Genomic DNA, 226,670 nt, shown 5'->3' on the forward strand with positions numbered 1-226,670 from the left:
TTGGCCGATGACCAGGCCAGAGGTTGACCGCATCCTGATCAGGACCGGGGAGCCGTCGCGGAAGCTGCCCAGCTTCTTCGGCTCGTGGAAGGAGGTCATTTCGAGCTTGTGGTCCCACTCCACGTCCTCGGTCAGCTTGTTGACCGTGGAGACGTGAAGGATGACCTCGTTGCGGCGGCCCTCCCGTTCGCGCTTGTCGACCTCGACACCGCATCCGTCGGGCAGTCCGGCGTCGGAGGCCAGGCTGTCCTGGAACTGGGAGAGCTGGCTCCGGGTGGCGCCGCCGTACATGAAGCCGGTGATGCTGTAGCCCGCCTTGCTGTCCCACCAGCGGATCGACAGCACCTGCATCTGGATGCGTGCGATCGCCCAGACGCGCTGCTCCCACTCGGCGGCCAGCGCCGCCGTCTTGCGGTGCAGCACGGCGCCCTTGGGTCCGCGGCCCGCCCTGGCGGTGGTGCCCTTGTGCCGGAACAACGGCGAGGTGACGGCGGCCGTCAGGACGCCCAGGCCCAGCCAGGTGACGCTGGTCTTGGGCAGCCCCTCCGCCATGGAGATCGTGTAGGTGAGCCAGCTGCCGGCACCCAGCACGCACAGCAGCCGGTACAGCAGGGTGGGGGTGTGCGCGCCGATGTCAGCCGAGTGCAGGATGCTGCCGACACAGCACACGCCGGTTGCCACCGCGGGGATGAGCGGCTCGAAGGGCACCTTCTGGCCGATGACTGACAGCGCGGCGATCCCGAGGAAACCCATGGCCGATCCGGCGATCGGCCCCTTGGGCGTTGGGGACCAGTTGGTCCTGCGCTTGGTTGAGCTGGCGGCCACTGGCCCCCCTTCGGTCTCGCTGTGCGGCAGGTCAGCGGCGAACGTTCCAGGCGGCCTCGTTGACGCGAGGGTTCTCGTCGCGCTCGATGTCCTTCTCGTGGAGCGTGCGGAAGGCCACGGCGATCTGGGTGGCCATGGCCGACGTCTTGGCGAGGGACTGGAAGAGCTCGAACAACATGGCCGTGATCTGCGGGTTGATCGGGTAATGCCCCTGCAGGTTCTTCGTGTACAGCTGGAAGGCGGCGGCGATGTTGAGCGGGACCTGGTCGAGCTGCTTGAGGTCCTCGTGGACGTCCCACATGTCGACGGGCCAGTAGGAGGCCATCGCAGCGATCATTTCCTGGGAGATCGCGGCGAGCGGGGACTGGCCGCCGCGGACGCGGGTGTTCATGCTGTACCTCCGGGTCAGGCGAAGCGGTGCCGGCGGGTTCGCCGGAACCGGAAGCGGGGTGGGGCGCGGGGCGGGCTGCTCCTCGCCCGGCTTGGGGTCGTGCTCGTCGGCGGCCGTCTCGGACTGGTGCCGGGAGGCATGCCAGCGGCGGGCGGGGCCCGAAGCCCAGGCGATGGCGCCGATCAGCGCGGCCAGCAGGTCGGCTTCCCAGCCGCGGTAGCGGCCGCGCAGCCCGTCTCGGGCGTTGCGCCAGCCGCCGGCCAGGACCGCCTGCCAGGTGCTGCTGACGCGCTGGCCTGTACGCCGGTCGACCCAGAGGGCCAGGCGGCGGCCTCGGCTTGCACCCCAGCGGACGAGGCGGCGGCCTCGGCTGGCGCCCCAGCGGGCGAGACGACGGCCGCGCCTGCCAGCCATGACAGCCGCGCGGCGGCCGACGTGTCCGGCGGCCTGGGTCCACTCGGCGTTCAGGGCGCGGCCGTAGGCGCGGGCTCGCTGTCCGGTGGAGCGCAGGCGGCGACCGGCGCGGCGAGTTCTGCGCCAGCGCCTGGACGAGGAGCGGCGATCCCCCGCCTGCCCGCCGCCCCGACCGCCGCCCCGACCGTCGCCGCCGTGTCTGCTGCGACGGTCGCGGGTGCCGCCGCCGCCTCGAGGAAAGCCGAACCGTGTGCCGCGCCCTCCGGCTCCTGCTCGGGGCCGGAAAGCTCCCCGACCACCGCCACCGCCCCCGCCGCCGCCACGGTTGCGTCCGGTGCGGGAGCGCGTGCCTGCGGTGCCGCCGGGGCGGCGGCCGCCGAACAGCCCCGAACGCGTTCCCCGCCGGCCGGAGGAGCCGAGCGCCGACAGCAGCGGCGAAGGGCCGGTGCGGCTGCGGCTGCGGCCGCCGCCTGAGCTGCCGGTGTTGCGGCGTCCGCCGCCGCTGCCGCCCAGCTGCATGCGGCGCCGGGTGCCTCGACCGGTGCCGCCGGTGCCGAAGGTGAGCCCGGACATGCCCGCGCCGCGGCGTCGACCGCTGTAGCTGCCGCCGTTGCGGCTGCGGCTGCGGTAGGGCTGCGGGTGGTCACGCCGGTAGCGGTAGTAGCCGTAGGCGCCCGCCGCGCCCGCCGTGCCGGCGCCGCCCCACAGGAGGGCGGCGGCGCCGAGGTACTCCACCACGGCCCAGCCGCCGAGGACGACCGTGGATGCGCCGACGATGGCGAGCTGGCCCATGGGCAGGCCGGGCTCGTCGTCGTCGTCGTCGACTTCGATGACCTCGCCGTCGGGCAGGTCGTCTGCGGGCTCGTAGTCGTCGGGGTAGTCGAAGTGCGGCACCTCGACGATGTCGCCGCCGGGCGAGTCGGCGGGCGGGTTCGGCGGAGGCGGGGGCTGGGGCTGGGGCGCTGTCGCCCGCTCGGATGAGGGTCGGGACTTGCGGGGCAGGCGGACCGTAGCCCCTTCTGGAGGCTCCCCTATCGCATAACCATCATGGGATTCAGTCATCACTGTCTCCTCCTAGGCCTGCAGCATACTACACACCTACTTGATGGAGATCGACTGTTCGCGGTCGTAAGCTCTGCACGCAGAAGGCCCCGTCGTTCCGGCGCGGGAACGCGGGGCCTTCGAGACGTGAGCCTCAGCCGGTCAGGCGGAGGCGACCAGCCTGCCTTCCAGCTGGCCGCTTCTGGCGGCGGCGGCCATGGCCTGCTGCTCGATGCTGGGGCGGGAGTCGCCGCCGGCGTGAGGCGGCCCGGAGGGCGCCGACGGCACGGACGAGACGGGCCCGCGCAGGTCAGAGGCTTGCGGGAGGGTGGGCAGCCAGCAGATCGCGGCTTCCAGCGGGCATGCGAACACTTCGCCGCCCCGCTCGTCGAAGAACGACAGGATGCGTCCTTCGTGGGTGAGCTTGTAGCTGACCGCCCGGACTTCTTCGGGGCGGACGTCCAGGTCGCGGAACTTCACCGTCCACGGGATCATGAGCATTTCTCCTCGACTTCCCCTGTCTATATGTCATCCGCGTGGCCACGGTCCGTGGGGGCGGAGCTGGCGCAGGCGCGCATTGAGGTACAGGGAGCCGGTTGGGCATTGTCTCCCTGCGCGTAGCTGGCTACACACGGTACATGCGTGGTGACTTTTCGCAATGTGATTCGGGGAAGGAGAGGGGCGCAGGCCGCCCCCGACTGGTCGGACTGCGCCCCTCTCTCCGCCTGAGACCGGGTTAGGACGCCAGCGAGATCACCGCGGTCGAGGCCTCGGCGACGGCCGCCGCCGACGGGGCGGCGAGCGGCGCGAGCGGCTGGACGACGGCGTCCCACAGCTGCACCGTCAAGTCGAGGCGGCCGGCGGCCGAGACGGGGTCGGCGTAAGCCGACGGCGACAAGCCCATGTCCTTGGCCAGGTCGACGGGCCGCCACGGCATGCCGTAGCCGCTGGTGTCGATGCGGCGGGTGAAGGCGGAGACGGCGCCGTCGTCGCCGAACAGGTCCGGCTGGACGACTTCGACGTGGCGGTTCCAGCCGGCGGCGTACCCGTAGGCGGCTCCGGCCGCCAGCGCGGTGACCGGCACCGCCGGCTTCCACGCGGCCGGCTGGCCCTGGCGGCGCAGGAACGCCGCCAGGAACGGCTGGTCGTGCTCGGGGTGCAGCATGACGGGGTGGGCGTCCAGGAGGAAGGCGGCGAGCTGCCGGGCGATGTCGGCCATGACCATGGGGCGGTGGCTGCCGAGCTCGACGTCCAGGGCGACAGGTTGGGGCTGGCCACGGTACCGCTCGTAGAAGCGCAGTTCGTGCAGGGCGCGGCCGTCGGCCCGTTGCAGTTCGGCGACGGGCAGCTGCCAGTGGCAGACGACGTCGCGGCTGCCGGGCACGTCGAGGCGCAGCTGCACCGAAAGCTCCCAGATTTCGTGCGAGTCGGCTGAGCTGCCGGTGGTGCTCATCGCGATGAACGCGAGGTTGGGGTTGGTCATCAGCGTGTCTTTCTCGTCAGGGTCGTCGACGTCGATCAGCCGTGTGACGTCCAGCTGGCGGCCGAGCGGGTGCGTGACCCGCATCGGCACGCGTGAGGGGGTGACGCCGCACAGCTGCAGGGAGTGCCAGCCGGTGACGCGCATCGGGGCGAGAGTGTCGTGGATGACGTCGCCCTGCCGGATCGTCCAGGCGGGACGTCGGCGGCGGTCGGCGCGGCTGGTCACCGGGCCAGGAAGGGGTGGGTGACGGGCGGGCGGTGCGGGGGGCGGTCCGGCACGTCGGCCTCCTGTTCGATGGGCGGGGGGAGCGCCAGCGGCCGGGGCAGACGGCCCACGAACCCGTGGAGTGGGCGGGGCCTGGCTGCGGCGCGGCCGGCCGTGGCGTCGGGTCATTTCAGCGCGTCACGCTGCGTGCTGTCCGGTGTTCCAGCACAGTCTCCGCAATTTTTACCGTACGCCTCGATGTCGAACAGTGACAAGAGTTGCCGTACAGGACAGCGACGTCGGCGACCGTCTGGGGCTGGACATGCGGAAGGCCGCAGAATCCCTGCGCGGATTCTGCGGCCTTCAGCGTGTCGTGCTCCGGCACCCGTGAGGGAACCGATCGGCGGCGTCCCCTTACGGGTTACGCCACGGCGGGGTAGGCGGGCTCTGGCCCGTCTTCGGATGCGAAGACGCGAGCCGCCTCCTCCACCTGCTGGTCGCTCATCTCCTCGACCGGCTCGCTGGCCACCAGCTCGGCGATACGGTCGGCGAGGCGCTCGACGTCTTGCAAAGGAACCCCCGTAAAGCATGGTGCGGTGAGGGCAACCCTATGGGCGATCTCCCAGGATCGACGTCGCCCAGAGTAAACGAACGATTACGGGCGTGCAGCGGAAACGGCGGATTCGCGGCAGCCGGGACGGATTCGTGCCGTCATTTCCACACCCAGTTGAGCCGGTCCTGGTCCAGTTCGCGGAAGCCTGGCCGGGTGACCGGGCCGACCGCGACGTGGTCCAGGACCGCGCCGATCAGGTCGCGCCGCCGGTCCAGCGGAGCGTGCATCCACCATTCGGCCAGCTCTTTCGGGAGGAGCCCTTCCGGCAGGTTCGACATGCGGTTGGTGTGCGAGATCTGCCCGCGCAGCTTCTTGATCTCTTCGTCGGCGGTCCGCTCGGCCGACTTCAGCGCCATCTTCGACAGCTCGCCGCGCGCGTAGTCGGCGGCGGCCTCTTCGATCCGCTGTTCGTACTCGCGGATCTGGTCGAGGATCGCCGTCTCCGACTGGGCGGTCATGGCCTCCTTCAGCCGTCGCGCCACCGCCGGCGAGGCGAACCGGGACAGGACGCGGGCGGCGACCTCCTGCTCCAGCGCCTCGGCGGCCACCCGGATACGGCCGCACCCGCCGACCGGCGGAGCCTTGCGGCAGACGTAGCCGCGCGAGCCCGCGTTGGACGGCTGCGACTGCAGCGGCTTGCCGCAGCCGGGGTTGCCGCACACCACGAACCCGCCCGACAGCAGGTACTTGCGGGCGGCGGTCCCGCCGCCGCCGCCCTTCTTCCGCTCCGGGTCACCCAGGATCGCCACCAGCTTGGCCTGGGTTTCGTCGCTGATGATCGGGTCCCAGTCGCCTCGGGCGACCTTCTCGCCGTCGGAGGTGCGCCAGCCGGCGATCCGCGGGTTCTGCAGCGCCCTGCGCAGGGTGACCGCCTGCCACGGTTTCCCGGTCGACGTCAGGATGCCGCGCCGGTCAAGGTCGACCACGATCGAGCGGAGGCTGTCGCCGTTGATGACTCGCTGGGCGGCATCACGCAGGACCTGCGCCTCTTCTTCCACAACGGATTTGCGGTCTTTGTCATAGCCGTAGGGACGCATCCCGCCGTACCAACTCTCGCCTCGTAGTGCCCTTTGCCTGTTCGCCGCTTTTTGCCTTTCGGCTTTTCCCTCGACCTCCCGCCGCGCGGCTGCCGCGTGCATCCGCGCGGACATCCGGCCGGTGGAGGTGCGCAGGTCGATGTCGCCGTGGACGGCCGCGAAGAGGGTGCCTTTCAGCTCCGCGTATTCGCAGAGGTATTCCAACTCCATGTTTCGCCGGGTGACCCGGTCCAAATGCCAGCAGCCGACCGCGTTGATGACGCCTGATTCGATATCGGCCGTCATCCGCTCGTAGTCCTTGCGCTTCTTGCGCCGGTTGCTGGCGGACATGTCGTTGTCGTTGTAGACGCAGAGGATCCGGGCGGCCGGATCAAGCCGCGCGATCATCTCGCGGACCTCGGTCTCCTGCCGCAGCACACCCATCCCCGCCCCGAACCGGTCCAGGGAGATGCGCACATAGATGCCCCACACCCGCCCGGTGTAGCCGAGCTCCAGCGACGCATACGGCAGCAGACTCATGGAGCCTCGCCGCGACGACGGCGAGCTGCCCGCGCGCGGGCCGCGTCGAGGCCTGCGGCCTCAAGACTGACCGAGGCGGCGACGAACGCGCCGGTGACCTCCTCGCCGGTCCCGGCCAGGGTGACGCGCACCCCGTGGTCGTGCAGCCCCGTCAACGCCGCGACCAGGTCGGCGTTCTGCCGCCCGAGCGGCTCCAGTCCCCACACCATGACGCGGTCCATCCGGCCGCGCGCGGCGGCCTGCGTCAGCGCCAGGAGGCCGTCGCCGGGCCGGCCCAGATCGGAGAAGCAGGCGACGACTTCGCCGCCGAAGCGGGCGACGCTCGCCGACATGAACGCGAACTGGTCCGCCACCGCCTCACCGTCGCCGCCCCCAGATCGCGCGTACAGCGCCCATCGGACGCCGTCATGAGGCAGCGGGCCCGGAGACCGGGCTTCGCCGCTCTCCGGCGCACTCAGAGCCGTGTGGAGGCCATCAGCATTGCGGGTCATCTGTCCCCCTGATGGTTGGAGGCAGCCTGTCGTCCGCGCGACGGCAGAGGACCGACGTCAGCCACACACCACATCCGCGACGTCCCTTCCTGACCGGCGGCCCCACCCGGGGCCGCGCACCCGGGCACCCGAGCGCCCCCCACTTATACGACGGCGGGATATTCGGTGACTCGATTATCAGCACCTCATATAGGGGAGACATTCCCGCCGACCTGGCGCCGAGAATACGACCACAGCCAACAGGAGGCCAGTCGGGCAATGTCCCCACACCGGACGAACACGGCCCGCCGCCGGTCCCACGCCAGCGTACGGGCACGTCGCAGCTATATGGTGGTTTGACGATCGAGCCGCCGACGGACCACCGCTACCCGCACATGGGCTGACAGCAGAACGGTCGGGGGCAGCTCGACCTGAGCTGCGCGAATAGCGGCCGCACAAAACGAAAGCCCCGGGATTCGAATACGAATCCCGGGGCTTCGGCCTTTCCCGCACACAACCAGGGTGTCGCCCCGACCCACGCCGCTCCGCCGTTCGACGTCCAGCCGGTACCAGCCCAGCCCGTACGCCGCCCGCAACAGCACCGGCTCCGTGCACGGATCCTCACCCGGCCCGAGCAGCAACCCCAGCTTGCCGCCAGCAGCCGGTTCCCATCGATCCACGCGTGGCGGGCGTCGTCCAGGTCCAGCCCGTTGCACGGGCTAGGCGAGCAGCTCCTCCGCCAGGCCGTAGGCGGTCCGGTCGATGTTCACGGCCACGACGTCCTCCGCAGGCGCGGCCGGTCCGGCGACAGGACGCGGGAACGCTGCCGCAGCCGGTACGGGTTGACGGCGGCGAGCCACTGGCCGACTTCGGTGATCCCGGTCCGGCCCTCCTCCAGGAACGTCATCGGGTCGACGAAGCCCACGCTCACGCCCTACCGGGTGACGGTGGTCACCCGCTCGGGCAGGCGGCAGCAGTCGTCGCCGTTGCAGGCGTTCGGCAACTCGCACGCGTAGGTGGAGTAGGCGTGCATCGCCGCCTCGTCCAGCGGCAGGCCGCGCGTGTAGGTGACGGCGAAGGCATGCCCGTCGACGTCGTCGAGCGGCGCCGTCAGATCCGCGCACTCCGGCCAGCATCCGCCGTCGACGCGGACGGATGTAGAAGCTGGTGTCGGCGACCACGTAGACCGCCAGGTTGCTCCACCGCTGAACGCGGTCCTCGAAATTGTCGATGGCCCGCTTCAGGTCCGCCGCGCGCTCCTCGAGTTCCATCCGAACCAGTTGCGCAATATGGACTGCCTGCTTCCCATGGAGGTGCGGTGCCGTGGAGATCACGCGCTGCAGCGCCCAGTACCGGCGGGTGAGGACGAGCCGGTCGATGTCGCGACTGCTGACCTGGCTGCGCAGGTGCGTGGCGGCTTCGACCGCCCACGACAGATACTTCAGGCACAGCTCGTCCGGCTCACTGGTGGTGGTGGTCCGGGCGTTGACTGCCTCGGTCCACACGTAGTTGAGCGCCTGACGGACGTTTCTGCGGTCCGCGCCGGGCATCGGGGAGGTCAGCGCTGCACCGGGATGGCGGCCGGAACGCGGCCAGAAGGGTGGTTTCCCGCCCGAGCCGGTGGCGCCGGCGGGCTCTCCGGTCGCAGGACCGATCAGCCCTTCGGCCAGACGGGAGAGTGGGCGGGGCGCGCGGCCGACCAGTCGATGACGACCTTCTCCGGCTGGGCCACGTCCACCTTGACGGGGACCACGGCGCCGATGGAGACCATGCCCATCATCAGGCGCGGCAGGATCTGCCGGTGGGTGACGACGTACTCGCGGCCGTCCGCGTGCCGGACGCGGAGGCCGAACTCGACCATGGGCTGGTCGTTGACCGTGATGCCGGTCTCGCCAAGGTGCTCGATCATGGCCTGGGCGGGCACTCCGGTATGCAGGATGCGCTTGCCCGCCTGCATGTTCTTGATGACAGGCAGGAAGACGACGCCCATCACGACTAAGACGATGGCGGTGACGGCGACGCTGATGATGAGGCCGAACATTGGTGCTCCTGGGGTGTAATTCCGTTTCTTGTCAGGAGCGTTTCTATATGTGGCTGTTTGCACGGTGCTTGACGTCGGCTTGCGTGGGCGTGCGGAAGCGACTGCCTGAGCGCCTTCTGCGCTGAGCAAGCGACGACTAAAGGAACATCAACTCGCGAACCGCCCTCTCCAGGTTGGTGCCGACTGCCGAGATCCCCGTAGTGCAGCCGGACGGCGGGACGAAGTGAGCCTGGGACGCATCCCGTACGTCAGGTCCCAGGCCCGCCCTCTCGTCACCGGCTTCCGCTGCTCGGTCTTGTTCTGGCGGATCGTCCGGCTCGCCGAACCGGTCGACGTCCCAGCCGGCCAGCCGACACGCGGTGGCCTCGGGCACGCCGAGCTGCCGCACCGCGACCAGGTCCGCCATGGCGCCCTCGCGGTCGGCGGCCCGCAACTGCTCGACGTAGGCCGCGTGCTGCTCCTTCAGCGCGGCGAGCTGGGCATCGTAGTCGGCCTTCTCGAGCGGGTGGTGCCCTCCGGTAGGAGGAAGCCGGATTCCTCGGGCCCCTGCCAGTAGCCGAGGACTCCGGCGCGGCGGAAATAGATTTCGACCATGACGCTCCTCCTAGAGAATGGCCAGCCAGACACCGTCTGCGACGGCGCGCACCAGCCGCCGGACGCGACGATGTTCCGCTGCCCGGTGGAGGGGTTGGCGGGCAGACGGGACTGGTCCGCGGCGAGGACCACGCCCGGGTGCCCTCCGTACCCGACGACGAGTCGTTGATGAGCAGCTCGTGCGGGAACGGCAGCCGGTAAGACGCGGTCAGGCCGACGCCGCCACCAGCCGTCTTGAGGGCGTTGGCCCTCCTGATGATGCCTTCGGTGACGCCGTCCATGTCGAGCGGCTGGCCGGGCTGGTAGCCAGGCACATCCACCCGCAGTCGGGACCTGTGACCTACCAGCTGCCGACTTCCGTCACCAAGGGTCGGTGAACTGCTGCACGTGGCGAAGGCGCGGAATCTCGTGTCGGTGGTTGCCGCCGAACCGGCGTGCATGGCAGGAGGCCGGCTACCGTCCTAGGCTGACTCCTACGCGATGGACAGGAGGCTGGGGTGGCCGAGACGACGCTGACCGAGACGACGGTGGCCGAGGTGATGGCCGAGCTGGCCGAGCTCGAGGACCCGAAGATACGCGAGGTGAACGAGAGACACGGTGACGATCACGGTGTGAACCTCAGCAAGCTGCGCGCGCTCGCCAAACGGCTGAAGACCCAGCAGGAACTCGCATGCCGGCTCTGGGGGACGGATGACACCGCGGCGAGGCTGCTGGCGATCCTGATCTGCCGCCCGAAGGCGTTCGAGCGTGACGAGTTGGACGTCATGTTGCGCGAGGCGCGCACACCCAAGGTGCACGACTGGCTCGTGAACTACGTGGTCAAGAAGAACCCGCACGCCGAAGGCCTGCGCCTGGCCTGGTCCGCCGATCCGGATCCAGTGGTCGCGAGCGCCGGCTGGGCGCTGACCACCGAACGCGTGGCGAAGAAGCCCGAGGGCCTCGACCTCGCGGGACTGCTCGACCTCGTCGAGGCGGAGATGAAAGACGCCCCGGCTCGCCTGCAGTGGGCGATGAACCACTGCCTGGCCCAGATCGGGATCGAGCGCGCCGAGCACCGCGCCCGCGCGATCGACATCGGTGAGCGCCTGCAGGTCCTCAAGGACTATCCGACTCCCCCCGGCTGCACATCTCCGTTCGCGCCCATCTGGATCACCGAGATGGTACGCAGACAGCACGGTAAGTAGAAAGCTTCGCGCTCACGCTCGTGCCGCCGCTGCCGTACGAAGGAGTTCAACTGGGTGATCTGGTCGGGAGAGTGCGGCACGGTCGGCGACCACTGGGAGTAGGACGGCGGAACGCTGCCGACGGAAGCTCATAATCGGCGACGCCCCGGCCCGCGCGGCGGTGGCCTGGCCGCCCGCCATCGTGTGCCGGGCTCACGCGGGGTCACGGTCACCCGCTGCGCCACCGGGCCCTGTCGCCGCCGCGCGAGCCGCACACCATGCGGGTGCCGCTTCTCGTGCGGCCGACGGCCCCGGGCGGTGAGCAGAACGAGCCTGGGTGCACGATCCGTGCCGGAGCCGGCGGCCGGCGTGTGCGTGCGGGAGCGGGAGGCGGACGGCGCTTGGTCGCGGTGGGCTTCGGCTCGGGGCGCTGTGGGGGTTTCACTCGGGGCAGCCGAGGCTTGCGCACCGCCGGGGTGGAGACGGTCGGGGTCGGGGTCGGGCTGACCGTCGAGGTCAGCGCGGTCGGGGTCAGCGCGGTCGGGGTGGGGGACGGCGAGGCCGTCCCGAACGGGGCAGAGGTGGGTCCCCCCATGGGATCACCCGCAGTACGGCCGTCGCCCACCTTGCGAGGAGAACGCACGTCCCGCCAGAGACTCTGGAGGAGATGCCAGGCGGGGTGCCTGACGATCGGGGCAGCGACCCGCTCAGCGCCCGCCTGCCCGGGTGTGGAGTTGGACGCCGGTGCGGTGGGGTGTTCGCTGCGCGGCCACATAGGCCGGTTCGCGCAGCCGGCGGTGCCAGGCGGCGGGGTTCAGGCCGGGGATCGGACGCCTGATCGGATTGAACCGCATGGGCTCGGCGAGGTCCTGCTGAGCCGGGCCTTCGAGTCGGAGTACGCCGAAGCGCTCCCATGGGCCGGACGGCGATGCCACCACGAGATCGAACAGCAGCGGTCGCTGCTCGACGGAGCGGGCGAGTGCGTCGAAGTTCGCGGGCAACGACCAGGATCGTCGGGCGACCGCGCCGAGCAGGACCGTGCCGCTGCCGGTCGCGAACGCGAACAGGGAGCCGTACATGCCCGGCGCCCACCTCGTCGCGGGCCGCAGCAGGCGGCGGCCAGCCACGGTGTGACCGGTGGTGGCCAGCAGCAGATCCGAGGTGAGCCGGGCTGCGGTGGCGCCGGCCACGGGCTGCGGCCATCGCAGGGCCAGCCCCAGGACGTCAGGGAGCGGAGCGGGCAGGCCGAGGGAGCGGGACAGCCGTGCGACTCCTCGAAGTTCGGCCGGCTCGTCCAGGAAGGCGACCCCTCTGGGCTGGGGCGTCCCGTGCAGGCTGAGGGCGGCGTTGAGGACCAGCCCGTCGGGGTGCAGCGGTCGCCCGTGACGTACCCACGCCGCCGCGCCGAAGGCCGCCGCGAGCCCGGCGTTCAGTACGGTCGCCGGGTGTCCAAGCACGCCTCCCCCTCGCCACACGCGGCAGGCGCCGCGAAAAACGGCGTCGCCTCAGCCTTGAGTCTCCTCCTGCCCTGCTACCCCGCGATGCGCGCACGAACCCGAAGGGTTGTTCTTCCCCCGTGGACGCGAAGCGAGAGCACCGCTCGCCGCGGCGGGCCGCCGCCCCCCAAGTCCACAACGTCAAGTTTGTGCCCGTTTTTCCGATACACGCTTCTTTATCCGTTTTAAGGGGAAGGGGTGAGCGGGTTCAAGGACTCGCGGGACGGGATCGCGACTCCCGGCGAAGGCCGGAGTGGTGGTCGAGGTCGGCACAGGAACGGCGAGGGCGCATCATGAACGATCGAGCTCGAATAGCAATGGCAGTCGCAGCCGGGTACTACCTAGGACGGCGTCACAAGCTGCGGGTGGCGACAGCGCTGGCGGCCGCCGGACTGGCGAGCCGTATCAAACGGGGCGAAGGTGGCCTCCTGCAGCAGGGAACCAAGTTGATCGGTTCCTCGCCGGAGCTGCAGGAGCTGACCAAGAGCCTGCGCGGCGAGTTGATGGAGGCGGGGAAGGCGGCCGCTGTGGCCGCGACCAGTAGGCAGATCCAGGCTCTGAGCTCGCGACTTCTCGATCGCACCGAGTCCCTCCGCCAGCCAGGCGCCGCCTCCTCCCCGGAGGAAGAGGAGACCTACGAAGACGACGTGTTCGCGGACGAGGCCCACGAGGAGGAGCCTCCCAAGGCACCACCGAAGAAGGCGCCACCGAAGAAGGAACCGCCGAAGAAGGAACCGCCCAAGGCGGCGGCGAGAACCCGGCGTGAGCGTCCTGCGCGACCCGTCGCAAAAACGACGAGGGGATCGCGATGAACATGCCCAAGGCCCCGGCCACTGACGAGGTCACCAAGGAACTGCCGACGGACAAGCTCACCCAGGAACTGCAGGGTCTTCTCCAGGCCGTCGCCGAACGCGCGCTGCTCTCGGCGACGAACAAGGTCGAGGCGATGACAGGGCGGCTGACCGACGTCGCTGAAGGCGGCGGCACAGGTCTGCTGAGCGCCATCACGGGGGCGGATCAGTCGGACGAGGAGTCCGGCGGCTCAGGGCTCGGGAAGGTGGCGGACACCGTCAAGGGCGTGGCCGGCCTTGCCGGCAGCGTGGTCGGCGGCCTTTTCGGCAAGAAGGACGGAGGACAGGGTGGCAAGAAGGGCGCCAAGCTGCGCGTGACCAACATCGTCGAAGTGATCGATGTCGGCGCTCCCGTGCGGGCCGTCTACAACCAGTGGACCCAGTTCAGGGACTTCCCCTCCTTCATGAAGAAGGTGGAGAACGTCGACCAGCAATCCGACGAGAAGCTCTCGTGGAAGGCGCAGATCGTCTGGTCTCATCGCACCTGGGAGTCCACGATCCTGGAACAGGTGCCAGACCAACGGATCGTCTGGAGCTCCAAGGGAGCCAAGGGGCACGTCGACGGCGCGGTGACCTTCCATGCCCTCACTCCCGACCTCACCCGCGTGGTGCTGGTGCTGGAGTACCACCCGCAGGGCCTGTTCGAACGGGTCGGCAACCTCGGGCGTCTGCAGGGAAGGCGAGCCCGTCTGGAGCTCAAGCACTTCGCGCGTCATGTCATGACGCAGACGTTGCTGAACCTCGACGAGGCGACCGCCGACGGCTGGCGCGGAGAGATACACGAGGGCAAGGTCACCAAGGATCACGAGACGGCCCTCACGGAGGAGCAGGAGGAGGAAGAAGAGACCGAACAGCCTTCCGAGGAGGAGGACCAGCTGACCGAGGAAGAGGAGCCCCAGGACGTGGAGGAGGGCGAAGAGGAGGAGGAGGAAGAGGAGAAAGGGCCCCAGGACGTAGAGGAAGAGGAAGAGGAAGAAGAGGAGGAAGAGGAGGAAGAGGAGGAAGGGCCCCAGGACGTAGAGGAAGCGGAAGAGGAGGAGGAGGAAGAGGAGGAGCCGGAGGAGGAAGAAGAAGAAGAGGAGGAGGAAGAGCCCCAAGCCGTAGAGGAAGAGGAAGAAGAGGAGGAAGAAGAAGAGGAGCCACAGCCCGTGGTCGCCAGGGAGCGGCCGAAGAGGCCGGGCGCGGCACGCCCAGTACGGCGGCGGCGCACGCAGGAGGCGGAAGAAACCGAGGAGCCGCCTGCCCGCCCCACCCGGAGGAGGGCGAGCGCTACGCGCAAGTGACGAGCCGAGAGTCAACAGCAAGGAGAGGCAAGGCATGACGGTACAGCCCGCGGGAGGCGGGGCGGCTGAACGTCGCAGCGGGTCCGGTCTGGCGGATGTCATCGACTCGATCCTCGACAAGGGGCTCGTCATCGACGCCTACGTCGGGATCTCACTGGTCGGCATCGAGCTCCTGAGCATCGACGCGCGGATCACCGTGGCCAGCGTGGACACCTATCTGCGCTTCGCCGAGGCGGTGAACCGGTTGGATCTCACGGACAAGAGCAAGCCGGGGCTGCCGGAGCTCGTGCAGAGCGTGAAGGGCGACGACCAGGCGCCCCCGGAGCCCCCGGAGCCCCAGAAGCTGCAGAAGCCCAAGACCGTCATCCAGGGTTCGCTGGAGAGCGCCGGCGAGAGGCTCGGCGACCTCACCGACGAACGGGACGACGGGCGCCGAAAGAAACTCCGCCGAACGGAGCGACCGGAGGAGGGCTGACATGGTCCGATCGACTGAGACCTCCGCCACCTCGGAGAGTGTGCCGGAGGAACAGACCACCGGGTGCTATGTCTACGGCGTCGTGCCGGCGGAGATCGAGGTCGACGCGGAGGCTCGTGGTGTGGGTGATCCGCCCACCCAGGTGCGGTCCCTGCAGCACGGCAGGATCGCCGCTCTGGTGAGCGACATCAGTCTCGATCGCCCGCTCGGCACGCCCCACGATCTGCTCGCGCACGAAGAGCTGCTTGACGCGGCCGCGGCGGAGGTGCCCGTGCTGCCCCTCCGCTTCGGGGCGGTGATCACCGACGACGACGCGGTGGTCGAGGAGTTTCTCCGCCCGAACCACGACGAATTCGTCGCCGCTCTCGAGGAGCTGGAAGGGCGCGCCCAGTACGTGGTCAAGGGGCGATACATCGAGGACGCGGTGTTCATGGAGATTCTCGAGGAGAACCCCGAGGCCGCCCGGCTGCGTGACGAGATCCGCGATCTGCCCGAGGACGCCACCAGGAACGAGCGCATCCAGCTCGGCGAGATGATCAATGAGGCGATCACGGCCAAGAGAGAAGCAGACACCGCTGAGCTGATCGAACAGGTCGATCAGCTCAGCCTGCTGTCGGTCGTGCGCCAGCCTTCGCACGAGCAGGACGCCGTCCATGTGGCCCTGCTCATCGACACGAGCAGGCAGGCCGAGCTGGAGCAGGTGATGGAGGAACTCGGCCGGCGATGGGCCGACCGGATCGCACTGCGCCTGCTCGGACCGCTGGCGGCGTACGACTTCGTCATGACGAGACAGGGTGATGAGGGATGGGACTGATCACTTCCCTCCTGGGCCTGCCGCTCGCTCCCCTCAAGGGCCTGATCAGGCTGGCGGAGTTGATACAGGACGAGGCCGAGCGTCAGTTGCGGGACCCGGCCGTGGTGAGGCGGGAGCTGGAAGAGATCGAGACGGCGAGAGCGACAGGCGTGATGTCCGAGGAGGAGGCGGAGGAGGCCATGAATCTGATTCTTCAGCGGATGACCGGCCAACCCGCCGGCCCTGTGGGTGACACGGAAAGGAGGTGACCTCGTGCCTGCCAAGCGCAGGGTCGTACGTCCGGAGGAGCAGGGCGACAGACCTCGCGAGCGTCGCCCCCGCGCTCTCACCGCCGCCACCGCCGGCGAGGTGGGACTGCGCCACGTCATCGACCTGACCGCCAGGGAGGCGGAGGGCGTCACGCTCGTGGAACCCACGGAAGACGGATGGGTGGTGGTGGTCGAGGTGGTCGAGGATCGTCGCATCCCCTCCTCTGGGGACGTCCTGGCGCTGTACGAGGCCGATCTTGACGCGGAGGGCAACCTGATGTCCTACCGCAGGAAGGGCCGTTACAGGCGCAGCAGCAGCGACAATCCCTACGAGAGGTCGTGAGATGACCGACGCCTCACGCCCCATGCCTGCCGTACGCCAGTCCTCGTCGCCCGCGACGGCAGGCCGTGAGCCCGCCAACCTCGGCGACATCCTGGAGAGGGTTCTCGACAGAGGAGTGGTGATCGCGGGAGACATCCGGGTGAACCTCCTCGACATCGAACTGCTGACGATCAAGCTGCGGCTGGTGATCGCCTCGGTCGACACCGCCAGAGAGATGGGCATCGACTGGTGGGAGCACGATCCGTGGCTCACGGGCGACAACCGTGGCCTGCTGGAGGAGAACCGCAGGCTTCGCGCCCGGCTGTCGGCGATGGAGGAGCGCCAATCTCTGGAGGCGGAACGATCGGACGAGGAATGAATGACACGGGGACCTACCTGTACGCGGTCACGCGTGGCGTCGGCCGCAATCGAGCCGAGGGCCTGGCGGGTGTCGGCGGCACGCCCGTGCGGGCGATCACCCATGCCGGTCTCGTCGCCTATGTGAGCACCGTCCCCCTGGATCAGTTCGGCTCCCAGCCGCTGCAGAGGTCGATGGAGGATCTCGACTGGCTCGGTGACACAGCCAGGGCTCACCACGCCGTCGTGGAAGCGGTCGCCGAGGGGAGCCCTACCGCGCCGGTCCGGCTCGTCACCGTCTACACCGATGACGATCACGTCAGGAACCTGCTGAGCCGGAGACATGACGACTTCGTCGAGGTGCTCTCCCGCATCACCGACCGCCAGGAATGGGGGGTCAAGGTCTACATGGACCTCGCCGGCGCGCCTCCGGTCGAGGAGCGCGCCGAAGGGGGAGGCCCAGGAGCGGCATACCTCAAGCGACGCCAGGCGAGCCTGCGCGGACGCGAGGAGGCATGGCGTCAGGCCGCCTCACGTGCGGAGCAGATCCATGACGTCCTCTCGTCCTTCGCGAGCGCGAGCCACCGTCACAGAGCGCAGGACCCCGAGCTGTCGGGCAGGAAGGAGCTCATGATCCTCAACGGCGCCTACCTCGTCGACCTCTCCCGCGCCGAAGAGTTCGCCCGCCTGGCAGAGGGGCTGCGTGGAGAGGGCGTCGACATCGAGCTCACCGGCCCTTGGGCGCCCTATTCCTTCGCGGAGCTGGCAGAGCCCGACGAACCGGGGGTGACCGATGACGATTGAGGAACCACGCGGCGCCGCACTGGCCAGGGAGGGCCGCCTTCCCTCGGAACGGGTGGCCCTCGTCGACCTCCTGGATCGGCTGCTGGCCGGCGGGGTCGTCGTGAGCGGCGATCTCGTGCTGTCGATCGCGGACATCGACCTCGTACGGATCTCCGTACGGGCGTTGATCACGTCCGTGCGGGACGGCGACACGATCGGCGACGGCATCAGGAGGTGAGACGCCATGGACGCCCTCGAACCACCGAGAAGCACGCGGCCGAGCAGGCTGCGCATCGAGACCGACACCGAGGCCATGGAGCGTGACCTCTCCCGGCTGGTGCTCACCCTCGTCGAGCTCGTCCGCCAGCTGGTGGAGCGCCAGTGCGTGCGGCGGATGGAGCAGGGAGACCTGACCGACGAGCAGATCGAGACGCTCGGCCTGACGCTGATGCGGCTGGAAGAGGCCATGACCGAGCTGTGTGAGCGGTTCGACCTGTCTCCAGCCGACCTGAACCTCGACCTCGGACCGCTCGGGACCCTGCTGCCGAGGGACTGAAGCACCTGCCCCTCGCCCCCAGGCATGAGTAACCCCTCTCATCTGGAAGGCAGGCGCTCAGGCAAAGTGAGGGGTCCACACCTTGACGGGGACGCGTTTTGCCTGGTCAGGTGGAGAGAGGGGATAGCTGGACAAAGGGGGCTGGCGATGGCGAACAAGGTAGTCGTGCGCAAGCCGGGCGAAGGTGACGCCTTCTGGGTACTCGGCGGCCTCTACGAGGTCAAAGCGGCAAGCAGCGAAACGAACGGCAGCGTCACGGTCATGCACATGACCCTCCCTCCGGGGTCGGGCCCGCCCCTGCACACGCACGCGGGCGGCGAGATCGCCTATGTCCTGGAGGGGACGGTGCGCCTGCAGATCGGCGAAGAGTCGGTGGAGGCAGGCCCTGACACCTTCGTCTACATTCCCGAAGGCACGCTGGAGACCTTCGAGCCCACCAGCACGGCCCGCGTGCTGTTCGTGTACCTGCCCGGCGGGCTCGACGAATTCTTCGCCGAGGTGGGCGAGCGGGCGCCGTCGCGGGAACTGCCGCCTCCGTCCGACTCGCCGCCCGATGTGGACAGGCTCATCGCGGCAGCCGGCAAGTACGGCGTGCAGATGAGGCCACCTGCCTGAACGAGGGGCAGGCCGTGCCGTAGGCCCTGTCGACGGTGATCCACCTGCGGCCCCGCACCACGGTCGATCATCCGCGCCAGGTTGACGAAGATCGCTCACGCTCATACCCTTTTACTATTCTAATAGTGAAAGGGTATGGTGGTGATCAACCTTCGCCTCGATCCGGGCTCTGGTGTGGCGACCTACCTCCAGCTCGTGCATCAGGTCAAACAGGCGCTGCGGCTGGGCGTGCTCATGCCGGGCGATCAGCTTCCGACGATCAAAGAGGTCGTCGCCGACCTCGCGATCAATCCGAACACGGTGGCCAAGGCCTACCGCGAGCTGGAGCGTGAGGGCCTGGTCGCCGGCCGGCCCGGGCTCGGCACGTTCGTGCAGCGGTCCCTGGGCGGCGGGGTCACGGCCGACCACACCGCGCACCGCCGCGATCTCGCCCGATGGGTGCGCGGCTGCCGCGAGGCGGGCCTCGACCACGAGGACATGCAGGCGCTGTTCACCTCCGTGCTCACCGATTCCCTCCGGGAGGACATCGCATGACAGGTGAGTTCACCGCGCCCCCGCAGGGCGGGACCGCCCTGGAGGCCACAGGGCTGGCCAAGCGGTACCGGGGCACCTGGGCGTTACGCGACTGCTCGCTGTCCATCCCCGCGGGCCGGGTGGTCGCGCTGGTCGGACCGAACGGCGCGGGCAAGTCCACGTTCCTGCGTCTGGCCGTCGGCCTGATCGAGGCCACTCACGGGAGCGTGCGCGTCTTCGGCGAACCGGTCGGGCAACGGGCGGCGGCCCTCGCGCGGGTGGCGTTCCTCGCTCAGGACAAACCCCTCTACGACGGCTTCACCGTCGCCGAGATGCTCCGCTTCGGACGGCGGCTCAACCCCGGGTGGGACGACGCCCTGGCCCGGCAGCGGCTGGCGGAGCTCGACATTCCGTTGCGCCGCAAGGTCGGCAGGCTCTCGGGAGGCCAGCAGGCGCAGGTCGCCCTGACCGTCGCCGTGGCCAAGCGACCTGACCTGCTGGTCATGGACGAGCCCCTGGCCAACCTCGATCCGGTGGCCAGGCACGACATCATGCGCTCCTTGATGACGGCGGTCGCCGAGACCCGGATGACCGTCGTGCTCTCCTCCCACGTGGTGTCCGACCTGAACGACACCTGCGACTGGCTGGTGGTGCTCAATCGCGGTCAGGTGCAGGTCAGCGGCGAGATCGACGAGCTGCTCTCCACCCACCACCTGCTGTCCGGTCCCGTCGGGCTCGCCGACGGGATGGCGGCCAGGATGCCGGTGATCAGCGACAGCCGTACCGAACGGCACGCGGCCCTGCTGGCCCGCACCGGTACGGGAGCGCCGCTGCTCGACCCGCGATGGGAGGCCCGCGGGGTGGGTCTGGAGGAACTGGTGCTGGCCTACCTGCGCCGCCCCGACGCCGCCGTGCTGCCCCGCCCGACCCTGACCCGTTCCTGATCACTGAGGAGACATCGACATGTTGTGGCTCACGTGGCGGCAGCATCGCATGCAATTGCTGGTCACCGTGGCACTGCTGGCCGTACTCGGCGCGCTCCTGCTGGTGAACGGTCTGGGCGCGGCCGGATTCGACGCCAGGAACCCTCCGCCGGCCGACTGCGTGTCGGACTATGGCGCCGCCTGCGCTGGTTACACCGCGGGGATGATGGAGTGGATGTGGGCGGTGGGTAATCTCGTCGGGTGGCTTCCGCTGCTGGCTCCGGCGATGATCGGCGCCTTCTGGGGCGCTCCCCTGCTGGCCAGGGAGTTCGAGCACGGTACGGATCAGCTGACCTGGACGCAGTCGGTGACGCGGCGGCGCTGGCTGATCGCCAAGGTGGGCGGGCTCGGCGCCGCGGTCACGCTGGGCGGGCTGGCGCTGGGCGGCATCGTCGACGCGTGGCTGGCCGTTTTCGACAGCTCCGCCTTTCCCGTCAACTTCTTCGACAAGAACTGGTTCCGCCTGGTCGGCATCGGCCCCGCGGCGTGGTGGCTGTCGGCGTTCGTGCTCGGCGTGGCCGCGGGCGCGCTGATCAGGCGGACGCTGCCGGCGATGGCGGTGACCCTGGCGGTGTGCGCGCTGGCGTTCTTCGGGCTCCTCTCGGCCCCGCGCCTCTACGCGACGCCTGAGCGGTTCACGCAGACCACCGTCGCCGGAAGTGATCTCGTACCGGACACCGCCATGGTGGTGGAGAGCTACTGGACCGACGGGGACGGCAGGGAGCGCACCTCCGCCGATCGGCAGCTCGCGCTCGCCGTCCCCTGTGGCATAGACGAGACGACCAAGGCGTACGCCGCGTGCTCCTTCGACCACGGCTATCGGCAGGTTCAGCTGTTCCATCCCGAGAGCAGGTTCTGGCGCTTCCAATGGACCGAAGCGGGAATCCTGCTGCTTCCCGCCTTCGCGCTCGGCGGCGTCGCCGTCCGGCGCACCCTTCGGCCCCGCATCTGAGGGCGCCCGGCACCAGCCGCCCCTTCACACCCTGCGGGCGAGGAGAAAGGCCCCGGGAAAGCCCCGCTTGGGGTCCTCCCCCGGCGCGACGACCAGCCGCGCCACCTCGGTGAGCCCGGCCGCGAGAAGCAGCTCGGCCACGCGGTCGGGTGAGTACCGGTAGGCGGGGAATGTGGCGTGATCGTAGGCCTCGGCCGGCTCGACCGGGCCGTCGTAGGCAGGGAAGCCGAGCAGCAGATAGGCACCGGGCGACAGCACGCGGCCGAACTCGGCGAGCATGACCGGGAGCCGCTCGGGCGGGGTGTGGATGATCGAGTAGTTGGCGAGCACCCCGGCCAGGGAGGCGTCCTCCACCTGGAGCGCCTCCATCAGCCCGACCTCGAAACGCAGCTCGGGGTGGGCGTCGCGGGCGATCGCGATCATCTCGGGCGACAGGTCGACGCCGAACGCGGTGACGCCGAGGGAGCGCAGGTGCGCGGTGACGTGGCCGGGGCCGCACCCCACGTCCGCCACCAGACCGTCGCCGTCGCCGAAGGCCGTGACCAGCTCGGCGAAGACGCCGATCATCGCGTGGTTCAGCGGGCTGGAACGGTAACGCTCAGGGATGGACTCGGCGTATCGCGCGGCGACGGCGTCGTAGGCGGCGCGGGTCGCGTCGAGGAGGTCCTGTTCGGTCATGGACACGATCATGCAGCAGCGAGGGCCGCGTCGGCGACGGAAGGGGTGACGTCGGGCGTCGGCGCGGGGCGCAGGACGATGAACGCGGCGCACGCCAGCCCCGTCGCGACGATGACCCCGTACATCACGCGGTAGTCGACGACGCCGGCCAGGGCCGCGCCGGTGGTGATGGAGACGGATTGGGTCAGGTTGGAGAGCATGCCGCAGGCCGCGCCGACGCGCCCCTGGAGCCTGGCGGGGACGTACAGGTGCTGGGCGGTGCCGAGGGCGACGCTGAAGAGGGGGATGGCCAGGCCGTAGATCATGGCTCCGGCCAGGAAGAGGGGAAGAGACGGCACCAGGAAGGCCATGGCGCCCACGGCGAAGATGGCGTAGCCGACACTCGAGCCACGAGCCTCGCCGAGCCGGTTGACCAGCAGGCCCGCCAGCGCGCCGCCGACGACCGAGCCCGCGCCCTGGACGGTGGTGAGGATCCCGAAGAAGGCGGCGGGCTGTCCGAGGCCGCGGTCGATGGCCGCGAACACCGCGGTGTCCATCAGGCCCGCCGTCGCCATGAAGATCGTCTCGGCGAGCGTCAGCCTGAGCAGGAGCGGCACGCTCCACAGGTACCTGAATCCTGCGGTGACGGCGGCGAGGAAGGGCCGGCCCGCGGGCTCGGGCTCGGACTCGACGACCTTGATCGGCAGGAGGAACGCGATCCCCGCCACGATGGTCGCCGCTGTCACGACGGCGAGCGTTCCTCCGCCGTAGCCCTGGTAGACGGCGGCGCCGACGATGGGCGAAGCGATGCGGACGCCCTGCCGTACCGCGATCAGAGCGGCGCGGGCGCTCGCGGCCTCGGCCGAGAGAAGGATGTCCTTCAGCAGGGCGCCGTAGGCGGGGACCGAGAACGCGACCCCGTAGGCGAGGGCCACGGCGTAGAGGATCCAGAGCTCGGCGGCGGAGTCGATCAGGGTCAGGGGCAGCACCAGGAGGGCCGTCACCGCGTTCATCGCGATGAGCAGCGGCTTGCGGCGGACGCGGTCCACGGCGTGGCCGTACAGCGGGGAGAACAGCCCGGGTAAGGCGAGGCAGAGGAAGACCAGCCCCGCGGCGGAGTCGGAGCCGGTCAGGTCCTTGGCCCAGATGCCGAGGGAGAGGTAGAGCGCGCTGCTGCCGAAGCTGGAGACGGCGTCGCCGGCCAGGAGCCTTCGGAAGAGCGGGTTGCGGAGCGCTGTCACGTCCGGCCTCTCACGAGTCTTCGGGCAGGGGGGTGCCGGTCAACAGGATCCGGACGAATCTGGCGTCCTCTGGGACGGGCGCCTGACCGGTGGTGCGCACGATGTACGGCGCCAGCACCTCGAGAAGCCGCTCACCGACCTCGTCGAGCTCCCTGGCGGTCAGAGGCGCGGTGACGCCGCTCAGGAACGCCGCCGAGCGCCACTCCTCGGGGGCCCCGGGACGGGCTTGGGACCAGTCGAGGAGCCTGACTGCCTCGCGCTCGATGAAGACCCGCTCCAGCTCAGCCGCCGCGACGCCGCCCTCGCTCGCCGACCAGGACTGCCGCAGGTCCGCGACCCGCCATGGCCGTTCGCGCTGGTCCTCGCTCTCGGCCTGGACGACGTAGCCGTACTTGGCGAGCTGGCGCAGGTGGAAGGAGCACGAGGCCTGGGTCGAGCCGAGGTGCCTGGCGCAGACCGCCGCCGTGGCCGGCCCGATGCGGCCGAGCAGGTCGATGAGGTCCAGCCGCAGGGGGTGGGCCAGCGCGCGCATGGCCCGTGGATCGGTGATCTCCATATGCCAAAGATAGCTTTGACATATGGAGGTGTCAAAGAACTCTTTGGCTTTTTGACGAGGGGCGCGCGGTGTCAGCCGCGACCGTGGCGCCCTCGTCGTGGAGGTGACCGCCGCCGACCGTGCAGCGGATCAGCGGCGGGTCCCGGTCATCCGGCCACGCAGCGCAGGGCGGCGCGGATGGCTGCGGCGGGGTCGCCGAGGTGGTAGATCCGCTCGGAGGGTTCGATGCCGTCGAGGAACTCCTGGTAGCGCACCGCGTAGGCCAGGTGGGCCAGCGGCTCGGCGATGCTCAGCGCCGACTCGGGCTCGCAGCCAGGCACGTGGGACCTCCAGGCCTCGGCCCACGCCTTCGCGGCGTGGGGCCCTTCGGCCGCGGGCAGGAAGTCGCGGACTCTCAGCCCGTCCAGCACCGGGTTGCCGAGGTGCGCGTCGGCGAAGTCGAGCACGACCGGCGGGCCGCCGTCGCTGCGCCAGTTGCCCGGGTGGAAGTCGCCGTGCACGACCGTGTCGGGCAGGCCGCATCCCTCGAGGAGGGGCCACCGTCCCGCCAGCCTCCGCGCGGCCGCCACCTCCTCGCCGGTCAGCTCGCGACCGGCCGCGCCGTCGAGGAGGTCGAGGACCCGGTCGGCGATGAAGGGCCCGCGCAGGTCCCGCAGCCGGGGCGCCAGGCCGTCCGCCTGACGGGCGAGCGCGGCCTGCGCGGCGACCAGGCGGGTCACCGCGCTGGTGATGATCGGCTCAGGCGCGTCCCAGCAGTCCTGGCCCGGCAGGTGTTCGAGCAGGAGCCTGTTCGGCCCTGACGCCACGACTCCGGGCGCCAGGCCGGGGTCGAGCCGCGAGAAGGCGCCGATGACCGTGGCCTCGTCGGCGGCGAAGTGGGGGGTGGTCTTCAGCCAGACCTGGCCCTGATCGGTGGGCAGGCGGAACAGCCCCGCCAGGTTCCAGGTCTTGCGCTGCCTGATCGGCCCCGTCACCGGACGGCCCGCGGCGGCCAGCGTGTCCGAGGCCCAGCCGAGCGCCTCCCGCAGCCCCTCCGCCCTGGCCCACGGCGAACGCAGCTCCTCCTGCCCCGTCAACGCGGACCCGTCGACGGGAACCGGCTCCAGCAGCCCTGGCGCGGGCCGCTGGAGCGCCTCGACGTGGTAGGTCACATGACCGTCGCGGCCGCCTCCCCCGCCGTCGACGTGAAGCAGGCGCAGCACCGCCACCTCGACCCCGAGCACCCCTCGCACGTGCGTGACGACCGGCTCGACCTCCGACCACCACGCCACGTCCACCGCGAAGGGCCCGACGACGCCGAGGTAGTCGTCACCCGAGGTCACCCATGCCGTCACCGTCCGATCCATCCGGCCAGTCTGACGAGCCCGCGCGGCGACGGCGACCGAATATCCGGGGGCCTCAGCCCAGGACGGCCGGCGCGAGCGCGCGCCACTGCCGGACGGGCGGGATCGCCGGGGTGTCCGTGAGGACGAAGAGCGCCACGTGGTCGGCCCCCGCGTCGAGCGCCGCGCGCCCGAGAGCGGGCCCTTCGCCTCTCACGCGCGCTGCCTCGTCGCGCGCTCGGCGGCGAAGAACGCCTCGATCTCGGCCGCGCCGCCCCTGGCGAGCCAGGCGCGCAGGTCCGTCAGGCCAGGGTGGAGCCGCCGCGCGGCCGCGATGTCGGCTCTCCATCCTCGCTCGTTGAGCCACTCGTAGGCGAAGGCGAAGTCCTCGCCGTACTGCCTGATCGCCTCGATCGGCACCCGCACGTACGGCACCGGCCGCCCGATCGCCTCCCCGATCATCTCGGCGATCCGCCGTGGGGTCAGCTCGTCCCCCGCCAGGTCGACGGCCCTGCCGATCCACTCCGCCGGGCGGGCGAAGGCCAGAGCGGCGAACACGCCGACGTCGTCGACCGCCATGATCTGCTGAGGGACGTCGGGCGCGAACGCGGTCGCCACGGCGCCGTCGCGCAGGTGGTACCCGCCGGCGTAGTTCTCCATGAAGGAGACGGGGCGCAGGATCGTCGCAGGCAGGCCGAGCTCGGCGACGCGCCGCTCGATGCGCGCCTTGCTCAGCACGTTGCGCGGCAGCACCTCGTCGGCGTGGCGGCCCGCACCCGCCACCGAGGCGTAGACGAGGTGCCTGACGCCGGCGGTGTGCGCCGCCTCGGCCACGTTGACACCCCATCGGACCTCGTCCTCGGCGGTGAAGCCTGGCGGGGTGCCCGGCGAGCCGACGGTGGGCTGGACGCTGAACAGGCCGTAGGCGCCTTCGGCCGCGGCGACCAGGGAGGCGAGGTCGCCCATCTCGGCGCGTACGACCTCCGCTCCCGCCTCGGCCAGGGCCCGCGCCGGGGCGCCCGCGGGGTCGCGGGTCACCGCCCGGACCCGCCGGCCGTCCGCCAGCAGCCGCCTCGCCACGACGCCGCCCTGCAGCCCGGTCGCGCCGACGACGATGGTCTTCTCCATGATCACGCCCTTCTCGTAAACGGGGTGGGCCCCCATTTGCATCTTCGCTAAGATATGGAGGGCCACCCCGTTTAGCAAGCCCAGTGGAGAGCCGATGTCCCCAGACGCCACAGCCGCGCAGGCCGGACGGCCGATGCGCGCGGACGCGCGCCGCAACCGCGACCGGATCCTCGCCGCGGCCGAGACGGCGATCGCCGAGCACGGAGCGGAGGCGTCCCTCGAGGAGATCGCCCGGCACGCGGGGGTCGGCTCGGCCACCCTGCACAGGCACTTCCCCTCCCGCCAGTCGCTGCTGGAGGCCGTCTTCAGCGGCAGGGTGGAGGCCCTCTGCGCGAAGGCGGGCGAGCTGGGCGCGCAGCTCGACCCGGCTCCCGCGCTGGTCGCGTGGCTGCGGGCCGTGGGCACGCATGCGGCGGCCAACCGCGGGCTGGCCGCGTCACTGCTGGGAAGCGACCCGGCAACGGGCGCCAACTGCCACACGATGATCGTGAACGCCGGCGGCGAGCTGCTGGAGCGCGCGCGCCGGGCGCACGCCGTACGCGAAGGCGTCGCGATCGTCGATCTGCTCAAGCTCGTCAGCGCCATCTCGCTGGCCACCGAGCAGGAGCCTGGCGGCGCGGCCGAGGCCGACCGCCTGCTCGCCCTCGCGATCAACGGCGTGCTCGCCTGACGTCTCCTCACCCATGGAGGACCGCGACCCGTGTCGCCGGCGCACGGCGGGGGCCTCTTGCGGCGAGGGCGCGGGAGCTGTCATCCTCTTAGGCATGATCACTGAAAGGGGCGATGTCGCCCGCGCTCTGTGAGCGTCCCCCGGCGGCTGGAGGCCGCCGACATCCGTGACGAATGGCTGGGCTGGGCGTTGTCGACGCTGCCCGCCGACCAGACGGCCGCCGAGGCCGCGATCTCCGAACTGTACGAACGAGCCGGACGGCCCGCGCCGCGCTTCCTCTGGGTCGACTCCCCGAACGCCGCGATGGAGTTCGTTCCTGCCGGCATCCCGATGCGCGAGTTCGTCAAGACTCTCTCGATCGCGTCACGCCTGGCCACGCTCGGCTCCGAGCTGCGCGAGGCGCTCGACCGGCGGGTGGGCCATCCGTGGGCGCTGTCGTGGGGGCAGGGCGAGCCCGACCCCCTCGACGCCGAGGTGCGCGACCCGCTGCGCGACTTCGTCAGGGACGGCGTCTGCACGCCCCTGCGGCTGGCGCTCCCGCTGGCCGAAAGGCTGACCTGGTACGGCCAGCACGACGCGTACTGGATCGCCCACTACGACGCCTGGCGGCGGATCGGCGGCCGCGCCTTCAGGGGCCTGAACGGGCAGCTCGACCTGTGGGCGACGCTGGCGCGCTCCTGCGGCTGGTGGTGGCCCATGGAGGAGCTGTGCGTGGTCTCCCTGCGGCCGGTCTCGGTGAGAACCGAGGAGCAGCGCCTGCACAGCGAGCAGGGCCCTGCCGTGGCGTACGCCGACGGCTGGAGCGTGCACGCCTGGCGCGGCACCAGGGTGCCGTGGTGGGTGATCGCCGACCCGACCCCCGACAGGATCGCCCAGGAGCCGAACATCGAGGTACGGCGCTGCGCGATCGAGCGCCTCGGCTGGGAGGCCTACATCGAGCAGGCGGGGCTGCGCCTGGTCGCGACCGCGCGCGACCCCGGCAATCCCGGCTTCGACCTGCTGCTGTACGACCTGCCCGACACGGTGTGGGGCCGCCGCGCCCGTGTCCTGCTCGCCACCAACGGCTCGGTGGAGCGGGACGGCCGGCGGCGGCGCTACGGCCTCGGGGTCCCCGGCCACCTGGACGACCCCGTCGCGGCCGCCGCATGGACCTACGGCCTGTCCACCGACCACTACGCCCAGCTGGCCCGGCGCACATGAACCCCACGCACCCGGAACCCGCGCACCCGAACCGAGCGCACCCGAACCCCACGCACCCGGAAGGAGAACCCATGACCGTCAACCTCGCCACCCTGTCCGACCGCACCGGCCTGGCCGTACTGGAGCATCTGGAGCGGCAGGTCGCCATCCCCGTCATCGAAGGGATCCAGGCTCAGGGTGACCTCCTCGTCGTCCCGCTGCGGCTGGTCGGCGCCGCCGTCACCGTCAGGGACCTGGCGCGCTGGCAGGACGTGCCCGCCACCGGTCTCGAACTGTTGCGCGGCGCGGCGGGAGGCAACCCGCACAGCCTGGTCGCCGACCCCGGGACCTGCGCGTGGACGACCGACGTGCGCGACACCTTCCGGCTCGCGCTCGGTGTCTTCCACAACAGCACGCCCGTCTACCTCCTGCACCCCGAGCACGGCGCGACGGGGTTCACGCCCGGCGCGTACGTGGTGCGCCGCCAGCGCGAGTTCGACGACCGCCTCACGCTCAGGGGCGGCGGTCACCGTCTGATCGCCGACTGATCTCGCCCCTCCACGTCTGGGCGCGCGGCCGCCGACCCGGCCGCGCGCCCGCCTTCCCCCTCGGCGCTCAGCCGTGGTTGAGGCGCCAGAAGTCGGAGACGGTCTGGCGGTTCTGCAGGTCTCCGAGCAGGCCCTTGGGATCGGTGTGGAAGAGCTGGCCCTTCCAGTCGGACAGGCCTGGCGGGGTGACCAGCGGCTTGACGGTGGCGTTGCCCGAGATGCCGCCCTCGCCGATCTCGTGCTTGACGCCCTCCTCGGTCATGATGAAGTGCACGTACAGCTTGGCGGCGTTGGGATGCCTGCTCTTGGCCGCGATCGCGACGTACTTCGGGTAGCTGAAGCCGACGAACGGCTGCATCCCCTCGCACGCCGACTGGGCGTACCCCTTGTCCTCGTTGTTGCGGAACTTCGAGATCGACATGAAGCCGATCTTCTTCTCGGTGGCGCTCGGCGCGCCGACGGCACCCGAGATGTCCTCGTCGGACCCGGTCAGCACCGGCTTGTTGCCCGAGAGCCGCTTGATCCACTCGTAGGCGGCGCTCTTCTCCTTGGTCTCCAGGGCCTTTCCGTACTTGGTCTGATAGGCCTGCTCCAGCGCCTGGTTGCCGTGGGCGTCCAGCTGGGTGAGGAACGACAGCACGGTGGGCTTGCCCAGCGGGTCCTGCATCACCAGCTTGCCGGCCCACTCCGGCTCGGTCAGGTCCCACACGTTCTTCACCGGGCAGCCGTCGGGTGAGAGCTTGGTGTTGTAGGCGAAGATCGTCGCCTTCGACAGGGCGAGCAGCGGATTGTGGTTCTCGGCAGGGATCTGCTCCTTCAGGTCGGCGGGCACCCACGTCTTCGCCACGCCCTGCGGGATCAGCTGGCCCACCAGGACGCCGCCGTCCTCGTACATCGCCGCGTCGATGGTGACGTTGTCGGCGGCGTGCTCCCTGAGCATCTTCTCGGCGGTCTGCGGGGTGTCGGACTTCACCCCCTCCATCGCGATGCCGTACTTCTCGGTGAAGGCCTTGGCGACCTCCTCGATGTCTCCGCTGGAGTCGTAGACGGTGAGGCTGCCCTCCTTCTTCGCGGCGGCCACCAGCGCGTCCAGGCTGAAGTTCGCGTCGATCGAGGCGCCGGGCAGCGGCGCGGCCGCCTTCGTTCCCGCCGTCACGTCGGCGCCGGTGGAGGGTGCGCACGCTGCGGCGGCCAGCGCCAGCAGCGCCGCAGGGATGAGTTTCCGGGTACGCCTCACGATGGCGTCACTCCTCTTGCCTCTCGGGGTCGTCTGCGCCGCCCAGAGCCCCGGATCCGGCACCGCAGTGCGCTCAACGATGAACGCCAGATGAACGATTTGTCAAGACATACTTACCTATTGAAATAGCAGGCCGCATATCGTCCTTATGTCAGGACAAACCATTGACTGTTCATCATTCGTTCATCTAGAACTGAAGGCCTCAGGACGAGGAGACATCATGCCTGTGGGCTTACTCGGCCTCGGTCACATCGACGCCCTTCATCCCCGCCGCTCACCCCCTGCCCCCGAGCGCACCACGCCCGACCGGCGGCTCTCCCGCTGATGGAGTGGACGCTGGCGTTCGCCGCCGTGGCGGTCCTCTTCGTGCTGATCAGTGGAGCCAACGACGGAGCCACCCTCATCGGTATCGGGCTGAGGTTCCCTCACTCACCAGGGTGGGCCGTCACCGCCATCCTCATGGCGACGCTCCTGGCCGGCCCGTACGTGCTGGGGGTCTCGGTGGCGCGGACCTTCACCGAGCGGCTCGCGGGGCTGGGCACCAGCGGCGGAGCGATGGCGTTCCTGGCCGGTGTGCTGGTCGCGGTGGCCGTGGTCGCGGCCCTGACCGGCAGAGGGCTGCCCACCAGCCTGACCCTCGCCGTGATCGGCGGGATCACCGGCGCGGGGCTCGGCGCGGGGCTGCCGGTGTCGTGGTCGAGCCTGGGCGCGGTCCTGGCCGTCGGAGCCGGGGCGCCCCTGGCCGGGCTGGTCCTGGGCTACCTGCTGGGGGTCATGTCGCGGCGGGTGCCGTCCTGCCGCCGGATGCCTGGGCTCGTGCTCGCCGCCCATCTGCTGGCCTACACCGCGCAGTGCGTGGCCTACGCGCTGAACGACGGCCAGAAGATGGTCGCGGTGGTGAGCGTCGCGGTCGGCGTGGGCCGCGACGGGCTGGGCGCGGTCGGGCCTGTCGACGTCCCGCCGGCGTGGATGGCCGCTCTCACCCTGCTGTTCCTGTCCGGCTCCATGACCAGCCTGAACCGCGTCGGGGAGCGGCTGGGCCGTGGCCTCGTCCTCACCAGGCCGCTGCACGTCGTCTCGGCGGAGACGGCGGCCGCCGCCGCCGTCCTGAGCAGTTCGGCGCTGGGCAGCCCGGTGAGCATGACCCAGTCCATCACCGCCGGAGTCGTCGGCGTGGCGACCAGTGAAGGAGCGAGGAAGGTGCGTTGGCAGGGCGTGCTGAACATGGGCGCGGCATGGCTGCTCACACTGCCGTCGTCGATGGCGCTGGGCTGTCTGGCCGGCCTCGGGCTGAGGCTGCTGTGAGCCGCAGGGGCCGTCGCGGCCGGCGGTTGGTGCGAGCCTGGGACGATCTGCGGGGCCGGTCGGGACGGCGGGTGGTCGACCTGGTCCGCGGCCAGGTCGCCGTCGCGAGGGCGGGAGCCGTCCTGGCCCACTCGACGGCGTTCGGCGCCACCGGGCGCTCGGCCGCGCGCACCCGGATGACGGTGGTCGAGCACGAGGGCGACGCCGCGCGGGCCGAACTCGTGCGAGCTCTGCGGCGGGTACTGGCCACCCCCATCGACAGGGAGGACCTGTTCAGGCTCTCCCGCTCGATCGACGACGTCCTGGACCACCTGCGCGACTACGTGCGCGAGAGCGACCTGTTCGGACCGCGGGACCTCACCTTCGCGGTCGAGCCGCTGCTGGCCGTGATCGACGGCCTCGACGAGCTGGAGAGCGCGGTGGCGAAGATGCTCGACGATCCGGGCTCGGTCACCGTGGCAGTCCTGGCCACGCGCAAGTCCTGCAGCCGGGTCCGGCAGCTCTACCAGGCGCGGCTCACCGAGCTGTTCGCCGGATCGCTGGAGATGGACACCCTGCGCGAAAGGGAGCTGCTGTCGCGCCTCGACGCCGTGGGGCGCCGGCTGGGGGAGGCCGCCGACGTGCTCGCCGACGCGATGCTCAAACGAAGCCACTGAGCGCCGGGAGAGCCACCGAATGTTCGCACGAAGCCATCCGATGCAGACGGGCCTCGCACTGCGGCGGTCCTCGTCAACCCCCCGAAGGAAGTCCTCATGGCTGTCAACACCAGGCGACCGGCGGAGAGGCCGCCTGCCCCGCCCAGACGGCGCCGGCTGGTCTACCGGCTGCGCGTGCTGCGCCACGATCCGACCGCGGCGCTCGGACTGATCCTCCTCATCCTGCTCGCCTACCTCGTCGTGGCGCCGCTGGTCGCGGTCCTGTCCGACGCCTTCCGCCTGCAGTACGGCGACGGCGTGCACGCCGGGCAGCAGCCCGGCGAATGGACCGGCTACTACCTGTGGCGCGTCTTCCGCTCCCAGATCAGCGGCCTGCTGTTCTGGGAGCCGCTGCTCAACACGTTGGTGATCGCGGTCGGCACCACGCTGTTCGCGCTGGTGCTCGGCGGCGGTACGGCGTGGCTGGTGACCAGGACCAACATGCCCGGGCGGCGGTGGCTGGCCGGCGCGCTGGTGGTCCCCTACATGCTGCCGTCGTGGACCTTCTCCCTGGCCTGGCTCTCGCTGTTCAAGAACGAGCGCGCGGGCGGACAGGTCGGGTTCCTCCAGGCCCAGGGCATCCGGACGCCCGACTGGCTCGCCTACGGGGCGCTGCCGATCATCATCACCCTGGGACTGCACTACTACCCGTTCGTGCTGCTCCTCGTGGGCAACGCGCTGCGCCGCATCGACGCGCAGCTGGAGGACTCCGCGCGCATTCTCGGCGCCCCGCAGCGCACCGTCATCCGGCGGATCGTGATACCGCTGATGCTGCCCGCGCTGTCCTCCGCCGTGCTGCTGGTGGTCGGCCGGGTACTCGGGACGTTCGGCACGCCGTACGTCCTCGGCCTTCCTGCGGACTACCGGGTGCTGTCCACCGGGCTCTTCCAAGCGATCCGCGACCGCAGCACGGGCGTGGCCTCCGTGCTCACCACCGTCATCGTGGTCATCGGGGTACTGATCGTCCTGGCCGACACCCGGATGATGCGCGAGCATCGCCGGTTCGTCACGGTGGGCGGCAGGGGCGCGATGGACCGGCTGGGCGACCTGCGCCGCTGGCGCTGGCCCGCCTTCGCGTTCGGTCTGCTCGCCTTCGCGGTGAGCGTCGTGGTGCCGGTGCTCACGCTGCTGCTGTCCACCGTCACCCGTACTCCTCTCGACCTTTCCACCTTCACCCTCGACTACTGGATCGCCGAGCGGCTGCCCGGCGCGGTCGGCTTCCCCCACGGTGTCCTGCGCGGTTCTGAGCTGTGGGAGGCGGCGTGGAACTCGCTGCGCATCGTCGGCCTGGCCTCGCTGATCTGCGCGATCTTGGGCCTGCTGATCGGCTACGTCGTGGTGCGGGGAACGGCGCCACGGGTGGCCGCCTTTCTGCGCCAGGTCTCCTTCCTGCCCTACCTCATCCCCGGCATCGCCTTCGCGGCCGCCTCGCTGTCACTGTTCGCCGTCGCCAGGGGGCCCATGCCCGCCCTGTACGGAACGACGTTCCTGCTGATCCTGGTGATGGCCGTGACGCACCTGCCCTACAGCTCACGCTCGGGCATCGCGGCGATGATGCAGCTCGGCCGCGAACCTGAGGAGGCCGCGCAGATCGCCGGCGCCTCCTGGTGGCAGCGGATGCGGCGGATCATCTTCCCGATCCAGAAGGGCGCTCTCGTCACCGGGATCGTGCTGCCGTTCGTCTCCGGGCTCAAGGAGCTCAGCATCGTGATCATGCTGACCACGACCGGGACGCAGCTGCTCACCACCCTGTCGATCGGCCTCGTGGACTACGGCTACACCCAGCTCGCCAACGCGGTCGTGCTCATGATCGCGTTGATTTCCTTCACCATGACCTACCTGACCCAGCGTCTGACCAAGAGCAGCCTGGCGTCCGGCCTAGGAGGATAGATGCCGACCATCACCCTCAGCGCAGTCGCCAAGAGCTACGGCGGAGGCGACTACGCGGTGAAAGACCTCGATCTCACCGTCCCCGACGGCGCGTTCATGTGCCTGCTCGGCCCCTCCGGCTGCGGCAAGACCACCACGTTACGGATGATCGCCGGCCTCGAGCAGCCGACCGCCGGCACCATCGCCGTCGCGGACAGGGTCCTCGACTCCGTCGAGCAGGGCCTCTACGTCCCGCCGGAGAAGCGCGGGATGGGGCTGGTCTTCCAGAACTACGCGCTCTGGCCGCACCTGTCGGTTCGCGACAACGTCGAGTTCGGCCTGCGCATGCGCAAGGTCCCCGCGCCTGACAGGCGGTCGAGGGCCGAGGCCGCGCTGAAGATGGTCCACGTCGACGACGCCATAGACCGCTACCCCTCCCAGCTGTCCGGCGGCCAGCAGCAGCGGGTGGCACTGGCCAGGATGCTGGCGATCAACCCCGGCGTGCTCCTGCTCGACGAGCCGCTGTCCAACCTCGACGCCCAGCTGCGGCTGGAGATGCGGGCCGAGCTCAAGCGCATCCACGAGGAGTCGGGAGCGACGATCGTCTTCGTCACGCACGACCAGTTGGAGGCCCTCACCATGGCCACCGACGTCGCGGTCATGAAGGACGGCGAGCTGCAGCAGGTGGCCGCCCCGATGGACCTGTACGCCAGACCCGCCAACAGGTTCGTCGCCGCGTTCGTCGGCAGCCCTCCGATGGCGATCGTCGACGTCGGTCCCGCGCCCACCGGCCTGGCCGTCTCCCTGCTGCACTTCGTGAAATCCCGCGCCGAGGGGTGCGCCCCCGCCGCCGTCGGCATCAGGCCCGAGGCGCTCCACCTCGGCGCCCCGCCTGCGTCCGCGTGGCGCGAGGAGGCCACGGTCGAGGCCGTGCTGCCGGCCGGCTCCTCCTGGACCGTACGGCTGCGCGTCCTCGAGACGGAGCTGTACGCGCTCTCCTACACGCCGGTCCTCGCCGCCCCCGGCGACATGCTGACCTGCTGGACCGAGCACATGCACCTGTTCGGCGAGGACGGCGGCAGGATCTCGGCCTGGGACACGCGGGGGGTGGGCGCGTGATCGGGCCCAAGGCGCTGCTCCTGGACTTCGGCGGCGTGATCGTGGATGCGGTCAAGCGCCAGACGTGGGCGGCCGAGCTCGCCGCGGAGGTGGGCGACCTCCTCGGCAGGGCCGGATTCGACGGCCTCGCGCTCGAGGAGATCGAGAGCGACATCCGGGCCGGCGCCCGCGCCGACGGCTACTGGAAGGACTCCACGTCCCGTCAGCTCGCCCCGGAGGAGATGACGCACCGCAGGTTCTGGGCCGACTTCGTGGCAGCCGACTGGCCGGACCAGGCCCGCTGGCTGGTGAGCGCCGAGGCGACAGCGCTCTGCAGGCGGATGGGCGAACTGCGCAGCGAACGCAAGCTCAGGGCGGGGACGGAGGATCTCCTTGCCGCCTGCTGGGCGCACGGCGTCACGCCCGCGGTCGTCAGCAACGCGCTGTGCGGCACGGTGCACAGGGACTACCTGGCCGGCAACGGGCTCGACCGCCGGCTGGCGGTGCAGGTCTACAGCGACGAGGTCGGCGTTCGCAAGCCCAACCCGGAGATGATCTGGATCGCCTGCCGAGCGCTCGGCGTCGATCCCGCCCAGGTCTGGTACGTCGGCGACACCTACGACCGCGACGTGGTGTGCGGCGCCCGCGCCGGGGTGGGAGCCACCGTCCTGATGTTCTCCCGGAGCACCGAGAAGATCCCTTACAAGGTGCGCCAGAGCCCTCAGGCGACCGTCGAGGATCCCCATGGCCTGCTGAGCCTCCTGGAGGAGAGATGGACCTGACCACCTCACGCGAGCTGACCGCCATCGCGGTCGAGGCGGCACGAGCGGTCGGCGAGGAGTTGCGAGCCGCCTTCCGCTCCAGGCCGGACATACGCACCAAGCGCGACTTCCACGACCCGGTGACCAAGCACGACCTGGCCGCCGAGGAGCGCATCAGGGAGGTCCTGACCGCCCGCTGCCCGGGCAGCGTCGTCGTGGGAGAGGAGGAGGGCAGCAAGGGCGAGGGTGACATCAGCTGGTACGTCGACCCCATCGACGGCACGGCCAACTTCGCCGCCGGTCTGCCGTTCTTCTGCACCTCCATCGCGGCGGCGGTGGACGGCGCGGTCGTGGCCGGCGTCGTCTACGACCCGGTTCGCGACGACGAGTTCACCGCCTCGCTCGGCGGCGCGTTCTGCAACGGCGAGCCGCTGCGCAGCACCGGTGCGCGCACGGACCGGGAGGCGGTGCTGCTGTCGAGCTATCCCACCCCTCGCGACCTGGCGGCGGAGGGCGAGGCGGCGCTGCACCGCTTCGCCCGGATGGTCAACGCCTTCGCCACGACCCGCCGCCCGGGAAGCGCGGCACTGAAGCTGGCGCACGTCGCCGCAGGCTGGTCGGATGTCGCCTACGGGACATACGTCAACGCCTGGGACGTGGCAGCCGGCTCACTCCTGGTGGAGCAGGCGGGCGGCGTCTACATCCCGCTGTCCGGCAGCCTCTTCACGGCGGGCGGCTACCTTGCCTGCGTCGGCGGGTTCGACCTCGCCGGCTCCGTGATGGCCGAGGTCCGCGCGGAGAGGGGGACCGCGTGATCCGCTGGATCGTCACCGACCTGGACGGCACGCTCGTGGGGCGTGACCTGGCCATGGTGCCCGCCAGCAGGCAGGCGTTGCGCCGCTTCCGAGCCGCGGGCGGAGAGGTGGTCATCGCCACCGGGCGGATGGAGCGGTCGGCCCGCCGCTACTACGACGAGCTGGGTCTGGACGGGGCGACGATCCTCTACAACGGCGCCAGGACGGTGAACCTCGCCACGGGAGAGGTGCTGCGCGCCCGCCACCTGCCGGTGGACGCGTGGAAGGCGCTGCTCGACCTGTTCGGCGCGCTCCCCGAGGGCGTCCACCCGGTGGTGTTCTGCGGCGGCGAGGCCCTGGCCGTGCACGACGTGGCCGGACTGCGAGACTACGCCCGGCGCGACGGGATCGCGCTGCGCGATCCCGGCGGCTGGGCGGCGCTGCCGCCCGGAGAGATCACCAAGTGCATGCTGATCGGCGATCCGTTTCCCGCTCCCGACATCCCGGGAACCGTCACGGTCCGGTCCGAGGCGACCTATCTGGAGGTGCTGCCCGAGGGCGCGTCCAAGGGAAGCGCGCTTCGCGAGCTGGCCGCGGCCCGCGGCGTCCCGCTGGAGGAGATCGCGGCGGTCGGTGACAACCCCAACGACATCGACATGATCACGACAGCCGGGCTCGGGGTCGCGGTCGGTGACGGTCACCCGGAGGTCAGGAAGGCGGCCGACGTCGTGGTCGGAGCCTGCTCGGAAGGAGCCGTCGCCGAGGTGGTGGCGCTGGCTCTCGCACACTTTGAGAAGATGTCCTGACATAAGGATGTCCTATTGCATCGCGGAAAATCCGCGGTTACGTTCGTTGAGAAGGTCCACCCCCCCATACGAGGAGGCGCCATGCGTCCCCTGTCCAGACTCGTCCTGACGGTCGTGACGTTCTCGCTGATCGGAGGGATGGCGACCCCCGCCATGAGTCACGACCTCCCCTCCGTGGGCCCGGAGGTGGAGACCCCCGCCCTGTTCGACGACGAGGCGGGGCACAACGCCAACGGCGACGACCCGGCGATCTGGCTGCACCCGTCCCAGTCCGGCAAGAGCGTGGTGATCACCACGGCGAAGGAGGGCGGCCTGTTCGTCTACGACCTCGACGGTCGGCAGCTCCAGCACTTCCCCGCCCCTGCGGCCCCCGGCCCCGACGACGAGCCGGGACGGTTCAACAACGTCGACGTCACCTACGGCTTCGGCGGGCGAGACCTCGCGGTCGTCTCCGATCGCGGGCGGGACATCCTCCGGATCTACGCCATCTCGGGCGGCCGTCTCACCGACGTGACCGACCCCGCGGCGCCGTTCGTGTTCAACGCCACCCAGCAGGAGGTCAACGAGGCGCAGACGGCCTACGGCCTGACCACGTGGAAGGACTCCACCGGCACCTACGCGCTGGTCAGCCGTCGCCACAAGACCTCGGTCGGCCTGGTCAAGCTCCTGCAGGGGCCAGGCGGCACGGTCGGCTACCAGCTGGTCAGGACGCTGGACCTGCCCGCGTCGTTCACCCTCCCGAACGGGCAGACCTGGACCCCCTGCATGGAGCCCGGCGAGCTGGCGCAGGTCGAGGGCATGGTCGTGGACCAGGAGAGGGACGTCCTCTACGCGGCGCAGGAGGACGTCGGCATCTGGCGCATGCGGGCGGACCTGACAGGAACCCCGGTGCTGATGGACAAGGTGCGGGAGTACGGCGTTCCCGGCAGCTACGACCCGGAGACCGAGGAGTGCACCCCCGGCGCCGACCCCGGCTACGGCGGCCGGCACCTGAGCGCGGACGCCGAGGGCCTCACGATCTACTACCGGGAGGACGGCAAGGGCTACCTGATGGCCTCCAGCCAGGGTGACGGCACCTTCGCCGTCTACCGCAGGGAGGGCTCCAACGCGTATCTCAAGCAGTTCAGGATCGGACAGGACGACGGCATCGACGGCGTCGAGAACAGCGACGGATCGGCCGTGCTGAACGTCCCCATGGGCGACTTCGACGAGGGTCTGTTCGTCGCGCACGACGGCGCCAACACGCCGGCCGTGCCCGACAGGGAGAACACGAACTTCAAGTTCACCGGCTGGGGTGACATCGCCGAAGAGCTCGACCTCGACGTGGACACCGACGGCTGGAACCCGCGCGACTGAGAACCGAGGCACAGCCCGGCGGCCAGGGCGCCCGTCAGCGGCGGCGCAGCGCACCCGCGCGCGCCCCCGCCAGGGTGAGCAGGGCCGCCCGCTCGGCGGTGATCTCGTCGACGGGGTCGCCGGTGACCAGCAGCCGGAAGTAGACGGGCGCGGCGAGGGCCTTGAGCAGTTCGGAGGGGTCGGTCCCCTCGGGCAGCTCGCCCCGCTCGACCGCGCGGGCGACCACCGGCTCGGCCCTGCTGAACCTGTCGTCGAAGACCTGCCGCCTCGCCTCGGCGACGCCGGGGACGTCCGCGGCTCCCGAGAACATCGCGGCCAGCAGGGCCCGGCCCTTCGGCGCCGTCATCATGCGCACCAGCGAGCGCGCGAGCTCTCGCAGATCGCTTTCGATCGACCCGGTGTCGGGGATGGGCACGTCCATCGCCGACAGATCGGCCAGGGCGTCGGCGACCAGGCTCTCCCTGTCCGCCCACCGCCGGTAGAGCGTCGTCTTGTGCACCCCGGCCCGCAGCGCGACGCCCTCGACGGTGAGCGCGGCGTAGCCCTTCTCCACCAGCTCGGCCAGCGTCGCCGCGTGCACGGCGTCACGCACTTTCGCGCCGCGCCCGACCTGCCGGGGACGGTGGGACTCAGAATCCATTGCAACTCCAAGTTGCGTTACAGCCGGACGGAATGCCACCATCAGGCTATCGCAACTTGGAGTTGCAAAAGGAGGGCTTTCTTATGCACGCACACATTCCCGACCAGTCAGGGCGGATCGCCGTGGTGACCGGCGCCAACAGCGGCATCGGCTACGTCACGGCCCGCGAGCTGGCCCGCCGCGGCGCCCACGTCGTGCTGGCCTGCCGCAGCCCCGAACGCGGGCGCGACGCGCTCGACCGCCTGCTCACCGAAGCGCCAGGCTCGCGGGCCGAGCTGCGCCGGCTCGACCTGTCCAGCCTGGAATCGGTCCGCTCCTTCGCCGCCGGGTGGGATCTGGGACGGCTCGACCTGCTGATCAACAACGCGGGCGTGGCGATGGTCCCCTTCTCCAGGACGGCCGACGGCTTCGAGACGCACTTCGGCGTCAACCATCTGGGCACGTTCGCGCTGACGGGGCTGCTGATGCCGTACCTTCTGGCCTCCGGGGAGGCCAGGGTGGTGACGGTCAGCAGCGAGGGACAGCGCTTCGCCAGGTTCGACCTGAGCAATCTCAACGCCGAGCGCGGCTACAGCGCGCCCTTCGCCTACGTGCAGTCCAAGAGGGCCAACCTCTACTTCGCCGTCGAGCTGCAGCGCAGGATGACGGCGGCGGGCCTGCCGCTGCGCAGCATGGCGGTCGCGCCGGGTCTCACCCGCACCAACGTCCTGACAGGAGGCGCCAACACCGGTCGCGGCGCGGTGTACCAGCGCCTCATCCGGCTGCTGGTCCGCCTGACCTTCCAGCCCACCGAGGGCGGCGCGCGCACCTCGCTGCACGCGGCGACCACCCGGGACCTGCCGGGCGGCAGCTACGTCGCCCCCGACGGCCTCCTCGAACTGAGGGGAGCGCCCACGATCCGTCAGGGGCACAGGGCGATCCACGACACCGTCACCGCGCGCCGCCTGTGGGAGCTGTCGGAGCGGCTCACCGGCGTCCGCTACGAGACGCCGACCGACACGGCGGCGTAGTCGCTCCGAAGAGCGCTCACCCTTGAGCGGAGCAGTTCACTCCGCGATCGATAGGATGACGGCATGAGCGCACCCGGGAACCGCGGCAGGCGTCAGGCCGAGGCCGAACGCAACGACCGCGCCCTTCTGCAGGCCGCGCGCGAGGTGCTCGCCGCCGACGGCGCCCATGCCTCGGTCGCCTCGATCGCCGCCAGGGCAGGCGTCGGGATCGGCAGCCTCTACCGCCGCTACCGCACCAAGGAGGAGCTCTTCCAGCGGCTGTCCGCGCTCTCGCTCGAGCACTGGAACGAGGCCGCCGAGCGCGGCCTGGCCGACGACGACCCCTGGCGCGGACTGAAGGGCTTCATCACGGCGTGCGTGGAGTTCGGCCAGGGATCGCTGTCGCCGGTCGCCGGCACCATCGAGGTCACCGAGCAGATGGCGGCGAGCAGCGCCAGAGGCGACGAGCTGCTGGCCGCGCTGGTCGCCAGGGCGCACGACGCGGGGGTCCTGCGGGCGGACGTCACCGCCGTCGACATCTCCCTGCTGATCGAGCAGCTCGGCACCTCTCCCCTGCTCGACCAGCTGCGCAAGCAGGGCCGCGACGACCTCGTCGGGGCGGCCATGGAGGCTCGCGCGCGGCTCGTGACCATCGCCTTGGACGGCCTGCGCGCCGTCCACACCGAGCCCCTGCCCGGCGGCGCGCCCAGCGGCGGGCTCTTCACCGAACGCTGGGCGCGCGCCCCCGAAAGCCCGGCCTGATCCTGGGCTTCGGCGCCATCCCCACCGACCGGCTCGACGAGGCCCTCGCCCGGCTGCGCGGCTGCCTGGCGGAGGTTCTGGGCCGGTCGCCGCGCTAACCGTCGTGATCGCGCCGAAGCGGGAAGGCGTCGAAGTGGATGACGACGTGCTCTCCCTCCTCGTCGTCGTCCAGCGCGTCGATCAGCTCCTTCACTCGCCTGCCCAGCTCGGCCAGGTGCTCGCGGTTGAGCCGCATCGACCGCCTGGTGTGCGTGGTGGCCTCGATCCAGTCCCGTGAGGCCTCGCGTGACTGCTCGACCCATCGCAGCAGCTCGGTGCTGCGCTGGCGGACGATGCCCGCCATCAGCACCTCCGCGGCCTCCGCCGTGGCGGGATCCTTCCTGAACTTGTCCGTGTCGGTGCTGAAGCCCGCGGCGCGCCACCACCGCTCCTTGCCCCTCGACTTCTCCGGCACCTCGACGATGAGACCGTGCTTGGCCAGCTGCCGCAGGTGGTAGCTGGTCACGCCGGTGTTCTCGTCGATCCGCGCGGCCAGCATCGTCGCGGTGGCCGCGCCGTGCTCCTCGAGCAGCTCGTACATCCGCATCCGCACCGGATGGGTGAACGCCTTCAGCGCCTGGGCGTCGAGTTCCCTCGTGGTCTTGCGTTCCACTGTGTGCAGCCTTATCTTTGCAAAGAAATCTATGCACAACTTCCTATGCAAAAGGATAGTCCGTGGGCCGCTCCTTCCGATACCTGCTCGCCGCCGCCACCTCCGCCAATCTCGCCGACGGCATGCTGCTGGCAGGGGCTCCGCTGCTGGCCATCACGCTGACCCGCGACCCCGCGCTCGTCTCGCTGGTGGGCGTCGCCACCACGCTGCCGTGGCTGCTGCTGGCGCTGCACGCGGGAGCGATCGCCGACCGGTCGGACCGCCGGCGGATCATGGTGCTCACCTCCTTCGTCAGGGCAGCGGCCCTGGCCGCCACGGCCGCCGCCGTGGCCATGGACGCGCTGAGCATGCCGCTGCTGGTGGCGATCCTGCTGGCGGCGGGGGCGTGCGAGGTGTTCAACGACACCTCGGCGCAGAGCATCGTGCCGATGACCGTCGGCAAGGAGTCCCTCGGAAGGGCCAACGGCCGCATCGTCGCCGCGCAGACGATCGGCAACAACTTCGTCGGGGGCCCTGCCGCCGCGCTCCTGGTGGGCGTGGCGCCGATGGCCGTCTTCGGCGCGCCCGCCCTGCTCTACACCGCCGCCGGGCTGCTCCTGCTGGGCATGCGCGGCGCCTTCACCCCTGCGAAGGTCTCCACCGCGCCCCTGCGCGCCGACATCGCCACCGGCCTGCGGTACCTGCTGCGCCACCGGACGGTCCGCGACCTGGCCATCGGAGCCGGCGTGCTGAACCTGTGCAACGCGGCCTACTTCGCGGTGTTCGTGCTGTGGGCGGTCGGCGAGGAGTCCGCGATCGGCATGACCTCGGGACAGTACGGCGTCGTCATGGCGGTCCTGGCGGCAGGCGCCGTCACCGGCTCCCTGCTCGCCAACCCGCTCGCGGACCTGTTCGGCGAGAACAGGACGCTTCTCACGGTCTGCACGCTCAACAGCCTGACGCTGCTGGTGCCCGTCCTGGTCCCCGTGGTCCCCGCCGTCTACGTGACGGCGGCCCTGCTCGGCGTCTCCGGCGCGGCGACCAACGTGCTGATCGTCTCGCTGCGCCAGCGCATCATCCCCGGGGAACTGCTCGGCCGCGTCAACGCCGCCTATCGCCTGATCGGGATGGGCGGCCAGCCGGTCGGCGCGGCGCTCGGCGGCGTCGTCGGCGGCCTGGCGGGGCTGCAGGTCGTCTTCGTCGGCGCCGTGGTGATGTGCCTGGCGGTCATGCCCCTTGTCTCCAGGGCCCTTGCCCGCAAGGCCGTACCTGTGGCTGTCTGAGTGACATGGCCGAGCGAACCCGCTTACTGAAGTCAGGCGAGTCGATGAACCCGGGCGACAGGCTCCTGTCGCGCAAGAGCGCGCAGGGCTGGCGCGAGTTCAAGCTGGAATACCAGAAGGACGGCAACCTCGTCCTGTACGACCAGGGCACGCTGCCCAGCGACAAGAACGGCACTCCGCTGTGGGCCACCGACCACTGGGTGCCGGGCGGCAAGCTCACCATGGACCGCAAGCGCTCACTCATGGTCGCCAACGCCCAGGGCGTGGTCTGGCCCGAGCCCGCCTTCCGCCACCCCGAGGGCTCCAGCCTGGTCCTGCACGACGACGGCAACCTGGTCGTCTACGGCCCCGACGGCAGGCCCGTCTGGTCGCCGTGCACCGGCACGGAGATCAGGCAGGCCTCCTACAACAGGATCAGAAGCTTCGAGTCCATCGAGCACGGCTTCCCGATCCGCTCCCCCAACGGCGTGCACACCATGGAGATCACCGACAAGGGCGTGCTGACCATCTCCGAGCAGGGCGTCCCCAGGCGCAGGGCCAGGATGACCACCCCTCGGCCCGGCAGCGTCTGCCTGCTCCAGCCCGAGGGCGCGCTGGTGGTCTACCGCAGCGCCCGTGACCGCAGACGCCACCTGATCTCCTTCAGATCCGGTACGGCAGGCGGCCAGGGAAGCGAGCTCATCCTGCGCGACGACGGCAACGCCGTCCTGCTCGACCCGTCCGGAAAAGTGATCTGGGACTCCGACTCGGTCTTTCTACCGCTCTGACCTGCATCCCCATAAACACGCCCATATCTAGATCAGCCGAGGCGGCATATCCTTCGCGATCATTTGACATGATTACCCCTAGCGACGAGGGGATGACATGCGGGAGATCGGCGGACGGTACCGGCTGGGCGAGCAGGCCGGCCGGGGCGGGATGGGCGTGGTCTGGCGCGCGTTCGACCAGCTTCTCCACCGCGAGGTGGCGTTGAAGGAGCTGACGCTGGTCGGCGAGGCCGAGGCGGTGCGCAGGCGCGTGCTGCGCGAGGCCAGGCTGGCGGCACGGCTGACCCATCCCAGCATCGTCACCGTCCACGACCTCGTCGAGGAGCAGGGGCGGCTCTGGATCGTCATGGAGTTCCTGGAGGGCCTGTCCCTGCACGACCTGCTCTCCCAGGTCGGCACCCTGCCCGACACCTCGGTCGCCGGCCTCGGCCGCCACCTCCTCGGCGCCCTGCGCCACGCCCACAAGTCGGGCGTGCTGCACCGCGACGTCAAGCCCGCCAACGTGATGCTGACCGGCGACAGGGTGGTGCTGACCGACTTCGGCATCGCCACCGCCGAGGCCGACCTGACCTCCACCCGCTCGGGCGGACTGCGCGGCACCCCCGCCTTCATGGCGCCCGAACGCCTGTCGGGCGGTATCGCGACCAAGGAGGGCGACATGTGGTCCTTCGGCGCGACGCTCTACAGCGCGGTCGAGGGGCGCCCGCCCTACCCCGGCAAGGACGCGGCGAGCGTGCTCGACCTGTACCGCCAGGGCGGCTTCCCCAGGCCGCGCAGGGCGGGGATGCTGCGGCCGATCATCGAGGGGCTGCTGCACCACGACCCCGCGCGCCGTCCCTCGCCGCAGCAGGCTGCGGGGATGCTGGCCAGCGTCCGCTCGGCCGGCACCTACCAGGAGGCCATCTGAGGCGCGGCTAGCAGTCGCACCCGCAGCCCTCGCAGCAGCAGCCGTCACCGCAGCACGAGCAGCACTCACCGCAGTTGCTGCAGTTGCCGCAGGCGTCGCAGCCGCTGCAGTCGAAGCGCGAGCAGCAGCTCTTGTCGTGCTCCTCGTCCCATTCCGGGCGGTAGATGCCGCAGGTGCAGCAGCTCAGCGACGTGCACGCCAGCGACAGAAGCCCTCCGGGATCGGCGGGCCGCTTCGTGGTGCGCTCGGGGCTTTCCTGCTCGCTCTGCGCGAAGGCCCGGCTGACGGCGTGGCCGAGCTCTCGCACCAGCAGCGCCCTGGTCAGGGCGCGCCGCTCCAGGTCCAGTTCGTCCACGGCCATGCGCAGCCCGAGCAGCGCGTCGTCGCAGCGGCGCCTGGCGGTCGCCAGGTCTGTCCCGGTGGCCGTGAGAGGGTTGTAGGCGCCCGCCGCCCGGTCGCGGGGCAGATCCTCCACCGCGTCGAGCAGGTGGGCCAGGCGGCCGAAGAAGCGGCCCGCCTCCTCCAGCGCCGGCCGGTTGTGAGGCTTGCCCGCCAGCGTCGCGGTGTACCCGAACGCGGCGGCGACCGCCTCCTCGGTGGGCGCGGTCAGCTCCAGCAGGCCTAAGCCGGGCAGGCGTTCCAGCCTGGCCTGCTCCTCCACCGCGCGGGTGAGCGGGGCGGGGTCGAAGCCGAGCTCCTGCGCCGTACGGCCTCCGGCGCTCGACCATCGCGTGGCCACGCGCTCGGCCGCCGCCGCGACCAGGCGCCGGCGGTAGAGGCCGTCGCCGTCCGCGACGTGGTCTCGCGCCTTGCCCGCTGCCAGGACCAGCGAGACCGACGCGGCCAGCCGTACGCCCTGGTCCTGGACGACGTCGGCGCCCCTGAAACCGCGCAGCGCGCACGCGGCCGCGCGCCTGCGGGGCGCGGCGGAGGGGGTCTGCGCCTCGGTCAGGACCGAGACCAGCAGACCGTCGTAGTTGGTGACGAGCCTGGACAGGTGGCCGTGCTCGTCGCGCAGCGCCAGGCACAGGCCGCACAGATGGGCCATCCACTCGCTGAACAGCCCGCCGCACAGCGCGTGACGGCACGGCCTGACGATTCCGAACACCGCGCTCTAGTCCTTACGGCGCTCGGCCTCGGCGGCGTCCATGGCGGCGGCCTCCTCGGGCGTGGGCGCGGTGCCGCCGAGATGGGCCGGCTGCCACCACACGCCCTGCGGGATCTCGGGATAGGTGCGCTGCGCCCTGTCGAGCAGGCCGGACACCCTGGTGTGCAGCTCGCTGGTCAGCTCGCCCATGTCGTCGCCGCGCTTGGGGTGGAGCGGCTCGCCCACCAGGATCGTGATCGGCACGTGCCGCTGGGTGAGCTGCTTGGGCCTGCCCTTGGTCCACAGCCGCTGGCTGCCCCACAGCGCCATGGGGATCAGCGGCACCTTGGTGGCCTGCGCCATGCGGATGGCGCCGTTCTTGATGTCCTTGACCGTGAACGACCTGCTGATCGTCGCCTCGGCGAACACGCCGATGACCTCACCCGCCTTCAGCATGCGCAGGGCGGTGGCGTAGGAGCCCGCGCCGGCGCCGCGGTCGACGGGGATGTGGTGCATGCCGCGCATGAGCGGACCGGAGATCCGGTGCTTGAAGACCTCCTCCTTCGCCATGAAGCGCACCAGCCGCTTGGACGGCAGCGCGCCCAGACCGGCGAAGATGAAGTCGAGATAGCTGATGTGATTGCTGACCAGCACGGCTCCGCCTGAGCGCGGAATGTGCTCGGTCCCTTCCATATGGAAGCGGTAGTCCATGATCCGGAAGAGGGTCCGTGCGGTGGCGATCACCGGCGGGTACACGATCTCAGCCATGTGCAGAAGGTAACGCACTCGTCGAGCGCTCAGAACAGGAGGAACTCCTCGCCCTCGGGCTCGGCCCTGACCACGGACGGCCGTCGGAGATCTCCACCGGGCCCGCGCCGGCGTCGGCGAGCCTGCCGGCCGTCCACCGGAGCGGGCGGACATCCGCATGTCTGGACAATGCCGAGATGTCCAGGTCAGGATTGCGGTATTCGGGGCGCTTGCGCGCGCATGAGGGCGTAGACAGGGAAGGGGTCGGCGTTGATCGCGGGCCTGGAAGCCCAGATCGCTTGTTCCGATGGGAAAACGGGCAGGAGCATGCGCATGAAGAAGCTCATCAACGACGCCGGGTCCGTGGTCGCCGATGCGCTGACAGGTCTGGCCGCGGCCCATCCCGCCCTGCGGGTGGACGTGGAGGCGCGGGTGGTCTGGCGCGCCGACGCGCCCCGCGTGGGCAAGGTGGCACTGGTGTCGGGGGGCGGCTCGGGTCACGAGCCGCTGCACGCGGGTTTCGTGGGGTACGGCATGCTCGACGCCGCCTGCCCAGGAGAGATCTTCACCTCCCCCGTGCCCGACCAGGTCGTGGCGGCGACCGAACGGGTCGACGGAGGAGCGGGCGTGCTCCACGTCATCAAGAACTACACCGGCGACGTCATGAACTTCGAGCTGGCCGCCGAGCTGTGCGCCGAACAGGGCATGGCGGTGGCGAGCGTGCTGGTCGACGACGACGTGGCCGTCCAGGACTCCCTCTACACGGCGGGGCGCAGGGGCACCGGCGCGACGCTGTTCGTGGAGAAGATCGCCGGAGCGGTGGCGGAGGCGGGCGCGCCGCTGGCGGAGGCGACCAGGGTGGCGGGGGCGGTGGTGGCGCGCAGCCGTTCGTTCGGCATCGCGCTGACCTCCTGCGCCGTGCCCGCAGCGGGCAAGCCCACGTTCGACCTTCCCGAGACGGAGGTCGAGCTGGGCATCGGCATCCATGGCGAGCCAGGCCGCACCCGCGCGCCCCTCGCCTCCGCCCGTGACCTGGTGGCCGTCGCCATGGACGCCGTCCACGGGGACCTGCCGCTGGCCGGTGATCTGCTGGTCATGGTGAACGGCATGGGCGGCACCCCGCTCATCGAGCTGTACGTCGCCTTCGCCGAGGTCGAGGCCTACATCAGGGGGAAGGGAGCGCGCGTGGCCAGGTCGCTGGTCGGCAACTATGTGACGAGCCTGGACATGCAGGGCTTCTCCGTCACCGTGTGCCGGCTCGACGACGAGCTCACCGAGCTCTGGGACGCGCCCGTGCAGACCCCCTCGCTGCGCTGGGGGCGGTGAATGGACGTCACGTTCTTCACCGCGTGGATCCAGGAGATCATCCGCGTGCTGTCGATCAACCGCGACCTGCTGACCAGGCTCGACGCCGCGATCGGCGACGCCGACCACGGCACCAACCTCGACCGCGGTTTCACCTCGGTGCGGCAGGCGCTCTCCGACACCCCGCCCGACACCCCCGGACAGCTGCTCACGCTCGTGGGCAACACGCTGATCCGCAGGGTCGGCGGCGCTTCGGGCCCGCTGTACGGCTCGCTGTTCCGCCAGCTCGGCAAGTCCCTCGGCGACGCTCCAGAGGTGTCGCTCGACGACCTGGCCGCCGCTTTCGCCACGGCGCTGGAGTCGGTGACGCGCCTGGGCAAGGCCGCCGAGGGGGACAAGACGATGGTCGACGCGCTCGCCCCCGCGGCGCGCACGCTGTCGTCGGCCGCCCGCGAGGGACTCAAACCAGGCGAGGCGCTCGGTAGGGCGGCGGCCGCCGCGGCCGAGGGCGCCAAGGCGACGATCCCGCTGCAGGCCCGCAAGGGCAGGGCGAGCTATCTCGGCCCGCGCAGCATCGGGCACGAGGACCCGGGCGCCGCCTCCGCCTCCCTCATCCTGTCGGCCCTGCACCCATGACCACGACGCCCGGCGGGGCAGGCGGAAGCGGGGTGGTGGGGGTCGTGCTGGTGTCGCACAGCGCCGCCCTCGCTGGTGAGGCGGCCCGCCTCGCCCTCGAGATCGCCGGGGCCGGCGCCAGGGTGGCGGCGGCGGGCGGCACCGAGGACGGCGCCCTCGGCACCAGCGTCGACCTCGTCGAGCGGGCGATCGCGGAGGTGGACCAGGGCGCGGGCGTGATCCTCATCCCCGACCTGGGCAGCTCTGTGCTGACCGCCCGCCTGCTGGAGGAGCCAGGGCAGGTGGTGCTCGCCGACGTGCCGTTCGTCGAGGGCGCGGTCGCGGCCGCCGTCACCGCCGCCACGGGCGCGCCGCTGGAGCGGGTGCTGGCCTCCGCGGAGGAGGCGCGCGGCTATCGCAAGGTGTAGGCGGCCCGCGCCACGTCAGTGACCCCTGAAGGCCTCCTCCAGCCACCAGGAGCCGCGCCCGCCTCCCACCTTGGCGTGCACCAGCAGCGGCCTGTCCCTCGGCCCCGCCAGCCACGAGGCCACCGCGTCCAGGTCGGCCCGCTGCGTCACCGTCACCGCGGCGCAGCCGTACCCGCGGGCGATCCGCGCCAGATCCGCTGGAGGGAAGGTGACGGTGTCCAGCGGGTGCCCCGAGGGCCCGAAGTGGTGCACCTCCGCCCCGTAGGCCTCGTCGTCGTAGACGACGATCACCATCGGCAGGCCGAGCCGCACCACGGTCTCCAGCTCGGCGATCCCCATCAGCGCGCCGCCGTCGCCGAGCGCCGCGACGGGCAGCCTGTCGGGCAGCGCCACGGCCGCGCCGATCGCGCTGGCCAGGCCGAGCCCGACCGACTGGAAGGCCTGCGTGAAGCAGAAGCCACGCTCGTCGGGCACGTCCAGGAACATCGCCGGATAGCCCATGAAGTTGCCCGAGTCGGTGGCGACGACGCGGGCGGGCGGCAGCAGGTCGTCCAGGGCGATGGTGAGCGTCCTGGGGTCGATCCTGCCCTCCCCCGTCTCCTCCTCGTACGGCACGTCGCGCCACCGCACCTGCGCCGCGATGCGCCCGGCCAGCTCAGGCGTGCGGTACCCCTGGGCGGGCGGGCCTTCGAGGGCGGCCTCGACCGCTCGCGCCACCCACGCGGTGTCTCCGACGACGCCCAGCTCGACCGGCCGGTGCGCGCCGATGGCAGCGGGGTCGAGATCCACCTGGACGAGCCTGGTGTGCCGACCGATCAGCCTGCCGTGCCTGGTCGTCCACATGTTGAGTGCGCAGCCCCAGCCGACCAGCACGTCCGCGCCGGCGATCAGCTCGGCGGCCAGCGGGGAGGAGAAGCCTCCGCTGACGTCGAGGTTCCATGGGCTGCCCCTGAACAGGCCCTTGGCGACCGCCGAGGTGGCCAGCAGCGCTCCCGCCCTGTCGGCGAGGGCGCGGAGCTCGTCGCCCGCGTGCCTGGCGCCGCGTCCGGCCACGAACACCGGCCGCCGCGCGCCTTCGAGCAGCCGCGCCAGCCGTACGGCGTCGGCGCCGGGCGCGGGCCCCACCACGGGGACGGACGAGGCGAGGCGGGCGCTCTCGACGACGAGTCGCCACACCTCGCTCCACACCTCGCCCTCGCCCGCGACCTCGTTCTGCACGTCGAGAGGCAGGTTGAGCAGCACGGTCGCGCCGGCGCGGGCGGCGCGGAAGGCCCCGACGGCGTCCTCGACGGCGGTCGCGGCCGAGCCGACCCTGAGCGCGACCGCGCCCACGGCCCGCGCCATCGCGTCCTGGTCGATGTGGAAGTTGGAGCGCGCCTGCGTCGCCTCCCCCGCCAGCACGATCAGCGGCGTGCGGCTCTTGGCGGCCTCGGCCAGGCCGGTCATCGCGTTGGTCAGCCCGGGGCCCTGGTGCACGGACACGACACCGACCTTGCCGCTCATGCGAGCGTAGGCGTCGGCCATGGTGGCGGCGCCGCCCTCGTGGCGGGCGGCGACGTACCGCGCGCCGTTCGCCACGAGGGCGTTGGTGACGTGGAAGTTGCCGCTGCCCACCACGCCGAAGACCGTCTCGACGCCGAGCTCGGCCAGCACCCGCCCGACCAGCGTGGCGACGTTCACCGTTCGACCAGGGCCAGCACCCTCACCGGACTGCCCGAGCCGCCCACGATGGGCAGCGGAGGGGCGAGCACGACCGCGCCCGTGGGCGGCAGCTGGGCGAGGTTGCGCAGCTGGGTCAGGCCGTACTTGCCGGCTCCCAGCAGGAAGGAGTGGCAGGGGAAGGCCGGGTCGAAGGAGTGCGCCGCGCCCGCGTCCGTGCCGACGGTCTCCACGCCGACGCCCATGATGGGCCTCTCCTCGGCCAGCCAGCGCGCGCACTCGACGGAGATTCCCGGCGAGTGGCCCTGGTTGAGGAAGTCGGCGGCGTCGTCCGACCTGGCGTCCCAGCCGGTGCGGTAGAGCAGCCAGCCGCCCTCGGGCAGCGCCCCGTTGACCCGCTCCCACTCGCGTACGTGCTCGATCTGGAGCAGGAAGTCGGGGTCCTCGGCCGCCTCGGCGGAGTAGTCGAGCACGACGGCGGGGGCGATCAGGCTCCGCACGGGGACCTGGGAGACGTCCTGGCCCTCGCGGGCGGTCACCCAGTGGACCGGCGCGTCGAAGTGGGTGCCCGTGTGCTCGGAGGTGTGGATGTCGTTCCAGTACCACGCGGGGCCGCGGTCGTCGTAGCGGCTGATCTCCTCCAGGCGGAAGGGGGAGGCGTTCCCGAACGGCTCGGGCAGCTGGAGGATCGGCGTCCGGTCGGACAGCGGCGCGGTCAGGTCGATGATCTCGACGCCGCCGGCGCGGACGCTTGCCAGGAGACTTCTCAGGATCGACATGGACGCATCATCGCATTGACATCGCGAGACTCCTTGATGAAACATCTGGTGTTTCGCGACAGATGTGACGTATGGGGGTCGAACGTGACGGGTGCGACATGCGGCGTGAGGACGTAGCGCGTGCCGGCCGAACTGCACAAGCATCACCGTGACGTCACCGGGGGCTGGCTGCGCCCCGCCGTCTTCGGCGTGATGGACGGGCTGGTCTCCAACGCCGCGCTGCTGGCAGGCGTGGTGGGCGGCGGCGCCTCCCCCACGGCCGTCGCGGTCACGGGCCTCGCGGGCCTGGCTGCGGGGGCCTTCTCGATGGCGACGGGCGAGTACACCTCCGTCGCCTCCCAGCGCGAGCTGACCATGGCCGAGATCGCCGTGGAGCGCAGGGAGATCGCCCGCAACCCGGAGGCGGAGGAGCGCGAGCTCGCCCTGGTCTACGAGTCGCGAGGGCTGACCCCCGAGCTGGCCAGGCAGGTGGCGGGCCAGCTGCACAGGGACGGCGAGGTGGCCTGGCGGGTGCACGCCCGCGAGGAGCTCGGCGTCGACCCCGACGACCTGCCCTCCCCTTGGGTGGCGGCGGGCTCGTCGTTCCTGGCCTTCGCCGTCGGGGCGCTGATCCCCGTCCTGCCGTTCCTGCTCGGCTTCTCCTCGGTGGTGGTGGCGATCGTGCTCACCGGGCTGGCGCTGTTCGGCACGGGAGCGCTGGTCGCCAGGCTGACCACCAGGTCGCCGCTGTTCGGCGGCGCCCGCCAGCTGGCGCTCGGCGCCGCGGCGGCGGCCGTCACCTACGGCATCGGCACCCTGGTGGGCGCGGCGATCTCCTGACCCGTGGCTCCCCTTCGGGGCTTCAGCCCATCACGTCTCGGGAAAGGGGATGGTCCCGGTGTGACCGAGTCTCATGCCCACTCGGTGACTCGGAAGACTGAGAGCATGTCATGTGAGCGAGGATCGGCCTGGTCGGTGTACGGATAGAAGGAAGCTTCGACGCCTACCCAGCCACGCCATCCACCGTTGTCGTCAATGATCTGCAGCAATGGGTAGACGTGGGAGTTGCCCTTGTGGCATTCGCTGCCCTTCGCGAGGCAACTGCACCAGTGCCAGTGGGTGTCGCGACGGTCCTCGCTGCTCAGTGCCTGAATGTAGCTCTGCAGACTGTGATCTTTGTCGTAGGGGGCCGGGCAGTTGCAGTTGTTCGTCGCCGGGGTCTTGTAGGCCAGGCACCACGTGCTGGTGGTGCACCGGATGAACTCGCTCATGTTCCAGTTCTTCTTGACGTCCTTGACGTCTCCCTTGGCCGCGCGATGGTAGGTCATGGTGAGCGCCGCGTCAGACTTCGACACCGTCTCCATCGCCCGTCTTGTCGTGAGACCGGCGTTGCTGCCGTACCCGTAACCGTGTGTGAGCTTGTTGGAGTACTTGAAGGTCAGACGTGCGTACGTTCCGCCGGGGGCACTGTCGACCCACCATTCCTCGGTGCGCCAGGCGGTCTGATCCCAGTCGATGTTGACGTATTGGCGTCCGGCGGTGTCAGCGTGCAAGGCGAAAGACCCGGTCCTGGCCTCGGGCGCGGGGGACAAGAACCCTGCGACGGTCTTTATCTCACACGGTCTGACAGTGTCCTTGGTGCCCGAGCAACTTCCCTTCGGAATGGTGCCCGTGCCGACGCGACTGGCTGGCGCGTTCTGACTCCATGCCCAGGTGTCGCTGCGCACTCTCCCGTTGGCAGTGAACTTGTAGGTGCCCAGTCGCACCCAGTTACTCCCGGATTTCGAGCTCAGCGATCCGAACGAGACGACGTAGTTCGCCTTCTTTCCCGGCAGCGTCGCGGCGCTTGCCGGGCTTGCTGAGCCGATCAACGCCGCTACCAACAGCAGTACGAACCCAACGAACCGCATCCGAAGCTCCCTCACATGATCATTGGAGGGGGATCCTAGGGCGCGGCGGTATATCGCCGGTATATCGCGTTCGTCGACACCGCGAGGGAACACTGCGGTGACGCAGAGGTGAGTATGGGGAAAAGCGCGGAGCTCACTTGCTTCCCTCGATGATCGCTGGCATCGGTGTCCCGTCGGGCTGCCAGGTTTCCAGAAAGGATGGCTGGCGGCTCAGATCCACCAGTTCGATGTGGGCACCGATGGAGTCGAGGTGGTGGTAGGCGAACGAGCGGCCGTAGGGGCATCCGGAGAAGGTTTCGGGGAAGCCGCTGCCGGTCAGCCTGGTGGTGCCGGCGGCGAGGTCGGAGGTCCAGTATCCGAGGTGGTGGAATCGTGGCCGGGTGGTGTCGCCCCAGGGCCCGCCGGCAGGAGCTTGGATGAGCTCGATGAATGCGGGGCCGTCGGCGGAGAAGACGATGTGGTAGTCCCATTCCCCGATCTGTCCTTGGGCGGGTTCCCGCCAGGTGATGGCAGCGGCGCTGGCGAGGTCGCGCATCGCCGCCTGCAGATCGGGCACGGTGAAGCAGATGTGGTAGTAGTTGATCGTCGCGCTCCTTACAGCGGCGCAGGTCGAGGGTAGGAACTGCTACTTGTGCTTGAAGTAGACGAACAGGCGGCCGTGGTTCTTGGCGTCCTTGTCGATGCGGTGGTAGAGCGCCTTGATCTCCTTCTGGTCGAGGAAGCGCAGCACCTTCTTCTTCAGCTGCCCGCTGCCCTTCCCCGGGATGATCTCCACCTCTGTGGCCTTCGTCCTGATCGCCTCGTCGATGATGCCGCGAAGCGCGCGGTCGATCTGGTCGCCCTTGTTGTAGATGTCGTGCAGGTCGAGCTTGAGTTTCACTGTCTCACCCATGGTTTGCAGCCCCCGCTCTGGAAGGCCTTGTCGGTTGCCTCGATCGTGACCGTGGCGGGTCCTGAGGGCAGGCCACTGGTGATCACCTCGCTCGGGTCTCCCCCCGTGCCCTTCAGTCTGGCCCAGTAGCACAGCGGCATGCCCGGAGAGGGGCCGTCGGTCCTGTAAGTGCCGGGCTGGATGTCGGTGCCCACCACCTGGATGCCGATGCCGGGAGGCAGCCCGCCCTCGGGCGGCTGCCCGCCGGAAGGCTGCCCGGCCGAAGGCTCACCCGCGGGAGGACTCGTCGCAGGAGTCGCGCTGCCGAGCGGCGGCTGGCTCGCGTCGGACGGCTGGCTCGCCTGCCCCGTGGGGGCGCCCTCCTCCGGCGCGCTCTCCGTGGGGCTCTCCATGGTCACCGTCATCTCGGGCGGCGAGTACGGCGAAGCCGTCGTCGGCTCCGCCGAGCCCAGGCCGGTGAGGAAGCCGATGAGGAAGCCCACGATCGCCGCAAGCCCCGAGGCCAGCAGGATCAGCGTGGGGCTGCTCGACGCGCGCGGTGGCGGGGGGTGGCCGTACGTCACGGGGACAAGCGTGCCATGTCCCCCGCCTCCGGTCAGCGGTGCAGATAGTCGACGAGTGACGCCTTCTCGGTCTCGAGCTCCTCGATGGCGCTCTTCACCACGTCCCCGATGCTGACGATGCCCACCAGGCGGCCGGAGTCGATCACGGGCACGTGCCTGATGCGGTGCGTCGTCATCGTCCTGCGCAGGTCGTCGACGTTGGCGTCGGGCGCGCAGGTGCGCACCTCGGACGTCATGATCTCCGCGACTGTGGCGTCGAGGACGCCCGCGCCCCTGTCGTTGAGCTTGCGCACCACGTCGCGCTCCGACACGATGCCGGCGATCGTCGAGCCGTCGTCGGAGACGACGACCGCGCCGATGTTGTGCTCGGCGAGACTGGCCAGCAGCTCCCGCACGGTGGCGTCAGGGCGAACCGTCGCCACTTCCGATCCCTTGTTCCGCAGGATCGTCCCGATCAGCATGGACCACCACCTTGGCTATAGGTACATGTGACCTGCCCTTCTCATGCGGGGCCCAATCACGAGCGGCACGGATTTTCCGGTTAGTGTGCTGGAGGACGCGAGAGCCGTACCATGTGAAATACCACCACCTAGTCCAGGGATCCGCATGTCCGAGAAGCTCAACACCGGCAGCCACGACCTGCCCATCACCGACGCGCTGGCCGCCTTCATGGAGACAGGCTGGGCCGATACCAGGGACACCGGCCTGGAAGCGCTGTCCGTCGCACCCTGGACGGCCAAGCGGCGCGCGGCGCTGGCCGCCCGCTTCCCCGGCGAGCGGCTGGTGATCCCCTCGGGCTCGCTGAAGGCGCGCAGCAACGACAGCGACTACCGCTTCAGGACGCACAGCGCCTTCGCCTACCTGACGGGCGACACCGAGCCCGACGACGTGCTGGTGATCGAGCCGAGCGGGGAGGCGGTGCTCTACCTGCGCCCGCGCTCGCCGCGCGCGGGCAGCCAGGAGTTCTACCGCGACAGGCGCTACGGCGAGTTCTGGGTGGGCCGCCGTCCGGACCTGGACGAGGCGCAGCAGCTCTACCGGATCGAGTGCGCGCACATCGGCAGGCTCTCGCTCGACGGGCCCGCGAGGGTGCTGCGCGGGGTGGACGCCTCCGTCGACGCCGCGGTCGAGCGCGGCCGGGGAGACGCGGAGCTCGAGACGTTCCTGTCGGAGATGCGGCTGCTCAAGGACGAATGGGAGGTCGCCGAGCTGCAGTTCGCCGTCGACGCGACCAGCAGAGGATTCGAGGACGTGGTGCGCGCCGTGCCGGAGGCGCTGGGCCAGGTGCGCGGCGAGCGCTACCTGGAGGGCGTCTTCGGGCTGCGGGCGCGGCTCGAGGGCAACGCGGTCGGCTACGACAGCATCGTCGCCTCCGGCGCGCACGCCAACGTGCTGCACTGGATCCGCAACGACGGCCGCCTGTCCTCGCGCGACCTGCTGCTCCTGGACGCCGGCATCGAGACCGACTCGCTCTACACCGCCGACATCACCAGGACGCTGCCGCTGTCGGGCCGGTTCAGCCCCGTGCAGCGGCAGGTGTACGAGCTGGTCTACGAGGCGCAGAGCGCGGCCATCGAGACGCTGAGGCCCGGCGCCCGCTTCCGCGACTTCCACCTCGCGGCGATGCGGGTGATCTGCGAGGGGCTGCACGCGTGGGGCGTGCTCAAGGACTCCCCCTCGTCACTGATGGAGAGCGGCCTCTACCGCCGCTACACCGTCTGCAGCAGCGGCCACATGCTCGGCCTCGACGTGCACGACTGCGCCAAGGCCAGGGCGGAGAGCTACCTGGACGGCGTGCTGGAGGAGGGCCAGGTGCTGACCGTCGAGCCCGGCCTCTACCTGCAGTCCGACGACCTCACGCTGCCCGAGGAGTTCCGCGGCATCGGCGTGCGGATCGAGGACGACCTGGTCATCACCTCCGACGGCGCCAGGCTCATGTCGGCGGGCCTGCCCCGCCACCCCGACGAGGTCGAGGGGTGGATGGCCGCGCTGCTGTCGAGCTGACACGAGCACTCCCCGCGTACGGTAGAGTTTGTTTCACGACGCGGGGTAGAGCAGCTCGGTAGCTCGTTGGGCTCATAACCCAAAGGTCGCAGGTTCAAATCCTGTCCCCGCTACTCGCGAGACCCGGCCGTCCATCTGGACGGCCGGGTCTTTTGTTTTTCCGGGGATCAGGCTGTCCGCGCAGGGCAGGACGGCCGGCTCGCACGCGCAGGAGTCCGGCGGCACCCAGGAGACACGAACGGCGACCGCCGGTGCACCGCCCGCATCCCTGGCACACCCATGCCGGCGAGCTTTCACCTCCAGGTCACAGGGCCGTCACATTCTGTGGCTGGCTGACAACCTGTGAGCTGCGTCTCATACCTTTTCCTCAAATTCGCTGGGAAGCATCGACTTACTGGACTACCCGTCAGTAAGGTGACTGATCCATAGTCGAGCCTTACGAGGTGGTCATGGCGCTGACCGGGTACGTGGGCCGTAAGGCCGGAAGCGTGCTGGGCCAGGTGGGCGAGCTGTTCGTGATCGTCCTCGAGGGCCTGCGCCGTACCTGGGACATCAGGACCTGGTGGTGGGAGTTCGTCGCCCAGTGCTGGTTCCTGGCCCGCGTGACCAGCGTCCCCGTGCTCCTGGTCTCCCTGCCCCTCGGCGCCACCGTGGCCCTGCAGGTGGGCGAGCTGGCCTGGCAGCTCGGCGCCTCCTCGGCGACGGGCAGCGCGGTCTTCGTGGGCCTGGTGCGCGAGGTCGCGCCGATGGCCAGCGCGCTGCTCATCGCGGGCGCGGGCGGCAGCGCGATGACCTCCGACATCGGCGCCCGCCACATCCGCGACGAACTGGCCGCGATGGAGGTCATGGCGGTCAACCCGATCCACCGCCTGGTCACCCCGCGCATGTGGGCGGCCAGCACGGTGGCGGTGTGCCTGGCCCCGCTGGTGATCGTGGCGGGCGCGGCGGGCGGCTACTTCTTCAACGTGATCATCCAGGGCGTCACCCCCGGGGCCTACTTCGACGGCGCGCTGTCGCTGGTGGTGACCACGGACCTCATCGTGACGCTGTTCAAGGCGTGGATCTTCGGCTTCATCGCCGCGGCCGTCTCCTGCTACATGGGCATGACCTGCGCCACCAGCCCCGTGGGCGTGGGCCGCGCGGTGAACAAGGCCACCGTCGTGACGTTCATGCTGGTCTTCGCGATGAACTACGTGATCACCGCGATCTACTTCCTCGCCTTCCCGCCGAAGGTGCTGTGATGGCCACCCGTACGGCGGGCCTCAGGCTGGCGGGGGCGGGCAGGGAGTGGGGCGAGCGCTTCGCGGGCCTCGCCGACTGGCCGCTGTTCATCTGGAAGGTGCTGTTCTACTCCGTCCGCGACGTCATCCTGCGGCTGAAGTACTTCAAGGTCGTCATGCGGCAGGTCAGCGACGTCGTCGTCGGCGTGGGCGCGACCGTCGTGGGCGGCGGCATGATCTTCGTGGTGTTCACGATGGCCTTCGTCGTGGGCGCGACCGTGGGCCTGCAGGGCTACCAGGGCCTGCAGGCGATCGGCGCCGAGTCGTTCATGGGCCTGGTCGGCAGCTTCGCCAACGTCCGCGAGATCACGCCGATCATCGCCGCCGTCGCGCTGGCGGCGCAGGTCGGCTCGTCCTTCACCGCCGAGCTCGGCGCGATGCGCATCTCGGAGGAGATCGACGCGCTGGAGGTGATGGGCATCAACGCCTTCACCTACCTCATCTGCACCCGGGTGGTGGCCGCGCTCATCGCGCTGCTGCCGATCTACCTGATCGCGCTGTTCGCCAGCTTCTTCGCCACCAGGCTGATGTGCACGATGCTGTTCGGGATGGCGCCGGGCGTCTACGACTACTACTTCTACATCGGCCTGCCGGTCAGCGACATCGTCTACAGCGTGATCAAGGTCGCGGTCTTCGCCTTCGTGGTCATCGTCATCCACTGTTACTACGGCTTCTACGCCACCGGCGGTCCCGTCGGCGTGGGTGTGGCCGCGGGGCGCGCGATCCGCCAGTCGATCGTCACGATCGTCCTGCTCAACCTGCTGCTGTCGTTCCTGTTCTGGGGGGACGGCAGCGGCGTGAAGCTGACGGGGTGAGGCGTGGGCCGTAACGAGCTGTCCCTTCCTGTCCGCATGGCCGTCGCGCTGGCCGTCGTGCTGCTGCTGGTCGCCACCGGCTTCTTCCTCGTGCGCAGCGTCACCGAGGTGAGCGGCACCAGGATCCAGGCGGTGTTCGACAGGGCGGGCCAGGGCCTGGACGCCAACTCCCCCGTCAAGATCCGCGGCATCACCGTGGGCGACGTGTCGGAGGTGGGCCTCGACCCCCGGGGCAGAGCGGTCATCACCATGCACATCCAGCCGGGTGTGCGGCTGCCGCAGACGACGGTCGCCTCCATCGAGCCGACCTCGGTGTTCGGGCCCAAGTTCATCGACCTGCGGCCGGGCTCGGGCGAGGCGCGCGGCCCCTACCTCGGGGCGGGCGCGATCATCACCGACACCGAGGAGGCGCTGGACCTGTCCGACTCGCTCGGCGCCGCCTACAGGGGCCTGGACGCGGTGGACCCGCGCGAGGTCACCGTCATCGTGCACACGATCGCCAAGGGGCTGGAGGGCAGGGGCGCCACGATGCGGGAGCTGATCGACGACGCCGGCACCGTGGTCGGGGTCGCGCACAGGCACCGCGAGCGCGCCAGGCGCTTCCTCGGCGACGCCGCCGCCCTGTCGGCCAGCCTCGCCGACAAGGGCGACGAGATCGTCTCGATCGCCTCCGACGTCAACACCATCACCCCCGACCTGCTCGAACGGGCCGAGAAGGTGCGCGTCCTGCTCGACCAGATCACTGACATCTCCGAGCTGAGCGCCCACGGTCTGCGCAAGCACCGCCACAACCTGCGGGAGGGCGTGCACTCGGCCGAGCGGGTGGCCGCGCTCATCTACGCGCAGCTGGGCCTGGCGGGCGACGGCGTGCGCGGGGTGACCAAGCTGGTCGACCTGCTCAACAAGCTCATCGAGACCCCAGGACCCGACGGCAGCCGCCAGCTGCAGGTCGAGGCGTTCGTCGCGACCGACATCTGCGAGCTCATCGTCGGCGCCTGCGGCCCCACCGACGGGAGGAGATGAGATGGCCGTCTCCAGGGAGCGCGTGGCGCAACGCTGGACGCTGCTGCGCTTCGGCCTGTTCTTCGCCGTCACCGTCTCGCTGATCGTCTTCCTCGGCCTGCAGATCGCCAGGGTCAGCACCGGCGCCGGATACGCCCTCGTGGCCACCTTCGACGACGTCTCGGGGCTGATGGAGGGCGACCAGGTCAAGATCGCCGGTGCTCCCGTCGGCCAGGTGCGCTCCATCGAGGTCGTGAACGGCAGGGCGGAGGTGACGCTGGAGGTCCAGGAGGCGGTGCGGATCCCCTCCGACAGCGAGGCCGCGATCAGGTGGCGCAACGCCGTCGGCCAGCGCGTGGTCTACCTGCTGCCGGGAAGCGCCCCCGACAAGCTCGCGCCGGGCGCCCGCATCGCCAGGACGGCCTCCGTCGTCGACATCGGCGAGCTCGTGAGCGATCTGGGGCCGCTGACCAGGAGCCTCGACCCCGAGCAGATCAACCAGCTGCTCACGGCGGCGGGCAGGGCGCTGGAGGGCAACGACAAGAACATCCCGCGCCTGCTCGACAACGTCAACGACATCACCGGCACGGTCAACCAGCGCAAGGAGCTCATCAGGCAGCTGCTCAAGGACTACGGCACGGTGACGGACGTGGTCGCCAGGCGCGACAAGCAGATCGCCCAGCTGGTGGACAACCTCGTCACGCTGTCGGAGTCGTTCGCCGACAACCGCAAGCTCGTCGACGACTCGCTCGTGGAGCTGTCGGCCACCTTCGACGTCGCCGACCAGGTGCTCGGCAGGAACGCCGACGAGCTCGGCAGGGTCACCGACGGCCTGGCCAGGCTCACCGGCGGCGTCAGGCGCAACGTCGACAGGATCGACAAGACGGTGAACACGATCCGGCCGCTGTTCAGCAGGGCCTACTCCAGCGTCAACCGCGGCCACTACTTCATCTCGGCCGTCCCGTGCCTGGCGCTGGGACCCTCGCCGTGCCCCTACCCCATGGAGTCGCCGCCGCCGTTGCGCGAGAGCCTGAAGGTCCAGAGCTCCAAGGACCTGCGCAGGCTCATGGTGGGTGAATGATGGCGCTGAAGTCCTTTCGCGACCGCAACAGGATCGTCGTGGGCCTCGTCTCCCTCGGCGTCCTCGGCTCGCTGTTCGTGGGCACGTTCCTGATCGGCACCCTCGGCCTGTTCGAGGGCGGCTACCACATGTCGGGGATCTTCGTCGACTCCGGCGGGCTGAGGACGGGCAACGACGTGCGGGTGGCGGGCGTGCGCGTGGGCGAGGTGACCCAGGTGCGGCCCGACTACACGCAGGGGCACGTGGTCGTCACGTGGAAGGTCGAGAGCGAGGTACGGCTGGGCCGTCAGACCAGGGCCGACATCACCCTCTCCAACCTGCTGGGCGGCCGCTACGTCAAGCTGACGGGGCCGGTGGCGGCGCCGTACATCGACCAGCTCCCCGAGGGGCAGCGGACGATCCCCGTCGAGCGCACGGGGACCCCCGTCCTGATCAACGACGCGCTCAAGGACGCGACCCGGCTGGTGAACAAGCTCGACACTAAGGCGGTCGACAAGCTGCTCACCGAGCTGGGGAAGGTGGACCTCGGCAAGCGGGGGCGCGTGACGCGGCTGCTGAAGAACATCGGCGAACTGTCCGACACGATCAGCAAGAGCGAGCCCGACCTGCAGAAGCTGCTCGACAACGGCTCCAGGATCATGGACGTCCTGGAGAAGAAGGACAAGCAGATCGGGCGGCTCATCGACGCCATCGAGATCATGCTGGACGAGCTGCGCTCGCGCCGCAACGAGCTGCGCACCCTCCTCGGATCGGGCAGCGACCTGGTCTCCAGCACCACCGAACTCATCGTGGAGCACGAGAAGAGCCTGGTGGACACGCTCGACAACACCAGCGCGATCACCACGAAGCTGACGGGGAGCAGGGAGGAGTTCAACGCGGTCCTGGGGTGGGCGGGGCCGACGTTCGCGGGGCTGGCCACGATGGGCGGCCAGGGGCCGTGGATCGAGGCCATCGCCACGGGGCTCGGGCCGATCAACCCTGAGGTGCTGGCCGCGATCGCCAAGGACAGGAAGAACGACCGATGACCCCTCCGCGACCCGACGCCACCGACCCTCCCTGCGCCCCGTCCCGGCGGACACCCGCGTGGCTCCGAGGGGCCACGCCCGCGCGGGGTGGGGCGGTGCGGCGGGCGGTGGCGGTGCTGGTCGTGATCGCCGTGCTCGCCGCCACCGGCGGGTGCTCGCTGCTCGGCCCCGCCCCCTACCGCCTCACCGCGATCTTCACCAAGGCGCCCAGCCTCTACGAGCAGGCCAAGATCAAGGTCATGGGCCTCGACGCGGGCACCGTCGAGAAGATCACCATCGAAGGCGACAGGGTCCGCGTCGACCTGGCCGTCTACCCGGAGATCCCTCTGCCCGCCGACGTCAAGGCCGTCGTCGCCCCGCAGAACACCCTCGGTGAGCGCAACGTCGTCCTCTACCCACCGTGGAAGCCTGGCCAGGCGAAGATCGCCCCCGGCGCCGTCATCCCCCTGGGACGCACCGACCTGCCCGTCGAGATCGACGACGCCCTCGACGCCTTCACCAGGCTGACCGACGCCCTCGACTCCGACCAGCTCGGCGACGTGGCGGGCGACCTCGCCGACGGGGTGAGAGGCAGGGGCAAGACGATCAACAACGCGCTCGCCGACACCGCCAGGCTCACCGACACCCTCGCCGCCCAGGACCAGCAGCTCATCGACCTGGCCAAGGGCCTCAACAGGCTCGCCACCAGCCTCAACAGGCGCGAGGGCCAGGTCACCAAGACGATCGACGCCTTCGCCGAGGCCAGCGCCACGCTGGCGGAGGAGCGCCGGCGGCTGCGCGGGTTCATCTCCGGCATGGCCCAGTTCGTACGGCGCGGCGACGTGCTCATCGAGGCCTACCAGGAGCGCCTCCCCCAAGGCGTGGCCACGCTGTCGGAGATGGTCCTCACCGTGCGCGCCAACAGCGAGCAGATGGCCCAGACGATCAAGGGCGCCGCCGACTTCGCCGATGTGATCATCGACGCCTGGGACAAGGAGCAGCACGTGCTCAAGATCAGGGTGGTGCTCAACGCGATGACCCGCGCGTGGCTGGCCCCGCTGTTCGACTCGCTCAACCTGCCCAGGCTGAAGTGCCTGGGCGGCGGCCTGAGCAACTGCCCCTACGAGCGGGAGCGGCGATGAGAGGCGCACACGCCGCCCTCGCCCTGGTCATGGCCACCTCGGGCTGCACGCTGCAGACGGTGGGCGCGACCCAGGGCGAGCTGACGCTGTCGGCGACCTTCTCCGACGTGCAGAGCCTGGTGGTCGGCCACAGCGTGCAGATCTCCGACGTGCGGGTGGGCAGCGTGACCGACGTGCGGCTCGAGGGCTACAGGGCCAGGGTGACGATGACCATCCAGCAGGACAAGCGCGTCCCCGCCGGCACCAGCGCGACGGTGGCCAAGACCTCGATCCTGGGCGAGAACTACGTCCTGCTCACCCTGCCCAAGGGCAAGGACCTGGCCACGGGGCCGTTCCTGCCCGACGGCGCGACGATCACCGACACCAGCGTCGAACCCGACATCGAGCAGGTCACCGCGAAGGCGGGCCCGCTGATCGAGGCGCTCGGCGCGCAGGACGTCAACGCCATCCTGGAGGCCGCCTCCACCGCCTTCGCGGGCAAGGGCGGCGACGTCAACAAGCTGATCAGGCAGACCGCGCAGGTCACCGACAGCTACGCGGCCGCGAGGGCGGAGATCGCGGGCACCATCGACGGCCTGGCCAAGCTCGGCGACCGGCTCGCCAAGGGCAGCAAGGACCTCGACAGGCTGCCCGGCACGCTCGTCGCCGCGACGGAGAGGGTGAAGCACGGCCGCAAGCACATCAAGAAGGCGATCGTCGCGCTCACCAAGCTGGCCAAGGAGGCGAATGTCACGGTCTACCCCCGTCACGCGGCCAGGCTGCGTACGCTGCTGCGTGAGCTGGACGCCATCAGCGTGTCGATGCTGCGCGGCAAGGAGGACCTCAAGACGCTGGTCACCAGGATGCAGGCCTACATCGACCTCCCCCCGATCACGGTCAACGGCCAGGTGCTCATCTACATCTGGCTGAAGGGCCTGCTGCTGCCGGAGAACAAGGGCCTCATCCCGAACAGGCCCGACGTCGATCCCGGTCCGCAGCCCAACCGCAGGGACGACTTCCGCCTGCTCTGGGAGCCGCCGCGATGAGGCCCCGCATCTATCTCAACCTCGTCTTCTTCGCCCTGCTCGGCGTCGTGATGACGATCTGGGCGTTCACCACGATCATCAAGCTCGACGTGATCACCCAGCCCTACCGGGTCTCGGCCGAGTTCGCCTCCTCCCCCGGTCTGGTGCGCGGCTTCGACGTCGCCTACCTGGGCGTCCGCGTCGGCAGGATCGGCGACGTACGGCTGGCGCCTGGCAAGGTCGTCGTCGGGCTCGACCTCGACAGGGAGGTCAGGCTGCCCAAGGCCAGCACGGCCGAGGTGCGCCGCAAGTCGGCCATCGGCGAGCCGTACGTGGAGCTCTCCCCGCCCGAGAAGGGCGTGAACGGGCCCTTCCTCGCCCCCGGCGACGTGATCCCGCTGACCAGCACCACGGTGCCGCTCGACTACAAGAAGCTGTTCGAGGGCGTGGGCAGGCTGCTCAACGCGGTGCCGCCCAAGGACGCCAAGACGATCACCCACGAGCTGGCGGTCGCGCTCGACGGCCGCGCGCCCTCGATCAGGGGCATCATCGACGACGCGCACGACCTCACCGACACCCTCGCCGACAACTCCAGGACCCTCGACGAACTGGCGGTGCAGCTGACCCGGCTCACCGGCACGCTGGCGGGGCGCAGGGACAAGCTGGCGGCGGGCATCACCGACCTGTCGTCGGTGACGGGCTCGCTGCGTGAGTCGCGCAAGGAGCTCAACGCCTTCCTCGACCACGGGCCCGGGGTCTTCGGACAGATCGACACGCTGATCAGGACGGCGAGACCGGGGCTGTCCTGCGCGCTGACGGCCGCGGGGCTGCCGCACAGGCCCGCCTTCTCCTCCGAGACCGAGCGGAACACCCACCACCTGCTCAGCGTGGTGCCGACCGCGCTCAGCCTGGCCGACGACATCAGCGACAAGCGGCCCGACGGCACGGTGTACGGCAGGACCACCTTCGTCTTCAGCGTGCCAGGCGGTCCTCAGCCGGCTGAGGAGTACGAGGGCCCGATCGGGCCGCCGAAAATGGCGCCGCTGCTGGAGTGCCCGAAGCACGCCCCTGTGCGCACGGTCGACTTCGAGGCCGACAGGGGCCCGCACCCCGCGGACGCGCCCGACCCCGATGACCCCGCGGCCACCGCCGACCGCGAGGATCCCGAGGCGGCCGCTGAGCCCGACGACGCCTCCTCCGACAAGGAGGCGCAGGCGGCCACGCCGGGCGCCGACGCCGCGACGTCCGCCTCGGCCTCGGGCACGCCCCAAGACCTCACGCCGCTCGTCATCGCCATCCTCCTGGCCGTCGTCGTCAGCGGCGGCGTGCTGGGCTGGATCGCGGTGGGGCGCTCCTCCCGCCGCCGTGGAACGGAGTAACACATGACCACCGAACAGGGCATCGTCGAGGACACCTCCCTCGCAGCCGAGCCGAAGCCCGACGCCAAACCCGAGACCGAGTCCGAGACCCGGGCCGAGACCGAGTCCGTGCCTGAGACCCGGGCCGAGACCGAGTCCGTGCCTGAGACCCGGGCCGAGGAGCAGGCCGAAGCTCGGACGACGAAGCGGGCGGACGAGCGCGCCGAGGAACCGGCGAAGGAGCAGGCGCAGGCTCGAGCGGAGGAGCGGGCCGAGGTTCAGGCTCGAGCGGAGGAGCAGGCCGAGGTTCAGGCCGAGGCGTCCGAGACCGAGGGGGGCGCCGGCCGTACCGTCGGGGCGAAGGGGGCGCGCTGGCGGGGGGTGGCGGTGGGGGCGGTGCTGGCGCTGGTCCTGGCCGCCACCGGCGGCGCGGCCGTCGTGCAGTGGCTCACCGCCGACCGCCTGCAGGGGCAGCTCGCCCCGCTGGAGCACGACCGTCAGCTGCGTCTGGAGGTGTCAGGCGCGGCAGGCTCCTTCGCCACCACCCTGCTCAGCTACGACTACAAGGACCTGCAGACCACCCGCGGCCAGGTCATCGCGATGACGGCGGGCAACTTCCTCGCCACCTACGACGAGGCGTTCGGCGGCCCGATGGAGCAGGTGATCATCAAGCTGGAGGCGGTCTCCAAGGCGACGGTCCGCGAGGTCTACCTGTCGGAGGTCGACGAGGTGAGCGCCAAGGCGCTGATCTCGGTCGACCAGCAGGTCACCAGCAAGGAGGCGGTGCGCAACGTCCTCGGCACCCACCTCAAGCTCGTCATGATCAAGCAGAAGGGCGTCTGGAAGGTCAGCGACGTGACCGTGCTCGGCGCCGCCAAGGAGACCGAGACCAAGCTCGGCAAGGACGACTAGAACACCATGACCGTGCCGCCGACCGGCATCCGCCTGTCGCGCCACAGGTGGTCCATGGCCGCGTTGCTCACCCTGACGCAGCCGTGCGAGGCGGGATAGGGCGGGATCGAGGCCGATCCGTGGACGGCGATGCCGCCGACGAAGTACTTGGGCCTGTAGAGCGAGCCGAGCTCGGCCCTGCGGATCCCGTCGATCTGCCTGGTGACCCTGAACGCGCCCGCCGGGGTGGGGGTGGCGGAGGAGCCGGTGGAGGCGTTGACCACCAGCTGCACCTGACCGTCGCGGGTGACCATGAGCAGCTGGCGCCTGAGGTCGACCTGCACCTGACGTCCTGGCAGGGTTCGCGGCCTGGGGAGGACGCCCTTGCGCGCCGCCTGCCTGGTGCGCCGGTCGAAGACGCCCGTGCGCTCGATGCCCGCCGCCTTCTGCAGCGCGTAGACGGCCTGGACGGTGAGCGGGCCGTAGGTCCCTCCCCTCGCGCCCACGAAGTAGCCGAGCTCGTGCAGCCTGTCCTGCATCTGCCGTACCCCGGCGCCCGAGTCGCCCGCCTTCAGCTCGGCCAGTGCGGGCCCCGCGCAGAGCACGGCGAGAGCCGCGCCCAGCGGCACCGCTTTCCCCAAGACACTCATGATCCGCCCATGCCCTGACAAGTTCGATGATGACCTCTAATCTGGGCAAATGCATGATCCAGTCGCTATGGGGGGCAAGGTTGACGAGGTCGGCGGCTCGCAGGAGTGGCTGACCGGCGTCGAGCGGGAGCGGGCCACCAGGTTCCTGCGCGAGGCCGACCGCGCGGCGTTCGTCGCCGCCCACCTGCTCGTACGGCACTGCGCCGCCGCCTACCTCGGCCTGCCACCCGAGAAGGTCACACTGCTGCAGCACTGCGAGGTGCACGGCCCGGGGCACGGCAGGCCGTACCTGGAGCAGGCGCCCGAGCTGGGCGTCAGCCTCAGCCACACGCGCGGCTACGTGTGCGCGGCCGTCGGCCACGGCAGGGTCGGCGTGGACGCCGAGCTGGTGCCCCCCGGGCCGCTGGACGAGGGCCTGGCGGGTCAGGCGCTGACCGCGGGCGAGCGGGCCACGGTCACGGACAACGCCGGGCTGATCAGGCTGTGGGCGCGCAAGGAGGCGCTGATCAAACGCGGCGAGCTGACCCTCGACCGGCTGCGCGAGGTGGACCTCGCGCAGGTGGGAGAGGGGCCCAGGTTCGAGTGGCAGGGCCGTCACTTCCTGGAGCTGACGACCGCCGAGGGGGTGCTTGTGACCATTGTCACCGACCGTTTTGCCAGGTGGGCGGCGGTAGAATAAGGGCGTGTTCTACAAGAAGCCGCTCGAGGAGCGCATCGCCGACCGTGTGGCCCAGCGCAAGCCTCTCGAAGAGGGCAAGCACTTCGAACACGGTCCCGCCAAGTTCGTCTTCGTCTTCCTGATCGCCGCCGTGGTGCTGATGCACTTCGTGGGGCTGGCGGTCGTCATGCACTTCTACGCCTAGAAGGCCCCTTCCGCCGTCACTCGCCTCTCCTGTCGGCGCGCGTGGGCGTCGGGTCCAGGAAGACCTGGACGATGCCGGGGTAGCGTTCGCGCAGGCGCCTGTCCACCTCGTCGCAGGCGATCTCCAGACCGGCCGCGCTCGCCTCGTCCCTGAAGTCGATCTTCGCGGCCACCATGAGCCGCCCCGGCCCGAGCATCATGGTCAGCAGCTCCACCACGTCCTCGACCTCGGGCTGAGCCAGCAGCGTCGCCCTGATCCGCGTCTCCATCCCGCGTGGGGCGGCCTGCCCGATCAGCAGCGACACGTTGGCCGCGATCAGGTTGAGCGCGATCGCCAGCAGCAGCACGCCGATCACCACCGAGGCCACGCCGTCCCACGCAGGGTCGCCCGTCAGCTGCGCGCCGAGCAGCCCGAGGGCCGCGATCACCAGCCCCGCCAGCGCCGCGGAGTCCTCGAACAGCATCGCCTTCAGCGCGGTGTCCGACGTGCGCGCGACGTAGGCGCGCCGGCTGACCCCCAGCCGCCCCGCCTCGGCGCGCACCTGCGACATCGCCTTGCGCCACGAGACGGCCTCGATGACGAACGAGACGGCCAGCACGAGGTAGGACAGCGTGAGGTCGGACAGGTTCTCCCCGTGGGAGATCGTGTGGAAGCCGTGGGTGATGGGGCGACCATGCGGCCGTCGCCGTGGCGGACGTCGGCAGGCGCGCCGAGCAGCACGCGCCCCTCCCCCACCGGCGCCGTCCGGACTTCGACGAGGTCGTCCAGGTCGCTTGAGAGGTAAGTTGAGATCATGAGCACGCCCCGCTGGCTTACCACGACAGAGCAGCGCGCCTGGCGTGCCCACCTCGCCGTGCACAAGCTCCTGTCGCACCGCCTCGACAGGGAGCTGCACGAGTTCGGTCTGTCCCTGAACGACTACGAGATTCTCGTGAACCTGTCGGAGAGCCCAGGCAAACGCATGAGGATGAGCGACCTGGCCGACGCCACGATCCAGTCGCGCAGCCGCCTGTCTCACCAGATCTCCCGCATGGAGGCCGCGGGGCTGGTGTCAAGGGAGGACTGCGCCGACGACCGGCGCGGCACCTTCGCCGTGCTGACCGACGAGGGGTGGGCGACGATGCAGCGCGTCGCCCCGCATCACGTGGCCAGCGTCCGCGACCATTTCGTGGATCTGCTGACCGACGACCAGCTCGAAGCGCTGGAGCGGGCCTACACTCCCATACTCGAACACCTCAAGAGCGTCCGCTGAGCGCTACGATCCGGGCATGCCGCGAAAGCTCCTCCCCGTCGTCCTCGCGCTGGCGCTGACGGCCTGCTCCAGCCAGGAGGCCCTGCCACAGGGCCCTGAGCTGGTCACCAAGTCCGCCGAGGCGATGAAGGCGGTCACGAGCGCGTCGTTCGCGATCACGACCGACGGCGCGCCGAAGCTCCAGCTCAAGAAGGCCGACGGCAGGCTCACCGCCAAGGGCGACGCCGACGGGACGCTCCAGATCTCGATCTTCGGCAGCCTCCAGGAGTTCAGCTTCGCCATGATCGGCGAAACCGTCCACTTCAAGGGCTTGACGGGCGGCTTCCAGACGCTGCCCAAGCAGGCGCTCATGGCGGGGGTCGGCTACGACCCCTCCACACTCCTGCATCCGGACAAGGGCGTCTCGACCCTGCTGCGCGGGCTGGTCAAGCCGGTCACCGAAGCCGAGGAGGACGGCTCCTACCGGGTCGCGGCCACCTTCCCCGGCAAGACGATGGGCACGCTCATCCCCGGTGTCACCACCGACATCAACGGCAAGCTCTGGGTCGACGCGGCCTCCCACCGACTCAACAGGATCACCCTCCCGCTCGAGGGCGGCTCGGTCACCGTGACGCTGACCGACTACGACGCGCCCGTCACCGTCACCCCTCCCGCCGGATGAGCCTGCGCCGCAGCGTCGCGCTCGGGGTGGGCGGCACCGCCGTCCTGCTGGCAGCGCTCGACGCGTACGTGGTCGTCACCGTCCTGATCGGCATCGCCCAGGACGTCGGCGTCCCCGTCAACCGCCTGGAGCGCGTCACGCCCGTGGTCACCGGGTTCCTCCTGGGCTACGTGGCCGCGATGCCCCTGCTCGGCCAGCTGTCCGACCGGTACGGCAGGCGTCCCCTCATCCACGTCTGCCTCGCCCTGTTCGCTCTCGGCTCGGTCCTGACCGCGCTGGCCGTCTCCCTGCCCATGGTCGTGGCCGGCCGTACCGTGCAGGGCGTCGCGGGCGGCGCGCTGCTGCCGATCACGATGGCGCTGGTCGGCGACCTGTGGCAGGACCGCGAGCGGCCCGTCGCGCTGGGCGCGGTGGGAGCCGCCCAGGAGCTCGGCAGCGCCCTCGGCCCGCTGTACGGCGCCGTCGTGGCGCTGCTGCCTGCCTTCCAGCTGGCCGGTGTGGAGCTGGGCGGCTGGCACGCCATCTTCTGGCTCAACGTGCCGCTGGCGGCCCTCGCGGCGTACGCCGTGCAGCGGACCGTCCCCTCCTCCCCCGTCAGGGAGGGCAGGGTGGGCGTGACGGGCGGCGCGCTGCTGGCCCTCTCGCTCGGCCTGCTGGTCGTCGGCCTGTACAACCCCGATCCCGCCAAGGCCGTGCTGCCCCCGTGGGGCTTGCCGCTGGTCGGCGCGGGGCTGGTCGTGGCGGCGGCGTTCGTGTGGTGGGAGATCCGCTCGCCCGTCCGCCTGCTCGACCTCACGGGCCTGCCCAAGAGGCCGCTGCTGGCCACGCTCGGCGTCAGCTTCCTGTCGGGGGCCGCGCTGCTGGTCACGATGGTCTTCGTGCAGCTGTCCGCGCAGACGCTGTTCGGCGCCGACGCGCTGGGCGGCGCGCTCACCCTGGCCTGGTTCCTCGGCGCGCTCGTCGCGGGCGCGCTGCTGGGCGGCCCGCTCACCAGCCGGTACGGCGAGCCGCCCGTCATGGTGACGGGCTTCGCTGTGGCCACGGCGGGCTTCTGGCTGCTGTCGGGCTCGCTGACGGGCCCGCTCGACCTGGTGGTCGCGGGGGCCGGGCTCGGCCTGGTGATCGCGCCCGTCTCCTCGGCCGCGCTGCGCGTCATGCCCGCCGCCCAGCACGGCGTCGCCTCGGCGGCGGTCGTGGTGGCCAGGATGATGGGCATGCTGATCGGCATCGCGGCGGTGTCGTCGTGGGGCTTCTACCGCTTCCAGTCGCTCACCGCCGACCTCGACACCCCGCTGCCCGTCGGCGTCGACGCGGCCACCTACGCCAGGCAGCTGGCCGCCTACACCGAGCAGGTGCGGGCGGCGCTGCGGGTGGAGTACACCGAGATGTTCGTGGCGACCGCCGCGCTGTGCGCGCTCGGCGCGGCGGTCGCTTTCCTGGTCAGGGCGCCAGGCGGTGCAGGTCGCGAGGGAACAGCGTCGCCGACCTGACGTTGGCGGCCCCGGTCAGCCTGGAGGTCCATCGCTCCAGGCCGATCGCGAAGCCGCCGTGCGGCGGCATGCCGTGCGCGAAGGCCGACAGGTACCCCTCGTAGGGCTCCGTCCGCTCGCCCAGCACCGCCAGGTAGTCCTCGTACCGATGCAGCCGCTGGCCGCCGGTGACCAGCTCCAGCCCTCTGAACAGCAGGTCGAAGCCGTTGGAGTGACCTGGCCTTCCGGGGTCGGGGCAGGTGTAGAAGGGGCGCTTGGCCATCGGGTATCCCGTGACGAACAGGAACTCCGAGCCGTGCTCCCTGCGCGCCCACTCCGACAGCCACCGCTCCTGCGCCGGCGACAGGTCCGGCTCGTCCTCGCCGGTCATCGCCTGGGCCTCGGTGAAGTGGATCGAGGGGATCTCCTCCGGCACCTCGGGCGGCGTGAGGCCGAGGGTGGTGAGGGCGGGGGCCGCGCGGCGCCGTACCTCCTCGGTCATCCCCGCGAGCGCCTCCCTCAGCACCGCCATGACGTCGCGGTGGTCGCGCACGAACCCCAGTTCGGCGTCGAGCGAGGTGTACTGCGCCAGGTGGCGGGCGGTGTCGTGCGGCTCGGCGCGGAAGACGGGGCCGACCTCGTAGACCCGCTCGAACACCCCGACCATCGCCTGCTTGTAGAACTGGGGCGACTGCGCGAGATAGGCGGGCCTGCCGAAGTAGTCGATGCCGAAGACGTCGGCGCCCGACTCCGTGGCCGAGGCGACGATCTTCGGCGTGTGGATCTCGGTGAAGCCGAGGCCGTCGAGCGCCGACCTGAACCCCGCGACGCTCGCCGCGGCGATCTCGAACGGCGCGCGCAGCGCGGGATGGCGCAGCGCCACGGGCGCGTGGTCGAGGATCGTGGGCAGCGCGGCGGGGACCGTGGGCCTGTAGAGGTCGAAGGGCGGCGCCTTCGCGGGCTCGGCCAGCACGGCGAGTTCGGGCGAGGTCAGCTCGACGCCGCCCGGCGCCTGCGGGTTGAGCGTGACGGTGCCCGTCACCTCGACGACGCTCTCCTCGACGGGAAGCTCCCCCGAGCAGACGGCCTGGGTCAGGCCCGTGCGGTCGCGCACGATGAGGAAGGAAACCGATTTCAGCAGCCGACGGCGGTGAACCCACCCCGCGACCTTCACTCGTTGTCCGGCGTGCTCCGCGAGCTCCGCCGAGAGGACACGAGAGATCATCACAACTCCTTGAGCCGTATGATCCCTTGGGGACGCGGGGGAGAAGGGGACTCCCGGTGCCACCGCGCCTTCGCCGCCCTCGCGGACGGCCTCACACGACCCTGTGACGGAGGTCAGACCGGCGGGGCATTTCCTCCCCGCACTCAGGAGTGTCTTCGCCCGGGTCGTCGGGTCCGCCTTCACAGCTTCCGGCGGCTCTCTCGGCCCTCCGAGGCCCGGGTTACTCGTCTCCCTCGACGTGTTGGCGCAGATCATACACGCGTTACAGAGCGGGTGAGTATGGGGCTACTCATGCGCGAGGACCGGTCCGCGCCCAGCATGGGGAGCACCGATCCCTGAGGAGCACGACATGCGCAAGGTCCTGGTCGTCTTCACCGTGATCCAGCTCGCCCTCGTGGTGCTGCAGTTCTACCTGGCCACCTACGGCGCGTTCGAGACGCCCGAGCCGGCCGACCCGGAGACCGCGGCGATCGGCTGGCACGTCATGAACGGCTTCATGGTCATCCCCGCCGTCTCGCTCGTCGCCACGATCGTCGCGGCCGTCGCCCGCGCGCCCGGCAGGCTGATCGGCCTGTGCGTGGCGCCGATCGTGCTGGTCGCGATCCAGATGTTCGTGCTGTTCCCGCTGGCGGAGCTGGCTGGGGCGACGATGGAGAGGACCACCCCCGGCAGCCTGTACGTGCTGGGCTTCCACGCCATCGTCGGCGTGCTGATGCTGGGCGCGGCGATCTCCGCGTGGCGGGGCGCGCAGGCGCACGCCAGGAACGCGGCGGGCTACCAGGCGACCGAAACGGTGTGAGCGCGGCCGCGCTGATCGCGCTCGACCGGATCCTGGTCATTCTGGTCGCCGTTTCGTGGGGCTTCGCGGGAGGCCACCTGCTGCTCTCCCGCGCAGCCGTCAGGGAAGGCCGCGGCGCGGCCCGCCGCGCGGCCTGGTGGTCGGCGGCGCTGGTGGCCCTCGCCCTGCTCGCGACGGCGGGCAGGCTCGCCACGACCGTGGCGCTCGCCGGGCACGGCTGGTGGTTCGCCGCGGAGAAGGCGCTGCTGGCACTGCCGCTGCTGCTGCCGCCCGCGCTGGCCGCCGCCGTGCTCTCGCTGCCGCGACTGCTGCGCGGCCACTTCGGCCCGCTCACTCTGATCTTCCCGCTCACCTCGGCCTACGCGGCGGCGGCAGGGGTGGTCGTCGCGCTGGGGATGGGCTATCCGCTCTCGCCTTACCTGTCGGTGGTCCTGGCGCTGGCCGTGCTCGGCGGGGCGCCGGCCACCTGGTCGATGCTCACCCGCACAGGACCTCCAGGGCGCGCCTGGCGCGTGGCGGGAGCCGTGGTGGCGCTGTCCGCGCTGGCCTGGAGCGGGCTGTCGATGTGGAACGCCCGCCTTCCCTCGTCGCTGCGGCTGGCCTCGGCCGGCTCCGTGGACGTCACCGCGCTGCGCGGGCCCGCCGACGCCACCCGCGTGCGCCGCTTCACCCTGACCGCCAGGCCCGCCGTGATCAGGCTCGCCTCCGGGCGTGGCGTCGAGGCGCTGACCTTCGACGGCCGCTCCCCCGGCCCGCCCCTGCGTGTACGGCAGGGCGAGACGGTCGAGGTGCGCCTGCGCAGCCTGCTTCCCGACAGGGGTGTCACGCTGCACTGGCACGGCTACCACGTGCCCAACGGCGAGGACGGTGTGCCAGGCCTCACCCAGAACGCGGTGCGCGAGGGAGGCGAGTTCGTCTACCGCTTCCGCGCCGACCAGCCCGGCAGCTACTGGTACCACACGCACGAGACGCCCAACAGGGCCCTGCAGGCGGGGCTTTTCGGCATGTTCACCGTGGACCCCGTGACCCCCGAGGGGTTCGACGAGCCCGTCGCGCTGCACACCTTCGGCGGCGCCCTCACGGTGGCGCTCGCGGACGCGCCTCCCGCCGACGGCCTGGCCACCAGGACCCTCTCCCCCGGCACGCCGGTGCGTCTGCGGGTGGCCAACACCGACAACGCCCCGCACACGCTGGGCGTCAGCGGCGTGCCGTACCGGATCGCGGCGGTGGACGGCCTGCCCGTGACCGGCCGTACGCTGCGGGACGAGCGCGCCCAGCTGGCCGCGGGCGGCCGCTACGACCTGGTCTTCACCATGCCGTCGCGCCCCGTGCTGATGTCGGCGGGCGCGGCGGGACTGCTCCTGACCCCGGGTGTGGGCGCCGCCCCCGCGCCCTCCGCGGGTCCGCTGATCGACATCACCCGGTACGGCTCGGGAGGCACCGAGGCGCCCCGGCGCTTCGACCGCTCCTACACCTGGGTGCTGGACCGGCTGATCGCGCTGCGCGGCGGCGTCCCCAGGCTGTCGCACACCGTCAACGGGCAGGTCTGGCCCAGGGTGGCGCCCGCCCTGGTGAAGCAGGGTGAGTGGATCCGCTTCACCGTGGTGAACCGCGGCGGCGAGCCGCACCCGATGCACCCGCACGGCCACCACGTGCTGGTGCTCTCACGCGACGGGGTGAAGGCCGCGCCGATCTGGATGGACAGCTTCGACGTCGGCCCCGGCGAGGTGTGGGAGGTGGCGCTCAGAGCCGGCAACCCCGGCGTGTGGCTGGCGCACTGCCACGAGCTCACCCACGCCGCCGAGGGGATGACGCTGCACCTCGCCTATGACGGCGTGCGCAGCCCCTTCGCCCTCGACGGCCACAACCACCCGGAGTGAGGGCTACTTCTTCGGCGCCTGTCCGCCCTTCCGCTTCTCGCGGATCTTCATCGTGACCTCGATCGGCGAGCCCGCGAACCCGAACTCCTCGCGGATCCTGCGCTCGATGAAGCGCCGGTAGGTGTCCTCCAGCCAGCCCGAGGTGAACAGCACGAACTTCGGCGGCTCGGTCGAGGCCTGGGTGGCGAAGAGGATCTTCGGCTGCTTGCCGCCGCGCACGGGGGGCGGCGTCTGCTGCACCAGCTCGGTGAGGAAGGCGTTGAGCCTGGCCGTCGGCACCCGGGTGGACCAGGAGTCGAGGGCCTTCTCGATCGCCGGCACCAGACGGTCCATGTGGCGGCCCGTCTTGGCGGAGATGTTGACGCGCAGCGCCCACGGGGTGCGGACGAGCTGCCTGTCGATCTCCCTCTCCAGGTAGTAGCGCCGGTCCTCGTCGACCAGGTCCCACTTGTTGAAGGCAACGACCATCGCCCTGCCCGACTCGATGACCAGGCCGATGATGCGCAGGTCCTGTTCGGTGAGCGGCTCGCTGGCGTCGATCAGCACGATCGCCACCTCCGCCTTCTCCAGCGCGGCGCGGGTGCGCATCGCGGCGTAGAAGTCGGCGCCCTGCAGCTCGCGGTCGCGCCTGCGGATGCCCGCGGTGTCGACGAAGCGCCAGGTGGTGCCGCCCAGGTCGATCAGCTCGTCGACCGGGTCGCGGGTGGTGCCCGCCATGGGGTCGACCAGCACCCGCTCCTCGCCCGCCAGCTTGTTCAGCAGGGAGGACTTGCCGACGTTGGGCTTGCCGAGCAGCGCCACCCTGTGCGGGCCCTTCGCCTCGCCGAAGGTCTGCTTGGGCGTCTCGGGCAGCGCCTCGAGGACCACGTCGAGCAGGTCGCCGGAGGAGCGGCCGTGCAGCGCGGAGACCGGGTAGGGCTCGCCGAGGCCGAGCGACCACAGCGACGTCGCCTCGAGCTCCATCTGCTGGTTGTCGACCTTGTTGGCGGCCAGGATGACCGGCTTGCCCGAGGAGCGCAGCACGCCGCCGACGATCTCGTCGGCGTCGGTGGCGCCCACGACGGCGTCGACCACGAACAGGATCACGTCGGCCAGCTCGACCGCGATCTGGGCCTGCTCGGCGATGCGCAGGTTCATGCCCGTCGCGTCGGGGTCCCAGCCGCCGGTGTCGACGACGGTGAAGCGCCGCCCGCGCCAGGTCGCGTCGTAGGTGACGCGGTCGCGGGTCACGCCCGGCACGTCCTCGACGACCGCCTCGCGACGGCCGATGATGCGGTTGACCAGCGTCGACTTGCCGACGTTCGGCCGCCCCACGACGGCGAGCACGGGCAGGGCTACCGCCTCGTGCTCCTCCTCGTCAGTGGAGATCTCCATGTCGGCGAGCTCGGCCTCGATCCAGCCGGCGTCGTCGTACTCCCCCGTAGTCACTGTTCTCTTCGTTCCTTTGAGTACCGCACCTGATCGTCAGGCGCGCTCGTGTATATGGTCGCGACCGCTTCGGCGCTCGTTGGCATCGGTTCGAGCCTCGCTCTCTCCCGCCGAGCTCCTTCGCTCCGTGATCAACCTCAATACCTCCGCGATGACCTCTTCCAGGTTCAGCGCGGTGGTGTCGAGCTCGACGGCGCCATCCGCCATCGAGAGAGGGTCGGTCTTGCGTGTGGAGTCAAGGGTGTCACGCCTGGCCATCGCGGCCTGCTGCGCCTCGACCGTGGTGCCGTTCGGCTCCGCGGTGCCGTTCAGCTCCGCCGTACGGCGAGTGGCCCTGGCCTCGGCGCTCGCGGTCAGGTAGACCTTGAGCGTCGCGCCGGGGGCGACCACGGTGCCGATGTCGCGGCCTTCGACCACGATGTCGCCCGAGCCGATGATCTCACGCTGCAGCGCCACGAGCCTGGCCCGCACCTCGGGCACGGCGGCCACCAGCGAGACCGCGGCGGTCACCTCCTGGCTCCTGATCGGGGCCGCCACGTCGACGCCGTCGACGTGGATGGTGGGCGCGTCGGGGTCGGTGCCCGAGTCGAGCGCGGGCTCGCCCGCGCGTGAGGCGATCGCCGCCTGGTCGGACAGGTCGACGCCCCGCTGGAGCATCCACCAGGTGATCGCGCGGTACATCGCCCCTGTGTCCAGGTAGCGCAGACCGAGCGCACGGGCCACTCCGCGCGACGCGCTCGACTTACCCGACCCCGAAGGACCGTCCATGGCGACGACCAGACCGCTCACGGCCTTCTCCCTTTTCACGTTTTCCCAACCTCAAGAGGCTACCGCCTTGTGACCACGGGATTGGACGCCCGGCCCGGCCTGCCCTCGGCCGGACGTCCGGTCTCCTGCATGAGCCGGTCGGGAAGCTCCGAGGGCGTCTCTCACTGTCCCTCGGTGTCGGGGATCCAGCTGCCGTGGAAGCCGAGCGGCACCCGCGCGGGCAGGTGGACGGTGGCGACGGGATCGCCCCTGAAGTCCTGGGCGGACAGGATCACCAGGTCGGTCGCTCCCCTGCGCGGGTCGTTGACGAAGGCCATCACGTAGCCGTCGTCCTCGGCCGCGCTGCCCTCCGAGGGGACGAACACCGGCTCGCCCACCGCCGAACCCCTGCCGAACGTCCGGGTCTCCTGGGCTCCGCGCGGCAGGTCGTGCTTGATGAGCGCGTTGCCGAACGCCTCGTCGGGCAGGTCCTCGATGCCGGTGTCGCCGGGGTAGGCGACGTCGACGTAGTCGTGGGAGGCGGCGGCGTAGCCGTAGCGATGGGGCAGCGAGGTGAGCCGCTCGTCGGCCCTCGGGAACTCCTGCGCCCTGTCGTCGAGCCTGGTCTCGCTGACATTGCCCGAGACGGTGTCGAGGGTGAACCTGTCGAGCGTCGGCTGGCCGCCCAGGTCGAGCCGGGCGTCGACGAACCGCTTGGGATAGCGCACGGCGTCGATCACCACCTGGTCGCCGTCGTCGTAGGCGTTGAGCGTGTGGAAGATCCAGCACGGCTCCACCTCCAGCCAGCGCACCTGCCCGCCGTCCCTGGGCAGCAGCCCGATGCGCGCGGGGTGCTCGTCGTTCCAGCTGTACGGCAGCGCCGCCCCCTTGGCCGCGTGGTCCATGCTGAAGGTGACGGGCAGATCGTAGATCACCACGTAGCGCTGGGTCAGCGCGAAGTCGTGCACCATGGGGGCGTCGGCGATCGGGATGTCGGTGGTCCTGCTGACCCTGCCCTGCGGGTCGAGCACGACGTGCTGGTGGTGGTCCCAGCCGAAGTAGTAGGCGACGGCGTGCAGCTCGCCGGTGCGCGGGTCGAGCTTGGTGTGGGCGGCGTACCCCCCGGGCAGCGTGCCGCCGAAGTCGCACGGGCCCACCGTGTCGAGCTCGTAGGTCAGCTCGTACGGCCTGGCCCCCGCCTCCACGGTGGCGAACGTCCGGCCCGCGTGGCCGATGACGTGCGTGTTGGGGGCGAAGTCGAAGTCGGCGTGGACGGCACCCTTCCTCGGCTCCTCGCCCAGCCTGCGGGCCGTCGCGGCGTTGCGGACCCACCTGTTGCGGTACCACTCGGCTCTGCCGTCGCGCAGCCGTACGCCGTGGACCATGCCCTCGCCGAGGAACAGGTGGGCGGCGTTCGGGTCGTCGAGGTCGAAGGGGTTGGGGCCGTTGCGCAGGTAGCGGCCGTTGAGCTCGGCGGGGATCCGCCCTGTGACGGGCAGGTCGAAGGCGGTGATCTCCTCGGTGACCGGGGCGAAGCCGTCGCGGTAGGGCGTGGTCATGGGGGTGTCCTCTCCTCGGAGGTCTGGAAGGCTCGGATGAGGGAGCGGCAGAGCAGCTTGTGGCGCTGCTCGGCCTGCTCCCCTGTGAGATGGCCCGACAGTTCGAGGCTGGTGGCGCCGTGCGAGGCCATCCACAGCAGGTCGGCGATCTCCTCGGCGGTGCCTCCGCGCAGCCGTCCCGCTTCGAGACAGGCGGCGACGTGGGCGGTGAGGATGTCGAAGGTCCTGCGCGAGCACTCCAAGGCCTCGCTGCTCGGTGCGAAGCCCTGCAGGGCGCCCTCGAACATCACGCGGTAGTAGTCGGGTTCGGCCAGCGCGTAGGCGCGGTAGGCGGTGCCGCACTCCATCAGCCTGACCAGAGGGTCGGGGTCGTCGCTCGCGGCCAGGAGCATGCGTTCGAACCTGGCGAAACCCTCGAGCCAGAGCGCCTGCACCAGGCCGTCCTTGCCGCCGAACAGGGTGTAGATCACCTTGGTCGAGCAGCCGACGGCGGCCGAGATACCCCGAACCGTCAGCGCGCTCGCCCCCTCGGTGACGAGCAGGTGGGTGGCCGCGTCGAGGATGGCGGCCCGCACGGCCCCCTGTCCCGCCTCTTGCGCCCGCTGGTAAGCCGTCATCGAGGTAACACCGTTTCTATGTGGTAACGCCGTTACCGCCTGTCTACGCCGTTCTCGCGCCCAGGTCAAGGGGTAAGGACCGCGAATGGAAGAAGCGAGGACGACGATCGTGGTCGCCACCAGGAACAGGCGCGAGACGCTGGAGCGGACGCTGCCTCTGCACGCCGGGCCCGTCATCCTCGTCGACAACGGCTCCACCGACGGCACCCCCGATCTCGTGCGCGGCCGCTTCCCGCACGTGCGGGTCGTCGAGGCGGGCCGCAATCTGGGCGCCCCCGCACGCAACGTCGGGGTGAAGCTGGCGCGCACGCCGTACGTGGCCTTCGCCGACGACGACTCCTGGTGGGCGAAGGGCGCGCTCGACAGGGCCGCCGACGTGATGGACGCCCATCCCCGCCTCGCCGTACTGGCGGGAAAGGTACTGGTCGGTCCGGAGGAGCGCACCGACCCCGTCAGCACCCTGATGGCCCGCTCGCCGCTGCCAGGCTCGGCGGGACCCGGCGTCCTGGGCTTCCTGGCCTGCGGCGCGGTGGTGCGCAGGACGGCGTTCCTCGAAGCGGGCGGCTTCGACGACGTGATCTTCTTCTTCGGCGAGGAGGAACGCCTGGCCGTGGACCTGGCCGCGCGCGGCTGGGAGCTGGCCTACGTCGAGGAGGTCGTCGCTCACCACCACCCCTCCCCCGCCCGCGACCCCCGCGCCAGGCTGGCCCTGGCCGCGCGCAACGCGGTGCTCACCGCGGTGCTGCGCCGTCCGTGGCCGGTGGTCACGCGCACGGTCCTGCGGACCGCCAGAAGCGGAAGTCCAGGACGGCAGGGGCTGCGCGACGCCGTCCCGCGGCTGCCGCGGGCCCTCGCGCGCCGCCGCACGCTGCCCCGAGCCGTCGAGAACGCCCGTGAGCTGCTGGAACGCACGTCATAGGTGTTTGGCCGCCGCGCGATTCTGGGTAGGCGAGAGGCCATGAGCAACTCACCGAATCCGATCGAACTGCAGAAGCACCTGTCCGGCGTGGACTACCCCGCCAGCAGGGACGACCTGGTCAAGACGGCCAAGGAACAGGGGGCCGACCAGGAGATGATCAAAGCGTTGCAGTCCATTCCCGACCGCGAGTACGACGGACCCAACGCGGTCACCCAGGCGGTCAGCCAGAGCTGAGCTTGAGCGCGGCGGCGGGGATGAGCCCCCGCTTGAGCAGCTTGAAGGAGTGGATCGGGCTGCCGCTGACCATCTCCTTGTACATGATGGCCCAGCGGCCCCTGAGCCAGCCCTTCCTGGGGGTGTCGTCGGCCCTGACGAACTGGATGACCGCGTCCTTGCGGCCCAGGCTCACGGGCTGGTGGAAGTAGCCGAACCTGAACGGCTTGGGCGTCCTGCCGCGCACCTCGTCGGCGAGCGCGCCGCCCGCGTGCAGCCCGGTCGGGATGCCGCCCTGGCAGGTGCCGTGCATCACCCCGAAGGGCTGGCTCACCGCGGCGGCGTCGCCGACCGAGTAGACGTCGGGGTGGGAGACCGAGCGCAGCGCGGCGTCCACGACGATCCTGTCGCGGGCGTCGACGGTGAAGCCGGCCTCGCGGGCCAGCGCGAGGCCGCGGGTCCCCGCCGTCCAGAGAGTCGCGACCGAGTCGATCCGCTCGCCGCCTTCCAGCTCGACGGCGTCGGGCAGCACCTTCACCACCTGGGTGTCCTGGCGGACCTCGACGCCGAGGCGGCGCATGGCGCGCTCGGCGTGGGCGCGGGCCTTCGGCCCCATCATCGAGCAGGGACGCCCCCTGCTGAGCAGCACCACGCGCAGCCGCGGGTACGCCTCGGCCAGCTCGGTCGCCGACTCGACGCCGGTCAGCCCGCCTCCTGCGACCACGACCGTGCCCTGCCGCGTGGAGCGCAGGCGCTCGGCCAGCGCCACGGTGCCCGCGTGGTCGTCGTAGCGGAAGGCGTGCTCGCCGACGCCCGGTACCGACACGCCGGTGACGGTGCCCAGCGCGTAGACGAGCTTGTCGTAGGCGAGCACGCGCCCGCCGCCGAGCCGTACCTCATGGGCCTGAGGATCGATGCCCTCGACCCAGCCCTGGACGAAGGCGACGCCTGACCCGGCGAGCACGTCCTCGATGGAGTGGTCGGCGAGCCGCTGGCCCGCCGCCGTCTGGTGCAGCCGCAGCCGCTCGGTGAACCTCGGCGAGGCGCTGACCAGCGTCACCCTGCCGCCGTGGCGGCGCGACTTCCGCGCCGCCCTGATCGCCGCCGCCATGCCGGTGTAGCCGGCCCCTAGAACCACGATTCTCGTCATGCCATCCAGACGTATCGAGCGACGCCCGTTGTGACATCGCCCTTAAGGCAGTTGCCATCCGCGGTCGCGCAGGGCCTGCTCGAGCACGGCCACGGCGTCGGGCTGCACCGACAGCTCCGCCAGGCCGAGCGGCAGGCCGGGGGCGTGTTCGAGGCGCACGTCCTCGACGTTGACCCCCACCTCGTCGCAGATCTGGAAGAGCCGTGCCAGCTGGCCCGGACGGTCGCCGATGACGACCTGCACGACGGCGTAGGCCGCGGCAGGCCCCCCGTGCTTGCCCGGAATCCTGCCGTGCCCCGCGACACCGCGCTTGAGCAGCTCGGTGACCTCGGGGCCCGCGCTCTCGTCGCCCTGCGCCAGCGCGCGCAGCGCGGCGGCGGCCTCGGACAGGTCGCGCGAGACGGCTTCCAGCACCTCGGCCACGGGAGCGGCGTTGCCCGACAGGATGCCGAGCCAGAGGCCGGGGTCGCCGCCCGCGATCCTCGTCACGTCGCGCACGCCCTGCCCGGCCAGGCCCAGCGCCACGTCGGAGGCGTCGGCCAGGCGCGCGGCCACCGCGGAGGCGGCCACGTGCGGGGCGTGGGAGACGACGGCGACGGCCCTGTCGTGGTCTTCGGCGGCCACCTCGACCGCGTTGGCGCCACACAGCTCGATCAGCCGCAGCACCGCCTCCCTGGCATCGGCGGAGGCCTCGTCCGTCGGGCACAGCGCCCACGGCCTGCCGAGGAACAGATCGCCCCTGGCGGCGCCCGGGCCCGCCTTCTCCCTGCCCGCCATGGGGTGGGAGGCGACGTAGGTGCTCAGGTCGCAGCCGAGCGCGGCGGCCGCGGCGATCGGCCTGGCCTTGACGCTGGCCACGTCGGTGTAGAAGCGGGCAGCGCCGAGCTGCTGCAGACCGCGCAGCTCGCTGGCCACGTGGTCGGGGGGAACCGCGACGACCGCGAGGTCGACGGGGTCGCCAAGGCTCCACTCCTGGCCCGCGCCCATCTCCCTGGCCAGCCGTACGGCGCCCAGATCGCGGTCGGCCAGCAGCACGGTCACGCCGCGCTGGCGCAGCGCCAGCCCGATCGACGTGCCGACCAGGCCGGTGCCGAGAACGAGAACGGTGTCGAGCTTCACCGGATCGGTGGTCACTGCGCGATGTCCTGGCGTAGCACGGTCGCGCCGCGCAGGTAGACGTGCTGGATCTCCACGCGCGGACGGTCGGTCTCCACGTGCGCCATCAGCCGCACCACACGGGGCAGCGCGCCCGGCACGCCGATCTCGGTGCAGCAGATCAACGGCACCTCGTGGAAGCCGAGCTTGCGCGCGGCGAGGGCGGGGAACTCCGCCGTCAGGTCGGGCGTCGCGGTGAACAGCACGCTGATCACATCGTCGGTGGTCAGCTGGTTGCGCTCCATGACCGCCGCCACCAGCTCGGTGGTCCCACTGATGATGGCGTCGCGGTCGTTGGCCTCGACCTGGATCGCCCCGCGGATCGCCCGCACCATGTCACATCCCCTTCATATGGTTCGGAGCCCGCGCACGGTGTGCGCGGGCTCCTCCGTCCGGCCAGATTACAGCTTGACCGCCGCGTAGAGGTCGCCGACCTCCTTGAGGCTCAACGCCCTGATCGTTCCCGGCTTAGTACGGCCGAGCTTGACCGGACCGAACTCGATCCTGGCCAGGTCGATCACGCGGTGACCCGCCTCTTCCAGCATGCGCCTGACGATGTGGTTGCGGCCCTCGTGCAGCACGATCTCCACCAGCGCCTGCTGCCCGTGCTCCTGCACGATCTCGAAGTGGTCGGCCTTGGCCAGGCCGTCCTCGAGCTCGATGCCCTTCCTGAGCCTGCGGGCCAGGTCACGCGGGATCGGGCCGGGCACCTTCGCCCAGTACTTCTTCTGCACGCCGTAACTCGGGTGCGTCAGCCTGTTGGCCAGCTCGCCGTCGTTGGTGAGCAGCAGCAGACCCTCGGTCTCGGTGTCGAGCCTGCCCACGTGGAACAGGCGGGGCGCCAGCTCCTGCGTGAAGTCGGCCAGGCACGGACGACCCTGCGGGTCCTCCATCGTCGAGACGACGCCGATGGGCTTGTTCAGCGCGTAGTAGACCAGGTCGGGAGCGGTCGGGATGCGCTTGCCGTCCACGTGGATGACCTGCGCCGCAGGGTCGACCTTGGCGCCGAACCTCCTGACGACCTGGCCGTTCACGGTGACGCGACCGTCGCCGATCATCTCCTCGCACGCGCGCCTGCTGGCCACGCCCGCCTGGGCGAGCACCTTCTGCAGCCGCACGCCGCCGGGCACCTCGGTGGTGTCGCGCTCGTCGGTGTAGCCGTCGGGGAAGAAGTCACGGTCGCGCATGGGCTGGCGGGAGGTCTTGAAGACGTCCTTCTTGCCCTTCGCGCCGCTGCCGATCGTCTGCACCCTGCCGGTACGGCCGGCGGGCTCGCTCCGCTTGGGCGCGGGACGGCCGATCGTCTGCGGCTCCTCGCGCCTGCCGTAGCGGGCCCTGGAACCGTCGTCGCGCCTGCCGCCCCTGTCGGCCTTCAGCCCGCTCCTGTCGTCACGCCGCGCCTGACCGCCGCGGTCGTCACGGGAACCCTGACCACCACGGTCGTCACGGTAGGCGGGAGCGCCGCGGTCGTCGCGCTGCGGCTGACCGCCGCGGTAGCCGCCACGGTCGTCGCGTCCGCTCTGGGCGCCTCGGAAGCCTCCACGGTCGTCGCGGAAGCCTCCACGGTCGTCGCCGGAGGTCGCGCGGTCGTCGCGGAAGCCGCGGCTGTCGCCGTAACCGCCGCGGTCCTGGCGCGCGCCACCGAAGTCGCGCCGCTCCCTGAACCCGCCACGGTCGCCGCCGCGCTCGCCGGCTCCACGGCCGCCGCCCGGGCGGTCACTCGCGCCACGGTAGCCGCCGCGCTCGTCACCACTCCTGCCGTAGCCGCCGCGCTCACCCTGGCCGCCACGGAAACCGCCCTGGCCGCCACGCTCACCCTGGCCACCACGGTAGCCGCCCTGGCTCCCGCGCTCACCCTGGCCGCCACGGTAGCCGCCCTGGCTCCCGCGCTCACCCTGGCCGCCGCGGTAGCCGCCCTGCCCTGATCCACGGTCGTCGCGGAAGCCGCCGCCCTGGCCGGCTCCGCGCTGGAAACCACCCTGGCCGCCGCGGTCCTCGCGGAAGCCGCCGCCCGCGCCACCGCGCTCGGCTCCACCGCGGAAGCCGCCGCTCTGGCCATCGCGGTCACCGCGGAAGCCGCCGCCCTGGCCGCCACGGTCGTCACGACCGGGGCCCGCGGGCTTGCCGTACCTGGCGCGCGAGCCGCTGCGGTCGGCGCGCAGGGAGTCACGGCCGGGGCCGAAGTCGCCCCTGCTGTCGTCGCGGCGGGCGCCACCACGGAAGTCGTCCCGGCGAGCACCGCCGCCGGACCCCTCCCTGCGCGCGCCGCCGCTGAAGCCGTCACGGCGGGAAGACCCGCCGAAGTCGTCACGGCGGGGGGCCCCGCCGGTGTCGTCACGGCGGGGTGCGCCGCCGAAGTCGTCGCGACGGGGTCCGCCGCGGTCGTCGTCGCGACGGGAGTCGCGCCTGTCATCGGAGCGGAAGGCGGGACGCCCGCTCGCGCCGCCCCTGGGGTTTCCACCCCGTGAGCCGCCGGTGCGTCCACGACCGCGTCCATCACCGGACGGGGTGCTGCGCCTGTTGATCACTTCGTTGTCTCCTCAAGGTTTTCCACGTCGTCGGGCAGGAAGGGCGCGAGCTCAGGTAGCTCGTCGATGCTCTTCAGGCCCAACCGCTCCAAGAAGTAGGAGCTTGTCCGGTAGAGCACTGCCTGGCTCTCCGGGTCGGAGCCGGCCTCTTCGACCAGCCCCCTGGCGACCAGCGTCCGCATGACGCCGTCGCTGTTGACGCCGCGCACGGCGGCGACTCTGGCGCGGCTCACCGGTTGCCGGTAGGCCACGACCGCGAGGGTCTCCAGCGCGGCCTGGGTCAGCCGTGCCTGCTGGCCGTCGCGGACGAACCGCTCGACCAGCGGGGCGCAGTCGGCGCGCGTGTAGAACCGCCAGCCGCCTGCCACCTCTCTCAGATCGAAACCCCGTCCGGCGTCGGAGTATTCCGCCGCGAGCGCGCGGAGCGCCGTCTCGATCTCGTGTGTGGGATGTTCGAGCACCTGGGCCAGCGTGATGGCGGCCACGGGTTCGTCCACGACGATCAGGATCGCCTCCAGCGCCGCCCGCAGCTCAGGCCCTCGCTCGGGCCGCACCCCGTCATCGGAGGGCTCCTGGGTGTCGTCGCCGAACCCTATGCTCTCCTCTGGACGGCCGGCGGAAGCGCCTCTCCCGTCCCAGGAGAAATCCCCCAGGACGGCAGCCCCCTCCCCCTGGCCGTCGCCGGAGCGAGGGCGACCCGCCGAGGGAGCCTCGAAGGCGGCAGACCCCCGCCCGTCGGAAGCCGCCACCGCACGACCCGCCCCACCCGCGAAGTCCACCTTCTCCCGAGCCGAGGCCCCGGAAGACGAGGCCCCAGAAGACGAGGCCCCAGAAGACGACGTCTCGGGAACCGACGCCTCGGGAACCGACGTCCCAGAAGCCTGGGTCTCGAAAGCCTGGGTCTCGAAAGCCTGGGTCTCGAAAGCCGGAACTTCCGAGGCGCGGTCAGTGTCGGTGGGCGCCGGCTGGGGGGTCGTGGGGCCGTCGAAGGGCGCGGTCTCGAAGGTCTCGGATTCCAGTTCCTGGGCAGCCTCGGAGGCCGCGGTCCCGGGGGTGAGGTCCTCCTGCGGCCGGTCGTCCGCCGAAGGTGAGCGGTCGGCGCCCTCTGAAGGGGTATGGTCGCCGTCCGTCGAGGGTGAGCGGTCGCCGTTCTTCGAGGGTGGGGGCTGCGCGCCGAAGATGGCCGAGCCTGGCAGGCGGGCCCAGGCGGGCACGTCGTCTCCCGCGCCACCCCCGTCCCCCGCCAGATGCTCCGACGGCGACGGGTCCCTGGGAGCCGGGAACTCACTCATCTGCAGCCTTCTCCGCGCTCTCTTCGTAGTCGTCGCCCACCGACACGTCTCCGTCGTCGGCACCGGTCCAGGTCACGTGCAGATCGCCCAGCGGTTCGACCTGCTCGAAGGTGACGGCCGACTCCCTGAACAGCTCGAGTACGGCCAGAAAGCGGGCGATCACCTCGAAGGTGCCCTCGCAGTCGGCGACCAGAGTCCTGAAGGTGGCTGTTCGCATGCGCCGCAACCGCTGGACAAGGATAGCGGCTTGCTCCCTGACGCTGGCCAGAGGTTGGTAGATGTGCCCGACGCTGACGGTCGGCGGCAGCTTGGGGGTGAACGCCTTGGCCGCGATGCGCGCCAGCTGGTCGGGGCCGATGCCGAGGACCAGCTCGGGCAGCAGGTTGGCGAACTGCGCCTCCATGGGCACCGACCTGGGGAACCTCAGAGCCTCCTCCGCCATCAGCCCGGAGAAGACCTTGGCGACCTCCTTGTAGGCCCGGTACTGCAGCAGCCTGGCGAACAGCAGGTCACGCGCCTCCAGCAGCGCGAGGTCCTCTTCGTCCTCGACCTCGCCCGTGGGCAGCAGCCTGGCCGCCTTCAGGTCGAGCAGCGTGGCTGCGACGAGCAGGAAGTGGCTGGTCTGGTCGAGGTCCCATTCGGGCCCACGCGACTTGATGTAGGCGATGAACTCGTCGGTGACCTGGGAGAGGGAGACCTCGGTGATGTCGAGCTTGTGCTTGGAGATCAGGCCGAGCAGCAGGTCGAAAGGTCCCTCGAAGACGTCCAGATGAACCTGGAAGCCCTGCTGCTCGGTGGAAGTCACCTGGCCATTGTGGCAGGCTGCGGCCAGCGCGAGAGCACCTCGCGGGCCAGCTCCCTGTAGGCGTTCGCGCCGAGGGAGGAGGGGTCGAAGGTGGTGATGGGCTCGCCCGCGACGGTCGCGTCGGGGAAGCGCACCGTCCTGTTGATGACCGTGTGGAACACCTTGTCGCCGAAGGCCTCCACGACGCGGGCCAGCACCTCGCGGCCGTGCAGGGTGCGGGCGTCGTACATGGTGGCCAGCAGGCCCTCGATCTCGAGCTCGTCGTTGAGCCGCTCCTGCACCTTGGTGATGGTGTCCATGAGGAGCGCGACGCCGCGCAGCGCGAAGAACTCGCACTCCAGCGGCACCATGACGCCGTGGGCGCAGGTGAGCGCGTTGATCGTGAGCAGGCCCAGTGAGGGCTGGCAGTCGATCAGGCACACGTCGTAGTAGGGCAGCAGCGGCTTGAGCACCCGCCCGAGCACCTGCTCGCGGGCCACCTCGGTGACGAGCTGGACCTCGGCCGCGGACAGGTCGATGTTGCTCGGCAGCAGGTCGAGGCCCTCGACGCCGGTCTCCAGCAGGACGTCCTCGGCGGTGACGCTGCGGTCCATCAGCAGGTTGTAGACCGTCAGGTCGAGCTGGAGCGGGTTGATGCCCAGGCCCACCGACAGCGCGCCCTGCGGGTCGAAGTCGACGAGCAGGACCTTCAGCCCGCACTCGACGAGCGCGGCGCCCAGGTTGATGGTGGTGGTCGTCTTGCCGACGCCGCCCTTCTGGTTGACCATGGCGACCACCCTGGCCGGGCCGTGCGTCTCGCGCGGCAGCGGCTCAGGGAACACCGGGCGCGGTCGCCTGGTGGGGCCCAGATTCACGCCCGTGGCGGGCGTGTTGGTCTTCGTGTCACCCCAGGGATTCTCGGGGGTCCCCGGAGTCGAACCGTTGGCGGTCACAGTCACCAGCTCGAACCTCCCTGACGGTCCCGAACCGGACCGTCCGGACGGACACTATGGCGTCAGCACTTAGGCGGCAAGACGGCACGCCGCGTGACGCAAAGACTATAGATCACTGTCGAGCGCGAGGGTGCGCCGCGGCGTAGACCTCGCGGAGCTTGTCAACCGTCACCAAGGTGTAGACCTGGGTGGTCGTCACCGAGGCGTGGCCGAGGAGTTCCTGGACCACCCTAACGTCCGCACCGCCGTCAAGGAGGTGAGTTGCGAACGAATGCCGCAAGACGTGCGGAGAGATCCCTTCGAGCCCCGCCCTCTCGGCGGCGGCCTGGAGCACCTCCCACGCCCCCTGCCGGGTGAGGCGGCCGCCTCGGGCGTTGAGGAAGACGGCGGGGGTGCCGCGGCCGTGTGCCAGCAGGGACGGCCTGGCCCGCACGAGGTAGGCGTCGAGCGCCTGCCTGGCGAAGCGGCCGACGGGCACGACCCGGGTGCGCCCTCCCTTGCCGCGCAGCCGTACCTGCTCCTGTTCGAGGTCGTCGAGGGCCAGGCCGACGGCTTCTGAGATGCGCGCGCCCGTGCCGTACAGCAGCTCGAGCAGGGCCCTGTTGCGGAGGGTCAGCGGCGCGCCGTCGGGACCGGAGGCGGCGATGAGCCGCTCGACCTCGGCGACGCCGATGGCCTTCGGGAGGCGGCGCAGTTGGCGCGGAGGGCGGACCTCGTGGGCGGGGTCGTGGGCGGCGACGCCCTCGCGCAGGGCGAACCTGTGCAACCCCCTGACCGCCGAGACCGCACGGGCCGCCGAGCTGGCGACCAGGGCGGGGTGGTCGCCGTCGCCCTCGCGCAGCACGGTGAGGAAGGCGAGGACGTCGGCCTCGCCCACCTCACCGAAGGTGACCCTGCCGCGCGTCCTCAGATGCTCGACGTAGCGGCGCAGGTCTCTGCGGTAGGAGGCCAGCGTGTTGGCAGCCAGGCCTCGCTCCACCGCCAGATGGGCGAGGTAGCTGGAGAGCACTGCCTCCACGAAGAGTCCTCCTGTCACGCCTCCGGGGCGTCGGCGGGCCGCAACAGGGCGAATCCCTCGACCGAAGCCGCATACGCGGCGAGGATACCGGCCACGGTCGGGGAATTGTGGATCATTCCCATGAGCGCCCTCTCCACGGCGTCGGCCAGGGGCACCCACTCCACCGGCATGTCGAACTCCTCGTGGCGCCGGTCGAAGTCGATCTCGACCTTCGACAGGTCACGGGCCAGGAAGACGCGGATGCGCTCGTCCGACATGCCAGGGGAGGTGTAGAGGTCGACGAGGGTGTGCCAGGTGCCGGCCTGGTAGCCCGCCTCCTCGGCCAGCTCGCGGGCGGCGGTGGCGGCCAGCGGCTCGCCCTCGACGTCGCGGATCCCGGCGGGAAGCTCCCACAGCAGGTGCCGCGTCGGGTGGCGGTACTGCCTGATCAGCAGCACGCGGGCGTCCTCGTCGAGCGCGAGGACCGCTACGGAGCCGGGGTGGACGACGTAGTCGCGGTCGGCGACCTCGTCGCGCGGCATGCGCACGGTGTCGGTGCGCACGCCGATCACGTACCCCTTGAAGTGCTCCCTGGACTCGACGACCGGCCACTCTTCCGGCAGGTCCTCGATCCTCACTTCTTGGCCGCCTTGGGCGAGCGACCGTCGGCGTAGACCAGCGAGGCGCCGATGAGGCCCTTGAACAGCGGGTGCGAGCGGGTCGGGCGGGAGCGGAACTCGGGGTGGGCCTGGGTGCCGATGAAGAACGGATGCGTCTCGGCGGGCAGCTCGGTGTACTCCACCAGGCGGCCGTCGGGCGACAGGCCCGAGAAGACCAGACCGACCTTCTCCAGCTGCTCGCGGTAGGCGTTGTTGACCTCGTACCTGTGGCGGTGGCGCTCGTCGGCCTTGGCCTTGCCGCCGTAGAGCTGGCGGGCCAGCGTGCCCTCGCCGAGCTTGGCGGTGTAGAGGCCGAGGCGCATGGTGCCGCCCATGTCGCGCTCGCCGGAGACGACGTCCTCCTGGTCGGCCATGGTCGAGATCACCGGGTGCTTGCTGTCGGGGTCGAACTCCGCGCTGTTGGCGTCGGCGATGCCCGCCAGGTTGCGGGCGGCCTCGATGACCATGCCCTGCATGCCGAGGCAGATGCCGAGCAGCGGGATCTTGTTCTCGCGGGCGTGGCGGATCGCGCCGATCTTGCCCTCGATGCCGCGCACGCCGAACCCGCCGGGGATCAGCACGCCGTCGACGCCGTCGAGCTCGCGGGCCGCGCCATCCTCGCTCTCGCAGTCGTCGGACTTGACCCAGCGGATGTTGACGCGGGCGTCGTTGGCGAAGCCGCCCGCGCGCAGCGCCTCGGTGACGCTGAGGTAGGCGTCGGGCAGGTCGATGTACTTGCCGACCAGCGCGACCGTGACCTCCTTGGCCGGACGGTGGACCCTGCGCAGGAGCTGCTCCCACTCCTTCCAGTCGACGTCGCGGAAGGGCAGGCCGAGGCGGCGGACGACGTAGGCGTCGAGGCCCTCGGTGTGGAGCACCTTGGGGATGTCGTAGATGGAGGCCGCGTCGACGGCGCTGACCACGGCGTCCTCGTCGACGTCGCACATCAGGCTGATCTTGCGCTTGATCGAGGTGTGGACAGGACGGTCGGAGCGCAGCACGATCGCGTCGGGCTGGATGCCGATGCTGCGCAGGGCGGCCACGCTGTGCTGGGTCGGCTTGGTCTTCAGCTCACCGCTCGGCCCGATGTACGGCAGCAGCGACACGTGCAGGAAGAAGACGTTGTCGCGGCCGACCTCGTGCCTGATCTGGCGCACCGACTCGAGGAAGGGCAGCGACTCGATGTCGCCGACCGTGCCGCCCACCTCGGTGATGACCACGTCCACGTCGGGACCGGCCATGCCGCGGATGCGCTCCTTGATCTCGTTGGTGATGTGCGGGATCACCTGGACGGTGTCGCCGAGGTACTCCCCGCGCCGCTCCTTGGCGATGACGTTGGAGTAGACCTGGCCCGTCGTGACGTTGGCCGAGCCGTGCAGGTCGGTGTCGAGGAAGCGCTCGTAGTGGCCGACGTCTAGGTCGGTCTCGGAGCCGTCGTCTGTGACGAAGACCTCACCGTGCTGGAACGGGTTCATCGTTCCGGGGTCGACGTTGAGGTAGGGGTCGAGCTTCTGCATGGTGACCCGCAGACCGCGGGCCTTCAGCAGGCGACCCAGGCTGGACGCCGTGAGCCCCTTGCCGAGACTGGAGGCGACACCGCCGGTGACGAACAGATGCTTGGTTTGCGATGCGCTGCGCAAGAAGTCTCCCGTGGCTCGAGGTGTGGCGTTGACGTCCACGGGCTCTCAGGATATCAAACAACGCCCTCGACATGCCCGAACGGCAGGACCACAGAGTAACTTTGGGCCTTATGTCACTAGTACGGCGGGCGGTCGGCGCCCTGGTTCACCGCCTTTACGACGCGGTCAGGAGAGCGGGCGCGCTCACCCCTGCCAGTCAGGCCGGCTACCGCTTCCGCCACATGGGCGAGGGCGTCAGCATCGCCTTCCCCGTCGGCGCGATCTTCGGAGAGCGCTGGATCGAGATCGGCGGGCACACCCTGATCGGCGAGCGCGTCTCGCTGTCGTGCGGCATGGGACCAGGCGTCGACCTGGGCCCGAACTCCATTCTGCGCATCGGGGGAAGCTGTTCGATCGGCAGGGGCAGCCACATCGTCGCCCACCAGTCGATCGACATCGGCGACGACGTCTTCACCGGCCCCTACGTGTACATCACCGACCAGAACCACGTCTACGACGACCCTGACATGCCGATAGGCAGGCAGTGGCCGCGCAACAATCCGGTCTCGATCGGCGACGGGTCCTGGCTGGGCGCCGGGGCGATCATCCTGCCCGGCACCAGGATCGGCAGGCAGTGCGTGGTGGCGGGCGGCGCGGTGGTGCGCGGCGAGTTCCCCGACCACAGCGTGATCGCGGGGGTGCCGGCCAAGGTGGTCCGCAGCTACTCCGCCGACCTGGGCTGGCACGCGCCGGGCGTCACCCCCTTCGACCGTCAGGCCACCGGCTGAGGGCACTGGGGGCCTGAGGTACGCGTATCACCAGCAGTCTGGACAAATGCTGTAAATCACCCGGCCATGGATCGGCATCGGAACGCCTCACACCCCCGGCTGAGGGAACCCCTCCGGTATGGCCGACGTCGATCTCCTGCTGCGGCTGGTCACCGCGGCCGTGCTGGGCGCGGTGATCGGCATGGAGCGGCAGTGGCGGGCTCGGATGGCGGGCCTGCGCACCAACCTGCTCGTCGCCGTGGGATCCGCGCTGTTCGTGCTGCTGAGCGCCTACGGCTTCGTCGGCGACCCCGGCACCGCCGATCCGACCAGGGTGGCCGCGCAGATCGTCTCGGGCATCGGCTTCCTCGGCGCGGGCGTGATCCTGCGCGAGGGCTTCAACATCAGGGGGCTCAACACCGCCGCCACCCTGTGGTGCGCCGCCGCCGTGGGATCCCTGGCCGGAGCGGGCATGTACTTCCTGTCCGTCGCCGGCACCCTCCTGATCGTCGGCGCGAACACCGCGATGCGGCCCCTCGGCCGCTTCCTCGACCGGCGAAGGGCCCGGCGGCGCACCCGCTACCGCTTCGAGGTCAGGTGCTGGGACGACGACCAGGCCCATGTCAGGAAGCTGATCGTCAATGCCCTCACCCGTCCCGAACTGCGTCTGCGCAGCCTCCACAGCCATGACTCCGACCTGCGCGGACAGGTCGAGGTGCACGCACTCGTCGACAGCCTGCGCCGTGACGAGAACCTGTTCGAGGGCGCCACCAGCCGGCTGAGCCTCGAACCCGCGATCACCTCGGTGTCATGGACCGTCGAGCAGGACGATGACGAGGACGACTCCTAGGGGTTAGCGTCAGCCCATGCGGAGCGCGATCTGTGAGCGTCTGGGCGTCGAGTTCCCTCTGTTCGCCTTCAGCCACTGCCGCGACGTGGTCGCCGCGGTCACCAACGCGGGCGGCTTCGGCGTGCTCGGCGCCGTCGCCTACTCGGCCGAGCAGCTCGACACCGAGCTGAGCTGGATCGACGCGCAGGTGGGCGGCAGGCCGTACGGGGTGGACGTGCTGGTGCCCGGCAGGACAGAGGGCCCGAGGGCGACCGTGCCCGAGTCGCACCTGTCCTTCACCGCCGGCCTCCTCCAGCGCTACGGCGTGCCGTTCGCCGCCTCGCCCGCCGGGTTCGGCGACAGGGTCAGCGCCAGGGGCGCGACCGAGCTCATCGAGGTGGCGCTCAGGCACCCTGTCCGCCTGATCGCCAGCGCGCTCGGCCCGCCGCCTCCGCAGATGGTCTCCATGGCCCGCGAGGCGGGCGTGCCCGTCGCGGCGCTGGTGGGCACGGTGGAGCACGCGCGCAGGCAGGTGGCGGCCGGCGCCGACATCATCGTGGCGCAGGGCACGGAGGCCGGCGGCCACACCGGTGAGATCGCCACGATGGTGCTGGTGCCGCAGGTCGTCGACGCCGTCGCGCCCGTGCCCGTGCTGGCCGCGGGCGGCATCGCGTCGGGACGGCAGATGGCCGCGGCCATGGCTCTGGGCGCCGAGGGCGTGTGGTGCGGGTCGGTGTGGCTGACGACCGAGGAGGCCGAGACGCCGCGGTCGGTCAAGAGGAAGATGCTGGCCGCCTCCTCGCTCGACACGGTCCGCTCACGCTCGCGCACGGGCAAGCCGGCCAGACAGCTCGCCTCGGCCTGGACCGCCGCGTGGGACTCCGGCGAGGACAGCCCCGGCCCGCTCGGGATGCCGCTGCAGATGGTGCTCGCGGAGTCGGCGATGGCCCGCGTGGTGCAGGCGGCGGAGCGGGGCGAGCCGGGCGCGGTGGAGCTGGCGAACTACTTCGTCGGGCAGGTGGTGGGCCAGCTCGACCAGGTGAAGCCGGCCCGCCAGGTGGTCTACGAGATGATCGAGGAGTTCGGCGACGCGATCGAGCGGCTCTCCCGGCTCACCGAGTGAGTTCGCCTCGGCGGTGACGGGCCCCCGGGCGCCGCCTCCCCCGAGCACCCCGGCCCCGCCGGCAGGGGATCCGGGGGACGACGAAATCCCGGCCAGGTGATCGACGGGACGACCGCGCGGACGGGTCAGGAGCTACGGTCGAAGGAGGCGGGGGCGACGTCACGGCGGGCGCCGAAGTCGCGCCCGCGTAGCGTGATGGACGGAGGGTCACCCGGTGACCGCGGTGGGCTGTGGGGGGCCTGCCGTACAGGATGGGACAAGGGATGCTCGCTGCACTGACCGGCCTCGGACTGAGCACCGCCGCCGGGTTGAACGCCTACATTCCGCTCCTGGTGGTCGGGGTGCTGGCCAACCTGACCGACGCGGTGAAGCTGCCCGACGGCTACGGGTGGCTGTCCAACTGGGGCGTGCTCGCGATCATCGCGGTGCTTCTGCTGGCCGAGTTCGTGCTGGACAAGGTGCCCGTGGTCGACAGCGTCAACGACGCCATCCAGACCGCCGTACGGCCGGCGTCAGGCGGCGTGGTCTTCAGCGCCACCGCGGCCGCCGCCGAGATCGACAGCTCCACCTGGATGACGGAGAACCCGTGGGCGGGGTGGCTCATCGGGATCGTGACCGCGCTGGCCGTCCACGTGCTGAAGTCAACGGCCAGGCCGGTCGTCAACGCCACCACCGGCGGCCTCGGCGCCCCCGTGGTCAGCACCGTGGAGGACGCCGGCTCGCTCGGCGTCAGCCTGGTCGCGATCTTCCTGCCGGTCCTGGTGCTGGTCCTGCTGGCCGCACTGGCCGTCTTCGCCTGGTGGGCGATCAGAAGAGTCCGCAGTCCGTCGAGGGAGTGAGGGCGGATCCTTCCGGCGGATGACTCCCGGGAGAGCGCGAAGGCGCTAGCGTTCGGCCAGACGCGTGCGGGCGCCCTGTGGCCCCCGCCCCTGCGCCCGCACGTCGTCTCCTGACCGGCCGCCTCCAGGCACGTTGGATCAACTATCCTCTGAGATAAAGGCCGGACTGGAGGTCCCTCCGATCAGCACTTTCCTTCTGATCCTGCTCGCGGTCGTCGTGATCTTCCTCGCCCTGGCGGGGGTGGCCGTCTACGCCCTGGTCAAGGTGGGCAAGAGGGCCAGTCAGTCGGCGCGACAGGCCACAGCGCGCCTGGCCACCCACGTCAACGCCATGGGCAACGGCGACGCGGCCGAGGTGGAGCGGCTACGTCTCGACCTGCGCCGCGAGGTCTCCATGACCAGGCAGCACGTCGACGCCGCCCTGCAGCAGGGCTGGGGCCTCGGAGATCTGCCGCAGCTGATGAGAGAGCTGTCCCAGCAGGCGGACGTGCACGACACCCAGCTCGGCATGTACGCCCAGCAGCGCCGCGTCTCCCCCTATGTCGACCACGTCACGCTCGACCGGCTGCGCGAGCACCAGGCCAAGCTGACCGCCATGTGCGCAAGGATCAGGGCCGATCTGCTCGACAGCCAGGTGCACCACGCCTCCACCGGCATCGAGGAGCTGCACGCCCGCACCGAGCTGGAGATCGAGTCCAGGCGCAGGACCGTCGACCCGCTCGACGAGATCGACGAGCTGTACCGCAAGACCATGCAGGAGCGCCGCGACCCGTCCTGAGCCGCCCGTCAGGCAGTGGTGGGCCAGCCGGTCAGGTCGGGCACGTGGACGGCGGCCAGGTCCTCGTAGGTGGCGCCCTTGTTGATGCGGGCCCGTACGGCCTGCGCCTCCGTCGTGGAGGGCAGGTAGCCGCTCAGGACCAGCGGGAAGCCGATCTGCCAGCTCAGCAGCGCCCTCGGCGAGTGCCTGTGCCCGTTGCGCAGCACGGCCGCGCCGACCCTGATCGCGTGCTCGTTACGGGGCGTCACACCCGGCCTGTCGACCTCGCGGGCGGAGTAGCGAAAGCCCTCGTCGAGCTCGCACGGCGGGCAGTCCTTCGGACCCCTGCCCCGCCTGCTGCCGCATGCCCCGCAGGTCAGACGCTCGAAGGCGCCGTCGACCACCCGCCAGTCGTAGCCCTTGATCTCCTCGACGATCATCTCGGCGACGGCGACGTCGTCCTCCAGGTCCAGCTCCTTCAGGAACGCCTGGTAGCCGTCCTCGATGATGCGGTCCACCAGCGCCAGACAGCGGCGGCAGCCTGGCGCCCCTGCGTAGGGCCAGCGTCCGCATTCCACGCACCGTTCCATGCCCGTGATCGTAGGCGGCCGATATTGCGTTGCGCCGCCGGTTTTCGGCCCTGCATACTCGTCGAGGTGTCGCCGCGCCTCGGCAGCGGCTTCGACACGTGGGAGTCCTCGACCGGAGCGTCGAGGCACCGGACGAAGGGAGGGGTGACCGTGACGACGAGTGTTCGCGTGCCCTTTTCCGCGTCCGTTTGCTCTCCCACCGGTCAGCCGCTGACCTGATCGCCGCGCCGGTGGGCATTCTCATCAGGAGATCACCACCGTGCCGAAGAAGCACCGCCTCGACGCCGACGACCTCGACTGGCTCGACAGCAACCCCGTCGACCTCGACGGCCCTCCCTCAGGTGACCGCTGGTCCACCTGGGACCTCAGCACCCCGACCGAGCGTGGCCCCGAGCCCCGTCCCGGCTGGCTGGTCACCGAGCTGGCCGCCGTCGACACCGAGTTCGGCATCCTCAAGACCGGCAAGGAAGCCGACGTCCACCTCATCTCGCGCGGCGTGCCCGACACCGACAGGGTCTGCCTGCTGGCCGCCAAGCGCTACCGCTCCAGCGACCACCGGCTCTTCCACCGCGACTCCGGCTACCTGGAGGGCCGCCGCATGCGCGACTCGCGCGCCGCCAGGGCGATGTCCTCGCGCACCGCGTTCGGCAAGCAGGTCATCGCGGGACAGTGGGCGCAGGCGGAGTTCTCCGCGCTCGTGCGCCTGTGGGAGCTGGGGCTGCCGGTGCCCTACCCGGTGCAGATCCTCGGCACGGAGATCCTCCAGGAGTTCGTCGGCACCCCCGACGGCTACGCGGCCCCGCGCCTGGCGACCGTGGACGAGGGGCTGGACAACCTCTGGGAGCAGCTGGTCGAGGCCATGGTCGTCCTCTCCAGGGAGGGTCTCGCGCACGGCGACCTGTCGCCGTACAACCTGCTGGTCGACGAAGGGCGCCTGGTGATCATCGACCTGCCCCAGATCGTCGACGTCATCGCCCATCCGACGGGCCCCGACTTCCTCGACCGCGACGCCCGCAACGTCGCCACGTGGTTCGCGCACAAAGGGCTGCCCGTCTCGGGCGAGCGCCTTTCCGCCCTCCTCCGTGCCGAAGCCGGCCTCGCCTGACCTCCCCGGGGCGCGTCCCACTAGGGATCGCGCCCCGGACGGCGATCACTACGCCTGCCCGGCAGGGTCCTCCCGGGCCAGGTCCAGGAAGAGCGCGGCCGACCAGCCGAACCCGCTGGTTGCCCTGCCCGCCCTGCGGCCCGTCAGCGGGTTCCAGTACTCGTAGAGTCCGCCGCCGTCACGGACCATCGCCAGCGTGCGTTCCCGCAGCTCACGAGCCGTCTCCGGGTGGCCGGACCGGCGCAGGCCGTCGATCAGCAGATAGTTGACGTTCAGCCAGACCGGGCCGCGCCACATGGCATCGGGGTCGAATCTGGGGTCGTCGAACGCCACGGTGGGCACCGGACGCTCCCCCCAGAAGCTCGGCGAGCGCAGATCCTCGACAAGCCGGGTGGCGATCGCGGCGGGCAGCCGCCCGGTCACGAGCGGCATGAGGTCCAGCGGGGTGCGGACGGTCGTCTCCCGCCCCGCGACCCTGGTGACGAAGCGGGTGCCGCTCCATCGGCGCGCCACCATGAGGTCGACGAGCGCCTGGGCCTTGGCCCGCCACCCGGAGGGGTCGCGGCCGAGCGCGGCGGCGATGTCGCCGAGCCGGTCGTACTGCAACGCCAGGTAGGCGTTGAGGTCGGGAGGCTCGGCGCGCGGCCCGTGATCCCAGATGGGGCTGTCGTCCAGGCCGGACGAGTACGGGTGGAGGTATTCGGCCAGGCCGTCGCCGTCGGGGTCCGATCGGGCGAACCACCATTCCTGCGAGCGAACCAGCGGCTCGTAGACCTCGGCCAGGAAGTCCAGGTCGGGATCCACCTCGTGGATCTTCCACACGGCCCAGGCGGTGAGCGGCGGCTTGGTGACCGGCACCACCTCCCGAAGCGGCTCGCCTCCCACGTGCTGGGCCAGGCGGGCCAGGTCCGAGCGGGGCAGATCGGTGGTCTCGGTGAGCACCCCGTGGTCGTGCACCACGTCGGGGATCAGGCCGTCCGGCCTCTGGTTGTCGAGCAGGATGCGGATCTGCTCCCTGGCCAGCGCCGGGTCGGCGTGCCTGAGGGCGACGGCGTGAAAGTAGGAGTCCCAGTTCCACAGGCCGACGTAGCCGTACTTGGAGGGGATCAGCGACTCCCTTCCCCTGATCGGCACCAGGTTCACCGCGAGCGTCCACCACGCCTGCTCCGCGCGCTCGCGCAGCGCCTCGGGCACGGACGGCATGGCGGCGAACCAGTCACGCCATCGCGTGGCGGCCGCCGCGAGCACCGCCGCGCCGTCGTCGGCGGGGGGGCCGACCAGCGTGAGACAGCCGTCGATGTCGACCTCTCCGCCGTCCCACACCGCCCGCGCGTCCCTGCCGGTCAGCACGATCGTGTCGGGACCTGCGAAGGCCATCGCCACGCCGCCCTCGAAGTCCACCCGGTCCGGCAGTGCCTGCCGTACCGGCAGCTCCCGGTCTCCCGCGAGGACCCGCAGTCCCGTCAGGACGGTCGTGTCGCGCAGCGGGGTCTCGTACAGGGCCCTGGCGATCCAGAGCGAGCCGTCGTCGGCCGCCATCACCAGCAGCCGGGAGCCCCGGTCGGTGAACGGTCGTTCTCTCAGATCCAGCATCAGCGCCCACCCAGTCCCGAAGCCGCCATCGAGTTGATGATCTTTCTCTGGCCGATCAGGAAGGCGATCAGCATGGGCACCACCGCGATCGCGGAGCCCGCCAGGATGAGCCCGTAGTCGACCGCCGTGCGCCCGCCGGAGAACTGGCTCAGCAGCAGCGGCACGGTGGCCAGCTCAGGCGAGTTCAGGAAGATCAGCGGGAAGAGGAACGAGTTCCACGAGGCGAGGAAGGCGATGATGCCGAGCGCCCCCAGGCCGGGGCGGATGTTCGGCAGCACGACGTTCCAGAAGCACCGCCAGCGGCCCGCGCCGTCGATCCTGGCGGCCTCCTCCAGCTCCACCGGCACCGCCCTGATGAACTGGCGGAGCAGGAACACCGCGAACGGGTTCGCGATGGACGGCACGATCAGCGACAGGTGCGAGTCGATCCACCCGAACTGCGCCAGCATCAGGTAGAGCGGCACGATCGTCACCTGCGCGGGCACCATCTGGGTGGCCAGGAACACCACGAACAGCACTTCCGAGCCCCTGAACCTGATCCTGGCGAAGGCGTAGGCGGCCATGGCCGAGGTCAGCAGGGTGAGAGTGACGTTGATGGCGGCGATGTAGAAGCTGTTCCAGTACGCGGTGCCGAACGGCATCGCCGCGAGCGCGTCGGGATAGTTCTCCCAGCGCCACGGGTCGGGCAGCCAGTCGAGCGGGTTGTTCAGCATCTGCCGCACGCTCTTGAACGAGGTCAGCAGCATCCAGACGAACGGGAACAGCATCGCCAGCCCGCCGATGGTGAGCACGGCGTGCAGGGCTACCTGCCTGGGTCGCATCCGCGCCCCCTCACGTGTCGTAGTGGACGAGGCGCTTCTGCGCGGCGAACTGGACGAGGGTCACCAGCAGCGTCAGGACCAGCAGGATCAGCGCGGCGGCGCTGCTCATGCCGAACTGGAAGTCCTGGAAGCCGAGCTCGTAGACCTGGTAGACGATCGTGCGCGCGCCATCGTTGTACTTCGGGTTGACCAGCACGTAGATCTGGTCGAACGCCTGGAACGAGCTGATCACCGCGACCACGGTCGAGAAGAAGATCGTGGGCGACAGAAGCGGCAGCGTGACCGAGCGGAAGATGCGCAGGCTGCCCGCGCCGTCCATCCTGGCCGCCTCGACGATCTGCGGCGGGATGGTCTGCAGCCCGGCCAGGAAGATCACCACGTTGAGCCCGAGCGACGACCAGATCGTCACCACCGCGATGGCCACGATCACCCAGCCGGGATCGCCCAGCCAGTCAGGGCCGGTGATGCCGAACCAGCGCTCCAGCGAGGCGTTGAGCACGCCGTGCTCGTCGCCGGCCAGGATGATCTGCCACATCAGCGCGACGGCGACCGAGCTGGTGACCACCGGCATGAAGTACAGCACGCGGTAGAAGCCGCCGCCCTTGACGCTGTTCAGCGCGACCGCGATGAGCAGCGCCAGTGCGAGCCCGAACGGCGCGGTCAGCAGCGCGAGCTTGGCCGTGTTCCACACGGCCAGCCCGAACTCGGGATCGGAGAGCTGGGCGGCGAAGTTGTCCAGGCCCACCCACTCCTTCTGGCCCAGCCCGTCCCACCGCATGAAGGCCAGCACGACGGCGAACCCGAGCGGGAAGAGCAGGAACACGGCCAGCAGGGTGAGCTGCGGCCCGAGGAAGAACGCGGCCCACCAGCCGTCCCTGTTCCTGACGCCCTTCGCCCGGCGGGCCACCTGCGGGCGGGCCTCGGTGAGGATGGCCACGGCTAGCCCAGCTTGCTCTCGACGAGCTTCTGAAGCTCGGTCATGCCCTCGTCGAAGCCGACCTTGCCGGTCCACACCTTCATCAGGTGCTCGTTGATGGCGGCGGTCAGGCCTGGCACGGAGACCTCCTCGGCGTAGTTGGCGAAGCCGGTGTCGCGCACGTCGAGGAAGGTCTGGGCGTGGGCGGGGTACTTGTCCTCCAGCACGACCTGCTCGGCGCCCTTGACGGACGGCACCGCGCCGCCGCCCTTGAGCCGCAGGAGCTGGCCGTCCTTGCCGACGAACTCGGTCAGGAACGTGAACGCCTCCTTGGGCAGCTTGGTGTCCTTGTTGATGGACAGGTAGGAGGCGGCGACGGCGCCGGCCATGGGTTCGCCGGTCTGCGAGGGGAACGGCACGATGTCGTAGTTGTCCAGCTCGCCGCCCTTCTTCAACGAGTCGATCACCCAGCGACCGCCCGCGTAGAAGCCGACCTTGTGCTTGAGGAACTGGGTGCTGGGCCCGTTGCTGTCGGGCAGGGTGTCGGCGCTGAGGAAGGTCTTGTCCTGGTAGCCCTTGGCCAGCGTCTGCAGCGCCTGGCGGGACTTGGCGTCCGTGGTGGCGACGAACTTGCCGCCGTCCCACACCTTGCCGCCGAAGCCGTTGATCATGGAGTACGTGGAGCCGTACCAGTTCCAGAAGATCGAGCCGGCCTTGCCCGCCGCCTTGAGCTTGGCGTTCATCTCCAGGTACTTCGCCATGGTCCACTGCTTGGCCTCGTGGAGGGCGGCGGGGTCCTCGGTGATCCCCGCGTCCTTCAGGGCCTGCTTGTCGAACCAGAGGACCTCGGGGTTGGTGTCGTTGGGGACGCCGTAGATCTTGCCTTCGAGCTTGGCACCGCCGTAGATGCCCTCGAAGAAGTCCTCCGGCTTGCTCTTGGACTCCGGCCCGGACAGCTGGTCGTTGAGCGGGGTGACCACCCCTGCGGAGACGAACTTGCCGATGTTGTCGTCGCCCACGAAGAACACGTCGGGCGCCGTCTTGCTGGTGAGCTGGGCGAGCAGCTTGGGGTGGTAGTCCTCGTAGTCGGCGACCGACTCCAGCTTGAGCCGGATGCCGGGGTGCCGCTTGTGGAAGTCGTCGGTGAACTTCTCGTAGAGCTTGAGGTCCTCGGCCGATCCCCAGGTGGACCAGCGGACGGTGACCTGTCCTTGGCCGCCGCTCGTGCCGGGAACGTTCCCGCCGCCGCTGCCGCTGCACGCGGTGGTGGCGAGGGCGAGGACGCCCAGGATGGCTAGCGCACGCTTCATGGTGGCTCCTTCAGGCTTGTGTTCAGGGGGGTGTCGAGGCGAGTGGGGGTCAGGCACGGCGGGGGCAGGCCGAGGCCGGGCCCCGGGTGTCAGGCGAGGCCGCCGCCGTCGACGACGAGGGCGGATCCGGTGATGTAGCTCGCGGCGTCGCTCGCCAGGAAGAGCACGGCCTGGGCGATCTCGTCCGGAGTGCCGGACCTGCCCATCGGCCGGTCGGCCGCGTCGGTCTGGAAGGCGGCCCAGTCCTCTCCGAGCTGACGGGCCTCGTCGCGCAGCATCGGTGTGTCGGTGTCGCCGGGGTTCACGGAGTTGACCCGGATGCCGGCCCTGGCGTGGTCGATGGCGAGGGCCCGGGTCATGTTGACCACCGCGGCCTTGGACGCGCAGTAGGAGATGGCGTTCCCACCGCCCTTCAGGCCCCATCCGGAGCCGGTGTTGACGATGGAACCGCCTTCGGTCATGGCGGGGATGGCGTGCTTGCACATGAGGAAGACGGACCTGACGTTGACCGCCATGACGCGGTCCCACTCCTCGACGTCGAGGTCCAGGGCCGTGGTACGACGGATGATGCCCGCGTTGTTGAACAGCACGTGCAGAGCGCCGAACGTGTCGAGGGCGGTCTGGACGATCCTGCGGCAGTCGTCGGAGTCCGACACGTCGGCCCGCACCGCCACGGCGGCCTTGTCGCCGGCCACGGCGGCGATCTGCTCGACCGTCGCCTCCGCGCCGGGGCCGTCGATGTCGGCGACCACCACCCTGGCGCCTGCGCGGGCGAAGGTCAGCGCCGTGGCCCGCCCGATGCCCGAGGCACCGCCCGTGACGATCGCGATCTTGCCCTCGAGCGTGTTCATCCCTGAAACTCCTCACTTGCCGTACAGATCTGATAAATCGTGCTCTCGCGGTACCCGGTGATCACCTGGACGTGCCCGCTGAGCTTCCTGTCGAGGTCCTCGTCGCCGCTGTCGGCCAGCAGCGGCCGTCCCCGCAACGCGGCCAGCTTCTGCGGGGTGGCCAGCACGAGCAGCCGCCGGCCTGTGGCCTCCCCGCACCCGATGACCGCGTCGATCACCCTGGGGGACACCTGCTGGTTCCCGCGGCCGAGGACGAACCCCTGCCCGCCGATCACCGACAGCACGACGACCGCCTCCCTGCCGGTGACGAGAGCGAACAGCTCCGCCTCGGAGACGTCGCCCGCGACCAGCACGCCCCCGTCGTCGGCCTCGACCACGTCCACCCCGAGCAGCGTGGTCGTGAGCCCGAGCTCGCGGCCGACCGCCTGCGTGGTGGCGCCGGGGCCCAGGACGTAGCGGACACCTGGCCGCATGCGGGCCACGACCTCCCGCGCGATGCCCTCGACGGAGGCGGGGACGACTCCTGAGGAGCCGGACTTCCGCCCCGACAGGGCCGCCCTGGCGGCGGGCACACGCAGGCTCCCGTAGAGGCGTGGGCTGACCAGCCCCTGCCGGTAGCGCTCCTCGTCGAGATCCACCACCTCGGCCTCCACCGTGCCGGCGCCCGCCGTCCCCGGCCCGTGCCGCAGGCCGGAGGCGTACCCAGCGGCGAGGAACCCCGCCGCGGCAGGGCTGACGGCGAAGCACCCCGAGTAGACCTTCACCCCTGCCGGGATCCCCAGCACGGGCGGCGCCTGGTCGCCGAGCTCGCGGACCGCGTCGAGGACGTCCCGCGCGGTCCCGTCACCCCCCGCGAACAGCAGCAGATCGACGTCGGCGAGCGCGACGACCGCCTGGCGCGTGTCCCGTGCCGTGGTGGCCCCGGCCGATCCGGGATCGGCCGAGGACGAGTGTGACGGTCGCACCAGGGCGCAGGGCGCTCCGGCGTCGCGGGCGCTGTGCTCGCCCATCGAGCCCGGCACCGTGACCACGCGGGTGCCGGGGCGGCGGGCCAGGAGCGCGCGGACGGCGCGCGCCGCCCGCTCCCCCGCCCGGGGCGTCGCGCCCCTGGCCAGGGCCTCGCGCTGCACCTGCTCGCCGTCGCTGCCTTTGAGGCCCGCCGCCCCGCCCAGCCCGGCCACCGGGTTGACGACCAGCCCGACCACCACTTCGCGGTCGGGAAAGGGGACGGGAGTCCGCGGGGCGGCGACGTCGGAGGTCATGACAGGTGCTTACGGACGTAGGCGCGCCAGGTGGGCGCCCACGCCTTGGGGTCGTCGAGCGATGTCGTGTCGATCTTGTGCACGCTCTGGTTGTACGGCGCGCCCTTGACGAACTCGGGATCCGTGCGCGCCTCGGAGGCCACGTGGGCCAGGATGGCGGCGTACTCGTCGAGGTCCTCCTTCGAGTACGACTCCGTCGGCTCCAGCGTGAAAGGCTCGGGCACCAGGTACGGGTGGTGGCTGGTCCAGTAGTGCACGCCGAAGTCGGCCGCCCTGACGCCGATCTCCTCGGAGTGGACCCCTGTCTCCTCCGAGAGCTCCTGCCAGGAGTAGCGCACCTGTTCGACGCGCCGCTTGTCCCACGGCGCCGACGCGCCGGGAATCTGCAGGATCTTGTGCATCAGGTAGTTGTTGTTGAGCACGGCCGTCTCGGCCACCTGCCGCAGTCCCTCGGCGCCCATGGCCATGATCCACGCGTAGGCGCGGACGATGTTGGGGGTGACGCCGAGGAACGGGCGCACCTTGCCGATCGAGCTGGGCGGGGTCTCCATCCCGTACGTGGCGCCGTCGAAGGTGACGACCGGGCCAGGCAGGAACGGCTCCAGCGCCGCCGAGACGCCGCACGCGCCCGCCGCGGGGCCGCCGCAGGCGTGCGGGGTGGAGAACGTCTTGTGCAGGTTGAAGTGGCACAGGTCGAACCCGGCGTCGCGGGCCCTGGTGATGCCGAGGATGCCGTTGGCGTTGGCCTGGTCGTAGCAGGCCAGGCCGCCCACCGAGTGCACCAGCTCGACGAACTCCCTGATCCGGGGGTTGAAGATGCCGGTGTCCTCCGGATTGGTGATCATCAGCGCGGCGGTACGGGGGCCGACGGCCGCGCGCAGCGCCTCGATGTCCGGGTAGCCGTCGGCGTCCGGCATCAGCGTGATCACTTCGTAGCCGGCGGTCTTGGCGCAGGCGGCGTTCGACGGGTGGGAGAACATCGTGGTGATGACCTGGTCGCGGTGGCCCTCGCCGTTGGCGGCGTGGTAGGCGCGGATCATGGCGATGTTCGCGTAAATGGCGGCCGACCCGGATCCGGGCTGGAGGGAGACCCTGGACATGCCGGAGATCTCCGCCAGCATCCGTTCGAGCCGCCAGTAGATCTCCAGCACGCCCTGCACGGTCTCCTCGTGCTGGAGCGGGTGCAGCTCGGCGATCGCGGCGGCGAACCGGTCGTTGACCTTGGGGCTGTACTTCATCGTGCAGGTGCCCTGACCAACGTCGATGTTGAGGTCGACACCGAGGTTCTCCTGCGACAGGCGCAGGTAGTGCCGCAGCACGTGCAGCTGCGACATCTCGGGCAGCTTCGGGGGCTCGGCGCGGCGGACGGACTCGGGGAGTTCCACCGGCGGGGCGCCAGGCTCCGGCACCGCGAGGCCGCGGCGGCCTGGGGCGGACAGCTCGAAGATGATCGGCTCGTCCCAGCGGGCCTGGTGGAAGCGGCGTAGCGGTGGCTTCGGCGCGACTGGGAGCTCGGCGAAGGATTCCGCGGTGTTCACAGCACCTCCTGGACGGCAGCGGCGAGACGGTCGATGTCGGTGATGGAATGGCGTTCGGTCACGCAGACCAGCACCGTGCGGTCGTCGAGGGCGACGCCGCCGTAGATGCCGCGGGCGCGCAACCCGTCGAGCAGGGCAGCGCTCGAGGGCACCTCGATGGCGAATTCGCGGAAGTGGATCGCCTCCCGGTGCAGCACCGTGACGGACCCGGCGAGGGCGTCCATGGCGTAGCGGGTGCGGGCCAGGATGGTCTCACCCAGGTCCCGCATGCCCTGCGGCCCCATGAGAGCCAGGTAGACGCCGGCCGTGATGCCCCAGAGGGCCGCGGCGGTTCCCACCCATTCCTTGCCCTCCTCGCGCAGGGCGAAGGAGGTGCGGTCGTAGAAGACGTCGCCGAAGCCGTACTCGCCGGGCACCTTGGTGGGGGCGATGCCGAACAGCCGCGAGGGGAACTCGGCCACCAGGGGCTCATGGTCGGCCGTGGCGATGTACCCGGCGTGGCCGCCGCCGTAGCTCTGGTGCATGCCGAGCGACTGGATGTCTCCGCAGGCGATGTCGGCGCCGTAGGAGGAGGGCGGGGCGAGGACTCCCAGCGAGATGGGATCGGCGCTGACCACGAGCAGCGCGCCGTGCGCGTGGGCGAGGTCGGCCAGCTCCCGTCCGCGCGTCTCGACGACACCGTAGACGTTGGGGGTCTCCAGGTAGATCGCCGCGTAGGAGTCGTCGAACTCCGCCACGGAGATCTCGCCGCTCTCGCCCGCAGGGGCGAGGGCGATCTCGATGTCCGGGCTGAGGAAGTCGCGCAGCTTGCTCAGCTTGTCGGCGCTGACGGCCCCGCTGACGAGCACCTTCGAGCGACTGGTGTAGCGGCAGGCCATGCGCAGGGCCGTGCCCGCCGCCTGGAAGCCGTCATAGGTGGGGACGTTGACCACGTCCATCTCGAGCAGTTCGCCCATCATGCTGACGTACTCGAACAGGGCCTGGAACCGTCCGTGATCCTCGTACGGCTCACCGGCGTAGGCGGTCAGGAACTCGCTCCGGGAGTTCACCTCGTCGCAGACGGCCGGCACGTAATGGGGGTAGCAGCCGTGCCCGAGGAAGCTCAGCGCCTCCTCGGTGTCGGTGACGCGGTCGAACAGGCCCTTCATGTGGCGCACGAGGTCGTGCTCGGCCGTGAGGGGCTCCGGGAGGTCGAGTGGCCGGGCCAGGCGCAGGTCCGCCGGGATGTCGGCGTAGAACTCCTCGACGCTCGACGCGCCGATGGCGGCGAGCATCTCGGCCCGCACGCCTGGCTCGGCGTTCGGAATGTACGGGTGCGTCACGTGTCTCCTTCGATCCTGAGCACGACGGCGTCGCGCGCGGCGAGGGTGATGACCCCTCGCAGGTCGGTTTCGCTGAGCAGGTCCCTGCCTGGCTGCGGAAGGGCGACCTGCTGTGGGGTGCTGGTGTGGTTGAGCAGGAAGAGGTGGTTTTCCCGCCGGGTGGCCTCGACGCCGAGGGGGACGTCCAGAGCCGGCACGTCGTGCAGCACGCGGTCGAGGACGGGCGTGAGGTCGTCGAGGAGGCAGCTGAGGTAGGTGGCGTTGCCGTTGCGGGTGGTGGCGGGCAGGCCGTCCAGGTCTCCGCCCTCGTAGCGGGCGAGGACCTCCACGGCGTCGCCGACCACGCGCGGCCACTCCGCCCACGTCCTGGCGAGGCCGACGTCGCCACCGGCGTGCCGTACCCGCTGGGTGACTCCGTCGGCGAGCGGCCAGAACTCGTCGATCGCGACCCCCAGCAGCTCGCGGAGCGGGCCGGGGGCGCCGCCGTCGTGGACCTGGTCCGACTCGTCGACCACGCCGCTGAACGGGCCGACGACCAGCTCGCCCGTGACCGACGCCAGCGCCTTGGCCTGCTGGGCCGTGCACAGGTAGAGGTTGGGCACGATCACCACGCGGTAGGCCGACAGGTCGCGGTCAGGTGGCGCCAGGTCGACGGCGATCCCGCGGGCGTGCAGCGGCGCGTACCAGGCCAGCAGCAGCTCCTTGAGCCTGAGGCGGTTCGACGGCATCGACTCCGGCGCCTCCAGGCCCCACCAGCTGTCCCAGCCCAGGACGAGCGCCACCTCGGCGCGCGTGGCGGTGCCCGCGACCTCGGCCAGCCGCCGGAGGTCCGCGCCGAGCCGCAGCGTGTCCTGCCAGCCGCGCGTCGCGGTACCACCGTGCGGGAGCAGGGCCGAGTGGAACTTCTCCGGACCGTACTTCGCCTGTCGCCACTGGAAGAACATCACTCCGTCGGCGCCGTGAGCCACCGCCTGGAGGCTGTGCAGGCGCATCATGCCGGGCGGCTTGGGCACGTTGACCTCGCGCCACGACACCGCCGACGGCGCCGACTCCAGCAGCAGCCAGGGGCGTTGCTTGAGCGAGCGCATGAGGTCGTAGCTGAGGGCGACCGCCACATGCGATTCGGGGTCGGCAGGGTCGGGGTAGGCGTCGTCGCTCACCAGATCCTCGGCCGCCGCCCACGACCAGTAGTCGAGACCGTGCAGGATGCTCATGAAGTTCGTGGTGACCGGTACGGCCGGCGTGACCTCGCGCAGCGCGTCCCGCTCGGCGGTGAACAGCTCCAGCAGGGCGTCGCTGCAGAAGCGGCGCCAGTCGAGGAGTTGGGCCGGGTTGACGGGGCCCGGCGCCTTGCGTGGCGGCTCGATCTGCTCGAAGCCCGTGTAGTGCTGCCCCCAGCAGGAGGTGCCCCAGGCGGCGTTCAGCGCGCCGACCGTGCCGTAGCGGGCCTGGAGCCAGGCGCGGAAGTGGCGGGCGGACTCGGGGCAGAAGCATTCGAGCGTGTGGTCGGCGTACTCGTTGCCGATGTGCCACATCGCCAGCGCCGGATGCTCGGCGTAGCGGGTGGCGATCGCCGTCGCGAGGCGCACGGTGTGCTCGCGGAAGATCGGCGAGCTGGGGCAGTATCCCTGCCGGGAGCCGAACTCCAGCCGCACTCCATGGGCGTCGACCGGCATGACCTCCGGGTGCGCCCGAACCAGCCAGGGCGGCGGAGTGGCGGTCGCGGTGGCCAGGTCGGCGGACACCCCGTGCTCGTGGAGCAGGTCGAGGACGCGGTCCAGCCACCCGAAGTCGTACACGCCCTGCGCGGGCTCGAGCCGCGACCAGGAGAAGACCGCGACGGTGGCCATGGTGACCCCGGCCTCGGCCATGAGCCGGACGTCCTCGGCCCAGACCTCCTCCGGCCATTGCTCGGGGTTGTAGTCACCGCCGAACAGCAGCCCCGGCACTCGGGTCAGGCGCACTCCAATGATCCTTTCTGGCTGTCCATAAATCTGTATTCAGAATTCATAGTGTAGTATTTTGTACTACGTCAAGCGCTAAGCAGATCAGGGCCAAGACCTAAGGAGCCTCATGCCGATCGAGCGGCGACCGCTACGCGAGCAGATCAGGGAAGAGCTGCTGAGCAGGATCGATAGGGGTGACTTCGCCGCGGGGACGGACATCAACGAGGTCGCGCTGGCGACCGAGCTCGGCGTCAGCCGCACTCCCCTGCGCGAGGCCCTGATCACCTTGGCGGGCGAGGGCGTGCTGGAAAGCAATCAGGGCAAGGGATTCCGGTTCGCACCGGTGAGCCGGAAGGAGTTCAGGGAGCTCTGCGAGATCGTCGCCGCGCTGGAGTCGCTGGCGCTCGAGCGCTCCGACCCCGCCTACCTCCGTGAGATCGCGCCCAAGCTACTCACGCTGGCCCGCGACTTTCCCGACAGCGTCGCCGAGCAGCAGGTGATAGAACGCCACGACGACGAGTGGCACGACCTGCTGCTGAGCGGCTGCCGCAACGAGCGCCTGCTGGATCTCATCACCAGCGTCAAGGCCGGGATGCGCCGCTACGCCCACCTGCTGGCGGGCGACGAGACGCCCCTGGAGCGCGAGCAGGCCGAGCACTGCCGCGTGGCCGAGCTCCTCATGGCCGGCGACCTGCCTCAGGCCGCCGAGGCCCTGCGCGTCAACTGGGTCAACGGCATGGAGCGGATGATGTCGCGCATCCCCGCCTCCTGACGGAGTACGCGTGATGGACGGGCGGCCACCGGTCCCCCGATGGCCGTGACCCGGCCTGCCGTGCCGACGGGCTACTTCACCCCTGCCTCACGCATGTCCCTCAGCTCCCGCTTGAGCTCCTTGATCTCGTCGCGGAGCCGGGCCGCCACCTCGAACTGCAGGTCCGCCGCCGACTGGTGCATCTGCTCGGTCAGCGACTCGATCAACGACTCCATCTGCGCCCGCGGCATCTCGCCCGCGATCGCCTTGGCGTGCTGTCCCGCCTGGCGAGCGGCGAATCCCGGCACGGGGGCCTTGCCGCGCGACTGCTGCCTGCCGCTGCCCATCAGCTGCTCGGTGTCGGCGTCCTCGCGCTGCAGCGAGTCGAGGATGTCGGCGATCTTCTTGCGCAGCGGCTGCGGGTCGACGCCGTTGGCCTCGTTGTAGGCGATCTGCTTGGCCCGCCGCCGTGAGGTCTCCTCGATCGCCCGCTCCATCGAGGGGGTGATCTTGTCGGCGTACATGTGGACCTGGCCGGAGACGTTTCGCGCCGCACGGCCGATCGTCTGGATCAGCGAGGTCTCCGAGCGCAGGAAGCCCTCCTTGTCGGCGTCGAGGATGGCCACCAGCGACACCTCGGGCAGGTCGAGGCCCTCACGCAGCAGGTTGATGCCGACCAGCACGTCGTACTCGCCCATCCGCAGCTCGCGCAGCAGCTCGATGCGGCGCAGCGTGTCGACCTCGCTGTGCAGGTAGCGCACCCTGATGCCGAGCTCGAGCAGGTAGTCGGTGAGGTCTTCGGACATCTTCTTGGTCAGCGTGGTGACCAGGACCCGCTCGTCCCTGTCGGCGCGCTCGCGGATCTCGTGCACCAGGTCGTCGATCTGCCCCTTGGTGGGCTTGATGACGACCTCGGGGTCGACCAGGCCGGTCGGGCGGATGACCTGCTCGACGACCTCGCCCTTGACCCTGCCCAGCTCGTAGGCGCCGGGGGTGGCCGACAGGTAGACCGTCTGGCCGATCCGCTCGAGGAACTCCTCCCACTTCAGCGGCCTGTTGTCCATCGCGGACGGCAGGCGGAAGCCGTGGTCGACGAGGGTGCGCTTGCGGGAGGCGTCGCCCTCGTACATGGCGCCGATCTGCGGCACGGTCTGGTGCGACTCGTCGAGGACGAGCAGGAAGTCTTCGGGGAAGTAGTCGAGCAGCGTGTTGGGCGCGCTGCCCGCCTCACGACCGTCCATGTGACGCGAGTAGTTCTCGATGCCCGAGCAGGTGCCGACCTGGCGCATCATCTCGATGTCGTAGGTGGTGCGCATGCGAAGGCGCTGCGCCTCGAGCAGCTTGCCCTGCCGCTCGAGCTCGGCCAGCCGCTCGACCAGCTCGGCCTCGATGCTCTGGACGGCCCTGGCCATGCGCTCCTCGCCCGCCACGTAGTGGGAGGCGGGGAAGATGTAGAGCTCTTCGTCCTCGGTGATGACGTCGCCGGTCAGCGGGTGCATCGTGGAGAGCTTCTCGACCTCGTCGCCGAACATCTCGATGCGGACGGCCAGCTCTTCGTACTTGGGAATGATCTCGATCGTGTCGCCACGCACCCTGAACGTGCCCCTGGTGAAGGCCAGGTCGTTGCGGGTGTACTGCATGTCGACCAGGCGGCGCAGCAGCTGGTCGCGGTCGACCTCCATGCCGACGCGGAGCCTGGCCATGCGGTCGACGTACTCCTGCGGGGTGCCCAGGCCGTAGATGCACGAGACGGAGGCGACCACGATGGTGTCGCGCCTGGTCAGCAACGAGTTGGTGGCCGAGTGGCGCAGCCGCTCCACCTCGTCGTTGATCGAGGAGTCCTTCTCGATGTAGGTGTCGCTCTGCGGGACGTAGGCCTCGGGCTGGTAGTAGTCGTAGTAGGAGACGAAGTATTCGACGGCGTTGTTGGGCAGCATCTCCCGCAGCTCGTTGGCGAACTGCGCGGCCAGCGTCTTGTTGGGCTGCATGACCAGGGCGGGTCGCTGCAACCGCTCGATCAGCCAGGCGACCGTGGCGGTCTTGCCGGTGCCGGTGGCGCCGAGCAGCACGTTGTCCTTCTCCCCGCCCAGGACCCTGCGCTCCAGCTCGGCGATGGCCGTGGGCTGGTCGCCGGAGGGGGTCATCTCGGTGACGACCTCGAAGGGCGCCACCTTCCGCTGCAAATCTGTTACCGGCCGCATGTTTCTCACTGTAGGCGGTGGCACCGACATTTCTGACGGCGAGCCGCCTCCGTGCAACGCCAGGCTCCTCCCGCCCGTCTATATCGGGATGGAAGGGACCAGATGACCGACGACCTGCTGTTCGAGACGTTCGTCGCCGACCGGGCCGACGCGCTGATGAGGTACGCCTACGCGCTCACCGGCAATCCGCACGACGCGGCGGACCTGGTGCAGGAGGCGCTGGTGCGGTTGCGAGGCTCCTGGTCGCGCGTGCGCAGCAAGCACGATCCCGAGAGCTACGTCAGGGTGACGATGACGCGCCTGCACATCACGGTGTGGCGGAGAAGGCGGCGCGAGCACCTCACGTGGGAGCCCCCCGACAGGCAGACGGCCGACACGCCGTCCCAGTGGGCCGACTTCGACTCCGACCTGTGGCGGCAGCTGTCACTGCTCCCCCGCCGCCAGCGGGCGGTGATCGTCCTGCGCTACTACGAGGACCGCCCGGACGCGGAGATCGCCGCCATGCTGGGCGTCTCCCTCGGCACCGTCCGCAGCCAGGCCTCCCGCGCCCTCGACAAGCTGAGAGCGGGCCTCCGCCTGGCCCTCCAGCCGGAGCGGACGAGATGAGCCGCGCCCTTCCCCGCACGGGCGCGGACACCGGCGCCACCGCCCGCGTCCCCGCCGCCGGCGCCACTGCAACCCCCGCCGCCGCTGCCACGGCCGCCTGGACACTCGCATGGGAGAGCCTCCGATGAACGACATGGAAAAGCTGCTGTCCGCGTCTCTGTCCCGTTCCGTGGAGCGGGCACCCACCGCGCCCTCCGACCTCCTCCACCGGGTCGACGCCACCCGCCGCCGCCGTCGCAGGGGCACGGCCGCGGCGGGGGCGGCGGCCGTGGCCCTGGTCACGGTGGCCGGATTCGTCGCGACGAACGCGATCTCGCACGCGCGTCCCGCCCCCGCTCCCGCGTCGGGCCCCGCCAAGGTCGAGCCGATCAGGAAGGCGTGGCCCGCCGCGGTGCACACGGCCCCCCGCACGCTTCCGAACGGCAGGCCGTACACCCCGGAGAGATTCCTGGACAAGGACACCGTGCTGGTCCGCACGCTGCGGGACGGCCACGCCGACAGGTCGGACGGCCTGTGGGCCTACCATCTCGACACCCGCAGGGCGGAGCTACTCGTGGCGGTGCAGGTGCCGAAGGGCACGGTGGTGTCCTGGAGCTTCACCGCCCTCGGCGAGGGCCAGCTCGTGTGGTGGACCCTCCGCAAGGACGGCGAGCGCAGGGTCGTCGACATCTGGGCGGCGCCGGAGAAGGGCGGCGCGCAGCGAAGGGTCACCTCCTTCGAGGGCAGGCCTGGCAGGGCCGAGATCGGCAACCTGGCCGTGGTGGAGGGGAAGGTCGTCTGGTCCATGTTCTGGGACGGCGGGCTGTTCCGGGTTCCGCTGTCGGGCGGCAGGCCCTCGAAGGTCGAGGGAACCATGGGACGCCACCTGCTGCGCTGGCCGTGGGCGGCCTCCTTCCAGCACCCGCGCAGGAAGAAGGATCTCCAGACGCCCCCCTTTGGCGACCTGCTGAACGTCCTGACCGGCGAGCGCCGGGGTGTCAGCCTGCCCGTGGACGACCCCCGTCTGCCGTGGAACTGCGTGGTCACCTGGTGCGTACGCGGGGACAGGGCCGCCACCCGCGACGGCTCGCGCGAGCGCGAACTACCCGGGTTCACCCAAGACCTGCCCGCGCTCGACAGGTTCGTGACCGTCACCATGACGGAAGGAGCCCGGCCGAAGGGCGTGGCGCTGGTGGACCTGGCCACGGGCAAGACGGGCGATCTCGGCATCAGGCCGGTCGGCAACGAGATGGCCGCGCCGACGCTTGACTACCGCGCCCCAGGTCTGCTCGCCTACGAGCTGGGCGGCAAGCAGATCCTCGTCAACCTCACCGTCGCGGGACGCTGACCATGTCGAAATCCTTTTGCAAGCGATCATCAAGGCTCGCCCGATACGGTACGAATCCCCCGTGATTCGATGAGAGAGGTGCGATGTCTCGACCAAGAGAGGCCCTGATCCAGGCCGGTCAGGGCATAGCTCAGGCCGTGGCCCAAGGCGGAGACGTCCGGCAGGCCGTGGGCCAGGCCGTCGGGCAGGCCGTGGGCCAGGCAGGGCAGCTGGCCGGGCAGGCACCTGGGTTCCAGCTCAACGCGCACGACTTTCTCGCCGCCCGCGACGGCGGCTCCTCCGTCGGCACGATCATCGAGGCCCGCACGGCGTCGCTGAACGAGGCAGGCGAGATCATCAGCCGCAGTTTCAGCGAGCGCGGCAAGAACGGCGAGCCGCTGCACGTCATCTCCCCCGTCGTGATCCCCAAGGGGAGCACGGCGAAGGTGGTCATCCCACTGGTCGTCCTCGTGTTGCTCGGCCTGGTCGGCGCGCTCGGGAACGTGGTGCCTGGCATCGACGTGCTGTTCGGCCCGCACTACTGGGTGGTGCTGGTGCTGGCCGCCGCCTTCCTGTGGTGGCGGCGCAGCGTCGTCATGGTGCCCGAGGGCTGCAAGGCTCTGATCACCAAGTTCGGCAAGCTGGTGCACATCGCCGACCCCGGCAGGGTGACGCTGTTCAACCCGTGGAAGCGCGTCAGCTACATCGTCAACACCACCCGCGAGTACCCGTTCAACGCGCCCATCCGCGAGGCTCCGACCCAGCAGGGCGTCAAGGCGAGCGTCGACCTGTTCCTGCAGTTCAGGATCGAGAACCCGGCGGAGTTCATCTTCGTGCTCGGCTCGGTCAGCGGCTTCCAGTCCAAGCTGCAGAACGCCATCAGCGAGGTCACCCGTTCGCTCATCTACGCCCAGCGCGCCGAGGACATCTACGACCTCGTGGGTGAGAGCACGCTCGGCATGCTCGACAACCTCAACCAGCAGTTCCTGCCGGCCGTACGGCTGACGGACGTGAACATCACGCACGCCGAGCCGTCCAGCCAGGAGTACCGGATGGACCTGGCGGCCCCCGAGATGGTCAGGGTGGCCAAGGAGGCCTACACCTACGAGTACGAGCTGCAGCTGCGCAAGGAGCAGAACGAGGGCGACCTGGTCAAGGAGCTCGCCGGGCTGCAGGAGACGCTGAGCGCCATCCAGGCCGAGATCGCCGCCTACCAGGCGCGGATGGACACCGCTCTCGAGCGGGCCTCGCACCAGGCCAAGGCGCAGGCCAGGCAGCGGCTGGTGGAGGCGGAGTCGACCGCCAACGCCAACGCCGCGCTGCTGGAGGCCCAGGCGCTCGACATCCGCGCGCTGTCGGCCGCCGAGGCGCCCGAGATCCTCGAGTACCGCTTCCAGCAGGACCTGCTGGACAAGCTGGAGTCAGTCGCGGGACGGCTGCCGCAGGTCGTGCAGGTCGGCGAGGAGAGCGACATCGACTTCCTGGCCCTGGCCCAGCAGCTGGTCGGTGGCAGGGGCGCGGCGCTGTTCTCCGCCGAGGACATGGCGGCCATCAGGTCGAGGCTGGACGAGATCGGGCAGCGCGTCGATGACCGGGGCGAGGAGATCGCCGCCCTGCTCAGGGGCGCCCCCGAGACCGCGGAGCCGGCGATCGCCGAGCAGCCCGCCGTTCCGGCCGCAGCCGAGCCCGAGTGGGCGACCGTCGACGCCGAGACCACCATCGAGCGCCCGATGCGCCTGCCCGACCAGGGCAGGAGCCAGGGCCAGAACCCTGGTCCGCCGCCGGTGCCCAGGTCGCTGCCCGCCTACGAGCGTCCCGCCCAGGCGACGCCTCCGCCGCCCGCGCTGCCGGCGCCGCCCGCTCCGCCCGTGAGCAGGGGCCCCGCCGCACAGACGCCGCCCTCGGGGTGGCCCACCCCGCCCGACGCGCAGGGCGCCCGCCCGCCGGGCACCCCGGTCTGGCCGGCGCAGCAGCCGCGGGCCACCAACGACGCGCAGGATGGTGACGCCCGATGAACAGGGACTTCTCCAAGATCAAGGAGTCGCTGGCCTCCTGGTCCGACATCCGCCAGCTGCTGCGCGGCGGCGAGCAGGGCCAGCTCGTCCCCGTGGTCATCCCCAAGGACAGGCGCGGCTTCGCCTGGGTGACGCTGGTGTTCCTGGCCATCTACTTCGCCGGCATGGCCGTCGTCGCCGGGCTCCTGCTCGCGGCGCTGGCCGCCGTCCTCGTCCTGCTCGTCGGCCTCTTCTGGATGTGGCGGCGCGCCATCATCGAGATCGAGGAGGGCACCACGGGCGTGCGCAGCAGGTGGGGCGCCATCACGGGGGTCCTGCCCCCTGGCCGCCACTACCTGTGGCTGCCCTGGGACAGGGTCGACGCGGTCGTCGACACCTCCACCGAGATCCCCTACTCCGCGCCCATCTCCTCCTCTCCCACGGCCGAGAACGTGCCGCTGAAGTCGATCGAGTTCTTCCTGAAGTTCCGCATCGTCGATCCCGTGGCGTTCGTCCGCACGATCGGCGCGGGCAACTTCGACCTGGTGCTCTCGAGCGCCGTGCAGGACGCGATCAGGCAGCGCAGCCGCAAGGTCAACACCGAGCGCGCCTACGACCTGCGCGGCTCCGACGTCGGCGACGTGCAGGACGCCCTCAACCGCCAGCTCGGCAGGTACGGCGTGCGCATCACCGGCGCCAACATCCCCGACGTGCAGCTGCCCGACCAGTACCAGCAGCACCTGGCCACCAGGGAGAAGATCGCCAAGGAGCTGTCGGCCTACGAGCGTGAGTGGGAGCTGACCCGCAAGCGCCGCATCGACACGCTGCTGATGGAGATCGAGCGGTCGAAGAAGACCCGCGACGCCCGCGTCGTGGAGGTCAGGGCCGCGGCCAACACCGCCCGCAAGGACGTCGCCCGCATGCTGGAGGAGCAGGAGACCGAGGCCCAGCGCGTGCGCTGGGAGATCGAGGCGCGCGGCAAGGCCGACCTCACCTCCGCGGAGAACGAGGCGAAGGCGCTGCGCCACCTGGCACACTCCTACCGCGACAACCGCGCGGTCCTGCAGTACGAGCTGGCCCGCCGCCGTCTGGACGTCGGTGCCAAGCTGGCCGAGAGCGCCCCGCAGCCCCTCGTCGTGCGTACGGCGAGCGGTCAGGGCGACTCGGCGCTCTCCACCTTGCTCCTGGCTCAGCTCTTGCCCAGGATCGCAGGGAACGGCCAGGCCAAGCCGCCCGTTGGCCAGTAAAAACCTCCGAGGAGAACCCCATGGTGTTCCGCAAGCTGATGGCCGCCTTCGGTGCGGGCGTCGAAGTCGACACGGTTCTGAGCACCCCCACCGTCCGCCCTGGTGAGCCCCTGCGCGGCGTGGTCAACTTCAAGAGCGGCGGCTCCGACTACAAGGTCGACGGCATCACCATCGACCTGACCGCCGTCGTCGAGGTGGAGAGCGGCGACAACGAGTACAAGACCACCTACAGCTTCCTGCGCCAGCAGGTGGCGGGCTCCTTCCAGCTGGCCGCCGGGGCCGCGCACGCGCAGCCGTTCGAGATCCCCGTGCCGTGGGAGACGCCGATCAGCGCGATCGGCGGTCACCCCCTGCACGGCATGCGGCTCGGCGTGCAGACCGAGCTCGCGCTGGCGGGCGCGCTGGACAAGGGCGATCTCGACCCGTTGCACGTCGCGCCGCTGCCCGCGCAGGAGCACGTCATCGGCGCGCTCGACCGGATGGGCTTCCGCTTCAAGAAGGCCGACCTGGAGCGTGGCACGCTCTACGGCTCGACGATGCCGTTCTTCCAGGAGATCGAGTACTACGCGGGCGGTCAGTGGCGTGGGCACTTCAACGAGCTGGAGCTGACGTTCATCGCGGGTCCCACCCAGATGGACGTCATCCTGGAGGCCGACAAGCGCGGCGGCTTCCTCAGCTCCAGCCACGACTCCTACAACCGCTTCACCGTCCGCTACGGCGACAACCCCGGCGCCGCCGAGCAGGCGCTGCAGGCGGGCCTGGAGCAGATGGCCCGCAGGCGCGGCTGGTTCTAGTCGTTCCCGCACCGGCGCGAGGGGCTGCGGGGCCCCTCGCGCCCCCTTTTTTGCGCACGGGCGGGAGCCCGTCGCTCCGCCGTTCCGCGATCAGGTGTTGTCATGCGCTGGTGATCGCCTGGTGCCCTCGTTACCATGGCGTGGGGGTTCGGAGGAGGTGCGGGGCACACCATGAAGCGGCTCGTCACGGCGGTGAAGCGGGCCGCGCCCTGGGCGGCGCAGAACGCCGACGGCGCCATCGCGCTGACGCTCGCGATCGTCGTGGGCGTGATGGGCATCATGCCGGGCGAGATGTTCGGCCCCAAGGGCGACGACGTCCAGCGGCAGGTGATCAGCGCCGCGACCCTGGTCATCCTGGCCCTGGTCGCCACGGCCCTGCTCAGAGACCGCGTACGGCAGGCCCCCGTCGAGCGCACCATCACCTCGGGCGCGCTGGCGCAGCTGCCCGAGCGGCTGCAGCGGCTCGACCATCTGGAGTCGCTGGTCGAGGGCACCCGCAAGGCGCTCGACGAGCTGCAGCTCGTCAGGGTGCTGGGCAACAGGCAGGAGATCGGCGAGGCGCTCGCCGCCGCCCGCAAGGACACCACCAGGTGGAGCTTCAAGGGCGGCACGGGCACCTACCTGCGCGCGGTCACGCTGCCCGAGTGCGTCGCCGCCTCCCGCAAGGTCAGACGCCACCTCACCATCACGGTCGAGATCGTCGACCCGACCAACGAGGAGGTGTGCGAGGCCTACGCGCACTACCGCCGCTCCCTGTCGGACCTGCCCGACGGCACGGGCGAGCGCTGGACGACCGACAGGGCCAGGAAGGAGTCCTACGCGACGATCCTGGCCGCCTTCTGGCACCGGCAGCGCTACGGCCTGCTCGACATCAGCGTCGGCCTCTCGCACACGATGACGACCTTCCGCTGGGACCTGTCGGCCACCAGGCTGATCATGACGGTCGAGGATCCGAACAGGGCGATGAGCGCGCTGGCGGGCACCTTCTACTACGAGAACTGCGACTCGGAGCTGAGGCTCAGCCTGGAGCAGGCGCGCAGGGTGCCGATCGAACGCTACAAGGCGGTGCCGCTGAGCGACGAGCCCACGGTCGAGGAGGTCGAGGAGTTGTTCAGGCGCATCGAGCTGCCGCTGCCGAAGGCCTACACCGAGCACGACATCGTCGACGTCACCCGCAAGGCGCTGCAGGCGAAGGATCCCTACGGCTCATGAGTCACAGGGCGGTGCACGAGGAGATCCTGCGCGGCGGGGCCAGGCAGTGGGCGCTGAAGGTGCTGGCCGACCTCGGCGGGCTGCGGGCCGTACGGCACCCGCTGGGCTTCGTCTGCCTGCCACTCGAACGCGACGGCGGCGAGGGCGTCTGCCTGCACCTGTGGTCGTCCGCCTTCCCCGCCGCGGACACCACCACCTCGCAGATCCACTGCCACAGCTGGGATCTGGTCAGCCACGTGCTCTATGGCCAGGTGCGCAATGTGCACGCGGTCGTCGAGGACGCCGACGGCGACGCCACGCACCGGGTCTTCGAGGTGATCAGCGACGCGGGCGGCGACCGCATCGAGCCGACCGCCAGGACCGTACGGCACCGCACCGGCCTGGTCGAGACGTTCGGCAGGGGCGAGACCTACACCCTGTCGGCGGGCCGCTTCCACTCCAGCGTCGTGCCGGAGCACGGCGAGGCCGCCACGATCGCGCTGGGCAGGGGCAGGGCGGGCAGCCACGACCTGTCGCTGGGCCCGCTCGACACCCCCGCGCACCGCATCACCCGCGGCCACCTCGACGCCGCGCAGACCGCGAGAGCGGCGAGACTGATAGCCGAGCACCTCACCTAGGGAGGACCCCGTGGACCTCGAGCACGCTCGGCAGGTGGCCGCGCAGGCCGCGCAGGCGGCGGGGCTGCTGCTGCGCGACGGTGTCAAGGGCTCGCCCGGCGCGCGGCCCAAGGGCGAGAAGGGCGACGTGGTCACCGATCTCGACCTGGCCTCGGAGAAGCTGATCCTCGAACGCCTGCTCACCGCCTTCCCCACGCACTCGGTGATCGCCGAGGAGTCGGGGCTGCTCGGCTCGGCGGGCGCGGAGTGGACCTGGCTCGTCGATCCTCTCGACGGCACCAACAACGTGGCCATCGGCCTGCCCGCCTACGTGATCGGGCTCGCGCTCTGCCACGAGGGGCGTCCCGTGCTCGGTGTGGTGCACGAACCCGTGCCCGGCCACACCTGGTCGGCGGTGCGCGGGCGCGGGGCGTGCGGTCCCTCGGGGGTACGGCTGGCGCCGCCGTACCGGCCGTGGCGGCACGGGCCCGTGGTGGCGTGGACGCAGGGTCACGGGGTCTCGCGCGCCGAGGCGCACCCGCTGAAGATGCGCCTCGACCTGGGGGTACGCCGGATGCTGCAGCTGTGGGCGCCGCTGCTGTCGTGGGCGATGCTCGCCAGGGGCGACATCGACGGCTTCGTCGGCTACTGCGCCGAGGCGGTGGATCTTCCCGCCGGCGCGCTGCTGGCGCAGGAGGCGGGCATGGAGATCAGGGCGCTGGACGGCGGCCCCTTCCCCGAGGGGTTCGAGGGCCCGCCGCAGGACCGCAGCTTCGTCGCGGGACCGCCCGAAGCGATTCCCTCGCTGCTCGCGCTGGTCGGCTCAGCCTGAGTTGGCCACCAGGGCGGCGGCGCTCGCCGCGATGCCGACGACGGCCAGACCCGCGCCGGTGAGCACGAAGCGGCGCATCGGCACCTTCACCCCGTGCCTGGCGCACGACTCGAACCACAGCAGCGTCGCCAGCGAGGCCCACGGCGTGATGACGGGGCCGACGTTGACGCCGACGAGCAGGACCAGCGGGTCGGCCACGACCCCCTCCAGCGCCTGGTAGGCGGGCAGGTTGTTGATCACGTTGGCCAGGCCGGCCGCCACGAAGGCGGTGCGGAAGGGGTCGTGGGCCTCGCCGACCAGCCACGACATGACCGCCGACAGCCCGTGCGCGCTCAGCGTCGGCACGACGAGGAAGAGCCCCGTGACGAAGATCAGCAGCTGCCACGGGACCAGGCTCCAGGTGAGCTTCCCCCTGTCCCTGACGAAGAAGGCGACCACCACGACGGCCGCCGCCGTCGGCGCCGCCACCGAGACCGGCACCTCGATCAGCAGGGCCGCGATGAACAGCGCGCAGGCCGCCGAGGCCGAGGTGAACAGCACCCGGTCGGCGACCGGCCGCGCCTCGGGAGGGCTGTGGCCGCGGTGGCCCCGCCAGTAGAACACCCACAGGAACACCATCGTCACGGCGATCGCCGCAAGCTGCGCGGCCCACATGTGGCCGGCGAACTCCCTGGTGGACAGGTTGATCTTCTCCATGCCCAGCAGGTTGGTCAGGTTGGAGACCGGCAGTAAGAGGCTGGCCGTGTTGGCCAGCCAGATCGTCGTCATCGCCAGCGGCAGCGCGGCGATGCCCGCCCTGGGCGCCAGCGCGAGCATCACGGGGGTGAGCAGGACCGCGGTGGTGTCGAGGTTGAGGAAGATCGTCACCAGCGAGGCGAAGAGCACGCACAGCAGGAACAGGGCGACGTTGCTGCCCCTCGCCGCGACCGCCATCCTGTCGGCGATCACGTCGAAGACCTGGGCCTCCTTGGTGAGCTCCGCCAGCACGATGACGCCCACCAAGAAGATCATCAGTGGCCAGATGCCGTCGAACTCCTCGACCGCCCGCTCCAGCGGCAGCAGACCCGTCGCCACGAAGACCAACCCGAGGACGAGCAGCCCGATCCTGACCCAGTCGAGGACGCCCAGTCGGCTCAGCACGGGTCGATCTTCGCACACACCCCTGCAGGCGTTCGAGGTGGAAGGCGCCACCCATGGCGACAGCCTCCGTTGTCCATGACCATCGGGCTCCACAACCACGGCCGCAGCGGGGATACTGGCGCAATGGCGCGTGACGGCAGGCCCACCGACATCTTCGTCAGCTACTCCCCCGCCGACACGGCCTGGGCCACCTGGATCGCATGGGAGCTGGAGTCCGCGGGCTACCGCACGATGATCCAGGCGTGGGACTTCGTGCCGGGCACGAACTTCATCGACTTCATGGACAGGGGCGTCAGCGAGGCGCAGGTCGTCGTCGCGGTGCTGTCGCGCAACTACCTGACCTCCCGCTACGGCCGCATGGAGTGGCAGGCCGCGCTCAGGGCCGCCCCCGACAACCCCTCCAGCAAGCTGATCACCGTCAGGCTCGAGGACGTGCCGCTCGAAGGGCTGCTGTCCACGATCACCTGGGTGGACCTGGTCGGCGTCACCGATCCTGCGAAGGCGCGCGGCATGCTGCTCAACCGCATCGCCGAGGCGGTGGCCGGGCGGGCCAAGCCGCACCTGCCGCCCGCCTTCCCGCACGGCCCCGCCGAGCCTCGGGCCGAGCAGGAGCCGCCGCCCTCCGCGCAGAGCATCGGCAGGGGCAGGAGGACACCCATGTCCGCTCCGGCGTTCCCGCTGGGCAGGGCCGAGGCGCGCACGCGCGACTCGCTCAGCGTGCTCCACCTCGGCGGCACCAGGTTCGGCAGGGCGCTGCCCGAGCCGGGCGAGCCGTTCACGCCCGAGGATCTGCAGGCGCGCATCTGGGCCGACCTGACCAGGATGCAGGACCAGGGGATGCCCAAACCCGACCTGATGCTGGTCACCGGAGACCTGACGGAGTCGGGCACGCTCACCCAGTTCGGGCACGCGACACAGTTCCTGACGAGCCTGCGCGTGCTGCTCGGCCTGGAGCCGCAGCGCCTGGTTGTGGTCCCCGGGCCGCGCGATGTGACGAAGGCGGCCTCCAAGGCGTACTTCGCCACCTGCGAGGCCGACGACGTGCGCCCGCAGCCGCCGTACTGGCCGAAGTGGCGGCACTTCGCGGGCATGTTCGGCGAGCTGTACCACGAGGGGCCGATCTTCGACGGCAGCCAGCCGTGGAGCCTGTTCGAGGTGCCCGAGCTGCGCCTGGTCGTGGCCGGGCTCAACTCCACGATGGCGATGAGCCACCTGGAGAAGGACGCCTACGGCCTGGTCGGCGAGGCGCAGGCGGCCTGGTTCGCCGAGCGGCTGCGCGGCTACGAGGAGCGGTCGTGGCTGCGCCTGGGCGCGGTCGGCCACGCGCCCGGCGGGCTGCGTGACATCGCCTCGGTCGAGCGGCTGATCGGGCACCGGCTCAACCTGCTCTTCCACGGCCCGGGGCAGTCCGCCGACGGCACGGTGGGAGCGCCGCGCCGCCACCAGGTCGTCGAGTTCACCCCTGCGGGCATCCGTACCTGGGTGCCCGACGCCGAGCCCGAGCGCACGCCGTACCAGTGGCGCTCGGCGTCGGCCACCTTCACCGGCGAGAACCAGCCCGAGCCGCCCAAGGCCGCGCCCGAGGTCGTCGGGCGCGAACCCAGCCCGACCGAGCTGCTGCTCGACCGCATCACCGAGGTGTGCGAGGCCAGGCACGAACGCATCAAGATCCGCAGGTTCGACGCCCATCTGGTGATGACCTACCCGGAGGACGGCTTCGTCCGCCAGCAGATGATCGCCGCCCACGTCGGCGAGCTCACCGCCGACCACGCCGACTCCCTCGTACGGCAGGCCCACGCCACCAGCCTCGCGCTGGAGCTCGTCTACCAAGGGCCGCCGCCCGCGAGGGCGCTGCGCGACGACCTCATGCGCAGGGGCATGAGGGTCCGCAGCTTCACCGAGTTCCAGGGCCTGCTCGACCTGTCGGAGTACGTCGCCGAGCAGTCCGTGCGCCTGCGCACCGACCGCCGCTACCCTCCCGACCTGTACGTCCCCCAGCGCTACCGCGAGCTCGACAGGCCCGCCCCCGAGATCAGGCAGGGCCTGACCGACGAGCTGATGCGGCTGCTCGGGGCCGACCACGGCAGGTTCCTGCTCGTGCTGGGCGACTTCGGGCACGGCAAGACCTTCGCCCTGCGCGAGCTGGCCAGGCGCATCCCCTCCGAGCTGCCGCACCTCACGCCGATCCTCATCGAGCTGCGCGCGCTCGACAAGGCTCACTCCGTCGACGGGCTGGTCGCCGCGCACCTGGCCAACCACGGCGAGGAGCTGATCGACCTCAAGGCCTTCCACTACCTGCTGCGGCAGGGGCGCATCGTGCTGCTGTTCGACGGCTTCGACGAGCTGGTCACCCGCGTCACCTACGACAGGGCCGCCGACCATCTCACCACGCTGCTGGCCGCGGCCGAGGACAAGGCGAAGATCGTCGTGGCCAGTCGCACACAGCACTTCAAGTCGCACGGACAGGTGCTGACCACGCTCGGCGAGATGGTCGGCGTGCTGCCCCAGCGGCGGGTCTTCAGCGTCGAGGACTTCACCCACGGGCAGATCCGCTCCTACCTGGCCAACCGCTTCACCGACAGCGGCGAGGCCGAGGCCAGGATGTCCCTGCTGGAGGGCATCAAGGACCTGCTCGACCTCGGGCGCAACCCCCGCATGCTGAGCTTCATCGCCGATCTCGACGCCGAGCGCCTGCACACGGTCGCCACGGCCCGTCACACCATCAGCCCAGCCCTGCTGTACGAGGAGATCCTCAGCTCCTGGCTGGCCTTCGAGGAGCGGCGCACCAGCGTGCCGGGTGCGCCCGCGACGCTCACCACCGAGGAGCTCTGGCGGGCGGTGACGGCGCTGGCGCTGCGCCTGTGGGACTCCGGCGAGTCCTTCCTCGGCCTGGCCGAGCTGACCGAGATCGCCGAGACCCTCACCGACCTGGCCGACGGCCAGCTCACCAGCGTGCAGGCGGCCCACGCGATGGGCACAGGCAGCCTGATGGTCCGCACCGACGAGGGATTGTTCGGCTTCATCCATGCCTCGGTGATGGAGTGGCTGATCGCCAGGCACATCGCCGCCTCCCTCCCCGACTCCTCGCTGCTGGCCAGGCGGCCCCTGTCGGCGCTGACCGTGGAGTTCCTCTGCGACCTGGCCGACGTCAGGGCCACTCAGAGCTGGGTGACCTCCGTGCTGGCCGACCCCGCCACCGACGACGTGGTGCGGGCCAACGCCGTCAAGATCCTTGCCAGGCTGCGCACGCCCGCCAAGGCCGACCTGCGCGGGGCCAACCTGCAGGGCGAGGACCTGTCGGGGCGTGATCTGCAGGAGGTCGACCTCACGGGCGCGCGGCTGGACGGCGCGACGCTCGCGGGCACCAACCTGTCCAGGGCGATCCTGAGGAACGCGCGGCTGACCGGAGCGCGCATGGACGGCGCCTCGCTGGTCGGGGCCGACCTGCGCGGCGCCGACCTGTCGGGGGCCAGGCTGTTCGGCGCCGACCTCAGCGACGCGGCCGTGGAGGGCAGCCGCTGGCACAGAGCCGCCCTGATCAACGTCACCGGCACCGTCCCCTCGCTGCCTGGCGCGGCGGTCGTGCCGAGAGATCGCGTCGAGATCGAGCTGGCGCCCGCCGCCGTCGGCGTGCCGTACGGCTATCACTTCCAGACCAGCCGCCTGCCCGAGCCGATCGCCTACAGCCCCTCGGGCGCGCTGCTCGCGGTGGGCAACGAGGACGGCGGCGTGCTGCTGTGCGCGGGCGGCGTGCCCGTCCGCACGCTGCAGGGGCACAGGGGCCGCGTCTACGCCGTCACCTTCAGCGACGACCTGCTGGCCACCGGCGCCAGCGACGGCGCCGTCGTGCTGTGGGACCCTCTCACCGGCGAGCGCCTGCACACGCTGCGCGGCCACGCCGAAGGGGTGTGGCCCGTCAGGTTCAGCCCTGGGGGCGACCTGGTCATGGCGGGCGGCGGCGACGGCGTCGTCCGCATCTGGTCCACCGCGACGGGCGAGCTCGTGCACCGGCTGAGCGGCCACACCGCGCCCATCTTCACCGCCGTCTTCACACCGTGGGGGCTGGTCACAGGAGACTCGGCGGGCACCGTCCGCGTCTGGAACTCCGGCAGGCTGACCCGCACGCTCTTCTCCGGGCAGGGCGCGGTCTACCGCACCGCCTTCTCGGGCGACCTGCTCGCCACCGGCCACGAGGACGGCACGGTGCGCGTCTGGAGGGACGGCGAGCTCCTGCACACGCTGTCGGGGCACAGGGGACGCGTCTACTGCGTCGCCTTCTCCCCTGGCGGCGACCTGCTGGCCACCGGCGACATCGAGGGCGCGGTCCTGCTCTGGGACCCGCGCTCGGGCGAGTCCAGGGGCCCGCACACCACCCACAGGGCCGCCGTCTACCAGGTGACGTTCTCGCCCTCGGGCGAGTTGCTGGCCACCGGCGACTCCGACGGCACCGTCCGCGTGCAGCAGGTCGGCGGCTCCGCCAGGACCGAGCTGGCGGGGCACCGCAGCTCGGTGTGGCCCTTCTCCTTCCGCCCCGACGGCGCCCAGCTCGCCACCAGCAGCAACGACGGCACCACCAGGCTGTGGGACCCCGTCACCGGACAGTGCACGCGCGTCCTGCGCGGTCACGGCCGCCGCATCTCCTCCGTGGCCTTCAGCGCGGACGGCTCCATGCTGGCCACCAGCGGCAACGACGGCGTCGTCAGGATCTGGGAGCCGCGCACGGGCCGTCGCCTGCGGGAGTTCACCGGCGCCGCCGACCGGCTCATCTCGGCCGTCTTCTCACCGGCCGGGCCTGTCCTGGCCACCGCCAGTAACGACGGCGGCGTCCACTTCTGGAACGCGGTCACCGGCGACCACGAACGCGAGCTGCACGTCGAGACCGACCACGTGTGGGCCGAGGCGTTCAGCCCCGACGGCTGGCACATCGCCACCGCCAACGACGACGACAGCGTCCGCATCTGGTACCGCCCCACCGCCCGCCTGGTCAGCGACCTCACCGAGCACAGGGGCAGGGTCCGCTCCATCGCCTTCAGCCCCGACGGCACCTTCGTGGCCACCGGCTGCGACGACAAGCTGATCAGGATCTGGCACGCCGAGTCGGGCGGCAGGGTGGCGACGCTCGAAGGTCACACCGACCGGGTCTACTCCGTCGTCTTCTCCCCCTCGGGCGAGCTGCTGGCCAGCGCGAGCAACGACGGCCGCGCCATGATCTGGGAGCTGCGCCCCGGCAGGCCGTGGGAGCCGCGCCTGCGCCACACCCTCTCGGGGCACGTGGGACGGCTGTGGAGCATCGCGTTCAACGCCTCGGGCACGCTGGTGGCCACCGGCGGCGACGACCTCACCGTGCGGGTGTGGGAGGTCGCCACGGGACGCCTCGTCCACACCCTGACCGGGCACTCCAGGCGCGTCCTGTCCGTGGCCTTCAGCCCCTCCTCTCCCTCACTGCTGGCCAGCGCGGGTGACGACGGCGTGGTGATCCTCTGGGAGGACGGCGTGCGCCGCGCCACCCTCCTCGGCCTGCCCGAGGGCTGGGCCGCGCTGGCGCCCGACGGCCGCTACAAGTGCCAGGGCGAGGTGGCAGGGCAGTTCTGGCACGTCATCGGCATGGCCAGATTCGAGCTGGGCGAACTCGACCCGCACCTGCCCGCCGTACGCTCGGTCGCTCTGGACGCGGAGTTCTGATCGTGGTACTCGCGTGATATGACTGTCTTCGCGCGCCTGCGCGACATCGCCGGCAACCTCGACATCGTCGTGGTCTTCGTGGTGGCCCTCGTGGTGGGCGTCCTCGACCTGCTCAACGTCATCAAGGACGGCGAGGCCGACGGCGTCATCCTCCCGGTGCTCGCCGCGCTCGCCTTCGTCTGGATCAGGGACCGCTCCAGGCAACGCAAGGTAGCCGACCAACTGGCCAGGGTCGCCACCACGACGGACGGCATGTGGTCGCTGCTCACCAGCGGCCAGTCGGTCATGACCCTCACGGGCCCCGCCATCAGCCGCGAGCTCACCGAGGCGCGCGCGGAGACCGACAGGTGGCTGTTCAAGGGCAGCACCGGCACCTTCACCCGTGCGGTCACGCTGCCCGAATGCCTTGAGCAGGCCCAGCGCCAGCGCCGGAGAATCACCTTCAGGCTGGAGATCCTCGACCCCTCCGACCTCGACCTGTGCGCCGCCTACACTCGCCTGCACCAGGACCTGGCGCCCAGCGGCTCGGAGGAGAAGGACTGGACCGAGCTCGGCACCCGCAGGGACCTCTACGCCACGATCCTGGCCGCCTGCTGGTACCGCCAGCGCAACCGCCAGCTGCTCGACATCGAGGTACGGCTCTCGCGAACCCTCTCGCTGTTCCGCTGGGACCTGTCGTGGAGCCGCCTGATCATCACCCAGCGCGGCCCCGCCTTCCCCGCCGTGGCCATCCCTCGCGGCAGCCCCCACTACAACCTGTGGGCCACCGAGCTGGAGAACAGCCTCAGCCAGGCCACCAGGCTCCCCCTGGAGCTGGCGACGCCGCTCAGCGAGCAGCCCACGGCCGAGGAGGCGCAGCGGCTGTTCACGGCCATCGGGCTGGCCGTCGATCTCGACCCTGGCGATCTGCGGGAGATCGCGCGCATCGCCCTCGACCACCTCGACCCCTACCGGGACAAGATCCCGACGCTCAACCTCTGAGGCGCTTCCACACCTGCGCGACCCTGGCGTCGAGCTCCTCCAGCGTGCCCTCGTTCGGGATCACGACATCGGCGACGCCCAGCCGCTCCTCCCTCGAGGCCTGGGCGGCGATACGGGCCCTCGCGTCCTGCTCGGACATGCCCCTGACCCTGGTCAGCCGGTCGAGGCGCACCTCGTCAGAGGCGTCGACCACGATCACGACCTCGTACATGGGGGCCAGCTTGTTCTCCACCAGCAGCGGGACGTCGTAGACCACCACGGCGTCGTCGGGCGCCTGCCGCTGCAGCTCCTCCACCCGCTCACCCACCAGGGGATGGACGATGCCGTTGAGGGTGGCCAGCCTGTCGGAGTCGGCGAACACGATCGCGCCGAGCTTCTCCCTGTTCAGCGAGCCGTCCTCGCGCAGGATCTCCTCGCCGAAGGCGGCCACCACCCTGGCCAGCCCCTCGGATCCCGCCTCGACCACCTCACGGGCGATCTTGTCGGCGTCGATCACCACGGCGCCCCGCTCGGCGAGCCTCCTGGAGACCTCGCTCTTCCCCGACCCGATGCCTCCGGTCAGACCCACTCTCAGCATGAGCGCAGCCTAGCCGCGCCGAAGGTGCACCAGGGTCATATGGTCATCCATCCGTTCCCTGTGGGTCTCTTTGTAGCCAAGTCGCCGATACAGCCGCAGATTCCCCTCCGACAGGTGCCCGGTGAACAGGTCGAACGCCTGGGCCTGCGGCACCTGCTCGTGGAGGGCCTCCAGCAGCGCCCTGCCGATGCCGCGCCCCTGGGCGTCGGGCGCCACCACGAGCCGCCCGACCAGGCAGGTGGTGCCCGCCAGCTGCCCCCTGACCGCGCCCACGATCCGCTCGCCCTGGCGGGCCTTGAGGACCACGCCGTTCTCTATCGCCCTGCGCACCTGCTCGACGGACTCCACCAGCGGGGGGATGAACGGGTCACCGTACAGCTGGGCCTCGCTGACGTAGGCCGCCCGCTGCACGGTCAGAATCTCTCCGGCGTCCGTGCCCACCGCCCGCGCGATCATCTCTCCACCCTAGCCGGGCGCCTCTCCGATATCCCTGTCGTACGGCAAGCCCGGCCAAGCGCCTCTCTGGGCACGGGCCGGCGTCTGTCCAGGGATATTCGAGGCGAAGCCGCGGGTTGGCTGGCTGCGCGGGTGGGCTGCGCGGGTTTGCGGCGTGGGTGGGGTTGTGGTGGCGTTCGAGAGGGAACGTCCGGGCTTGGGGGAAGTAGGCGATCAGGGTTCGATAGGTTGGCTAGATGTCGATTGCCCGCACATCCGCACGACAGAGCGAATCCTCCGCTTTGTCGCGCCTGGCGTGGCTCGACGCGTTGCGCGGCATCGGCGCCGTCGCCGTGGTGGCCGAGCACATGCTGCCCTGGGTGATCCCGTCCCTGCGGCCGTACTGGTTCAACCTCGGCATGTACGGCGTCCTGGTGTTCTTCCTGGTCAGCGGCTACATCATCCCCACCTCACTGGAGCGCCGCGGCGACGTCGGCGGCTTCTGGATCGGCAGGGTCTTCCGCCTCTACCCGCTCTACCTCACCGTGATCGCCCTGGTGATGGCCACCTCGTGGTGGATGCCGATCCGCAGGGAGGTCCCGCGCAACTCCTCCTCGATCGCCGCGCACGCCACGATGCTCCAGGACGTCCTCGGCACCGGCGCCGCCGTCGACACCATGTGGACGCTGGCCTACGAGATGGTCTTCTACCTCCTCGTCACCACCCTGTTCGTCATCGGCGTGCACCGCCGCAGCGGCCCCATCGCGATCGGATTCGGCGCCGCCGCCGTGGTCAGCGGCCTGCTGATGGCCGCCGCCCCGATCACGCCCGGCCCGTGGCCGTCCTGGCTGGCCTTCGCGATCTTCTTCGCGGGCCTCGCCTGCCTGATCTCCGGCAGGTTCCGTACGGTCGCCGCCTACGTCATGGGCGCCGGCGCGCTCGCCCTGCTGGTGCTGAGCAGCAGGGTGCCGTGGTTCGGGCTGGCGATCCTCGCGGTGATGTTCGCGGGAACGGCGATCCAGCGGTGGGAGCGCCGCGAGGGCCCGCTGTGGCCGGTGGCCGTCACCGCCGTGCTGGTCGCGCTGGCCCCCGCGTGGGCGATCCACGCGGGCTGGTGGTGGGTGCGTCCGGGCGTGTGGATCACCACCCTCGTCCTGGCCGGCGCGACGTTCGGGCTGGCCATGACGCTGCGAAACCGTGAGACCTTCCGCTTCCTGGCGTGGCTCGGCATGATCAGCTACTCGCTCTACCTGCTGCATCACCCGCTGCTGCGGTACTTCGTGAGCCTGACCGGCGACCTGCGCAGCTCGCCGCTGGCGATCCAGGCGCTGATGGGCACGCTGTTCGTGGGGCTGGTGCTGGTGGCCAGCTGGCTGACCTACCGCTTCGTCGAGATCCCCATGCAACGCCTGGGCCGCCACCTCGCCACCCGCCGAACCTGACCCGCCCCACACCTCAAGCTCCCCCCGCCCTCACCACCGGGGCCCACGAGCCGACCGCCGACCCCGCCGCACACCCACGCTTCCCCGGCACTCCCCACACCCACCGAGCCGACTACCCCGCCCACACCTCCCACCTTCGCCGCACTCACAACCGAGGAGCCGAGCCTGCCAAGGTCCTGCCGAGGAGCCGAGCCTGCCGAGGAGCCGAGGAGCCGAGGAGCCGAGGTGCCCAGGCGCCGAGGTGCCCAGGCGCCAAGCCTGCCGAGGTGCCGAGGCCATCGAGGGGCGGGCCGCCCGTTGAGGGGCCAGGCCGGGAACGCTCGGTGATGCGTATCCCTCCGCTCACCACACCTACCGATTTCGACTGCCCCGCTCACACCTCACGCCTCCCTCATACTCACGACCGAGGTGCCAGGTGCCGAGGTGCCGAGGTGCTGTCGAGGGTGGGCCGTCCGTTGGGGTGCGGGCGATGAGCGCTCGGTGATGCGTATCCCTGGACAGACGCCCGCCCCGCGCCCAGGGTGGCGCGTGAGCGGGCATGCCGTACAACATCCGCGTAGGGAATGGACCTGCCGTCCAGCACTCAACGGCAACGGGCTCGCCGTGCAACACCCGAACGGAAACCGGCCCGCCGTACGAGGCCAAGTTGTGGGACAGCGAAAAGGCCGAGCCCCGCACGGAGGTCCGTGCGGGGCTCGACCCTTTTTGTCTAGCTCAGCTCACGCGGTCAGCTCTGGCCGCCCGCGAGCTTCTCGCGAAGGGCCGCGAGAGCCTCGTCCGAAGCGAGCGCACCGGCGGCCGGAGCCGAGGAGGTGCTGCTGCTGCTGGACGGGGCCGGGGTCTCGCCGGTGTAGGTCGAGGGGACCTCGCCCGCCTCGGCCTCGGCCTTGCGGGCCTCCTCGATCTGCTTCTTGTGAGCCTCGAAGCGGGTCTGCGCCTCGGCGTACTGGCGCTCCCACTCCTCACGCTGCTTGTCGAAGCCCTCGAGCCACTCACCCGTCTCGGGGTCGAAGCCCTCGGGGTAGATGTAGTTGCCCTGGTCGTCGTAGGTGGCCGCCATGCCGTACAGCGTCGGGTCGAACTCGACCTCGGCGCCGCTGACACCCTCGTTGGCCTGCTTCAGCGAAAGGCTGATGCGGCGACGGTCGAGGTCGATGTCGATGATCTTCACGAAGATCTCGTCGCCGACCTGGACGACCTGCTCCGGGATCTCCACGTGGCGCTCGGCCAGCTCGGAGATGTGGACCAGGCCCTCGATGCCCTCCTCGACCCGGACGAACGCACCGAACGGCACCAGCTTGGTGACGCGGCCGGGGACGACCTGGCCGATCTGGTGGGTACGGGCGAACTGCTGCCACGGGTCTTCCTGCGTCGCCTTGAGCGAGAGGGAGACGCGCTCGCGCTCCATGTCAACGTCGAGAACCTCGACGGTGACCTCCTGGCCGACCTCGACAACCTCGGAGGGGTGGTCGATGTGCTTCCAGGACAGCTCGGAGACGTGAACCAGACCGTCAACGCCGCCGAGGTCCACGAACGCACCGAAGTTGACGATCGAGGACACGACGCCCTTGCGGACCTGGCCCTTCTGCAGGGTGTTGAGGAAGGTCTGGCGGACCTCGGACTGCGTCTGCTCGAGCCAGGCACGGCGGGACAGGACCACGTTGTTGCGGTTCTTGTCCAGCTCGATGATCTTGGCTTCGAGCTCGCGGCCGACGTAGGGCTGCAGGTCGCGAACACGGCGCATCTCGACCAGGGACGCCGGCAGGAAGCCACGGAGGCCGATGTCGAGGATGAGACCACCCTTGACGACCTCGATGACGGTGCCGGTGACGATGCCGTCCTCGTCCTTGATCTTCTCGATCGTGCCCCAGGCGCGCTCGTACTGGGCGCGCTTCTTGGACAGGATCAGGCGACCCTCCTTGTCCTCCTTCTGGAGAACCAGGGCCTCGACGTGCTCGCCGACCTCGACAACATCAGCCGGGTCGACATCGTGCTTGATCGAGAGCTCACGCGAGGGAATGACACCCTCGGTCTTGTAACCGATGTCGAGCAAGACCTCGTCTCGATCGACCTTGACGACGGTGCCCTCGACGATGTCGCCGTCGTTGAAGTACTTGATGGTCTCGTCGATCGCGGCGAGGAAGGCCTCTTCGGAACCGATGTCGTTGACCGCTACCTGCGGGGTGCTCGAGGTGGCCTCGGTGCTGCTCGTCATGTGTGGAATTGCTCCGAACGCGGACAGATGTCGATGTGGCGGACGCGCAGCAGGCTCTCTTCCGCATCAAGCCGAGGATGACGTCATCGACGAGACCGAGCGCGAGCCCGCTCCGTCTGAGGCGCGCGCGAGCCCACAGCGCAGCGATCAGCATATGAGACCTGGCGACCGGGGTCAATCCGAGGACACGGGACGGCAAGAGACGCAAAGGCGTGCGAGGCCGCCTAGTAGGGGTTGACCTGCCCGATCCGCTTGGCAGTGATATTACCCCGAGATTTCCGCGGGATGGAGATCCGTTGGGGGTCTCCGTCGGAGACAAAGCGCTCACCAGGGTGTTTGTTCAGCCACTCCAGCCAATACTGCGAGCACCACTTGCGGCACTCGCCTCGCTTGCCGTTGCTCTGAATCCGCTGGATCGCGTTTCGGTCAAATTTTTTCGCGTATGGCGAAAGCGAGGGTTCGGCGCCCGCGAGGAAGACGCCGGCGAAGTCGTAGGACATGCCGCCCCATGATCCCGTTCTGGCGACCTTCTTCGGGTGCGGCATCGAGCCGAACGGCAGCGCCAGCGTGTCGCTGAGCGGCGCGCCGAGCTTCTTCAGCAGCCGTTCGAGCCGGACGATCTGTTCCCTGACCTTCTTCTTCGGCAGGACGCCCAGGTTCGGATGGCCCCAGGTGTGGTTGGCCACCTCGAACCCGTGCTCGTTCAGCCACTGCACGGCCTTGGCCTGGTCGGACTGGTTCTGCAGGCCGAAGGGGTAGCTGTTGATCCAGAAGGTCGCGACGGGCCTGAAGTCCGGATACTTCCTCGCCACGTCGTAGATGATCGCGACCGCGGTGTCCTTCTTCGGCGCACCCTGGGCGTCCAGCGCGAAGTGGCTGGCGTGCCCGTCGTCGAAGGTCAGCACGACGGGGAACTTGCCAGCGGGCACCCTGATGTCGCCGGTCGCGAACTCCCTGGCGGTGATCGGCACGTACCCCTGCCTGGCCAGCTTCTCCAGCTCCTGCCGGAGCTGGGAGGGCGTGCGGTCGATGGAGGCCAGCCGCTTCTTCATGATCCGGTGGTACATGATCACCGGGATGAGTCCGAGCTCGTTGGCCTTGACCTGCTTGGCGAATTCGGGGGTCGCCGTGACCGGCTGCGGCGGCTCGCCGCTGGGCAGATCCGGCGCGGTCTCCGGCGCGGCCTCGGGCTGCGTGGAGGACGGCGCGGACGGCTGCACGGTGCCGACCGCCGCTGCCTTCCCCGGGACAGGCTCGCCCGCGGTGGGAAGCACCAGCAGGGCGATGACCGCGACAGTGACGATCACGATGTTGGCTATCCCGATGACGCGCGTCAGGGATGCTGAATTCCGCACAGAACTCCCGTGCTCATCGAGGCCAGACCAACCAGACCACCCTAGACCAGATCACCCCAAGGGCTCTCACGATCACCGGGCCCGGCATGTGCATTTCATCCCCGGCTACCCCCGCCCTCCCCCGCAAACCCCTCCTTTCACGGTTCCGTGGGGTCCTGGAGTCCATGGCCGGAGTCCGCCCGCTCACGAACCCATCGACGTCAAGCAGCCCGTGGGGGAACGTCGCGGGTCCGGCGGGTCGAGAGAGTCCGGGGGCCGTGGGCCAGCATGCGTTCCCTACGCCGTGGAGATCGAGCGGTCCATCGGCCGACGCCCGCGAGAGTCGAGGACCCATAGACCGGCATCCCCACGACCCACCAAGGTCGAGCGCCCCATGAGCCGGTGCGTGAGGCGGGGTGGAGGCGGCGGAGGGTCGTCTGTCAGGCGGTCGGCCTTCGGGGCGCGAGGGCGCGGCGGACCCGGGCACCCCGTCTCGCCCCCACCGAGTGGGGGTGGCCCGGTTGGTGGTCGTCTGCCAGCGGCAGGGTGCCTCACGCCGTTCGGACACGGCGACTCACGGCCGCCCAGGAAGCGACCCCGACGTCTCCGACCCCCGCCCCGCAGGGCTGGAGTGGCGTGATGGACGGACGCCGACCACGCGCCCACAGTGGCCTCTCCAGTGCTGTGCCGTACGGGAGAGGCCAGAACGCACGCCATACGCGAAACAGGAACCCCCGGACGCGCGCCGTACGAGAGACCGGAACCCCCGGACGCGCGCCATACGAGAGACAGGGGTGGGGGTCTGCGGCGGGCGGGTCAGTGGCCGGCGTCCTCCCAGGTGCGGCCGATGCCGACGGAGACCTCCAGCGGGACGCGGAGGCTGTAGGCGGAGTTCATCTGGTCGGTCACCACCTGGCGCAGCGTCTCCAGCTCGCTCGGCGCGACCTCGAAGACCAGCTCGTCGTGCACCTGCAGCAGCATGCGCGACCGCAGCCCCTCCTCGCGCAGCGCCTGGTGCACGTTGAGCATCGCGACCTTGATGATGTCGGCCGCCGACCCCTGGATCGGGGCGTTGAGCGCCATGCGTTCGGCCATCTCGCGCCGCTGCCGGTTATCGCTGGTCAGGTCGGGCAGGTAGCGGCGGCGTCCCATGATCGTCTCGGTGTAGCCGTCCTTGCGGGCCTGGGTGACGATCTCGTGGAGGAAGTCGCGCACGCCGCCGAACTCCTCGAAGTACTCCTCCTTGAGCGCCCGCGCCTCGGCCACGGGGATGTTGAGCTGCCCCGACAGGCCGAAGTCGGACAGCCCGTAGGCCAGGCCGTAGTTCATCGCCTTGATGCGGGCGCGCAGCTCGCCGTCGACCTGCTCGGGCGGCAGGTCGAAGACGCGCGCGGCGGTGGCCTGGTGGAAGTCGTGGCCCGACTCGAAGGCGGCGATCAGCGCCTCGTCGCCCGACAGGTGGGCCATGATGCGCAGCTCGATCTGGCTGTAGTCGGCGGTGAGGAGCGTCTCGTAGCCCTCGCCCACGACGAAGCCCTGCCTGATGCGGCGGCCCTCGGCGGTGCGGATCGGGATGTTCTGCAGGTTGGGCTTCTCGCTCGACAGGCGCCCCGTGGCCGCGACGATCTGGTTGAAGGTCGTGTGGATGCGCCCGTCGTCGGTGATCTCCTTGATCAGGCCCTCGACCGTGGTGCGCAGCTTCTGCTGGTCGCGGTGGCGCAGCATGATGATCGGCAGCTCGTGGTCGGTCTGGGTGGCGAGCCAGGTGAGCGCGTCGGCGTCGGTGGTGTAGCCGGTCTTGGTCTTCTTCGTCTTGGGCAGGTTGAGCCTGACGAAGAAGATCTCCTGCAGCTGCTTGGGCGAACCAAGGTTGAACGGCTCGCCGACCACGCGGTGCGCCTCCTCGACGGCCTGCTTGACCGCCGCGCCGAACTCCGCCTCGAGCCCCGCGAGGTACTGGCGGTCGGCGCCGATGCCGGCCCGCTCCATCTGGGCCAGGACGGTCAGCAGCGGCAGCTCGACCTCCTCGAGCAGTTGGGTGCCGCCGCGCCCCGCGAGGAACGTCTCCAGCGACTGGGCCAGCTCGCGCACCGCGTGGGCGCGCAGCGCGAGGTCCTTGGCGGGCGCGTCGTCGTCGTCGCCGAACAGCGCGGCCTGCCCGCCCGACTCCTCCTCGACCTTGAGGTCGCGGTTGAGGTAGCGGCGGGCCAGGTCCTCCAGGGCGAAGGTGCGCTGCCCCGGCATCGCCAGGTAGGCGGCGAGCGCCGTGTCGCACGTGAGACCCCTGAGCTCCATCCCCTGGGCCCACAGAGCCAGCATGGGGCCCTTGGCGTCGTGGACGGCCTTAGGCCTCGCCGGATCGCCCAGCCACGCTCTGAGGGCCGTTTCGTCCGCTTCTGTGAGCCTTGTGGGATCGATGTGGGCGGCGGTGCCGTCGGGCGAGGCGATCGCGATGCCGTCGATGCGGCCGGTGCCGCTGCCGTACGCGCCCTTGAAGGCCAGCCCTGCGCGGCCCTCGGGCAGCGCCGACAGCCACCCCGTGACCCTGTCGGGGCCGAGGATCACGGTCTCGACCTCGAAGCCCTGCTCGGGCTCCGCCTCGCCGGTGCCGAGCACCTTGAAGACGCGCTCGCGCAGCTCGCCGCGGATCTGGAGGGTGTCGAAGAGCTTGTTGATCTCCTCGCGGTCCCACGCGCCCTGCTGCAGGTCGGTCAGGTCGACGTCGAGCGGGACGTCGCGCATCAGCTCGGTGAGGCGGCGGTTCATGAGCACCTGGGCGACGTGCTCGCGCAGCTTGTCGCCGACCTTGCCCTTGACCTCGTCGACCCTGTCGACCAGCGCCGTCAGCGAGCCGAACTCGCGCACCCACTTGGCCGCGGTCTTCTCCCCCACGCCGGGGATGCTCAGCAGGTTGTCGCTGGGGTCGCCGCGCAGCGCGGCGAAGTCGGGGTACTGCTGCGGGGTCAGGTCGTACTTCTCGACGACCGCCTCGGGCGTGAACCTGGTCATGTCGCTGATGCCGCGCCTGGTCATCAGCACCGTGATCTCGGAGCTGACCAGCTGCAGCGCGTCGCGGTCGCCGGTGACGATCAGCACGTTCATGCCCTCGGCGGCGGCGCGGGTGGCCAGCGTCGCGATCAGGTCGTCGGCCTCGTAGCCGGGCAGGGACAGGTGCGGGATGCGCATGGTGTCGAGCAGCTCGTAGATCAGCTGCATCTGCCCGCGGAAGTCTTCGGGGGTCTCGCTGCGGTTGGCCTTGTACTCGGTGTACTCGACATGCCTGAAGGTCGGCTCGGACCTGTCGAAGCAGACTGCCACGTTGGTCGGCTGCTCGTCACGCAGGATGTTGGTCAACATCGAGGTGAACCCGTAGACCGCCTCGGTGTGCTGACCGTCGCTGGTCATCAGGTTGGCGTCCTTCAGGGCGTAGAACGCGCGATAGGCAAGGGAATGCCCATCCAGGAGCAGCAGGCACGGACGGGCGGGGGTCGCTTCACTCTTCGGCACAACCGCAGCCTAGTCTCCAGGTGCGACAGAATGCCTGGGCACTAGGTACAGGAGGCTTCCCCTTGACGTTCGACATCGCCGTCATCGAAGAGATGAACAAGGGCACGCTGGGCGAGCGCGTGGGCATCGAGTTCGTCGAGGTCTCCGCCGAGCGGGTGGTGGCCAGGATGCCGGTGAAGGGCAACACCCAGCCGTACGGCCTGCTGCACGGGGGCGCCTCGGTGGTGCTGGCCGAGTCGCTCGGCTCCATCGGCGCGGCCATCCACGCGGGAGAGGGCAGGATCGCGGTCGGCATCGAGATCAACGCCACCCACCACCGCTCGGCCTCCGAGGGCTACGTCACGGGCGTGGCGACCAGGCTGCACGGCGGCAGGTCGCTGGCCAGCTACGAGGTGGAGATCACCGACGAGCAGGGCCGCAGGGTCTGCACCTCCCGCATCACCTGCATGCTGCGAGACGCCTGAGTGACACGCGCGACTTGGGCGCTCTCTTTGCGCGGGGACCCCGCGGGTCGCTACCGTTGAGCCCATCAGAGCCCGCGGGGAGGCCCAGTAGATAACGTGTAGGGCCGGGGAAGCCCTACACGGCCCCAAAAGCCTCCCCCGGGTTCGTCTCGTCTCAGAGCACCTTCGACAGGAAGAGCTTCGTCCGCTCGTGCTGCGGATTGGTCAGCACCTCGCGAGGCGATCCCTTCTCCACGACGATGCCGTCGTCCATGAACACCAGCGAGTCGCCGACCTCACGGGCGAACCCCATCTCGTGGGTCACCACGATCATGGTCATCCCCTCGCGGGCCAGGTCGCGCATGACGTCCAGCACCTCGCCGACCAGCTCGGGGTCGAGCGCCGAGGTCGGCTCGTCGAAGAGCATCAGCTTGGGCTGCATGGCCAGCGCCCGCGCGATCGCGACGCGCTGCTGCTGTCCTCCGGACAGCTGGGCGGGGTAGCTGCGCATCTTCGCCGCCAGCCCCACGCGCTCCATCAGCTCCTCGGCCCTTGCCCGTACGGCGGAGGCGGGCTCGCCCTTGACGCGCTGGGGCGCCTCCATGACGTTCTCCAGCGCCGTCATGTGCGGGAAGAGGTTGAAGCGCTGGAACACCATGCCGATGTCCTTGCGCTGCGCGGCGACCTCCCGCTCCTTGAGCTCGTGGAGCTTGCCGCCGTGCTCGCGGTAGCCGATCAGCCTGCCGTCGACGTACAGCCGGCCGGCGTTGACCTTCTCCAGGTGGTTGATGCAGCGCAGGAAGGTCGACTTGCCCGATCCAGAGGGGCCGATGACGCACATCACCTCGCCGTTGAGCACCTCGAGGTCGATGCCCTTGAGCACCTGGACGTGACCGAAGTCCTTGCAGACCTGCTCGGCCCTGACCATCACGTCGCTCATGCCGTACCGCCTATGAATCTGACGCGGCCGCCGCCTGGATGCGACCCCTTGGCGTAGTAGCGCTCGATGTAGAACTGTCCGATCATCATGATCGACGACAGGATCAGGTACCAGATGCACGCCATGATCAGCATCGGGATGACCTGGTAGGTCGAGGCGTAGATCGTCTGTGCGGTGAAGGTCAGCTCCAGGTACGGGATGGCCACCACCAGCGAGGTGTTCTTCAGCATCGAGATGGCCTCGTTGCCCGTCGGCGGGACGATGACGCGCATCGCCTGCGGCAGCACGATCCTGCGCATCGTGTGCATGCGCGTCATGCCGAGCGCCTGTGCCGCCTCCTGCTGTCCCGGGTCGACCGACAGGATGCCCGCTCTGATGATCTCGGCCATGTAGGCCGCCTCGTTGAGGATCAGGCCGAGCGCGGCCATCACCGCCGCGCTGTAGAGCGCGTTGGTCGGCCAGGTGACGAACTCGGGGCCGAACGGGATGCCGATCCCGACCTGCGGGAACAGCGCCCCGATGTTGCCCCAGATGAGCAGCTGCGTGTAGAGCGGCGTGCCCCTGAACACCCACAGGTACAGCCACGACGCCCCGCGCATGAGCGGGTTGGGCGAGAGGCGCATGAGCGCGAGCACGATGCCGAGGCTCACGCCGCCGATCATCGCGGCGATCGTCAGCCAGATCGTGTTGCGGACGCCGTTCAGCACGGGCGGTGAGAGGAAGTACTTCCACTGCTCGGCCCAGTTGTAGTTGGCGTTGGTGACGATGTTGCTCACCAGCATCGCGGCGAGCACCACGATGACCGCGGCGGCCACCCATCTGCCCGGATGCCGGACGGGCACGGCCCTGATCGTCTCGGGCCGCACCCTCTCCGTGTCGGTCATGAGCTATCCCTGCGCGCCGTTGATCACCGGGTCGGTGACGGCACCGTCGGCGACGCCCCACTTGTCGAGGATCGACTTGTAGGTGCCGTCGGCGATGACCTCCTTGACAGCGGCCAGCCAGGCGTCCTTGAAGGTGCCGGAGTTCTTGCCGATCGCGTAGCCGTACGGCGCGGTGTCGTAGGCCTGGCCGATGATCTCCAGCTTGTCGCCGGTCTGCTTCACCGCGTAGCCGACGATGGGCGAGTCGGCGAGCATGCCGTCGATCTTGCCGGACACCAGGTCGGCGTTGACCTCGGTCTGCTGCTTGCGCACGACCTGGTCGATGGCGGGCTTGCCGGCCTTGACGCACGCGTCGCTCTTGGCCTTGATGTCGTCCACCTGGACGGTGCCCTGCTGGACGCCGATCTTCTTGCCGCAGGCGTCCTCGGGGTTGACCCCCTTCGGGTTGCCCTTCAGGGCGGCCCACGCGGTGCCGGCGGAGTAGTAGGTGACGAAGTCGACGACCTTCTCGCGCTCCTTGTTGTCGGTGAAGGAGGAGGCGCCGAGCTCGTACTTGCCGGACTGCAGGCCCGGGATGATCGTGTCGAAGCCCGCGTTCTGGAACTCGGCGGTCAGGCCGAGCTTGCCCGCGATGGCCTCCACCAGCTCGACGTCCCAGCCCACGATCTTCTGCGAGGCGGGGTCGACCGACTCGTTCGGCGGGTAGGAGGCGTCTACGCCCACGATGAGCTTGCCGTCGGACTTGATCGCGTCGGGCACCATCGCCGCGAGCGTGTTCTGCGCGCTGGGGGCGGCCGAGGTGGCTCCGGTGGCAGCGGGCGTGGCGCCGGTCTCGCCGCCACCGCCGCCGCAGGCCGTGAGCGCCAGCGCGCCCGCGACGACGAACGAGCCAGCCGCCAGCGCGCGGCGGGAAACAGTAGCCATACTCACAACGGTCCCCTTCGGTTCCGGGTCTTGTCGCAGAGATGCTCCCGCAAGCTTGTCACCAGGCAGATCACCGCTCAGACACAATCGGACAACTTCCTACAAGCGTATGTCTTTCGCCATAGGCCGAATATCATGTCAACATCACTTATGGGCGAAACCTGTCACAGGTTCCCCACCCACTCGTACGGTTGCCACGTGCGCCGACCCCTTCTCATCGCCTGCGTCGTGGCAGCCCTGGCGTCCTGCAGCCCGGAACCGGCGAAGCCGCAGGCGAAACCCACCTACGACCTGCCCGCCCGGCAGGTCCGCGCCAACGAGACCCCGATCCACGCCGCCCCCGTCAACGACGGCGACGCGCGCTTCCAGGTGATCGGCCTGCAGGCCGGTCAGGCCAGCCTCTCAGGCAGCCATGCCGAATGGCCCGCCAAGGGACAGTTCGTCACTGTCCGTGTCGTGGTGGAAAATCCGGGAAGATCCACATCCAGGTTCGACGCGCGCAAGCAGCGCCTGATCACGGCGGACGGCCGCGCCTTCCCCATCAACGACCCGGCGCAGATCACCAAGCGCCAGCCCCTGGAGATTTCCGTGGGCTCGGGTGTGCGCATCGAGCTCGACCTCTGGTTCGACATCCCCAAGGATGCCACACCCGCCGCCGTCAAGCTGTACGGCGACCCGCCCATCGGCTACCCCAGCACCGAAGGCGTGCAGGTCCCGTTGAAGTAGGGGCTGGAAACAAGAGGGGCGGGGCCCGTGAAGGCGCCCCGCCCGTTCCCCGCGTTCCTAGTGCTGGCCGTTAGGGCTGGGCTCGCCCAGGTCGCCGCCCAGGTAGGCGGCGCGCACGGCCGGGTCGTCGAGCAGCGCGCTGGCGTCGGCGCTCTTGACGATGGACCCGGTCTCCAGCACGTACGCCCGGTGCGCCAGCTGCAGCGCCTGCTGGGCGTTCTGCTCCACCAGCAGGACCGTCGTGCCCCTGCGGTTGATCTCCTCGATGATCTCGAAGATCTGCTTGACCAGCAGCGGAGCCAGACCCATCGACGGCTCGTCGAGCAGCAGCACCTTGGGCTTGGCCATCAGCGCCCTGCCGATGGCCAGCATCTGCTGCTCGCCGCCCGACATGGTGCCGGCGAACTGGGTGCGCCGCTCGGCGAGCCGCGGGAACAGCTCGTAGGCCTGGGTCAGCTCGGCGCTGACGTCGCCGCTGCGCGCGTAGGCGCCCATCAGCAGGTTGTCGTGCACCGTCATGCCGGGGAAGATGCCACGGCCTTCGGGGGCCTGACCGAGCCCCGCCTCGACGCGCTTGTGCCCGGGCATCTTGCTGATGTCCTTGCCGTCGAAGATCACCGATCCCGACGTCAGCGGGCGCAGGCCCGAGATGGTCTTCAGCGTCGTCGTCTTGCCCGCGCCGTTGGCGCCGATCAGCGTGACGATCTCACCCTCGTTGACCTCGACCGAGATGCCCTTGATGGCCTCGATCTTGCCGTAGTGGACGTGGATGTCCTTGACCTCAAGAAGCATCTGCGGGTGCCCCCAAGTACGCCTCGATGACCCGCGGGTCGTTCCGCACCTCGTCGGGCAGCCCGTCCGCGATCTTCTGGCCGAAGTCGAGGACGGCGATACGGTCGCTGATGCCCATGACGAGGCTCATGTCGTGCTCGATCAGCAGGATGGTGCGTCCCGCGTCTCTGATCTTCCTGATGAGCTGCTGCAGCGCTTCCTTCTCCGCCGGGTTCATGCCCGCGGCGGGCTCGTCGAGCAGCAGCAGCTTGGGGTTGGTCGCCAGGGCCCTGGCAATCTCCAGACGGCGCTGGTCGCCGTACGGCAGGTTCTTGGCGTAGTCGCCGGCCCTGTGCGAGACCCCGCAGAACTCCAGCAGCTCGAGCGCCAGGGCCTTGCCCTCGCGCTCGGCCTTGCGGTGCCAGGGCAGGCCGAGCGCGACGCTCACCATGCCGGCCCTGTGGTGCACGTCAGCGCCGACCATCACGTTCTCCAGCGCCGACATGTTGTGGAACAGCCGGATGTTCTGGAAGGTGCGGGCGATGCCCCTCTTGGTGATCTTGAAGCGCTTGAGGCCGCTGATCCGCTCGTTCTGGAAGCGCACCTCGCCCTCGGTGGGCTGGTAGACGCCGGTGACCACGTTGAACACCGTGGTCTTGCCCGCGCCGTTCGGGCCGATGAGCGCGAAGATCTCGCCCTCGTTCACCGTCAGGTCGACCCCGCGCAGCGCCTTCACGCCACCGAAGCGCATGGTCAGCGTGCGGAGCTCGAGCAGGGCCTTCTTCTCGTCGGTCATTTGTCAGCCCCCTCGATGACGTCGGCCTTCGTCTCCGGGCCGGGGACATCGGCTCCCAGAGTGCCCATGCCTCCCGTGCCCCCCTTCAGTTCAGCCTTTCGCTGTCTGGAAGGCAACAGCCCCTCGGGCTTGAAGATCATCAGGGCGACCAGGACCGCGCCGAAGATCAGCATGCGGTACTCCTGCAGGCCGCGGAAGCGCTCAGGCAGCCACGCGACGATGAAGGCGCCCAGCATGACACCCGGCAGGTTGCCCGCGCCGCCCATGACCACCGCGGCCAGGATCGTCGCCGACAGCAGGAACAGGAAGTCGTTCGGGTTGATCGAGATGACCTTCGCCGCCCAGACCACGCCCATCGCGCCGCCGATGGAGGCGCCGATGGCGAAGGCGAGCATCTTGAACCTGAACGTCGGCACGCCCATGACCTCGGCGGCGTCCTCGTCCTCGCGGATGGCGGCCCAGGCCCGGCCGACACGGCTCTTCTCCCAGCGCTTGACCAGGATGATCACGATGACCGCGAGCGCGACCAGCATGTAGTAGTACGGCCTCGGGTCCAGCACGCCGTACTTGAAGACCTGGATGCCGAACAGCTCGAAGCCCTCGATGCTCGGCGGGTGCGGGATGCCGCGGATGCCGTTCGGGCCACCGATCTCGTCGGTGTTGCGGGCGGTGATGCGGATGATCTCACCGAAGCCGAGCGTGACGATCGCCAGATAGTCGCCGCGCAGTCGCAGCGTCGGCGCGCCCAGGACCACGCCAGACAGGGCGCAGATCAGGATGCCGACGACCAGGATCTCCCAGAAGTTCCATCCGAGCCTGGTGCCCAGCAGGCCCATCGCGTAGCCGCCGACGGCGTAGAACGCGACGAAGCCGAGGTCGAGCAGGCCGGCTTGGCCGACCACCACGTTCAGTCCGATCGCCAGCACCACGAAGGTGCCGATCGGGAAGAACAGCACGCTCGCCCAGTCGGAGTACGGCGACATGATCGGCGCCAGCGACTCGGAGGGCAGCAGGAGGGCGCCGATGATGAGCAGGATGTAGACCGCCCAGCGCTGCCAACCCGGAGCCGCGGCCCATCTGTCGCGCACCCCGTCGCTGAAGTGGCTCCAACTCGAACGGAAACGGGACAGTGCATTCATCTGGTTCATGCGCGCGCCTGCTGAAGTGATTCACCGAGAAGACCGGTGGGCCGGAACATCAGGACCAAGACGAGGACCGTGAACGAAATCACGTGTTTCCAGTCGGAGCCGAAGATGATGGCGCCGTAGTTCTCCGCAAGGCCCAGCGCGATTCCACCGACCAGGGCTCCGCGAAGGTTTCCGATACCGCCCAGAACCGCCGCCGTGAATGCTTTGATGCCGAACAGGAAACCGATGTAGTAGTTGGTGTTCTCATAGGCGAGCAGATACAGCGCGCCGGCCACACCGGCCATCGCGCCGCCGATCAGGAACGTCATCTGAACGATCCTGTTGATGTCGACACCCATGAGAACGGCTGCTTCGGGGTTCTGCGCGGTCGCCCTGATGCCACGGCCGATCTTCGTCCTGTTGACCAGCCGCTCCAGCATGATCATCATGCCGATCGCCGCGACCACCACGAAGACCTGGTGGGTCATCACGGGGTGGCCGAAGATGGAGAACAGCTCCTGACGCTCCGCGATGCGCGGCAGGCCCATCTGGATGCGGCCGCGCTCAGGCCGGTCGAAGACCGCAGGGATGACCAGGAGCGCGAACAGCTCCTGCAGGAAGATCGAGGCGCCGATGGCCGAGATGAGCGCGGCCAGGCGCGATGCGCCTCGCTTGCGCAGCGGCCGGTAGGCGACCCGTTCGAGCGCCACGGCCGTGCCCGCCGAGGCGAGCGCCCCGGCGGCGATCATGGCGAGGATGAGCCCGACGAGGGCGATGCCCGTCAGCGGAGTGTTGATGCCGAACACGAACGGCACGACCATCGCGCCGAACGTGCCGATCATGAACACTTCGGAATGGGCGAAGTTGATCAGACGCAGCACGCCGTAGACCATCGTGTAGCCGAGGGCGATCAGCGCGTAAATGGATCCAAAAGCTAGGCCGTCGATCGTCTGCGGCCAGAACTGAGATACGAAGTCATTGAACACGTGACGATTACCACTTCTAGGCGAGGGTTCTCCTGCACTGCCTGGCAGTGGATGCGCGAAGGGAGCAGGACCGCTAGCGGCGATCCCGCTCCCCGCGCGTCAACTACCCGATCTCACCTGAGACAGGCTGGAGACCGTTACCCGAGCTTGGCCTCGGAGGCCTTCCCGAGCAGGGTGATGTTTCCGCCCTTGATCTGGTACATGTAAATGTCCTTGGCCACGACCTCGCCGTTGGCCTCGAACTTCACCTGCTTGGAGACGCCCGCGAAGTCGACCGTCGAGATGAAGGTGTTGATGTCCTCGGCGGTGACCTTGCCGGCCTTGATCGCCTCGATGAAGACCGTCGCGGCGTCGAAGCCCTCGGTGGCGTAGATCGCCGGGTCGGCGCTGTAGGCGGCCTTGTAGTCGGTGGCGAACTTCTTGACCTTCTCGTCGGTCACGTCAGGCGTGGCGACGTAGCAGGGGCAGCCGACCAGCGCGCCCTCGGCGTTGGCCGCACCGGCGCCCTCGACGAGGCCCTTGTCGAGCGAGCCGTCGCCGCTGAAGAACTTCGCGTCCTTCACGCCCTTGTCCCTCAGCTGCTTGAGCAGCGGGCCGGCCGCCGCGTAGTAGCCGCCGAAGAAGATGGCGTCGGGCTTGCCGGCCGCCACCTTGTTGACCACCGAGGAGAAGTCGCTCTCGGCCGGGTCGAGCGAGTCGTCGGTGACGGTCACGCCCTTGGCCTTCAGCTGCGCGCGGACAGCGTCGGCCAGCGGCTTGCCGTACTCGGACTTGTCGTCGATGACGAAGACGTTCTTGGCCGCGGCCGCACCGGCGATGAAGTCGGCGATGCCGGGACCCTGCACGGCGTCGTTCGGCAGGACGCGGTGCCAGTACTTCCAGCCGTTCTGGGCAAGCGCGGCGTTGGTCGCCGAAGCCGAGACGCTGGGAATCTTGGCCTCTTCGAGCACCGGGGCGACCTGAGCGGACTCACCGGAGAACGCGGGGCCGATCAAGGCGACGATCTTGTCGGTCTTGATGGCCTGCTGGGCCAGACCGACGGCCTTGGTGGCGTCAGCCTGGCTGTCGTACTCCACCATCTCGATCTTGACCTTGGGGTTGGTCGCGTTGTACTGGTCAATGGCCAGCTTCGCGCCGTTCCTGGGCGGGATGACAATGCCGGCGTTCGAACCAGTCAGGTCGCCCATGAAGCCAATCTTGACAGTGGTGGGCGCCGCTTCCCCTCCACCGGTGGTCGCGCCCCCGCCGGGGGTCTCGGACCCACCGCCGCTGCAGGCGGCCAGGCCGAGTGTGAGAGCCATACCAACGGCAAGCGCGCCGCCGAAGCGAGCAATCTTTGGCCGCAAGGCTGCCTTCCTTTCGCCTGATCCTTTGTCAGGACCGGATTCACAGAGTCATGCCCGTGCGGGGATGACCCAGGGGTTGTGACGGTTAGTACAGCCAGGAGATGTCACGGGTTGGTACAGCGAACAGCGTCGTTATCGCTTCGTTATTACACCGATCCTTTACGGCTACCGCAGCGGTTTGAAGGGTCAAAAAACGACAAAGGAACGTTCCAGAGTACGAAACGAACCCTTGACGCTTCCGCACAACGGACCCCATGACGGAGTGAAACCCCGGAAATGCCCCCTGCGGTCGCGTGTCCCGAAAGATCAGGCGTGCTTCGCCGCGTCGTCCACGACGATCTGCGCGACCTCCCGCATGCTCAGCCGCCTGTCCATGGACGCCTTCTGGATCCAGCGGAAGGCCTGCGGCTCGCTCCAGCCGTGCTGGGCCATCAGCAGCCCCTTCGCCCGCTCGACCAGCTTCCTCGTCTCGAGCCTGCCCGACAGCGACGACACCTCGGCCGCCAGCGCGACCATCTCCTCGTGCCTGCTGACGGCCATCTCGATCGCGGGCACCAGGTCGGCCTTGGTGAACGGCTTCACCAGGTAGGCCATGGCACCGGCGTCACGCGCCCGCTCGACCAGATCGCGCTGGGAGAAGGCGGTGAGGATGAGGCACGGGGCGATCCTGTCGGCCACGATCCGCTCCGCCGCCGAGATGCCGTCGAGAATGGGCATCTTCACATCAAGGATGACCAGGTCCGGACGGAGCTCGGTGGCCAGCTTGATCGCGTGCTCGCCGTCACCGGCCTCCCCCACGACGACGTAGCCGTCCTCCTGGAGCATCTCCTTGAGGTCGAGGCGGATCAGTGCCTCATCTTCCGCGATCACCACTCGCCGCTGCGTACTCACGAGCAGAAGACTACCGACGTCCGCTAGATTAGATCCACGCTGGCGTCCCCGGGCTGGTCCTGTGCGGCTTGTAGACTTCAGCCCGGATCCGGACACCTCCGAAGATCCGCCCCGATAGACCAATCGGCAGAGTCGATGGACTCAAAATCCATTCAGTGTGGGTTCGAATCCCACTCGGGGCACCACCACCACTGTTCGACCGCGCCGGGCCGCGTGACATGACGGCCGCGTCCTCACGCGCGGGGCGACGGAGGTCAGTCCTCGGCGCGGCCCATGCGCCAGTACCCCATGAAGGCCACCGCGCGACGGTCCATGCCGCGCTCGGCCACCAGGTGCCTGCGCAGGGTCCTGATCACCGCCGCCTCCCCCGCCAGCCACGCGTACAGCGGCGCCACGGACTCCGCCTCCTCCGGCACCTCCCACAGCAGGTCGACGTCCACGTCGACGTCCTCGAGCGCCTCCACGGGGGCCTGCGGGGGCAGGAGCCGGTCAGCGGCGGCCTTCACCTCGGGCACCAGCCTGCTGCCGACCCCGCCCCCACCACGGGGGAGCCAGGTGACGGTGACGCCGCTCCCGGTGGCGCACGGCAGCACGTCGCCCTGTGAGGGCACCTCCATCAGCGCCTCGCCCTCGCAGCCGTCCGGCAGGCGCTCCAGGATGGCGGTGATGGCCGGCACCGCGGTCTCGTCGCCGGCCATGAGGAACCTGCGCGCGCCGGTCGGCGGCCTGAACTCCAGCCCTCCGTGCCGCTCGCCGTAGCCGGCGTCAGGGCCGAACAGCGCGATCCGGTCGCCGGGCCGCGCGCTGTTGGCCCAGCGCGCGGCGGGCCCTCCGTCTCCGTGCAGCACGATGTCCACATCGACCTCGCGCAGCTCGGGCCGTACGGCGCGCACGGTGTAGGTGCGCAGGGGGTTGCGCTCCCTGTCGGGCAGCGCCCGCCAGCGGGTGAACCAGTCGGCGCCCCTCGGCATGCCGGAGACGCCGTGCCCCGGGAGCGGCAGGATCAGTTTGATCCGCTGATCGAAGCCGTTGTCGGCGAAGAGATCCAGGTCGTCGCCCGTGAAGGTCAGGCGCAGGAAGGAATCGCTCAACCTGGAGACGTCGCTCACATGGACGTCGAACACACGAAATGGCTCGATCATTACCGCTCCTTATTAGGTTAGGCTAACCTACATGGAGCTCGCAGATCACGGTAGCCCGGTGGCGGGGTCCACGGTGACCTGGAAGACGCCGCCGTCGCCGCCTCCCCCGTAGGTCAGGCCTGAGATCGCGACCTTGCCCGACGGGGCCGTCGCGGCGTAGAGGTTCGGCTCAGCGAACGGGTCGACGCCGTCGTCTCGCGCGCTGCCGAGCTGGGCGGCGGCCCGCTGCCTGCCCCTGCCGTCCAGCCGTACGGTCAGGATGTCGGCGCCGCCCGCGACCACGCCCACGCGGCCTCTGGTGTAGCCGACGATCTCCACCTCGCCGCCCGCCAGCGGCGCGACGGCCGCGCCCTCGTCCGCGGTGGGGGTGGCGACCGTGGCGCTCCAGCTGCGCCTGCCCGTGGCGGTGTAGGCCTGCGCCAGCAGGTCGCCCCCGCTCACGCCGGTGACGACCGCGAGGCCGGCCGTGGTGACGGCGACGCCGTTGAGCCGGTCCTCGCCGGGCCCGCCGACCGCCGAGGTCCACTGGAGCGTGCCGTCGGGGGCGTAGCCGGCCGCCCAGCCGTCCAGTCCGCCGAGCGGGGCCGCGCCCTCGAATCCCGCGGTGGTGCTGCCGACGGCGTGGACGCCCGAAGGGCCCGCCGCCACGCCGTACGCCTTGTCCTCGCCGCTCCCGCCGAACTGCCGGGTCCAGGCGAGCCGGCCGTCGGGGGCCAGGCGCGCCAGGACGGCGTCCTTGTCGCCGCGGTTCGGCCCCGCGAGGTCGCCCTTGGTGTAGCCCGTGACGTACGCGCCGCCGTCGGGGGCGGCGGCCAGGCCGTACAGGCGGTCGGCCGCGCCCGCGACGCCGAACTGGGTGATCCAGGTGACCTTGCCGCTCGCGTCGAGCCTGGCCACGAAGGCGTCGTCGGTGGCGTTGCCCGCGTGACGCCCGTCGAGGTCGCCCTTGGTGTATCCGGCGGCCAGGACGCCGCCGTCGGGCAGCGCGGCCAGGCCGTACAGGCGCTCGTCCGCGGGAGTGGACAGACGGGCGGACCAGCCCGCGCCCTTCACCACCGCGTCGAGCCTGGCCTGGCCGCTCTCGGCGTAGCCGACGGTGGTCGAGCCGTCGGCGTCCACGGCCACGCCGCCCGCCCAGTCCGCGCCGGCCCCGCCGTACGGCGGGCCTGGCAGCGGCGTCGGCGGCACCACGCTGAGCCCGGCGCCCAGGTCGATCATGGCCTGCTCGAACGCGGGGGCCCACACGCTCCAGTCGTGGCCGCCGTCCATGACGCGCAACTCGGCCGAGAGTCCCGGCACGCGCCGCACGGCGTTGTAGAGCGCGGCGGACTCGAAGTCGAGGTCGTGGCGGGCCTCCGCGGGGTCGGGGTTGGCGTACTCGTCGTCGCCGACGGCGATGAACAGCCTGGTCGGCAGGTCGGGATCCACCGTGCCGAGCAGGGCGGGGTAGTTCAGCTCGGTGTAGACCTTCTCGGAGAAGGCCGTGTCGCCGTCGCCGAAGGCGCCGTACTCACGGGTGGAGGAGTCGGCGGGCGGCAGCGGCGTGTAGACGGCGGGGCTGAGCACGATCGCCCCGGCGAACAGGTCCTGGTGGGCGAGGGCGTAGCGCAGCGCGCCCGCTCCGCCCATCGAGTAGCCGCCGACCAGGCGGGCGTTGCGCAGCGGAGCGGTGCGGTACGTGGCATCGACGTGCCGGACCAGGTCGCGGGTGAAGGCGGTCTCGACGGGCTTGCCGCCGGTGTGGCGGGAGTCGACGTACCAGTTGCCCCGTTCACTCCACGGGGCGTCCGGCATGACCGCGATGAGCGGCGGGATCCGCTTGGCCGCGATCAGGTCGTCCAGTGAGCTCTTGACCCTTGTCCAGGCCTCCTTGGTGTCGCCGCGGCCGTGCAGGAGGTAGAGCACGGGGTAGCGGCCCTTGCCTTCGGCGTAGCCGCCCGGCAGGTACAGGTTGTAGGCGACGGGCTCGCCGAGCGCCGGCGAGGGTGCCGTGGCCGCGGTGATCGTGCCCGGTCGCGCCCTGTCCTGGACGGCCTGCCCCGGCAGGGCTGTGGTCGCGGCGATGACGAGGGCGGCGAGCGCCCCGATCCAGCCCCATCGGACCATCGAGACACTCCTCTGTAAACGTTTACCGTATATACCAGGTGTTTCGGATGAGTTTCATGGTGCTGGATGGCCCCTGCCCGAGTCGAGACCCTTTCGGGAGATTGGACGCGACCGGCATGGGGATGTCCCTGCGAACGAGATCTTTGGAGGGTGTGGGATGGCGCTGTCGACCGCCGAGCGTGAGGCGTTCCTGGCCGAGGGGCGCATCGGCGCGCTGGCCGTGCAGGAGGAGGCGGGCAGGGGGCCGCTGGTCGTGCCCGTCTGGTACGACTACTCGCCGGGTGGCGAGGTGTCGTTCCTGACCGGCGCGGACTCGCGCAAGGCCAGGGCCGTCGCGAAGGCGGGCCGCTTCTCGATGCTCGCCGAGCGCACCCACCCCACCTACCGCTACGTCTCGGTCGAAGGCCCCGTCAGCTCCTCCAACCCCACCACCGAGGACGAACTCATCAGGATCGCCTCCAGGTACCTGTCCGAGGAGTCCGCCGCGGACTACCTGGCCCGCTCGGACCTCGACGCGCTCGTGACCTTCCACATGCGTCCCGAGCACTGGCTCTCCTCCGATCTGGGCGCCTTCTGAGCCTCCGGTATTTTTGGCGTGTGACTGCTATCGATCCCACCAGCACCGGCGCCCACGGCGTCGGCCTCGCCACCATCGCCGCCGACGGCACGGTCCTCGACACCTGGTTCCCCTCCCCCGAACTCGGCGACCCACCCTCCGTGGGCACGCGTCGCCTGTCCGCCGAGGAGGCCGGTGACCTGGCCGCGCTGATCGGCAGGGACGAGGCCAGGGGGGTCGAGGTCGTCGCCGTCCACACCGGCATCGCCAAGCTGTCGGAGGCGCCCTCCGACGCCCACGACGCCTACCTGCGCCTGCACCTGCTCTCGGCCCGCCTGGTCAGGCCCCACGGCCTGAGCCTCGACGGCCTGTTCGGCAAGCTCGCCAACGTCGTCTGGACCAACCACGGCCCCTGCGCGGTGGAGGGCTTCGAACAGACGAGGGTACGGCTGCGCGCCAGGGGCCCCGTCACCGTCTACGGCGTGGACAAGTTCCCCCGCATGGTCGACTACGTGGTGCCCTCAGGCGTGCGCGTCGCCGACGCCGACAGGGTACGGCTCGGCGCCCACCTGGCCGGCGGCACCACCGTCATGCACGAGGGCTTCGTCAACTTCAACGCCGGGACCCTCGGCGCCTCCATGGTGGAGGGCCGCATCTCGGCCGGCGTCGTCGTGGGCGACGGCTCGGACGTCGGCGGCGGCGCCTCGATCATGGGCACCCTGTCGGGCGGCGGCAAGGAGGTCATCTCGATCGGTGAGCGCTGCTTGCTGGGCGCGAACGCGGGGATCGGCATCTCCCTCGGCGACGACTGCGTGGTCGAGGCGGGCCTGTACGTGACGGCGGGGACCAAGGTGGCGCTCCCCGACGGGCGGGTGGTGAAGGGGAAGGAGCTGTCCGGCTCGAACGGGCTGCTGCTGCGCCGCAACTCGCAGACGGGAGCGGTGGAGGCGGTGCCGCGCACGGGAACGGGCATCGAACTGAACGCGGACCTGCACGCCAACTGACCTACTGCCGCGCCGACCGGCCGTCCCGGTCGGCGCGTCCGGTCGGCCGGGTTCCGTAGAACGGGCGTCGACCGGTCAGGGCCGGTCGACGGGTCAGTCGAACAGCTCGTCGACGGTGGTGACCTCGAAGGCCCTGTCGAACCACACATCGGCCAGCTCGGGGTCGCGGCAGGCGAGAATCCGCTCCCGCGCCTCCTCCGAGACAGTGATCTCACGCCGGGAAAGAATCTTCAGGACAGCACGCGCCTCGCCGATGGCCTCGCCGACCTTTCGTCCCTCGGCCTGATGCATGCGAGCGAAGTCGGTCCGGTACTCGTAGGTTCCCACGGCCACTAGTGTCTCCAGATGCTTGCGGGCGGCCTCCGGCAGTGCCGCTTGCACATAGTCAGAATATATGCGAGCTCTGTGATCATCGAGATTGCACAGCGACGCGAACAGCGCCGCCAGGACGTCACGCCCGCTCGGCCCCGCCCCATGGGCCAGGGCAGACAGGACCGCCAGTTCGGGCATGGCTATCGCATCAGCCGGTTTGGTGATCACAGGCATCAGCTCTGGCCCCACCGCCAGCGGGGTCACCCGCGAACCCGGCCCCAGGTCGATCGGTTCGGCCGCCCACTGCGCGATCTTGTCGGACGGCGCGAGGACCAGCACAACGACTTCGCGGCCGTATCGCGCCCACGTCGTCGCGGCGTATACAGGCCAGCTGCCCATGGCCACCGGTGAAGGGCATCCAAGGTGTCGCAGCGAGAGTCGCCCACCCCGATGGCTGACCGGCCGGGGAGCGAGGGGCCGGCAGGCCCCTCGCCGGGGTTTCAGGGGCCTGGCCATGAAGCGACACAGGCCGAGCCGTAGGCGAGGGCCATGCCTTTGGGGCTTGATTCCGGCGAAGGCCCTGCCCCGATGCTCGCTAGCTGGCGTGGGAGACCGCTGATCCGATCGTGTGGACGCGTAGCGCGTTGGTCGAGCCGGGCGTTCCGGGAGGGGACCCGGCCACGATGACGACCTTGTCGCCCTTCTCCAGACGTCCCAGCGACAGCAGCGACGCCTCCACCTGACGCACCATGTCGTCGGTGTGGTGGACGAAGGGGACATGGAAGGTCTCCACGCCCCAGGTCAGCGACAGCTGGCCCCGCACGTGCGGCGCGGAGGTGAACGCCAGCAGCGGGATCGGCGAGCGGTAGCGGGCCAGCCGGCGCGCGGTCTCGCCCGACATCGTGAAGGCGACCAGCGCCTTGGCGCCCACGATCGCGCCGACCTCTGCCGCCGCGCGCGCGATGGCGCCGCCGGTGGTCTCCGGCAGGCGCTCGAGGCTGTGCGTGGCGCGCAGGGAGGCCTTCTCGGCGGCGCAGGCGATGCGGTCCATCGTGGCGACGGACTCGATGGGGAAGTTGCCGACCGACGTCTCGCCGGACAGCATGACCGCGTCGGCGCCGTCCATGACGGCGTAGGCGACGTCGGAGGCCTCGGCGCGGGTGGGGCGCGGGGCGTTCATCATGGAGTCGAGCATCTGCGTGGCGACGATGACGGGGCGCGCCTTCTCGCGGCACAGCTCGATGATGCGCCGCTGGACGATCGGCACGTCCTCCAGGGGCAGTTCGACGCCCAGGTCACCGCGGGCGACCATGATGCCGTCGAAGGCCTCGACGATCTCGGGCAGCCGCTCCACGGCCTGGGGCTTCTCGATCTTGGCCAGCAGCGGGAGCCGTACGGCCTCCTGCTCCATGATGTTGCGGACCACGTCGGCGTCGGAGGGACGGCGCACGAACGACAGGGCGATCATGTCGAAGCCCGCGCGCAGCGCCCAGCGCAGGTCGGTCTCGTCCTTGTCGGTCAGGGCGGGGGCGCTGACGTTGACGCCGGGCAGGTTGAGGCCCTTGTTGTCGGAGATCATGCCGCCGATGACGACGCGGGTGGCGACGCGCTGACCGTCGACGCGGGTGACCTCGAGGACCACGCGGCCGTCGTCGACCAGGATGGTGTCGCCGGGCTTGACGTCGCCGGGCAGGCCCTTGTAGGTCGTGGAGACCTGCTCGCGGTCGCCGGGGACGTCCTCGGTGGTGACGGTGAAGACGTCGCCGAAGCCGAGGCGGACCGGGCCCTCCTCGAAGGTGCCGACGCGGATCTTCGGACCCTGCAGGTCGGCGAGCACGCCTACGCCCCTGCCGAGGTCGGCAGCCACCTCCCGCACCCGGCCGAGAACCTCTTTGTGCACCTCGTGGGTGCCGTGGCTGAGGTTGAAGCGGGCTACGTCCATGCCGGCGACGATCAGCTCGCGGAGCCGGTCGGCGGAGGATGTGGCAGGACCGAGAGTACAGACGATTTTCGCGCGACGAGTCACGAGTCCTACCTTAATTGGTACAGACCACTTGGCAGTCACGCCCGGGAGAAATCCCGGTGACGACGTCTCCACAGGTACCCGAACCAGGAGCCGACCACAAGTGAAGCCACGCCGAGCCGTACCAGATTGGTGTGTTCTTCCGGATAGATGACGCCCTCGATGTAGTGGTCGACGAAACCGGAGGGCGTCAGCCCGGCAAGGCCCGCCTGGCGGCGTCCCCAGTCCTCAACGAGGGTCAGCGGGCATTCTACGCCCGTGACGATCGACATCACGCCCCAGCCTGCCACCGCCAGGTGCGCCCAGATGGCGCGCGGCCAGCGCAGGGCGAGAAACCCGCCCAGCGTCACGTAGGCGAGGAACAGGAAGTGCACGACCATCGCGGCGTCCGCGATCAGCCGGTACATCATGGCTCCAAGCTAACCACTCAGCCGTACGGCAGGCCCCCGACAGCTCCAAGGTGGTCACCGGCCGGCGTCCGCCCGGTCGACGCTCCTCGGGCGTGACGGCGGGCCGCCGTCACGCCGCCCGCCTCACCGGAAGCCCGCCGACCGGAAGATCACCTCACCGGAAGCCCGCCGACCGGAAGATCACCCCACCGGGAGCCCCTCTCACAGGGAGCCCGTCTCACGGGGACCCCCTCTCACGGGGAACGCGTCTCATAGGGCCCGTCTCACGGGGAGAGCGTCGCGGCCCGGTAGGCGTCGACCACGCCTCTGCCGTAGAACCCGTTCTTGTCCTCGTCACCTTCGCAGGTGTGCGTCTCCTTCTGCCCGAAGTAGTCGTACACGTACGCTCTCGGAGTCGGGCAGGCCTTCGGCGTGGCGCTGGCGTAGAGCAGGCGCTCCGTCTCCGCCGGGTCCATGGCCACCCCGCCCTCTCCTGGCCGGCCGAACCGGGAGATGAGGATCGCCGCGACCCCCGTGGCGTGCGGGGCGGCCATCGAGGTTCCGTCGAGGTACTGGTAGTAGGCGCATTCGCTACCGTGGCAGTCGCGCACGACCGACGCGGTCTTCGGCATGCCGTTCTGGTCGATCTTGCCGTCCCTGAGCATCGCGCCCTTCGGCGCGGCGGCCAGGATGGACCTGAGGGGCGAGGCGGACGTGCCGTCCAGCGCGTCACCGCCCGGCGCGGCCAGGTCGGTCTGCTCGGTGCCGTAGTCGGAGTAGACGGCCTTGCGTCCCGAGGGGCCGAGGGCGGAGACCGAGATGACGCCCTTCGACTCGGCGGGCACGTTGAGGCAGGAGTTGTCGATCTTCCGGGTCCTGCTGGATCCCTTCGGGTAGTTGGGGCTCTGGGTGTCGGTGCGCGGGTTGCCGAGATCGACGGAGCCGTTGCCGAGCGCGGAGATGAGGGTGACGCCCTTGCTGCGGGCGTAGTCGAGGGCGCGCTGCATGCCGGTGATGATGCCGCGCTGCTCAAGCTGCTCCCGCTTGCTGTCGGCCGTGTTGCTCGTGCAGTTGAACGCCCAGGGGTCGATGTAGAAGCTCATGTTCACCACGTCGATGCCGTTGTCGGCGGCGTAGGTGAGGGCGTCAAGGCTGGGCTTGAGGAAGAAGAAGCCCGAGTCGTGTCCGGCTCTGAGGTTGACCAGCTGGACGTTCGGCGCGACGCCCGCGATGCCCTTGCCGTTGACGGGAGATCCGATGGTGCTGGCGACGTGGGTGCCGTGACCGTCGTCGTCGACGTCCACAGGGTCCTTGCAGCCCTTGTACTCGCAGGGGCCGTCGAACGGCTGCCCCTTGGGGTCGTTCGGACGATCGGTGACGAAGTTGCGGCTGAGCGCACGGTTGAAGTTGGGCGCGATGTCGGGGTGCTTGCCGTCCACGCCGGTGTCGATGATGCCGACCAGCACCTTCTTCGTGCCGGGTGCGATGCGGTTGGCACGGTCGGCGCCGATCATCCGCATGTCCCACTGCCGCGCGGCCAGCGGCTCGGCCGCGCTTCCCCGCACCGCCGAGCCGTCGGGCAACTGCCCGTCCGCGACGACTCCGGCGAGCTGCGCGCCGCCCCCGGCCTGAACCAGCTGACGAGACTGCCCGACCTGTCCGGCGGAATCACCGCGACGGTCAACGGCGGCCGAGCCTGGCCCTCCGGCAGTGGAGAGGCCGGGGTCGCCTGCGGGCGCAGAGCCCTGGCCTGCGGCGACCGGCAGTCCGGGGTCGCCGGCGGGTGCCTGGCGGGCGTCCGCGTTCGCCAGCGGGCTGCTGGAGGCGCCACGGGCTCCCTTCTCGGTCCGGCCCCTGGAGGCGCTGCGCTCCACGAGCTCAGCCGAGCCCGCCGAGGCCGTACGGCCCTCGAGTGCGAGCGAGCCGGTGGCGGCGCCACCGACCGGCCCTGCGGAGGGGATCCGGCCTCGGGCTCCGAGGGCGGCGGAGGCGAAGCCGATCGCGCGGTCGGTCGAGATGCCGACCACGGCCTCGCTCCTGCCCAGCGCGTCGACGAAGGCGGGACCCGTCCCCTTGGCGAGCACGTAGCCGAGCTTGGGCTCAGTGGAGACCGCCCGGCCCCCGCCCGCCTCGATCGCGGATATGGCGGCGCGCTGGCCGCCGTCGGCGTAGAAGACCATGATCTCCGCGGCGGGGACGGCGGAGGGGGCCGTCACGACGGAGGCGCCGACGACCAGCGGCGTCACCAGGGCCGCAGCCGTCAGACCGTAGATGAGCCGCCGCATCCAAACCCCCAGATATCACTCGAGCACGCGAGGGGAGCATCTTCTACGCCTCGTTCCCCACTTGCAACTTATTCACCCGTTTCATCGACTTTTCACGATATTGACCGCTGAAGGCCCCACTGCCCCACCGCCCGACGCTCACGGGCATCCCAGGTCAAGCGATCCCATCCCGGCTGGGCGAGCCGCCGAAATTTGGAGGACCGACGACCTCTCCTTCAAGATCGCGCCTGCCTTGCCGACTACCGTTCCCCAACCTGCAGGAACCCCACACGAAGCGCACTCGTCCGGAAGAACCTGCCGAGAACCCGAGGGGAGCGGTCGGAGAACCAGCGGCAGGTGCAGGTCCTCGAGCAAGAGAAGCCTGAGACCGGACACCCAACCCCTCCCGACAACGCCGAGTCGCGTCCGGCGATACGGCCTCAGGCCTGACCGTCGGGAGGACCCGAGCGCACGACATGCGAGACCATCTCGGCATCCGCTGTCCCCAACGCGGAAACGCCCGCCCGAGCCGAAGCTCGGGCGGGCGTTCACGACAGCGAGCCGTCCGCCGGCGGCCATCAGCTCAGCGGACCATCAGGCCCACTGGGGCGTCAGACCACCGCGGCGTCAGACCCGCAAGCCGTCAGACCCGCGGGGTGTCAGACCAGAGGGCGGGCCGTGGGGAGGATCGGGTACGGCAGGGCGGTCTCGCCGGTCAGGAAGCGGTCGACGCCCGAGGCGGCGGCGCGTCCCTCGGCGATGGCCCAGACGATGAGCGACTGCCCACGTCCCATGTCCCCCGCGACGAACACCCCGTCGACGTTGGTCATGTAGGTCTTGTCCCGGGCCACGTTGCCCCTGGCGTCGTACTCCACGCCGAGGCCCTCCAGCAGCGCGCCCTTCTCGGGGCCGACGAAGCCCATCGAGAGCGTGACCAGGTCGGCGGGGATCTCCCGCTCGGTGCCGGGGATCGGCTTGAAGCCGCTCTGGGGCCCCTCGACCTGGACCAGGCGCAGCGCGCGCACCTGTCCTGTGCCGTCGTCGACGAACTCCGTGGTGGAGACCGCGTAGACCCTGTCGCCCTCGCCGTCGGCCAGCTCCTCGTGGGCGCTCTCCATCTTGAACAGCGTGGGGAAGGTCGGCCAGGGCTGCGCGCCGGGACGTGAGGCGGGCGGCTGGGGCATGATCTCCAGCTGGGTCACCGAGGCGGCTCCCTGGCGGATCGCGGTGCCGATGCAGTCGGCGCCCGTGTCACCGCCGCCGATCACGACCACGTGCTTGCCGCGGGCGTTGATCGGGGAGTTCTCGAAGTCCTTGTTGGCCGGAGGCAGGTACTCCATCGCCTGGTAGACGCCGCGCAGCGAGCGTCCCGCGACGGGCAGGTCGCGCCACTGCGTGGCGCCGCCCGACAGGATCACGGCGTCGAACTGCTCGCGCAGCTGCTCGGCCGTGATGTCGGCGCCGACGTTCACCGAGGTGCGGAACTCCGTGCCCTCGGCGCGCATCTGCTCGAGGCGCCTGTCGATGTGGCGCTTCTCCATCTTGAACTCGGGGATGCCGTAGCGCAGCAGTCCGCCGATGGCGTCGGCCCGCTCGAAGACGACCACGTCGTGGCCGGCCCTGGTGAGCTGCTGGGCGGCGGCCAGGCCCGCGGGGCCCGAGCCGACGACCGCGACGCGCTTGCCGGTCTTCTTCGCCGGGACGACGGGGGTCACCCAGCCCTCGGAGAAGGCGCGGTCGATGATCTCGACCTCGACCCGCTTGATCGCCACAGGGTCGGCGTTGATGCCGAGCACGCAGGCCGCCTCGCAGGGGGCGGGGCAGAGCCTGCCGGTGAACTCGGGGAAGTTGTTGGTCGCGTGCAGCCGCTCGATGGCCTCCTGCCAGTCGTGGCGGTAGACCAGGTCGTTCCACTCGGGGATGAGGTTGCCGAGGGGGCAGCCGTTGTGACAGAACGGGATGCCGCAGTCCATGCACCTGGCCGCCTGCTTGGTCAGCTTCGGCGCGGGGAAGTCCTCGTAGACCTCCTTCCAGTCGCGGATGCGGACGTCCACGGGGCGGCGCTGGGGCAGCTCCCTGTCGTGCGTGAGGAAACCCTTCGGGTCAGCCATGAGAGTTGCGCCCCCTATCCCTGAACGTTTCGCGGCGAGTTCGGCAGGTCGTTGTGACCGTGCCCCTGACGGCGGATCATGCCTGCACCGCGGCGGTCATGACCGCCTCGTCGATGTCGCGGCCTTCGATGCGGGCGGCCTCGGCGGCCTGCAGCACCCTCTTGTAGTCGGTCGGCATGATCTTGCCGAACCTGGAGAGCGCGGCGTGCCAGTCGGCCAGCAGCTCCTTGGCGACGGGCGAGCCGGTCTCCTCGAAGTGCTTGGTCACGGTCTCGTGCAGGAACGCCGCGTCCTTGTCGGTCAGCGGCTCGATGGCGACCATCTCGCGGTTGACCCGCTCGGAGCGCAGGTCGAGCAGGTAGGCGACGCCGCCCGACATGCCGGCGGCGAAGTTGCGACCGGTCTGGCCGAGGACGACGACCTTGCCGCCCGTCATGTACTCGCAGCCGTGGTCGCCCACGCCCTCGACGACCGCGGTGGCGCCGGAGTTGCGGACGCAGAAGCGCTCGCCGACCACGCCGCGGATGAACACCTCACCCGAGGTCGCGCCGTACAGGCTGACGTTCCCCGAGATGATGTGCCCGTCCAGCGGGGCGGTGTCGTGCGGGCGGACGGTGATCCGGCCGCCCGACAGGCCCTTGCCGAGGTAGTCGTTGGCGTCGCCGGTCAGCCGCAGCGTGACCCCGCTCGGCACGAAGGCGCCGAAGGAGTTGCCCGCCGACCCGGTGAAGCTGATGTCGATGGTGTTGTCGGGCAGGCCCGCGCCGCCGTACCGCTTGGTCACCTCGTAGCCGAGCATGGTGCCGACCGTGCGGTTGACGTTGCGGATGGGCAGGTCGAGCGTGACGGGCGTGCCGTGCTCGAGGGCGCCCTCCGCCAGCGCGATGAGCGTGTTGTCGAGGGCGTGCTCGAGTCCGTGCTCCTGCGAGACCGTACGGCGAAGCGGGGTGCCCTCGGGCAGCGACGGCTGGTGCAGGATCGGCGCCAGGTCGAGCCCGTTGGCCTTCCAGTGGTTCTCCGCGGCCGACACGTCGAGCAGCTCGACGTGTCCGATCGCCTCGTCGAGCGAGCGGAAGCCCAGCTCGGCGAGGTACTCGCGGATCTCCTCGGCGATGAACTCGAAGAAGTTCACCACGAACTCGGGCCTGCCGCTGAAGCGCTTGCGCAGCTCGGGGTTCTGGGTGGCCACGCCCACAGGGCAGGTGTCGAGGTGGCACACGCGCATCATGACGCAGCCCGAGACGACCAGCGGAGCGGTGGCGAAGCCGTACTCCTCGGCGCCGAGCAGGGCGGCGATGACCACGTCGCGGCCGGTCTTGAGCTGGCCGTCGACCTGGACCACGATGCGGTCGCGCAGGCCGTTGAGCAGCAGGGTCTGCTGGGTCTCGGCCAGGCCGAGCTCCCAGGGGGCGCCCGCGTGCTTGAGCGAGGTGAGCGGCGAGGCTCCGGTGCCGCCGTCGTGACCGGAGATCAGGACGACGTCGGCGTGGGCCTTGGAGACTCCGGCGGCGACCGTGCCGACGCCGACCTCGGCCACCAGCTTCACGTGGACCCTGGAGGCCGGGTTGGCGTTCTTCAGGTCGTGGATGAGCTGGGCCAGGTCCTCGATGGAGTAGATGTCGTGGTGCGGCGGCGGCGAGATGAGGCCGACGCCCGGGGTGGAGTGCCTGGTCTTGGCGATCCACGGGTAGACCTTGTGGCCGGGCAGCTGGCCGCCCTCGCCGGGCTTGGCGCCCTGGGCCATCTTGATCTGCAGGTCGTCGGCGTTGACGAGGTACTCGCTGGTGACGCCGAAGCGACCGGAGGCCACCTGCTTGATGGCCGAGCGGCGGGTCGCGTCGTACAGGCGTGAGGGGTCTTCGCCGCCCTCGCCGGTGTTGGACTTGCCGCCGAGGCGGTTCATCGCGATGGCGAGCGTCTCGTGCGCCTCCATCGAGATGGAGCCGTAGGACATCGCGCCGGTGGAGAAGCGCTTGACGATCTCCGAGACCGGCTCGACCTCTTCCAGCGGCACGGGGGTGCGGCCCGAGGCGAACCTGAACAGCCCGCGAAGCGTCATCAGCTTCTCGGCCTGGGAGTCGACCAGGCTGGTGTACTCCTTGAAGATCTCGTAGCGGCGGCTGCGCGTGGCGTGCTGCAGCTTGAAGACCGTCTCGGGGTTGAACAGGTGCGGCTCGCCCTCGCGCCGCCACTGGTACTCGCCGCCGACGTTGAGCCGCCGGTGGGCGTTCTCCACCCTGGGGTAGGCGTGGCGGTGACGGGCCGCCGACTCCTGGGCGAGGACGTCGAAGCCGACGCCGCCCAGGCGCGAGGTGGTGCCGACGAAGCAGGTGTCGATCACGTCGGCGCCGAGGCCGAGCGCCTCGAAGATCTGCGCGCCGGTGTAGGAGGCCACCGTGGACACGCCCATCTTGGACATGACCTTGATGACGCCCTTGCCGTACGCCTTGATGAGGTTGCGCACGGCCTTGTGCTTGTCGACCTGCAGCATGCCGGTGTCGACCATGTCCTCGACGGTCTCGATCGCGAGGTAGGGGTTGACGGCGCCCGCGCCGTAGCCGATGAGCAGCGCCATGTGGTGGCACTCGCGGGCCTCGCCGGTCTCGATGACCAGGCCGATCTTGGTGCGGGTCTTCTCGGCGATGAGGTGGTGGTGCACTGCGCCGGTCAGCAGCAGCGAGGGGATCGGCGCGAGCGTCTCGGAGGAGCCGCGGTCGGACAGCACGATGATGCGCGCGCCGCCCGCGATCGCCTCGGAGACCTCCGCGCAGATGGCCGTGAGGCGCTGCTTCAGCGCCTCGCCGCCGCCCGCGACCTCGTACAGGCCCGAGACGACGTAGGGGTGGAAGCCTGGCAGGCCGCCCTCGTCGTTGATGTGGATGATCTTCGCGAGCTCGTCGTTGTCGATCACCGGGTACGGCAGGACCAGCTGGCGGCACGAGCTGGGCCCCGGGTCGAGCAGGTTGCCCTCGGGGCCGAGCGTGCTGGCCAGCGAGGTGACGAGCTCCTCGCGGATGGCGTCCAGCGGCGGGTTGGTGACCTGCGCGAACAGCTGGCTGAAGTAGTCGAACAGCAGCCTGGGCTTCTCGCTGAGCACGGCCACGGGCGTGTCGGTGCCCATGGAGCCGATCGGCTCGATGCCCGACTTCGCCATCGGCGACAGGATGATCCGCAGCTCTTCCTCGGTGTAGCCGAAGGTCTGCTGCCGCTTGACCAGCGCCTCGTGGGTGGGGATCTCGTGGGCGCGGGCGGGCAGCTCCTCGAAGCGCACCAGACCGGCGTGCAGCCAGTCCTCGTACGGCAGCGCGGAGGCCAGCTCGGCCTTGATCTCGTCATCCTCGATGATCGTGCCGCGGGCGGTGTCGATGAGGAACATCCGGCCCGGCTGCAGGCGGCCCTTGCGGACGACCTCTTCAGGGGCGAAGTCGAGCACGCCCGCCTCGGAGGCCAGCACGACCAGGCCGTCGGCGGTCACCCAGAACCGCCCTGGCCGCAGCCCGTTGCGGTCGAGGACGGCGCCCGCCAGCGTGCCGTCGGTGAAGGTGATCGAGGCGGGGCCGTCCCACGCCTCCATCATCGAGGAGTGGAACTCGTAGAAGGCCCGCCGCGCGGGGTCCATCTCGGTGTGGTTCTCCCACGCCTCGGGGATCATCATCAGCACCGCGTGCGGGAGCGAACGCCCGCCCAGGTGCAGCAGCTCGAGCGTCTCGTCGAAGGAGGCGGTGTCCGACCCGTCGGGGTCGCAGATGGGGAACAGCCGCGACAGGTCGCCGGGGATCAGCTCCGACGCCAGCATCGCCTCGCGCGCCCGCATCCAGTTGCGGTTGCCCTTGACCGTGTTGATCTCGCCGTTGTGGGCGACGTAGCGGTAGGGGTGGGCCAGCGGCCAGCTCGGGAAGGTGTTGGTCGAAAAGCGCGAGTGCACCAGCGCGATCGCGGTGTCGAAGCGCTCGTCGGTCAGGTCGGGGAAGAACGGCTCGACCTGAAGAGGGGTCAGCATGCCCTTGTAGACCAGGGTGCGGCTGGACAGCGAGGGGAAGTAGACGTCCGCCTCGTGCTCGGCCCGCTTGCGCAGGCAGAAGGCCAGCCGGTCCAGCTCGACGCCGCTCTCGCCGCGCGGGCTCGACACGAACAGCTGCATGAAGTGCGGCATGACGGCGCGGGCGCTCGGCCCGGCGTGCGTGGTGTCGACCGGGACCTCGCGCCAGCCGAGGACCGTCAGGCCCTCCTCCGCCGCGATCTCCTCGATCATGGCGGTGGCGATCCGCCTGGCCTCGCCGTCGATGGGCAGGAAGGCCATGCCCACGGCGAAGTGTCCTGGCTCGGGCAGGGTGAAGTCCACGTTCGCGCGCAGGAAGCCGTCGGGGACCTGTGTCAGGATCCCCGCACCGTCACCGGTGTCGGGCTCGCTGCCCTTGGCACCTCGGTGGTCGAGATTGCACAGGGCCGTCAGAGCCTTCACGACGATTCCGTGGCCACGTCGCCCGTTCACGTCCGCGACCATCGCGACACCACAGGCGTCATGCTCGTTCGCGGGGTGGTAAAGACCCTGGGGCTCGGGGAACCCGAGGTGGGCAGCAGGCATTGAATCCCTCCCGTCGTCATCGTCTGCTTTGGTGTTGCAGGCGGGGACGACGTTGGCCCTGCTGCGGTTCAGTGGGTAGAGATTACCGCACCCTGCCGGAATGGTGCCCACCAGGTCCACATCGCGAACATTGGCGGGGTTCCGGCATGCGGACTCTCCTGTCCCAACCATCGATATCGCACCATCATTCCCACGCGGCGTCGAGAGCCCGCCGCGCAGGGGCTCGCGGCTAAGGTTGCCGCATGGAACGCGACGGCCTGGAAGCCCTGCTCGACACCGCCGGCATCGACAGCCGCAGGCTGCGCCACGCGCTCATGCTCGTGTGCGACACCCAGTGGTGGACGCTGGCGAACCTGGTCAGGCAGAGCGCCACCTCCAGGCGGTCGATCGAGGCCCTGCTGCGCGAGGTCGAGCTCGAAAGGGACGGCGACCGCTTCCGCGTCCCGCTCGCCCACACCCCCGACTACCAGGATCTCTTCGCCGTCAGCGAGCCGCCCGCCGACCCCGTGGCGCACCTGCTCCCCCACTACGAGCACGTGCTCAAGCGCATGAGGGAGCTCATCGCGAACGCCCCGGCCGCCAGGCAGGCCCTCGACCACGTCTCGGCCACCCCCGAGACCGTGGTGCGCAGGGCGCTGCTGCTGGGCGCCCGCTTCTGGCTGCGCGGGGCCCGGGTGCTGTGCGTGGGCGACCACGACCTGACCTCGCTGGCCCTGCGGCTGACGCATCCCGAGGCCGAGGTCACGGTCGTCGACATCGACGAGCGCATCCTGGCCTACATCGACGCTCAGGATCTCGGCGTCACGACCCGCTGGGCCGACCTGCGGCTCGGGCTGCCCTCCTCGGTGCGCGACCACGACCTGGCGATCACCGACCCGCCGTACACGCCCGAGGGGGTGGGCCTGTTCACCGCGCGTGCCGTCGAGGGGCTGAAGGACGAAGGCCGCGTGCTGCTGGCCTACGGCGCCAGCGAGCGCACGCCCATGCTCGCGCTCAAGGTGCAGAACGCGCTCTCCGACCTCAACCTCGCCCACGAGGCCGTCTACCCCGACTTCAACCGCTACTTCGGCGCGGAGGCCATCGGCTCGGCCGCCGATCTCTACATCCTGCGTCCCACCAGCAAGACCAGGCCGGCCGTCGCCGCCCGCGTCGAGCGCTACAGCACCGCGATCTACACCCACGGCCCCCAGTCGATCGAGTCGGGCGCCGTCGCGAGCCCTGACCGGCCCGCCGCCTTCGACGCCGACCTGCTGGTGGGAGACTGGCCCAAGCAGCTCTCGCAGCCGCGCGTCAAGCTGACCACCTGGCTGGCCAAGCCGCACGCCACCGCCCCCTCCAAGGTGGCCATCGCGGTGCCCTCGGGCTTGGAGGCCGCGCTCCCGCGGCTGCTGCTGGCCACCCGCGCCGCCCACGTGCGCGTCCACCTCGCGGCCCCGCCGCGCTCGCTGCCGCCGCTGTCCGCGGTCTACGAGATCACCGCCGACGGCGCCGTCCTCGACGCGGTACGGCTACCGCCGCCCGCCGACGAGGAGGGCAGGGTGCTGCGCCGCATCCTCGACAACGGGCACGGCAAGCTGGCCAACACCTGGAGGGAGGGGCTGATCGCGGTGGCGCAGAGCCGAGGGGTCGCGCTGACCAAGAACGACGCGCGCGCCCTCATCCGCCAGGCCGCCCCCTGGGCCGAGACGGGCACCGTCCTGGAGATGCCGCTGCACCGCCTGGAGTCGCTGGCCTCCGAGGTCGCCGGAACCGTCGCGGCCCTCCCCCGCTGACCGGCCCCGCCGCGCCGCGAGCGCTCGGGTCAGGTGGCGGCGATCACGCGGGAGGAGACGACCGCGCGGCCGAGCCCGTCGAGGGCGATCTGCGGGTAGGCCAGATCGGGGGTGCCAGGACCGACGGGGCCCACCCAGCTCACCGTCACGAAGTGGCCGAGCGCCCTGGCCTGCGCCCTGCTGCGGGTGGCGTCGAAGGCGCCCGCCTGCCGTACGAAACCGGCTGTGCCGAGCTGCGCGACCAGGGCGTCGGCCGCGCGCCCGTCGGCGAGGTTGAAGATGACGAACTGCCCCGCCACGGTCTTGTCGGCGCTGCTGTAGGAGGCGCTCATGGCCTGCGTGCATCGGGCGGCCTCGACGCCCCACACCGCCTCCGCACAGTCGGCCAGCACGGCCGTGGAGTCGCGCTTCATCGTGACGCCGCCCGCCACGAGCTGGACGGTCGAGGGCCCGAAGACCTCGGCCTCGGTGAGCGGGCGCGGGTCGAGCGCGCTGGTGTCGATGACCGCGTACTGGGCCGAGGTCGGCTCTCCAGCGAAGACCGCCGCCCTGGGCCCGCCCTCCCGGGTGAAGACGAAGACCGCGACTGCCGCGACCGCCACCAGGGCGGCCAGGAGAGGGATGAGAACGCGCCTGGGCATGGTGACCTAGCCTACGAGGTGCCGGTGAGCGCCACTACCCGCTTGTAGAGCGGCTTCTCCGCCGCTCTGACGGCCAGCGCCAGGTTGCTGAAGTCGTCGCCCGCCCCCGGCTCCGCGCCGTCGGTGCGCGAGAGCCAGACCAGCGCGACGTAGTGGCCGAGCGCGTAGGCTCCGCCCTCGGTGTAGGCCTCGGGAGGGAAGGCGGTGACGGGGCGCACCCATCCGCCCCTGTGCAGCGATTTCAGCGACTCGACCAGCTCTCCCGCCACCTTGCTGTCGCTGAGGTTGAGCAGCGTGAACTGGGCCTGGTAGCGGCCGTCGGCGCTGGTGTAGCCGGCCCGCGCGGCCTGGGTGCAGCCCGCCTCGCTCACCTGCCTGACGAGCTTGTCGCCCCAGAGCGCGGACGCGCAGTCGGTGTCGATCGTTTTCTCGGTGAGCTTGAGGGTGAGCTTGCGCTGACCCACGAGCGTCCTGTGGGCGAACAGCTCCTTCTCGGTGAACGGCTTGCCGTCCTTGGCCCTGTCGGCGATGGGCTCGAACACCTTGGGCGAGGGCCAGCCCTCGAACTTCTCAGGGCGCAGGTCGCCGATCACGGGGGAGGCGCCACGCAGGTCCGGGCCGGGCGCGTCGGTGCCGAGCGCCGACACGACAGCGGTCAGCGTCACCGCGGCGATGAGCACGCCCGCCACCGAAGCGATGATCACGAGCAGGCGCTGCTGCGCGGGCTTGAGCCCCCAGTCGGTGAGGATGGGCAGGTTCCAGTCGGGCGGTGGGGTCCGCCTCCGCTTGCGCGTGCTGCCCCTGGTCACGGTCATAGCCCGCTGGCTCCGCCGATCAGGTTGCCCAGGCCGAAGGTCAGGCCCGCGGCCACCACGCCGACCACCAGCTGGCGCAGTCCGGAGAACCACCAGCTGCGCGCGGTGACGGTGGAGACCAGCGCGCCCGCGCCGAACAGAGCCAGGCACGACAGCACCGCCGACAGCCACAGGCTGGTGACGCCGAACAGGTACGGCAGCAGCGGCAGGACCGCGCCCACGCTGAAGGACAGGAACGACGACACCGCGGCGATCTTGGGCGAGGGCAGGTCGCCTGGCGTGACGCCGAGCTCGGCCCGCGCGTGCACCTCGAGCGCCTGGTCGGGATCGCGGGAGATCTGCCTGGCCACCTCGGCGGCCAGGTCGGGATCGACGCCCCTGTCGATGTAGACCTGGGCGAGCTCGTCCTGCTCGTCCTCGGGGTGGCGCAGGATCTCGCGCCGCTCGACGGCGATCTCGGCCAGCGCCAGCTCCCGCTGGCTGGCCACCGAGACGTACTCGCCTCCGGCCATGGAGAACGCGCCCGCGGCGAGCCCCGCGATGCCGGCGAGCGCGATCACCCTGGTGTTGTCGGTGCCGCCGGCGACACCGGCGATGAGCGCGAAGTTGGACACCAGCCCGTCCATCGCCCCGAACACGGACGGCCGCAGCCATCCGCCGTTGACGTCACGATGCTGGTGGTGGTGCTCCGCGCGCCCACTCATCAGGACTTCTTCTCCTCCGAGACGGCCTTCGCCCTGTCGTCCTCCGCCCCGTCCTCGTCCGCCCCTTCGGGGGAGCTGTCCGCGTCGGCGAGCGCGGCTTCCCCGGAGGTCTCCGTCCTGCCGGAAGGCTCTGCCTTGTCGGAAGGCTCTGTCTTGCCTGGACTGTCCGTCTCCTCAGAAGAACGCGTCTCGTCGGCGGGCTCTTCCCCCGCGACGGCGGCGCTCGCCGCGGAGTCGTCCGGAGTCTGCTCCGAGGGCGCGACGACGATCTCCTCGGTGTCCTTGTTCCTGGTCACCCAGAGATAGACCAGCGCCCCGACGAACAGCGCGATCGCGGTCCACTGGTTGATGCGCAGCCCGAGGAAGTGGACCGCGTGGTCCACGCCGCCGACGGGATCGACCCTGAGCCCCTCGATCCAGAACCTGCCCACGGTGTAGCCCGCCACGTAGAGCGCGAACAGGCGTCCGTGGCGCAGGGTGAAGCGCCTGCCCGCCCAGATCAGGGCGAAGCCGAGCGCGACGTTCCACAGCGACTCGTACAGGAACGCCGGGTGGTAGAGGCCGGTGTAGCCCTCGATGGTGCCCGCCCTGCCCGGCTCGATCTCCAGCCCCCACGGCAGCGTCGTGGGGCCGCCGAACAGCTCCTGGTTGAAGTAGTTGCCCCATCTGCCGATGGCCTGCGCGAAGGCGATGCCCGGCGCGACGGTGTCGGCCACCGCGCCGAGCGACAGCCCCCTCTTGCGGCACGACAGCCACACCCCGACGCCGCCGAGCGCCACCGCGCCCCAGATGCCCAGCCCGCCGTTCCAGATGAACAGCGCCTCGTACGGCTTGTTGGGGGCGTCGGGACCGAAGTAGAGCTGCCAGTCGGTGATGACGTGGTAGAGGCGTCCACCGATCAGGCCGAAGATCACCGCGGGAACCGCGATGTCGACCATCGTGCCTGGCGTCCCACCGCGGGCGCGCCAGCGGCGCTCGCTGAGCCAGACCGCGACGATGACGCCCAGGACGATGCACAGCGCGTAGGCCCTCAGCGGGATCGGGCCGAGGTACCAGACCCCCTGGGAGGGGCTGGGAATCGAGGCAAGGGGCATGTCAGTGGAGAGTAGCGGACGGGCGGCTACTTGGCGGCATCGAGAACGGTCTCGCGCAGCCGCGACGGCGTGAAGGTGACGTCCTGGTCCATGTCCTTGCCGTTGAGCTTGACCGTCGGTGTGCCGTCCAGCTTGGCGGCCTTCATGACCTGGTCGCTGTTGGCGAGGTGACCCTGGGCGTTCTTCTGCGAGGTGACGCAGGTGGCGAAGTCGGGGGCGGTGACGCCCGCCTCCTTGCCCAGCGCGATCAGCTGGTCGGTGGTGAAGCCCTCGAGGTGCTCCTCGGGCTGGGTGGCGAAGAGCTTGTCGTGGAAGGCCATCCACTGCTTGCCGTCGGTGATGCAGCGGGCCGCGGCGGCCGCGCGGGTGGAGTTGGCGCGGGTGATGCCGTTGTTCATCTGCTGCGGGAAGATCGTGACGGGGTGGAAGACGACCTTGGCCTTGCCCTCGGCCGCGAGGTTCTTGAACGTCGCGCCGCTGGTCTCCTCGAGCTGCTTACAGGCCGGGCACTGGAAGTCCTCGTAGATGTCGATGACGGGGGCCTCGACCCCCGCGTTGCCCATCGCCGCCGAGCCGTCACCCTGGATGGTGACGGGCGCGAGCGCCTGCGCCGTCTCCTCGGGCTTGCTCTGGTTGGCGGCGAACAGCCAGCCCGCGCCGATCGCGGCGAGGGCGACGACGCCGACCGTGGCGTAGGTGACCACGCGCTTGCGCTGTTCCTGCTTCTTCTCCGCCTCGCGCTGCGACTTGATCCTGTCGCGCACGGACTGCCCCCGCTGGGTCTTACTCATTGTCGTCCCCCTCGATCTCTGTGTCCCCGCGTCCGCCGCTCAGTCCCAGGGCGGCATCGAGAGCGAAGCGCCCCGGCGGGAAGCGGACGGTCCAGGCGGCCAGCAGCACCAGGCCGAAGTCGCGGACGATGTCGAGCAGGTAGCTCGGCTCCTCCCACGCCTCCAGTTGCCCGCCGCCGCCGAAGCAGCCGCAGTCGATGCGCAGCCCGCGCGCCCACGCCCAGGCGATGCCGAAGACGAAGGCCAGCATGAGCAGCCCGCCCACCACAGCGGCCACCCTGGTGAGCAGCCCGACCACCAGCAGGACGCCGACGACGACCTCCAGGATGGGCAGGCCGTAGCCGACGGTCGTGGCCAGCGAGTCGGGCAGCAACCGGTACGCCCTGACCGCCATGACCGACTGCTGGATGCTGCCGATCTTGAGCCCACCGGCCACGATCAGCACTGCGCCCAGGATCAGCCGGGCGACGGTCGTCACCCAGGGTATCGCCACACTGGCTACGCGTGGCGGCAGCAACGCGGTCAACGGCCCCTCCTCTGTAGTCGCGATTGGCATGCGCACAGTACCTGGAGTCATCTGATCACGCGCCGAATAAGAATCAACTAAGGCCGGCGGATGCCAGACCGCCGTGTTGCTGGGCGCGGAACTCACTCGGAGGCAGCCCCGCCCTGCGGGTGAAGATCCTGGTGAAATAGGCGGGATCGTCGTAGCCGACGCGCCTGGCGATCGAGGCGATCGAAAGCTCGGAGCCTGCCAGCAGGTCCTTGGCCCTGGTGAGCCTGATCGACAGCAGGTAGTCCTTCGGGCTGCAGCCGGCCAGGCGCCGCACGACCACGCGCAGGTCGGCGACGGTCATGCCGAGCCGTCTCGCGTGCTCGGCCACGGAGATCGGCAGGCAGGCGTCCCTTGCCAGCCCCGTCAGCACGGGGTCGCCCGCCGCGTCCTCGTCCACCCGCGCGTGGCGCAGCGCCACCAGCACCTCGTGCACCAGCGCCGAGGTCTCGACCTCCAGGTACGGGCTGCCCCTGCGGATGGCCTGGGCGATGCGGCCGATGCCGTGGGCCGCGGGCTCGGCCGTGGTGAGCGGGGTGACCGGCGAGACGGCGTCGACGAAGCCGAGGTCCTGGTAGGCCGTGGCGGCGGGTCCTGTGAAGTCGACGAACCACTCGGTCCAGCCGGTGTCGTCGTGCGGGGCGTAGTGGTGCCTGACCCCCGGCAGCAGCCACAGCACGGAGGGGGCCACGACCTCGACGGGCTCCTCGCCCGCATGGGAGAACCAGCCCTTGCCCTGGGTGACGACGACCGCGACGTGGTGGTCAAGGGCGCGCGGCCCCACGGTGGGCAGCCTGCCCTCCAGGTGGCCCACGCCGAGGCAGACCAGGCCGAGCCGGCGGTGGGCGGGCCCCGGTGTCAGATAGTGCATCCACCGCCTGAAGTCCTCGGCCATCCGCTGCCTTCCGTCCAACATTTCCCCGCCTTTGTCCATGGCCTCTGAGCTGGGAAGTCGGCAAGCTGCTATGCGCGGAATCCTATCTCAAGGGGCAAGATGCGAAATTTCACGATTGATGGGGACGCCTTCCGGCTGGACGGCGAGGAGTTCAGGGTGCTGTCAGGGGCCCTTCACTACTTCCGCGTGCTCCCCGAGCAGTGGAGTCACCGGCTCAGGATGCTCAGGGCCATGGGACTCAACACGGTGGAGACCTACGTGCCCTGGGACCTCCACGAGCCCCGCAAGGGCGAGTTCCAGAGGCTGGAGGAGCTGGCCGCCTTCCTCGACGCCGCCGCGGCCGAGGGGCTGCTGGCCATCGTCAGGCCGGGGCCCTACATCTGCGCCGAGTGGGACAACGGGGGGCTTCCCTCCTGGCTGACCGCCGAGCTGGGGCTGCGGGTGCGCACCCGCGACGCCGAGTACCTCTCCCACGTCGAGCGCTTCTTCGACGAGGTCGTCCCGCTGATCGCCGAGCGGCAGGTCACCAAGGGCGGCAACGTCATCATGGTGCAGGTCGAGAACGAGTACGGCTCCTACGGCAGCGACGCGCTCTACCTGCGCCACCTGACCGACGACCTCATCGCGCACGGCATCGAGGTCCCCCTGGCGACCTCCGACGGGGCCGACGACTTCTTCCTCACCGGCGGCGCCGTCCCTGGGGTGCTGGCCACCGTGAACTTCGGCTCCGGGCCCGAGGCTGCCTTCGCCAAGCTGCGCGAGCACCGTCCCGACGGCCCACTGATGTGCATGGAGTTCTGGTGCGGGTGGTTCGACCACTGGGGCCACGGCCACGTCACCCGCGACGCCGCCGACGCCGCCGACACGCTGGAGCGGATCCTGGCCGCGGGCGCCTCGGTCAACCTGTACATGGCCCACGGCGGCACCAACTTCGGCACCAGCGCGGGCGCCAACAGGGTGGGCGAGCTGGCCGACGGCGAGTACCGCGCCACGACCACCTCCTACGACTACGACGCGCCCATCGACGAGCGTGGGGCGCCGACCGAGAAGTTCTGGCGCTTTCGCGAGGTGCTGTCCCGCTACAACTCCGACATCCCCGACCTTCCTCCGCTGCCCGAGACCCTGCCTGCCACGCGGGTGCCGCTGACCGGCTCCGTAGGGCTGCGCGACGCGCTCGACCAGCTGGCCGGGCCCTCGGTGACCGCCGCGCTGCCGCCCTCGTTCGAGGATCTCGGGCTGACCCACGGCCTGGTGCTCTACCAGGTGGAGGTGCCGGGGCCGCGCAGGCCGTACCGGCTGAGGGTGCGCGGCGTGCACGACCGCGCCCACCTGTACGTGGACGGCGAGCAGGCGGCGGTGCTCGAGCGAGGGGGCGAGGAGCCCGTGCTGGAGGTGGCGGGCCCTGCGCGGCTCGAGGTGCTGGTGGAGTCGATGGGCAGGACGAACTACGGGCCCGCGCTCGGCGAGCGGAAGGGGCTCATGGCTCCGATCATGCACGACCGGCAGTACCTCCACGGCGTGACGGCCAGGCCGGTCCCGCTGCGGGAGCTGCCCGCGCTGCCGTACGGGGAGGGCCTGTCGGCGGCGGTGCCCGCGCTCTTCCGCGGCGAGCTCGAGGTGGAGCGGCCCGCCGACGGCTTCCTCGCGCTGCCCGGCTGGGGCAAGGGGTACGTGTGGGTGAACGGCTTCCTGCTCGGCCGCTACTGGGACAGAGGGCCGCAGCGCACGCTGTACGTGCCGTGGCCGCTGCTGCGGGCGGGCGCGAACGAGATCGTGATCCTGGAGCTCGACAGGGCGGGCGAGCCCGCGCTGGAGATCCGTCCCACCGCCGAGCTGGGCTAGGTCGCGGGTCAGGCCTGGGGGCGCGGGGCCCCCAGGCCTGAGCGGGCGGGTGGGATCAGTGGCAGCTCAGGCGAGCCTCACCCCAGTCCGCGTGGTCGTTGCCGTTGCCGTCGCCGCCGTCGCCGACCACCAGCTCGACGTGGCGGGCGCCGGTCAGGTCGGCCTTCAGCTCGTGAGCGGCGTCGGCGGCCCTGAGCACCGGGCTCTGCGCGACGGTCCTGCCGTCGGCCTTGACCGTGAACTGCACCGAGCCGCGCGAGGTCTGCACGTCGTCGACGCCGACCCAGGCCGACAGGGCGGTGCACCTGCCGCCGAGGAAGTAGCGGACCGTGGCCGGGGCGTGCGTGCCCAGGCCCTTGGCGAAGGACCTGCCGCCGATGGTGATCGGCCTGCCGTCGCCCTGGCCCTGCTCGCCGTTGGACTGGTCGCGCTCGACGGGGCCCCAGCCGTTGCTCGCGAAGATCCAGTCGATGTCGCCGGCGTGGACGTCAGTGGAGGGCGGCGGCGGCATCGTCCGCACCGACGCGCTGCCCTCCAGGGTCTTGGCGACCCCGCCGGCGGTGTAGGTCAGCTTCGCCGCGATCGGATACGACCGGTAGGCCGCGTCGATCGGAGGCGTCACCTTCCAGGTGGTGGCCAGCCGCTGGCCCGGCGCCACCGACGGCGAGACGCTCTCGCCCTCGAGCTTCCAGCCCTGCGGGACGGTCACCGCGACCCTGACGTCCGTGGCCGCCACGTCCTCCAGGTTGGTGAAGGTCGTGGTCAGGTCGTTGGCGATGCCCGGCTCGAAGACCTCGGCGGAGGGCTGGACGGTCAGTGACGCGCAGGCCGGCTGGCCGGCCGAGGCGCCCAGGTCCTTGACGGAGAAGTTGTCCAGGATGAGGTCGGCGCCGTCGCGCTCGGGCTGCAGCGAGCGCAGTCCGACCCACATGTCGCCGCAGCCGGCCACCAGGCGCTCGGTGAAACGGGTCGTGGTGGTCTTCTGCTCGAGCGGGCTCTGCCTGATCTCGACCGACTGCCCGTTCTTGTCGTAGCCGCTGACCCAGGCGTAGGTGCCCGGCAGCGCGGCCTGGTAGTCGAAGGAGACCTCGTAGGCGTGGCCGGGCTCGAAGCGCTGGGTGAACGGGGCGGTCCTGTAGACCAGTCCCCTGCGCTCCTCGTGCGCCTTCAGCGACCATTCGCCGTCGAGCACGTCGTCGACGGCCTTGCCGTTCCAGCCCTTCTGCGTGTAGGGCGCGTGCTTGTTGATCAGGTGGGTGCGGGGGTCGGTGCTGCCTCCCGCGTCGCCCTTGATGAACGGCCCCCAGCCCTGGTCGACGCGTTCGAAGCCCTCGACGGCGCCGGTGGGCTCGATCTCGACCAGCCTGAAGTCGTCGGCCCGCACCGCGCCGTCGCCCTCACCGGCGCGCAGGCGGATCGTGGCATGGCTCTTGGTGGCGGTGAAGGAGAGCTTGACGCGCTGGAAGTAGGTGCCGTGCTTCTCGTCGGCGGCGACGAGGTTCATGGCCGTCGAGCGGTCGAAGGCCACCTGCTCGCGCAGCCCCTTCGGCCCGTCGATCTCCAGCACCGTCCTGCGCGACCTGCCGGGCTCGACCTCGATCCAGGCGGAGGCCGTGTAGGACCTGCCGGGCACGAGCTCCTTGAGGTTCTGCTCGATCGAGGCAGGGCTGCCCGCCGCCAGCAGCGCCACCCGCTGGCCCGTGGCGCTCCTGTCGACGGAGACCTGCCCCGTGCTCTCCCACTTGCGCAGGTCGTCGGCGTTGAAGCCGGGATCGACGATGCCGGAGCCCTCGCCCCACTGCGGCTGGTCCCGCTTGGCGGGCTCGCCGGGGAAGAGCACGTACGGCACGCCCGCCTCGGCGTTCAGCGTGACCTTGCCGTTGACGGCCGTGACCTCGCCGGCCTCGACGCGGCCCTGGTCGGTCAGCTTGTGGACGCGCAGCCGGCTCTCGGCCACGTCCCAGGTGGTGGCGCCGCCCGCGGGGTTGTAGTGGTAGTACCTGCCCTGCCACGGCAGCAGGTAGGTGGCGCCGTCCAGCACCTTGCGCCCGCCCACGAACAGCTCGCGCCTGCCGCCTGTGGTCGTGCCGCGCACGCCGCCCGCCAGCCTGATCTCGCCGGGCGCCCACTTCATGATCGGCTGCTGCTGCATGAACTTGGCGGGGAGGTTGTGCTCCCAGATGTTGCGGTAGAAGGCGTGCCAGTCGTTCTCCCCTGTCCAGCCCTCGAACTCCTCGATGCGGGCGTTGCCGAGGATCGGGTCGGGGTTCCAGACGTCCTTCTCCTGGTTGCGGATGAAGCGGATGATCTGGGAGTTGAGCCCCTTGTCGGTGACGCCGCCGTAGCTCTCGTCGGTGGCCCAGTGCGACCACAGGGACGAGCGCTCCAGCTTGGTGGCCCACTCGCTGCTCACCTGCCAGCCCTGCTCGCGCAGCTCCGCGAGCGTCTGGTCGGCGATCCAGCCGTGGGTGTAGTAGACGTCGAGGTAGAGCATGGCGAGGTTGCGGTCGGTCTCCTCGCGCAGCAGCGCGAACCTCTTGGCCAGGTTGCCGCTGGCGAGGTCGTGGCGCTGGTCGATGTAGTACGACTGGTTGAGCCAGTCCCAGCCGCGCGCGTTCTTGTCGACCAGCTTCTCGTCGAAGGTCTTGGCCTCGCCGTACGCCTCGGTGGCGTTGACGTGCACTCCGAAGGTGGCGCCCCAGTCCTTGCCCGCGCGCAGCAGCCTGTTGAGGTCCTTCAGCCCGCCCGCGCGCGTGTTGTAGTTGCCGCCGTAGTCGGGGTGGGCCGAGTCGTGGCCCTCCGACTGGTAGCCCTTGAGCAGCACGAACTGGCCGAGCCCGTCGGTGGCCAGCGAGATGCGCTTGACGTCGTCGAGCGTGCGCAGGAACGGGTGGGTGGCCTGGCTGGCGAAGTTGAAGGGGATGTGGGTGACCACACGGTCCTTGGTCTGGTCGGCGCCGAGGGCCTTGACCCCGATGCCGCGGAAGGCGATCGCGCCGTCCTGCCAGTCCACGAGGCCGTCGCCGTTGGCGTCGGGGGTGAGGACGACCTTGGCCCACGGCAGCTCGCTGGTGAACGGCGCGCCCTCGCCCCTGTAGGTCCACTGGCCGCTCCACACCCCGACCCTGGTGGTGCCGTCGGGCAGCTTGCGCGCCTGGTGCCAGAAGCGGGCGCCGTCCGCGCCGCTCTGGCCCGACGGCTTGTCGTAGGTGGAGTTCGACTCGATCGAGGCGGCGAGGGCGCCGGTGTTGAGGATCGCGTAGGTGGCGCCCACCGGCGCCTGCTCCGCGGGGGTGGCGGAGGTGACCTGCGCGAACCTGTCGGCGGTGCGGGTGCGGCTGCTGTCGAGCTTGGTGAAGGCCGTGGCGGCGCCCTGTTGGTCGCTGCCCACCGAGACCAGGTCATGGCCGGGGATGTCGATGGTGGCGACCCTGAAGGCCTCGTTGTCGCGGACGGCGTCGATCCTGAACGTGGTGACGAGGTCCTCCACGCCGATCGAGGCGTCCAGCTCCACGCCGGGCAGGTCGGCGAAGGTCAGGGTGTAGCGGGCGGTGCGGCCGTCGTTGCCGCCCAGCGCGCTGGTGACGACGTACGGCCTGCCGTTCAGCGCCACCTGGGTGACGGGGGCCACGCTGCCGCCCATGACCGCCCCGCCTGCGACGTAGCGCAGCACCCTGGGGAAGGCGGGGTCGAGCTCCACCGTGAGCGAGGAGGACGAGACGCTGATCGCGCCGGTGACGGCAGGGGGAGCAGGGGGGTCGGCCAGTGCCGGGCCCGCCGCCGCGAGGGCGGCTAACGCCAGGACGGCGGACAGAGCCAGCGAACGTTTGGGCACGCGGTCCTCCATGGGGGGTGGGTGTCACGAAGGGGCGGGCGCGCGTCAGACCTTGACGCTGCCCGCGGCGAGGTCGGCCTTCCAGAAGCGCTGGAGGCCGATGAAGGCGAGGATGACCGGGATGACGGAGACGAACGCGCCGGTGATGACCATGTCGCGGTAGAAGCCGGTGCGCAGGCTGTTCCACTTGACCAGGCCAAGGGTGACGGGCCAGAGCTTCTCGTCGTTCAGCACGATCATCGGCAGGAAGAAGTTGTTCCAGATGGCCACGAACTGGAACAGGAAGAGCGTGACCAGCGCGGGGGCCATCAGACGCACCGCGACGGTGAAGAAGATGCGCAGCTCGCCCGCGCCGTCGAGCCTGCCCGCCTCCAGCAGGTCGGTGGGAACGGCGGCGTCGGCGTACACCCTGGCCAGGTAGACGCCGAAGGGGCTGACCATGCTGGGCAGCAGCACGCCCCACATGGTGTTGAGCAGGCCGAGCTGGGTGAGCAGCAGGTAGAGCGGCAGGCCGAGCAGCGGGACGGGGATGAGCACCGCGAACATGATGACCGCGAACACCGCTCCCCTGCCCCTGAAGGGGTACTTCGACAGGGCGTAGCCGGCCATCGCCGACACCACCGTCGCGCCCACCGCGCCGCCGACGGAGTAGATGACGGTGTTCATCAGCCAGCGCGGGTAGACCCCGCCGTCCTGCTCCATCAGGCGGCCGACGTTGGTGGCGAGGTTGATCTCCCCGAACCACAGTACGGGGGTGTCGAACAGGTCGCCGCCCGACTTGGTGGCCGAGACCAGCAGCCACCACACGGGAAGCAGGACGTACACCGCGACCACGAACATGAACGCGGTGGTCAGCGTGCGGGAGCGCAGGGTGGGCTTCATCGGTTCACTCCCCGGGCGGTCAGCCAGGCCGACAGGCGGATGAAGAGGTAGGACAGCCCCGCCGCGAACACCGCCAGCATGAGCGCGATCGCCGTGCCCTGGCCGTAGTCGTTGTTGTCGAGCGCCACCTGCAGCGAGCGCATCAGCGGGGTGTAGTCCTTGCCGACGGCGGGGGTGATCCTGCTCAGCACCATCGGCTCGTTGAACAGCTGCAGGGTGCCGATGATGGAGAAGACGCCGGTCAGCACGAGGGAGGGCCGCACCAGCGGCACCTTGACGTACCAGGCGGTCTTCCAGCCGCCCGCGCCGTCGAGCTCGGCGGCCTCGTACAGCGAGGTCGGGATCGACTGCAGGGCCGCGTAGATGACCAGCATGTTGAAGCCGACCCAGGTCCAGGTGACGATGTTGGCCATCGACCACAGCACGACGCTGTCGGACAGGAAGTCGAAGGGCACCAGGTCGGCCAGCGGGGAGATCCGCGGGGTGTAGAGAAAGGACCACACGATCGCCGCGATCACGCCGGGCACCGCGTAGGGCAGGAAGTAGGTCAGCCTGAACAGGCGCTTGAACCTGGCCGAGGCGCTGTCGAGCAGCAGGGCGAGCACCAGCGCGAGGCCCAGCATGATCGGCACCTGGACGAGCCCGAACAGCAGCAGCCTGCCGATGCCGTTCATGAAGGAGCCGTCGGCGAAGACCGCGGCGAAGTTGTCCAGCCCGGCGAAGACCCTCTCCGGCGTGCCGAAGCCGAGCCCCGAGCGCTTGACCTGGTAGAAGCTCTCGTTCACCGCGTAGGCGATCGGCACCAGGAAGAACACGACGAACAGCACGGCGAACGGCGCGAGGAAGATCCCCGCCGCCCTGTTGCTGGTCGGCCTGCGCCGTCGTGGTGGCGGCGCGGTACGCCGCTGTTCGGCTTCGAGCTGGATTGTTGCCATCGGTCTGAAACCCTCCACATCGCCGCCCGCTGGAGGGCCGCGACGGTCACGCGTTCGGAGATCGGGATCGCCTGTGCAAGAGGGCTCCCTGCGCCCGTGGACGCCGGAGCCCCTCCCGGCAGGCGTCAGGGGGCGACGGTGAGGCCCTTGTCCTTCAGCGAGGCCACGGCCTTCTCCTGGATGGTCGCCATCGCCTCGGCCAGCGTGCCGCCCTTGCCGTTGGCCGCCTTGCCGAAGGCCTCACCGAAGACGGAGTTGACCGCGGGCATCGTCGGGCCCCAGCTGAAGTCGGGGCTGACGTTCTTGCTCGCCTCCGCGAAGACCTGGAAGACCTTCTGGTCACCGTAGAAGGGACGCGCGCCGCTCATGTTGGGCAGCGAACCGCCGTCGACCGTGACGGGGAACAGCCCGCCCTTGTCGATCAGGTCGTTGAAGGCGGTGGCGTCGGTGGACAGCCAGGCGGCGAAGTCGACCGCCTCCTTGGGGTTCGCGCAGCCCTTGAGCACGGCGTTGGGCGAGCCGCCCACGTTGCCGGCGGAGGGGCTGGCGACGTCCCACACCGGCATCGGGGCCACGGCCCACTTGCCGCTGGTCTTGGAGATGGAGTCCTCCAGGACCTTGGTCATCCAGACCGCGCCGACGAACGTGGCGCTCTTCCCGTCGGTGTAGTTCTTCCACAGCCCGTCGGACCAGCCCGGCATGACGTCGACGAGCTTCTTGTCGATCAGGCCCTGCCAGTAGTTCGCGACCTTGACCGTGGCCTCGTCGTTCATCCTGACCTGCCAGGCGTCGCCGCTGATGCCGAACCACCTGGCCCCCGCCTGCTGGGCGAAGCCCGCGAAGCCGTACATGTCGTCGGGGGTGAACGTGGTGATGGAGACCTCGGGGTCGGCCTTGCGCAGCTTCTCGGCCGCGGCGGCGTACTCGTCCCAGGTCTTGGGCACCTCGATGCCGTGCTTGTCGAAGATGTCCTTGCGGTAGAACATGCCCATGGGTCCCGAGTCGACGGGGATGCCGAACTGCTTGCCGCCGAAGGTGACCGTGTTCAGCGTCCACGGCTGGAACCTGGCGTTGTACGGCTGCGCGTGCGCGGTGATGTCCTCCAGCGCCCCCTCTACCAGGAAGCTGGGCAGCGTCTCGGCGCCCACCTGGGCCAGGCACGGCGCGTTGCCCGCCTTGACCGCGGCCAGCATGCGCTGGTAACCGCCCTGCGAGCCTGGCTGCGTCTGGGTGAACTTCACCTGCACGCCGGGGTGGGAGGCGTTCCACGCCTTGGCGGCGTCCTCGTAGCCGGGCGCCCAGCCCCACCACTCGATCGTGACGGGTCCACCCGCGGCCGCGCTCGAGGCGGCGGAGGGCGCCGCCGAGCTCTGGGAGCCGGGCTGGCCGCCGCACGCGGCCACCAGCGACACACAGACCATCGCCCCTGTGGCGCCGAGGATCGTCCTTGACTTACCCATCGTCTTTCCCTCCAGGCCACGCGGGCGCACAGCCCGCGTCCAATGCCCGTTACCTTGGCCCCCGCGCCTGGGCGGGAGCCATGGACAAACGATGGGCAGCCCTTGCACTTACGTGCTCACATGGGCCAGAAAGCGCACAGAAACAGAAATGCGGCTGTCTTGTTATGACAGCCGCATTCCGGACGTGATGTGCGTGGCGCGAAAGGCGCGGGGTCTACCTGGAGGCGACGCCCGCCCTCAGCTCGGCGGCCAGCTCGCGGACCGCTGACAGGCCGCCGGCGGAGTCGGGCGCGTCGAGCAGGCGGCGGATGAACGCCGAGCCCACGATGACGCCGTCGGCGTAGCCTGCGACCTCGGCCGCCTGCTTGCCGGTGCCGACGCCGAGCCCCACGCAGACGGGCAGCGAGGTGTGCGCCTTGGTGCGGGCCACGAGATCCTCCGCCGCCACGTTCACGCTCTCCCTGGCGCCTGTGACGCCCATCAGGGAGGCCGCGTAGACGAAGCCCGTGCAGCACTCGACCACGGCCTTGATGCGCTCCTCGGTGGAGCTGGGCGCCACCAGGAAGACCGTGTCGATGCCGGCGGAGGCGGAGGCCTCACGCCACTGCCCGGCCTCCTCGGGCGTCAGGTCGGGCGTGATGGTGCCCACGCCGCCCGCGTTGGCCAGGTCACGGGCGAACCGCTCGACGCCGTAGCGGTCGATCGGGTTCCAGTACGTCATGACCAGCGTCGCGGCGCCGGTCTTGGCCACGCCCTCGACGGTGCGCATCACGTCGGCGATGCGGGTGCCGTTCAGCAGCGACCTGTGCACCGCGTCCTGGATGGTCGGGCCGTCCATGAGCGGGTCGGAGTACGGCAGGCCGATCTCGATGACGTCGCAGCCCGCCTCCACCATGGCGGCGGCGGCCTCGACCGCGCCCTGCTTGGTGGGGAAGCCGGCGGGCAGGTAGCCCACGAGCGCGGCCCTGTTGTCGGCCTTGGCCTTGGCGAACACCGTCTGAAGAGTCGTCATCTCACAGCCCAAAGTAGGTCATGGCGGTGCCCATGTCCTTGTCACCGCGGCCGGACAGGTTGACCAGGATCGTGGCGTCGGAGCCGAGCTCCTGACCCAGCTTGATCGCGCCGGCCAGCGCGTGCGAGGACTCGATCGCGGGGATGATGCCCTCGCTCCTGGCCAGCAGGGCGAAGGCGTCCATGGCCTCGGCGTCGGTGATGCCGTGGTAGACCGCTCGGCCGGTGTCCTTGAGCCAGGCGTGCTCGGGGCCGACGCCCGGGTAGTCGAGACCCGCCGAGATCGAGTGCGACTCGATGGTCTGACCCTCGTCGTCCTGCAGCACGTAGGTGCGCGAGCCGTGCAGCACGCCGACGGAGCCCGCGGTGAGCGTCAGGGCGTGCTCGCCGGTCTCCAGGCCCCTGCCCGCGGCCTCGTAGCCGTGCAGGACCACGTCGTGGTCGTCGAGGAAGGCGTGGAAGATGCCGATCGCGTTGCTGCCGCCGCCGACCGCCGCGCAGATGGCGTCGGGCAGCTTGCCGGTCAGCTCCAGCATCTGGCGGCGGGCCTCGACGCCGATGATGCGGGCGAAGTCGCGGACGATCTCAGGGAACGGGTGCGGTCCCGCGATCGTGCCGAACAGGTAGTGCGTGGTGTCGACGTTGGTCACCCAGTCGCGGAAGGCCTCGTTGATGGCGTCCTTGAGCGTCTGGCTGCCGTTGGTGACGGGCACGACCGTGGCGCCGAGCAGCTTCATCCGCGCGACGTTGAGCGCCTGGCGCTCGCAGTCGACGGCGCCCATGTAGATGACGCACTCGAGACCCATGAGGGCGGCGGCGGTGGCCGTGGCCACGCCGTGCTGGCCCGCGCCGGTCTCGGCGATGACCCTGCTCTTGCCGAGGCGCTTGGTGAGCAGCGCCTGGCCGAGCACATTGTTGATCTTGTGTGCGCCCGTGTGGGTGAGGTCCTCGCGCTTGAGGATGATCCTGGCCCCGCCCGCGTGCTCGGCGAAGCGCGGCACCTCGGTCAGCGTGGTGGGCCTGCCCGCGTAGGTGCGCAGCAGGTGGTCGAGCTCGGCGACGAAGGCGGGGTCGGTCTTGGCCTCGTTGTAGACGGAGGACACCTCGTCGAGGGCGGGAATCAGCGCCTCGGGGACGAACCTGCCGCCGAAGATGCCGAACTTGCCGCCACTGTCGGGGTCGTCGCCGCGGGCTCCGTTGCCAGCCAGGTCGGCGGCGGTGAGGACAGTCATCTCATCCCTCAGATCCATGGTCGGGTCGAGTGGCGGGGTGAGCGCCCGCGGTCACGAGGGCCTCCACCGCCTTGCGCGGGTCCTTGCCTGTCACCAGGCTCTCACCGACCAGGACGGCGTCGGCCCCGGCCCGGGCGTACGCTAGCAGGTCGTGCGGGCCTCTCACCCCGGATTCGGCGATCTTGATGATGCCATCGGGGATCTTGGGCGCGAGCTTTGCGAAGACGTCGCGGTCCACCTCGAGCGTCTTGAGGTTGCGCGCGTTGATGCCGATGATGCGGGCGCCCGCGGCGACGGCGCGCTCGAGCTCCTCCTCGGTGTGGATCTCGACCAGCGGGGTCAGCCCGATCGACTCGGCCCGCTCGATGAGCGAGACCAGTGCGGGCTGCTCCAGCGAGACCACCATCAGCAGGGCCAGGTCGGCGCCGTGCGCCCGCGCCTCCCACAGCTGGTAGGAGGTGACGATGAAGTCCTTGCGCAGGATCGGGATGTCGACCCTGGCGCGAACCGCGGCGAGGTCGTCGAGGCTGCCGCCGAAGCGGCGTCGCTCGGTCAGCACGCTGATGACGTGCGCGCCGCCCTCCTCGTAGTCGGCGGCCAGGGCCGCGGGGTCGGCGATGGCGGCCAGCGCGCCCTTGGACGGGCTCGACCGCTTGACCTCGGCGATCACCGAGACCTTGTCGCCGCCCAGCGCCGCGTAGGCGTCTCTGGGCGCGGGGGCGCGCCCCGCTCGCTCCTTCAGGTCCTCGAGCGACACGGCCGCCTGCCGAGCGGCAAGGTCTTCTCGCACTCCGGCAAGGATGTCGTCGAGAACGGTTCCGCTCAGGCTCCGCTCGTTCACGCGATCAAGGTCCCTCCGGTCGACAGTGCTGGGGGCGACAGGGAGTTCGCGTCGGCGTTCGCTCACCCGTCTTGTCTTGCGATGGTATCGGCCGCTCCGAGGTCGCCTAGCCACAGCCCCCCTGCTACGGAGCCAGGAAGGCCCCTGCGGGAAGGTTGCGCACGACCCAGAACAGCAGCACGAGCGCCATGAGCGCCCACAGGTGAAGCGGTTTCGGCGGGCTCGGCCGCCAGGCCCGCCCGCTCCACGCCGCGGCCAGCCACCTGGCCCACACGTACGCCACGACGGGCGCCACGAGCACCAGCAGCGCGTTGAGCCCGAACGCGGCGGCCGGGTCGAGATGGGCCAGGGCGTGCGTGGCCCTCAGCGCCCCGCAGCCGGGGCAGAGCAGACCGGTCAGGGCGTAGAAGGGGCAGGTCGGGTAGTGCCCTGGCTCGTTCGGGTCGACCACGCCCACATACGCGACAGCCGCCCCCGCCGCCAGGGCGACGCCCAGCGGTGCGAGGACGGCTCTCAGACGGCTCGACTGCTGCGTGACCACCTGATCCACGATACGCGCCTAGTAGGAACTGCTCACGCTCGCCGCCCAGCCGAACAGGCCGATCCAGAGGATCAGGAAGAGCACCCAGCCGGCGAGGCCGACGTAGGACAGGATGAGCCCGGCCAGCGCCATGCCCTTGCCCTCCTCGCCGGTCCGCTTGATCTGGCCCAGCGAGATGTGACCGAGGATGGCGCCCGCGATCGAGGCCACACCGCAGGTGATCAGGCCGACGAGACCGCAGATGAGCGCGGCGATCGCCATGCCGTTGGTCTTGCTGGGAGGAGGGCCGCCGTAGCCGCCGCCGTAAGGGTCGTAACCGCCACCGGGCGGCGGGTAGCCGCCTCCCGGTGGCTGGGCGCCGTACCCGCCCGAGCCGTAACCACCCGCGCCGTAGCCACCCGAGCCCTGACCGGGCGGAGGGCCGTAGCCACCGGAGCCCTGACCACCCGAGGGAGGGCCGTAACCGCCTGAACCCTGACCGCCGGCCGGAGGGCCGTAACCACCCCCGGGCGGCTGTTCGCCGTAGCCCCCGCTACCGCCCTGGTTCCCGTAGCTCATACCGACGACTCCTCGTTCATAGCGAATTGCCCGCCGCAGCTTAGCGACTACCCGTCTGCCACGTGGAGAAGCGCCCGTTTTGTGGGCCATTTGTAACCGTGCGATCAGGCTCTCTGCCTGCCGAGTCCCATCATCTGCATGAGCTTGCCGATCACCGCGCCCATGGCCATCACCGCCAGCCCCGCGCCGAAGCCCACAGGTGAGTCCTGCACGAGCCCCACACCTCCCACCACCGAGCCGATGAAGACGATCGTCACCGCGGTCCACGCGGCAGGGGTGTTGCCGTGGTCGTGCCTGGCTGTCATCAGCGCTCCTCCGTCGGGTCGTCTCCCCTGTCGATCGCCTCCCACAGCGACTTGTCGTCGCGCTGTTCGGCGGCCGATCCTGGGCGATCGTAGCGGCCCGACATGCCCGCCCACCCGGTGGCGCGCGCAACGGCCAGCACTCCGCTGGCGATGAGCAGCGCCCCTCCCGCCGCCGCCAGGTACGGCCACGCGGTGTGCGCGACCGCCGCCATGTCGCCGGTGGCAGCGGCCAGCGGCCGTCGCGCCGCGGCCAGTTCCTCGGCCGCCCCTGCCGACAGGCCCCGCCACGACAGCAGCGCGATCCCCACGCCGCACAGGGCGAGCACCGCGCCGATGACGCGCCGCCAGAGGCCCTTGGTGGCGAAGAGCGCGACCGTCGCCGCCAGCCCGGCCAGCGCCAGCGGCTGCACGGCGGGGGCGAGGTCGCCGCCGGTCAGCTCGACGGGGGCGGCCGCGCCGTACCGTGCCGAGGCCCAGACCCTGCCCGTGGCCAGCAGCGTGAGGCCGGCGCCCGCCGCGCACAGCAGGAGCCAGGCGCCGAGCTCGCGCTTCACGACGGCAGGCTCGCGACGGTCAGCTGGTCGGCGTCGAAGCAGGTGCGGTCGCCCGTGTGGCAGGCCGCGCCGACCTGGTCGACCTTCAGCAGGATGGTGTCGCCGTCGCAGTCGAGCGCCACCGACTTCACGTGCTGCACGTGGCCTGAGGTGTCGCCCTTCACCCAGTAGGAGGAGCGGCTGCGCGACCAGTAGGTGGCCCTGCCCGTGGTCAGCGTGCGATGCAGCGCCTCGTCGTCCATCCAGGCGAGCATGAGCACCTCGCCGGTGTCGTACTGCTGGACGACGGCGGGCACCAGCCCGTCGGAAGTGCGCTTGAGCCGCGAGGCGACCTTCGGGTCGAGGGACATGCGGCCATTCAACCAGCTCTGGGGGTCGCCGCCGCTGCCGGGACCGAGTCGGCGCACCCTGGCCCTCCCTCCGCTGGAAGGCCGGGGTCGCCGGGGTCAGGAGTGCGCGGAGGAGATCCAGGAGGCGTGCAGGTCGGCGTAGACGCCGGGCTCGGCGACCAGGCTCGCGTGCGGGCCGCGCTGGACCAGGCGTCCGGCGTCGAAGACGAACACCTCGTCGGCGTTCTCGGCCGTCGAGAGCCGGTGCGCGATCGAGATCGCCGTCCTTCCCCTGGTGACGCCCTCGAGCGCCCTGGCCAGCCGTACCTCCGTGGCGGGGTCCACCGCCGACGTCGCCTCGTCGAGCAGCAGCAGGTCGGGGTCGGCCAGGTAGGCCCTGGCCAGGGCGACGAGCTGCCGCTCCCCCGCCGACAGCGACTCGCCGCGCTGCCCGACGGGCGTGGCCAGGCCGTACGGCAGGCCCTCCAGCCAGTCCGCGAGCCCCAGCTCGGTGAGCGCGGTCGTGATCTCCTCGTCGGTGGCCGAGGGCCTGCCGAAGCGGATGTTGTCGGCCAGCGCGCCGTCGAACAGGAACCCGTCCTGCGGCACCATGACGATGCGCTCGCGCAGCGAGGAGAAGCGCACGTCGCGCAGGTCGTGCCCGTCGACGGTGACGCGCCCCTCGACGGGGTCCATCAGCCGGGTGAGCAGCTTGGCGAAGGTGGTCTTGCCCGAGCCGGTCTCGCCGACGACCGCGATGCGGGTGCGCGGAGGGATGGCCACCGACAGCTCGTGCAGCACGGGAGCGCCCTCGGGGTAGGCGAAGTGGACGTCCTCGAAGGCGACGGAGATGGGCCCCCTGGGCAGCTCGACGCCCTCGTCGCCGGGGTCGGCGACGTCGGGCGGGGTGTCGAGCACACCGAGGACGCGCCGCCAGCCCGCGACCGCGTTCTGCGCCTCGTTCAGCACCTCGGTGGCGATCTGCAGCGGGGAGACGAACAGCGTGACCAGGAAGAGGAAGGCCACCAGCCTGCCCGCGCTGATGTCACCCGAGACGCCCAGCCTGACTCCCAGCAGCACGATCCCCGCGATGGCGACCGCCGCCACGATCTCGGTCAGCGGGAAGACCATGCCCACGATCTTCTGGGCGCGGATCTGCGCGCTCCTGTTGGCGTTGATCGCGGTGTCGATGCGCTCGGCGGTGCGGCGCTCGGAGCCGTAGGCGCGGATGACGGCCGCGCCGACGACCGACTCGCTGACGGCGGCGAGCATGTCGCCCGTGCGCTCGCGGACGGTGGTGTAGGCCGACGACAGCCAGCGCTGGAAGCGCGGCAGGGCGACCAGGAGCGGGATGAAGCAGATCCACACCAGCAGCGTGAGCTGCCAGGAGTAGACGAACATCAGCCCCGTGGCGACGAGCACCTGCCCGCACGCCACGATGATCATCAACCCGCCCCACTGCATGAAGTTGCTGATCTGGTCGATGTCGTTGGTGACACGGGAGACCAGCGCGCCGCGGCGTTCGGAGTTCTGGGTGAGCACGGACAGGTCGTGGACGTGGCGGAAGCCCCGCACCCTGAGCGTGGCCAGCGACGACTCGGTGGCCTTGTACAGGCGCACGTTCATCACGTAGCCGCACAGCGCGGTGATCACGACCGCCGCCGCGCACAGCACGAGCGCCCTCGTGATGTACGGCAGGTCGGGCGTGCCCGACTTCAGCCCCGTGTCGATCGTCTGCTGGACGGCGATGGGGACGATGATCTTGCCGATGGTGGCGACGATCGCCAGCACGAGCGTGCCCACCAGCCCCTTGCGGAACTCGGGCGTGAACGACAGGCCCCTGCGTACGGTGGCCAGCGCCGACCTCTCGGCGCCCTGGAACACCACGCTCATGCCACGACCTCTTCCTCTTCCGCCGCGATCGCGGCCCTCTCGGCCTCTTCGCGCTCGTAGGCGGTGACCAGGTTGCGGTAGCCGGGGCAGCGCTCCAGCAGTTCCTCGTGGGTGCCACGGTCGACGACGCTGCCCCTGTCGAGGTAGACGACCTCGTCGGCCAGCGAGATGGTGGCCAGCCTGTAGGCGACGACCACGACCGTCGAGCCCTCCTCCCCCGGCCTCGACTCGGCCTCGCTCACGTTCAGCGCGTCGCGCAGGCCGTGCAGGATCCTCGCCTCGACCTGCGGGTCCACGCTGGAGGTCGCGTCGTCGAGGATGAGCAGGCGCGGACGGCGGACGAGCGCGCGCGCCAGGGCGACGCGCTGGCGCTGGCCGCCCGACAGCGTGGTGCCGCGCTCGCCCACCCTGGTGTCGAGGCCGGAGGGCAGTTTCGCGACGAAGCCGTCGGCCTGCGCCAGGCGCAGCGCGGCCCAGACCTCCTCGTCGGAGACCTCCAGACCGAGCGTGATGTTGCCGCGCACCGTGTCGTCGAACAGGAACGTCTGCTGGGGCACCAGCGCGACCATGTCGGGGATGCCGCCGTAGGCGATCTCCCTCAGGTCGACGCCGTCGAGGAGCACCTCGCCCTTGTCCGGGTCCACCAGGCGCACCAGCGTCTGGACGAGCGTGGACTTGCCCGATCCTGTGGGCCCGACCAGCGCGACGGTACGGCCCGCGGGAACCTCGAAGCTGATGTCGTGCAGCACCTCGGCCGCTCCGTAGGCGTACGACAGGCCGGAGACCTGCAGCCCTGCGGGCGCGCCGCCGCGCAGGCCCGCCTCGCCGTACTCCATGGAGCCCTTCGCCTCCAGCACCGCCTGCACGCGCTGCCAGCCGACGACGCTGCGGGGCAGCTCGGCCAGCACCCAGCCCAGCGCGCGGATCGGGAAGGACAGCAGCGTGAACAGGTAGGCGACCTGGACCAGCTCGCCGGAGTTGATGGAGCCGCCCGACAGCCGCATGGCCCCGACCATCAGCACGATCAGCACGCCCAGCGTGGGCAGCGCCTCCAGCATCGGGTCGAACAGGCCACGCACCCTGCCGACGGCGATGTTGGCGTCGCGCAGCTCGTGCGCGCGCCGCCGGAAGCGGTCGGTCTCCAGGTCCTCACGGCCGAGGGTCTTGACGACGAGCGCGCCGTCGAAGCTCTCGTGCGCGATCTCGCTGACCTCGGCGCGCAGTTGCTGCGCGTGGGTGGCGAGCGGGCTGAGTTTGCGCTGGTAGACCAGGTTCAGCACGGCGATGGCAGGGAAGATCAGGAAACCGACGAGCGCGAGGACGGGGTCGGTGATCAGCATCGCGACCGCCGCGGTGAAGAGCATCACGACCACGCCCACCGCCATCGGCAGCGGCGCGAGCGGCGCCCATGCCGCCTCGGCGTCGGCGCTGGCGTTGGACAGCAGCTGGCCCGTGGGGTGCTGGTGGTGCCAGGCCAGCGGCAGCCGCAGGTACTGCTTGGTGACGTCACGACGCGACCTGGCCTGCATGCGGTACTGCAGGACGCCCGCCAGGATGCGCCTGCCCGCCACGCCGACCGCCTTGAGCAGGGCGGTGCCCACGATGAGCAGGACCCCCGTCCACAGCGCGGCGGCGGTGATGTCGCCCTGGCCGAAGGCCGGCAGCACGACGTTCTCCGTGGCCCAGCCGAGCGCCCACGCCGAGGCGACCGTCATCCCCCCGTAGAGGCTGCTGCTCAGGACGGCGGCCGAGAAGACGGCCTTCTCCGTGCGGATGGCCACCCCAAGGACACGGAGCCCTTGACGCATGACGGCTGAGGTGACCTTGGTCGCCACTCTGAAGGAGTCCTTCCAACGGGGAAATTTCTACTTAAGTCCCTATCATGGTCGATCATCTAGATATTCCCTGCCCCAGTAGAATCGTCTGGTGACTCACGCCCGCAGCGAACGCACCGCTCTGTGCGACCTGTTCGACAGGCTCGGCCCCGACGCTCCCACGCTGTGCACGGGCTGGAGCACCTACGACCTGGCCGCCCACCTCGTGCTGCGCGAGCGCAGGCTCGACGCGGGCCCGGGCATCGCCCTGCGTCCGCTGGCCGGCTACACCGCCTCGGTCCAGCGTGGGCTGAAGGCCAAGCACCCCTTCCCTGAGCTGGTCGGCCTCGTCCGCACGCCCGGCGGTCTCTACGGCCTGCTGCCGCCCCTCGACGAGGCGGTCAACACGCTGGAGTACTTCGTCCACCACGAGGACGTGCGCCGCGCCCAGCCGTCATGGGAGCCGCGCGAGCTGCCCGACGACCTCGAACGGCTGCTGTGGAAGCGTCTGGACATGGCCGCCAAGCTGATGTTGCGCAAGTCGCCCGTCGGCGTGGTGCTCCACCGCCTGGGCGGCGGGGTGGCCATCGGCGGCGCCAAGGACGGCCCCAAGGTGGAGGTCACGGGCAAGGCGAGCGAGCTGCTGCTGTTCTGCTTCGGACGGCAGGAGCACGCCAGGGTCGACCTCACGGGCGACCCCGGCGCCGTCGCCCGCGTCACCCACGCCCCGCTCGGCATCTGAACCCTCACCCTGGAGGAGCCCGCCGTCCCGTCATCGAGGAGGACGGGTTCGCTCTCGTGCGGTCACGGCGATCAACGCGCCGGCGACCGTCAGCTCCAGCAGGTAGACCTTGCCCATTCCGGCCAGCCAGGTCGCCGCGCCGTTCCATGGCCCGGCTCCGGCCTGGACGACGGGCGCGCCGTCGATCGTGTGGTTCCAGAGGAAGTGCAGGAGGGTGGCGCCCGCGTAGCCCAGCGCGATGGCAGGGCGCCTCGCCCTGCCGCGCGCGACGAGGGCGTAGCCGACGCCCAGCCCGATCAGCGAGGTCCAGAGGGGATGCGCCGGTCCAGGCGCCACGGCTCGACAACTCGAAGGACGGTGCGGTGACCACGGCCTCTCCATCAGCGCGGTGAACGTTCGGACGACGTCCGTCGCCTGCCGGCGCGAACGGCCGGCGCCAGGCTGACCGCTACGACGTGAGAACGCCGGCCGGATCGCGTCGGAGACGGCACCGGCGCAGGTCCACCCCGGTGAGTGCCATCTCTTCCTCCTTGATCACCAGACGTCGGCGAGGCTATCGACGCGGCCCCCTGCTTCGCCAACGGTTTTCGAGGGGCACGCCGGCCGGCTCGTCACAGCGCTCGCTCCAGCGCGTGACGCATCGAAACGAAGCCCGCAGCCTCGTAGAAGGCCGCGGCCTCGTGGTTGAACTCCCACACTTCGGTGAGCAGGCGCGAGCATCCCGCCGCCCTGCCCGCCGCGCTGACCGCGTCGAGCAGCGCGGTGCCGACGCCCGTCCTGATCGCGTTGGGCGCCACGGCCAGATGCTCCAGGACGGCGAAGCGCCGGGGACGCAGGAGGGCGTCGCCCTGGCGATCGACGATGATCGCCAGGGCGTATCCGACCGGCCGCCCTGCCGCCCAGGCGAGGAAGGCGCGGATGTCGTCACGGGCCAGGTGGGCCTCGAAGATCGGAACCAGGTCGTCCCTGGACGGCTCGGAGCGGAAGACGTCCGGCCGGTTCAGGGCGTGGACGGCGTGCACGAAGTCGTTGAGCTCGGCCAGGAGGGGGGCGTCAGTGACCGAGGCCGGGCGGATCTCGATGGAGGCCGGGGCTGAAGAGGAGGTCATGGGTGGGGATGGTGGCCGATGCGCCGTCTGCGGCGCCAACGCTTTTCGACCGGCCGGCCGGACCCTTTGGTTTCTCGTGCGCGCGTCTCCCGCGCCAACTCATGCCAATGGCCGTACGATGGCCAGGTAAAGACGCCCCCCGGTTATGATCAAGAACATCTTCATAGAAGATGCCAGTGATCGCCCAGATCCGGGTATATACGGCTGGGAATGGACTGCAGGAGGCCCCCCATGCAGGTCAAGAAGGTCGTCACGTATATCGCCGTGGCCTTCGTCGTCTTCTACCTGTTCACCCAGCCGCAGAACGCGGCGGCGGCGGTCAGGGGTGTTTTCGACGGCATCGTCAACGGAGCCAATCAGTTGGCTGTCTTCTTCACCAACGTCGTGACCTGACAGAGCCAACGGTCCGCCCTGGTCGCGGGTCGTGCGAGTTGACCGCCCACCTGAGATCGAAGCGCGTAGAGTCGATCGGGTGGGGTGCCTATGAGAGACCGCCAGAGCGTCATCGAACGGGCTGAGATCGAGGGCGTCGAGCTCGTCCGGTTTCTCTACGCCGACCACGGCGGGGTGATCCGCGGCAAGGCGGCCTCCCGCACGCGCCTGGCCGAGCGCCTCAGCTCGGGCATCGGGCACACCGTGGCGATGATGGCGATGAACATGCTCGACCAGTTGCAGGAGGTCGAGCACTTCGGACCCGTCGGCGAGGTCCGGATCATGCCGGACCCGTCGACATTCGTGCTTCTCCCCTACTCTCCCGGCGCCGCGGCCATGGTCTCCGACCTGGTCCAGCTCGACGGGTCGGCGTGGGACGCGTGCCCGCGCACCTTCCTCAAGGAGGCGGTCGCCGCGCTGGAGGCCGAGGGCTACGCCCTGGAGGCGGCCTTCGAGCCGGAGTTCACGCTCGGCCACCGCGTCGCCGGCCCCGAAGGCGGCCTCGACACGCTCGTGCCGCTCGACGACAGCCTCTGCTACTCCACCATCGGCTTCGACCTCGCCCACGACTACGCGATCAAGCTGGTGCGCACGCTCGAGGCCCAGGGGCTGCGGGTCGAGCACTACCACCCCGAGCTGGGCCACGGGCAGCAGGAGCTGTCGATCAGGCACGCCCCCGCCCTGCGCGCCGCCGACAACCAGATCCTCTACCGCGAGACGGTCCGCGGGGTGGCGCTGCGGATGTCCATGTGGGCCTCGCTGGCCCCCAAGCCCATCGCCGACCAGGCGGGCAACGGCGCCCACCTGCACCTGTCGCTGTGGGACCGCGAGCGTCACGCCAACCTCTTCGACGGCGACCCCGGCCTGATGAACGCCTTCGTGGGCGGCCTGCTGGCCCACCTGCCCGCCCTGACGGCGCTGACCTGCGGCACCGTCAACAGCTTCAGGCGGCTGGCGCCCCGCATGTGGGCCAGTGCCTACGCGGTCCACGGGCCGGACAACAGGGAGGCGGCCGTCAGGGTCTGCTCGCCCCTGGGCCAGACCGGGTCGGTCAACCTGGAGCTCAAGCCCTCCGACTCCTCGGCCAACCCCTACCTGTCGCTCGGCGCGGTCATCCACGCGGGCCTCGACGGCATCCGCCGCGGGCTCGACCCCGGCGAGCCCGTGCTCATCGACCCCGACACCAGGCCGGGCGCCTACCCCAGGCTGCCGTCGTCCCTCGACGAGGCGCTCGACGCGCTGGAGGCCGACTCACTGCTGATGACGGCGCTCGGCCCGCTGCGCAGTGGCGCCTACCTGGCGGTGAAGCGCTCGGAGGCGGCCGCCTTCAAGGAGCGCGACGCCGCCTTCGAGCTCTTCCACCACCTGCGCGTCTTCTGACGGGGCGCTACCTGACCGGGTGGCCCGCCGCTTGAAGGGTCTGCTTGACCTCGGAGATCTTCAGCGTGCCGAAGTGGAACACCGACGCCGCCAGCACCGCGTCGGCGCCCGCCGCGACCGCGGGAGGGAAGTCCTCCAGCCGTCCCGCGCCGCCGCTGGCGATCACCGGCACGCTGACCGCGGCTCGCACCGCGCGCAGCATCTCGAGGTCGTAGCCGTCGAGTGTGCCGTCGCCGTCCATCGAGTTGAGCAGGATCTCGCCGACGCCGAGCTCCTCACCCCTGGCCGCCCACTCCACCGCGTCGATGCCGGTGCCCCTGCGTCCGCCGTGGGTGGTGACCTCGAAGCCGGACGGCGTGCCCTCGGCCCTACGGGCGTCGACGGACAGCACGATGCACTGCGCGCCGTACCTGCGGGAGGCCTCGGTCAGCAGCTCAGGACGGGCGATGGCGGCGGTGTTGAGCGACACCTTGTCCGCGCCCGCCCTCAGCAGCCTGTTGACGTCCTCGACCGAGCGGACGCCGCCGCCCACGGTGAGCGGGATGAAGACCTGCTCGGCGGTCCTGCGGACCACGTCGAACATCGTCTCCCGCTCGCCCGAGGAGGCGGTGATGTCGAGGAAGGTCAGCTCGTCGGCGCCCTCCTCGTCATAGCGGCGGGCGAGCTCGACCGGATCGCCCGCGTCGCGCAGGTTTTCGAAGTTGACGCCCTTGACCACGCGCCCCGCGTCCACGTCCAGACACGGGATGACCCGAACCGCGACCGTCATGCCCGAAACGCCTCGATCTCGATCTCGACCAGCATGCGCGGGTCGATCAGACCCGCGACCTTCACGCCCGTGCAGGCGGGCCTGACGTGCCCGAGCACCTCGGACAGGGCGGTGCCCACCGCGTCGTAGTGGCTGTCGTCCACCACGTAGTAGCGCACCATGACCACGTCCTCCCTGGCCAGCCCGGCCGCCTCGACCGCCTCGAGCGCGATGTCGAAGGCCGTCATGGCCTGCCGGTAGGCGTCGCCGACGTGTCGCACCTCGCCCTCGATCGTGGCCGTGCAGCCGGAGACCACGACACGCGGCCCCGCCACCACCGCCCTGGCGTAGCCGTACTTCTCCTCCCAGATGCCGCCCGAGAAGATCCTCGTCCCCTCGCGCACGCAGCTTGCCTGGCCCATCACGCGTCCCTCCCTTTGGCCCTAGCCGCGAACAGCGGCGAGAGCGTCTTCCAGCGTGAAAGCCTGCGCGTACAGTGCCTTGCCCACGATCGCGCCCTCCACGCCGTGGGGCGTGAGAGAGGTGAGGGCGATGAGATCGTCGAGAGAGGAGACCCCTCCGCTCGCGACGACCGGCTTGTCGGTTCGATCGCAGACCTGGCGCAGCAGGTCCAGATTCGGGCCGCGCAGTGTTCCGTCCTTGGTCACATCCGTCACCACGTACCGCGGGCAGCCGTCGGCGTCGAGCCTGTCGAGCACCTCCCACAGGTCGCCGCCCGCCTCGGTCCAGCCGCGTGCCGCCAGCGTAGTACCTCGAACGTCGAGCCCGACGGCGATCTTGTCACCATACTCAGCGAGTATCCTTCGGCACCAGTCCGGCTTCTCGATGGCGGCGGTGCCGATGTTCACCCGCCTGCACCCGGTGGCCAGCGCGGCCTCGAGCGAGGCGTCGTCGCGGATGCCGCCGGACAGTTCGACGTTGATGTCCAGCTTGCCGACCACCTCGGCCAGCAGATCCTTGTTGGAGCCCCTGCCGAAGGCCGCGTCGAGGTCCACCAGGTGGATCCACTCCGCGCCGGCCTTCTGCCAGGCCATCGCCGCGGTCAGCGGATCGCCGTAACCCGTCTCAGTTCCGGCCTCTCCCTGTACGAGGCGTACGGCCTGGCCGTCGACGACGTCCACGGCGGGCAGCAGTACGAGCGACATCTTCTTCAGGTCCTCCGGTCAAAGGCGAGCGTGACGATCACAGGGACGAACAGCAAGGAGAGCACGAACACGGCGAGGCTGGCCTGCCATGACGACCACAGCAGCCAGGTCAGGAGCTGGACGATGACGAAGAGCAGGGCGACGACGCCGTTCTGGGCGCGCTGCCTGCGGGCGAGCAGGCCGCCCTGCCTGGCGAAGCGGACGGGGCGAGGGGTCAGCCTGGCGGCCAGCGCCCTGCGGCGGGACCTGCGGGCCATCCGCTCGGCGTTCAGCCTGGCCGCCCGCTCTCTCTCGGCCTCGCGTACGGCCCTGCGCCGCGCCCGCTCCTTGCTCAAAGTGTGCCGACCCAGTTCTTCAGCAGCACCGCGCCGGCGTCCCCCGACTTCTCCGGGTGGAACTGGGTGGCCATGAGGGGGCCGTTCTCCACGGCGGCCACGAAGGGCACGCCGTGCTCGGCCCAGGTCACCAGCGGTACGGCGAAGCCGTCGCCCGCCTGGAGCTCCCACTCACGCACGCCGTAGGAGTGCACGAAGTAGAAGCGGGTGTCGGCGTCGAGGCCGGCGAACAGCACGCTGCCCGAGGGCGCCTTGACGGTGTTCCACCCCATGTGCGGCAGCACGGGGGCCTCCAGGCGCTCGACCGTGCCGGGCCACTCGCCGCAGCCCTCGGTCTCGACGCCGTGCTCGACGCCGCGCTCGAACAGGATCTGCATGCCGACGCAGATGCCCAGCACCGGGCGGCCCCCTGACAGCCGGCGGCCGATGATGCGGTCGCCGGCCACGCTCTTCAGGCCCTTCATGCACGCCTCGAAGGCGCCCACGCCCGGCACGACCAGGCCGTCGGCGTCCATCGCCGCGTCGTAGTCGGACGTGACCGTCACCTGGGCGCCGGTCCTGGCCAGCGCGCGTTCGGCCGAGCGCAGGTTGCCGGAGCCGTAGTCGAGGATGACGACGTTCTTGCTCACCACCACAGCACCCCCGCCGTCAGCGCCATCGCGGCGCCGATTCCGCAGACCACCGCGCCGATCTTCAGGCCCTGCTTGAACAGCGAGATGACCCCGCCGACCAGGAACAGCCCGATGAAGACCATCGCGATGGCAGTCCAGTTATCACTCACAGCACACCCTTGGTGCTCGGCACGCCCGTGGCGCGCGGGTCGAGCTCGCTGGCCTCGCGCAGGGCCCTGGCCAGCGCCTTGAACTGGGCCTCGACGATGTGGTGGGCGTTGCGCCCGTACGGGACGCGCACGTGCAGGCAGATCGCCGCCTGCGCCACGAACGACTCCAGGATGTGCCTGGTCATCGTCGTGTCGTACTCGGGGCCGATCATCGGGGCCATGCCCTCGGGCTCGGCGTGCACGAGGTACGGACGGCCCGACAGGTCGACCGTGACCTCGGCGAGCGCCTCGTCCAGGGGGCAGGAGGCGTTGCCGTACCGCCTGATGCCCGACTTGTCCCCCAGCGCCTCGCGGAAGGCCGCGCCCAGCGCGAGCGCGGTGTCCTCGATCGTGTGGTGGGAGTCGATGTGCAGGTCGCCCTCGGTCTTGACGGTGAGGTCGAACAGGCCGTGCTTGCCGAGCTGGGCGAGCATGTGGTCGTAGAAGCCGACCCCGGTGGCGACGTCGACCAGCCCTGTGCCGTCGAGGTTCACCTCCACCAGAACCGAGGTCTCCTTGGTGGCGCGCTCGACGCGACCGACTCTGCTCACAGAACCCCCTCCAGAGCGGCACGGAATGCCGACATCTCCTCGCCGGTGCCGATCGACACCCGCAGCCACTCGGGCGGTCCGACCTCACGGATCAGCACACCACGCTCGAGCAGTCCCTCCCAGATCGTGCGCCGGTTCTCGAAACGCCCGAACAACACGAAATTGGCGTCCGAATCGGCCACCGTCAAGCCGAGGGCGCGCAGCCACGCCACCGTGTCGTCGCGCTCCTGCCTGAGCGCGTCGACCGTGCCGAGCAGCTCGGCCCTGTGCCGCAGCGCCACCCTGGCCGTCGCCTGCGTGACCGTCGACAGGTGGTACGGCAGGCGCACCAGCAGCATCGCCTCGACCACGGCCGGATGCGCGGCCAGGTAGCCGAGCCTGGTGCCCGCCATGGCGAACGCCTTCGACATGGTGCGCGTGACGATCAGCCTGGGGTGCTCGGGCAGCAGCGTGAGCGCGCTCGGCGTGCCGGATCGGGCGAACTCGGCGTAGGCCTCGTCGACCACGACCATGCCGGGCGCGGCCTCGACCACCCTGGAGATCGTCTCCAGCGGGAGCGCGGTGCCCGTCGGGTTGTTGGGCGAGGTCAGGAAGACGATGTCGGGCCGGTGCTCCTCGACGGCCGCCACCGCCTTGTCCGCATCGAGGGAGAAGTCGTCCTCGCGCGCCCCCGAGACCCACTCGGTGTTCGTGCCCGTGGTGATGATCGGGTGCATCGAGTAGGAGGGCTCGAAGCCGAGCGCGGTGCGGCCGTGCCCGCCGAAGGCCTGCAGGATCTGCTGGAGCACCTCGTTGGAGCCGTTGGCCGCCCACAGCTGCTCGGTGGTGAGCCCGTGACCGAGGTAGCCGGCCAGGTCGGCGCGCAGGGCCAGCGCGTCTCTGTCGGGGTAGCGGTTGAGGCCCGCCGCGTCGCGCCTGATCTCCTCGGCCAGGTCGTCGACCAGCGCCTTGGAGGGCGGATAGGGGTTCTCGTTGGTGTTGAGCTGCACAGGGACGTCGAGCTGGGGCGCGCCGTACGGCTTCCTGCCCCTGAGGTCGTCCCTGATGGGAAGGTCTTCGAGATTCACTGGTTCGGAATCTCCCAGTCGAATCGGGCGCGGATCGCCGCACCGTGCGCGGGCAGGTCTTCGGCGTCGGCGAGCACGCAGGTGTGCGCGGCGGCTTCGGCCAGCGCCTCGCGGGTGTAGTCGACCACGTGGATGCCGCGCAGGAACGTCTGCACCGAGAGTCCGCTGGAGTGGCAGGCGCAGCCGCCGGTGGGCAGCACGTGGTTGGAGCCGGCCATGTAGTCGCCCAGGCTCACCGGGCTGTACGGCCCGACGAAGATCGCCCCGGCGTTCCTGACCCTCGCCGCCAGCTCGGCCGCGTTCGCGGTCTGGATCTCCAGGTGCTCGGCGGCGTAGGCGTCGACCACTCTGAGGCCCGCGGCCAGGTCGTCGACCAGCACGATGCCCGACTGCTTGCCGGACAGCGCCTCGGCCACGCGCTCGGAGTGGCGGGTGGCGGCCACCTGTCCAGGCAGCTCCTTCTCCACGGCCTCGGCCAGCTCCACGCTGTCGGTCACCAGGACCGCGGCGGCGATGACGTCGTGCTCGGCCTGGCTGATCAGGTCGGCGGCCACGTGCCTGGGGTCGGCGGTGGAGTCGGCGAGGATGGCGATCTCGGTGGGGCCCGCCTCGGAGTCGATGCCGATGACACCCTTGAGCAGGCGCTTGGCGGCGGCCACCCAGATGTTGCCAGGACCGGTCACCATCGTCGCCGGCCTGCACTCCTCGGTGCCGTAGGCGAACATCGCCACCGCCTGCGCGCCGCCGACGGAGTAGACCTCGTCGACGCCGAGCAGCGCGCACGCCGCCAGGATCGTGGGGTGCGGCAGTCCGCCGAACTCCTTCTGCGCGGGGCTGGTGACCGCCAGCGACTCCACGCCCGCCTCCTGGGCGGGGACCACGTTCATGACCACGCTGGAGGGGTAGACCGCGCGCCCTCCCGGCACGTAGAGGCCCACGCGGTCGACGGGCACCCAGCGTTCGGTGACCGTGCCGCCCGGGACCACCTGGGTCGTGGTGTCGGTGCGCCGCTGGTCGCGGTGGACCATCCTGGCCCGCCTGATCGACTCCTCCAGCGCCGCCCTGACCTTGGGGTCGAGGGCGTCGAGCGCCCGCAGGACCGTTTCGGCGGGGACACGGGTGGACTGGATCTCGACACCGTCGAACCTGGCGGTCAGCTCGCGCACGGCTGCCGCCCCACGATGGCGCACGTCCTCGCAGATGGGCCGCACCTTCTCAAGGGCGGCCTCGACGTCGAGTTCGGCGCGGGGCAGCACGTCGCGCAGGTTCTCGGGAAGAGAGCCGCGCAGGTCGATACGGGAAATCACCCGTTCAGTCTACGGAGTCCAACTGGGGAGTCCCGTCGTGTCCACCATGCGGGACGCGTTTCGCCCCGGAAAGGCGGGCGTTCGTCCCCTCTCACGACCTTCGGCCGGACTTTCGTCTTGTGGGACGAAGCGCCGTCGCGCGCGCTGACAGAGGGTGACGGGAACGCAACGAGCGATCCGGAGGTCGCGCTTTGGGTTCCATCGAAACGTCCGCCGTCCGCCTCGACGAATGGACCCCCGCACGGGTACGCAGGACCGCCACCGTCACCGTCGGCCTGCTGATGGGCGTGTGGATCATCGACTACGTCGACCGCGTCATGATGGCCGTGGCGCTGCCGTACATCGGGCAGGAGTTCGCGCTCAGCAAGACCGAGCAGGGCTGGCTCATCACCGTCTTCTCTCTGGTCTATCTCCTCTGCCAGGTGCCGGGCGGCGTGCTCGCCGACCGGTTCGGCTCGCGCAGGCTGCTGGTGGTCTCCCTGGTGCTCTGGACCGCGTTCACGGCGCTGACCGGCCTGGCGTGGGGGCTGGTGTCGCTGCTGGTGATCAGGGCGCTGTTCGGAGTGGGTCAGGGGCTGTTTCCAGGAGCGTCGTTCAAGGCGCTGGCCGAGCGCACCACACCGGAACGCCGAGCCACCGCGGCGGGGTCGATCCTGGCCTCCAACCAGCTGGGCGCGGGTCTGGCGCCGCTGGTGGTCGCGCCACTGCTGCTGGTCTTCGGCTGGCGGCACACCTTCTGGGTGGTCGCGGTGGCGGGCGTGCTGATCGGTGTCGCGTTGTGGGCGCTGATGCCCAAGGCGCTGCCCGCCGGGCTCAGCGGCTCGGACCGGATCGCGGGGCAGACGGCGAGCGGGGGCGGCGGGCTGGCCCTGGTGATCCGCTCTCCCTCGGTGTGGAAGTTCGCCGCCCTGTTCTGCGCGACCAACATGCTCGGCTACGGCATGATCACCTGGGTGCCCAGCTACCTCATGGAGGAGCGCGGCATCTCCCTGCTGAACACCGGCGTGCTCGCCGCCATCCCCGGTCTGGTGATGTGCCTGACCACGTTCGTCGGCGGCTGGCTGTTCGACAGGTTCTTCCACGACAGGGCGCGGCTGTACGTGATCCCGCTGCTGCTGTGCACCGCCGTCCTGCTGGTGCTGATGCTGCGCGCCGACAGCGCCGCGGGCTTCACCATCTACCAGACGCTCGCCCTGGCGGTGGCGGGGCTGTCGACGATGGGCATCCTGGGCATGCCCTTCAGGGCCCTGCCTCCCGCGATCATCGGCTCGGGCATGGGCGTGGTCAACGTGGGCGGGCAGGTGGCAGGCGTGCTCGCGCCCGTGGTGATGGGATGGCTGGTGGACCGCTTCTCCTACACCGCGGCCTTCGGACTGCTCATCGGCACGACCGTCCTGGGCGCGCTCATCGCGGCGTTCGTGCCGCAGCGCCCCGAGCAGTTCTCTCTCGCGACGAAGGAGACCGTGTGACGACCTACGACCTGGTGCTCAGCGGCGGCAGGGTGATCGACCCCGAGACCGGCCTCGACGCGGTGCGCGACGTCGGCGTCTCGGGCGGGCAGGTGCGGGAGGTGTCGGCCACCCCGCTGGCCGGCGTCACGGTGGTGGACGTACGAGGACTCGTGGTCTGCCCCGGATTCATCGACCTGCACAGCCACAGCGCCGACCAGGCCGGGCACCGGCTGCAGGCGCTCGACGGCGTGACCACGGTGCTGGAGCTGGAGGCGGGCAGCTACCCGGTGGCGGCGGCCTACCGGCAGGCGGCGGCCGAGGGCAGGCCGCTCAACTACGGCTTCGCCACCTCGTGGGCGGTCGCGCGCATGGCCGTGCTGGCGGGGGTTCGGCCGGGCGGCGACATCGACGACTTCATGGCCAACATCGGCCGCCCCGAGTGGCAGCGTCCCGCCCCTGCCGCCGCGGTCGGGCGCATCGTCGGGATGCTGGAGCGCGACCTGGCCGACGGCGCGCTGGGCATCGGCATCCTGGTCGGCTACGCGCCGAGGATCGACCCCTCGGAGTACCTGGCCGTCGCGGCGCTGGCCGCCCGCGCGGGGCTGCCCACCTACACGCACGCCCGCGAGCTGGTCGAGCTCGACGCCACCACGCCGATCGACGGCGCGGAGGAGATCGTCAAGGCGGCCGCGGAGACCGGCGCGCACATGCACTACTGCCACGTCAACAGCACCTCGATCCAGCACGTCGACCGCGTGCTCGGGCTGGTCGAGCGGGTGCGCGCCGAGGGCGCGCGGGTCACCACCGAGGCCTACCCGTACGGCGCGGGCATGACCGGCGTGGGCGCCGCCTTCCTGGCCCCCGAGATCCTGCACCGCCGCGGCCTCACGCCGCACTCGCTCGGCCTGCTCGGCGCGGAGGGCCGCCTGGCCGACGAGGCGGCGCTGCGCGAGGTCAGACGGCGCGACCCGGGGGCCGCGGTCTTCGTCCACCTGCTCGACGAGCACGACCCCGCGCAGTTCGCCTTCATCGAGCGCGCCCTCACCTTCCCCGACGCCGCCGTGGCCACCGACGCCGTGCCCCTGCTCTGGCGCTCGGGCGCGGCCGACCCTACGGCGTGGCCGCTGCCGGAGGGCGTCGTCTCCCACCCCCGTACGGCAGGCACCTACGGGCGCGTCCTCAGGGTCCTGGTGCGGGAGAAGGGCCTGCTGAGCCTGGCCGAGGCCGTCCGCAGGTGCACGCTCGTGCCCGCCGACGTGGTCGGGGTGCCCGCGATGCGCCGCAAGGGCAGGGTCCAGCCCGGCTGCGACGCCGACCTCACCGTCTTCGACCCCTCGACGGTCGCCGACCGCGCCACCTACGAGTCGACGATCCTGCCCTCGGCCGGGTTCGCGCACGTCGTGGTGGGCGGCGAGTTCGTGGTGCGCGACGGCGAGCTGCTGCCCGAGTCGCTGCCCGGCAGGCCCGTCACCGCTCTCTGATCGTTACGATCGGGTGTCGTGAGCAAAGCGAAGAAGGGCGGGCAGGGCACCCCCGCGACGGTCGCGCTGACCAAGGCGGGGGCCGACTTCACCCTGCATCCGTACGAGCACGACGCGAACGCGCAGGCCTACGGCGAGGAGGCGGCCGACGCGCTCGGCCTGCCGTACGACCGGATCTTCAAGACCCTCGTGGCCGAGGTGGAGAGCGGGCTGGCGGTGGCGGTGGTGCCGGTGGCGGGCAAGCTCGACCTCAAGGCGTTCGCGGCGGCGCTCGGCAGCAAGCGGGCGGCGATGGCCGACGCGGCGAAGGTCGAGCGGGTCACGGGGTACGTGGTCGGCGGCATCAGCCCGCTCGGGCAGCGCAAACAGCTGCCGACGGTGGTCGACTCCTCGGCGCTGGAGTTCGACACGGTGTACTTCTCGGCGGGCAAGCGGGGCCTGCAGATCGAGACCTCGCCGAAGAACCTGGTCGACCTCACCAGAGCGGCGACGGCCCCGATCGCCAAGACCGGCTGACCCCGCCCCACTCCGGCCCCGTTCTCCGGGACGAACAGGCCATCGCACGTCGTCCCCGATCTCCGGGAAACGAAGGCCGGACGTCGGGCCCGTCCTCTCGGTGATGGAGGCGCCGGGCTCGGCCCGGCTCTTCTGGGAGTGGGCGGGCTTCGGTTGCGAGCTGACGACGAGGGACGGGGGAACACGGCAAGGGCTGCCGTGGCCCCGAGGCGGGGCATGGGGCAGGATCGCAGACGTGACCGAACTGCACTACCTCACAGCGACCGAGATGGTCCGCCTGCTCAGGGCCCGCGAGATCAGCGCCGTGGAGCTGATGCGGGCCCATCTGGCCCGCATCGAGCAGGTCAACCCCGCGGTCAACGCCATCGTGACCCTGGTCGCCGACCGCGCGCTTGAGGCCGCGGCCGCCGCCGACGCGAGCGAGCCGAAGGGCCCCCTGCACGGCGTGCCCGTCGCGCACAAGGACCTGGTCGACACCGCGGGCGTCAGGACCACGTACGGCTCGCCGCTGTTCGCGGACCACGTCCCTGACAGCGACGACATCCTGGTCGAAAGGCTCAGGAACGCGGGGGCCATCGCGATCGGCAAGACCAACACGCCCGAGTTCGGCACCGGCTCCCACACCGTCAACGAGGTCTTCGGCGCCACCCGCAACCCGTACGACCTGTCGAGGTCGGCGGGCGGCAGCAGCGGAGGCGCCGCCGCGGCGCTGGCGACCGGGATGGTGCCGCTGGCCGACGGCTCGGACATGGGCGGCTCCCTGCGCAACCCCGCGAGCTTCTGCAACGTGGTCGGCCTGCGCCCGACGCCTGGACGGGTGCCCGACATCTCCGACACCGCGGCCTGGTACACCCTCGCCGTCTCGGGGCCGATGGCCAGGACGGTCGAGGATCTGACGCTGATGATGAGCGTGATGTCGGGATTCGACCCGCGCTCGCCGTACTCGATCAAGGAGCCCTTCGCCGCCGACCTGGAAGCGCCGGTGCGCGGCCTGCGGGTGGCCTTCAGCCCCGACCTGGGCGGGCTGCCCGTGGACCACGAGACCGCGGCCGTGACCGCCTCCGCCGCCAAGGTGTTCGAGCGGCTCGGCGCGCAGGTGGAGCAGGTCGACCTCGACCTGTCCGACGCCGACGACGCCTTCAGGATCTACCGCGCCTGGTACTACGCGCTGTCGTTCGGCGAGCTGAGCGGCCTGGGCGCCAACACCGCGTGGAACGTCGAGCAGGGCCGTCTGGTCACCGGGGCCGACCTCGCCCGTGCCGAGAAGCTGCGCAGCGGCCTCTACCAGCGGATGGCCGCCTTCTTCGACACCTACGACGTGCTGGTCGCGCCGGTCAGCCAGGTGCCGCCGTTCCCCGTCGAGCAGCCGTACGTCGAGGAGATCAACGGCGTGAAGCTGCCCGACTACCTGACCTGGATGCGCTCGGCCTACTGGATCAGCGTCCTGCACGCGCCCGCCGCGTCGGTGCCCGCCGGGTTCACCTCGACGGGGCTGCCCGTGGGCGTGCAGATCGTCGGCCGTCCCTTCGACGACGCCGGCGTGCTGCGCGTGGCGCACGCCTTCGAACAGGCCACGGGGCACGGCACCCGCCGCCCGTCCCTATAGCCGCTCGATCTCCCCGTACGGCCTGCGCAGCGGCGACTCGCGGTAGGCCACGACGGCCTCCATGATGCCGAACATTCCGACGGCCAGCAGCGGCCAGGTGACGAGCACGCCCTTGGCGGTCAGCTCCAGCGCCCCCGCCACCACCTTCACGCCGGGCCCGAGCGCCTGAGCCTCCACGGTGACCGCGCCGAGGGTGAAGGTGGTGCCCACCCAGTAGGTGACGAACGCCGCGAGCCCGCCACCCGCGGCCAGCCCGAGCAGGACCTCCAGTCGTCGGGTCCTGGCCAGGTTCCACGCCACGACCGCGCATACCAGCGCGAGGGCGCCGGTGATCACGGCGTACCAGCCGTCGGCGGCGATCAGGCTCTGGGTCGCGGGATCGGCCAGCACCGGCCCCTCGCCGGTGAGCGCGTACGGCGCGCGCGGCGCGATCAGCGACCACACCAGCCCCGCAGGGACGCCGAGAGTGGCAAGCGCGAGAACGGTCACCGCGAAAGCCCGCACATGCCCCACCAGGCCACTCCCCCTCACAAGTGTGTCCGAACCTGCTCGATGGTATCCCCCGGTTAGGCTCGTGCCGTGATTGAAGACAAGGTCTGGCTGATCGAGCCCTCAGGTCCGCTGCGTGGCGACGTGGAGGTCCGCGGGTCCAAGAACGGCGTGTCGAAGCACATGGTGGCGGCCATGCTCGGCACCGGCGAGAGCAGCATCCACAACGCTCCAGAGGTGGGCGAGGTCGGCATCACCGCGGCGATGCTCGAAGCCCTCGGCATCCACGTCAAGATCAACGAACAGGAGATCAGGATCGAGAAGGGGAAGGAGATCAGGCCGCAGGTGCCCCATGCCTTCAGCGGCCTGAACCGCATCCCGATCCTCATGCTCGGCCCGCTGCTGCACCTGGCGGGCGAGGCGTTCGTGCCCCTGGTCGGCGGCGACCCGATCGGCCGTCGCCCGGTGAACTTCCACGTCGAGGCGCTGCGCTCGATGGGCGCAGAGGTCGAGGTGGGTGAGGACGGCATCTACGCCAAGGCCACCAGACTGCGGGGGGCCAGGATCGAGCTGCCCTACCCGAGCGTCGGCGCCACCGAGACGATCCTGATGTCGGCGGTGCTGGCCGAGGGCAAGACCGTGATCAAGAACGCGGCGATGGAGCCCGAGGTCGTGGAGCTGGCGCTGTTCCTGCAGCGCATGGGCGCCAGGATCGAGCTCTCCCCCGACCGCAGGATCGTCATCGAGGGGGTCCCCGAGCTGCACGGGGCGCAGACCTGGCTGTCGGGCGACCGCATCGAGGCCTTCTCCTACCTGGCCGCCGGACTCATCACCAGGGGCGAGGTGCGCGTGCACGGCTGCCCCCAGGACCGCCTCGTCACCGCGATCACCACGCTGGCCAGGATGGGCGCCCAGTTCGAGATCAACGACGACTACATCTGCGCGACCGCGCCGCCAGAGGGCCTGCGCTCTGCCGCGGTGCAGACCGACACCCACCCCGGGTTCATGACCGACTGGCAGACGCCGCTGATGGTGCTGTTCACCCAGAGCCAGGGCATGTCCGTGCTGCACGAGACGGTCTTCGAGAACCGCCTGGTCTACGTGCCCGCGCTGCAGGAGATGGGCTGTGAGATCGAGGTGTTCGACCAGTGCCTGGGCGGCCCCGCCTGCCGCTACCACGACACCAACGCCAAGCACTCGGCCGTGGTGCGCGGGGTGTCCAAGCTGCGCGGCGCCGACGTGATGCTGCCCGACATCAGGGCGGGCTTCTCCGCCGTGCTGGCCGCCGCGGTGGCCGACGGCACGTCACGGCTGCGCGGCGTCCAGCACATCGAGCGGGGCTACCACCGGCCGTTCGAGCAGTTCGCCTTGCTCGGTCTGAATATCCGCAGAGAAGGGTAAAGGCTGGAGAACCAGGTGTTTGGCCGGGTTCGGCCGGTCGCAGACCATCTGAGTGACTGTGATCAAATCCGTCGCCGGGCTCGGGATGGCGGGCGCGCTCGGAGGCGTGCTCGCGGCGGCGGTGGTGGTTCCCGCCGTCGGCGGAGCGGGGATCGCCACGCGCACCGCCGCGTCCACCCTCATCGACCTGCCTCCCGCACCCCGCGAGGAGCCGTTGTCACAGCTCACCACGCTGCTGGACAAGAACGGCAAGCGATTCGCCCAGTTCTACGAGGCCAACAGGACCACCGTGCCGCTCTCGCGGGTCGCTCCCGTGATGCGCAGGGCGATCGTCGCGATCGAGGACGCCCGCTTCTACGAGCACGCGGGGCTGGACTTCAAGGGCACGCTACGCGCGATCATCGCCAACACCCAGGCCGGCGGGATCAAGCAGGGCGGCTCGTCGCTGACGCAGCAACTGGTGAAGAACATCCTGGTCGAGAACGCCGAGAGCGAGAAGGAAAGGGAGGCGGCGCGCGCCCCGAACATCGCCCGCAAGATCACCGAGCTGCGCCTGGCGCTGGCGATGGAGGAGAAGTACCGCAAGGACGACATCCTCGAGCGGTATCTCAACATCGCCTACTTCGGGGCGGGCGCCTACGGCGTCGAGGCGGCGGCCAGGCGCTTCTTCTCCACCTCGGCCGACGAGCTGACGCTTGCGCAGGCGGCGACGCTGGCGGGGGCGGTGCGCCTGCCGTACTCGACCGATCCCTCGCTGGGCAGGGCCCACCGGGCGCGGCTGCGCGAGCGCCGCGACACCGTGCTCGACCGCATGGCGGGGCTGGGCATGATCTCCCAGGCGACCGCGACGGCCACCAAACGGGCGCCGCTGGCCATCAGGCTGCGGCCAGAACCGGGTGGCTGCGCCGAGAGCGCCTACCCCTACTTCTGCCTCTACGTGCAGCGTGAGCTGCTGTCCAACCCCGTCTTCGGCGGCACCAGGGCAGAGCGGCAGCGCCGCATGGCCAGGGGCGGCCTGGTGCTGAAGACCACCCTCGACCCCGTGGCCCAGCGCGCCGCCGAGCGGGCGATCGCGGCCAGGGTGAGCGCCGAGGACACCGAGGTCGCGGCCGAGGCCATGGTCGAGCCCGGCTCGGGACGCATCAGGGCGCTGGCGGCCAGCAAGAAGTTCGGCCGCAACGCCGGCGACAGGGACAACGGGCCGCACACCACCTTCAACCTGGCGGCCGACGTGCGGCACGGCGGCGGCATGGGCTTCCAGGCCGGCTCGACGTTCAAGGTGTTCACGCTGGCCACGGCGCTCAAGCAGGGCTGGCGCTTCGACCAGGGGTTCAAGACGCCGGGGATGTTCGTCCCCTCCGAGGGCTACAAGAACTGCGCGGGCAAGCCGGTCAACGCGCCCACCACGAAGATCTACAACGCCAGCGGTGAGGGGAAGGGCGGCCCGCACAGCCTGTCCACCGGCACCTGGAAGTCGGTGAACATCTTCTACATGATGCTGGAGCGCAGGGTCGGCCTGTGCAACGTGGTCGAGACGGCCAGGTCGCTGGGCGTCGCCAGAGCCGACGGCGCCCCGCTGCGGGAGGTGCCCACCTTCACGCTCGGCGTCAACGAGATGGACCCGCTCACGGTCGCCGGCGCCTTCGCCGCCTTCGCCGCGCGAGGGCGCTACTGCCGTCCGGTCGCGATCGTGGAGATCGTCGACAGGGAGGGGCTGCGCACCCGGGTGCCTCCCTCCTGCGAGCAGGCGCTGGAGCGCGACGTGGCCGACGCGGTCAACCACATCCTGTCGGGCGTCTTCTCCCAGGGCACGATGAAGGGGCAGAGCATCGGGCGGCCCGCGGCGGGCAAGACCGGCACCAACAACGGCTACACCTCTGCCTGGTTCGCCGGCTACACCCCCGACCTGGCGGCCGCGGTGAGCGTGGGCGACATCCGCGGCTCCTACCGCTACCCGCTGCGCGGGGTGGAGATCGGCGGCCAGTCGTACGGCCAGGTGCAGGGCGCATCGCTACCCGGACCCATCTGGGTGGCCTCGATGGAGGCGGCGTTGCGCGACACCCGCCCCACCTCCTTCGTCCACCCGGACATGTCGCGCTTCGGCGGCGGCCACACCCCCGGCCTGGCGGAGGCCCTGGCCGCGGAGAAGCGCGCCGAGCAGCGCCAGGCCTCCCACCGGCGCCACTTCAGGAAGCTGCGCGACAGCTACCGCCAGTACTACCGCTGGCTGAGCAGACGCCACCGACCCGACCACTAGCCGCAGGGATGAGGTTGTTCCGCCCGTCGTCGGACTTGGCCCGTGCCGAGCGTGCGCCCAGGCCTAGCCGCCGAGGCAGGCGGGGCCGAGCAGCTCCTTCAGATCGCCCATGAGGGCGGGCGACTGCGTCACCCGTAGCCGGTCCTCCACCCGCATGACCGTGGTCTTGGGGCCGTTGTGCACCTGGAGGTGCACCTCGGAGGTGCCGGGGTGGGTGACGAGGATCTCCTTCAACCTGCCGACCACCGGCGGGGTGCAGCGGCTCAGCGGCAGGCTGACCAGCAGCGGGCCGCCCGACTCGACGGTCAGGTCAGGAGCGGTCACCTCCATCGCGATGATCTTGGCGACGTCTTCACGCTTGTCGATGCGCCCCTTGACGAAGACGATGGCGTCCTCGGCCAGGATCGTCGAGCACAGCTGGTAGGCCGACGGAAAGATCATCACCTCGATCGCGCCTTCGAGGTCCTCCAGCTGGGTCAGCACCCAGGTGTCGCCCTTCTTGGTGACCTTGCGCTGCACGCCCGACAGGATGCCGCCGACCGTGACGACCTGGCCGTCGGAGCGGCTGTCGTCCTGCAGCGCGGCGATCGAGCAGTCGGCCCCCGAGGCGAGGATGTGCTCCACGCCGAACAGCGGGTGGTCGGAGACGTAGAGGCCGAGCATCTCCCGCTCGAACTGCAGCAGGGTGTTCTTGTCCCACTCGCCCACCGGGACCTGCACGTCGAAGGTCTGGTCCTCGCCGCCGTCGACGGCGCCGAACAGGGAGTCCTGGCCGATGGCCTCGTTCTTCTTGATGTCGATGATCGCGTCGACGGCCTGCTCGTGCACCATGACCAGGCCCTTGCGGACGTGCCCGAGCGAGTCGAAGGCGCCCGCCTTGATCAGCGACTCGATCACGCGCTTGTTGCAGACGATCGCGGGGACCTTGCGCAGGAAGTCCTTGAAGTCGGCGAAGCGGCCCTTCTCCTTGCGGGCGGTGATGATGCCGTCGACGACGTTGCCACCGACGTTGCGGACGGCCGACAGGCCGAAGCGGATGTCGGTGCCGCGCGGGGTGAAGTCGAAGTCGGAGTCGTTGACGTCCGGCGGGAAGACCTTGATGCCCATGCGACGGCACTCGTTGAGGTAGAGCGCCGACTTGTCCTTGTCGTCCTTGACGCTCGACAGCAGGGCGGCCATGTAGGCGGCCGGGTAGTTGGCCTTGAGATAGGCGGTCCAGTAAGCGACCAGGCCGTAGCCCGCGGTGTGGGCCTTGTTGAAGGCGTAGTCGGAGAACGGCAGCAGGATGTCCCACAGGGCTTTGATGGCGGCGGGCGAGAAGCCGTTCTCCCTCATGCCCTTCTCGAAGAACTCGTACTGCTTGTCCAGCTCGGACTTCTTCTTCTTGCCCATCGCGCGGCGCAGCAGGTCGGCGCCGCCGAGCGAGTAGCCCGCCACCTTCTGCGCGATGGCCATGACCTGCTCCTGATAGACGATCAGGCCGTGGGTCGTGTCGAGGATCTCCTTGAGCGGCTCTTCAAGCTCGGGATGGATCGGGGTGATCTCCTGCTGGCCGTTCTTGCGCAGCGCGTAGTTGGTGTGGGAGTTGGCTCCCATCGGGCCTGGCCGGTAGAGCGCGAGCGCCGCGGAAATGTCCTCGAAGTTGTCGGGGCGCATCAGGCGCATCAGCGAGCGCATGCCGCCGCCGTCGAGCTGGAAGATGCCCAGCGTGTCACCGCGGGCCAGCAGCTCGTAGGTCTTGGTGTCGTCGAGGGGCAGGTCGAGCAGTTCGATCTTCTCACCGGTGGTGAGCTCGATGGCCTTCAGGCAGTCGTCGATGATCGTGAGGTTGCGCAGGCCCAGGAAGTCCATCTTCAGCAGGCCGAGCGTCTCGCAGGTCGGGTAGTCGAACTGCGTGATGATCGCGCCGTCGGAGTCGCGGCGCATGATGGGGATGTAGTCGGTGAGCACCTCGGCGGACATGATGACGCCCGCGGCGTGCACGCCGGTCTGCCTGATCAGACCCTCCAGGCCCCTGCCGAGGTCCATCGTCGCCTTGACGTCGACGTCCTCCTCGTAGAGCCTGCGCAGCTCGCCCGCCTCGGCGTAGCGCGGGTGGTCCTTGTCGAAGATGCCCGCCAGCGGGATGTCCTTGCCCATCACCGCGGGAGGGAAGGCCTTGGAGACCTTGTCGCCGAGCGCGTAGGGATAGCCGAGGACGCGACCGGCGTCCTTGATGGCAGCCTTCGCCTTGATGGTGCCGAAAGTCGCGATCATGGCGACCTTGTCGGCGCCCCACTTCTCGGTCACGTAGCGGATCACATCGGCGCGCCTGCGCTCGTCGAAGTCGATGTCGACGTCGGGCATGGAGACGCGCTCAGGGTTGAGGAAGCGCTCGAAGATCAGGCCGTGCGGGATCGGGTCGAGGTCGGTGATGCCGAGCGCGTAGGCGACCAGCGAGCCTGCCGCCGAACCACGGCCGGGGCCCACGCGGATGCCGTTGTTCTTGGCCCACATGATGAAGTCGGCGACCACGAGGAAGTAGCTCGGGAAGCCCATTTGGATGATGACCCCGAGCTCCTTCTCTGCCCAGGCGCGGTGCTCCTCGTCGATCCCGCCGGGGAAGCGCCGCTCCAGGCCCTTCCACACCTCCTGGCGGAAGAACTCCTCCTCGGTCATCCCGTCGGGGACGGGGAAGGTCGGCATGAGGTTCTTGAACTCGAAGAACCCCGTGGGGTCGACCTTCTCTGCCACGAGCAGCGTGTTGCGGCAGCCCTCGAGCCAGAGGTCGGAGGAGTCGACCGCCCGCATCTCGTCGGCGTCCTTGATGTAGTAGCCGGAGCCGTCGAAGCGGAAGCGGTCGGGGTCGGACAGCTGCTTGCCGGTCTGGATGCACAGCAGGGCGTCGTGGGAGGCCGCGTCGGACTCGTAGGTGTAGTGGGAGTCGTTGGTGACCAGCGGCGGGATGGCCAGCTCCTTGCTGATCCTGGTCAGCCCGTCGCGGACCCTGCGCTCGATGTCGAGGCCGTGGTCCATGATCTCGAGGAAGTAGTTGTCCCTGCCGAAGATCTCCTGGTACCTCGCCGCGGCCTTGACCGCCTCGTCGTACTGGCCGAGGCGCAGCCTGGTCTGGACCTCGCCCGAGGGGCAGCCCGTGGTGGCCATGAGGCCCTCGGAGTGCTCGGCGAGGATCTCGGCGTCCATGCGCGCCCACTTGCGCACGAAGCCCTCGGTGTAGGCGCGGGAGGACAGCCGCATCAGGTTGTGCAGGCCGGCCTTGTTGCGCGCCCAGATCGTCATGTGGGTGTAGTAGCCACCGGCTGAGACGTCGTCCTTCTTCTGGTGCGGTTCGCCCCACAGCACCGGCTTCTTGTTCTGCCGCAGCTCGGGCGCGACGTAGGCCTCGATGCCGATGATCGGCTTGATGCCCGCGCCGGTGGCCTGCCGGTAGAAGTCGTAGGCGCCGTGCATGTTGCCGTGGTCGGTGATGGCGATGGCGGGCATGCCGAGCTCGCCGACCTGTTTGAACATCTGCTTGAGGCGCGCGGCCCCGTCCAGCATGGAGTACTCGGTATGCACGTGCAGGTGTACAAACGAGTCACTGGACGACATGGAGCGGCGCCTCCTCCATCGAGACCGGATGTGCAGGCTCTGAGCCTAATGGGCCGCACCGACTTTTCCGGCCCGCGCCACCAGCCCCTGACGAGGTGTACGGCCTCCGCTACAGACTGCACGGCGAGCCCCTGAGACCGGCCTCTACCTGCGCATATATCGTTTCCGTGACAAAGGAGAAACGGTGCGCGCACAGTCCGACGAGGGCTACTCCCACGCCCTCGGCAACCGCCAGGTCCAGATGATCGCGATCGGCGGCGCCATCGGCGTGGGCCTGTTCCTCGGCGCGGGCGGCAGGCTCGCCGCCGCCGGTCCCGCGCTGGTGCTCTCCTACGCCGTCGCCGGCCTGGCCGCCTTCTTCGTCATGCGCGCACTGGGCGAACTGGTCCTCTATCGGCCCACCTCGGGCTCCTTCGTGGAGTACGCGGGCGAGTTCATCGGGCCGTGGGCCGCCTTCGCCAGCGGCTGGATGTACTGGATCAACTGGGCCTTCACCGGCATCGCCGAGCTGACGGCGATCGCGACCTACGTCGCCTACTGGGCGCCCGGCTTCCCCCAGTGGCTCACCGCGCTGATCGCTCTGGTCTTCGTGCTGGTGGTCAACCTGGTGTCGGTCAAGCTCTTCGGCGAGCTCGAGTTCTGGTTCGCGCTGCTGAAGGTCCTGGCGATCTGCGCCTTCCTGGTCGTCGGCCTGGCCCTGGTGCTGTTCAGCATGGACGTCGGCGGCACCAGGGCGGGGGTGAGCAACCTCACCGCGCACGGCGGGTTCTTCCCCAACGGCCTGCCCGTCGTGCTCATGAGCCTGCAGGCGGTGGTCTTCGCCTACGCCTCGATCGAGCTGGTCGGCATCGCGGCGGGCGAGACCAAGAACCCCAGGCAGGTGATGCCCAAGGCGGTCAACGGCGTGGTGTGGCGCATCGCGCTGTTCTACATCGGCTCGATCCTGCTGCTGACCATGGTGCTGCCGTGGACGTTCTACAGCGCCGGCACCTCGCCCTTCGTCACGGTCTTCGCCAAGCTGGGCGTGCCGTGGGCGGCCGACGCGATGAACCTCATCGTCATCACCGCCGCCACCTCCTCGTGCAACTCGGGCCTGTACTCCACGGGGCGCATCCTGCGGGCGATGGCGCTCAAGGGCGAGGCGCCGCGCTTCACCGGCGGTCTCAGCTCCAGGCACGTGCCCGTCGGGGGCATCATGCTGACCGCCTCGGTCTTCCTCGCCGGGGTGGCGCTGTTCTACTTCGTGCCCCAGCGGGCCTTCGACATCGCCACCGCCGTCGCCTCGCTCGGAGTGATCACCACGTGGGGGACGCTGGTCTACTGCCAGCTGCGGCTGCGCCGTACCGGGCACCGCTCGGAGTTCGCGATGCCGGGCACGCCGTACAGCAACTGGTTCACGCTGGGGTTCCTCGCGCTCGTGGTGGTGCTGATGGCCTTCGCCGACGACAACCAGAGAGTGGCCTTCTTCCTCATTCCCGCGCTGGTCGCGGCGATCGCCGTGGGATGGAAGCTGGTCAGCGCTCCTCGGCGAGGCGCAGCCCCGCCTCGATCACCGCGTTCATGATCGGCGCCAGGCGCTCCGCGCCCAGCTTGGGCGCGCGCTCGGCCATCGCCGCCACGAGCTGACGCTCCCGCTCCATGTCGCGTCCCGCGAACCCGCCGACGGGCTTGAGCGACTGCACGACGCCCGCGAGCTCGGCCCTCCGTTCGAGCAGGACGGCGAGGGCCGCGTCGACCCTGTCGATGGCCTCGCGCGCCTCGGGCAGGGTGGAGGGGCTCTCGCGCACCGCCAGCGCGCCGAACAGGGCCACGGCCTCGCGGGCCGCGGCCACCTCGGCGTCGGAGGCCGACGGCGACAGCAGCAGGCCGTCGGCGCCCGCGGCGATCGCGGCCGGCGCCAGCGAGGGGTCGCCTGAGACGTCGGCGAGCACCGGCCGTCCCGACCTGGCCTTGGCGGCGCGCAGCAGGGTCAGGTCGAGGGCGACGTGGCTCAGGTGGGTGCGGGTGCCGCTCTCACAGAGCACCACCTGGTCGTTGCCCTCGGCCACGCAGTAGTCGGCGATGCCGAGCCACTCCTCGAGGGTGGCCGAATGGCCACGCTGCACGATCACCGGCAGGCCCAGCCTGGCCACGGCGCGCACCAGCTGGAAGTCCTGCATCCACGCCGAACCCACCACCACGCCGGCGGCGCGCTCGGCGATCGCCGGCAGGTCGGCGGCGGAGAAGGGCTCGACGTACAGGGGGCCGTCGACCAGGTCCTCGGCGGGCACCCGCCCGTGGTGGGGACGCAGGCTGACCCAGCGGGTGACGGTCCTCGGTTCGAGAGTGGAGGTCATCTCGGCTCCCATCGCTCAAGCCGGTCCCAACGGAGCCGGCGGGGTCTCCAGGAAACAAAAAGGGCAGAGACCTCGGGTCTCTGCCTGTCGCCGGCTCCAGGTGGTCGCTACAGCTCGACCGGCCCTCCGGGAGCCGGCTCGGTAAACGTGTAGCGAGGAGTCATGGATCTAAGACTACACGGGTCGCTGTCACCCGATCCCTATGGGAGTATTTCTAGGCTTAGAAGGGGGTTTGAGGCCGTTGATGTCGGATGGACAGCAGCATGCCGGGCGCCGCATCGCCGGTCGGTACCACCTGAAGGAGCCGATCGGCAAGGGCGGCATGGGCATCGTCTGGCGCGCCCATGACGAGCTGCTCGACCGCGAGGTCGCGGTCAAGGAGGTCCGCTACGCGGCCGTGCTCGGCGACGAGGTGCAGCTCCTCAACCGCCGCACCATGCGCGAGGCGCGGGCCGCCGCCAGGTTCACCCATCCGAACGTGATCGTCGTGCACGACGTCATCGAGGAGGACGATCGTCCCTGGATCGTCATGCAGCTGGTCCAGTCCCGCTCGCTGGGACAGGTGATCAAGGCAGATGGCCCGCTGGCGCCGGGGAAGGTGGCCGAGATCGGCCTGGCCGTCCTCGACGCGCTCAGGGGCGCCCACGACGCCGGCGTGCTGCACCGCGACGTCAAGCCGGAGAACGTGCTGCTGGCCGAGGACGGCAGGGTCGTGCTGACCGACTTCGGCATCGCCACGCTGGAGACCGAGACGGCGCTGACCATGACGGGCCTGGCCGGCACGCCCGCCTTCATCGCGCCCGAGCGGCTGAAGGGCCTGCCCGCCAGACGTGAGTCGGACCTGTGGTCGCTGGGCGCGACGCTCTACACCGCGGTCGAGGGCAGGGCGCCGCACGAGCGCGGCATGGCGATGGCGACCATGATGGCCGTGCTCAACGACGACCCCGAGCCGCCGAAGCGGGCGGGGGCGCTCAAACCCGTCCTCGCCGGCTTGCTGGCCAAGGAGCCCGACCAGCGCCTGGGCTTCGACGAGGCCGCCAGGCTGCTGCGCAGGGCCGCCGCGGAGTCGTCAAGGAGCGAGACGGTGCGGACCCCGCGCCGCCCCGTCGTGCCGGTGGTGGACGTCGACGACACCCCGACCGACCCCAGTCTCCCCCGCATCGCGGCTCCGCCTCCCTCACCCGCCGCGTCCTCGTCGCCTCCCCCTCCACCCCCCGCGCCTCCCGCGCGGACCCCCGCCAGGCCTCCGGCGAAGGAGCCCGAGGAGCCCGAGGAGCCCCAGGAGATGGCGCAGACGGGCATGCGCCTGCCCGACGCGACCACACCCACGGTCGGCTCCCCCGCGCCCTCCCGGCGTGCGCTCCCCGTCATCGCCGCGGTCGTCGGGGTCGTCGTGGTGGGCGGTGTGGCGGGCATCCTCGGCCTACGCTCGGCGGGTCAGGCCGATCCCGAGGCGAGCAGGAGCCCGACGCAGAAGGTGACGACCACGGTCACCGCCACCGCGACGGCGACCGCCGCCACCCCCGCCGACAAGCCCTCCGCCTCGCCCAGTCCTTCGCCTTCGGCGTCGAAGACGGAGTCGGCGCTGCCGGACGGCTGGCGGATGTACAAGGACAAGGAGCTGGACTTCTCCGTCGGCCTGCCCAAGGGCTGGGACGTCTACGACCGCAGGGGCAGGCAGGTCTACTTCCGCGGCCCCGGCGCCTCCTCCAACTCCTTCCTGCTGATCGAGCAGGCCACCGACCCAGGCAGCGACCCTTACAAGGACTGGAAGGTGCAGGAGCCGGGCGCCAGGGGCAACTTCGGCGGTTACAAGCTGATCGGCATCAAGAAGGTCGACTACATGAAGGCCGCGGCCGACTGGGAGTTCACCTGGAACACCAACACCGGTAAGTCCAAGGTGCGCAACCGCGGTTTCGTCACCGACAACGGCAAGGGCTACGCGATCTACTGGCACACGCTCGCGGAGAACTGGAAGCGCGATCTGCGGTTCTTCGACACGTTCGCGGCGACCTTCAAACCGTCCAAGTAAGCTTCGCTGGTGCGCGTAGGAAACAGGTATCGCCTGCTGGAGCCCATCGGCGAGGGTGGCATGGGCATCGTCTGGCGCGCCCACGACGACCTGCTCGACAGGACCGTGGCGATCAAGGAGGTCCGCTACACGGGCATCGGCGAGGAGAAGCGCGCCCAGCTCAACCAGCGCACCATCAGGGAGGCGCGGGCGGCGGGCCGCCTCGACCACCCCAACGTGGTCGTCGTCCACGACGTCATCGAGGAGGACGGCAGGCCCTGGATCGTGATGCAGCTGGTGCGCTCGCGCTCGCTGGCCGCGGTGGTCAGGGAGCGGGGCCCGATGCCGGTGGGAGAGGCGGCCCGCGTCGGCGGCGCGGTGCTCGCGGCGCTCAGGGCCGCCCACGCGGCGGGGGTGCTGCACCGCGACGTCAAGCCGGAGAACGTGCTGCTGGCCGAGGACGGCAGGGTCGTGCTGACCGACTTCGGCATCGCCGCGATGGAGGCCGAGGCTGGGCTCACCGCCACAGGCAACCTGGTCGGCACGCCCGCCTACATGCCGCCCGAACGGCTCAACGGCCTGCCCGCCACGCCCGCCTCCGACCTGTGGTCGCTGGGCGCGACGCTGCACACGGCCGTGGAGGGCCGCGCGCCGTACGAGCGGGACTCGTGGGCGGCGACGGTCGCCGCGGTGCTGCGCGACCCGCCTGAGCCCCCCCGGCTGGCCGGGGCGCTCGCCCCGGTGATCTCAGGGCTGCTGCGCAGGGATCCCGCCACGCGGATGAGCGCGGAGGAGGCCTCGGCCAGGCTGGCCTCGCTCACCGAAGGGCGCTCGCCGACCGTCGAGGGCCCCGCACCCGCCAGGCGCTCGCCGCTGCGCCGGCTCCTGCCTGCCGGGCTGGCGGTCGCCGTGGTGGCCGCCGCCGGGGTGTGGGCGATGGGGCAGACGGACTCACCGGCCGTGAACGCGTCGTCCGCCGGCTCCTCGACGCCTTCCTCCTCCGCCACGCCCTCGGCGAAGCCGTCGCCCGGCGGCAGCCCGAGCCCCGCCCTGCCACCCGGCTGGCGCAGACTCAGCAACGCCACGGGCGGCTTCTCCGTCGCAGTCCCCGGCGGGTGGAAGGCGACCAGGAACCCGGAGGGCCGCGACAGCATCAGCGTCAAGGGGCCTGGCACCAGGGGCGAGCTCATCATCGAGTGGACCGACTCGGGCAAGACCGGCCTGACCCCCAAGCAGGAGTGGGAGAGCCTGGAGCAGGAGATCCAGGCGGAGGGCGAGTTCCAGGGTTACACCAGGCTCGGCATCATCCAGCTCACCTACCTCGGGGTCGAGGCCGCCGACTGGGAGTTCACCAGGAACAAGGACGGCCAGATGATCCACGTGCTGAACCGGGGCTTCAGGCTGCGTGACGGCCGTCCTTTCGCCATCTACTGGGAGACCCCCGAGAAGCTGTGGACCGAGGGCAGAGCCACGCTCGACACCATCCTCGAGACGTTCAGGCCGACGTGAGCGAGCAGGCGCGCTTCTGGCGGCACCCGGGAGTGCCTGAAGTCGACCTGCTCAAGGCCCGGTACGTCACCCACCGTTTCTCCAGGCACGTCCACGAGGGCTACGCGATCGGCGTGATCACCTCGGGCGTGGAGGAGTTCGCCTACAAGGGCAGGCTGCTGCGGGCCGGTGAGGGCGAGGTGGTGCTGGTCAACCCCGAGCACGAGCACACTGGTCAGGCGGGCGTTCCTGGCGGCTGGTCCTACCGCATGCTCTACCCGTCGGTCGAGGCGCTGGGGGCGGGGCGCGGCACGCCGTACTTCCCCGAGCAGGTGGTGCGCGATCCCGATCTGGCCAGACTGCTGGTCAGCGCGCACCTGGCCACCGAGCGCGGCGACAGGCTCGCCGCCTCCACGCTGATGCGCGCGCTGTTCGCGCGCCTGCTGTCCAGGCACGCCGGCTCGCGGCCCGTGCCGGAGGCGCCGACCGGCCAGGACGCGGTACGGCAGGCCATCGACCTGCTGCACGAGCGCATGGCCGACCCGCCCACGCTGGAGGGCCTGGCCGAGGCCGTCCAGGCCAGGCCCTTCCCGCTGCTGCGCGCGTTCAAGGCCGTCACGGGCCTGCCGCCGCACGCCTACCTCACCTCCCTGCGCGTACGGCAGGCCCGCCGCCTCCTGGAGACCGGCCTGCCCCCCGCCGAGGTCGCCGCCGAGGTCGGCTTCACCGACCAGGCCCACCTGGGCCGTCATTTCAAGCGCGTCGTCGGCATCCCGCCCGCCGCCTACCAGCGCGCCGCAGGAACGTACAAGACTCGCTAATCTCCCAGGTCATAGCCTCAGGCGGTATGAACACCGCAACAAGGGACGGACTGGGCGTCGGAGTCGCCGTCGGCCTGTCGGGCGCCGCGTTCGGCGCGGCGGCCGTCACCGCAGGACTCGACGTGGCGCAGTCGTGCGTCCTCAGCCTTCTCGCCTTCACGGGCGCCTCCCAGTTCGCGCTGGTCGGCGCGGTCTCGGGAGGCGGCGACCTGCTGGCGGCCTCGGCGGGCGCGCTCCTGCTGGGCGGGCGCAACACCCTGTACGGCCTGCGCCTGGCCGATCTGCTCAAGGTGCGCGGCGGCAGGCGGCTGGTGGCCGCCCAGGGAGTGATCGACGAGACGACCGCCGTCGCGCTGGCCCAGCCGACCCCCGAGACCGCCCGCAGGGCGTTCACCGTGACCTTCGCCAGTCTGTACCTGATGTGGAACCTGACCACGCTGATCGGCGCGCTCGGCACCTCCGCGCTGGGCGACCCGGGCGTGCTCGGGCTGGACGCGGTCGGCCCCGCCACCTTCCTGGCCATCCTCTGGCCCCGCCTGGTGAGCGAGCCGGGCCTGCGCGGGCTGGCGCTGGGCGGCGCCGCGGTGGCGCTGCTCGCGACGCCCTTCGTCCCCGCGGGCGTGCCCGTCCTGCTGTCGGCCGTCGTCGTGCTCCTGGTGGTGCTCCGATGACGCTGTGGTGGGCGATCGTCCTGGTCAGTCTGGGCTGCTACGCGCTGAAGCTGTGCGGCCTGGCCGCTCCCCGCAGGGTGCTCGACCACCCGGTGGTGCGCAGGTTCGCCGAGCTCGTGCCCGTCGCGCTGCTGGCCGCGCTGATCGCGGTGCAGACCTTCACCCACGAGGGAGCCCTCCAGTTCGACCCCGCCAGGACGGCGGGACTCGGCGCCGCGGTCGTCGCGCTCGTGCTTCGGGCGCCCTTTCTCGTGGTGCTGGCAGCAGCCGCGGTGGTCACCGCGCTTGTTCGGGCCTTTACGGGGTAGCCCGTCCCTCATGTCCGAATCTCCGGGGATCATCGGCGGGCGGTACAGGTTGCTCAGAACCATCGGACGTGGCGGCATGGGCACCGTATGGCACGCATACGACGAAGTGCTCGGCCGCGACGTCGCGGTCAAGGAGGTGCTGCCACCGCCCGACCTGAGCGGTCCCGAACGCGAGATCTTCACCGTGCGCACCTTCCGCGAGGCCAGGGCCGCGGGGAGGGTCGCGCATCCGGGGGTGGCGACCGTCTACGACGTGGTCCAGGAGGGCGGACACCCCTGGATCATCATGGAGCTGGTCCGCTCGCGGACGCTCGGCTCGCTGGTGCGCGAGAGGGGACCGCTCGAACCGGCCAGGGTGGCGGAGATCGGACTGGAGATCCTGGCCGCGCTGCGCGCCGCCCACGCCGTGGGAGTGCTGCACCGTGACGTGAAACCGGACAACGTGCTGCTCGCCGAGGACGGCAGGGCGGTGCTGACCGACTTCGGCATCGCCACGACGGAGGACGAGGCCCCGGTGACCAGGACCGGCATCCTGGTCGGCACGCCCGCCTTCATCGCGCCCGAACGCGCGGCGGGCGGCAGCGCCGAGCCCGCCTCGGACCTGTGGTCGCTGGGGGTCACCCTCTACACGGCCGTGGAGGGCCACTCGCCCTTCCACCGCGGCCACGCCCTGGCCACGCTGGCCGCCGTCATGCACGACGAGCCGATGCCGATGGCGTCCGCGGGGCCGCTCGCGCCGGTCGTGCACGGGCTGCTGCGCAAGGACCCGGCCGAGCGGATGGACATCGACGAGGCCGAACGGCGCCTCAGGCCGATCGTGCTCGGACTGGCCCCTGAGGCGACCGCTCCCGTGCCCGTGGTGGTGCCACCCGCGCCGCCCGGCTCGGCCGTACGGCCCGCGGCTCATGGGAAGCGGCCGCCGCCGCTGGTCGCGCTCGCGGCCGCCGCGACGGTGTCGCCGCTGGTGACCGGCGGGATGGCGTGGATGTCGGGCCGCGCGGAGACCCCCCAGCCGAAGCAGCCGGCCTCCGTGCCCTCGGTGGTCAGCACGCCGACGGAGACCTCCAAGCCCGCGCCTGCGCCCGCGCCCGAGCCCACCGCTGTGAGCTCGGACGACGACGGGACCCAGCCGGCCCGGCAGGCCCCGACCTCCGCCGACGTGGGCAGGCAGCCGAAGCAGAGCAGACCGCCCGCCAGGACCGACCAGGACAGGCCCAGCCCGAAGCCGACCAGGAGCAAGGGCAAGGCGAAGCAGTCCTCGCCTCCCGCGGAGGAGACGGAGGAGCCGACCGAGGAGCCGACCGCAGACCCGCCCGCCGACGACGCGCCCGACGACTCCGGTCAGGTCGAGCCCGACGACGGCGAGGCCGCGGGGGAACAGCGCGAGAAGGCCAAGGTCAAGGCCAAGAGCAAGGGGCCGGCCAAGGCGAAGGACAAGGTGCGGAGCTGAGGTCAGGACTCCGCGCGCACCATGTCGAGCGCCTTCTGCAGGTCGTCGGGGTAGTCGCTGCTGAAGGAGACCCACTCGCCGCCGGAGGGGTGCTCGAAGCCGAGCGAGACCGCGTGCAGCCACTGCCTGGTCATGCCGAGCCTGGCCGCGAGGGTGGGGTCGGCGCCGTACATCAGGTCGCCCACACAGGGGTGGCGCAGCGCGGCCATGTGGACCCGGATCTGGTGCGTGCGCCCGGTCTCCAGCTTGATGTCCAGCAGCGTGGCGGCCCTGAAGGCCTCGATCGTGTCGTAGTGGGTCACCGACGGCTTGCCGCCCGCCACGACGGCGAACCTGCCGTCGCCCGAGGGGTGCCGGTCGATGGGCGCGTCGACCGTGCCCCTGAACGGGTCGGGGTGGCCCTGCACCAGCGCGTGGTAGCGCTTGTCGACCGTGCGCTCCTTGAAGGCGCGCTTGAGGAAGGAGTAGGCGTGCTCGCTCTTGGCCACGACCATCGCGCCGGTGGTGTTGGCGTCGAGGCGGTGCACGATGCCCTGCCGCTCGGCCGCGCCGCTGGTCGCGACCGTGTGCCCGGTGCCGAGCAGGCCGCCGATCACCGTGGGGCCCGTCCATCCGACGGTCGGGTGGGCCGCGACGCCGATGGGCTTGTTGACCACCACGATGTCGTCGTCCTCGTAGATGATCGCCATCCCCGGCACCGGCTCGGCCACCGGCATGGGCGTCGTGATGGGCGGGGGAAGGGTGACGTCGAGCCACGCGCCCGCGTGCACCCTGTCGGACTTGGCGGCCTGTGAGCCGTCCACCAGCACCTCGCCCGAGCTGATCAGCTCGGCCGCGCGGGTGCGCGAGAAACCGAAGAGCCGCGACAGTGCGGCGTCGAGTCGTTCGCCTTCGAGCCCGTCGGGGACGGGCAGGCTGCGCTGTTCAGACATTCTTGGTGGTCACCTCCCTGGTGCCGTCGATCTGGTAGCCGCGCCAGGCCAGGAAGACCGCCACGATGCCGCCGCACACGATCGCCGAGTCGGCGATGTTCCAGACGGGGAAGTGGCCGGGGAAGGTCTCGATGAAGTCGACCACGTGCCCCTGCAACTGCCCCGAGGCGGGACGGCCGAAGCCCGCGGGGTAGCGCAGCAGCCGGTCGGTGAGGTTGCCCAGCGCCCCGCCCAGCATCAGGCCGAGCGTGATCGCCCACGGCAGGCTGCGCAGCTTGCGCGCGGTGCGGATGATCGCGATCACCACTCCGGCGGCCACCAGGGTGAACACGAAGGTCATCCCCGTGCCGATGCTGAAGGCGGCGCCGGAGTTGAAGATCACCCTGAACTGGAGCAGCCCGGGGATCACCACCTCCGGCTCCCTGCCCTCGAGCGTCCGCAGCACCAGCGTCTTGGTGAACAGGTCGAGCCCGTAGATCACCACGGCGAGCGACGCGAGAAGGCCGATCAGGCGTCGCCCGACCGGCCTCGCGGCTTTCTCGCCGTCAGCGCTCAGCGGCGCTCCTCCCGCTGTTTGCATGTCACGCACAGCGTCGCCCTCGGGAACGCCTGAAGACGCTCCTTGCCGATCGGCTTGTGGCACGATTCGCACACTCCATAGGTCCCTGCGTCGATCCTGGCGATCGCACGTTCGTTCTGCGCGACCAGGTCGCGTGTGTTCAGGGTAAGGGCGATCTCGCGTTCCCGCTCATAGGTCTTGGCCCCGGCATCGGCCTGGTCGTCGCCGGCTCCCTGGGTGACGTCCCCAGAGGCGATCTCGGTCTCGTGTCGAAGGATGTCCGCCTCGAGCTCGGCGATTTCCTGAACGAGGGTGTCGCGTACCTCGGCCAGCTCCTCTGCCGACCACATCGAAGGGGTCGCGGTCTGCGTGACTGCCGCCATGGCTGCCTCCATGCTGATCAAGGCTCAAACGGTGCGGGCAGCTTAGGCCGTGGATAACGACTCGGCAAACGACCCGCCGTACGGATTACCCCTCCCGTACTATCCCGCCTCGCCGGATCAACTCCTCACCATAGGCATCCATTCCCGGATCTTTGTCGCGATTTGCTGAGTGGGATATCGGGAAGCCTTCGCCCTCCACTCTGCGTTATGGTTTTAGCCTGCAAGGCGTTGACGGAGCCCTGTGATCGAGATCACAAGGGATATCACTCCCGAGCCGCCGGAAGAACGGCTCGCCGAGAGCTCACTAGAACCGGCCGCAGACGAAATGAAGTGGGTCCCTTCGGGGGTCAAGAGGGGTGGTACCGCGGAGCCGTACGGCTTCGTCCCTTCACGCCGTCGCCGTCCGACACCGTGGAGGTCCCGCCCGAGATGTCCCACTATTTCCGCTCTCTACCCGCGCAGGTCGACCTGCCCGCGCTCGAGCGTGAGGTCCTCGACCGATGGCGGGACGGGAAGATCTTCGAGCGCTCCGTCGAGCAGAACGAAGGCGCTCCCTCCTGGGTCTTCTACGAGGGCCCTCCCACCGCCAACGGCCTGCCGGGCGTTCACCACGTCGAGGCGCGCGTCTTCAAGGACCTCTTCCCCCGCTACAAGACCATGCGCGGCTTCAGCGTGCCCCGCAAGGCCGGCTGGGACTGCCACGGCCTGCCCGTTGAGGTCGGCATCGAGAAAGAGCTCGGCCTGACCGGCAAGAAGGACATCGAGGCGTACGGCATCGCCGAGTTCAACGCCAAGTGCCGCGAGTCGGTCCTGCGCCACGTCGACGCCTTCGAAGAGCTGACCGAGCGCATGGGCTACTGGATCGACCTGTCCCAGGCCTACCGCACGATGGACCCCGAGTACGTCGAGTCCGTCTGGTGGTCGCTCAAGGTCATCTTCGACAAGGGCCTGCTGTTCCGCGACTTCCGCATCACGCCGTACTGCCCGCGCTGCGGCACCGGCCTGTCCGACCACGAGCTGGGCCAGCCCGGTGGCTACGAGACCGTCACCTCGCCCTCGGTCTACGTCCGCATGCCCGTGACCTCGGGCCCGCTGGCCGAGCTGAACGCCTCGCTGCTGATCTGGACGACCACGCCGTGGACGCTGGTGTCCAACACGGCGGTGGCCGTACACCCGGAGGTCACCTACGTCGCCGCCCGCACCGCCGACGGCGAGGTGCTGGTGGTGGCCGAGCCGCTGCTGTCGGTCCTCGGCGAGGGCGCCACCGAGGTGGCCCGCTTCTCTGGGCGCGAGCTCGAGCGCACCGCCTACTCCCGCCCGTTCGACCTGGTCGACATCCCCGGCGCGCACTACGTGGTCCTCGGCGACTACGTGACCGTCGAGGACGGCACGGGCCTGGTCCACCAGGCCCCCGCCTTCGGCGCCGACGACATGACCGTCTGCAAGTCGTACGGCATGCCGATCGTCAACCCGATCGGCCCCGACGGGCGTTTCCTGCCCGACGTGCCGATGGTCGGCGGCCAGTTCTTCAAGGACGCCGACGAGGGCCTGACCGAGGACCTCGCCGGGCGCGGCCTGCTGTTCCGCGACGGTCACTTCGACCACAGCTACCCGCACTGCTGGCGCTGCCACACCCCGCTGCTCTACTACGCGCTGCCCGCCTGGTACATCCGCACCACCGCGGTCAAGGACACGATGCTCGCGGAGAACGAGAAGACCAACTGGTTCCCCGAGACCATCAAGTGGGGCCGCTTCGGCGAGTGGCTGCGCAACAACGTCGACTGGTCGCTGTCGCGCTCGCGCTACTGGGGCACGCCGCTGCCTCTCTGGGTGTGCTCGGCCGACGAGTCGCACGTCACGTGCGTCGGGTCGCTGGAGGAGCTCGGGTCCCTGGCGGGACAGGAGCTGTCGAACCTCGACCCGCACCGTCCCTACGTGGACGACGTGACCTTCCCCTGCCCCTCGTGCGGCGCCGTCGCCCAGCGCGTGCCCGACGTCATCGACGCGTGGTACGACTCGGGCTCCATGCCGTTCGCCCAGTGGGGCGCCAAAGGCAAGCCCGAGGGCGTCTACCCCGCGCAGTTCATCTGCGAGGCGACCGACCAGACCCGCGGCTGGTTCTACTCGCTGATGGCGGTCGGCTCGCTGGTCTTCGAGCAGTCCTCCTACGAGAACGTGCTCTGCCTCGGCCTCATCCTGGCCGAGGACGGCCGCAAGATGAGCAAGCACCTCGGCAACGTCCTGGAGCCCATCTCGCTGATGGACCAGCACGGCGCCGACGCGCTGCGCTGGTTCATGGCCGCCTCGGGCTCGCCGTGGGCGGCGCGCCGCGTGGGTCACAACGCGCTCGAGGAGATCGTCCGCAAGGTCCTGCTGACCTACTGGAACACCGCCTCCTTCTTCACCCTCTACGCCAACGCCGAGTCGTGGTCGCCCTCGATGGCGGCGGAGGCGCCGCCCGCCTCCGAGCGCCCGCTGATCGACAGGTGGGCGCTGGCCGAGCTGCACAGGACGGTGGCGGAGGTGTCGGCCGCGTTCGACTCCTTCGACACCGTGCGCGCGGGCCGCAGGCTCGCCGAGTTCCTCGACGACCTGTCCAACTGGTACGTCAGGCGCTCGCGCCGCAGGTTCTGGCAGGGCTCGCAGGAGGCGTTCGCGACGCTGTACGAGTGCCTGGAGACGGTCACCAGGCTCATGGCGCCGATGACGCCGTTCGTGACCGACTACCTCTGGGACGTGCTGCGCGGCGTGGACGCGCCCTCGTCGGTGCACCTGACCTCCTGGCCTGCGGTCAAGGAGGAGCTGCTCGACCCGTCGCTGTCGGCGCAGATGGCGCTGGTGCGGCGGCTGGTGGAGCTGGGCCGTTCGGCCAGGGCCGCCTCCGGGGTCAAGACCCGCCAGCCGCTGGGCCGCGCCCTCGTGGGCGCTCCGGGCTGGGCGTCGCTCTCCCCCGAGCTGCGCGACCTCATCGCGGACGAGCTGAACGTCCAGGCCCTCGAAGACATGTCCGGCTTCAGTACGGATTTGGTGTCTTTCACCGTCAAGCCCAACTTCAGGGCGCTCGGCAAGCGGTTCGGCTCGCAGACCAAGCTGGTCGCGGCGGCGGTCTCGGCCGCCGACGCCGGCTCGCTGGCAGCGACGCTGCGCTCGGGCTCGCCGGTCTCCGTCGACGCGGGCGAGCTCGGCACGGTCTCGCTCACCGCCGACGAGGTGATCGTCACCGAGCAGCCGAAGTCGGGCTGGGCGGTCGAGACGGGCGCGGTCGACACGGGCACCGGCGAGACGGTCGCGCTCGACCTGGCCATGACCGACGAGTTGCGCAGGGCCGGACTCATCCGCGAGGTCATCCGCCTGGTGCAGGACGCCCGCAAGTCGACGGGCCTGTCCATCACCGACAGGATCGACCTGTGGTGGAAGGCCTCGTCCGAGGACCTGTCACAGGCGCTGCGCTCGGACGGTTCGCTGGTGGGCGAAGAGGTCCTGGCCTCCAGCCTGACCGAGGGTGCCTCCGAGGACCTGCCCGTCCACACCGACACGGACCTGGGCCTGACCTTCCAGCTCCGCCGCGCCTGACCTCGCGGCTCTCGCGCAGCCCGCCCTGGCGGTGGCGTGGCCCCTCATCCCGAGGAGCCACGCCACCCCGACACGGGATCCCAGGAATCCCCCAAGAACCTGCTGAGCCGGATCATTCGCCTCGGCTTCTCCACAGCCGACGCGTCTCCTCCCGAACCGACGCCTCTCCCCCAAGAACCGGAGCAGACAGCCCCCGCCACATCGGCGCGATCTAGGACGAGACTGGCCCAGAGGGCGGGGATCAGTCGTGAGACAGGCGACCGTGAGACGACGGTCCGGCGGGAGACGACGGTTCGACCGGAAACGACGGTCCGACCCGAGACGACGGTCCGACCCGAGACGACGGTCCGACCCGAGACGACGGTCCGACCCGAGACGATGACAACCGTGAGGCTGTCGTGAGACGGAAATCCGACCGCTGAGGCTGTCGTGAGACG

Annotated in this window: 215 protein-coding genes and 2 tRNA genes (1 of these 217 cut by a window edge); 99 read left to right on the forward strand and 118 right to left on the reverse strand. The window is 70.4% G+C overall.

Annotated features, from left to right (window positions below; translation table 11 throughout):
• From ABFX50_RS14265 to ABFX50_RS14300, 8 genes are all read right to left on the reverse strand, one after another.
• Nucleotides 1-825, reverse strand: the start of a protein-coding gene (locus ABFX50_RS14265; protein ID WP_346146595.1) for a hypothetical protein. Its footprint begins 1,395 nt before the window's first position; 825 of the gene's 2,220 nt are visible here — the first part of the coding sequence; it begins with the start codon at nt 823-825; the stop codon falls past the left edge of the window.
• A gap of 31 nt (nt 826-856) precedes the next feature.
• Nucleotides 857-2,692 carry a hypothetical protein gene (locus tag ABFX50_RS14270; protein ID WP_346146597.1) on the reverse strand — a complete coding sequence of 612 codons (1,836 nt, stop codon included), beginning with the start codon at nt 2,690-2,692 and terminating at the stop codon, nt 857-859.
• 141 nt (nt 2,693-2,833) lie between these two features.
• A complete protein-coding gene (locus ABFX50_RS14275) occupies nt 2,834-3,166 on the reverse strand; it encodes a hypothetical protein (protein WP_346146599.1) in 333 nt (110 codons plus the stop codon).
• A 241-nt stretch (nt 3,167-3,407) separates the two neighbouring features.
• Nucleotides 3,408-4,379, reverse strand: a complete 972-nt coding sequence (locus ABFX50_RS14280) for a hypothetical protein (protein ID WP_346146601.1) — start codon at nt 4,377-4,379, stop codon at nt 3,408-3,410.
• A gap of 400 nt (nt 4,380-4,779) precedes the next feature.
• Nucleotides 4,780-4,929 (reverse strand): hypothetical protein, encoded by a 150-nt coding sequence (locus ABFX50_RS14285; RefSeq protein WP_346146603.1) that lies wholly within the window; start codon nt 4,927-4,929, stop codon nt 4,780-4,782.
• A gap of 140 nt (nt 4,930-5,069) precedes the next feature.
• Nucleotides 5,070-6,527, reverse strand: coding sequence for a recombinase family protein (locus ABFX50_RS14290; RefSeq protein ID WP_346146605.1), 1,458 nt, complete (start codon nt 6,525-6,527; stop codon nt 5,070-5,072).
• Nucleotides 6,524-6,880, reverse strand: a complete 357-nt coding sequence (locus ABFX50_RS14295) for a recombinase family protein (RefSeq protein ID WP_346146607.1) — start codon at nt 6,878-6,880, stop codon at nt 6,524-6,526. Before ABFX50_RS14295 ends, ABFX50_RS14290 begins: the two co-directional genes overlap by 4 nt.
• A gap of 883 nt (nt 6,881-7,763) precedes the next feature.
• On the reverse strand, nt 7,764-7,928 hold the full coding sequence (locus ABFX50_RS14300; RefSeq protein WP_346146609.1) for a hypothetical protein: 165 nt from the start codon (nt 7,926-7,928) through the stop codon (nt 7,764-7,766).
• A 392-nt stretch (nt 7,929-8,320) separates the two neighbouring features.
• Here ABFX50_RS14300 and ABFX50_RS14305 point away from each other — a divergent pair, with 392 nt between their 5' ends.
• On the forward strand, nt 8,321-8,506 hold the full coding sequence (locus ABFX50_RS14305) for a hypothetical protein (protein ID WP_346146610.1): 186 nt from the start codon (nt 8,321-8,323) through the stop codon (nt 8,504-8,506).
• A 145-nt stretch (nt 8,507-8,651) separates the two neighbouring features.
• On the opposite strand, the gene ABFX50_RS14310 is transcribed toward ABFX50_RS14305, so the two are convergent.
• Nucleotides 8,652-9,038 carry a hypothetical protein gene (locus ABFX50_RS14310; protein ID WP_346146612.1) on the reverse strand — a complete coding sequence of 129 codons (387 nt, stop codon included), beginning with the start codon at nt 9,036-9,038 and terminating at the stop codon, nt 8,652-8,654.
• A 223-nt stretch (nt 9,039-9,261) separates the two neighbouring features.
• Between ABFX50_RS14310 and ABFX50_RS14315 the strand changes: the two genes are divergently transcribed.
• Together ABFX50_RS14315 and ABFX50_RS14320 are read left to right on the forward strand one after the other, a co-directional pair.
• On the forward strand, nt 9,262-9,594 hold the full coding sequence (locus tag ABFX50_RS14315; RefSeq protein WP_346146613.1) for a hypothetical protein: 333 nt from the start codon (nt 9,262-9,264) through the stop codon (nt 9,592-9,594).
• Nucleotides 9,595-10,171: 577 nt separating this feature from the next.
• Entirely contained in the window at nt 10,172-10,816 is a 645-nt protein-coding gene (locus ABFX50_RS14320; RefSeq protein ID WP_346147066.1) for a DNA alkylation repair protein, read from the forward strand.
• Nucleotides 10,817-11,024: 208 nt separating this feature from the next.
• On the opposite strand, the gene ABFX50_RS14325 is transcribed toward ABFX50_RS14320, so the two are convergent.
• Both ABFX50_RS14325 and ABFX50_RS14330 read right to left on the reverse strand, forming a co-directional pair.
• Nucleotides 11,025-11,390, reverse strand: coding sequence for a hypothetical protein (locus ABFX50_RS14325; RefSeq protein ID WP_346146615.1), 366 nt, complete (start codon nt 11,388-11,390; stop codon nt 11,025-11,027).
• 112 nt (nt 11,391-11,502) lie between these two features.
• Nucleotides 11,503-12,252 (reverse strand): hypothetical protein, encoded by a 750-nt coding sequence (locus ABFX50_RS14330; protein WP_346146617.1) that lies wholly within the window; start codon nt 12,250-12,252, stop codon nt 11,503-11,505.
• Nucleotides 12,253-12,656: 404 nt separating this feature from the next.
• Here ABFX50_RS14330 and ABFX50_RS14335 point away from each other — a divergent pair, with 404 nt between their 5' ends.
• The 14 genes from ABFX50_RS14335 to ABFX50_RS14400 all read left to right on the forward strand — a co-directional run bounded on the left by ABFX50_RS14335 (nt 12,657) and on the right by ABFX50_RS14400 (nt 21,043).
• Nucleotides 12,657-13,103: a hypothetical protein gene (locus ABFX50_RS14335; RefSeq protein WP_346146619.1), complete on the forward strand. Its 447-nt coding sequence runs from the start codon at nt 12,657-12,659 to the stop codon at nt 13,101-13,103.
• Between the two features lie 134 nt (nt 13,104-13,237).
• Complete coding sequence (locus tag ABFX50_RS14340) at nt 13,238-14,425, forward strand: SRPBCC family protein (RefSeq protein ID WP_346146621.1); 1,188 nt, start codon at nt 13,238-13,240, stop codon at nt 14,423-14,425.
• A gap of 34 nt (nt 14,426-14,459) precedes the next feature.
• Nucleotides 14,460-14,900 (forward strand): gas vesicle protein GvpJ, encoded by a 441-nt coding sequence (gvpJ, locus tag ABFX50_RS51320; RefSeq protein WP_428834692.1) that lies wholly within the window; start codon nt 14,460-14,462, stop codon nt 14,898-14,900.
• 1 nt (nt 14,901) lies between these two features.
• Entirely contained in the window at nt 14,902-15,714 is an 813-nt protein-coding gene (locus tag ABFX50_RS14350; protein ID WP_346146623.1) for a GvpL/GvpF family gas vesicle protein, read from the forward strand.
• Complete coding sequence (locus tag ABFX50_RS14355; RefSeq protein WP_346146625.1) at nt 15,705-15,962, forward strand: gas vesicle protein GvpG; 258 nt, start codon at nt 15,705-15,707, stop codon at nt 15,960-15,962. The genes ABFX50_RS14350 and ABFX50_RS14355 overlap by 10 nt, the downstream gene beginning before the upstream one ends.
• A 4-nt stretch (nt 15,963-15,966) precedes the next feature.
• A complete protein-coding gene (gene gvpO, locus ABFX50_RS14360; protein ID WP_346146627.1) occupies nt 15,967-16,305 on the forward strand; it encodes a gas vesicle protein GvpO in 339 nt (112 codons plus the stop codon).
• A 1-nt stretch (nt 16,306) separates the two neighbouring features.
• Nucleotides 16,307-16,663, forward strand: coding sequence for a gas vesicle protein GvpJ (gene gvpJ, locus ABFX50_RS14365; protein ID WP_379505817.1), 357 nt, complete (start codon nt 16,307-16,309; stop codon nt 16,661-16,663).
• Nucleotides 16,660-17,445: a GvpL/GvpF family gas vesicle protein gene (locus tag ABFX50_RS14370; RefSeq protein WP_346146629.1), complete on the forward strand. Its 786-nt coding sequence runs from the start codon at nt 16,660-16,662 to the stop codon at nt 17,443-17,445. The genes gvpJ (ABFX50_RS14365) and ABFX50_RS14370 overlap by 4 nt, the downstream gene beginning before the upstream one ends.
• Nucleotides 17,435-17,662: a gas vesicle protein gene (locus tag ABFX50_RS14375; RefSeq protein WP_183659392.1), complete on the forward strand. Its 228-nt coding sequence runs from the start codon at nt 17,435-17,437 to the stop codon at nt 17,660-17,662. Before ABFX50_RS14370 ends, ABFX50_RS14375 begins: the two co-directional genes overlap by 11 nt.
• A 6-nt stretch (nt 17,663-17,668) precedes the next feature.
• The gene (locus tag ABFX50_RS14380) at nt 17,669-17,980 is read left to right on the forward strand and encodes a gas vesicle protein K (protein ID WP_183659390.1); all 312 of its coding nucleotides are present in this window, start codon (nt 17,669-17,671) and stop codon (nt 17,978-17,980) included.
• Nucleotides 17,981-18,127: 147 nt separating this feature from the next.
• On the forward strand, nt 18,128-18,595 hold the full coding sequence (locus ABFX50_RS14385; RefSeq protein ID WP_346146632.1) for a cupin domain-containing protein: 468 nt from the start codon (nt 18,128-18,130) through the stop codon (nt 18,593-18,595).
• Nucleotides 18,596-18,730: 135 nt separating this feature from the next.
• Nucleotides 18,731-19,129 carry a GntR family transcriptional regulator gene (locus tag ABFX50_RS14390; protein ID WP_221241438.1) on the forward strand — a complete coding sequence of 133 codons (399 nt, stop codon included), beginning with the start codon at nt 18,731-18,733 and terminating at the stop codon, nt 19,127-19,129.
• Nucleotides 19,126-20,052, forward strand: a complete 927-nt coding sequence (locus ABFX50_RS14395; RefSeq protein ID WP_346146633.1) for an ABC transporter ATP-binding protein — start codon at nt 19,126-19,128, stop codon at nt 20,050-20,052. The genes ABFX50_RS14390 and ABFX50_RS14395 overlap by 4 nt, the downstream gene beginning before the upstream one ends.
• Nucleotides 20,053-20,071: 19 nt before the next feature.
• A complete protein-coding gene (locus tag ABFX50_RS14400; RefSeq protein ID WP_346146635.1) occupies nt 20,072-21,043 on the forward strand; it encodes an ABC transporter permease in 972 nt (323 codons plus the stop codon).
• Nucleotides 21,044-21,067: 24 nt separating this feature from the next.
• On the opposite strand, the gene ABFX50_RS14405 is transcribed toward ABFX50_RS14400, so the two are convergent.
• From ABFX50_RS14405 to ABFX50_RS14430, 6 genes are all read right to left on the reverse strand, one after another.
• Entirely contained in the window at nt 21,068-21,721 is a 654-nt protein-coding gene (locus ABFX50_RS14405) for a class I SAM-dependent DNA methyltransferase (RefSeq protein WP_346146637.1), read from the reverse strand.
• A gap of 8 nt (nt 21,722-21,729) precedes the next feature.
• Nucleotides 21,730-22,941, reverse strand: coding sequence for an MFS transporter (locus ABFX50_RS14410; RefSeq protein WP_346146639.1), 1,212 nt, complete (start codon nt 22,939-22,941; stop codon nt 21,730-21,732).
• A 10-nt stretch (nt 22,942-22,951) separates the two neighbouring features.
• On the reverse strand, nt 22,952-23,497 hold the full coding sequence (locus ABFX50_RS14415) for an ArsR/SmtB family transcription factor (RefSeq protein WP_346146641.1): 546 nt from the start codon (nt 23,495-23,497) through the stop codon (nt 22,952-22,954).
• Between the two features lie 146 nt (nt 23,498-23,643).
• Nucleotides 23,644-24,843 carry a phosphotransferase gene (locus ABFX50_RS14420; protein WP_346146643.1) on the reverse strand — a complete coding sequence of 400 codons (1,200 nt, stop codon included), beginning with the start codon at nt 24,841-24,843 and terminating at the stop codon, nt 23,644-23,646.
• Nucleotides 24,844-24,895: 52 nt separating this feature from the next.
• Entirely contained in the window at nt 24,896-25,036 is a 141-nt protein-coding gene (locus ABFX50_RS14425) for a hypothetical protein (RefSeq protein ID WP_346146645.1), read from the reverse strand.
• Entirely contained in the window at nt 25,033-25,989 is a 957-nt protein-coding gene (locus tag ABFX50_RS14430) for an NmrA/HSCARG family protein (RefSeq protein WP_346146647.1), read from the reverse strand. Before ABFX50_RS14430 ends, ABFX50_RS14425 begins: the two co-directional genes overlap by 4 nt.
• A gap of 52 nt (nt 25,990-26,041) precedes the next feature.
• On the opposite strand from ABFX50_RS14430, the gene ABFX50_RS14435 reads away from it, so the two are divergent.
• The 3 genes from ABFX50_RS14435 (at nt 26,042) to ABFX50_RS14445 (ending at nt 28,344) form a co-directional block, all read left to right on the forward strand.
• Complete coding sequence (locus tag ABFX50_RS14435; protein WP_346146649.1) at nt 26,042-26,617, forward strand: TetR/AcrR family transcriptional regulator; 576 nt, start codon at nt 26,042-26,044, stop codon at nt 26,615-26,617.
• A 129-nt stretch (nt 26,618-26,746) separates the two neighbouring features.
• Nucleotides 26,747-27,817: a DUF6745 domain-containing protein gene (locus ABFX50_RS14440; protein WP_346146651.1), complete on the forward strand. Its 1,071-nt coding sequence runs from the start codon at nt 26,747-26,749 to the stop codon at nt 27,815-27,817.
• Between the two features lie 71 nt (nt 27,818-27,888).
• Entirely contained in the window at nt 27,889-28,344 is a 456-nt protein-coding gene (locus ABFX50_RS14445) for a hypothetical protein (RefSeq protein WP_346146653.1), read from the forward strand.
• Between the two features lie 67 nt (nt 28,345-28,411).
• On the opposite strand, the gene ABFX50_RS14450 is transcribed toward ABFX50_RS14445, so the two are convergent.
• Nucleotides 28,412-29,581, reverse strand: coding sequence for an ABC transporter substrate-binding protein (locus tag ABFX50_RS14450; RefSeq protein WP_183659367.1), 1,170 nt, complete (start codon nt 29,579-29,581; stop codon nt 28,412-28,414).
• A gap of 324 nt (nt 29,582-29,905) precedes the next feature.
• Here ABFX50_RS14450 and ABFX50_RS14455 point away from each other — a divergent pair, with 324 nt between their 5' ends.
• From ABFX50_RS14455 to ABFX50_RS14490, 8 genes are all read left to right on the forward strand, one after another.
• Nucleotides 29,906-30,886, forward strand: a complete 981-nt coding sequence (locus ABFX50_RS14455; protein WP_346146656.1) for an inorganic phosphate transporter — start codon at nt 29,906-29,908, stop codon at nt 30,884-30,886.
• A 71-nt stretch (nt 30,887-30,957) separates the two neighbouring features.
• Nucleotides 30,958-31,542: a DUF47 domain-containing protein gene (locus ABFX50_RS14460; RefSeq protein ID WP_346146658.1), complete on the forward strand. Its 585-nt coding sequence runs from the start codon at nt 30,958-30,960 to the stop codon at nt 31,540-31,542.
• 96 nt (nt 31,543-31,638) lie between these two features.
• Nucleotides 31,639-33,471: an ABC transporter permease gene (locus ABFX50_RS14465; protein WP_346146660.1), complete on the forward strand. Its 1,833-nt coding sequence runs from the start codon at nt 31,639-31,641 to the stop codon at nt 33,469-33,471.
• Nucleotides 33,472-34,569: an ABC transporter ATP-binding protein gene (locus ABFX50_RS14470; protein ID WP_346146662.1), complete on the forward strand. Its 1,098-nt coding sequence runs from the start codon at nt 33,472-33,474 to the stop codon at nt 34,567-34,569.
• Nucleotides 34,566-35,330, forward strand: a complete 765-nt coding sequence (locus tag ABFX50_RS14475; protein ID WP_346146664.1) for an HAD family hydrolase — start codon at nt 34,566-34,568, stop codon at nt 35,328-35,330. Before ABFX50_RS14470 ends, ABFX50_RS14475 begins: the two co-directional genes overlap by 4 nt.
• Nucleotides 35,321-36,124, forward strand: a complete 804-nt coding sequence (locus tag ABFX50_RS14480; RefSeq protein ID WP_346146666.1) for an inositol monophosphatase family protein — start codon at nt 35,321-35,323, stop codon at nt 36,122-36,124. Before ABFX50_RS14475 ends, ABFX50_RS14480 begins: the two co-directional genes overlap by 10 nt.
• Entirely contained in the window at nt 36,121-36,909 is a 789-nt protein-coding gene (locus tag ABFX50_RS14485) for a Cof-type HAD-IIB family hydrolase (RefSeq protein WP_346146669.1), read from the forward strand. Before ABFX50_RS14480 ends, ABFX50_RS14485 begins: the two co-directional genes overlap by 4 nt.
• An 81-nt stretch (nt 36,910-36,990) precedes the next feature.
• Entirely contained in the window at nt 36,991-38,265 is a 1,275-nt protein-coding gene (locus ABFX50_RS14490) for a phytase (RefSeq protein ID WP_346146671.1), read from the forward strand.
• A 34-nt stretch (nt 38,266-38,299) separates the two neighbouring features.
• On the opposite strand, the gene ABFX50_RS14495 is transcribed toward ABFX50_RS14490, so the two are convergent.
• Entirely contained in the window at nt 38,300-38,905 is a 606-nt protein-coding gene (locus ABFX50_RS14495; protein ID WP_346146673.1) for a TetR/AcrR family transcriptional regulator, read from the reverse strand.
• Between the two features lie 83 nt (nt 38,906-38,988).
• Between ABFX50_RS14495 and ABFX50_RS14500 the strand changes: the two genes are divergently transcribed.
• Together ABFX50_RS14500 and ABFX50_RS14505 are read left to right on the forward strand one after the other, a co-directional pair.
• Nucleotides 38,989-39,915: an oxidoreductase gene (locus ABFX50_RS14500; RefSeq protein ID WP_346146675.1), complete on the forward strand. Its 927-nt coding sequence runs from the start codon at nt 38,989-38,991 to the stop codon at nt 39,913-39,915.
• Between the two features lie 63 nt (nt 39,916-39,978).
• Nucleotides 39,979-40,656, forward strand: a complete 678-nt coding sequence (locus ABFX50_RS14505) for a TetR/AcrR family transcriptional regulator (RefSeq protein ID WP_346146677.1) — start codon at nt 39,979-39,981, stop codon at nt 40,654-40,656.
• Between the two features lie 94 nt (nt 40,657-40,750).
• Here the strand turns inward: ABFX50_RS14505 and ABFX50_RS14510 are convergent, their stop codons facing one another.
• Entirely contained in the window at nt 40,751-41,308 is a 558-nt protein-coding gene (locus ABFX50_RS14510; protein WP_346146679.1) for a helix-turn-helix domain-containing protein, read from the reverse strand.
• Between the two features lie 62 nt (nt 41,309-41,370).
• Here ABFX50_RS14510 and ABFX50_RS14515 point away from each other — a divergent pair, with 62 nt between their 5' ends.
• The 3 genes from ABFX50_RS14515 to ABFX50_RS14525 all read left to right on the forward strand — a co-directional run bounded on the left by ABFX50_RS14515 (nt 41,371) and on the right by ABFX50_RS14525 (nt 44,244).
• Nucleotides 41,371-42,570 (forward strand): MFS transporter, encoded by a 1,200-nt coding sequence (locus ABFX50_RS14515; protein WP_346146681.1) that lies wholly within the window; start codon nt 41,371-41,373, stop codon nt 42,568-42,570.
• A gap of 5 nt (nt 42,571-42,575) precedes the next feature.
• Entirely contained in the window at nt 42,576-43,337 is a 762-nt protein-coding gene (locus tag ABFX50_RS14520) for a hypothetical protein (protein ID WP_346146683.1), read from the forward strand.
• Nucleotides 43,338-43,434: 97 nt separating this feature from the next.
• Nucleotides 43,435-44,244 (forward strand): serine/threonine-protein kinase, encoded by an 810-nt coding sequence (locus ABFX50_RS14525; RefSeq protein WP_183659340.1) that lies wholly within the window; start codon nt 43,435-43,437, stop codon nt 44,242-44,244.
• A 7-nt stretch (nt 44,245-44,251) separates the two neighbouring features.
• On the opposite strand, the gene ABFX50_RS14530 is transcribed toward ABFX50_RS14525, so the two are convergent.
• Nucleotides 44,252-45,352: a DUF5685 family protein gene (locus tag ABFX50_RS14530; RefSeq protein WP_346146685.1), complete on the reverse strand. Its 1,101-nt coding sequence runs from the start codon at nt 45,350-45,352 to the stop codon at nt 44,252-44,254.
• A 6-nt stretch (nt 45,353-45,358) separates the two neighbouring features.
• A complete protein-coding gene (locus ABFX50_RS14535; protein WP_346146687.1) occupies nt 45,359-46,099 on the reverse strand; it encodes a lysophospholipid acyltransferase family protein in 741 nt (246 codons plus the stop codon).
• A gap of 312 nt (nt 46,100-46,411) precedes the next feature.
• On the opposite strand from ABFX50_RS14535, the gene dhaK reads away from it, so the two are divergent.
• The 3 genes from dhaK to ABFX50_RS14550 are packed head-to-tail and all read left to right on the forward strand — an operon-like array spanning nt 46,412 to nt 48,426.
• Nucleotides 46,412-47,404, forward strand: coding sequence for a dihydroxyacetone kinase subunit DhaK (gene dhaK, locus ABFX50_RS14540; RefSeq protein WP_346146689.1), 993 nt, complete (start codon nt 46,412-46,414; stop codon nt 47,402-47,404).
• On the forward strand, nt 47,405-48,019 hold the full coding sequence (gene dhaL, locus ABFX50_RS14545) for a dihydroxyacetone kinase subunit DhaL (protein WP_346146691.1): 615 nt from the start codon (nt 47,405-47,407) through the stop codon (nt 48,017-48,019).
• Nucleotides 48,016-48,426, forward strand: a complete 411-nt coding sequence (locus ABFX50_RS14550; protein ID WP_346146693.1) for a PTS-dependent dihydroxyacetone kinase phosphotransferase subunit DhaM — start codon at nt 48,016-48,018, stop codon at nt 48,424-48,426. Before dhaL ends, ABFX50_RS14550 begins: the two co-directional genes overlap by 4 nt.
• 15 nt (nt 48,427-48,441) lie before the next feature.
• On the opposite strand, the gene ABFX50_RS14555 is transcribed toward ABFX50_RS14550, so the two are convergent.
• Complete coding sequence (locus tag ABFX50_RS14555; RefSeq protein WP_346146695.1) at nt 48,442-50,106, reverse strand: thiamine pyrophosphate-binding protein; 1,665 nt, start codon at nt 50,104-50,106, stop codon at nt 48,442-48,444.
• Nucleotides 50,103-50,864 carry a cyclase family protein gene (locus ABFX50_RS14560; RefSeq protein WP_346146697.1) on the reverse strand — a complete coding sequence of 254 codons (762 nt, stop codon included), beginning with the start codon at nt 50,862-50,864 and terminating at the stop codon, nt 50,103-50,105. The genes ABFX50_RS14555 and ABFX50_RS14560 overlap by 4 nt, the downstream gene beginning before the upstream one ends.
• 120 nt (nt 50,865-50,984) lie before the next feature.
• Here ABFX50_RS14560 and ABFX50_RS14565 point away from each other — a divergent pair, with 120 nt between their 5' ends.
• Nucleotides 50,985-51,683 (forward strand): VIT1/CCC1 transporter family protein, encoded by a 699-nt coding sequence (locus ABFX50_RS14565; protein WP_346146699.1) that lies wholly within the window; start codon nt 50,985-50,987, stop codon nt 51,681-51,683.
• Between the two features lie 71 nt (nt 51,684-51,754).
• Here the strand turns inward: ABFX50_RS14565 and ABFX50_RS14570 are convergent, their stop codons facing one another.
• The 5 genes from ABFX50_RS14570 to ABFX50_RS14590 all read right to left on the reverse strand — a co-directional run bounded on the left by ABFX50_RS14570 (nt 51,755) and on the right by ABFX50_RS14590 (nt 54,669).
• Complete coding sequence (locus ABFX50_RS14570; protein ID WP_346146701.1) at nt 51,755-52,753, reverse strand: hypothetical protein; 999 nt, start codon at nt 52,751-52,753, stop codon at nt 51,755-51,757.
• Nucleotides 52,754-52,886: 133 nt separating this feature from the next.
• Complete coding sequence (locus tag ABFX50_RS14575; protein WP_346147070.1) at nt 52,887-53,336, reverse strand: VOC family protein; 450 nt, start codon at nt 53,334-53,336, stop codon at nt 52,887-52,889.
• A 42-nt stretch (nt 53,337-53,378) separates the two neighbouring features.
• Nucleotides 53,379-53,633, reverse strand: a complete 255-nt coding sequence (locus tag ABFX50_RS14580) for a Smr/MutS family protein (RefSeq protein ID WP_183659324.1) — start codon at nt 53,631-53,633, stop codon at nt 53,379-53,381.
• Nucleotides 53,630-54,208, reverse strand: coding sequence for an Rv1352/Rv1906c domain-containing protein (locus tag ABFX50_RS14585; protein ID WP_346146704.1), 579 nt, complete (start codon nt 54,206-54,208; stop codon nt 53,630-53,632). The genes ABFX50_RS14580 and ABFX50_RS14585 overlap by 4 nt, the downstream gene beginning before the upstream one ends.
• A gap of 32 nt (nt 54,209-54,240) precedes the next feature.
• Nucleotides 54,241-54,669, reverse strand: coding sequence for a CBS domain-containing protein (locus ABFX50_RS14590; protein ID WP_183659321.1), 429 nt, complete (start codon nt 54,667-54,669; stop codon nt 54,241-54,243).
• Nucleotides 54,670-54,814: 145 nt separating this feature from the next.
• On the opposite strand from ABFX50_RS14590, the gene ABFX50_RS14595 reads away from it, so the two are divergent.
• The 11 genes from ABFX50_RS14595 (at nt 54,815) to ABFX50_RS14645 (ending at nt 65,810) form a co-directional block, all read left to right on the forward strand.
• Nucleotides 54,815-56,212: an aminopeptidase P family protein gene (locus ABFX50_RS14595; protein ID WP_346146706.1), complete on the forward strand. Its 1,398-nt coding sequence runs from the start codon at nt 54,815-54,817 to the stop codon at nt 56,210-56,212.
• Between the two features lie 39 nt (nt 56,213-56,251).
• Nucleotides 56,252-56,325, forward strand: a tRNA-Met gene (locus tag ABFX50_RS14600).
• Between the two features lie 336 nt (nt 56,326-56,661).
• Nucleotides 56,662-57,453, forward strand: coding sequence for an MlaE family ABC transporter permease (locus ABFX50_RS14605; RefSeq protein WP_346146708.1), 792 nt, complete (start codon nt 56,662-56,664; stop codon nt 57,451-57,453).
• Complete coding sequence (locus tag ABFX50_RS14610; protein WP_183659313.1) at nt 57,453-58,307, forward strand: ABC transporter permease; 855 nt, start codon at nt 57,453-57,455, stop codon at nt 58,305-58,307. Before ABFX50_RS14605 ends, ABFX50_RS14610 begins: the two co-directional genes overlap by 1 nt.
• 3 nt (nt 58,308-58,310) lie before the next feature.
• A complete protein-coding gene (locus ABFX50_RS14615) occupies nt 58,311-59,330 on the forward strand; it encodes an MlaD family protein (protein ID WP_346146711.1) in 1,020 nt (339 codons plus the stop codon).
• Nucleotide 59,331: 1 nt separating this feature from the next.
• Nucleotides 59,332-60,390, forward strand: a complete 1,059-nt coding sequence (locus ABFX50_RS14620; RefSeq protein WP_346146713.1) for an MCE family protein — start codon at nt 59,332-59,334, stop codon at nt 60,388-60,390.
• Nucleotides 60,387-61,415, forward strand: a complete 1,029-nt coding sequence (locus ABFX50_RS14625) for an MCE family protein (RefSeq protein WP_346146715.1) — start codon at nt 60,387-60,389, stop codon at nt 61,413-61,415. The genes ABFX50_RS14620 and ABFX50_RS14625 overlap by 4 nt, the downstream gene beginning before the upstream one ends.
• The gene (locus tag ABFX50_RS14630; RefSeq protein ID WP_346146717.1) at nt 61,412-62,536 is read left to right on the forward strand and encodes an MCE family protein; all 1,125 of its coding nucleotides are present in this window, start codon (nt 61,412-61,414) and stop codon (nt 62,534-62,536) included. The genes ABFX50_RS14625 and ABFX50_RS14630 overlap by 4 nt, the downstream gene beginning before the upstream one ends.
• Nucleotides 62,533-63,561, forward strand: coding sequence for an MCE family protein (locus tag ABFX50_RS14635; RefSeq protein WP_346146719.1), 1,029 nt, complete (start codon nt 62,533-62,535; stop codon nt 63,559-63,561). Before ABFX50_RS14630 ends, ABFX50_RS14635 begins: the two co-directional genes overlap by 4 nt.
• Entirely contained in the window at nt 63,558-64,919 is a 1,362-nt protein-coding gene (locus ABFX50_RS14640) for an MlaD family protein (protein WP_346146721.1), read from the forward strand. The genes ABFX50_RS14635 and ABFX50_RS14640 overlap by 4 nt, the downstream gene beginning before the upstream one ends.
• 3 nt (nt 64,920-64,922) lie before the next feature.
• Nucleotides 64,923-65,810: a hypothetical protein gene (locus tag ABFX50_RS14645; protein WP_346146723.1), complete on the forward strand. Its 888-nt coding sequence runs from the start codon at nt 64,923-64,925 to the stop codon at nt 65,808-65,810.
• Here the strand turns inward: ABFX50_RS14645 and ABFX50_RS14650 are convergent.
• Entirely contained in the window at nt 65,807-66,430 is a 624-nt protein-coding gene (locus ABFX50_RS14650) for a L,D-transpeptidase family protein (RefSeq protein ID WP_428834693.1), read from the reverse strand. The two genes, ABFX50_RS14645 and ABFX50_RS14650, sit on opposite strands and share 4 nt — an antisense overlap.
• 76 nt (nt 66,431-66,506) lie before the next feature.
• Here ABFX50_RS14650 and ABFX50_RS14655 point away from each other — a divergent pair, with 76 nt between their 5' ends.
• Both ABFX50_RS14655 and ABFX50_RS14660 read left to right on the forward strand, forming a co-directional pair.
• Complete coding sequence (locus ABFX50_RS14655) at nt 66,507-67,118, forward strand: 4'-phosphopantetheinyl transferase family protein (protein ID WP_346146727.1); 612 nt, start codon at nt 66,507-66,509, stop codon at nt 67,116-67,118.
• A gap of 4 nt (nt 67,119-67,122) precedes the next feature.
• Nucleotides 67,123-67,302, forward strand: coding sequence for a hypothetical protein (locus tag ABFX50_RS14660; protein WP_183659295.1), 180 nt, complete (start codon nt 67,123-67,125; stop codon nt 67,300-67,302).
• A gap of 16 nt (nt 67,303-67,318) precedes the next feature.
• On the opposite strand, the gene ABFX50_RS14665 is transcribed toward ABFX50_RS14660, so the two are convergent.
• On the reverse strand, nt 67,319-68,197 hold the full coding sequence (locus tag ABFX50_RS14665) for a cation diffusion facilitator family transporter (RefSeq protein WP_346146730.1): 879 nt from the start codon (nt 68,195-68,197) through the stop codon (nt 67,319-67,321).
• Here ABFX50_RS14665 and ABFX50_RS14670 point away from each other — a divergent pair.
• Genes ABFX50_RS14670 through ABFX50_RS14680 form a run of 3 tightly spaced genes read left to right on the forward strand, consistent with a single transcriptional unit; the run spans nt 68,096 to nt 70,705 of the window.
• Nucleotides 68,096-68,554: a MarR family winged helix-turn-helix transcriptional regulator gene (locus ABFX50_RS14670; protein ID WP_346121056.1), complete on the forward strand. Its 459-nt coding sequence runs from the start codon at nt 68,096-68,098 to the stop codon at nt 68,552-68,554. The genes ABFX50_RS14665 and ABFX50_RS14670 overlap by 102 nt on opposite strands.
• 16 nt (nt 68,555-68,570) lie before the next feature.
• Nucleotides 68,571-69,215: an LppX_LprAFG lipoprotein gene (locus ABFX50_RS14675; RefSeq protein WP_346121054.1), complete on the forward strand. Its 645-nt coding sequence runs from the start codon at nt 68,571-68,573 to the stop codon at nt 69,213-69,215.
• On the forward strand, nt 69,212-70,705 hold the full coding sequence (locus tag ABFX50_RS14680) for an MFS transporter (protein WP_346146733.1): 1,494 nt from the start codon (nt 69,212-69,214) through the stop codon (nt 70,703-70,705). The genes ABFX50_RS14675 and ABFX50_RS14680 overlap by 4 nt, the downstream gene beginning before the upstream one ends.
• On the opposite strand, the gene aspS is transcribed toward ABFX50_RS14680, so the two are convergent.
• Entirely contained in the window at nt 70,656-71,909 is a 1,254-nt protein-coding gene (gene aspS / locus ABFX50_RS14685) for an aspartate--tRNA(Asn) ligase (RefSeq protein WP_346146735.1), read from the reverse strand. The two genes, ABFX50_RS14680 and aspS, sit on opposite strands and share 50 nt — an antisense overlap.
• A 349-nt stretch (nt 71,910-72,258) precedes the next feature.
• On the opposite strand from aspS, the gene ABFX50_RS14690 reads away from it, so the two are divergent.
• Together ABFX50_RS14690 and ABFX50_RS14695 are read left to right on the forward strand one after the other, a co-directional pair.
• Complete coding sequence (locus ABFX50_RS14690; RefSeq protein WP_346146737.1) at nt 72,259-72,708, forward strand: DUF6220 domain-containing protein; 450 nt, start codon at nt 72,259-72,261, stop codon at nt 72,706-72,708.
• Nucleotides 72,705-74,588: a multicopper oxidase family protein gene (locus ABFX50_RS14695; RefSeq protein WP_346146739.1), complete on the forward strand. Its 1,884-nt coding sequence runs from the start codon at nt 72,705-72,707 to the stop codon at nt 74,586-74,588. Before ABFX50_RS14690 ends, ABFX50_RS14695 begins: the two co-directional genes overlap by 4 nt.
• Nucleotides 74,589-74,591: 3 nt before the next feature.
• Here the strand turns inward: ABFX50_RS14695 and der are convergent, their stop codons facing one another.
• The 4 genes from der to ABFX50_RS14715 all read right to left on the reverse strand — a co-directional run bounded on the left by der (nt 74,592) and on the right by ABFX50_RS14715 (nt 78,939).
• Nucleotides 74,592-76,016: a ribosome biogenesis GTPase Der gene (gene der / locus ABFX50_RS14700; protein ID WP_183659277.1), complete on the reverse strand. Its 1,425-nt coding sequence runs from the start codon at nt 76,014-76,016 to the stop codon at nt 74,592-74,594.
• A gap of 36 nt (nt 76,017-76,052) precedes the next feature.
• On the reverse strand, nt 76,053-76,805 hold the full coding sequence (cmk, locus tag ABFX50_RS14705) for a (d)CMP kinase (RefSeq protein ID WP_379505799.1): 753 nt from the start codon (nt 76,803-76,805) through the stop codon (nt 76,053-76,055).
• Between the two features lie 140 nt (nt 76,806-76,945).
• The gene (locus ABFX50_RS14710) at nt 76,946-78,322 is read right to left on the reverse strand and encodes a carotenoid oxygenase family protein (RefSeq protein ID WP_346146742.1); all 1,377 of its coding nucleotides are present in this window, start codon (nt 78,320-78,322) and stop codon (nt 76,946-76,948) included.
• Nucleotides 78,319-78,939 (reverse strand): TetR/AcrR family transcriptional regulator, encoded by a 621-nt coding sequence (locus tag ABFX50_RS14715; RefSeq protein WP_346146744.1) that lies wholly within the window; start codon nt 78,937-78,939, stop codon nt 78,319-78,321. The genes ABFX50_RS14710 and ABFX50_RS14715 overlap by 4 nt, the downstream gene beginning before the upstream one ends.
• A gap of 85 nt (nt 78,940-79,024) precedes the next feature.
• Between ABFX50_RS14715 and ABFX50_RS14720 the strand changes: the two genes are divergently transcribed.
• Nucleotides 79,025-79,858 (forward strand): glycosyltransferase family 2 protein, encoded by an 834-nt coding sequence (locus ABFX50_RS14720; RefSeq protein ID WP_346146746.1) that lies wholly within the window; start codon nt 79,025-79,027, stop codon nt 79,856-79,858.
• A gap of 39 nt (nt 79,859-79,897) precedes the next feature.
• Complete coding sequence (locus ABFX50_RS14725) at nt 79,898-80,092, forward strand: DUF2795 domain-containing protein (protein ID WP_183659269.1); 195 nt, start codon at nt 79,898-79,900, stop codon at nt 80,090-80,092.
• On the opposite strand, the gene ABFX50_RS14730 is transcribed toward ABFX50_RS14725, so the two are convergent.
• The 10 genes from ABFX50_RS14730 to pyrG form a co-directional block, all read right to left on the reverse strand.
• Nucleotides 80,079-81,221: an NAD(P)/FAD-dependent oxidoreductase gene (locus tag ABFX50_RS14730; RefSeq protein WP_346146748.1), complete on the reverse strand. Its 1,143-nt coding sequence runs from the start codon at nt 81,219-81,221 to the stop codon at nt 80,079-80,081. The genes ABFX50_RS14725 and ABFX50_RS14730 overlap by 14 nt on opposite strands.
• Nucleotides 81,222-81,263: 42 nt before the next feature.
• Nucleotides 81,264-82,355 carry a prephenate dehydrogenase gene (locus ABFX50_RS14735; protein WP_346146750.1) on the reverse strand — a complete coding sequence of 364 codons (1,092 nt, stop codon included), beginning with the start codon at nt 82,353-82,355 and terminating at the stop codon, nt 81,264-81,266.
• Nucleotides 82,352-82,711 carry a chorismate mutase gene (gene aroH / locus ABFX50_RS14740; protein ID WP_346146752.1) on the reverse strand — a complete coding sequence of 120 codons (360 nt, stop codon included), beginning with the start codon at nt 82,709-82,711 and terminating at the stop codon, nt 82,352-82,354. Before aroH ends, ABFX50_RS14735 begins: the two co-directional genes overlap by 4 nt.
• Before the next feature lie 66 nt (nt 82,712-82,777).
• Complete coding sequence (locus ABFX50_RS14745; protein ID WP_346146754.1) at nt 82,778-84,904, reverse strand: pseudouridine synthase; 2,127 nt, start codon at nt 84,902-84,904, stop codon at nt 82,778-82,780.
• Nucleotides 84,901-85,458 carry an SMC-Scp complex subunit ScpB gene (gene scpB / locus ABFX50_RS14750; RefSeq protein WP_346147074.1) on the reverse strand — a complete coding sequence of 186 codons (558 nt, stop codon included), beginning with the start codon at nt 85,456-85,458 and terminating at the stop codon, nt 84,901-84,903. The genes ABFX50_RS14745 and scpB overlap by 4 nt, the downstream gene beginning before the upstream one ends.
• Before the next feature lie 730 nt (nt 85,459-86,188).
• On the reverse strand, nt 86,189-87,001 hold the full coding sequence (locus ABFX50_RS14755) for a segregation and condensation protein A (protein ID WP_346146756.1): 813 nt from the start codon (nt 86,999-87,001) through the stop codon (nt 86,189-86,191).
• Complete coding sequence (locus tag ABFX50_RS14760) at nt 86,998-87,939, reverse strand: ParA family protein (RefSeq protein ID WP_183659261.1); 942 nt, start codon at nt 87,937-87,939, stop codon at nt 86,998-87,000. Before ABFX50_RS14760 ends, ABFX50_RS14755 begins: the two co-directional genes overlap by 4 nt.
• A 106-nt stretch (nt 87,940-88,045) precedes the next feature.
• Nucleotides 88,046-88,951, reverse strand: coding sequence for a site-specific tyrosine recombinase XerD (locus ABFX50_RS14765; protein ID WP_183659259.1), 906 nt, complete (start codon nt 88,949-88,951; stop codon nt 88,046-88,048).
• Nucleotides 88,952-88,965: 14 nt separating this feature from the next.
• Nucleotides 88,966-89,568: an NUDIX domain-containing protein gene (locus ABFX50_RS14770; RefSeq protein WP_346146759.1), complete on the reverse strand. Its 603-nt coding sequence runs from the start codon at nt 89,566-89,568 to the stop codon at nt 88,966-88,968.
• The gene (gene pyrG, locus ABFX50_RS14775; protein ID WP_346146761.1) at nt 89,565-91,229 is read right to left on the reverse strand and encodes a CTP synthase; all 1,665 of its coding nucleotides are present in this window, start codon (nt 91,227-91,229) and stop codon (nt 89,565-89,567) included. Before pyrG ends, ABFX50_RS14770 begins: the two co-directional genes overlap by 4 nt.
• A 110-nt stretch (nt 91,230-91,339) precedes the next feature.
• On the opposite strand from pyrG, the gene ABFX50_RS14780 reads away from it, so the two are divergent.
• The 5 genes from ABFX50_RS14780 to ABFX50_RS14800 all read left to right on the forward strand — a co-directional run bounded on the left by ABFX50_RS14780 (nt 91,340) and on the right by ABFX50_RS14800 (nt 95,544).
• A complete protein-coding gene (locus tag ABFX50_RS14780; protein ID WP_346146763.1) occupies nt 91,340-91,996 on the forward strand; it encodes an acyltransferase in 657 nt (218 codons plus the stop codon).
• 118 nt (nt 91,997-92,114) lie between these two features.
• Nucleotides 92,115-92,825, forward strand: a complete 711-nt coding sequence (locus tag ABFX50_RS14785) for an MgtC/SapB family protein (RefSeq protein ID WP_346146765.1) — start codon at nt 92,115-92,117, stop codon at nt 92,823-92,825.
• A gap of 16 nt (nt 92,826-92,841) precedes the next feature.
• Complete coding sequence (locus ABFX50_RS14790) at nt 92,842-93,927, forward strand: nitronate monooxygenase (RefSeq protein ID WP_346146767.1); 1,086 nt, start codon at nt 92,842-92,844, stop codon at nt 93,925-93,927.
• Nucleotides 93,928-94,190: 263 nt separating this feature from the next.
• Nucleotides 94,191-94,766, forward strand: coding sequence for a DUF4126 domain-containing protein (locus tag ABFX50_RS14795; RefSeq protein ID WP_183659249.1), 576 nt, complete (start codon nt 94,191-94,193; stop codon nt 94,764-94,766).
• Nucleotides 94,767-94,983: 217 nt separating this feature from the next.
• Complete coding sequence (locus ABFX50_RS14800; RefSeq protein ID WP_312895954.1) at nt 94,984-95,544, forward strand: hypothetical protein; 561 nt, start codon at nt 94,984-94,986, stop codon at nt 95,542-95,544.
• 8 nt (nt 95,545-95,552) lie between these two features.
• Here the strand turns inward: ABFX50_RS14800 and ABFX50_RS14805 are convergent, their stop codons facing one another.
• Nucleotides 95,553-96,113, reverse strand: a complete 561-nt coding sequence (locus tag ABFX50_RS14805) for a hypothetical protein (protein WP_346146770.1) — start codon at nt 96,111-96,113, stop codon at nt 95,553-95,555.
• Nucleotides 96,114-96,372: 259 nt separating this feature from the next.
• Here ABFX50_RS14805 and ABFX50_RS14810 point away from each other — a divergent pair, with 259 nt between their 5' ends.
• Nucleotides 96,373-97,218, forward strand: coding sequence for a serine protein kinase RIO (locus ABFX50_RS14810; protein ID WP_346146772.1), 846 nt, complete (start codon nt 96,373-96,375; stop codon nt 97,216-97,218).
• 48 nt (nt 97,219-97,266) lie between these two features.
• Here ABFX50_RS14810 and ABFX50_RS14815 read toward each other — a convergent pair whose 3' ends face one another.
• The 9 genes from ABFX50_RS14815 to ABFX50_RS14855 form a co-directional block, all read right to left on the reverse strand.
• Nucleotides 97,267-98,811: an amylo-alpha-1,6-glucosidase gene (locus ABFX50_RS14815; protein ID WP_346146774.1), complete on the reverse strand. Its 1,545-nt coding sequence runs from the start codon at nt 98,809-98,811 to the stop codon at nt 97,267-97,269.
• On the reverse strand, nt 98,811-99,632 hold the full coding sequence (locus ABFX50_RS14820) for a carbohydrate ABC transporter permease (protein WP_183659244.1): 822 nt from the start codon (nt 99,630-99,632) through the stop codon (nt 98,811-98,813). Before ABFX50_RS14820 ends, ABFX50_RS14815 begins: the two co-directional genes overlap by 1 nt.
• Nucleotides 99,633-99,642: 10 nt before the next feature.
• The gene (locus tag ABFX50_RS14825; protein ID WP_346146776.1) at nt 99,643-100,569 is read right to left on the reverse strand and encodes a carbohydrate ABC transporter permease; all 927 of its coding nucleotides are present in this window, start codon (nt 100,567-100,569) and stop codon (nt 99,643-99,645) included.
• Nucleotides 100,570-100,571: 2 nt separating this feature from the next.
• Nucleotides 100,572-101,858, reverse strand: a complete 1,287-nt coding sequence (locus ABFX50_RS14830) for an ABC transporter substrate-binding protein (protein WP_346146778.1) — start codon at nt 101,856-101,858, stop codon at nt 100,572-100,574.
• 89 nt (nt 101,859-101,947) lie between these two features.
• Nucleotides 101,948-102,709: an SDR family NAD(P)-dependent oxidoreductase gene (locus tag ABFX50_RS14835; protein ID WP_346146780.1), complete on the reverse strand. Its 762-nt coding sequence runs from the start codon at nt 102,707-102,709 to the stop codon at nt 101,948-101,950.
• On the reverse strand, nt 102,706-103,971 hold the full coding sequence (locus tag ABFX50_RS14840; RefSeq protein ID WP_346146782.1) for an ATP-NAD kinase family protein: 1,266 nt from the start codon (nt 103,969-103,971) through the stop codon (nt 102,706-102,708). The genes ABFX50_RS14835 and ABFX50_RS14840 overlap by 4 nt, the downstream gene beginning before the upstream one ends.
• Nucleotides 103,968-105,509 carry an aminomethyl-transferring glycine dehydrogenase subunit GcvPB gene (gcvPB, locus tag ABFX50_RS14845; RefSeq protein ID WP_346146784.1) on the reverse strand — a complete coding sequence of 514 codons (1,542 nt, stop codon included), beginning with the start codon at nt 105,507-105,509 and terminating at the stop codon, nt 103,968-103,970. Before gcvPB ends, ABFX50_RS14840 begins: the two co-directional genes overlap by 4 nt.
• A complete protein-coding gene (gcvPA, locus tag ABFX50_RS14850) occupies nt 105,506-106,831 on the reverse strand; it encodes an aminomethyl-transferring glycine dehydrogenase subunit GcvPA (RefSeq protein ID WP_183659231.1) in 1,326 nt (441 codons plus the stop codon). The genes gcvPB and gcvPA overlap by 4 nt, the downstream gene beginning before the upstream one ends.
• Nucleotides 106,828-108,795, reverse strand: a complete 1,968-nt coding sequence (locus ABFX50_RS14855) for a beta-galactosidase (protein ID WP_346146786.1) — start codon at nt 108,793-108,795, stop codon at nt 106,828-106,830. Before ABFX50_RS14855 ends, gcvPA begins: the two co-directional genes overlap by 4 nt.
• A 109-nt stretch (nt 108,796-108,904) precedes the next feature.
• On the opposite strand from ABFX50_RS14855, the gene ABFX50_RS14860 reads away from it, so the two are divergent.
• Nucleotides 108,905-109,549, forward strand: a complete 645-nt coding sequence (locus tag ABFX50_RS14860) for a GntR family transcriptional regulator (protein WP_183659229.1) — start codon at nt 108,905-108,907, stop codon at nt 109,547-109,549.
• Between the two features lie 71 nt (nt 109,550-109,620).
• On the opposite strand, the gene uvrB is transcribed toward ABFX50_RS14860, so the two are convergent.
• Nucleotides 109,621-111,729, reverse strand: coding sequence for an excinuclease ABC subunit UvrB (uvrB, locus tag ABFX50_RS14865; protein WP_183659227.1), 2,109 nt, complete (start codon nt 111,727-111,729; stop codon nt 109,621-109,623).
• Nucleotides 111,730-111,831: 102 nt separating this feature from the next.
• Here uvrB and ABFX50_RS14870 point away from each other — a divergent pair, with 102 nt between their 5' ends.
• From ABFX50_RS14870 to ABFX50_RS14905, 8 genes are all read left to right on the forward strand, one after another.
• On the forward strand, nt 111,832-112,335 hold the full coding sequence (locus ABFX50_RS14870; RefSeq protein ID WP_346146789.1) for a SigE family RNA polymerase sigma factor: 504 nt from the start codon (nt 111,832-111,834) through the stop codon (nt 112,333-112,335).
• A gap of 124 nt (nt 112,336-112,459) precedes the next feature.
• Nucleotides 112,460-113,662: a hypothetical protein gene (locus ABFX50_RS14875; protein ID WP_346146791.1), complete on the forward strand. Its 1,203-nt coding sequence runs from the start codon at nt 112,460-112,462 to the stop codon at nt 113,660-113,662.
• A gap of 83 nt (nt 113,663-113,745) precedes the next feature.
• Nucleotides 113,746-115,656 carry an SPFH domain-containing protein gene (locus ABFX50_RS14880; protein ID WP_346146793.1) on the forward strand — a complete coding sequence of 637 codons (1,911 nt, stop codon included), beginning with the start codon at nt 113,746-113,748 and terminating at the stop codon, nt 115,654-115,656.
• Complete coding sequence (locus ABFX50_RS14885; RefSeq protein ID WP_346146795.1) at nt 115,653-116,882, forward strand: SPFH domain-containing protein; 1,230 nt, start codon at nt 115,653-115,655, stop codon at nt 116,880-116,882. The genes ABFX50_RS14880 and ABFX50_RS14885 overlap by 4 nt, the downstream gene beginning before the upstream one ends.
• Before the next feature lie 20 nt (nt 116,883-116,902).
• Nucleotides 116,903-117,676, forward strand: a complete 774-nt coding sequence (locus ABFX50_RS14890; RefSeq protein ID WP_183659217.1) for a sporulation protein — start codon at nt 116,903-116,905, stop codon at nt 117,674-117,676.
• A gap of 171 nt (nt 117,677-117,847) precedes the next feature.
• Nucleotides 117,848-118,888 (forward strand): fused MFS transporter/spermidine synthase family protein, encoded by a 1,041-nt coding sequence (locus ABFX50_RS14895; RefSeq protein ID WP_346146797.1) that lies wholly within the window; start codon nt 117,848-117,850, stop codon nt 118,886-118,888.
• Complete coding sequence (locus ABFX50_RS14900; RefSeq protein WP_183659216.1) at nt 118,885-119,505, forward strand: hypothetical protein; 621 nt, start codon at nt 118,885-118,887, stop codon at nt 119,503-119,505. Before ABFX50_RS14895 ends, ABFX50_RS14900 begins: the two co-directional genes overlap by 4 nt.
• Before the next feature lie 10 nt (nt 119,506-119,515).
• Nucleotides 119,516-120,316: an inositol monophosphatase family protein gene (locus tag ABFX50_RS14905; protein ID WP_183659214.1), complete on the forward strand. Its 801-nt coding sequence runs from the start codon at nt 119,516-119,518 to the stop codon at nt 120,314-120,316.
• On the opposite strand, the gene ABFX50_RS14910 is transcribed toward ABFX50_RS14905, so the two are convergent.
• On the reverse strand, nt 120,308-121,456 hold the full coding sequence (locus tag ABFX50_RS14910) for an ArsB/NhaD family transporter (RefSeq protein WP_346146800.1): 1,149 nt from the start codon (nt 121,454-121,456) through the stop codon (nt 120,308-120,310). The two genes, ABFX50_RS14905 and ABFX50_RS14910, sit on opposite strands and share 9 nt — an antisense overlap.
• A gap of 123 nt (nt 121,457-121,579) precedes the next feature.
• Here ABFX50_RS14910 and ABFX50_RS14915 point away from each other — a divergent pair, with 123 nt between their 5' ends.
• The gene (locus tag ABFX50_RS14915) at nt 121,580-127,138 is read left to right on the forward strand and encodes a WD40 domain-containing protein (protein WP_346146802.1); all 5,559 of its coding nucleotides are present in this window, start codon (nt 121,580-121,582) and stop codon (nt 127,136-127,138) included.
• Between the two features lie 18 nt (nt 127,139-127,156).
• Nucleotides 127,157-128,119 carry a hypothetical protein gene (locus ABFX50_RS14920; RefSeq protein WP_346146804.1) on the forward strand — a complete coding sequence of 321 codons (963 nt, stop codon included), beginning with the start codon at nt 127,157-127,159 and terminating at the stop codon, nt 128,117-128,119.
• Here ABFX50_RS14920 and coaE read toward each other — a convergent pair.
• Together coaE and ABFX50_RS14930 are read right to left on the reverse strand one after the other, a co-directional pair.
• Nucleotides 128,109-128,696 carry a dephospho-CoA kinase gene (gene coaE, locus ABFX50_RS14925; RefSeq protein ID WP_346146806.1) on the reverse strand — a complete coding sequence of 196 codons (588 nt, stop codon included), beginning with the start codon at nt 128,694-128,696 and terminating at the stop codon, nt 128,109-128,111. The genes ABFX50_RS14920 and coaE overlap by 11 nt on opposite strands.
• Nucleotides 128,697-128,705: 9 nt before the next feature.
• On the reverse strand, nt 128,706-129,152 hold the full coding sequence (locus tag ABFX50_RS14930) for a GNAT family N-acetyltransferase (protein ID WP_183659206.1): 447 nt from the start codon (nt 129,150-129,152) through the stop codon (nt 128,706-128,708).
• A gap of 236 nt (nt 129,153-129,388) precedes the next feature.
• Here ABFX50_RS14930 and ABFX50_RS14935 point away from each other — a divergent pair, with 236 nt between their 5' ends.
• The gene (locus tag ABFX50_RS14935; protein ID WP_346146808.1) at nt 129,389-130,573 is read left to right on the forward strand and encodes an acyltransferase family protein; all 1,185 of its coding nucleotides are present in this window, start codon (nt 129,389-129,391) and stop codon (nt 130,571-130,573) included.
• Between the two features lie 727 nt (nt 130,574-131,300).
• Here ABFX50_RS14935 and rpsA read toward each other — a convergent pair.
• From rpsA to polA, 3 genes are all read right to left on the reverse strand, one after another.
• A complete protein-coding gene (rpsA, locus tag ABFX50_RS14940; RefSeq protein WP_346146809.1) occupies nt 131,301-132,788 on the reverse strand; it encodes a 30S ribosomal protein S1 in 1,488 nt (495 codons plus the stop codon).
• Between the two features lie 224 nt (nt 132,789-133,012).
• A complete protein-coding gene (locus ABFX50_RS14945) occupies nt 133,013-134,095 on the reverse strand; it encodes a polysaccharide deacetylase family protein (protein ID WP_346146811.1) in 1,083 nt (360 codons plus the stop codon).
• An 843-nt stretch (nt 134,096-134,938) separates the two neighbouring features.
• Nucleotides 134,939-137,629 (reverse strand): DNA polymerase I, encoded by a 2,691-nt coding sequence (polA, locus tag ABFX50_RS14950; protein WP_346146813.1) that lies wholly within the window; start codon nt 137,627-137,629, stop codon nt 134,939-134,941.
• Nucleotides 137,630-137,721: 92 nt separating this feature from the next.
• Between polA and ABFX50_RS14955 the strand changes: the two genes are divergently transcribed.
• The gene (locus tag ABFX50_RS14955) at nt 137,722-138,093 is read left to right on the forward strand and encodes a PaaI family thioesterase (RefSeq protein ID WP_183660585.1); all 372 of its coding nucleotides are present in this window, start codon (nt 137,722-137,724) and stop codon (nt 138,091-138,093) included.
• A 154-nt stretch (nt 138,094-138,247) separates the two neighbouring features.
• Here the strand turns inward: ABFX50_RS14955 and ABFX50_RS14960 are convergent, their stop codons facing one another.
• The 3 genes from ABFX50_RS14960 to ABFX50_RS14970 are packed head-to-tail and all read right to left on the reverse strand — an operon-like array spanning nt 138,248 to nt 140,820.
• A complete protein-coding gene (locus ABFX50_RS14960; protein ID WP_346146815.1) occupies nt 138,248-139,012 on the reverse strand; it encodes an amino acid ABC transporter ATP-binding protein in 765 nt (254 codons plus the stop codon).
• Nucleotides 139,009-139,896, reverse strand: coding sequence for an amino acid ABC transporter permease (locus ABFX50_RS14965; protein ID WP_346146817.1), 888 nt, complete (start codon nt 139,894-139,896; stop codon nt 139,009-139,011). The genes ABFX50_RS14960 and ABFX50_RS14965 overlap by 4 nt, the downstream gene beginning before the upstream one ends.
• Nucleotides 139,897-139,899: 3 nt before the next feature.
• Entirely contained in the window at nt 139,900-140,820 is a 921-nt protein-coding gene (locus tag ABFX50_RS14970; RefSeq protein WP_346146819.1) for an ABC transporter substrate-binding protein, read from the reverse strand.
• Nucleotides 140,821-141,048: 228 nt separating this feature from the next.
• On the opposite strand from ABFX50_RS14970, the gene ABFX50_RS14975 reads away from it, so the two are divergent.
• Complete coding sequence (locus ABFX50_RS14975; RefSeq protein ID WP_346146821.1) at nt 141,049-141,546, forward strand: DUF4352 domain-containing protein; 498 nt, start codon at nt 141,049-141,051, stop codon at nt 141,544-141,546.
• Nucleotides 141,547-141,603: 57 nt separating this feature from the next.
• On the opposite strand, the gene ABFX50_RS14980 is transcribed toward ABFX50_RS14975, so the two are convergent.
• The 6 genes from ABFX50_RS14980 to ABFX50_RS15005 all read right to left on the reverse strand — a co-directional run bounded on the left by ABFX50_RS14980 (nt 141,604) and on the right by ABFX50_RS15005 (nt 147,463).
• Nucleotides 141,604-142,338 carry an ABC transporter ATP-binding protein gene (locus tag ABFX50_RS14980; protein ID WP_346146822.1) on the reverse strand — a complete coding sequence of 245 codons (735 nt, stop codon included), beginning with the start codon at nt 142,336-142,338 and terminating at the stop codon, nt 141,604-141,606.
• A complete protein-coding gene (locus tag ABFX50_RS14985) occupies nt 142,328-143,113 on the reverse strand; it encodes an ABC transporter ATP-binding protein (protein WP_346146823.1) in 786 nt (261 codons plus the stop codon). The genes ABFX50_RS14980 and ABFX50_RS14985 overlap by 11 nt, the downstream gene beginning before the upstream one ends.
• Complete coding sequence (locus tag ABFX50_RS14990; protein ID WP_346146824.1) at nt 143,110-144,261, reverse strand: branched-chain amino acid ABC transporter permease; 1,152 nt, start codon at nt 144,259-144,261, stop codon at nt 143,110-143,112. Before ABFX50_RS14990 ends, ABFX50_RS14985 begins: the two co-directional genes overlap by 4 nt.
• Complete coding sequence (locus ABFX50_RS14995) at nt 144,258-145,226, reverse strand: branched-chain amino acid ABC transporter permease (protein WP_346146825.1); 969 nt, start codon at nt 145,224-145,226, stop codon at nt 144,258-144,260. Before ABFX50_RS14995 ends, ABFX50_RS14990 begins: the two co-directional genes overlap by 4 nt.
• Before the next feature lie 137 nt (nt 145,227-145,363).
• Entirely contained in the window at nt 145,364-146,527 is a 1,164-nt protein-coding gene (locus ABFX50_RS15000) for an ABC transporter substrate-binding protein (protein WP_183659184.1), read from the reverse strand.
• A gap of 351 nt (nt 146,528-146,878) precedes the next feature.
• Complete coding sequence (locus ABFX50_RS15005) at nt 146,879-147,463, reverse strand: ANTAR domain-containing response regulator (protein ID WP_312895948.1); 585 nt, start codon at nt 147,461-147,463, stop codon at nt 146,879-146,881.
• Between the two features lie 108 nt (nt 147,464-147,571).
• On the opposite strand from ABFX50_RS15005, the gene ABFX50_RS15010 reads away from it, so the two are divergent.
• Nucleotides 147,572-147,648 (forward strand) — tRNA-Leu (locus ABFX50_RS15010).
• Nucleotides 147,649-147,717: 69 nt separating this feature from the next.
• Here ABFX50_RS15010 and ABFX50_RS15015 read toward each other — a convergent pair.
• Both ABFX50_RS15015 and ABFX50_RS15020 read right to left on the reverse strand, forming a co-directional pair.
• Complete coding sequence (locus ABFX50_RS15015) at nt 147,718-148,605, reverse strand: siderophore-interacting protein (RefSeq protein WP_346146827.1); 888 nt, start codon at nt 148,603-148,605, stop codon at nt 147,718-147,720.
• A gap of 45 nt (nt 148,606-148,650) precedes the next feature.
• On the reverse strand, nt 148,651-150,711 hold the full coding sequence (locus tag ABFX50_RS15020) for an alpha/beta hydrolase-fold protein (protein WP_346146829.1): 2,061 nt from the start codon (nt 150,709-150,711) through the stop codon (nt 148,651-148,653).
• Nucleotides 150,712-150,868: 157 nt separating this feature from the next.
• Between ABFX50_RS15020 and ABFX50_RS15025 the strand changes: the two genes are divergently transcribed.
• Both ABFX50_RS15025 and dapD read left to right on the forward strand, forming a co-directional pair.
• Nucleotides 150,869-151,288, forward strand: a complete 420-nt coding sequence (locus ABFX50_RS15025; protein ID WP_183659178.1) for a pyridoxamine 5'-phosphate oxidase family protein — start codon at nt 150,869-150,871, stop codon at nt 151,286-151,288.
• Between the two features lie 20 nt (nt 151,289-151,308).
• The gene (gene dapD, locus ABFX50_RS15030) at nt 151,309-152,271 is read left to right on the forward strand and encodes a 2,3,4,5-tetrahydropyridine-2,6-dicarboxylate N-succinyltransferase (protein WP_346146831.1); all 963 of its coding nucleotides are present in this window, start codon (nt 151,309-151,311) and stop codon (nt 152,269-152,271) included.
• A gap of 93 nt (nt 152,272-152,364) precedes the next feature.
• Here the strand turns inward: dapD and ABFX50_RS15035 are convergent, their stop codons facing one another.
• From ABFX50_RS15035 to gltB, 6 genes are all read right to left on the reverse strand, one after another.
• Nucleotides 152,365-152,988, reverse strand: coding sequence for a hypothetical protein (locus ABFX50_RS15035; protein WP_346146833.1), 624 nt, complete (start codon nt 152,986-152,988; stop codon nt 152,365-152,367).
• A 190-nt stretch (nt 152,989-153,178) separates the two neighbouring features.
• Complete coding sequence (pyk, locus tag ABFX50_RS15040) at nt 153,179-154,609, reverse strand: pyruvate kinase (RefSeq protein WP_346146835.1); 1,431 nt, start codon at nt 154,607-154,609, stop codon at nt 153,179-153,181.
• 35 nt (nt 154,610-154,644) lie between these two features.
• Nucleotides 154,645-155,016, reverse strand: coding sequence for a DUF2784 domain-containing protein (locus ABFX50_RS15045; protein ID WP_346146836.1), 372 nt, complete (start codon nt 155,014-155,016; stop codon nt 154,645-154,647).
• Nucleotides 155,017-155,279: 263 nt separating this feature from the next.
• Complete coding sequence (locus ABFX50_RS15050) at nt 155,280-157,280, reverse strand: S8 family serine peptidase (RefSeq protein WP_346146837.1); 2,001 nt, start codon at nt 157,278-157,280, stop codon at nt 155,280-155,282.
• Nucleotides 157,281-157,918: 638 nt separating this feature from the next.
• Nucleotides 157,919-159,370 carry a glutamate synthase subunit beta gene (locus tag ABFX50_RS15055; RefSeq protein WP_346146839.1) on the reverse strand — a complete coding sequence of 484 codons (1,452 nt, stop codon included), beginning with the start codon at nt 159,368-159,370 and terminating at the stop codon, nt 157,919-157,921.
• Nucleotides 159,371-159,446: 76 nt separating this feature from the next.
• Entirely contained in the window at nt 159,447-163,955 is a 4,509-nt protein-coding gene (gene gltB / locus ABFX50_RS15060; protein ID WP_346146841.1) for a glutamate synthase large subunit, read from the reverse strand.
• A 242-nt stretch (nt 163,956-164,197) separates the two neighbouring features.
• On the opposite strand from gltB, the gene ABFX50_RS15065 reads away from it, so the two are divergent.
• On the forward strand, nt 164,198-165,727 hold the full coding sequence (locus ABFX50_RS15065; RefSeq protein WP_346146843.1) for a bis-aminopropyl spermidine synthase family protein: 1,530 nt from the start codon (nt 164,198-164,200) through the stop codon (nt 165,725-165,727).
• 29 nt (nt 165,728-165,756) lie between these two features.
• Here ABFX50_RS15065 and ABFX50_RS15070 read toward each other — a convergent pair whose 3' ends face one another.
• From ABFX50_RS15070 to ABFX50_RS15100, 7 genes are all read right to left on the reverse strand, one after another.
• On the reverse strand, nt 165,757-166,368 hold the full coding sequence (locus ABFX50_RS15070; protein WP_346146845.1) for a hypothetical protein: 612 nt from the start codon (nt 166,366-166,368) through the stop codon (nt 165,757-165,759).
• 11 nt (nt 166,369-166,379) lie between these two features.
• Entirely contained in the window at nt 166,380-167,183 is an 804-nt protein-coding gene (locus ABFX50_RS15075; RefSeq protein ID WP_346146847.1) for a hypothetical protein, read from the reverse strand.
• Nucleotides 167,180-167,887, reverse strand: a complete 708-nt coding sequence (locus ABFX50_RS15080; RefSeq protein ID WP_183659162.1) for a VIT1/CCC1 transporter family protein — start codon at nt 167,885-167,887, stop codon at nt 167,180-167,182. Before ABFX50_RS15080 ends, ABFX50_RS15075 begins: the two co-directional genes overlap by 4 nt.
• Nucleotides 167,887-168,981, reverse strand: coding sequence for a prolipoprotein diacylglyceryl transferase (lgt, locus tag ABFX50_RS15085; protein WP_346146849.1), 1,095 nt, complete (start codon nt 168,979-168,981; stop codon nt 167,887-167,889). The genes ABFX50_RS15080 and lgt overlap by 1 nt, the downstream gene beginning before the upstream one ends.
• Before the next feature lie 26 nt (nt 168,982-169,007).
• The gene (locus ABFX50_RS15090; protein WP_346146850.1) at nt 169,008-169,772 is read right to left on the reverse strand and encodes a DsbA family protein; all 765 of its coding nucleotides are present in this window, start codon (nt 169,770-169,772) and stop codon (nt 169,008-169,010) included.
• Nucleotides 169,765-170,250, reverse strand: coding sequence for a MauE/DoxX family redox-associated membrane protein (locus ABFX50_RS15095; RefSeq protein WP_183659156.1), 486 nt, complete (start codon nt 170,248-170,250; stop codon nt 169,765-169,767). The genes ABFX50_RS15090 and ABFX50_RS15095 overlap by 8 nt, the downstream gene beginning before the upstream one ends.
• 121 nt (nt 170,251-170,371) lie before the next feature.
• Complete coding sequence (locus ABFX50_RS15100) at nt 170,372-171,241, reverse strand: helix-turn-helix transcriptional regulator (RefSeq protein ID WP_221241430.1); 870 nt, start codon at nt 171,239-171,241, stop codon at nt 170,372-170,374.
• Between the two features lie 78 nt (nt 171,242-171,319).
• On the opposite strand from ABFX50_RS15100, the gene ABFX50_RS15105 reads away from it, so the two are divergent.
• Nucleotides 171,320-173,062, forward strand: a complete 1,743-nt coding sequence (locus ABFX50_RS15105) for a glycoside hydrolase family 35 protein (RefSeq protein WP_346146853.1) — start codon at nt 171,320-171,322, stop codon at nt 173,060-173,062.
• Nucleotides 173,063-173,117: 55 nt separating this feature from the next.
• Here ABFX50_RS15105 and ABFX50_RS15110 read toward each other — a convergent pair whose 3' ends face one another.
• From ABFX50_RS15110 to ABFX50_RS15175, 14 genes are all read right to left on the reverse strand, one after another.
• Complete coding sequence (locus tag ABFX50_RS15110; protein WP_346146855.1) at nt 173,118-176,897, reverse strand: endo-alpha-N-acetylgalactosaminidase family protein; 3,780 nt, start codon at nt 176,895-176,897, stop codon at nt 173,118-173,120.
• 45 nt (nt 176,898-176,942) lie between these two features.
• Nucleotides 176,943-177,779, reverse strand: a complete 837-nt coding sequence (locus ABFX50_RS15115) for a carbohydrate ABC transporter permease (RefSeq protein ID WP_346146857.1) — start codon at nt 177,777-177,779, stop codon at nt 176,943-176,945.
• Nucleotides 177,776-178,714: a carbohydrate ABC transporter permease gene (locus ABFX50_RS15120; protein ID WP_346146858.1), complete on the reverse strand. Its 939-nt coding sequence runs from the start codon at nt 178,712-178,714 to the stop codon at nt 177,776-177,778. The genes ABFX50_RS15115 and ABFX50_RS15120 overlap by 4 nt, the downstream gene beginning before the upstream one ends.
• Nucleotides 178,715-178,839: 125 nt before the next feature.
• On the reverse strand, nt 178,840-180,174 hold the full coding sequence (locus ABFX50_RS15125) for an ABC transporter substrate-binding protein (RefSeq protein WP_346146859.1): 1,335 nt from the start codon (nt 180,172-180,174) through the stop codon (nt 178,840-178,842).
• Between the two features lie 214 nt (nt 180,175-180,388).
• Nucleotides 180,389-181,186 carry a tryptophan synthase subunit alpha gene (gene trpA, locus ABFX50_RS15130; protein ID WP_346146861.1) on the reverse strand — a complete coding sequence of 266 codons (798 nt, stop codon included), beginning with the start codon at nt 181,184-181,186 and terminating at the stop codon, nt 180,389-180,391.
• Between the two features lies 1 nt (nt 181,187).
• Nucleotides 181,188-182,417 (reverse strand): tryptophan synthase subunit beta, encoded by a 1,230-nt coding sequence (gene trpB / locus ABFX50_RS15135; RefSeq protein WP_346146863.1) that lies wholly within the window; start codon nt 182,415-182,417, stop codon nt 181,188-181,190.
• Between the two features lies 1 nt (nt 182,418).
• Nucleotides 182,419-183,258, reverse strand: coding sequence for an indole-3-glycerol phosphate synthase TrpC (gene trpC, locus ABFX50_RS15140; RefSeq protein ID WP_312895945.1), 840 nt, complete (start codon nt 183,256-183,258; stop codon nt 182,419-182,421).
• A 124-nt stretch (nt 183,259-183,382) separates the two neighbouring features.
• The gene (locus ABFX50_RS15145) at nt 183,383-183,808 is read right to left on the reverse strand and encodes a DUF2752 domain-containing protein (RefSeq protein WP_312895944.1); all 426 of its coding nucleotides are present in this window, start codon (nt 183,806-183,808) and stop codon (nt 183,383-183,385) included.
• A 9-nt stretch (nt 183,809-183,817) separates the two neighbouring features.
• Nucleotides 183,818-184,357: a DUF4190 domain-containing protein gene (locus ABFX50_RS15150; protein WP_183659143.1), complete on the reverse strand. Its 540-nt coding sequence runs from the start codon at nt 184,355-184,357 to the stop codon at nt 183,818-183,820.
• Nucleotides 184,358-184,461: 104 nt separating this feature from the next.
• Complete coding sequence (locus tag ABFX50_RS15155) at nt 184,462-184,662, reverse strand: HGxxPAAW family protein (RefSeq protein ID WP_183659141.1); 201 nt, start codon at nt 184,660-184,662, stop codon at nt 184,462-184,464.
• Complete coding sequence (locus tag ABFX50_RS15160; RefSeq protein ID WP_346146866.1) at nt 184,662-185,216, reverse strand: Trp biosynthesis-associated membrane protein; 555 nt, start codon at nt 185,214-185,216, stop codon at nt 184,662-184,664. The genes ABFX50_RS15155 and ABFX50_RS15160 overlap by 1 nt, the downstream gene beginning before the upstream one ends.
• A complete protein-coding gene (gene hisI / locus ABFX50_RS15165) occupies nt 185,213-185,566 on the reverse strand; it encodes a phosphoribosyl-AMP cyclohydrolase (RefSeq protein ID WP_183659137.1) in 354 nt (117 codons plus the stop codon). Before hisI ends, ABFX50_RS15160 begins: the two co-directional genes overlap by 4 nt.
• Nucleotides 185,567-185,662: 96 nt before the next feature.
• Nucleotides 185,663-187,438, reverse strand: a complete 1,776-nt coding sequence (locus tag ABFX50_RS15170; protein WP_346146868.1) for an ABC transporter ATP-binding protein — start codon at nt 187,436-187,438, stop codon at nt 185,663-185,665.
• Nucleotides 187,435-189,246, reverse strand: coding sequence for an ABC transporter ATP-binding protein (locus tag ABFX50_RS15175; protein WP_346147077.1), 1,812 nt, complete (start codon nt 189,244-189,246; stop codon nt 187,435-187,437). Before ABFX50_RS15175 ends, ABFX50_RS15170 begins: the two co-directional genes overlap by 4 nt.
• Before the next feature lie 118 nt (nt 189,247-189,364).
• Here ABFX50_RS15175 and ABFX50_RS15180 point away from each other — a divergent pair, with 118 nt between their 5' ends.
• The gene (locus ABFX50_RS15180) at nt 189,365-189,994 is read left to right on the forward strand and encodes a TIGR03085 family metal-binding protein (RefSeq protein ID WP_346146869.1); all 630 of its coding nucleotides are present in this window, start codon (nt 189,365-189,367) and stop codon (nt 189,992-189,994) included.
• Nucleotides 189,995-190,024: 30 nt separating this feature from the next.
• Here ABFX50_RS15180 and ABFX50_RS15185 read toward each other — a convergent pair whose 3' ends face one another.
• Together ABFX50_RS15185 and ABFX50_RS15190 are read right to left on the reverse strand one after the other, a co-directional pair.
• Nucleotides 190,025-190,330, reverse strand: coding sequence for a PrsW family glutamic-type intramembrane protease (locus ABFX50_RS15185; RefSeq protein WP_346146871.1), 306 nt, complete (start codon nt 190,328-190,330; stop codon nt 190,025-190,027).
• Nucleotides 190,331-190,605: 275 nt separating this feature from the next.
• A complete protein-coding gene (locus ABFX50_RS15190) occupies nt 190,606-191,103 on the reverse strand; it encodes a GNAT family N-acetyltransferase (protein WP_346146873.1) in 498 nt (165 codons plus the stop codon).
• A gap of 231 nt (nt 191,104-191,334) precedes the next feature.
• Here ABFX50_RS15190 and ABFX50_RS15195 point away from each other — a divergent pair, with 231 nt between their 5' ends.
• A complete protein-coding gene (locus ABFX50_RS15195; RefSeq protein WP_183659132.1) occupies nt 191,335-191,496 on the forward strand; it encodes a hypothetical protein in 162 nt (53 codons plus the stop codon).
• A 90-nt stretch (nt 191,497-191,586) separates the two neighbouring features.
• Nucleotides 191,587-192,915: a glutamine synthetase family protein gene (locus ABFX50_RS15200; RefSeq protein ID WP_346146875.1), complete on the forward strand. Its 1,329-nt coding sequence runs from the start codon at nt 191,587-191,589 to the stop codon at nt 192,913-192,915.
• A 7-nt stretch (nt 192,916-192,922) separates the two neighbouring features.
• Here the strand turns inward: ABFX50_RS15200 and hisF are convergent, their stop codons facing one another.
• Genes hisF through hisD form a run of 9 tightly spaced genes read right to left on the reverse strand, consistent with a single transcriptional unit; the run spans nt 192,923 to nt 198,909 of the window.
• Entirely contained in the window at nt 192,923-193,684 is a 762-nt protein-coding gene (hisF, locus tag ABFX50_RS15205; protein ID WP_346146877.1) for an imidazole glycerol phosphate synthase subunit HisF, read from the reverse strand.
• Nucleotides 193,681-194,085 (reverse strand): Rid family hydrolase, encoded by a 405-nt coding sequence (locus ABFX50_RS15210; protein WP_346147079.1) that lies wholly within the window; start codon nt 194,083-194,085, stop codon nt 193,681-193,683. The genes hisF and ABFX50_RS15210 overlap by 4 nt, the downstream gene beginning before the upstream one ends.
• A gap of 21 nt (nt 194,086-194,106) precedes the next feature.
• Complete coding sequence (gene priA, locus ABFX50_RS15215) at nt 194,107-194,829, reverse strand: bifunctional 1-(5-phosphoribosyl)-5-((5-phosphoribosylamino)methylideneamino)imidazole-4-carboxamide isomerase/phosphoribosylanthranilate isomerase PriA (protein WP_183659126.1); 723 nt, start codon at nt 194,827-194,829, stop codon at nt 194,107-194,109.
• 5 nt (nt 194,830-194,834) lie between these two features.
• Nucleotides 194,835-195,164: a hypothetical protein gene (locus ABFX50_RS15220; RefSeq protein WP_183659124.1), complete on the reverse strand. Its 330-nt coding sequence runs from the start codon at nt 195,162-195,164 to the stop codon at nt 194,835-194,837.
• Nucleotides 195,161-195,793, reverse strand: a complete 633-nt coding sequence (gene hisH / locus ABFX50_RS15225; RefSeq protein WP_346146880.1) for an imidazole glycerol phosphate synthase subunit HisH — start codon at nt 195,791-195,793, stop codon at nt 195,161-195,163. Before hisH ends, ABFX50_RS15220 begins: the two co-directional genes overlap by 4 nt.
• Nucleotides 195,790-195,945, reverse strand: a complete 156-nt coding sequence (locus ABFX50_RS15230; protein ID WP_346146882.1) for a hypothetical protein — start codon at nt 195,943-195,945, stop codon at nt 195,790-195,792. The genes hisH and ABFX50_RS15230 overlap by 4 nt, the downstream gene beginning before the upstream one ends.
• Nucleotides 195,942-196,535, reverse strand: coding sequence for an imidazoleglycerol-phosphate dehydratase HisB (gene hisB, locus ABFX50_RS15235; RefSeq protein WP_346146884.1), 594 nt, complete (start codon nt 196,533-196,535; stop codon nt 195,942-195,944). The genes ABFX50_RS15230 and hisB overlap by 4 nt, the downstream gene beginning before the upstream one ends.
• Complete coding sequence (locus ABFX50_RS15240; RefSeq protein ID WP_346146886.1) at nt 196,532-197,602, reverse strand: histidinol-phosphate transaminase; 1,071 nt, start codon at nt 197,600-197,602, stop codon at nt 196,532-196,534. Before ABFX50_RS15240 ends, hisB begins: the two co-directional genes overlap by 4 nt.
• Nucleotides 197,599-198,909 carry a histidinol dehydrogenase gene (gene hisD, locus ABFX50_RS15245; RefSeq protein WP_183659116.1) on the reverse strand — a complete coding sequence of 437 codons (1,311 nt, stop codon included), beginning with the start codon at nt 198,907-198,909 and terminating at the stop codon, nt 197,599-197,601. The genes ABFX50_RS15240 and hisD overlap by 4 nt, the downstream gene beginning before the upstream one ends.
• A gap of 191 nt (nt 198,910-199,100) precedes the next feature.
• On the opposite strand from hisD, the gene ABFX50_RS15250 reads away from it, so the two are divergent.
• From ABFX50_RS15250 to ABFX50_RS15265, 4 genes are all read left to right on the forward strand, one after another.
• Nucleotides 199,101-200,378: an MFS transporter gene (locus ABFX50_RS15250; protein ID WP_346146889.1), complete on the forward strand. Its 1,278-nt coding sequence runs from the start codon at nt 199,101-199,103 to the stop codon at nt 200,376-200,378.
• A complete protein-coding gene (locus ABFX50_RS15255; RefSeq protein ID WP_346146891.1) occupies nt 200,375-201,841 on the forward strand; it encodes an amidohydrolase family protein in 1,467 nt (488 codons plus the stop codon). Before ABFX50_RS15250 ends, ABFX50_RS15255 begins: the two co-directional genes overlap by 4 nt.
• A gap of 18 nt (nt 201,842-201,859) precedes the next feature.
• Nucleotides 201,860-202,357: a Cys-tRNA(Pro) deacylase gene (ybaK, locus tag ABFX50_RS15260; protein ID WP_346146893.1), complete on the forward strand. Its 498-nt coding sequence runs from the start codon at nt 201,860-201,862 to the stop codon at nt 202,355-202,357.
• A 235-nt stretch (nt 202,358-202,592) separates the two neighbouring features.
• Nucleotides 202,593-203,963, forward strand: a complete 1,371-nt coding sequence (locus ABFX50_RS15265; protein WP_346146895.1) for an amidase — start codon at nt 202,593-202,595, stop codon at nt 203,961-203,963.
• Here the strand turns inward: ABFX50_RS15265 and ABFX50_RS15270 are convergent.
• Complete coding sequence (locus ABFX50_RS15270) at nt 203,958-204,476, reverse strand: hypothetical protein (RefSeq protein ID WP_346146897.1); 519 nt, start codon at nt 204,474-204,476, stop codon at nt 203,958-203,960. The two genes, ABFX50_RS15265 and ABFX50_RS15270, sit on opposite strands and share 6 nt — an antisense overlap.
• 66 nt (nt 204,477-204,542) lie before the next feature.
• On the opposite strand from ABFX50_RS15270, the gene murA reads away from it, so the two are divergent.
• The gene (murA, locus tag ABFX50_RS15275) at nt 204,543-205,853 is read left to right on the forward strand and encodes a UDP-N-acetylglucosamine 1-carboxyvinyltransferase (RefSeq protein WP_346120841.1); all 1,311 of its coding nucleotides are present in this window, start codon (nt 204,543-204,545) and stop codon (nt 205,851-205,853) included.
• 58 nt (nt 205,854-205,911) lie between these two features.
• Nucleotides 205,912-208,110 carry a transglycosylase domain-containing protein gene (locus tag ABFX50_RS15280; protein WP_346146900.1) on the forward strand — a complete coding sequence of 733 codons (2,199 nt, stop codon included), beginning with the start codon at nt 205,912-205,914 and terminating at the stop codon, nt 208,108-208,110.
• Nucleotides 208,111-208,173: 63 nt separating this feature from the next.
• Here the strand turns inward: ABFX50_RS15280 and dnaE are convergent, their stop codons facing one another.
• Complete coding sequence (dnaE, locus tag ABFX50_RS15285; RefSeq protein ID WP_346146902.1) at nt 208,174-211,701, reverse strand: DNA polymerase III subunit alpha; 3,528 nt, start codon at nt 211,699-211,701, stop codon at nt 208,174-208,176.
• 184 nt (nt 211,702-211,885) lie between these two features.
• Here dnaE and ABFX50_RS15290 point away from each other — a divergent pair, with 184 nt between their 5' ends.
• Entirely contained in the window at nt 211,886-213,265 is a 1,380-nt protein-coding gene (locus tag ABFX50_RS15290; RefSeq protein WP_346146904.1) for an amino acid permease, read from the forward strand.
• Here the strand turns inward: ABFX50_RS15290 and ABFX50_RS15295 are convergent.
• Entirely contained in the window at nt 213,216-214,037 is an 822-nt protein-coding gene (locus ABFX50_RS15295) for a chorismate mutase (RefSeq protein ID WP_346146906.1), read from the reverse strand. The genes ABFX50_RS15290 and ABFX50_RS15295 overlap by 50 nt on opposite strands.
• Nucleotides 214,038-214,281: 244 nt before the next feature.
• Here ABFX50_RS15295 and ABFX50_RS15300 point away from each other — a divergent pair, with 244 nt between their 5' ends.
• From ABFX50_RS15300 to ABFX50_RS15325, 6 genes are read left to right on the forward strand one after another with little or no spacing between them, the layout of a single operon-like run.
• On the forward strand, nt 214,282-216,069 hold the full coding sequence (locus ABFX50_RS15300) for a serine/threonine-protein kinase (RefSeq protein WP_346146908.1): 1,788 nt from the start codon (nt 214,282-214,284) through the stop codon (nt 216,067-216,069).
• A 9-nt stretch (nt 216,070-216,078) separates the two neighbouring features.
• Nucleotides 216,079-217,557 (forward strand): serine/threonine-protein kinase, encoded by a 1,479-nt coding sequence (locus ABFX50_RS15305; RefSeq protein ID WP_346146910.1) that lies wholly within the window; start codon nt 216,079-216,081, stop codon nt 217,555-217,557.
• Nucleotides 217,554-218,357, forward strand: a complete 804-nt coding sequence (locus ABFX50_RS15310; RefSeq protein ID WP_346146912.1) for an AraC family transcriptional regulator — start codon at nt 217,554-217,556, stop codon at nt 218,355-218,357. The genes ABFX50_RS15305 and ABFX50_RS15310 overlap by 4 nt, the downstream gene beginning before the upstream one ends.
• A 26-nt stretch (nt 218,358-218,383) precedes the next feature.
• The gene (locus ABFX50_RS15315; RefSeq protein WP_183659101.1) at nt 218,384-219,028 is read left to right on the forward strand and encodes an AzlC family ABC transporter permease; all 645 of its coding nucleotides are present in this window, start codon (nt 218,384-218,386) and stop codon (nt 219,026-219,028) included.
• Nucleotides 219,025-219,336 carry an AzlD domain-containing protein gene (locus ABFX50_RS15320; RefSeq protein WP_346120825.1) on the forward strand — a complete coding sequence of 104 codons (312 nt, stop codon included), beginning with the start codon at nt 219,025-219,027 and terminating at the stop codon, nt 219,334-219,336. The genes ABFX50_RS15315 and ABFX50_RS15320 overlap by 4 nt, the downstream gene beginning before the upstream one ends.
• A 10-nt stretch (nt 219,337-219,346) precedes the next feature.
• Nucleotides 219,347-220,786, forward strand: coding sequence for a serine/threonine-protein kinase (locus ABFX50_RS15325; RefSeq protein ID WP_346146915.1), 1,440 nt, complete (start codon nt 219,347-219,349; stop codon nt 220,784-220,786).
• Between the two features lie 2 nt (nt 220,787-220,788).
• Here ABFX50_RS15325 and ABFX50_RS15330 read toward each other — a convergent pair whose 3' ends face one another.
• The 3 genes from ABFX50_RS15330 to ABFX50_RS15340 are packed head-to-tail and all read right to left on the reverse strand — an operon-like array spanning nt 220,789 to nt 222,660.
• The gene (locus ABFX50_RS15330) at nt 220,789-221,718 is read right to left on the reverse strand and encodes an RluA family pseudouridine synthase (RefSeq protein ID WP_346146916.1); all 930 of its coding nucleotides are present in this window, start codon (nt 221,716-221,718) and stop codon (nt 220,789-220,791) included.
• On the reverse strand, nt 221,711-222,298 hold the full coding sequence (locus tag ABFX50_RS15335; protein ID WP_346147081.1) for a signal peptidase II: 588 nt from the start codon (nt 222,296-222,298) through the stop codon (nt 221,711-221,713). The genes ABFX50_RS15330 and ABFX50_RS15335 overlap by 8 nt, the downstream gene beginning before the upstream one ends.
• Complete coding sequence (locus ABFX50_RS15340) at nt 222,271-222,660, reverse strand: TraR/DksA family transcriptional regulator (protein ID WP_183659094.1); 390 nt, start codon at nt 222,658-222,660, stop codon at nt 222,271-222,273. Before ABFX50_RS15340 ends, ABFX50_RS15335 begins: the two co-directional genes overlap by 28 nt.
• A 429-nt stretch (nt 222,661-223,089) precedes the next feature.
• On the opposite strand from ABFX50_RS15340, the gene ileS reads away from it, so the two are divergent.
• The gene (gene ileS / locus ABFX50_RS15345; protein WP_346146918.1) at nt 223,090-226,233 is read left to right on the forward strand and encodes an isoleucine--tRNA ligase; all 3,144 of its coding nucleotides are present in this window, start codon (nt 223,090-223,092) and stop codon (nt 226,231-226,233) included.
• The last annotated feature ends 437 nt before the right edge of the window (nt 226,234-226,670 follow it).

The organism is Nonomuraea recticatena, assembly GCF_039533245.1.
Taxonomy (GTDB): Bacteria; Actinomycetota; Actinomycetes; order Streptosporangiales; family Streptosporangiaceae; genus Nonomuraea; species Nonomuraea roseola.

Coding starts and splice junctions, on each gene's coding strand:
- ABFX50_RS14785 (WP_346146765.1), top strand. CDS start 92,115: ATGGCCGACGTCGATCTCCTGCTGCGGCTGGTCACCGCGGCCGTGCTG.
- trpB (WP_346146863.1), bottom strand. CDS start 182,417: ATGACTGTCCTCACCGCCGCCGACCTGGCTGGCAACGGAGCCCGCGGC.
- ABFX50_RS15070 (WP_346146845.1), bottom strand. CDS start 166,368: ATGCCCAGGCGCGTTCTCATCCCTCTCCTGGCCGCCCTGGTGGCGGTC.
- ABFX50_RS14980 (WP_346146822.1), bottom strand. CDS start 142,338: ATGCTTCTTGAGGTCAAGGACATCCACGTCCACTACGGCAAGATCGAG.
- ABFX50_RS14835 (WP_346146780.1), bottom strand. CDS start 102,709: ATGAACACGCTCGAGGGCAAGATCGCGATCGTCACGGGCGGTGCCTCG.
- ABFX50_RS14355 (WP_346146625.1), top strand. CDS start 15,705: ATGGGACTGATCACTTCCCTCCTGGGCCTGCCGCTCGCTCCCCTCAAG.
- ABFX50_RS15170 (WP_346146868.1), bottom strand. CDS start 187,438: ATGAGCGTGGTGTTCCAGGGCGCCGAGAGGTCGGCGCTGGCCACCGTA.
- ABFX50_RS14815 (WP_346146774.1), bottom strand. CDS start 98,811: ATGCTGGATCTGAGAGAACGACCGTTCACCGACCGGGGCTCCCGGCTG.
- ABFX50_RS14655 (WP_346146727.1), top strand. CDS start 66,507: ATGGGGGGCAAGGTTGACGAGGTCGGCGGCTCGCAGGAGTGGCTGACC.
- gvpJ (WP_428834692.1), top strand. CDS start 14,460: ATGACGGTACAGCCCGCGGGAGGCGGGGCGGCTGAACGTCGCAGCGGG.
- ABFX50_RS14320 (WP_346147066.1), top strand. CDS start 10,172: ATGGCCGAGCTGGCCGAGCTCGAGGACCCGAAGATACGCGAGGTGAAC.
- ABFX50_RS14430 (WP_346146647.1), bottom strand. CDS start 25,989: ATGCAAATGGGGGCCCACCCCGTTTACGAGAAGGGCGTGATCATGGAG.
- ABFX50_RS14920 (WP_346146804.1), top strand. CDS start 127,157: ATGACTGTCTTCGCGCGCCTGCGCGACATCGCCGGCAACCTCGACATC.
- ABFX50_RS14595 (WP_346146706.1), top strand. CDS start 54,815: ATGTCCGAGAAGCTCAACACCGGCAGCCACGACCTGCCCATCACCGAC.
- ABFX50_RS14270 (WP_346146597.1), bottom strand. CDS start 2,692: ATGACTGAATCCCATGATGGTTATGCGATAGGGGAGCCTCCAGAAGGG.
- ABFX50_RS14675 (WP_346121054.1), top strand. CDS start 68,571: ATGCCGCGAAAGCTCCTCCCCGTCGTCCTCGCGCTGGCGCTGACGGCC.
- ABFX50_RS14560 (WP_346146697.1), bottom strand. CDS start 50,864: ATGTCGATCCTGAGAAGTCTCCTGGCAAGCGTCCGCGCCGGCGGCGTC.
- ABFX50_RS14715 (WP_346146744.1), bottom strand. CDS start 78,939: ATGACGGCTTACCAGCGGGCGCAAGAGGCGGGACAGGGGGCCGTGCGG.
- ABFX50_RS14390 (WP_221241438.1), top strand. CDS start 18,731: ATGGTGGTGATCAACCTTCGCCTCGATCCGGGCTCTGGTGTGGCGACC.
- ABFX50_RS15115 (WP_346146857.1), bottom strand. CDS start 177,779: ATGAAGCCCACCCTGCGCTCCCGCACGCTGACCACCGCGTTCATGTTC.
- ABFX50_RS14670 (WP_346121056.1), top strand. CDS start 68,096: ATGAGCACGCCCCGCTGGCTTACCACGACAGAGCAGCGCGCCTGGCGT.
- ABFX50_RS15100 (WP_221241430.1), bottom strand. CDS start 171,241: ATGTTGGACGGAAGGCAGCGGATGGCCGAGGACTTCAGGCGGTGGATG.
- ABFX50_RS14990 (WP_346146824.1), bottom strand. CDS start 144,261: ATGAACCAGATGAATGCACTGTCCCGTTTCCGTTCGAGTTGGAGCCAC.
- ABFX50_RS14875 (WP_346146791.1), top strand. CDS start 112,460: ATGAACGACATGGAAAAGCTGCTGTCCGCGTCTCTGTCCCGTTCCGTG.
- ABFX50_RS15020 (WP_346146829.1), bottom strand. CDS start 150,711: ATGGTCCGATGGGGCTGGATCGGGGCGCTCGCCGCCCTCGTCATCGCC.
- gvpJ (WP_379505817.1), top strand. CDS start 16,307: ATGACCGACGCCTCACGCCCCATGCCTGCCGTACGCCAGTCCTCGTCG.
- ABFX50_RS14970 (WP_346146819.1), bottom strand. CDS start 140,820: ATGGCTACTGTTTCCCGCCGCGCGCTGGCGGCTGGCTCGTTCGTCGTC.
- ABFX50_RS14630 (WP_346146717.1), top strand. CDS start 61,412: ATGACCCCTCCGCGACCCGACGCCACCGACCCTCCCTGCGCCCCGTCC.
- ABFX50_RS14495 (WP_346146673.1), bottom strand. CDS start 38,905: ATGGATTCTGAGTCCCACCGTCCCCGGCAGGTCGGGCGCGGCGCGAAA.
- ABFX50_RS15055 (WP_346146839.1), bottom strand. CDS start 159,370: ATGGCTGACCCGAAGGGTTTCCTCACGCACGACAGGGAGCTGCCCCAG.
- ABFX50_RS14490 (WP_346146671.1), top strand. CDS start 36,991: ATGCGTCCCCTGTCCAGACTCGTCCTGACGGTCGTGACGTTCTCGCTG.
- ABFX50_RS14375 (WP_183659392.1), top strand. CDS start 17,435: ATGACGATTGAGGAACCACGCGGCGCCGCACTGGCCAGGGAGGGCCGC.
- ABFX50_RS15320 (WP_346120825.1), top strand. CDS start 219,025: ATGACGCTGTGGTGGGCGATCGTCCTGGTCAGTCTGGGCTGCTACGCG.
- ABFX50_RS15300 (WP_346146908.1), top strand. CDS start 214,282: ATGTCGGATGGACAGCAGCATGCCGGGCGCCGCATCGCCGGTCGGTAC.
- ABFX50_RS14790 (WP_346146767.1), top strand. CDS start 92,842: ATGCGGAGCGCGATCTGTGAGCGTCTGGGCGTCGAGTTCCCTCTGTTC.
- ABFX50_RS14525 (WP_183659340.1), top strand. CDS start 43,435: ATGCGGGAGATCGGCGGACGGTACCGGCTGGGCGAGCAGGCCGGCCGG.
- ABFX50_RS14340 (WP_346146621.1), top strand. CDS start 13,238: ATGACAGGGCGGCTGACCGACGTCGCTGAAGGCGGCGGCACAGGTCTG.
- ABFX50_RS14405 (WP_346146637.1), bottom strand. CDS start 21,721: ATGACCGAACAGGACCTCCTCGACGCGACCCGCGCCGCCTACGACGCC.
- ABFX50_RS15150 (WP_183659143.1), bottom strand. CDS start 184,357: ATGAGCTACGGGAACCAGGGCGGTAGCGGGGGCTACGGCGAACAGCCG.
- ABFX50_RS14290 (WP_346146605.1), bottom strand. CDS start 6,527: ATGAGTCTGCTGCCGTATGCGTCGCTGGAGCTCGGCTACACCGGGCGG.
- ABFX50_RS15125 (WP_346146859.1), bottom strand. CDS start 180,174: ATGGGTAAGTCAAGGACGATCCTCGGCGCCACAGGGGCGATGGTCTGT.
- ABFX50_RS14680 (WP_346146733.1), top strand. CDS start 69,212: ATGAGCCTGCGCCGCAGCGTCGCGCTCGGGGTGGGCGGCACCGCCGTC.
- ABFX50_RS15335 (WP_346147081.1), bottom strand. CDS start 222,298: ATGCAAACAGCGGGAGGAGCGCCGCTGAGCGCTGACGGCGAGAAAGCC.
- ABFX50_RS14500 (WP_346146675.1), top strand. CDS start 38,989: ATGCACGCACACATTCCCGACCAGTCAGGGCGGATCGCCGTGGTGACC.
- ABFX50_RS14610 (WP_183659313.1), top strand. CDS start 57,453: ATGGCCACCCGTACGGCGGGCCTCAGGCTGGCGGGGGCGGGCAGGGAG.
- ABFX50_RS15195 (WP_183659132.1), top strand. CDS start 191,335: ATGCAGGTCAAGAAGGTCGTCACGTATATCGCCGTGGCCTTCGTCGTC.
- dhaL (WP_346146691.1), top strand. CDS start 47,405: ATGGACGTCACGTTCTTCACCGCGTGGATCCAGGAGATCATCCGCGTG.
- ABFX50_RS14520 (WP_346146683.1), top strand. CDS start 42,576: ATGGCCGAGCGAACCCGCTTACTGAAGTCAGGCGAGTCGATGAACCCG.
- ABFX50_RS15015 (WP_346146827.1), bottom strand. CDS start 148,605: ATGATCGAGCCATTTCGTGTGTTCGACGTCCATGTGAGCGACGTCTCC.
- aspS (WP_346146735.1), bottom strand. CDS start 71,909: ATGATCTCTCGTGTCCTCTCGGCGGAGCTCGCGGAGCACGCCGGACAA.
- trpA (WP_346146861.1), bottom strand. CDS start 181,186: ATGACGACTCTTCAGACGGTGTTCGCCAAGGCCAAGGCCGACAACAGG.
- ABFX50_RS15325 (WP_346146915.1), top strand. CDS start 219,347: ATGTCCGAATCTCCGGGGATCATCGGCGGGCGGTACAGGTTGCTCAGA.
- ABFX50_RS14465 (WP_346146660.1), top strand. CDS start 31,639: ATGGCTGTCAACACCAGGCGACCGGCGGAGAGGCCGCCTGCCCCGCCC.
- ABFX50_RS14385 (WP_346146632.1), top strand. CDS start 18,128: ATGGCGAACAAGGTAGTCGTGCGCAAGCCGGGCGAAGGTGACGCCTTC.
- ABFX50_RS14885 (WP_346146795.1), top strand. CDS start 115,653: ATGAACAGGGACTTCTCCAAGATCAAGGAGTCGCTGGCCTCCTGGTCC.
- ABFX50_RS15045 (WP_346146836.1), bottom strand. CDS start 155,016: ATGATGTACCGGCTGATCGCGGACGCCGCGATGGTCGTGCACTTCCTG.
- ABFX50_RS15315 (WP_183659101.1), top strand. CDS start 218,384: ATGAACACCGCAACAAGGGACGGACTGGGCGTCGGAGTCGCCGTCGGC.
- ABFX50_RS14535 (WP_346146687.1), bottom strand. CDS start 46,099: ATGGCTGAGATCGTGTACCCGCCGGTGATCGCCACCGCACGGACCCTC.
- lgt (WP_346146849.1), bottom strand. CDS start 168,981: ATGCCCCTTGCCTCGATTCCCAGCCCCTCCCAGGGGGTCTGGTACCTC.
- ABFX50_RS14625 (WP_346146715.1), top strand. CDS start 60,387: ATGATGGCGCTGAAGTCCTTTCGCGACCGCAACAGGATCGTCGTGGGC.
- ABFX50_RS14420 (WP_346146643.1), bottom strand. CDS start 24,843: ATGGATCGGACGGTGACGGCATGGGTGACCTCGGGTGACGACTACCTC.
- ABFX50_RS14380 (WP_183659390.1), top strand. CDS start 17,669: ATGGACGCCCTCGAACCACCGAGAAGCACGCGGCCGAGCAGGCTGCGC.
- ileS (WP_346146918.1), top strand. CDS start 223,090: ATGTCCCACTATTTCCGCTCTCTACCCGCGCAGGTCGACCTGCCCGCG.
- aroH (WP_346146752.1), bottom strand. CDS start 82,711: ATGGTGCGGGCGATCCGCGGGGCGATCCAGGTCGAGGCCAACGACCGC.
- ABFX50_RS14505 (WP_346146677.1), top strand. CDS start 39,979: ATGAGCGCACCCGGGAACCGCGGCAGGCGTCAGGCCGAGGCCGAACGC.
- ABFX50_RS15210 (WP_346147079.1), bottom strand. CDS start 194,085: ATGGGCCAGGCAAGCTGCGTGCGCGAGGGGACGAGGATCTTCTCGGGC.
- rpsA (WP_346146809.1), bottom strand. CDS start 132,788: ATGACGAGCAGCACCGAGGCCACCTCGAGCACCCCGCAGGTAGCGGTC.
- ABFX50_RS15295 (WP_346146906.1), bottom strand. CDS start 214,037: ATGACCTCCACTCTCGAACCGAGGACCGTCACCCGCTGGGTCAGCCTG.
- ABFX50_RS15080 (WP_183659162.1), bottom strand. CDS start 167,887: ATGAGTGGGCGCGCGGAGCACCACCACCAGCATCGTGACGTCAACGGC.
- ABFX50_RS14470 (WP_346146662.1), top strand. CDS start 33,472: ATGCCGACCATCACCCTCAGCGCAGTCGCCAAGAGCTACGGCGGAGGC.
- uvrB (WP_183659227.1), bottom strand. CDS start 111,729: ATGCGGCCGGTAACAGATTTGCAGCGGAAGGTGGCGCCCTTCGAGGTC.
- ABFX50_RS15000 (WP_183659184.1), bottom strand. CDS start 146,527: ATGGCTCTCACACTCGGCCTGGCCGCCTGCAGCGGCGGTGGGTCCGAG.
- ABFX50_RS15120 (WP_346146858.1), bottom strand. CDS start 178,714: ATGGCAACAATCCAGCTCGAAGCCGAACAGCGGCGTACCGCGCCGCCA.
- ABFX50_RS14900 (WP_183659216.1), top strand. CDS start 118,885: ATGAGTCACAGGGCGGTGCACGAGGAGATCCTGCGCGGCGGGGCCAGG.
- ABFX50_RS14795 (WP_183659249.1), top strand. CDS start 94,191: ATGCTCGCTGCACTGACCGGCCTCGGACTGAGCACCGCCGCCGGGTTG.
- ABFX50_RS14445 (WP_346146653.1), top strand. CDS start 27,889: ATGACCGTCAACCTCGCCACCCTGTCCGACCGCACCGGCCTGGCCGTA.
- ABFX50_RS14415 (WP_346146641.1), bottom strand. CDS start 23,497: ATGGAGATCACCGATCCACGGGCCATGCGCGCGCTGGCCCACCCCCTG.
- ABFX50_RS14955 (WP_183660585.1), top strand. CDS start 137,722: ATGAACAAGGGCACGCTGGGCGAGCGCGTGGGCATCGAGTTCGTCGAG.
- ABFX50_RS14935 (WP_346146808.1), top strand. CDS start 129,389: ATGTCGATTGCCCGCACATCCGCACGACAGAGCGAATCCTCCGCTTTG.
- ABFX50_RS14275 (WP_346146599.1), bottom strand. CDS start 3,166: ATGATCCCGTGGACGGTGAAGTTCCGCGACCTGGACGTCCGCCCCGAA.
- hisI (WP_183659137.1), bottom strand. CDS start 185,566: ATGTCCCTCGACCCGAAGGTCGCCTCGCGGCTCAAGCGCACTTCCGAC.
- ABFX50_RS14820 (WP_183659244.1), bottom strand. CDS start 99,632: ATGCGACCCAGGCAGGTAGCCCTGCACGCCGTGCTCACCATCGGCGGG.
- ABFX50_RS14930 (WP_183659206.1), bottom strand. CDS start 129,152: ATGATCGCGCGGGCGGTGGGCACGGACGCCGGAGAGATTCTGACCGTG.
- ABFX50_RS15190 (WP_346146873.1), bottom strand. CDS start 191,103: ATGACCTCCTCTTCAGCCCCGGCCTCCATCGAGATCCGCCCGGCCTCG.
- ABFX50_RS14325 (WP_346146615.1), bottom strand. CDS start 11,390: ATGGGGGGACCCACCTCTGCCCCGTTCGGGACGGCCTCGCCGTCCCCC.
- ABFX50_RS14720 (WP_346146746.1), top strand. CDS start 79,025: ATGGAAGAAGCGAGGACGACGATCGTGGTCGCCACCAGGAACAGGCGC.
- ABFX50_RS14310 (WP_346146612.1), bottom strand. CDS start 9,038: ATGTTCGGCCTCATCATCAGCGTCGCCGTCACCGCCATCGTCTTAGTC.
- ABFX50_RS14640 (WP_346146721.1), top strand. CDS start 63,558: ATGAGGCCCCGCATCTATCTCAACCTCGTCTTCTTCGCCCTGCTCGGC.
- ABFX50_RS14965 (WP_346146817.1), bottom strand. CDS start 139,896: ATGACCGACACGGAGAGGGTGCGGCCCGAGACGATCAGGGCCGTGCCC.
- ABFX50_RS14350 (WP_346146623.1), top strand. CDS start 14,902: ATGGTCCGATCGACTGAGACCTCCGCCACCTCGGAGAGTGTGCCGGAG.
- ABFX50_RS14830 (WP_346146778.1), bottom strand. CDS start 101,858: ATGAAGCGTGCGCTAGCCATCCTGGGCGTCCTCGCCCTCGCCACCACC.
- ABFX50_RS15200 (WP_346146875.1), top strand. CDS start 191,587: ATGAGAGACCGCCAGAGCGTCATCGAACGGGCTGAGATCGAGGGCGTC.
- ABFX50_RS14570 (WP_346146701.1), bottom strand. CDS start 52,753: ATGCGGTTCGTTGGGTTCGTACTGCTGTTGGTAGCGGCGTTGATCGGC.
- ABFX50_RS14645 (WP_346146723.1), top strand. CDS start 64,923: ATGACCACCGAACAGGGCATCGTCGAGGACACCTCCCTCGCAGCCGAG.
- ABFX50_RS14605 (WP_346146708.1), top strand. CDS start 56,662: ATGGCGCTGACCGGGTACGTGGGCCGTAAGGCCGGAAGCGTGCTGGGC.
- ABFX50_RS14890 (WP_183659217.1), top strand. CDS start 116,903: ATGGTGTTCCGCAAGCTGATGGCCGCCTTCGGTGCGGGCGTCGAAGTC.
- ABFX50_RS15155 (WP_183659141.1), bottom strand. CDS start 184,662: ATGACAGCCAGGCACGACCACGGCAACACCCCTGCCGCGTGGACCGCG.
- ABFX50_RS14780 (WP_346146763.1), top strand. CDS start 91,340: ATGTCACTAGTACGGCGGGCGGTCGGCGCCCTGGTTCACCGCCTTTAC.
- dnaE (WP_346146902.1), bottom strand. CDS start 211,701: ATGTCGTCCAGTGACTCGTTTGTACACCTGCACGTGCATACCGAGTAC.
- ABFX50_RS15050 (WP_346146837.1), bottom strand. CDS start 157,280: ATGCGGCGGCTCATCTACGGTCTGACGGCTGCGGCCCTGGTGACGCCG.
- ABFX50_RS14395 (WP_346146633.1), top strand. CDS start 19,126: ATGACAGGTGAGTTCACCGCGCCCCCGCAGGGCGGGACCGCCCTGGAG.
- ABFX50_RS14915 (WP_346146802.1), top strand. CDS start 121,580: ATGGCGCGTGACGGCAGGCCCACCGACATCTTCGTCAGCTACTCCCCC.
- ABFX50_RS14895 (WP_346146797.1), top strand. CDS start 117,848: ATGAAGCGGCTCGTCACGGCGGTGAAGCGGGCCGCGCCCTGGGCGGCG.
- dhaK (WP_346146689.1), top strand. CDS start 46,412: ATGAAGAAGCTCATCAACGACGCCGGGTCCGTGGTCGCCGATGCGCTG.
- ABFX50_RS15025 (WP_183659178.1), top strand. CDS start 150,869: ATGGCGCTGTCGACCGCCGAGCGTGAGGCGTTCCTGGCCGAGGGGCGC.
- gltB (WP_346146841.1), bottom strand. CDS start 163,955: ATGCCTGCTGCCCACCTCGGGTTCCCCGAGCCCCAGGGTCTTTACCAC.
- ABFX50_RS15075 (WP_346146847.1), bottom strand. CDS start 167,183: ATGACCGTGACCAGGGGCAGCACGCGCAAGCGGAGGCGGACCCCACCG.
- ABFX50_RS14860 (WP_183659229.1), top strand. CDS start 108,905: ATGCCGATCGAGCGGCGACCGCTACGCGAGCAGATCAGGGAAGAGCTG.
- ABFX50_RS15105 (WP_346146853.1), top strand. CDS start 171,320: ATGCGAAATTTCACGATTGATGGGGACGCCTTCCGGCTGGACGGCGAG.
- ABFX50_RS14730 (WP_346146748.1), bottom strand. CDS start 81,221: ATGACGAGAATCGTGGTTCTAGGGGCCGGCTACACCGGCATGGCGGCG.
- priA (WP_183659126.1), bottom strand. CDS start 194,829: ATGTCGCTCGTACTGCTGCCCGCCGTGGACGTCGTCGACGGCCAGGCC.
- hisF (WP_346146877.1), bottom strand. CDS start 193,684: ATGACGGTCGCGGTTCGGGTCATCCCGTGTCTGGACGTGGACGCGGGG.
- ABFX50_RS14620 (WP_346146713.1), top strand. CDS start 59,332: ATGGCCGTCTCCAGGGAGCGCGTGGCGCAACGCTGGACGCTGCTGCGC.
- ABFX50_RS14710 (WP_346146742.1), bottom strand. CDS start 78,322: ATGACCACGCCCTACCGCGACGGCTTCGCCCCGGTCACCGAGGAGATC.
- ABFX50_RS14635 (WP_346146719.1), top strand. CDS start 62,533: ATGAGAGGCGCACACGCCGCCCTCGCCCTGGTCATGGCCACCTCGGGC.
- ABFX50_RS14960 (WP_346146815.1), bottom strand. CDS start 139,012: ATGAGCGACGTGATGGTCAGGGCCGAGCAGGTCTGCAAGGACTTCGGT.
- ABFX50_RS15175 (WP_346147077.1), bottom strand. CDS start 189,246: ATGCGTCAAGGGCTCCGTGTCCTTGGGGTGGCCATCCGCACGGAGAAG.
- ABFX50_RS15330 (WP_346146916.1), bottom strand. CDS start 221,718: ATGTCTGAACAGCGCAGCCTGCCCGTCCCCGACGGGCTCGAAGGCGAA.
- ABFX50_RS14870 (WP_346146789.1), top strand. CDS start 111,832: ATGACCGACGACCTGCTGTTCGAGACGTTCGTCGCCGACCGGGCCGAC.
- ABFX50_RS14370 (WP_346146629.1), top strand. CDS start 16,660: ATGAATGACACGGGGACCTACCTGTACGCGGTCACGCGTGGCGTCGGC.
- ABFX50_RS15090 (WP_346146850.1), bottom strand. CDS start 169,772: ATGAGTAAGACCCAGCGGGGGCAGTCCGTGCGCGACAGGATCAAGTCG.
- ABFX50_RS14480 (WP_346146666.1), top strand. CDS start 35,321: ATGGACCTGACCACCTCACGCGAGCTGACCGCCATCGCGGTCGAGGCG.
- ABFX50_RS14550 (WP_346146693.1), top strand. CDS start 48,016: ATGACCACGACGCCCGGCGGGGCAGGCGGAAGCGGGGTGGTGGGGGTC.
- ABFX50_RS14880 (WP_346146793.1), top strand. CDS start 113,746: ATGTCTCGACCAAGAGAGGCCCTGATCCAGGCCGGTCAGGGCATAGCT.
- ABFX50_RS14805 (WP_346146770.1), bottom strand. CDS start 96,113: ATGGAACGGTGCGTGGAATGCGGACGCTGGCCCTACGCAGGGGCGCCA.
- ABFX50_RS14590 (WP_183659321.1), bottom strand. CDS start 54,669: ATGCTGATCGGGACGATCCTGCGGAACAAGGGATCGGAAGTGGCGACG.
- ABFX50_RS14690 (WP_346146737.1), top strand. CDS start 72,259: ATGCGCAAGGTCCTGGTCGTCTTCACCGTGATCCAGCTCGCCCTCGTG.
- coaE (WP_346146806.1), bottom strand. CDS start 128,696: ATGCTGAGAGTGGGTCTGACCGGAGGCATCGGGTCGGGGAAGAGCGAG.
- ABFX50_RS14840 (WP_346146782.1), bottom strand. CDS start 103,971: ATGACCTCCGACGTCGCCGCCCCGCGGACTCCCGTCCCCTTTCCCGAC.
- ABFX50_RS14985 (WP_346146823.1), bottom strand. CDS start 143,113: ATGACCGACGAGAAGAAGGCCCTGCTCGAGCTCCGCACGCTGACCATG.
- ABFX50_RS14725 (WP_183659269.1), top strand. CDS start 79,898: ATGAGCAACTCACCGAATCCGATCGAACTGCAGAAGCACCTGTCCGGC.
- ABFX50_RS14455 (WP_346146656.1), top strand. CDS start 29,906: ATGGAGTGGACGCTGGCGTTCGCCGCCGTGGCGGTCCTCTTCGTGCTG.
- ABFX50_RS14435 (WP_346146649.1), top strand. CDS start 26,042: ATGTCCCCAGACGCCACAGCCGCGCAGGCCGGACGGCCGATGCGCGCG.
- ABFX50_RS15065 (WP_346146843.1), top strand. CDS start 164,198: ATGGAACGCGACGGCCTGGAAGCCCTGCTCGACACCGCCGGCATCGAC.
- ABFX50_RS14400 (WP_346146635.1), top strand. CDS start 20,072: ATGTTGTGGCTCACGTGGCGGCAGCATCGCATGCAATTGCTGGTCACC.
- ABFX50_RS15340 (WP_183659094.1), bottom strand. CDS start 222,660: ATGGCGGCAGTCACGCAGACCGCGACCCCTTCGATGTGGTCGGCAGAG.